175 protein-coding genes, 4 tRNA genes, 5 pseudogenes and 1 riboswitch are annotated in these 195,178 nt (G+C 56.8%); of the genes and pseudogenes, 78 read left to right on the top strand and 106 right to left on the bottom strand.

Annotation, left to right across the window (positions count from 1 at the left end):
* Positions 1–145: 145 nt before the first annotated feature.
* The 4 genes from IEX01_RS20580 to tamA form a co-directional block, all read right to left on the bottom strand.
* On the bottom strand, positions 146–676 hold the full coding sequence (locus IEX01_RS20580; protein ID WP_188724461.1) for a fimbrial protein: 531 nt from the start codon (positions 674–676) through the stop codon (positions 146–148).
* Between the two features lie 476 nt (positions 677–1,152).
* A complete protein-coding gene (locus tag IEX01_RS20575; protein WP_188724460.1) occupies positions 1,153–1,497 on the bottom strand; it encodes a gamma-glutamylcyclotransferase family protein in 345 nt (114 codons plus the stop codon).
* 2 nt (positions 1,498–1,499) lie between these two features.
* Complete coding sequence (tamB, locus tag IEX01_RS20570; protein WP_188724459.1) at positions 1,500–5,282, bottom strand: autotransporter assembly complex protein TamB; 3,783 nt, start codon at positions 5,280–5,282, stop codon at positions 1,500–1,502.
* On the bottom strand, positions 5,279–7,015 hold the full coding sequence (gene tamA / locus IEX01_RS20565) for an autotransporter assembly complex protein TamA (RefSeq protein WP_024558107.1): 1,737 nt from the start codon (positions 7,013–7,015) through the stop codon (positions 5,279–5,281). Before tamA ends, tamB begins: the two co-directional genes overlap by 4 nt.
* Before the next feature lie 224 nt (positions 7,016–7,239).
* On the opposite strand from tamA, the gene msrA reads away from it, so the two are divergent.
* Positions 7,240–7,878, top strand: coding sequence for a peptide-methionine (S)-S-oxide reductase MsrA (gene msrA, locus IEX01_RS20560; protein ID WP_024558108.1), 639 nt, complete (start codon positions 7,240–7,242; stop codon positions 7,876–7,878).
* A gap of 339 nt (positions 7,879–8,217) precedes the next feature.
* Positions 8,218–9,549, top strand: a complete 1,332-nt coding sequence (gene paeA, locus IEX01_RS20555; protein ID WP_024558109.1) for a polyamine export protein PaeA — start codon at positions 8,218–8,220, stop codon at positions 9,547–9,549.
* Positions 9,550–9,672: 123 nt separating this feature from the next.
* Here paeA and IEX01_RS20550 read toward each other — a convergent pair whose 3' ends face one another.
* Positions 9,673–9,879 (bottom strand): DUF1107 domain-containing protein, encoded by a 207-nt coding sequence (locus IEX01_RS20550; RefSeq protein ID WP_008501430.1) that lies wholly within the window; start codon positions 9,877–9,879, stop codon positions 9,673–9,675.
* Positions 9,880–10,209: 330 nt separating this feature from the next.
* On the opposite strand from IEX01_RS20550, the gene IEX01_RS20545 reads away from it, so the two are divergent.
* The gene (locus IEX01_RS20545) at positions 10,210–10,767 is read left to right on the top strand and encodes a YtfJ family protein (RefSeq protein ID WP_188724458.1); all 558 of its coding nucleotides are present in this window, start codon (positions 10,210–10,212) and stop codon (positions 10,765–10,767) included.
* On the opposite strand, the gene cysQ is transcribed toward IEX01_RS20545, so the two are convergent.
* Positions 10,757–11,500, bottom strand: coding sequence for a 3'(2'),5'-bisphosphate nucleotidase CysQ (gene cysQ, locus IEX01_RS20540; RefSeq protein WP_024558111.1), 744 nt, complete (start codon positions 11,498–11,500; stop codon positions 10,757–10,759). The genes IEX01_RS20545 and cysQ overlap by 11 nt on opposite strands.
* A gap of 213 nt (positions 11,501–11,713) precedes the next feature.
* Here cysQ and IEX01_RS20535 point away from each other — a divergent pair, with 213 nt between their 5' ends.
* The gene (locus tag IEX01_RS20535) at positions 11,714–13,660 is read left to right on the top strand and encodes a bifunctional 2',3'-cyclic-nucleotide 2'-phosphodiesterase/3'-nucleotidase (protein WP_188724457.1); all 1,947 of its coding nucleotides are present in this window, start codon (positions 11,714–11,716) and stop codon (positions 13,658–13,660) included.
* Here IEX01_RS20535 and IEX01_RS20530 read toward each other — a convergent pair.
* On the bottom strand, positions 13,657–14,061 hold the full coding sequence (locus IEX01_RS20530) for a winged helix-turn-helix transcriptional regulator (protein WP_024559744.1): 405 nt from the start codon (positions 14,059–14,061) through the stop codon (positions 13,657–13,659). The genes IEX01_RS20535 and IEX01_RS20530 overlap by 4 nt on opposite strands.
* A gap of 84 nt (positions 14,062–14,145) precedes the next feature.
* Here IEX01_RS20530 and IEX01_RS20525 point away from each other — a divergent pair, with 84 nt between their 5' ends.
* From IEX01_RS20525 to IEX01_RS20505, 5 genes are all read left to right on the top strand, one after another.
* On the top strand, positions 14,146–15,003 hold the full coding sequence (locus IEX01_RS20525; protein WP_048887103.1) for an SDR family oxidoreductase: 858 nt from the start codon (positions 14,146–14,148) through the stop codon (positions 15,001–15,003).
* 157 nt (positions 15,004–15,160) lie between these two features.
* Positions 15,161–15,475 carry a lysozyme inhibitor LprI family protein gene (locus tag IEX01_RS20520; protein ID WP_281732791.1) on the top strand — a complete coding sequence of 105 codons (315 nt, stop codon included), beginning with the start codon at positions 15,161–15,163 and terminating at the stop codon, positions 15,473–15,475.
* Positions 15,476–15,560: 85 nt separating this feature from the next.
* On the top strand, positions 15,561–16,385 hold the full coding sequence (locus tag IEX01_RS20515; RefSeq protein ID WP_188724456.1) for an AraC family transcriptional regulator: 825 nt from the start codon (positions 15,561–15,563) through the stop codon (positions 16,383–16,385).
* A gap of 49 nt (positions 16,386–16,434) precedes the next feature.
* Positions 16,435–17,016, top strand: a complete 582-nt coding sequence (locus tag IEX01_RS20510) for a DUF1349 domain-containing protein (protein WP_188724455.1) — start codon at positions 16,435–16,437, stop codon at positions 17,014–17,016.
* A gap of 77 nt (positions 17,017–17,093) precedes the next feature.
* Positions 17,094–18,077, top strand: a complete 984-nt coding sequence (locus IEX01_RS20505; protein ID WP_024559748.1) for a DMT family transporter — start codon at positions 17,094–17,096, stop codon at positions 18,075–18,077.
* A gap of 15 nt (positions 18,078–18,092) precedes the next feature.
* Here the strand turns inward: IEX01_RS20505 and IEX01_RS20500 are convergent, their stop codons facing one another.
* Complete coding sequence (locus IEX01_RS20500) at positions 18,093–19,757, bottom strand: methyl-accepting chemotaxis protein (protein ID WP_188724454.1); 1,665 nt, start codon at positions 19,755–19,757, stop codon at positions 18,093–18,095.
* A 242-nt stretch (positions 19,758–19,999) separates the two neighbouring features.
* On the opposite strand from IEX01_RS20500, the gene ytfE reads away from it, so the two are divergent.
* Positions 20,000–20,665 (top strand): iron-sulfur cluster repair protein YtfE, encoded by a 666-nt coding sequence (gene ytfE / locus IEX01_RS20495; protein WP_024558120.1) that lies wholly within the window; start codon positions 20,000–20,002, stop codon positions 20,663–20,665.
* Between the two features lie 61 nt (positions 20,666–20,726).
* Here ytfE and cycA read toward each other — a convergent pair whose 3' ends face one another.
* On the bottom strand, positions 20,727–22,139 hold the full coding sequence (cycA, locus tag IEX01_RS20490; protein WP_024558121.1) for a D-serine/D-alanine/glycine transporter: 1,413 nt from the start codon (positions 22,137–22,139) through the stop codon (positions 20,727–20,729).
* Positions 22,140–22,422: 283 nt separating this feature from the next.
* Entirely contained in the window at positions 22,423–23,043 is a 621-nt protein-coding gene (gene bamJ, locus IEX01_RS20485) for a BamJ family beta-barrel-assembly machinery protein (RefSeq protein WP_024558122.1), read from the bottom strand.
* Between the two features lie 239 nt (positions 23,044–23,282).
* On the opposite strand from bamJ, the gene IEX01_RS20480 reads away from it, so the two are divergent.
* Positions 23,283–23,903: an OapA family protein gene (locus tag IEX01_RS20480; RefSeq protein ID WP_024559752.1), complete on the top strand. Its 621-nt coding sequence runs from the start codon at positions 23,283–23,285 to the stop codon at positions 23,901–23,903.
* Positions 23,904–23,945: 42 nt separating this feature from the next.
* Here IEX01_RS20480 and IEX01_RS20475 read toward each other — a convergent pair whose 3' ends face one another.
* The 5 genes from IEX01_RS20475 to rpsF form a co-directional block, all read right to left on the bottom strand.
* Positions 23,946–24,875: a DMT family transporter gene (locus tag IEX01_RS20475; RefSeq protein ID WP_188724453.1), complete on the bottom strand. Its 930-nt coding sequence runs from the start codon at positions 24,873–24,875 to the stop codon at positions 23,946–23,948.
* A 152-nt stretch (positions 24,876–25,027) separates the two neighbouring features.
* Entirely contained in the window at positions 25,028–25,477 is a 450-nt protein-coding gene (gene rplI, locus IEX01_RS20470) for a 50S ribosomal protein L9 (RefSeq protein WP_024554930.1), read from the bottom strand.
* 41 nt (positions 25,478–25,518) lie between these two features.
* The gene (gene rpsR, locus IEX01_RS20465; RefSeq protein WP_000135199.1) at positions 25,519–25,746 is read right to left on the bottom strand and encodes a 30S ribosomal protein S18; all 228 of its coding nucleotides are present in this window, start codon (positions 25,744–25,746) and stop codon (positions 25,519–25,521) included.
* Positions 25,747–25,750: 4 nt separating this feature from the next.
* A complete protein-coding gene (priB, locus tag IEX01_RS20460; protein WP_024559754.1) occupies positions 25,751–26,065 on the bottom strand; it encodes a primosomal replication protein N in 315 nt (104 codons plus the stop codon).
* 6 nt (positions 26,066–26,071) lie between these two features.
* Positions 26,072–26,467: a 30S ribosomal protein S6 gene (gene rpsF / locus IEX01_RS20455; protein WP_024558126.1), complete on the bottom strand. Its 396-nt coding sequence runs from the start codon at positions 26,465–26,467 to the stop codon at positions 26,072–26,074.
* 419 nt (positions 26,468–26,886) lie between these two features.
* On the opposite strand from rpsF, the gene IEX01_RS21655 reads away from it, so the two are divergent.
* Entirely contained in the window at positions 26,887–27,042 is a 156-nt protein-coding gene (locus IEX01_RS21655; RefSeq protein WP_229701887.1) for a hypothetical protein, read from the top strand.
* Between the two features lie 109 nt (positions 27,043–27,151).
* On the opposite strand, the gene yjfP is transcribed toward IEX01_RS21655, so the two are convergent.
* The gene (gene yjfP / locus IEX01_RS20445) at positions 27,152–27,877 is read right to left on the bottom strand and encodes an esterase (protein ID WP_188724452.1); all 726 of its coding nucleotides are present in this window, start codon (positions 27,875–27,877) and stop codon (positions 27,152–27,154) included.
* A gap of 214 nt (positions 27,878–28,091) precedes the next feature.
* Here yjfP and bsmA point away from each other — a divergent pair, with 214 nt between their 5' ends.
* The 3 genes from bsmA to IEX01_RS20430 all read left to right on the top strand — a co-directional run bounded on the left by bsmA (position 28,092) and on the right by IEX01_RS20430 (position 30,903).
* Positions 28,092–28,400: a biofilm peroxide resistance protein BsmA gene (gene bsmA / locus IEX01_RS20440; RefSeq protein ID WP_024558129.1), complete on the top strand. Its 309-nt coding sequence runs from the start codon at positions 28,092–28,094 to the stop codon at positions 28,398–28,400.
* Between the two features lie 144 nt (positions 28,401–28,544).
* Positions 28,545–28,820 (top strand): YdgH/BhsA/McbA family protein, encoded by a 276-nt coding sequence (locus IEX01_RS20435; RefSeq protein WP_024558130.1) that lies wholly within the window; start codon positions 28,545–28,547, stop codon positions 28,818–28,820.
* A 151-nt stretch (positions 28,821–28,971) separates the two neighbouring features.
* A complete protein-coding gene (locus tag IEX01_RS20430; protein ID WP_188724451.1) occupies positions 28,972–30,903 on the top strand; it encodes a methyl-accepting chemotaxis protein in 1,932 nt (643 codons plus the stop codon).
* Here IEX01_RS20430 and IEX01_RS20425 read toward each other — a convergent pair whose 3' ends face one another.
* The 18 genes and pseudogenes from IEX01_RS20425 to nnr all read right to left on the bottom strand — a co-directional run bounded on the left by IEX01_RS20425 (position 30,904) and on the right by nnr (position 50,849).
* Positions 30,904–32,538, bottom strand: a complete 1,635-nt coding sequence (locus IEX01_RS20425; protein ID WP_188724450.1) for an isovaleryl-CoA dehydrogenase — start codon at positions 32,536–32,538, stop codon at positions 30,904–30,906.
* A gap of 83 nt (positions 32,539–32,621) precedes the next feature.
* Complete coding sequence (locus tag IEX01_RS20420) at positions 32,622–33,785, bottom strand: glutathionylspermidine synthase family protein (RefSeq protein ID WP_188724449.1); 1,164 nt, start codon at positions 33,783–33,785, stop codon at positions 32,622–32,624.
* Positions 33,786–34,355 (bottom strand): DUF1190 domain-containing protein, encoded by a 570-nt coding sequence (locus tag IEX01_RS20415; RefSeq protein WP_229701886.1) that lies wholly within the window; start codon positions 34,353–34,355, stop codon positions 33,786–33,788.
* Between the two features lie 76 nt (positions 34,356–34,431).
* The gene (locus tag IEX01_RS20410; RefSeq protein ID WP_024557209.1) at positions 34,432–34,830 is read right to left on the bottom strand and encodes a DUF350 domain-containing protein; all 399 of its coding nucleotides are present in this window, start codon (positions 34,828–34,830) and stop codon (positions 34,432–34,434) included.
* Between the two features lie 200 nt (positions 34,831–35,030).
* On the bottom strand, positions 35,031–35,762 hold the full coding sequence (gene rlmB / locus IEX01_RS20405; RefSeq protein WP_024557210.1) for a 23S rRNA (guanosine(2251)-2'-O)-methyltransferase RlmB: 732 nt from the start codon (positions 35,760–35,762) through the stop codon (positions 35,031–35,033).
* A 74-nt stretch (positions 35,763–35,836) separates the two neighbouring features.
* Positions 35,837–38,290 carry a ribonuclease R gene (gene rnr / locus IEX01_RS20400; RefSeq protein ID WP_024557211.1) on the bottom strand — a complete coding sequence of 818 codons (2,454 nt, stop codon included), beginning with the start codon at positions 38,288–38,290 and terminating at the stop codon, positions 35,837–35,839.
* A 34-nt stretch (positions 38,291–38,324) separates the two neighbouring features.
* Positions 38,325–38,750, bottom strand: coding sequence for a nitric oxide-sensing transcriptional repressor NsrR (gene nsrR / locus IEX01_RS20395; RefSeq protein WP_024557212.1), 426 nt, complete (start codon positions 38,748–38,750; stop codon positions 38,325–38,327).
* A gap of 151 nt (positions 38,751–38,901) precedes the next feature.
* Positions 38,902–40,200 (bottom strand): adenylosuccinate synthase, encoded by a 1,299-nt coding sequence (locus tag IEX01_RS20390; RefSeq protein WP_024557213.1) that lies wholly within the window; start codon positions 40,198–40,200, stop codon positions 38,902–38,904.
* A gap of 102 nt (positions 40,201–40,302) precedes the next feature.
* Complete coding sequence (locus tag IEX01_RS20385; protein WP_024557214.1) at positions 40,303–40,500, bottom strand: DUF2065 domain-containing protein; 198 nt, start codon at positions 40,498–40,500, stop codon at positions 40,303–40,305.
* 75 nt (positions 40,501–40,575) lie between these two features.
* Complete coding sequence (gene hflC / locus IEX01_RS20380; RefSeq protein ID WP_024557215.1) at positions 40,576–41,580, bottom strand: protease modulator HflC; 1,005 nt, start codon at positions 41,578–41,580, stop codon at positions 40,576–40,578.
* A 2-nt stretch (positions 41,581–41,582) separates the two neighbouring features.
* Positions 41,583–42,824, bottom strand: a complete 1,242-nt coding sequence (hflK, locus tag IEX01_RS20375; RefSeq protein ID WP_024557216.1) for an FtsH protease activity modulator HflK — start codon at positions 42,822–42,824, stop codon at positions 41,583–41,585.
* Between the two features lie 71 nt (positions 42,825–42,895).
* Entirely contained in the window at positions 42,896–44,179 is a 1,284-nt protein-coding gene (hflX, locus tag IEX01_RS20370) for a ribosome rescue GTPase HflX (protein WP_024557217.1), read from the bottom strand.
* 75 nt (positions 44,180–44,254) lie between these two features.
* Positions 44,255–44,560, bottom strand: a complete 306-nt coding sequence (gene hfq, locus IEX01_RS20365; protein ID WP_024557218.1) for an RNA chaperone Hfq — start codon at positions 44,558–44,560, stop codon at positions 44,255–44,257.
* A 102-nt stretch (positions 44,561–44,662) separates the two neighbouring features.
* Entirely contained in the window at positions 44,663–45,610 is a 948-nt protein-coding gene (miaA, locus tag IEX01_RS20360) for a tRNA (adenosine(37)-N6)-dimethylallyltransferase MiaA (RefSeq protein ID WP_024557219.1), read from the bottom strand.
* Positions 45,603–47,513 carry a DNA mismatch repair endonuclease MutL gene (mutL, locus tag IEX01_RS20355; protein WP_188724447.1) on the bottom strand — a complete coding sequence of 637 codons (1,911 nt, stop codon included), beginning with the start codon at positions 47,511–47,513 and terminating at the stop codon, positions 45,603–45,605. The genes miaA and mutL overlap by 8 nt, the downstream gene beginning before the upstream one ends.
* 9 nt (positions 47,514–47,522) lie before the next feature.
* Positions 47,523–48,854: an N-acetylmuramoyl-L-alanine amidase AmiB gene (amiB, locus tag IEX01_RS20350; RefSeq protein ID WP_024557221.1), complete on the bottom strand. Its 1,332-nt coding sequence runs from the start codon at positions 48,852–48,854 to the stop codon at positions 47,523–47,525.
* 13 nt (positions 48,855–48,867) lie between these two features.
* Entirely contained in the window at positions 48,868–49,329 is a 462-nt protein-coding gene (gene tsaE / locus IEX01_RS20345; protein ID WP_024557222.1) for a tRNA (adenosine(37)-N6)-threonylcarbamoyltransferase complex ATPase subunit type 1 TsaE, read from the bottom strand.
* Positions 49,322–50,849 (bottom strand): annotated as a pseudogene (nnr, locus tag IEX01_RS20340) (bifunctional ADP-dependent NAD(P)H-hydrate dehydratase/NAD(P)H-hydrate epimerase). Before nnr ends, tsaE begins: the two are co-directional and overlap by 8 nt.
* On the opposite strand from nnr, the gene queG reads away from it, so the two are divergent.
* On the top strand, positions 50,848–51,987 hold the full coding sequence (gene queG, locus IEX01_RS20335; protein WP_188724445.1) for a tRNA epoxyqueuosine(34) reductase QueG: 1,140 nt from the start codon (positions 50,848–50,850) through the stop codon (positions 51,985–51,987). The pseudogene nnr and the gene queG sit on opposite strands and share 2 nt — an antisense overlap.
* Positions 51,988–52,258: 271 nt before the next feature.
* On the opposite strand, the gene IEX01_RS20330 is transcribed toward queG, so the two are convergent.
* The 4 genes from IEX01_RS20330 to orn all read right to left on the bottom strand — a co-directional run bounded on the left by IEX01_RS20330 (position 52,259) and on the right by orn (position 53,585).
* A tRNA-Gly gene (locus IEX01_RS20330) sits at positions 52,259–52,334 on the bottom strand.
* A 232-nt stretch (positions 52,335–52,566) separates the two neighbouring features.
* Positions 52,567–52,642: transfer RNA gene (locus tag IEX01_RS20325), tRNA-Gly, on the bottom strand.
* Positions 52,643–52,797: 155 nt separating this feature from the next.
* Positions 52,798–52,873: transfer RNA gene (locus IEX01_RS20320), tRNA-Gly, on the bottom strand.
* A gap of 166 nt (positions 52,874–53,039) precedes the next feature.
* On the bottom strand, positions 53,040–53,585 hold the full coding sequence (gene orn, locus IEX01_RS20315) for an oligoribonuclease (protein WP_188724444.1): 546 nt from the start codon (positions 53,583–53,585) through the stop codon (positions 53,040–53,042).
* 111 nt (positions 53,586–53,696) lie between these two features.
* Between orn and rsgA the strand changes: the two genes are divergently transcribed.
* The 3 genes from rsgA (at position 53,697) to mscM (ending at position 59,181) form a co-directional block, all read left to right on the top strand.
* Positions 53,697–54,752: a small ribosomal subunit biogenesis GTPase RsgA gene (gene rsgA, locus IEX01_RS20310; RefSeq protein WP_188724443.1), complete on the top strand. Its 1,056-nt coding sequence runs from the start codon at positions 53,697–53,699 to the stop codon at positions 54,750–54,752.
* Positions 54,753–54,858: 106 nt separating this feature from the next.
* The gene (gene asd / locus IEX01_RS20305) at positions 54,859–55,821 is read left to right on the top strand and encodes an archaetidylserine decarboxylase (RefSeq protein ID WP_024557226.1); all 963 of its coding nucleotides are present in this window, start codon (positions 54,859–54,861) and stop codon (positions 55,819–55,821) included.
* A gap of 24 nt (positions 55,822–55,845) precedes the next feature.
* Positions 55,846–59,181 (top strand): miniconductance mechanosensitive channel MscM, encoded by a 3,336-nt coding sequence (mscM, locus tag IEX01_RS20300; protein ID WP_188724442.1) that lies wholly within the window; start codon positions 55,846–55,848, stop codon positions 59,179–59,181.
* Positions 59,182–59,322: 141 nt separating this feature from the next.
* Here mscM and epmA read toward each other — a convergent pair whose 3' ends face one another.
* Complete coding sequence (gene epmA, locus IEX01_RS20295; RefSeq protein WP_024557228.1) at positions 59,323–60,300, bottom strand: elongation factor P--(R)-beta-lysine ligase; 978 nt, start codon at positions 60,298–60,300, stop codon at positions 59,323–59,325.
* A gap of 290 nt (positions 60,301–60,590) precedes the next feature.
* Here epmA and frdA point away from each other — a divergent pair, with 290 nt between their 5' ends.
* From frdA to IEX01_RS20270, 5 genes are all read left to right on the top strand, one after another.
* Entirely contained in the window at positions 60,591–62,381 is a 1,791-nt protein-coding gene (frdA, locus tag IEX01_RS20290) for a fumarate reductase (quinol) flavoprotein subunit (protein ID WP_024557229.1), read from the top strand.
* A complete protein-coding gene (locus tag IEX01_RS20285) occupies positions 62,374–63,108 on the top strand; it encodes a succinate dehydrogenase/fumarate reductase iron-sulfur subunit (RefSeq protein ID WP_024557230.1) in 735 nt (244 codons plus the stop codon). The genes frdA and IEX01_RS20285 overlap by 8 nt, the downstream gene beginning before the upstream one ends.
* Before the next feature lie 10 nt (positions 63,109–63,118).
* Positions 63,119–63,514, top strand: coding sequence for a fumarate reductase subunit FrdC (gene frdC, locus IEX01_RS20280; protein ID WP_024557231.1), 396 nt, complete (start codon positions 63,119–63,121; stop codon positions 63,512–63,514).
* A gap of 10 nt (positions 63,515–63,524) precedes the next feature.
* On the top strand, positions 63,525–63,884 hold the full coding sequence (gene frdD, locus IEX01_RS20275; protein ID WP_024557232.1) for a fumarate reductase subunit FrdD: 360 nt from the start codon (positions 63,525–63,527) through the stop codon (positions 63,882–63,884).
* 145 nt (positions 63,885–64,029) lie between these two features.
* Positions 64,030–64,563 carry a lipocalin family protein gene (locus IEX01_RS20270; RefSeq protein WP_024557233.1) on the top strand — a complete coding sequence of 178 codons (534 nt, stop codon included), beginning with the start codon at positions 64,030–64,032 and terminating at the stop codon, positions 64,561–64,563.
* Here IEX01_RS20270 and sugE read toward each other — a convergent pair.
* Entirely contained in the window at positions 64,560–64,877 is a 318-nt protein-coding gene (sugE, locus tag IEX01_RS20265; protein ID WP_024557234.1) for a quaternary ammonium compound efflux SMR transporter SugE, read from the bottom strand. The two genes, IEX01_RS20270 and sugE, sit on opposite strands and share 4 nt — an antisense overlap.
* Positions 64,878–65,161: 284 nt before the next feature.
* Between sugE and IEX01_RS20260 the strand changes: the two genes are divergently transcribed.
* Positions 65,162–65,767: a helix-turn-helix transcriptional regulator gene (locus tag IEX01_RS20260; RefSeq protein WP_024557235.1), complete on the top strand. Its 606-nt coding sequence runs from the start codon at positions 65,162–65,164 to the stop codon at positions 65,765–65,767.
* A 36-nt stretch (positions 65,768–65,803) separates the two neighbouring features.
* Here IEX01_RS20260 and ecnB read toward each other — a convergent pair whose 3' ends face one another.
* The 3 genes from ecnB to efp all read right to left on the bottom strand — a co-directional run bounded on the left by ecnB (position 65,804) and on the right by efp (position 66,813).
* Positions 65,804–65,950, bottom strand: coding sequence for a lipoprotein toxin entericidin B (gene ecnB / locus IEX01_RS20255; protein ID WP_024553405.1), 147 nt, complete (start codon positions 65,948–65,950; stop codon positions 65,804–65,806).
* 104 nt (positions 65,951–66,054) lie between these two features.
* Positions 66,055–66,186 (bottom strand): entericidin A/B family lipoprotein, encoded by a 132-nt coding sequence (locus IEX01_RS20250; RefSeq protein WP_188724441.1) that lies wholly within the window; start codon positions 66,184–66,186, stop codon positions 66,055–66,057.
* 60 nt (positions 66,187–66,246) lie between these two features.
* Entirely contained in the window at positions 66,247–66,813 is a 567-nt protein-coding gene (gene efp, locus IEX01_RS20245) for an elongation factor P (RefSeq protein ID WP_024557236.1), read from the bottom strand.
* 40 nt (positions 66,814–66,853) lie between these two features.
* Between efp and epmB the strand changes: the two genes are divergently transcribed.
* On the top strand, positions 66,854–67,882 hold the full coding sequence (gene epmB / locus IEX01_RS20240; protein WP_024560640.1) for an EF-P beta-lysylation protein EpmB: 1,029 nt from the start codon (positions 66,854–66,856) through the stop codon (positions 67,880–67,882).
* Positions 67,883–68,011: 129 nt separating this feature from the next.
* On the opposite strand, the gene IEX01_RS20235 is transcribed toward epmB, so the two are convergent.
* The 4 genes from IEX01_RS20235 to IEX01_RS20220 all read right to left on the bottom strand — a co-directional run bounded on the left by IEX01_RS20235 (position 68,012) and on the right by IEX01_RS20220 (position 71,101).
* Positions 68,012–68,365, bottom strand: a complete 354-nt coding sequence (locus IEX01_RS20235) for a DUF4156 domain-containing protein (RefSeq protein WP_029696937.1) — start codon at positions 68,363–68,365, stop codon at positions 68,012–68,014.
* Between the two features lie 150 nt (positions 68,366–68,515).
* A complete protein-coding gene (gene groL, locus IEX01_RS20230) occupies positions 68,516–70,150 on the bottom strand; it encodes a chaperonin GroEL (RefSeq protein WP_188724440.1) in 1,635 nt (544 codons plus the stop codon).
* A gap of 46 nt (positions 70,151–70,196) precedes the next feature.
* Positions 70,197–70,490: a co-chaperone GroES gene (locus IEX01_RS20225; RefSeq protein WP_024553409.1), complete on the bottom strand. Its 294-nt coding sequence runs from the start codon at positions 70,488–70,490 to the stop codon at positions 70,197–70,199.
* A gap of 134 nt (positions 70,491–70,624) precedes the next feature.
* A complete protein-coding gene (locus IEX01_RS20220; protein ID WP_024557240.1) occupies positions 70,625–71,101 on the bottom strand; it encodes an FxsA family protein in 477 nt (158 codons plus the stop codon).
* Positions 71,102–71,438: 337 nt separating this feature from the next.
* On the opposite strand from IEX01_RS20220, the gene aspA reads away from it, so the two are divergent.
* From aspA to IEX01_RS20190, 6 genes are all read left to right on the top strand, one after another.
* The gene (gene aspA / locus IEX01_RS20215) at positions 71,439–72,875 is read left to right on the top strand and encodes an aspartate ammonia-lyase (RefSeq protein ID WP_024557241.1); all 1,437 of its coding nucleotides are present in this window, start codon (positions 71,439–71,441) and stop codon (positions 72,873–72,875) included.
* A gap of 117 nt (positions 72,876–72,992) precedes the next feature.
* Complete coding sequence (locus IEX01_RS20210; protein WP_024557242.1) at positions 72,993–74,294, top strand: anaerobic C4-dicarboxylate transporter; 1,302 nt, start codon at positions 72,993–72,995, stop codon at positions 74,292–74,294.
* A 94-nt stretch (positions 74,295–74,388) separates the two neighbouring features.
* Positions 74,389–74,712 carry a divalent cation tolerance protein CutA gene (gene cutA, locus IEX01_RS20205; protein ID WP_188724439.1) on the top strand — a complete coding sequence of 108 codons (324 nt, stop codon included), beginning with the start codon at positions 74,389–74,391 and terminating at the stop codon, positions 74,710–74,712.
* The gene (locus IEX01_RS20200; protein WP_188724438.1) at positions 74,688–76,541 is read left to right on the top strand and encodes a protein-disulfide reductase DsbD; all 1,854 of its coding nucleotides are present in this window, start codon (positions 74,688–74,690) and stop codon (positions 76,539–76,541) included. Before cutA ends, IEX01_RS20200 begins: the two co-directional genes overlap by 25 nt.
* Before the next feature lie 49 nt (positions 76,542–76,590).
* The gene (locus IEX01_RS20195) at positions 76,591–77,166 is read left to right on the top strand and encodes a transcriptional regulator (RefSeq protein WP_024557245.1); all 576 of its coding nucleotides are present in this window, start codon (positions 76,591–76,593) and stop codon (positions 77,164–77,166) included.
* Positions 77,167–77,278: 112 nt separating this feature from the next.
* Positions 77,279–77,354: transfer RNA gene (locus tag IEX01_RS20190), tRNA-Phe, on the top strand.
* 628 nt (positions 77,355–77,982) lie between these two features.
* Here the strand turns inward: IEX01_RS20190 and IEX01_RS20185 are convergent.
* Positions 77,983–78,579 (bottom strand): NAD(P)H-dependent oxidoreductase, encoded by a 597-nt coding sequence (locus IEX01_RS20185; protein WP_024557249.1) that lies wholly within the window; start codon positions 78,577–78,579, stop codon positions 77,983–77,985.
* A 111-nt stretch (positions 78,580–78,690) separates the two neighbouring features.
* On the opposite strand from IEX01_RS20185, the gene IEX01_RS20180 reads away from it, so the two are divergent.
* Positions 78,691–79,287 carry a TetR/AcrR family transcriptional regulator gene (locus IEX01_RS20180; protein ID WP_048887126.1) on the top strand — a complete coding sequence of 199 codons (597 nt, stop codon included), beginning with the start codon at positions 78,691–78,693 and terminating at the stop codon, positions 79,285–79,287.
* A 27-nt stretch (positions 79,288–79,314) separates the two neighbouring features.
* Here the strand turns inward: IEX01_RS20180 and IEX01_RS20175 are convergent, their stop codons facing one another.
* Complete coding sequence (locus IEX01_RS20175) at positions 79,315–80,733, bottom strand: aldehyde dehydrogenase family protein (RefSeq protein WP_188724437.1); 1,419 nt, start codon at positions 80,731–80,733, stop codon at positions 79,315–79,317.
* 103 nt (positions 80,734–80,836) lie between these two features.
* On the opposite strand from IEX01_RS20175, the gene IEX01_RS20170 reads away from it, so the two are divergent.
* The 6 genes from IEX01_RS20170 (at position 80,837) to yghU (ending at position 87,216) form a co-directional block, all read left to right on the top strand.
* On the top strand, positions 80,837–81,745 hold the full coding sequence (locus IEX01_RS20170; protein ID WP_188724436.1) for a LysR family transcriptional regulator: 909 nt from the start codon (positions 80,837–80,839) through the stop codon (positions 81,743–81,745).
* Positions 81,746–81,994: 249 nt separating this feature from the next.
* Positions 81,995–82,678, top strand: coding sequence for a metal ABC transporter ATP-binding protein (locus tag IEX01_RS20165; protein WP_024559945.1), 684 nt, complete (start codon positions 81,995–81,997; stop codon positions 82,676–82,678).
* A gap of 1 nt (position 82,679) precedes the next feature.
* A complete protein-coding gene (locus IEX01_RS20160) occupies positions 82,680–83,546 on the top strand; it encodes a metal ABC transporter permease (protein ID WP_024559946.1) in 867 nt (288 codons plus the stop codon).
* 8 nt (positions 83,547–83,554) lie between these two features.
* On the top strand, positions 83,555–84,430 hold the full coding sequence (locus IEX01_RS20155; RefSeq protein WP_048887130.1) for a metal ABC transporter substrate-binding protein: 876 nt from the start codon (positions 83,555–83,557) through the stop codon (positions 84,428–84,430).
* 203 nt (positions 84,431–84,633) lie between these two features.
* Entirely contained in the window at positions 84,634–86,238 is a 1,605-nt protein-coding gene (locus IEX01_RS20150) for a methyl-accepting chemotaxis protein (protein ID WP_024557256.1), read from the top strand.
* Between the two features lie 132 nt (positions 86,239–86,370).
* Positions 86,371–87,216 carry a glutathione-dependent disulfide-bond oxidoreductase gene (gene yghU, locus IEX01_RS20145; RefSeq protein WP_188724435.1) on the top strand — a complete coding sequence of 282 codons (846 nt, stop codon included), beginning with the start codon at positions 86,371–86,373 and terminating at the stop codon, positions 87,214–87,216.
* Between the two features lie 76 nt (positions 87,217–87,292).
* On the opposite strand, the gene kduI is transcribed toward yghU, so the two are convergent.
* On the bottom strand, positions 87,293–88,129 hold the full coding sequence (gene kduI, locus IEX01_RS20140; RefSeq protein ID WP_188724434.1) for a 5-dehydro-4-deoxy-D-glucuronate isomerase: 837 nt from the start codon (positions 88,127–88,129) through the stop codon (positions 87,293–87,295).
* A gap of 408 nt (positions 88,130–88,537) precedes the next feature.
* Between kduI and kdgT the strand changes: the two genes are divergently transcribed.
* Positions 88,538–89,530, top strand: coding sequence for a 2-keto-3-deoxygluconate transporter (gene kdgT / locus IEX01_RS20135; RefSeq protein ID WP_024559819.1), 993 nt, complete (start codon positions 88,538–88,540; stop codon positions 89,528–89,530).
* Positions 89,531–89,673: 143 nt separating this feature from the next.
* On the opposite strand, the gene IEX01_RS20130 is transcribed toward kdgT, so the two are convergent.
* Positions 89,674–90,393 (bottom strand): SDR family oxidoreductase, encoded by a 720-nt coding sequence (locus IEX01_RS20130; RefSeq protein WP_029696808.1) that lies wholly within the window; start codon positions 90,391–90,393, stop codon positions 89,674–89,676.
* A gap of 105 nt (positions 90,394–90,498) precedes the next feature.
* Here IEX01_RS20130 and IEX01_RS20125 point away from each other — a divergent pair, with 105 nt between their 5' ends.
* Positions 90,499–91,410 carry a LysR family transcriptional regulator gene (locus IEX01_RS20125; protein ID WP_024557261.1) on the top strand — a complete coding sequence of 304 codons (912 nt, stop codon included), beginning with the start codon at positions 90,499–90,501 and terminating at the stop codon, positions 91,408–91,410.
* A gap of 7 nt (positions 91,411–91,417) precedes the next feature.
* On the opposite strand, the gene IEX01_RS20120 is transcribed toward IEX01_RS20125, so the two are convergent.
* Together IEX01_RS20120 and crfC are read right to left on the bottom strand one after the other, a co-directional pair.
* Positions 91,418–92,284, bottom strand: a complete 867-nt coding sequence (locus IEX01_RS20120) for a diguanylate cyclase regulator RdcB family protein (protein WP_024557262.1) — start codon at positions 92,282–92,284, stop codon at positions 91,418–91,420.
* 2 nt (positions 92,285–92,286) lie between these two features.
* Positions 92,287–94,650, bottom strand: a complete 2,364-nt coding sequence (gene crfC, locus IEX01_RS20115; RefSeq protein WP_188724433.1) for a clamp-binding protein CrfC — start codon at positions 94,648–94,650, stop codon at positions 92,287–92,289.
* A 636-nt stretch (positions 94,651–95,286) separates the two neighbouring features.
* Here crfC and IEX01_RS20110 point away from each other — a divergent pair.
* The 8 genes and pseudogenes from IEX01_RS20110 (at position 95,287) to IEX01_RS20075 (ending at position 100,028) form a co-directional block, all read left to right on the top strand.
* On the top strand, positions 95,287–95,622 hold the full coding sequence (locus IEX01_RS20110) for a zinc ribbon domain-containing protein YjdM (protein ID WP_024557264.1): 336 nt from the start codon (positions 95,287–95,289) through the stop codon (positions 95,620–95,622).
* A gap of 548 nt (positions 95,623–96,170) precedes the next feature.
* Positions 96,171–96,419: pseudogene (locus IEX01_RS20105) on the top strand (PAS domain-containing protein); the annotation flags it as partial.
* A 187-nt stretch (positions 96,420–96,606) separates the two neighbouring features.
* Entirely contained in the window at positions 96,607–97,332 is a 726-nt protein-coding gene (gene phnF / locus IEX01_RS20100) for a phosphonate metabolism transcriptional regulator PhnF (protein ID WP_024557266.1), read from the top strand.
* Between the two features lie 122 nt (positions 97,333–97,454).
* Positions 97,455–98,039 (top strand): phosphonate C-P lyase system protein PhnH, encoded by a 585-nt coding sequence (gene phnH, locus IEX01_RS20095; protein WP_048887172.1) that lies wholly within the window; start codon positions 97,455–97,457, stop codon positions 98,037–98,039.
* A gap of 110 nt (positions 98,040–98,149) precedes the next feature.
* Positions 98,150–98,584, top strand: coding sequence for an aminoalkylphosphonate N-acetyltransferase (gene phnO, locus IEX01_RS20090; RefSeq protein WP_024557268.1), 435 nt, complete (start codon positions 98,150–98,152; stop codon positions 98,582–98,584).
* Between the two features lie 9 nt (positions 98,585–98,593).
* A complete protein-coding gene (gene phnP, locus IEX01_RS20085; protein WP_024557269.1) occupies positions 98,594–99,352 on the top strand; it encodes a phosphonate metabolism protein PhnP in 759 nt (252 codons plus the stop codon).
* A 108-nt stretch (positions 99,353–99,460) separates the two neighbouring features.
* Complete coding sequence (locus IEX01_RS20080; protein ID WP_229701884.1) at positions 99,461–99,715, top strand: hypothetical protein; 255 nt, start codon at positions 99,461–99,463, stop codon at positions 99,713–99,715.
* Positions 99,687–100,028: a low molecular weight protein tyrosine phosphatase family protein gene (locus IEX01_RS20075; protein WP_024557271.1), complete on the top strand. Its 342-nt coding sequence runs from the start codon at positions 99,687–99,689 to the stop codon at positions 100,026–100,028. The genes IEX01_RS20080 and IEX01_RS20075 overlap by 29 nt, the downstream gene beginning before the upstream one ends.
* Position 100,029: 1 nt before the next feature.
* On the opposite strand, the gene yjdP is transcribed toward IEX01_RS20075, so the two are convergent.
* Together yjdP and IEX01_RS20065 are read right to left on the bottom strand one after the other, a co-directional pair.
* Entirely contained in the window at positions 100,030–100,392 is a 363-nt protein-coding gene (gene yjdP, locus IEX01_RS20070; RefSeq protein WP_024559811.1) for a DDRRRQL repeat protein YjdP, read from the bottom strand.
* A gap of 78 nt (positions 100,393–100,470) precedes the next feature.
* Positions 100,471–103,017: an ATP-binding protein gene (locus tag IEX01_RS20065; RefSeq protein ID WP_024559810.1), complete on the bottom strand. Its 2,547-nt coding sequence runs from the start codon at positions 103,015–103,017 to the stop codon at positions 100,471–100,473.
* Positions 103,018–103,200: 183 nt separating this feature from the next.
* On the opposite strand from IEX01_RS20065, the gene IEX01_RS20060 reads away from it, so the two are divergent.
* From IEX01_RS20060 to IEX01_RS20035, 6 genes are all read left to right on the top strand, one after another.
* A complete protein-coding gene (locus tag IEX01_RS20060; protein WP_024557274.1) occupies positions 103,201–104,724 on the top strand; it encodes a sugar ABC transporter ATP-binding protein in 1,524 nt (507 codons plus the stop codon).
* Positions 104,717–105,742, top strand: coding sequence for an ABC transporter permease subunit (locus IEX01_RS20055; protein ID WP_024559809.1), 1,026 nt, complete (start codon positions 104,717–104,719; stop codon positions 105,740–105,742). The genes IEX01_RS20060 and IEX01_RS20055 overlap by 8 nt, the downstream gene beginning before the upstream one ends.
* Before the next feature lie 31 nt (positions 105,743–105,773).
* Complete coding sequence (locus IEX01_RS20050; RefSeq protein ID WP_024557276.1) at positions 105,774–106,718, top strand: ABC transporter substrate-binding protein; 945 nt, start codon at positions 105,774–105,776, stop codon at positions 106,716–106,718.
* 106 nt (positions 106,719–106,824) lie between these two features.
* Positions 106,825–107,508 carry a D-lyxose/D-mannose isomerase gene (locus IEX01_RS20045; RefSeq protein ID WP_048887138.1) on the top strand — a complete coding sequence of 228 codons (684 nt, stop codon included), beginning with the start codon at positions 106,825–106,827 and terminating at the stop codon, positions 107,506–107,508.
* Between the two features lie 12 nt (positions 107,509–107,520).
* Entirely contained in the window at positions 107,521–108,381 is an 861-nt protein-coding gene (locus tag IEX01_RS20040; RefSeq protein WP_024557278.1) for a ketose 1,6-bisphosphate aldolase, read from the top strand.
* A 9-nt stretch (positions 108,382–108,390) separates the two neighbouring features.
* A complete protein-coding gene (locus IEX01_RS20035) occupies positions 108,391–109,398 on the top strand; it encodes a carbohydrate kinase family protein (RefSeq protein ID WP_188724431.1) in 1,008 nt (335 codons plus the stop codon).
* Positions 109,399–109,498: 100 nt separating this feature from the next.
* Here the strand turns inward: IEX01_RS20035 and IEX01_RS20030 are convergent, their stop codons facing one another.
* Together IEX01_RS20030 and gltP are read right to left on the bottom strand one after the other, a co-directional pair.
* Positions 109,499–110,230 (bottom strand): response regulator, encoded by a 732-nt coding sequence (locus IEX01_RS20030; RefSeq protein WP_024559807.1) that lies wholly within the window; start codon positions 110,228–110,230, stop codon positions 109,499–109,501.
* A gap of 143 nt (positions 110,231–110,373) precedes the next feature.
* On the bottom strand, positions 110,374–111,687 hold the full coding sequence (gene gltP, locus IEX01_RS20025) for a glutamate/aspartate:proton symporter GltP (protein WP_024557281.1): 1,314 nt from the start codon (positions 111,685–111,687) through the stop codon (positions 110,374–110,376).
* A 426-nt stretch (positions 111,688–112,113) separates the two neighbouring features.
* Between gltP and acs the strand changes: the two genes are divergently transcribed.
* The 3 genes from acs to actP all read left to right on the top strand — a co-directional run bounded on the left by acs (position 112,114) and on the right by actP (position 116,226).
* On the top strand, positions 112,114–114,072 hold the full coding sequence (gene acs / locus IEX01_RS20020) for an acetate--CoA ligase (protein WP_188724430.1): 1,959 nt from the start codon (positions 112,114–112,116) through the stop codon (positions 114,070–114,072).
* A gap of 187 nt (positions 114,073–114,259) precedes the next feature.
* A complete protein-coding gene (locus tag IEX01_RS20015) occupies positions 114,260–114,571 on the top strand; it encodes a DUF485 domain-containing protein (RefSeq protein WP_024557283.1) in 312 nt (103 codons plus the stop codon).
* Positions 114,568–116,226: a cation/acetate symporter ActP gene (actP, locus tag IEX01_RS20010; RefSeq protein WP_024557284.1), complete on the top strand. Its 1,659-nt coding sequence runs from the start codon at positions 114,568–114,570 to the stop codon at positions 116,224–116,226. Before IEX01_RS20015 ends, actP begins: the two co-directional genes overlap by 4 nt.
* 102 nt (positions 116,227–116,328) lie before the next feature.
* Here actP and IEX01_RS20005 read toward each other — a convergent pair whose 3' ends face one another.
* Positions 116,329–117,018 (bottom strand): LrgB family protein, encoded by a 690-nt coding sequence (locus IEX01_RS20005; protein ID WP_024557285.1) that lies wholly within the window; start codon positions 117,016–117,018, stop codon positions 116,329–116,331.
* Positions 117,011–117,436, bottom strand: a complete 426-nt coding sequence (locus IEX01_RS20000) for a CidA/LrgA family protein (RefSeq protein ID WP_024557286.1) — start codon at positions 117,434–117,436, stop codon at positions 117,011–117,013. The genes IEX01_RS20005 and IEX01_RS20000 overlap by 8 nt, the downstream gene beginning before the upstream one ends.
* A gap of 102 nt (positions 117,437–117,538) precedes the next feature.
* Between IEX01_RS20000 and IEX01_RS19995 the strand changes: the two genes are divergently transcribed.
* Entirely contained in the window at positions 117,539–118,432 is an 894-nt protein-coding gene (locus IEX01_RS19995; RefSeq protein ID WP_024557287.1) for a LysR family transcriptional regulator, read from the top strand.
* A 3-nt stretch (positions 118,433–118,435) separates the two neighbouring features.
* Here IEX01_RS19995 and IEX01_RS19990 read toward each other — a convergent pair whose 3' ends face one another.
* The 4 genes from IEX01_RS19990 to soxR form a co-directional block, all read right to left on the bottom strand.
* Positions 118,436–120,082: a Na+/H+ antiporter gene (locus IEX01_RS19990; protein WP_029593143.1), complete on the bottom strand. Its 1,647-nt coding sequence runs from the start codon at positions 120,080–120,082 to the stop codon at positions 118,436–118,438.
* Positions 120,083–120,227: 145 nt separating this feature from the next.
* The gene (gene ghxP, locus IEX01_RS19985) at positions 120,228–121,577 is read right to left on the bottom strand and encodes a guanine/hypoxanthine transporter GhxP (protein ID WP_024557289.1); all 1,350 of its coding nucleotides are present in this window, start codon (positions 121,575–121,577) and stop codon (positions 120,228–120,230) included.
* Positions 121,578–121,924: 347 nt separating this feature from the next.
* Entirely contained in the window at positions 121,925–122,593 is a 669-nt protein-coding gene (locus tag IEX01_RS19980; RefSeq protein ID WP_188724429.1) for a glutathione S-transferase family protein, read from the bottom strand.
* 265 nt (positions 122,594–122,858) lie between these two features.
* Positions 122,859–123,317, bottom strand: coding sequence for a redox-sensitive transcriptional activator SoxR (gene soxR, locus IEX01_RS19975; protein WP_024557291.1), 459 nt, complete (start codon positions 123,315–123,317; stop codon positions 122,859–122,861).
* A gap of 84 nt (positions 123,318–123,401) precedes the next feature.
* Here soxR and soxS point away from each other — a divergent pair, with 84 nt between their 5' ends.
* Positions 123,402–123,725: a superoxide response transcriptional regulator SoxS gene (gene soxS, locus IEX01_RS19970; protein ID WP_024557292.1), complete on the top strand. Its 324-nt coding sequence runs from the start codon at positions 123,402–123,404 to the stop codon at positions 123,723–123,725.
* Here soxS and pdeC read toward each other — a convergent pair.
* Complete coding sequence (gene pdeC / locus IEX01_RS19965; RefSeq protein WP_188724428.1) at positions 123,713–125,320, bottom strand: cyclic di-3',5'-guanosine monophosphate phosphodiesterase PdeC; 1,608 nt, start codon at positions 125,318–125,320, stop codon at positions 123,713–123,715. The two genes, soxS and pdeC, sit on opposite strands and share 13 nt — an antisense overlap.
* A 1,224-nt stretch (positions 125,321–126,544) precedes the next feature.
* Between pdeC and IEX01_RS19960 the strand changes: the two genes are divergently transcribed.
* Entirely contained in the window at positions 126,545–126,823 is a 279-nt protein-coding gene (locus IEX01_RS19960) for a YjcB family protein (protein WP_024557294.1), read from the top strand.
* A 36-nt stretch (positions 126,824–126,859) separates the two neighbouring features.
* Here the strand turns inward: IEX01_RS19960 and IEX01_RS19955 are convergent, their stop codons facing one another.
* Together IEX01_RS19955 and ssb1 are read right to left on the bottom strand one after the other, a co-directional pair.
* Positions 126,860–127,204 carry a PM0253 family protein gene (locus tag IEX01_RS19955; protein ID WP_024557295.1) on the bottom strand — a complete coding sequence of 115 codons (345 nt, stop codon included), beginning with the start codon at positions 127,202–127,204 and terminating at the stop codon, positions 126,860–126,862.
* Between the two features lie 240 nt (positions 127,205–127,444).
* The gene (gene ssb1 / locus IEX01_RS19950) at positions 127,445–127,981 is read right to left on the bottom strand and encodes a single-stranded DNA-binding protein SSB1 (protein WP_024557296.1); all 537 of its coding nucleotides are present in this window, start codon (positions 127,979–127,981) and stop codon (positions 127,445–127,447) included.
* A gap of 230 nt (positions 127,982–128,211) precedes the next feature.
* On the opposite strand from ssb1, the gene uvrA reads away from it, so the two are divergent.
* Entirely contained in the window at positions 128,212–131,040 is a 2,829-nt protein-coding gene (uvrA, locus tag IEX01_RS19945) for an excinuclease ABC subunit UvrA (RefSeq protein WP_188724427.1), read from the top strand.
* A gap of 152 nt (positions 131,041–131,192) precedes the next feature.
* Here the strand turns inward: uvrA and IEX01_RS19940 are convergent, their stop codons facing one another.
* The 8 genes from IEX01_RS19940 to dnaB form a co-directional block, all read right to left on the bottom strand.
* On the bottom strand, positions 131,193–133,493 hold the full coding sequence (locus tag IEX01_RS19940; protein WP_188724426.1) for a filamentous hemagglutinin N-terminal domain-containing protein: 2,301 nt from the start codon (positions 133,491–133,493) through the stop codon (positions 131,193–131,195).
* Positions 133,494–134,006: 513 nt separating this feature from the next.
* On the bottom strand, positions 134,007–134,360 hold the full coding sequence (locus tag IEX01_RS19935; protein WP_024557299.1) for an MmcQ/YjbR family DNA-binding protein: 354 nt from the start codon (positions 134,358–134,360) through the stop codon (positions 134,007–134,009).
* Positions 134,361–134,362: 2 nt separating this feature from the next.
* A complete protein-coding gene (locus tag IEX01_RS19930) occupies positions 134,363–134,779 on the bottom strand; it encodes a secondary thiamine-phosphate synthase enzyme YjbQ (RefSeq protein ID WP_024557300.1) in 417 nt (138 codons plus the stop codon).
* Positions 134,780–134,927: 148 nt separating this feature from the next.
* Positions 134,928–136,610, bottom strand: a complete 1,683-nt coding sequence (locus IEX01_RS19925; protein WP_024557301.1) for a ShlB/FhaC/HecB family hemolysin secretion/activation protein — start codon at positions 136,608–136,610, stop codon at positions 134,928–134,930.
* 129 nt (positions 136,611–136,739) lie between these two features.
* The gene (locus IEX01_RS19920) at positions 136,740–139,463 is read right to left on the bottom strand and encodes a two-partner secretion domain-containing protein (RefSeq protein ID WP_188724425.1); all 2,724 of its coding nucleotides are present in this window, start codon (positions 139,461–139,463) and stop codon (positions 136,740–136,742) included.
* 467 nt (positions 139,464–139,930) lie between these two features.
* Positions 139,931–141,124: an aromatic amino acid transaminase gene (gene tyrB, locus IEX01_RS19915; protein ID WP_188724424.1), complete on the bottom strand. Its 1,194-nt coding sequence runs from the start codon at positions 141,122–141,124 to the stop codon at positions 139,931–139,933.
* Positions 141,125–141,383: 259 nt separating this feature from the next.
* Positions 141,384–142,463 carry an alanine racemase gene (gene alr / locus IEX01_RS19910; protein ID WP_188724423.1) on the bottom strand — a complete coding sequence of 360 codons (1,080 nt, stop codon included), beginning with the start codon at positions 142,461–142,463 and terminating at the stop codon, positions 141,384–141,386.
* A gap of 155 nt (positions 142,464–142,618) precedes the next feature.
* Entirely contained in the window at positions 142,619–144,025 is a 1,407-nt protein-coding gene (dnaB, locus tag IEX01_RS19905; protein WP_024559915.1) for a replicative DNA helicase, read from the bottom strand.
* 130 nt (positions 144,026–144,155) lie between these two features.
* Between dnaB and IEX01_RS19900 the strand changes: the two genes are divergently transcribed.
* On the top strand, positions 144,156–145,139 hold the full coding sequence (locus tag IEX01_RS19900; protein ID WP_024557306.1) for a quinone oxidoreductase: 984 nt from the start codon (positions 144,156–144,158) through the stop codon (positions 145,137–145,139).
* Between the two features lie 179 nt (positions 145,140–145,318).
* Here the strand turns inward: IEX01_RS19900 and pspG are convergent, their stop codons facing one another.
* From pspG to IEX01_RS19880, 4 genes are all read right to left on the bottom strand, one after another.
* A complete protein-coding gene (pspG, locus tag IEX01_RS19895; RefSeq protein WP_024557307.1) occupies positions 145,319–145,561 on the bottom strand; it encodes an envelope stress response protein PspG in 243 nt (80 codons plus the stop codon).
* A gap of 135 nt (positions 145,562–145,696) precedes the next feature.
* Positions 145,697–146,695, bottom strand: a complete 999-nt coding sequence (dusA, locus tag IEX01_RS19890) for a tRNA dihydrouridine(20/20a) synthase DusA (protein WP_188724422.1) — start codon at positions 146,693–146,695, stop codon at positions 145,697–145,699.
* A 91-nt stretch (positions 146,696–146,786) separates the two neighbouring features.
* Positions 146,787–148,091 (bottom strand): conjugal transfer protein TraF, encoded by a 1,305-nt coding sequence (locus IEX01_RS19885; RefSeq protein WP_188724421.1) that lies wholly within the window; start codon positions 148,089–148,091, stop codon positions 146,787–146,789.
* Between the two features lie 173 nt (positions 148,092–148,264).
* The gene (locus IEX01_RS19880; protein WP_024557310.1) at positions 148,265–148,753 is read right to left on the bottom strand and encodes a cupin domain-containing protein; all 489 of its coding nucleotides are present in this window, start codon (positions 148,751–148,753) and stop codon (positions 148,265–148,267) included.
* Positions 148,754–148,862: 109 nt separating this feature from the next.
* On the opposite strand from IEX01_RS19880, the gene zur reads away from it, so the two are divergent.
* A complete protein-coding gene (zur, locus tag IEX01_RS19875; RefSeq protein WP_188724420.1) occupies positions 148,863–149,378 on the top strand; it encodes a zinc uptake transcriptional repressor Zur in 516 nt (171 codons plus the stop codon).
* Between the two features lie 80 nt (positions 149,379–149,458).
* Here zur and IEX01_RS19870 read toward each other — a convergent pair whose 3' ends face one another.
* From IEX01_RS19870 to IEX01_RS19855, 4 genes and pseudogenes are all read right to left on the bottom strand, one after another.
* Positions 149,459–149,668: a CsbD family protein gene (locus tag IEX01_RS19870; protein WP_024557312.1), complete on the bottom strand. Its 210-nt coding sequence runs from the start codon at positions 149,666–149,668 to the stop codon at positions 149,459–149,461.
* 213 nt (positions 149,669–149,881) lie between these two features.
* Positions 149,882–151,216, bottom strand: a complete 1,335-nt coding sequence (dinF, locus tag IEX01_RS19865) for an MATE family efflux transporter DinF (RefSeq protein WP_188724419.1) — start codon at positions 151,214–151,216, stop codon at positions 149,882–149,884.
* Positions 151,217–151,298: 82 nt separating this feature from the next.
* Positions 151,299–151,415 (bottom strand): annotated as a pseudogene (locus tag IEX01_RS19860) (transcriptional repressor LexA); the annotation flags it as partial.
* Between the two features lie 109 nt (positions 151,416–151,524).
* The gene (locus tag IEX01_RS19855; protein WP_024557315.1) at positions 151,525–151,893 is read right to left on the bottom strand and encodes a diacylglycerol kinase; all 369 of its coding nucleotides are present in this window, start codon (positions 151,891–151,893) and stop codon (positions 151,525–151,527) included.
* A 132-nt stretch (positions 151,894–152,025) separates the two neighbouring features.
* Between IEX01_RS19855 and plsB the strand changes: the two genes are divergently transcribed.
* Positions 152,026–154,452 (top strand): glycerol-3-phosphate 1-O-acyltransferase PlsB, encoded by a 2,427-nt coding sequence (gene plsB, locus IEX01_RS19850; RefSeq protein ID WP_024557316.1) that lies wholly within the window; start codon positions 152,026–152,028, stop codon positions 154,450–154,452.
* A 44-nt stretch (positions 154,453–154,496) separates the two neighbouring features.
* Here plsB and ubiA read toward each other — a convergent pair whose 3' ends face one another.
* The 5 genes from ubiA to malK form a co-directional block, all read right to left on the bottom strand.
* Positions 154,497–155,369 carry a 4-hydroxybenzoate octaprenyltransferase gene (gene ubiA / locus IEX01_RS19845; protein ID WP_024557317.1) on the bottom strand — a complete coding sequence of 291 codons (873 nt, stop codon included), beginning with the start codon at positions 155,367–155,369 and terminating at the stop codon, positions 154,497–154,499.
* Between the two features lie 11 nt (positions 155,370–155,380).
* Complete coding sequence (gene ubiC / locus IEX01_RS19840) at positions 155,381–155,878, bottom strand: chorismate lyase (RefSeq protein ID WP_024557318.1); 498 nt, start codon at positions 155,876–155,878, stop codon at positions 155,381–155,383.
* A gap of 178 nt (positions 155,879–156,056) precedes the next feature.
* A complete protein-coding gene (gene malM / locus IEX01_RS19835; protein ID WP_188724418.1) occupies positions 156,057–157,046 on the bottom strand; it encodes a maltose operon protein MalM in 990 nt (329 codons plus the stop codon).
* A gap of 126 nt (positions 157,047–157,172) precedes the next feature.
* Positions 157,173–158,489 carry a maltoporin gene (locus tag IEX01_RS19830; protein ID WP_024557320.1) on the bottom strand — a complete coding sequence of 439 codons (1,317 nt, stop codon included), beginning with the start codon at positions 158,487–158,489 and terminating at the stop codon, positions 157,173–157,175.
* A 43-nt stretch (positions 158,490–158,532) separates the two neighbouring features.
* Entirely contained in the window at positions 158,533–159,642 is a 1,110-nt protein-coding gene (gene malK, locus IEX01_RS19825; RefSeq protein ID WP_024557321.1) for a maltose/maltodextrin ABC transporter ATP-binding protein MalK, read from the bottom strand.
* A gap of 369 nt (positions 159,643–160,011) precedes the next feature.
* On the opposite strand from malK, the pseudogene IEX01_RS19820 reads away from it, so the two are divergent.
* The 3 genes and pseudogenes from IEX01_RS19820 to malG all read left to right on the top strand — a co-directional run.
* Positions 160,012–160,626: pseudogene (locus IEX01_RS19820) on the top strand (extracellular solute-binding protein); the annotation flags it as partial.
* 100 nt (positions 160,627–160,726) lie between these two features.
* Entirely contained in the window at positions 160,727–162,271 is a 1,545-nt protein-coding gene (gene malF, locus IEX01_RS19815; RefSeq protein WP_024559924.1) for a maltose ABC transporter permease MalF, read from the top strand.
* Positions 162,272–162,283: 12 nt separating this feature from the next.
* Complete coding sequence (gene malG / locus IEX01_RS19810; protein ID WP_188724417.1) at positions 162,284–163,174, top strand: maltose ABC transporter permease MalG; 891 nt, start codon at positions 162,284–162,286, stop codon at positions 163,172–163,174.
* A gap of 87 nt (positions 163,175–163,261) precedes the next feature.
* Here the strand turns inward: malG and psiE are convergent, their stop codons facing one another.
* Positions 163,262–163,675, bottom strand: a complete 414-nt coding sequence (gene psiE / locus IEX01_RS19805) for a phosphate-starvation-inducible protein PsiE (protein ID WP_024557325.1) — start codon at positions 163,673–163,675, stop codon at positions 163,262–163,264.
* A gap of 149 nt (positions 163,676–163,824) precedes the next feature.
* Between psiE and IEX01_RS19800 the strand changes: the two genes are divergently transcribed.
* Genes IEX01_RS19800 through IEX01_RS19790 form a run of 3 tightly spaced genes read left to right on the top strand, consistent with a single transcriptional unit; the run spans position 163,825 to position 165,454 of the window.
* A complete protein-coding gene (locus IEX01_RS19800; protein ID WP_188724416.1) occupies positions 163,825–164,472 on the top strand; it encodes an aspartate/glutamate racemase family protein in 648 nt (215 codons plus the stop codon).
* Positions 164,473–164,997, top strand: a complete 525-nt coding sequence (locus tag IEX01_RS19795) for a GNAT family N-acetyltransferase (protein ID WP_024557327.1) — start codon at positions 164,473–164,475, stop codon at positions 164,995–164,997.
* Positions 164,990–165,454 (top strand): acyltransferase, encoded by a 465-nt coding sequence (locus IEX01_RS19790; protein WP_161629457.1) that lies wholly within the window; start codon positions 164,990–164,992, stop codon positions 165,452–165,454. Before IEX01_RS19795 ends, IEX01_RS19790 begins: the two co-directional genes overlap by 8 nt.
* Before the next feature lie 163 nt (positions 165,455–165,617).
* On the opposite strand, the gene IEX01_RS19785 is transcribed toward IEX01_RS19790, so the two are convergent.
* The 5 genes from IEX01_RS19785 to pgi all read right to left on the bottom strand — a co-directional run bounded on the left by IEX01_RS19785 (position 165,618) and on the right by pgi (position 171,410).
* Complete coding sequence (locus tag IEX01_RS19785; protein ID WP_188724415.1) at positions 165,618–167,714, bottom strand: YjbH domain-containing protein; 2,097 nt, start codon at positions 167,712–167,714, stop codon at positions 165,618–165,620.
* Complete coding sequence (locus IEX01_RS19780) at positions 167,714–168,448, bottom strand: capsule biosynthesis GfcC family protein (RefSeq protein WP_188724414.1); 735 nt, start codon at positions 168,446–168,448, stop codon at positions 167,714–167,716. Before IEX01_RS19780 ends, IEX01_RS19785 begins: the two co-directional genes overlap by 1 nt.
* Complete coding sequence (locus IEX01_RS19775; protein WP_024559929.1) at positions 168,445–169,083, bottom strand: YjbF family lipoprotein; 639 nt, start codon at positions 169,081–169,083, stop codon at positions 168,445–168,447. Before IEX01_RS19775 ends, IEX01_RS19780 begins: the two co-directional genes overlap by 4 nt.
* 63 nt (positions 169,084–169,146) lie before the next feature.
* The gene (yjbE, locus tag IEX01_RS19770; protein ID WP_024557332.1) at positions 169,147–169,392 is read right to left on the bottom strand and encodes an exopolysaccharide production protein YjbE; all 246 of its coding nucleotides are present in this window, start codon (positions 169,390–169,392) and stop codon (positions 169,147–169,149) included.
* Between the two features lie 368 nt (positions 169,393–169,760).
* Complete coding sequence (gene pgi / locus IEX01_RS19765) at positions 169,761–171,410, bottom strand: glucose-6-phosphate isomerase (RefSeq protein ID WP_188724413.1); 1,650 nt, start codon at positions 171,408–171,410, stop codon at positions 169,761–169,763.
* 496 nt (positions 171,411–171,906) lie between these two features.
* Positions 171,907–172,100: riboswitch (Lysine riboswitch) on the top strand.
* A gap of 109 nt (positions 172,101–172,209) precedes the next feature.
* Between pgi and lysC the strand changes: the two genes are divergently transcribed.
* The gene (gene lysC, locus IEX01_RS19760; protein WP_024559930.1) at positions 172,210–173,562 is read left to right on the top strand and encodes a lysine-sensitive aspartokinase 3; all 1,353 of its coding nucleotides are present in this window, start codon (positions 172,210–172,212) and stop codon (positions 173,560–173,562) included.
* Between the two features lie 21 nt (positions 173,563–173,583).
* On the opposite strand, the gene IEX01_RS19755 is transcribed toward lysC, so the two are convergent.
* Genes IEX01_RS19755 through IEX01_RS19745 form a run of 3 tightly spaced genes read right to left on the bottom strand, consistent with a single transcriptional unit; the run spans position 173,584 to position 176,735 of the window.
* Positions 173,584–174,369 (bottom strand): nucleotidyltransferase domain-containing protein, encoded by a 786-nt coding sequence (locus tag IEX01_RS19755; protein ID WP_188724412.1) that lies wholly within the window; start codon positions 174,367–174,369, stop codon positions 173,584–173,586.
* A gap of 4 nt (positions 174,370–174,373) precedes the next feature.
* A complete protein-coding gene (locus IEX01_RS19750; RefSeq protein WP_188724411.1) occupies positions 174,374–175,600 on the bottom strand; it encodes an RtcB family protein in 1,227 nt (408 codons plus the stop codon).
* Complete coding sequence (locus IEX01_RS19745; protein ID WP_048887158.1) at positions 175,590–176,735, bottom strand: slipin family protein; 1,146 nt, start codon at positions 176,733–176,735, stop codon at positions 175,590–175,592. Before IEX01_RS19745 ends, IEX01_RS19750 begins: the two co-directional genes overlap by 11 nt.
* 475 nt (positions 176,736–177,210) lie before the next feature.
* Here IEX01_RS19745 and rtcR point away from each other — a divergent pair, with 475 nt between their 5' ends.
* The 3 genes from rtcR (at position 177,211) to IEX01_RS19730 (ending at position 180,286) form a co-directional block, all read left to right on the top strand.
* A complete protein-coding gene (rtcR, locus tag IEX01_RS19740; RefSeq protein WP_188724410.1) occupies positions 177,211–178,800 on the top strand; it encodes an RNA repair transcriptional activator RtcR in 1,590 nt (529 codons plus the stop codon).
* Between the two features lie 166 nt (positions 178,801–178,966).
* Positions 178,967–179,908: a ketopantoate/pantoate/pantothenate transporter PanS gene (gene panS / locus IEX01_RS19735; protein WP_024557339.1), complete on the top strand. Its 942-nt coding sequence runs from the start codon at positions 178,967–178,969 to the stop codon at positions 179,906–179,908.
* Between the two features lie 105 nt (positions 179,909–180,013).
* On the top strand, positions 180,014–180,286 hold the full coding sequence (locus tag IEX01_RS19730; RefSeq protein WP_024557340.1) for a YjbD family protein: 273 nt from the start codon (positions 180,014–180,016) through the stop codon (positions 180,284–180,286).
* Positions 180,287–180,334: 48 nt separating this feature from the next.
* On the opposite strand, the gene IEX01_RS19725 is transcribed toward IEX01_RS19730, so the two are convergent.
* Both IEX01_RS19725 and IEX01_RS21880 read right to left on the bottom strand, forming a co-directional pair.
* The gene (locus IEX01_RS19725; RefSeq protein ID WP_024557341.1) at positions 180,335–180,652 is read right to left on the bottom strand and encodes a CcdB family protein; all 318 of its coding nucleotides are present in this window, start codon (positions 180,650–180,652) and stop codon (positions 180,335–180,337) included.
* Positions 180,652–180,792, bottom strand: a complete 141-nt coding sequence (locus tag IEX01_RS21880) for a type II toxin-antitoxin system CcdA family antitoxin (protein ID WP_368072378.1) — start codon at positions 180,790–180,792, stop codon at positions 180,652–180,654. Before IEX01_RS21880 ends, IEX01_RS19725 begins: the two co-directional genes overlap by 1 nt.
* Before the next feature lie 258 nt (positions 180,793–181,050).
* Here IEX01_RS21880 and IEX01_RS21875 point away from each other — a divergent pair.
* A pseudogene (locus IEX01_RS21875) lies at positions 181,051–181,152 on the top strand (addiction module antidote protein); the annotation flags it as partial.
* A 4-nt stretch (positions 181,153–181,156) separates the two neighbouring features.
* Here IEX01_RS21875 and IEX01_RS19715 read toward each other — a convergent pair.
* Both IEX01_RS19715 and metH read right to left on the bottom strand, forming a co-directional pair.
* Positions 181,157–182,785, bottom strand: coding sequence for a Na/Pi cotransporter family protein (locus tag IEX01_RS19715; RefSeq protein ID WP_048887160.1), 1,629 nt, complete (start codon positions 182,783–182,785; stop codon positions 181,157–181,159).
* A gap of 381 nt (positions 182,786–183,166) precedes the next feature.
* On the bottom strand, positions 183,167–186,850 hold the full coding sequence (gene metH / locus IEX01_RS19710) for a methionine synthase (protein ID WP_188724409.1): 3,684 nt from the start codon (positions 186,848–186,850) through the stop codon (positions 183,167–183,169).
* 192 nt (positions 186,851–187,042) lie between these two features.
* On the opposite strand from metH, the gene iclR reads away from it, so the two are divergent.
* Positions 187,043–187,873, top strand: a complete 831-nt coding sequence (gene iclR / locus IEX01_RS19705) for a glyoxylate bypass operon transcriptional repressor IclR (RefSeq protein ID WP_024557345.1) — start codon at positions 187,043–187,045, stop codon at positions 187,871–187,873.
* A gap of 84 nt (positions 187,874–187,957) precedes the next feature.
* Here the strand turns inward: iclR and aceK are convergent, their stop codons facing one another.
* The 4 genes from aceK to metA form a co-directional block, all read right to left on the bottom strand.
* Positions 187,958–189,679 carry a bifunctional isocitrate dehydrogenase kinase/phosphatase gene (aceK, locus tag IEX01_RS19700; RefSeq protein ID WP_048887162.1) on the bottom strand — a complete coding sequence of 574 codons (1,722 nt, stop codon included), beginning with the start codon at positions 189,677–189,679 and terminating at the stop codon, positions 187,958–187,960.
* A gap of 226 nt (positions 189,680–189,905) precedes the next feature.
* Complete coding sequence (gene aceA / locus IEX01_RS19695) at positions 189,906–191,213, bottom strand: isocitrate lyase (RefSeq protein ID WP_024559939.1); 1,308 nt, start codon at positions 191,211–191,213, stop codon at positions 189,906–189,908.
* A gap of 35 nt (positions 191,214–191,248) precedes the next feature.
* A complete protein-coding gene (gene aceB / locus IEX01_RS19690) occupies positions 191,249–192,847 on the bottom strand; it encodes a malate synthase A (protein WP_188724408.1) in 1,599 nt (532 codons plus the stop codon).
* 248 nt (positions 192,848–193,095) lie between these two features.
* On the bottom strand, positions 193,096–194,025 hold the full coding sequence (gene metA / locus IEX01_RS19685) for a homoserine O-acetyltransferase MetA (RefSeq protein WP_024557349.1): 930 nt from the start codon (positions 194,023–194,025) through the stop codon (positions 193,096–193,098).
* A gap of 157 nt (positions 194,026–194,182) precedes the next feature.
* Here metA and IEX01_RS19680 point away from each other — a divergent pair, with 157 nt between their 5' ends.
* Positions 194,183–194,623, top strand: a complete 441-nt coding sequence (locus IEX01_RS19680) for an acetyltransferase (RefSeq protein WP_024559941.1) — start codon at positions 194,183–194,185, stop codon at positions 194,621–194,623.
* Here the strand turns inward: IEX01_RS19680 and IEX01_RS19675 are convergent.
* Both IEX01_RS19675 and IEX01_RS21645 read right to left on the bottom strand, forming a co-directional pair.
* On the bottom strand, positions 194,614–195,009 hold the full coding sequence (locus IEX01_RS19675; RefSeq protein ID WP_024557351.1) for a YjaA family stress response protein: 396 nt from the start codon (positions 195,007–195,009) through the stop codon (positions 194,614–194,616). The genes IEX01_RS19680 and IEX01_RS19675 overlap by 10 nt on opposite strands.
* The coding region (locus tag IEX01_RS21645) for a hypothetical protein (protein WP_229701883.1) at positions 194,981–195,178 on the bottom strand (198 nt) is incomplete at its 5' end. The genes IEX01_RS19675 and IEX01_RS21645, both read right to left, overlap by 29 nt.

Raw genomic sequence — 195,178 nt, 5'->3', positions numbered from 1 at the left:
TGCCGGGAGGCCTGCGCCGCGCAGGCAGCCGCCAGCAGCGCGAACGCCGTGGCGCCGCGTAAGAATCTGTTCATGAGTTCCGTCTCTGGTGTCTGAAAAAAAACACATGCCCGCCCGCGCGGGCATGCGTCAAGGGGGACTGCGATTACTGGTAGGCCAGGGTGAAGTCGGCCACCGCAGTGAAGTCACCCGGGGTCACGGTGGCGGACGCGCCGTCGCCCTTCAGGTAGGCGGCGAACAGCAGGGTGTTGTTGCCGTTCTGCAGCTGATGGGCCGCAGAAGCTTCGCCCAGTTTGATCTGCTCGCCGTCGCCGTTGGTCAGGATGATGCTCGCGCCCTTGGCGGTACCGGTGATGCCCAGTGAGCCGTCAGTCACGCCTTCCGCACCGGTGAAGGTGGTTTTGACGGACTTCAGGGTCGTGGTGTCGCAGTTTTCCAGTTTGATTTCAAAATTACGCGGTACGGAAGTACCGGTGTTGCCGCTGGCCTTCAGCGCCACGTTGGACACCTGGCCCAGATTCACGGTCTGGTCAATGCTGTCCGGGTTGATGGAGCACGGTGCGTCGATAATGGAGCCGGTGAAGGTCACCTTACCGTGGCCCTGATCTGCCGCCTGTGCAGACGCCGCCAGAACCAGACCCATTACCGAAGCCAGAGCAACTTTTTTGAAGTTCATACGTATATCCTTTAAAAAATAATTAAGTCCTTGGGGTTAAATACGCAACCAATAAACACAATATTCATAACGCCAATAATAAAAAGCATTCTTTCATATTTCATAAACTGTGCTGCGTAGTGGAGGCTAATTTTAGACTTTAGTGCTATTTCCTCAATCACCAAATCAATCCAAAATAAGACCTTCCATAAAGCTCGTGAATCAAAATTGAGACTTGCCTGATTAATTCAATTCACTGACGAAATAGAACTTCATGTCCGATTCGTTGTGTATATAAAACACCATAATCAGGCCAAAATAAAATTAAGCATTCTAAATATGGACTTTAATAAAGTTTAAACCTGGACTTTAAATAACAACGGCGTAACAAACCCGCGTTAAGGCGCTGATTAGCTTTAATAATAAAAGTGAGCGATCAAAGAAGTGTTTTAGGAAATAGAACGAAAAACCACGCCGAAGCGTGGTTTGGGGAGGGGTTAATTAGCGTCTCTGTCGAGCCAGTTGCCGCTGTCGATACGCATTAAGCCTTCGACAGGGCGCTGGTAGACATACATCCAGGCACTGCCGTAAGGCGTCTGGATGAGCTGCCGTTTGTATTCGCCGCCGCTGGTACGCAGAGCGTCCAGTTCGGCGAGCGTGGAGGCGTCTATGCGATAGACCTCGCCCGTTACCGTTCCCTCGCCTGGCACCGCACCTGGGTAGTGGCCGAGGCTGTAAAGCTGGTAATGGTCGATGTCATAGTCGCCCAGCCACTGAGCGTTGGTCATCCAGTGGCTGTTGCCTTGTTTGCGTCGTAAACTGCCGTAGACAAATATTCGCATTGCTAAAACTCAAACTGATAGAGCAGATCAAGTGCCTGATCTACGCCAGACACCGCTTCCAGATATAGCTTAGGCATAAGGCGGTAGCGCAGCGTGAGCGTCGCCAGCGAGTCAAAAATACCCACGCCATACTTCACCTGTAGACCCGGCAGTACATAGCCGCTGACCACCACCTGGGACGAGTCGCCCACCCCTTCGGTATCCAGCGCCAGATTCTTCACGCCAAACGTCTCGCCGATTTTACCCACAACCTGCCCACTTTGTGCAACCCCCAGACCAATCAGCATCGACGTCATCGCTTCGCTGTCGCTCTGGTTGCTCTCAAGCCCTTGTCCGCGAAGCAGATAAGAGAGCGCTTCCTGCTGGGACATGGCCGGGTCGGAGAAGACCTCTACCTTAGGCGCGTCCGGCGTACCGGTGACTTTAACGCCTGCGGTAACATCGTTCTCGGTGGCGTCCGGGTTACGAATCGCTTCGATGTTGAACACAGGTTGATCCGGCGGGCCGGCGAAGAGGATTTCCCCTTTACGCACGATCAGATCCTGACCGTAAGCATGGAAGCGCCCTTCGCCATCCGGAATGTTAATCTGGCCGTTAAGCCCCAGCCCTTGCTGATCCTGGCCGACTTTCAGGTCGCCGGTAAGCCGCGCTTTTAGCCCAAAAGCGTCTATCCGCACGTTGTTGCCCACGTGAACGGTCAGATTACTATTAATCGGGATGGATGCGCTCGGGTCTTTTTCTGGTTTCAGATTTTCATCGAGCATAACTTCGTCTTTGGAGACGCCAACGGCGCTTTCCGGCAAGTCCTTCACGACGATACGCGCCCACGGCACGTCGGCGTTGCCGTCGAGCGTGATAAGGTTCGGCGTGGCTTCCAGCACCACGTCCGGCGACACGTCCAGCCTCACCATCGGCGGCACCGTAATGCGCACCCGGCTGCCCTTCGCGGCGATGCGCGCCCGCCAGTTATCGAGCTGGCTCCAGTCGGCGTTGCCGTTTAGGGCAATCTCCCCCTGCTGCGTGCGCACCACGCCCTGCAGGGTTGAGCTCATGCCATTGAAGTTCATCGCCAGTTGGCTTGGCTGCATATCGAACGGCATAAAGTTGCCTTCGATATCCACGCCGTTAAGCTGCATCTGGCCGAAGAGCTGCGGGCGTTCGGCGTTGCCGCCAAGCCGTAAGTTCGCATTAAGCGTCCCCGCCGCTTTTTCTCCACGCGAGAAAACCGGGTTGGCAATCGCCAGCGAGAAGTTGCGGATATTCACGTTGCCCGCCAGATTACGGCGATCCTGCGGGTCGCTGATTTGCACCTGGCCGTCAAACTGGCCGTTGTTGACCAGACGAATCAGCCAGTTGAGCTCCGCGCGGTTATTGCGTAGCTCCGCGCTCAGGTTGAGCGTATCGAAAGCGACCGGCAGCGTGTTGTCGTTGACTATCTGCGTTACGCGTACGCCCCGGCCAGCCAGCTGCACTTTGCCCTGCGGCAACCCTTCTTTGGTGGTATCCCAACTCACGTCCGCGTTGCCGCTGAAGATGCCGCTCGCCTGGGTCACTTGCGGCATAAAGGGCTTCAGCATCGCCAGATCGAAGCGATTGAGATTCACTACCGCGTGCCCGGCTGCGCCCGCATCCACCGTCTGCGGTACGCAAAGTTCAGCGTTCGGATTCGCCCAGCAATGCGGTCCGATGCTGACTTTCTGCTCTTCGCCACGGTAATCCAGCGCAATGGCGCGGGTCAGGGACCACGGCCCTACCGGCGTTTCGAAGCGGGTGTTATCGAGCGTGCCGCGCCAGCGCGTAGTCTTACGATCGAAGCTGCCGCGCAGATCTAACTGGCCGGAAACCGGCTCGCCCTGCGCGCGCAGCTGGAGCTGGTGCTCTTTTTCGCTGCCTTTCGCCGCAAGCGTAATTAGGCGCATAGTAATATCGCCCTGCACCAGCCGCTCCACGCGTAGGTCAAGGTTGCCCGCTATCTGGTCGGTCGATTTTATATCGCCCTGCAAACGCGCCAGGGCGACAGAAAGCTCCTGCCAGCGCAGGCCGCGTGCGGTAACGTCGGCCTGGAGCTGCGGGGCGTCCACGCTGCCGCGGATCTTCACCAGCCCTTTCGCCGTGCCGCCCAGGCCTGGCAATGCATTATCCAGCCCCGGCGCGTCGATAACGGCGTCGAGCGCCAGGTCCTTCACGCCCAGTTCGCCTTTTACGTCCGCCTTATTGCGTCCCAGTTCCAGATGCAGGCCCGGGATGGTCCACTGCATGTAGCTGTTGCCTTTAAGCTGGCCGTTGACGTTCACTTTATTTTGCTTAACGTTGCCGGCGAGCTTCAGCTCCGGCACATCGAGCTGCCAGCTGCTGCCGTAGTAACTGCCGCGCAGTTTCATCAGCCCGTCCAGCTTTGAAGGCCAGTCCGGATACTGTTTCGCGGTATTGATACCGTTCAGCGCCAGTTCGCCGCGCCAGCTGATGGCCTGACGCCAGTCGAGCAGCGCTTTCAGGGTGGTATGCCCCTGCAGCGCCGCCACGTCCAGCTTATCGATATTGATTTGCTGCTCGTTGCCTTTGCCGTCCAGCGTAATGGTGGCGGGCGGCAGTTGCTCGCCGCGTACCCCGGTGCGGAACGAGAGCGCATAGTCGGTCATCTTGCCGGTGAATTTCAGCTTAATGTCATCCGCCTGGTACTGCTTCGGGCCGGTGAGCGGCCAGTAAAGCTGCTCGCTGGTCAGCTCGAGGTTCAGCGGCAAGCCGGGTTCAGCAAGGCGCGTCTGAGCGCGCAGCACCGCATCGAGCGGGCCGGAGAGGTTAACGCCAAGCTCCAGCTGTTCGCGCAGCGCGCCGCCAAGCTTCAGCTTCACCTTTTCGCCCTTAAGCGGGTCCACATTCAGCGTGCTGTTCAGGGTGATGTCTACCGGCCAGCTGTTGCGAAGCTCCGCCGTGCCGGTGGCATTCACGATGCCCTGGTTGGAATCGATATCCAGCGCGTCGAGCTTCGTCATGCCGTCGACGCTGCTCACCTTCAGCAGCATAGTGCGCACGGTGATATCGGTATCGCCCGTCAGGCGCAGCTGTTCGCCGCGAAATTCCTGAATGGTGAGGTTCAGCGGCAGATGCACGTCGGTCATCTCCGGCAGCACCGGTTTCGAGAAGAGATCGCGCAGCGTTTCGCCAAGCGGCGCCTCTTCCGGACGCGGCTTATCTATCTTCGGCTCCACCACCTCTTCCTGCGCCACTTTCGCTACCTTCGGCAAGGCGACCAGCAGCCCCTGAAGGGAAGTGGGCAGCAGCGTCAGGTTGCGATCTTCCCAGCTCAACCCGGAAGTGAAATCCATTACGGAAACGGTGGTGTCATCGATTTTGACGTTGACGTTGTTCAGCGCTACGCGGGAAAGCGTTATGGGATAAGGCGTTGAGAGGTTAAGCGGTCCGCTATCTTCTTCCTCCACTTGCGCGGCAGGCGGCATTTTTTTGGTATCGACCACTACGTTAATATCTTTGAGCGAAAGATCGTTCACGCACAGGCTGCTGTCGCGCAGGCAGCCGAGCTTCACCGCCAGGTGCAGTTCGCCTGCGGTGACATCCACGCCGGGCTGCTCATAGCGCACGTTTTTAAGCGTCAGGTTGCGCCAGCCGCCAGTTACGCTGCCAATATCCAGCCCCGGCACCCAACGATTTGCGGCGTTAAATAAAAGATGCAGGCCGCTGGTCGTCCCCACCAGAAACGCCGCGGTACCCAGCAACAACAAGATAAACACCAGCACGGCGAGGCTGATTTTTTTCCAACGACTCATAATTCAGGCCCCAGACCGATGTAAAACTGCAAACCATGCTCCTCTTTGTCGCCAACCGGCACGGCGAAATCGAGCTTGATGGGGCCGACAGGCGACTGCCAGCGCACCCCGACGCCCGCGCCGGTCTTGAAGTTGCTTTGCTTGATATCGTTCACCGCCTCGCCGGAATCGACAAAGGCTGCGCCCCACCACTTGCCGGTCACGTTGTACTGGTATTCCAGCGACCCGGTAGCGAGCTTTGAAGCGCCGGTCAGCTTGCCGTCATCATCTTCCGGCGAGATAGATTTATATTTGTACCCGCGAATACTGCGGTCGCCGCCTGCGAAGAAGCGCAAATCTGGCGGCACGCGGTCGAAATCGTTGGTCTCAATCCAGCCGAGATTGCCGCGCACGACAAAGCGATGGCGATCGTAGAGGGTGCGGATCCAGACGTTTTGCGCCTGCAGCACCACGAAATCGACATCCGATCCCCAGGCCGTATCGGAGTAGTCGATGGAATAGCGCTGCGAATCGCCCCAGGTGGGCATCAGGCCGCCGCGCGAGCGGGTACGGCTTATCATCACCCCGGGGTAGAGCAGCATCGTGGTATTCGTAACGTCCGCCTGCGTAAAGTGGTCGAGACTCCAGCGCAGGTTAATGGCGCGCTGCCAGCCGCTGGAAAGATCCCAGTAGCGAGAGAGCGCAAGGGTCGTGGAATCCGCCTCGGTGTCATTGAGATCGGTGCGCTTAAAACCGCCCTGCACCAGATAATATTGCTCCAGCGGGTTCTTCAGCAGCGGCACCTTGTAGCTGAAATCAAGCTGTTGTTCCGGCGCGGAGATGCTGGCGGTGGTCGAAAAGCTGTGGCCGTAAGAGTTTATCCACGGCTTGCGCCAGGTGGCTTTTACCCGCGGGCCGACGTCGGTGGAGTAGCCCACGCCGGTTTCAATGGTGTTCTCGGTGCGCGGCGATACCACGGCGCGCAGCGGCAGCACCTTCGTCTGTCGGGATTTTTCAAACTCCGGCGCCACCACGACGGAATTGAACCAGCCGGTAGCGGAAAGCCGACGGCTCAGTTCGCCTACGTCGCTGGAGTGGTAGTACTCGCCCTCTTTAAAAGGCACAAGATTTTGCAGGTATTCGTCGCGAATTTGCGAGTTAGCGAAGGTAACTTCGCCGAAACGATAACGTTGACCGCTGTCATAGTCGATATCCCAGAACGCCTGGTGGCGCTCAAGCGACACGCCGAGCTGGCTTTTTTTGTATTCGCTGTCGAAGTAGCCCCGACGCAGCGCCACGCTGGTCAGCCCCTTTTTGAAGCTGTCGTAATCATTGTGGTTAAGCACCGTGCCGATGGCCGGGCGCTTTTTTAATAAGGAAAGGTACTCTTCGTCGTTTCGCGCGCCGCCGCGCAAAATCACATCCGTGCCGCCTATGCGCACCGGTTCGCCCGGCGAGACGCGGGCAATCAGCACCTGCCTGCCGCCCTTCGCCGGCGGCGGACGCAGCGTAAAGTCTATTTTCGGTTCGTAATAGCCAAGCGCTTTCAACCCTTCGCGGATGGCGTCATCCACGCGTGCGCGAAAACGCCGGTCTGGTGTCACTTCATCGCTTTCAATGGTAGACAGTTGGGCGCGGACATTTTTTTGCAGCTCTCCGCTCAACCCTTCAACCTGGAGGCGGACGCTGGCGGCGTCAACGGCTCCGCTCGCCAGCAGCAGGCTGGCGCAGCATAACATACGGATTCGTGGCACAATTTCTCCTGAATAGCCTTGTTTCCACCCCGGTCAGGAAACTTTAGTGCCGCTCCGCGGCTTAACAAATCTCCGATTGTGGAGTTGAAAAAGCGACGACACCCCAAATATTTCTTATGTTTAATCTAGTCGCATTCACCAGATTTATTGTGAGCAAAGAGTCGCTCCGTGACAACCGCCGCGCCGCTTTTGCTCGTCCCCCTTATTCCTGGAGGCCCCTCATTATGAGTATTTTCGATAAAAAACAGCTGGTTACTCAGTCCGAGGCGTTGCCGGGCCGTAATACCCCCATGCCTGTAGCGACGCTGCACGCCGTTAACGGCCATTCAATGACCAACGTACCGGACGGTATGGAAATTGCGCTGTTCGCCATGGGTTGCTTCTGGGGCGTGGAACGTCTCTTCTGGCAGTTACCCGGCGTATATAGTACTGCGGCAGGGTATACCGGTGGCTATACACCTAATCCGACTTATCGGGAAGTGTGCAGCGGTCGTACCGGGCATGCGGAAGCGGTTCGCGTCGTCTATGACCCGAAAGTGGTCAGCTATGAAAAACTGCTGCAGGTATTCTGGGAAAACCACGATCCGGCCCAGGGCATGCGCCAGGGCAACGACGTCGGCAGCCAGTACCGCTCGGCGATTTATCCGTTAACGCCGGAGCAGAACGCCGCAGCGCGTGAAAGCTTCAAACGCTTCCAGGCGGCGATGGAAGCGGCGGGCGACCGGCGCCACATTACGACCGAAATCGCCAACGCGACGCCGTTCTATTACGCAGAGGACGATCACCAGCAATATCTGCATAAAAACCCTTACGGCTACTGCGGTATCGGCGGCATTGGCGTTTGCCTGCCAGCCCAGGCGTAACGCGCGTAGAAAAAGGCAGCGTAATGCTGCCTTTTAGCGGGCTTGCGGCGCCCTGCTTCATCCGAGACAAGACCGACAAATTGAATAAAAAATGCGCATTTTCTTCTATAACGTTCGCTCGGAATCGATTATAGTTAGCGCGGCGACTCACCTTTAAATGAGAATGCTTCCCATCAAAGCTGCTGCCCGCTTTTCGCCTACTGGCAGCCTTATCAGGGCTTACGCTATACTAGCCGTTGAATTTGCTGGACTCACACGCTACGAGACAGCATTCACCTGTGTTTTACTCAACAAAAATCCACTTCCCTTCCGAGGATCCGGTCGATGACTGGATAAGATATGTTAAACAGTATTTTGATAATACTTTGTCTGATCGGCGTCAGTTCGTTCTTCTCGCTCTCTGAGATTTCGCTGGCCGCTTCCCGCAAAATCAAACTTAAGCTGATGGCCGACGAAGGCAACATCAACGCGCAACGCATCCTGAAAATGCAGGAAAACCCCGGCACCTTCTTTACCGTCGTGCAGATAGGCCTTAACGCCGTCGCCATCCTTGGCGGTATCGTGGGCGATGCGGCGTTTTCTCCGGCGTTTTACAGCATGCTTATCAACTTCATGTCGCCCGAAGCGGCCGAGCAGGTCAGCTTTATTCTCTCCTTTACGCTCGTCACCAGCCTGTTCATTCTGTTTGCTGACCTGACGCCGAAACGCATCGGTATGATTGCGCCCGAAGCCGTGGCTTTGCGCATCATCAACCCGATGCGCTTCTGCCTGTTTATCTTCCGCCCGCTGGTCTGGTTCTTTAACGGCATGGCGAACGTGATTTTCCGCATCTTCAAGCTGCCGATGGTGCGTAAAGACGACATCACCTCTGACGACATCTATGCCGTGGTGGAAGCGGGTGCGCTGGCGGGCGTGCTGCGTAAGCAGGAGCATGAGCTGATTGAGAATGTCTTTGAGCTGGAGTCGCGTACCGTGCCCTCCTCAATGACGTCGCGCGAGAACATCGTCTGGTTCGATCTGCATGAAGATGAGCAAAGCCTGAAGAACAAGGTTGCGGAGCATCCGCACTCGAAATTCCTGGTTTGTAATCAGGATATCGACCACATCATCGGTTATGTTGACTCGAAAGACCTGCTCAACCGCGTGCTGGCGAACCAGAGTCTGGCGCTTACCAGCGGTGTGCAGATCCGCAATACGCTGATCGTGCCCGATACGCTAACCCTCTCCGAAGCGCTGGAAAGTTTCAAAACCGCCGGCGAAGACTTCGCCGTTATCATGAACGAATATGCGCTGGTGGTGGGCCTGATTACGCTTAACGATGTCATGACCACATTGATGGGCGACCTGGTAGGCCAGGGGCTGGAAGAGCAGATCGTCGCGCGTGATGAAAACTCATGGCTTATCGACGGTGGCACGCCGATTGATGATGTAATGCGCGTGTTGGATATCGACGAGTTCCCGCAGTCCGGCAACTACGAAACCATCGGCGGGTTTATGATGTTCATGCTGCGAAAAATCCCGAAACGTACCGACTCGGTGAAATTCTCCGGCTATAAGTTCGAAGTGGTGGATATTGATAACTACCGCATCGACCAGTTGCTGGTCACGCGTATCGACAGCAAGCCCACCACGCTTGCGCCGAAACTGCCGGATGAACAATCCGCGGCTTAACTGTTAAGGGCGGCATGGCCGCCCTTTTCTTTTGTCTGCACCCGGGATGCTAAATTAACGGATGCCAGAAACACCAACGGCCCCATCGGGGCCGTTTGTCTTACTGCATGCACAACCTTTTAGTTAGGCCATCTCAGTCTGGAGACGCATAACCTGACGGTTTACTTCGGACATTACCGATAAATGCTGCTTGTCCTTCACTTTCGGGACCAGGATTTTGCCCTTATCGAACTCGAAAGCGCCAACATCCTTGATATACAACCGTCCACGAAACAGGATCTTCACGTACTTCGCCACCTGAAGCGGGTTGTAACGTTGGAAAATTTTCATTGTTCTCTCCTGCGAAATCGTACGCCCCTGCGGTCCACATTCGGCCCGACAAAGATAAGGCGCAAATTTTGTTGCCAGAAAACTATAGACCAGAAACCGATTGGTGCGCACTTTACCCGGTCTTATTTACGCTTTTATTACAATCTTTCAGAATTATCTTTTCAAAACGACAAAAACTGCAGAACAACCATACTTTTTTATCAGGAACTGTGCCTCAGCCCGCAAACTGGCATCCCTGTTGCGGGTAAAGCGAACTGAGAGCGTTTATGCTTAACGGGCCGGGACCAAGTGGTCCGATCACCTGCCAACACAAATGATAAGGAGTCAAGTATGACCCTGCGCGGAACACTGGCGCTTACCTGCCTGCTGCTGCCCTTAATGGCTTCGGCACATAACTTTGAGAAGAATCAGCGCGTGGCGCCTGTCGGCATCAGCGACCGGGGCGAGCTGATGTACAGTAACGACAAGTTTAGCTACAAAACCTGGAATAGCGCGCAGCTCCCTGGAAAAGTGCGAGTGGTGCAACATATTGCGGGGCGCGTTTCCGCCAAGGAAAAAAACGCGGCGCTGATTGAAGCCATCAAGGCGGCGAATCTACCGCACAATGCTTACCAGACCACCACTATCGTCAATACCGACGACGCTATCCCCGGCTCCGCCATGTTTGTGCGCAGCAGTCTGGAGGACAACAAAAAACTCTACCCGTGGTCGCAATTTATTGTCGACAGCAACGGCATCGTGGCTAAAGCCTGGCAGCTTGAGCCGGAAAGCTCAGCGGTCGCGGTGCTCGATAAAGACGGGCGTATTCAGTTCGCGAAAGATGGCGCGCTGACGCAGCAGGAAGTGCAGCAGGTGATGGACCTGCTGCATAAGTTACTCAGTAAATAGTGACGCGGAAAGCAGGGTTAAGGAAGGATTCGCGCGGCGTGTAGTCCAGCGTTTTGCCCTGCCAGTCGTGCACGTGCGCCCCGGCCGCCACCGCCACCGCGTGGCCAGCGGCCGTATCCCAGATATTGGTGGGCCCAAACCGCGGATAAAGTTGCGCCTGTCCTTCCGCCACAAGGCAGAATTTCAGCGACGAGCCGATCGATGTGGTCTGGTGCTCGCCCAACTGCTGCAGATACTCTTTGAGCTCTTCGTTGTTGCCATGGGAGCGGCTGATAACCACCAGCGGTGGACGGGCGTCGCGAATGTGAATGGGGTTACGCACGCCGCACTCTTCTTTCCACGCCTTGCCATCCGCTGCGCTGTACATCACGTTCAGCACCGGCGCGTAGACCACGCCCAGCACCGGCTTGCCGTTTTCAATCAGGGCGATATTAACCGTGAACTCGCCGTTGCGCTTAAGGAACTCTTTGGTGCCATCGAGCGGGTCTACCAGCCAGTAGCGCTGCCAGTGCTGACGCACTTCCCAGCCCGGTGGGTCCTCTTCGGAAAGCAGCGGGATATCAGGCGTCAGTGTCTTTAACCCGTCGGCGATAATTTTATGCGCGGCAATATCCGCCGCCGTTACCGGAGAATCATCGAGTTTACTGGTGGCCTCAAGCGGCTTTTTCCCTTCGTAGACGTCCATGATGGCGCTGCCCGCTTCCCGCGCCAGTTGGCAAATCTTCTCTAACATCGTCCACCTCTTTTGTGTCGCGACAGTACTTCATCGCAGATTAACACATTGTTTTATCGATATGATTTTTATATCACCCCGCGCAGCTTGCGCTATCTGTGAAGCGATCCCAGGTTCCGGACATTTTTTTCTGGCAGGATTCACACTTTTGTAAGCAACAGAAGATAGATACATACACTTTTGTGGCTCTGCTCTTAAAAAAGGACCTGCATGATGATTAAGTTTAGTGCAACGCTGCTCGCCACGCTGGTTGCCGCCAGCGCCCACGCCGCTACGGTGGAGTTACGCATCCTGGAAACCACCGACCTGCACAGCAACATGATGGACTTTGACTACTACAAAGACGCGCCGACTGAAAAGTTCGGGCTGGTGCGCACCGCAAGCCTTATCAGCGCGGCGCGCAGCGAAGCGACGAACAGCGTGCTGGTGGATAACGGCGACCTTATTCAGGGCAGCCCGCTTGGCGATTACATGGCGGCGAAGGGGCTGAATAAAGGCGAAGTGCACCCGGTCTACAAGGCGCTGAATACGCTGAACTACGCCGTGGGCAACCTTGGCAACCACGAATTCAACTACGGGCTTGATTACCTGAATAAAGCGCTGGCTGGCGCGAAATTCCCCTACGTTAACGCCAATATTATCGACGCGAAAACCAATAAGCCGCTCTTCACGCCCTACCTCATCCAGAACACCGACGTAAAAGATAAAGAAGGTAAAACCCGGACGCTGAAGATTGGCTACATCGGCTTTGTGCCGCCGCAAATCATGACCTGGGATAAAGCCAATCTGAGCGGCAAAGTCACCGTCAACGACATTACCGAAACCGCGCGCAAGTATGTACCGGAAATGCGGGCTAAAGGCGCGGATCTGGTCGTGGTGGTCGCTCACTCCGGCCTCGCCGCCGAGCCGTATAAAGCGATGGCGGAAAACTCGGTTTACTACTTAAGCCAGGTGCCGGGCGTAGACGCCATTCTGTTTGGCCACGCCCACGCCGTTTTTCCCGGCAAAGATTTCGCCGCGATTAAGGGGGCGGATATTGCGAAAGGCACGCTCAACGGCGTGCCGGCGGTCATGCCAGGCATGTGGGGCGACCATCTCGGCGTGGTGGACTTAACGCTCAACAACGACGGCGGAAAATGGCGGGTTACGCAGGGCAAAGCCGAGGCGCGGCCGATTTACGACGCGGCGGCGAAGAAATCGCTGGCGGCGGAAGAGGCGAATATGGTGAAGGTGCTGAAAGCGGACCACGACGCCACCCGCGAGTTTGTCAGCCAGCCTGTCGGGAAATCCGCTGACAACATGTACAGCTACCTCTCGCTGGTGCAGGACGACCCGACGGTTCAGGTCGTTAATAACGCCCAGCTCGCCTACGTGAAGCATTTCATTCAGGGCGACCCGAATTTAGCAGACCTGCCGGTGCTCTCCGCCGCCGCGCCGTTTAAAGCGGGCGGCCGCAAGAACGACCCGGCAAGTTTTGTTGAGGTGGAAAAGGGTCAGCTCACCTTTCGCAACGCCGCCGATCTCTATCTCTACCCCAACACGCTGGTGGTCGTGAAAGCGACGGGCGCCGAAGTGAAAGAGTGGCTGGAGTGCTCCGCCGGGCAGTTTAATCAAATTGATGTACACAGCGCGAAGCCGCAGTCACTGATTAACTGGGACGGCTTTCGCACCTACAACTTCGACGTCATTGACGGCGTGAAGTACCAGATTGACGTGACGCAGCCGGCGAAATATGACGGCGAGTGCCAGCCGGTAAACAAAGACGCCGAGCGCATTAAAAACCTTACCTTTAACGGCAAACCCATCGATCCGAAAATGACTTTCCTTGTCGCCACCAACAACTATCGCGCTTATGGCGGCAAGTTTGCGGGAACCGGCGACAATCATATTGCCTTCGCTTCACCGGATGAAAACCGTGCGGTGCTGGCGGCGTGGATAAGCGCGGAAACCAAACGCGCCGGAGAGATTCATCCGGCGGCGGATAACAACTGGCGCCTCGCGCCCATTCACAGCGACAACAAGCTGGATATCCGCTTCGAAACCTCGCCTTCGGAAAAAGCGGCCGCCTTTATCAAAGCCAACGCGCAGTATCCGATGCAGCAGGCTGGCAGCGATGAGACGGGCTTTGCCATCTATCAGCTAGACTTAAACGTGCGCTAATCCGCGCTGGCGTCCTGCTCCGGCGGGCGGGACGCCAGCACCTGCGGCAGGTTGAGCTCTATCCAGTCGGCCAGCGCCGCCACCTTCTCACTCACCTCCAGCCCAAGCGGCGTCAGGCTGTACTCCACATGCGGCGGAACGACCGGAAACGATTTGCGATTGATGAAGCCGTCATGTTCCAGCCACTGCAGCGTCTGCGCCAGCATCTTTTCGCTTACGCCGCCCACTTTGCGCCGCAGGTCGCTAAAGCGATGGGTGCCTTCGCGCAGCGCCACTAAGATCAGCACGCCCCAGCGGCTGGTGACATGTTTGAGCACATCGCGCGAAGGGCACTGCTCGGCGAAGAGATTCCCGTTACGCATCTGGTCGCTCAGGCTGACAGGAGCGTTGATTTTTTCCATACTTACCTTTTTGTGCGTACTTACTAAAAGTTAGCTTGGGTGATAGTGTGCCACAACAGTCACCCAACATGAAGGAGTAAACCTATGATTGCTATCACCGGCGCTTCCGGCCACCTTGGCCGCCTTGTTATTGCCGACTTACTGAAAACCGTGGCGGCAGAGCAGCTCGTCGCCATCGTACGCGATCCGACGAAAGTCGCCGACCTGGCTCAAAAAGGGGTGCAGGTGAGGCGCGCCGAATATGGCGATGCCGCCGCCCTTCAGGCTGCGCTAACCGGCGTGGAAAAGCTGCTGCTTATTTCCTCAAGCGAGGTGGGACAGCGCGCGCCGCAGCACCGCAACGTGATTGAGGCGGCGAAAGCGGCCGGGGTAACATTCATCGCCTATACCAGCCTGCTGCACGCCGACCGCTCGCCGCTGGGGCTGGCGGAAGAACATGTCGCCACGGAAAAGATGCTGGCGGAATCGGGCATCCCCTTCGCGCTGCTGCGTAACGGCTGGTATACCGAAAATTATCTGGCGAGCGTGCCGCCTGCGCTGGAACATGGCGCGTTTATCGGCAGCGCCGGGGAAGGCAAGATAGCCAGTGCAACGCGTGCGGACTACGCTGCAGCCGCCGCCCGTGTAATGACCCTGGATAATCAGGCGGGCAACGTTTATGAACTGGCGGGCGACGAAGCCTGGACGCTTTCCGACCTGACCGCGCAGCTAAGCGAACTGAGCGGCAAACCAGTGGTTTACCAGAACCTCAGCGAAGCCGATTTTAAAGCGGCGTTGCAGGGCGCTGGCCTGCCGGAGCCGTTCGCCGCCCTGCTTGCCAACTCAGACGTGGGAGCATCAAAAGGCGGGCTTTTTGACGACAGCCGCCAGCTCAGCACGCTTATCGGCCACCCGACCACGCCGCTTGCAGAGAGCCTGCGCGCCCTGCTTCAGACTAACTGATTGATTGCTAATTCTGGCAGGCTGCGCTTTGTCAGCCTGCCCTGTACAATGCGTGCCCTCATTTACGATTCAAGCCTGTGGGCTTAAAAAGGAACGTCCCGTGAAAGCACGCCTTATCGCCTTTTCTCTGCTGCTTGGCAGCGCTTCAGCCTGGTCTATGAGTTGCGACAATCCGCGCAGCGCCTATGACCTGACCTACTGCGCCGCGCTGGAGATGGTGCAGAGCGACCGCGACCTGAACCAACAGTATAAAAACACGATGTCGGTACTCAGCCCTGAGCAAAAGCCGCTGGTGAAAAAAGCGCAAATCGCCTGGCTTAAGGCGCGCGACCAGGCGTGCGCGGAAGGCTCAACCCTGCTGCTGGGCTGCGTAAACGAAAAAATGGCCTCCCGCATCGAACTGCTGAAAAGCATTGAGCGCGAATGCCGCAACGCGGGCTGCGACGACGCCAACCTCTCTCGCGTCGAATAAGCGATACGTTAAATAAACGTTAATAACGGTGGCGTCGCACAGGCTTGTTCCTATAATGAAGCCTCATCCTTAGCGGAGAGCCACCGTGCAAGGCGTACCCGAGCAATTTCCTGACGAAAAAGACAGCGCCCGCTTCCGGCAATTGCCGCAGTTGCCAGGCGTTGAGCTTTATCACGCCCATATCGCCCGCTACGCCTTTGAACCGCACACTCACGAGGCTTTCGGCATCGGCACGATTGAACTCGGCGCGGAGCGCTTTCGCTATCGCGGCGCGCAACACGTGGCGGCGGTAAATTCGCTTATCACCATGAACCCGGATGAGCTGCACACCGGCGAAGCGGCGACTCAGGAAGGCTGGCGCTATCGGATGATCTACCTTGAGCCGCCGTTGCTTGAGCAGCTTACCGGCGAGAAAAACTGGTGGTTTAGCGAGGCGGAGCGTCACGACCCGCAGCGCTCGCGCCACGTAGGGCGGCTTATACATCAGCTCTGGACGCAGCCCGACCCGCTCGCCTGGCAGGGCATGCTGCTTGAGCTTATCGACGCCTTTCGCCCTTACGCCCGTCATTCGCCGCCCGCCGCAACGCCCGGACAACAGCGCTTTGACCGGGTGCGCGACTATCTGCACGACAACTATATGCAGCCGCTAACGCTCGACGCGCTGGCGGACGTGGCGGCCCTTAGCCCGTATCATTTCCAGCGCCAGTTTAAGCGGCACTTTCACGTTACCCCTCATCAGATGCTGATGGCCATTCGTCTGTGGCGCGCCAAGCAATTCCTCGCGCTCGGCATGCCTGCGGCGGAGGTCGCGGCGACCGCGGGATTAGTCGACCAGTCGCACCTTACCCGCGCCTTCACTCGCCGCTACGGCATCACCCCGGTACGCTACCAGAAACAGGTGGCGCGCTGACATCCTCTGCGCCGCTATACTTCAGGCACATCTTCAGGCGGGAGGCGTTATGAAACAGACAGAAAGCTGGCGCTGGCTCAACGCGCCGCAGCAGTGGACGTTGCGCGATGACGTCCTGCATGCGACCACGGATAATGAAACCGATTTTTGGCAAAACACCTGGTATGGTTTTCAGCGCCACTCCGGCCATGTTTATGGGGTGGAAGCGAGCGGCGATTTCACTTTTCAACTGCGTGTCGAAGGCGACTTCACCACCCTTTACGATCAGGCGGGGCTGATGCTGCTCATTGATGAGCATCGCTGGCTCAAAGCGGGCATTGAGTATAACGACGACGCGCCAATGATAGGCAGCGTGCTGACGAACCTGAACTCCGACTGGGCGACCGGTATTTTCCCGGCGCGGCAAAACCACTTCTGGTTGCGTCTGACGCGCCTGAAAGGCGCGCTGCGCTTGCAGTATTCCACCGACGGCGACGTCTGGCCGCTGCTGCGCCTGTGTCCCTTTCCCGAAGCGGAGCGCTATTTTATCGGCGCGATGTGCTGCTCCCCAGGCCGGTCCGGGTTAAAGGTCGCTTTCAGCGAGCTCCAGCTCACCGAACCGCTCTCCAGAGCGCTGCACGACCTGAGCTGAACTGCGCAATTTCATACAATACGCCGGCACGCCTCCCCTTCTAAGCTACAGGGCGGATGAGAAAAGAGAGGCAGTAGATGTTAACAGGCGTGGTGTATGCCCTCGTGGCGGGGCTGTTCTGGGGATTGATTTTTGTTGGGCCGCTGATCGTGCCGGAATACCCGGCGGCGTTGCAATCGATGGGGCGTTATCTGGCGCTGGGCCTGATTGCGCTGCCCATCGCCTGGCTTGGCCGCGCGCGGCTAAAACAGCTTTCCCGCCGGGACTGGCTCACCGCGCTGGCGCTTACTATGATGGGCAACCTTATCTATTACGTCTGCCTTGCGAGCGCTATCCAGCGCACCGGCGCGCCTGTCTCCACCATGATAATCGGCACTTTGCCGGTGGTTATCCCGGTCTTCGCTAATCTGCTTTATAGCCAACGCGACGGCAAGCTGCCGTGGCGGCGCATGGCGCCTGCGCTGCTTTGCACCGCTTTTGGGCTGGTTTTCGTTAATATTGCGGAGCTCGATCGCGGCCTGCCCGACTTCAGCCTCTGGCGTTACAGTAGCGGCATTGCGCTGGCGCTGGTTTCGGTGGCCTGCTGGGCATGGTATGCGCTGCGTAATGCGCGCTGGCTGCGCGAGAACCCGAACAAGCACCCGATGATGTGGGCGACAGCCCAGGCGCTGGTGACGCTGCCCGTCTCGCTGGCCGGCTATGTGGGTGTCTGCTTCTGGCTGGATGGGAGCCAGGGCGACTTCGCGCTGCCTTTCGGGCCGCGGCCTGGCGTTTTTATCGCGCTCATGGTGGCGATTGCGGTGTGCTGCTCGTGGATTGGCGCGCTTTGCTGGAACCAGGCGAGCCAACGCTTGCCGACGGTTGTCCTCGGGCCGCTGATTGTCTTTGAAACGCTGGCCGGGCTTTTATATACCTTCCTGCTGCGCCAGGCTATGCCGCCGCTGATAACGCTTGCGGGTATCGCGCTGCTGGTGGCGGGCGTGGTGATAGCGGTGCGCGCGAGGCCGGAAAAGCCGACGGTGGAACCTGCGTCGGTGGATGAAAATAAACGCGCCGCATAAAGCGGCGCGTTCTTATCAGAAGGTTTCCCAGTTATTGTCCGCCGGACCGGCAGGCTGGGCTTTCAGCACGGGCGCCGCAACCGGCGTTTTCAGCGCGGTTTTCGTCGCGCCCGCCGCGGCCTGACGGCGCAGCTTGAACACGGCGACCGCGTCGTTAAGGCGCGCCGCCTGTTCTTCAAGCGCGGCCGCTGCGGCGGCGGACTCTTCCACCAGCGAGGCGTTCTGCTGGGTCACTTTGTCCATTTCCGCGACCGCCTGGCCGACCTGGTCGATACCACGGCTCTGCTCGTCCGAGGCAGAAGCGATTTCACCCATGATGTCCGTTACGCGCGTCACCGCGCCCACTATCTCTTTCATGGTGTCGCCCGCTTCGCGCACCAGCGTGCTGCCCGCATCAACGCGGTTGCCGGAGTTTTCGATCAGCGCTTTGATCTCTTTCGCCGCCTGAGCGCTGCGTTGCGCCAGCGTGCGTACTTCGCCCGCCACGACGGCGAAGCCGCGGCCCTGCTCGCCCGCGCGCGCCGCTTCCACCGCCGCATTCAGCGCGAGGATATTGGTCTGGAAAGCGATGCCGTCGATAACGTTGGTTATCTGCGCAATCTGACTGGAGCTTGCCGCAATCTCATCCATCGTTTTCACCACGCTGCTAACCACGTTGCCGCCTTTCTGCGCGGTTTCCGAGGCGCTGCGCGCCAGCTGGGTCGCCTGCCGGGCGTTATCCGCATTCTGCTTAACCGTTGCCGTCAGCTGTTCCATGCTGGCGGCCGTCTCTTCCAGCGACGCGGCCTGTTGCTCGGTGCGGGAAGAGAGATCGTTGCTGCCCGCAGAGATTTCGCCGGCGCCGGTGAAGATAGTATCGGTGCTGTCGCGTACGGCGCTGACGGTGTTGACCAGCGCCTGCTGCATTTCATGCAGGTTGCGGGCCAGCAACGCCATCTCGTTTTTGCCTTCCGCGTCGATAGCCTGCGTCAGGTCGCCTGCGGCAATAGTGCGGATGTGGCTTATCACGTCATGCAGCGGCATTAACAGCACCCGACGCATCGCCATCCAGCTTGCGATGATAACGGCGACGACAACCGCCATGATGGCGCTAAGCACCCAAAGGATACGCCTGTAGTCGTTTTCGTTGTCCGTAACGCCCGCGCTGGTAAGCTTCGCCTGCGCTGCGCGCCATTCGCGGTAAACCTTCTGCATGGCGACCTGCTTCTGCTCGGCGTTTTGCTTGAACATCTCCTCCAGGTTGCCCTGCGCCAGGAAAGTGTTCATGCGGGCAAGCGTGGCGTGGTAAATGCCATAGTGCTCTTCCAGACTATCAACAATATGCTCATCCATCCCCGGCGTTTCCGGCAGCGCATAGTATTTATCATAATGGCTCTGCGCTTCCGCCAGCAGGTTGTTCGCATTTTTCACCAGCTCATTGAGCTGCGCACCGTTAATCTGGTTCGCCATGCTGCTTTGCAGGCGCAGCATGCCGCGGTTAAGGGTAACGCGCGCCTGGTTGAGGCTTATCCAGGCGTCGGTAAACTCCGCCACGTTCTGGCTGGAAATCTGAGAGACGGAAAAGTTGTTTTTGTCGTTATTCAGCGCGCTGATAAACACGCCCGCTGAAATGAGCTGCAGCGCGCCCAGAACGCCCAGAACGGTGATTAAGAGAGTTATAACTTTTATACGTTTAAACATGAATTGCCTTATTGCAGGTGTTATCAGACGTGTATCTATCGGCAGGCAAAGCAGCTTGTTTAATAACTCTCCAGCGCATCGCGCCCGCAAACGCGCCTTTCCTGATAGCAATCAGCAAGTTAAATGTGGAAAAAAATTGTGACGCACCTCTCATTTTAATCCCCTGCCTCTAAGGGGTTATAGCTTCACTTAAAACATGTATTTAATATGCACCTTATATTCCTGATGATGAGGTAATCCCTATGGCCTTTCGCGATCGGCCCCTTGGCGAGCTGGCGCTTACCATTCCCCGCGCCTCTGCTTTATTCCGTAAATACGAACTCGACTTTTGCTGCGGCGGCAAGCAAACCCTGCTACGCGCCGCGACCCGGCAGAATCTGGATCTGGAAGCTATCGAAGCTGAACTGGCGACGCTTTCAGAAGAGCCGCTGGAAAAAGCGTGGCATAGCGCGCCGCTGGCGGAGATCATCGACCACATCCTTGTGCGTTACCATGACAGGCACCGTGAGCAACTGCCGGAACTCATTTTGCAGGCCGCCAAAGTAGAGCGCGTTCATGCGGATAAGCCTGGCGTGCCGAAAGGCCTCGCCAAATACCTGACCATGCTGCATGAAGAGCTGACCAGCCACATGATGAAAGAAGAGCGCATTCTGTTTCCGATGATCAAACAGGGCCAGGGCCGCCAGGCGGCAGGGCCGATAAGCGTCATGGAGAGCGAGCATGATGAAGCGGGCGAACTGCTGGAAGTGATTAAGCACGCCACCAATAACGTGACGCCGCCGCCGGAAGCCTGCACCACCTGGCGCGCAATGTATAACGGTATTAATGCGCTGATTGACGATCTGATGAACCACATCAGCCTTGAGAACACGATTCTTTTCCCGCGTGCCCTCGCAGGTGAAAAATAAAAAAGGCGCCCATTGAGCGCCTCTTCGTTTGACCTTTCGGGCCCGATACGTGGGCCCTTTTTTATTTGCGGAAGCTCGCCAGCCGTTTCTTGCCGATAAACAGCCAGCACACGCCCAGCACGACAAACCACAACGGCGTGACCAGTAGCGCCTGGCGGGTATCGTCTTCCAGCGTCAGCAGCGCGATAACAAAGACAAAGAACGCCATACAGACCCAGCACATCAGCTTACCGAGCGGCATCTTGTAGATAGACTTCTCATGCAGTTGCGGACGCTGTTTGCGATAAACCAGGTACGAGCAAAGGATGATGGTCCAGACGAACATAAACAGGATAGCCGATACCGTCGTAATCATGGTAAACGCGGTTATCACGTTCGGGTTCACATAGAGCATGACGACGCCGCCCAGCAGGCAGATACAAGAGAACGTCAGCCCTTTCGCCGGCACGGCGCGCTTAGAAAGTTTGGCGAACGCCTTCGGCGCCACGCCATCCTGCGCCAGCCCATAAAGCATACGGCTGGTGGAGAAGACGCCGCTGTTGGCGGAAGAGGCCGCAGAGGTCAGCACCACGAAGTTAATCAGGCTCGCCGCCGCAGGCAGCCCCACCAGCACGAACAGCTCAACGAACGGGCTCTTCGTCGGCACTACCGAGCTCCACGGCGTGACGGACATGATGATAATCAGCGCAAACACGTAGAACATGATGATGCGAATCGGAATGGAGTTGATGGCGCGCGGCAGCGATTTCTCCGGATCTTTGGTTTCCGCAGCCGTGGTGCCAACCAGCTCAATCCCCACAAACGCGAAGACCGCAATCTGGAAGCCGGCAAAGAAGCCGCTCAGTCCTTTCGGGAACCAGCCGCCTTCGTTCCACAGATGCGCGAACGATGCTTCAACGCCGGTCGGCGATTTGAAGTGCATCAGCACCATCACCAGCCCCACCACAATCAGCGAGACGATGGCGACGATTTTGATCATCGCGAACCAGAACTCCATCTCGCCAAACATCTTAACGGTGGCGAGGTTCAGGCTCAGCAGCAGCACCACGACGGCAAGCGAAGCGACCCAGTCTGAAAGACCGGGGAACCAGAACTGGGCGTAGGCGGTTATCGCCACCACGTCCGCCATGCCGGTCACGACCCAGCAGAACCAGTAAGTCCAGCCGGTAAAATAGCCCGCCCACGGGCCCAGCAGGTCGGCGGCAAAATCGCTGAAGGACTTGTATTCGAGATTGGAAAGCAGCAGTTCGCCCATCGCGCGCATCACAAAAAAGAGCATAAAGCCGATTATCATATAGACGAAAATAATCGACGGCCCCGCGAGGCTGATGGTTTTGCCGGAACCCATAAACAACCCGGTGCCGATAGCGCCACCGATGGCAATAAGTTGAATATGGCGGTTAGTGAGATTGCGCCGTAGCGACTGCTCCTCCGGAGCGGCCGTGGTATCGGCGACTTTAACCTGATCTACCATGTTTGTTTCCTGTTGTGTTGTTCAGGCTCTGCTGGCCTCTATATACGCGTTGAAGAGACGATGTCTTTCGCAAAACATCCTCGATATTAGGTAAGAACCGGAAGGTTGAATACTGAGTTTTAAATGCAATGTTAAATATATGTTTAAAATGAGTGTCAAATCACTTTCAGGCCGCGAAACGCATCACAAAAACACTACGGGCGCGAACGTAGCCAGCATAATTGCGCGTTTCTCTACCGTCTTATAAACAAAACCCCCGCCGAAGCGGGGGTTGTGGGTTCCTTTACAGGATTTCCAGCAATTCCACTTCGAATATCAGCGTGCTGAACGGTGGGATAGAAGCGCCCGCGCCGCGCTCGCCGTAAGCGAGGTTGTACGGGATAGCCAGTTCCCACTTTGAACCGACCGGCATCAGGGTCAGCGCTTCAATCCAGCCAGCGATAACGCCGCTTACCGGGAACTCTGCCGGTTCGCCGCGCGCAACGGAGCTGTCGAATACGGTGCCGTCGATAAGTTTGCCGGTATAGTGCACGCGTACGTGATCTTTACGGGAAGGGATCGGACCTTCGCCCTGGGTAATGACGCGGAACTGCAGGCCGGTTTCGGTGCTGTTCACGCCTTCACGCTGGCGGTTCTCTTCCAGATACTTTTCGCCTTCCACCGCCAGCGCTTTCTGGCGCTCGCGACGCACCGCATCGGCGCGTTCATGAATTTCACGCAGCGCGCGATGCACCACGTCTACCGGCACGACAGGCTGATTCCCTTCCAGCGCGTCACGCAGACCCGCCAGCAGCGCTTCCGGCATCAGCCCTTCCAGGCCGGACTCACGCAGCTGCTGACCAACCTGCAGACCAATACCGTAACTTGCTTGCGACTCGATGGTGTCAAAAGAAGGGGTCGTCATGGGTTTTCCTTTCATGAAGTGAAAAAATTCCGCGCAGCATAGCAGCCCTGCCACTCAGGGTAAAACTTTCCGTGGGAAAGATGACAAATTACGGAGAAACGGAAACAATACATGCAGACGTATACAATAAGGCGCTGACGTCACGAAAGATGACATTGCCACAGGCATCAAGCAGTTAGACAACTATACTGGATACACTTGCGCAGGCGACAGCGCGATGACACACACGGGAGGAACGCATGCCTGGACAATTCGCCTTTAAACCCACCCTGGCGCGGATTTGGCACGCCCCGGACCGGCTGCGGATTATGGATCCGCTGCCGCCCTTACATCGCCGCGGCATTATTCTTGCCGCCGTGGTTATTATCATCTGCTTTCTCTGGCCTTCGCCGGAAGAGCCCACAAGGCCGGTCACGCGCGACGCCCAGCTCGATATCCGCTCCTCCTCACAGGAGCCGATGCAGGCGGAACTGGTCAATCCGCCCGCCAGCGCCCCGCAAACAACGCAGCCCGTGGAGCCGCAGCCGGTACAGGAGCCTGCACCTGCTGAAAATCAGGCGTCGCAGCCTTTCCAGCCGAAGAATAATGATATCGATCAGCAGTGGCGCACCTATCGCGTAGAGTCGGGCAAAACGCTGGCGCAGCTGTTCCGCGACCATAATCTTCCCGCGACAGATATTTACGCGATGGCGAAAGTGGAGGGTGAAGGCAAGCCGCTGAGCAACCTCCAGACCGGCCAGATGGTGCAGGTTCGCCAGAACGCCAGCGGCGTGGTGACGGCCCTGACTATTGATGTTTCCGAGAACCAGCAGGTGCTGTTTACCCGTCAGCCGGACGGCAGCTTTATTCGCGTCCGTTAAGTCTCTGAAAGCCGGGCAAGCCCGCCCTGCCCGGCGCTCTCCTCAAGCGCTTCTTTTATTTACCCACCAGATCCCCGAGCAAACCAGCACCAGCGCGAGGGCATATTTTATTTCGAAAATGTTTTCCCCGAGGAAAATGGCGGAGAGCACCGTGCCTGCAATCGGCACCACAAAGTTAAACGGCGCTATCATGCTCACCCGGTTGTGCTTGAGCAGCACGCTCCATAACGCGAAAGCGACAGAGGAGAGCAGCGTCAGGTAAGCCAGCACCGCCGCCGCCTTTGCGCTATGCAGCTCCAGCGTGCCGCCCGTCAGATAGCCGCCCGCCACCAGCACGCCGCCGCCAAAGGCGAGCTGCCAGCCGGTCATCACCGTGGGGTCGACAATCTGGGAAATGCGTTTCCCGTAAAGCGTGGCCGCCGAGAGAATAAACGCCGCCAGCACCACGAAGCCGTCGCCCGTCCAGACAAAGTGAAAATCCACCAGCGAATCGGTAAAGTTCACCAGCATCACGCCTGCAAACCCAAGAACGCAGCCCAGCGTTTTGTTATAGCTCAGCCTGTCGTTCTGGTAGATAAAATGCGCCAGCAACACGCTGAAGAACGTGCCGGTGGCGTTCATGATCGAACCCTTCACGCCGGTGGTAAAGGCAAGCCCTACATAGAAAAACACATACTGAATCGAGGTCTGCGTGAGGCCCAGCAGGGCCAGCTGTCCGTACTGCTGCGAACTGAGCCTGGCGATAGGTTTTCGCTGCGCAAGGGCGAAAAGCAACAGCAACAGCCCGGCAAACAGGAAGCGGTAGCCTGCGAAGACAACCTTCGACGGGATATCGTCGGTGGCTATCTGAAAGAGTTCATAACCGATCTTGATGGCGGGATAAGCGCTTCCCCACAGTAAACAGCAGAGCGTTGCGCCAGCATAAGCGACATTTTTACGGGCGAAAAGAGGGGCCTGAAGCGTGGTTTCCATAGCACGTTCCAAATATAAAATAGCGTTTCATTTTATTATCAAGGAACGGAGGGAGAATAGCCATCATACCAGAACAAAAGCGGGAGCCAGCTAGCTTTAAAAGCAAAACGCCGGCGCAAGGCCGGCGTTTCTACGTAATGATGAATAATAACTTATTCAGCGACTACGTTTACAGTCAGTTTAGCGAATACTTCGCTGTGAACCTGGAAGTCCACTTCGTGCTCGCCAGTGGTACGCAGAACGCCGTTCGGCAGACGAACTTCGCTCTTAGCCACTTCAACGCCTGCTGCAGTTACAGCGTCAGCGATGTCGCGGGTACCGATGGAACCGAACAGTTTACCTTCGTCGCCAGATTTGGACGCGATGGTAACAGAGCCCAGCGCGTTGATTTTCTCAGCGCGAGCTTCAGCAGCCGCCAGAACGTCAGCCAGTTTAGCTTCCAGTTCAGCACGACGTGCTTCGAAGAACTCAACGTTTTTCTTGGTAGCCGGCACAGCTTTGCCCTGCGGAACCAGGAAGTTACGAGCGTAGCCCGCTTTAACGTTTACCTGGTCGCCCAGGCTGCCCAGGTTTGCTACTTTATCAAGCAGAATAACTTGCATTACCTTATCCTCTCAAAGTCGTATTAATGGACCGTGACCGATTACTGATGACGATCAGTGTACGGCAGCAGGGACAGGTAGCGAGCGCGTTTGATAGCGCGAGCCAGCTGACGCTGGTATTTTGCACGGGTACCGGTGATACGGCTCGGGACAATCTTACCGCTTTCGGTGATGTAGTTTTTCAGCGTAGCGATATCTTTATAGTCGATCTCTTGAACGCCTTCCGCGGTGAAACGGCAGAACTTGCGACGACGGAAATAACGTGCCATTTGGCTAGTCTCCAGAATCTATCAATTCAATCTGCTCGGCATGCAACACCATTTTCGTCAGGCCATTTCGCGCCTTGTGGCAGCAGATAAAGCCATGAACGGTAATGTGCGTGCCGACCGTTATACTGTGAGTAACGGCCTGGTTCTCGTGCCCGCTGATAATAACCGGCATCTGACACCACGCCTGCCGGTGAAAACCGGCTTCCTCCTGCACAGAACGGTGCTCAAGCACGAACTGGCAGTGAGGAATTCCTGATGGGCTGACCTTTCGAAGGGGTGCCCTGCACACGGTGCCGGACAACACCAGACGGTTGGCCATCAGTAATTACTCTTCAGAATCCCCAGCATCAGCATCATCTGCGGTTTCGTTTGCGAAATCTTCGCGACGCTCACGGCGCTCGTCTTTCGCTTTAACCATCGGAGATGCTTCAGTCACGGCGTGTTTGGTACGCATAACCATGCTGCGGATAACGGCATCGTTGAAGCGGAAGTTAGTTTCCAGCTCATCGATAACTTCCTGCGGCGCTTCAACGTTCATCAGAACATAGTGCGCTTTGTGCAGTTTGTTGATCGGGTAAGCCAGCTGACGGCGGCCCCAGTCTTCCAGACGGTGGATCTTGCCTTCTGCACCAGTGATAGCACCAGTGTAACGCTCGATCATGCCCGGAACCTGTTCGCTCTGGTCAGGATGGACCATAAAAACGATTTCGTAATGACGCATCGAATTGCTCCTTACGGATTATTCAGCCTCCTGTCTGGGTCAGCCGCGGCCCGGGGAGGCAAGGAACGTGTTAAAGGGCGGCTGAAAAATTGACGCGTCATTCTACTTGCGCCCCTTCGTAAACTCAAGGTAATTGAGCAAATAATTACCTCCCGCGCTCAGGCGCTTTCTAATGTGTTGTTTTGCTGTCTTTAACCGCTCTTCGCCGCTGTTTTTTGCACGACTTGTTCAAAAACGGTCGCTTTTTAAACAAGAAAGTGGCGTTACACTTTTTATAAGGGTCATTAAGAAAGGAGGAACAGCCGAACGTAACTGATTAGCTGTAGTGGAGCGTGCCTATGAAAACCTTCACATTGATTCTTCTGGCTGCGCTTTTACCTGCCGTAAACGCAACCGCAGCCATAGAAATGCAAGGCCCTATGGCCAAAAATATGGACGATGTGCACAGCCTTGGCGTTATTTATATCAACCATAATCGCGCCAGCGGCAGCGAGGCGGATCGGATGATAATTAACGAGACCGCGGTGGTCAGCGCGACGGCGCATCTTCCGCCTGCTGAACCGCAAATCCGGTAATAAATTCAGGATGAATGTGGGTACAGGCATTCATCGACTTACACCAGGATAACCACAACGAGAAAATTGCCAGACCTTTTCCGCCCCCGTTCCGGGGGCTTTTTTCTGTTTATAAATACGTAGTGAAAAAGCGCGTGGCGGACTCCAGCGCCAGCGGCGTGATGCGATGCTTAACGCCCGCCTCCCATACGCAAGTTAAATTTTTATTCAGTTCCTCGCGCGCCAGCGCATGCTGCAGGCGGAAACTCTCAACCGCAGGCACTACGTCATCGGCTTCACCATGCCATAAAAAAAGCGGCCGATCGGCAAGGTTCGCCAGTTGCCGCCCCGCCTCATAAGGAGCAAGCGGCGCCAGCACGCTGTCGAACGCTTCCGGCGGCGGGAACAGCGTTTTTGCAAGCGAACTGTAATAGCCCGACCCCATCAGCGAAGCTACGCAGCGCACCTCGGCATGACGTCCCATGATGCCCAACGCCGTCATGCCGCCCATGGAAGCGCCGCCCACCGCCAGCCGCCCTTCCTCTACCAGATTGGCAGCGAACAAAGCGTCCCGCAGCGCCGGATATTCCGCGAGGTTGCCATGCAGGATAGGCCAGAAACGCTGTGAACGACTTGCCGCATCGCCGTTGAACCGTGCGCCATGTTCTGGCGCGTCCGGCATGACCACGCGAAAACCGACCTGCGCCAGCGCGACGGCGAAATAGCTGTAGACCGTTTTGGAGGAGGCAAAGCCGTGATAAAACAGCACCGTAGGTAGAGGCGTGTATCGCTGCCCTGCCGGAAAGGCATGAAGGACTTCGCCTTCGCACAGCCTGTCTGTTGTGATTTCAATCATCGCGAGTAAGCCCCTTGCGTACTATATATGCATATATGGACGTTTTTTGTTCTGTAAAACCACCTTGTCAATCAGGCGGCAGGTTGAGATGTACATTACGCTTTTGGCATTCGCTCACCCGAAAAGCGCGCCTGAGATAACAGAACGGGAACCTCCCTCATACTTTCTGTTTATCCCCAACTACACTGAGGCTATGAGGTAAAGAGAAATGATAATGCAACGAATCGCTCCCCTTTTGCTGGTTTTTACGCTGAGCGCATGCAGTACCTTACAGGGCACGCCCCAACCTCCTCCGCCGGTGGCTGACCAGCCGCAGGAGATTCAGCGTAATCAAACGCAGGGACTGGTGAAAATCGGCACCGTCACCTCGCTTGAACGCGGTTCGCCTGATGACAGCCTGCGAGAGTTGCGTGCAAAAGCCGCGGCGGCAAAAGCCGATTACTATCAGGTGTTGGTGAACGACGAAACCGTCGTTCCAGGCCGTTGGTATGGCCAGGCGATACTGTTTCGTAAAGCGCCATAACAAGGGTAATTAAGCAAATTTACACTGCCTTGCGTACGTTGATCGTTACTTGTGCACAATTATCTCCTGTAAAGCCTGACGGACCGGGACCAGAACGCGAAGGAACGCCCTGCTCAGACAGGGTAATGTGAGGAGACGATGATAATGAAACAATCGCTTGCTTTGACCTCCCTGCTGCTTTCCGTAGGGCTTATCACCACCTCTGCCCAGTCGGCGGAAAACGCCAGCGCTGACCGCGTAACCGGGCTTAACGAAATCGGCACCATTTCGGTGAGCGAAGTCGTTGGCAGCCCGCAAGAGGTCGAGCGCATTATCGCCTGGAAAGCGGACGAACAGGGCGCCTCCTACTACCGCATCGTGCAGATGCATGAAACCACCCGCGCCGACAGCTGGCAGGTGCAGGCGATTATCTATGCCTGACGGTGTTATTTTCGCCATAAATTGGCGATTTATACCGCTCGCCATGATCTAAATCATTATTCATAGAAATAAATGGTTACATTTGAGTAATAAATATTCGTCATCTGCTGCCGTTGAACGAGCCAACCCCTAACTTTCTACAGGCTCGTTTATGACACTTTTTTTTCGCCGCTGGGGGCTTGGCGCGAAGCTCTCCTTGCTGACCGGTCTTGCCGTCGCCCTGCTTTTTTTGCTTTTTACGCTCGCCCTAAGCCATAAAGCCAGCCAGCAGCTTGAGGCGCTGGCCGTCGAGGACTTACATAATCAGGCCACCAGCGTGGTGGATATGGTGCAGATGTTCGACAGCAGCCTGAACGCCGAAGTGGCGAGCTACACCACGCTGTTCAACAGCTTTCTGCCGCAGCCTCTTACCCGTGACGCCAGCCAGCCGCAGACTATTAACGGCATTCGCGTGCCGATGCTGAAAGGTGGCGACGTTTCGCTGCATGAAAACAACGCGCTGCCCGATGATTTTCTCGCCCGCACCGGCGCTATCGCCACGCTGTTCGTCCGCAGCGGCGATGATTTCGTGCGCGTAGCGACTTCGCTACGTAAAGAAAACGGCGATCGCGCTATCGGCACGCAGCTCGACCGCGAAAGCCCCGCCTTCGCCGCCATCGCCCGTGGCGAGACGTATCGCGGTCTGGCCTACCTGTTTGGCAAGCGTTACATCACTCAATATCAGCCCGTTAAAGACGCCAGCGGCGAGGTTATCGCCATTCTGTTTGTCGGCGTAGATATCACCGCCTCCTGGCAAGTGATGCGCGAAAAAATCCTTAGCCGCCGCCTGGGCGACAGCGGTCATTTCTATGTGCTGAATGGCGCAGCCGGCAAAAACTACGGCCAGTTTCTGTTCCACAGCAAACAGGAAGGCCAGCTTCCGCAGTGGCCGGACGCCATCCAGCAAACGCTGCTGAAAACGGATTCAGGCACGCTGGAGCGGGAAAACGCCCAGGGCCGTAAAGTGTTGATGAGCTTTACCCGCCTGCCCGGCTGGAACTGGGTTATCGTCGGCGAAGCGGATAAAGCGGTGCTGCTGGCGAACGTCACCACGCTGCGCAACCAGTTCCTGGCGGCCGGCATCATCATTTCTCTTCTCTTTGCCGCCGTCTTTGTCTGGATGACGCGCCGCCTGTTGACGGCGCCGCTGCGTGAAGCGATAGCGCTGGCGCAGCAGTACGCAGCGGGCGATTTACGCTCGGCTATTCAGACCGACAGGCATGATGAAGTCGGCCAGCTTATTCATGCGCTGAACGGCATCGGCAACGGTTTGCAGGAGATTGTGAGTAAAGTGCGCGACGCCGCTGGCGATATCCGTCAGGGCACAACCGCCCTTGCCGCCGACAGCGGAGAGATCAGCGAGCAAATCAACAAGCAGGCGAGCAGCGTGGAAGAGACCTCCGCCAGCATGGAGCAGCTGGCGGCCACCGTGCAGCAGAATGCGGCCACTATGGCGCAGACGCAGAGCCTGGTGAAAGAGGCCTCCCACGCGGTGCATGAGGGGGGTGAAACCGTTGGCAATGCCGTGGTGACGATGGACGCAATCCGCGTTGCGTCGCAGCGCATCGCCGATATCACGCAGGTTATCGAATCCATCGCGTTCCAGACTAACATCCTGGCGTTGAATGCCGCCGTTGAAGCCGCCCGCGCGGGTGAACATGGCAAAGGCTTTGCGGTCGTCGCGCAGGAAGTCCGCGCGCTGGCGGCGCGCAGCGCCAACGCGGTAAAAGAGATTGATGAGCTTATCAGCGACACGCTTGGCAAAGTGAGCGAAGGGCACCAGCTGTCTGAGCAGACGCGCCAGGCGATGGAGGTCATTATTGGCCGCATCGATCAGATAAACCAACTGGTGACAGAGATAAGTCACGCCTCGCACGAGCAATCCGCGGGTATCGGCCAGGTCAATATCGCCATGGCGCAGATTGGCGAAGCGACGCACATCAATGCCGGACGGGTCTCCCGCAGCGAACAGACGGCGCAGTCGCTACGGGAGAAAGGGCATCATCTCAACGAGCTGGTAAGCCTTTTCCATCTGAAAGGGTAATTACCCCGCCCCGCCGGTGGCGCGCAACAGCACATCGTTCAGAACCGATTCTGAAAGCTGGCTGCCGCCGCGGGCATCCAGCGCCATCTGGCACCAGGCTTCGGCCATCGGTGGTGTGACGTGTCGGAGTAACTGCGCGCCGACGGCAAGCGCGTACAGTTGCTCCGTCAATAACCTTGCGGCAGCCTCCTGCGGCTTACGCAACTGCTGCTGAAGCTGCCGCCAGGCGCGATCGAAATGGCGATTGCGTCCTTTCACTTCATCAAACTCCGCGTGCAGCATCTCCATCGTCCCTGCGTGGCGCGAAAGCACGCGCAGCACGTCAAGACACATAATATTGCCGGAGCCTTCCCAGATGCTGTTGACCGGCATCTCACGGTAAAGACGCGGCAGCTCGTTTTCTTCGCAATAGCCGATACCGCCCAGCACCTCCATCGCTTCGGCGACGAAAGGAATGCCGCCTTTACAGACCGCGTATTTCGCCGCTGGCGTAAAGAGACGGCAAAACGCCGTGTCCCGCTCGTCGCCGCGCTTCTCCCATGCGCCCGCCAGGCGAAACAGCAGCGCCGTTTGCCCTTCAAGCTGCAGCGCCATTCGTCCCAGCACCTGGCGCATCAGCGGCTGTTCAATCAGGTTTTTGCCGAACGCCTGCCGCTGGTGGGCGTGATAAAGCGCCACCGACAACGCCCGACGCATCAGGCCGTGGCTGCCCAGCGCACAGTCAAAGCGGGTCATGCCGCCCATCTTCAGGATCTGCCTGACCCCTTCTCCCTCCTCGCCCACCAGCCAGCCGGCGGCGTCAAAAAACTCCGCTTCGCTGCTGGCGTTGGAGCGGTTGCCAAGCTTCTCTTTCAGCCGCTCAAGTCGCACCGCGTTGCGCTGGCCGTCCGGTAAAAAGCGAGGGACGAAAAAGCAGGAGAGCCCGCCTTTCGCCTGCGCCAGCACCAGATGCGCGTCGCTCTGCGGCACCGAGAAAAACCATTTATGCCCCACCAGCCGGTAAGCTTCTCCCGGCCCCGGCTGCGCCAGCGGCTCCGCCCTGGTGGTGTTGCTGAGCACGTCCGAACCGCCCTGTTTTTCCGTCATGCCCATGCCAATCAGCAGGCCGCGCTTCTGCGCGCCAGGCTGCAGGTGGGCATCGTAACGGTCGCTCAGCAACGGCTTTAGCCAGTCCTGAAACGGCGCAGGCAGCGCGCTTTGCAGCAAAGGCGTGGCGGCGAACGTCATGGTGATGGGGCAAAGCGTACCCGCCTCTACCTGCGCATGCAGCACAAAGCGCGCGGCGCGGGCGACAAACGAGCCGTGACGCGCCTCCTCCTGCCAGGGAAGGTTATGCACCCGGTTGGCGCATAGCCCCTGCATAAGCAAGTGCCAGGCGGGATGAAAGCGTACGTCATCCAACCGCGCGCCGCTGGCGTCGTAGCGCAGCAGCTCCGGCGGGTTGGCATTCGCCAGCCGCCCCAGCTCCAGCGATTCCGCCGTGCCGAGCTGCTGGCCGATGCTGGCGAGCAGCTCGGCATCCCACCCTGCGCCTTCGCGGTTTACCGCCTCGCGCAACGCGGCGTCGGATAAAAAGAGGTTGCTGTTATTTAAGGGAATGGGTTGGTTAAATACGGTATGCGTTTGCCACGGCATGCTTACTCCCTCCGTTGCGAATCCCGCCACTTATTATGGCAGCGGGGAAAAGGCGCGCGCGGGATGAGGTCACAAAAGTGCGGTTAGCCTGCGATATAGTGCGGCACAAAACGCGAAGTATCTTTGGTAATCAGCGTACTGTCTTCGCGAATGCCCATTCCTGCCGCCTCGTCATCCACAATCCAGCTGCCTATCAGCGTATAGCTGTCGCCAAAACGCGGCAGCGGCTGAAAAGCCTGCCAGATAACCGGCTCTGCGCTATAGCCGCCGCCCTGCTGGTCCACAACATTATGCTGGCCGTCAAAGATAGCGATGTTTTCGCCTTCACGAGAAAAGAGCGGCTTTCGCACATAACTTTCTCCCGGCGCAACGAGCGCCGCGTCGCCATCAAACCAGGCGGGAAGCAGGTTGGGATGGCGCGGGAAAAACCGCCACAGCAGCGGCAGCAGCCCTTTATTGCTCAAAATACTTTTCCACAGCGGCTCTATCCAGCGCTCATGGCGTTTACGCAGCAGCGGACCGTTATCGTCACGCATCATCCATTCCAGCGGGTAGAGCTTAAAAGCGTGCCGCACAACGTTATCCTGCAAATCCGTCAGCAAGCCGCCCACGCCGAGCCCCAGGTCTTCCATATAGATAAAGCGCGTATCAAGGCCCGCCTGAATGGCGCAATCTTGCAGATAAAGCACGGTGCCGCGGTCTTCATCCGTCTCTTTGCAGCAGCAGAAATAGAGCGGCTCTGCGCCTTTTATTTCGGCAAAGCGGGCGATCAGTTTTTCCTGAATCGCGTTGTACTGATCGGCATGGCGCGGAATTAGCCTCTGGGCGCGCGCATCCTCCAGCCAGAGCCACTGGAAGTAAGCGGATTCATACAGCGAGGTGGGCGTATCGGCATTATATTCCAGCAGCTTTACCGGCCCCTGTCCGCACCAGACAAAATCCATGCGGCCATAGAGCGAAGGGTCTTTTTCCCGCCAGCTGCGCGCAACCGCGTCCCAGTACAGTTCCGGAATAGCCAGCTGCGTCAGAATAGCGTCATCGCGTACTGCCCGGTCGACCACTTCAAGACACATCGCATGCAGTTCGTTGGTCGGTTGCTCAATCTGATCTTCAATCTGCCTGAGCGTAAAGCGGTAAGCGCGGCTCTCATCCCAGTAGACCTCGTCATCAATAATATGAAAATTGAAGCCGTGGCTGCGGGCGATGCGCTCAAGCCCTGGACGCACCGGCACATGATGACGCAGCATCTAGCCTCCCCAACTGCCGTGGGAGCCGGAAGCGCGTCCGAAGCCGCCGCGCGCGAGCGTTTTAACGCTTCGGGTCGCGTAGCCATTCACGCTGGATTTTGAACGGGAGCGCCAGGCGTAATCGCCTGATGTGTTGCGCCAGACCGGGCGGGAAGAATAGACCGAGCCGCCATGGTAATAAGTGCTGTGGCTCTGCTGGTCTTCATCTGGTTTTTGCCGTTTCGCCAGCAGGAAACCAGCCATGACCGGCACCCATGTGCGCCGCAGCGCATCATAAGTGCAGCTCTCGTAACGTTCATAACAGGCAGCCCAGGTCAGCGGCAGCGAAGCCTCTTGCTCAAAGGCGACCTTCGCGTTATCCCAGGCGGCAGTACAGGCTTCACGCGGGTTATCATCGGCGACGCAGGCGTCGACAGACTGATAAAAATAACCGTCGCCATCGTTATCGCTGGCTTTGTCGCCGCTTTTAATCGCGAAAAAGGCCGCGCCGCCCATAATGGCAAGCGTTAACACTTTCGGCCCTTTTCTTTTCTTATTGCCTTTATAAATATCCAGATCGGCAGAATTCATTACCGGACTGGGGAGACGGCGTTTCTTGCGCCTCTTCCTTGATGCCGCCATGTTTACCCTTTATTACCGTTGATGTTTACCAGGTCATGCATGCCGCGTTGAGAATGCCGCCCGCCAGCGACGCAGCGCCCATAAATACGCCGGCGGCAATGTTGCCATCTGCGATTTTATTACTCAGCTTCGGCATATAAACCCGCACGCCGCCATAGATTATAAGCTGAACGACCAGCGCAATCGCCCCCCAAATTAAATAGTCCAGCAGGCTCACAGAGTTGATGGCCGCGCTGGCAAGGGGGATGACATAGCCGAGTATCGCTCCGCTAAATGCGGCGGCGGCCGAGCTATTATTCTCTTTAATTAACTGCCATTCGTTGTACGGGGTGATGCGGGTGTAGATAAACATAAAGCAGTTAATCATCACCAGCCCGATAAAAAAGTAAGCGCAAAACGCCATCAATCCATGGAATGTCTGCACGGTCGCTTCTCCCGATCCGGTTAAAAGTAATGAATTCAACAGGCCTTGCGCCTGTGATGTTTATGGTAGCAGTCTGCGCAGAGTAACTGATTTTGCTGCCAAAACTTTACACTACGCATGGGCTGAAACCGATCTCTTTTTGGTATTTCAGGCAATAAAAAAGCCACTGCGAAGAGTGGCTTAGGGTTCGGTGAGAGCGATTAGCCGCGCTGGCGCACCGCTTCAAACAGACAGATACCTGTGGCGACCGACACGTTCAGCGAGGAGACGCTGCCCGCCATCGGGATGCTGATAAGCTCATCGCAGTGCTCGCGTGTGAGACGGCGCATGCCTTCCCCTTCCGCGCCCATCACCAGCGCCAGCGGGCCGGTCATTTTGCTCTGGTAGAGCGTATGATCCGCCTCGCCTGCCGTGCCGACTATCCAGATATTCGCCTCCTGCAACTGACGCATGGTGCGCGCCAGGTTGGTAACGCGAATCAGCGGTACGCTTTCCGCCGCGCCGCAGGCCACTTTTTTCGCCGTCGCGTTGAGCTGCGCCGAGCGATCTTTGGGCACGATAACCGCGTGTACGCCCGCTGCATCCGCGCTGCGCAGGCAAGCGCCAAGGTTATGCGGATCGGTCACGCCATCCAGGATCAACAAAAACGGCTGTTCGAACTGGGCGATCAGATCCGGCAGATCGTTTTCCTGATACTGACGGCCCGGCTTTACGCGGGCGATAATGCCCTGATGCACCGCACCATCCGCTTTCTCATCCAGGAACTGGCGGCTCGCCACCTGAATCGGCACGCCCTGCGCTTCAAGCGCATGAATCAACGGCAGCAGACGCTTGTCTTCACGTCCTTTAAGAATAAACACCTCCTGAAAACGCTCTGGCGCGCGTTCCAGAAGGGCCTGAACGGCATGAATGCCGTAAATCATTTCACTCATGAATAGTACTCATTATGGGCGGCGAACCGCCTTTTTTACTTACTTCCCTCCCCCATTGGGGGAAGGGATTAAGATCACTCAGCCTGCTTCTTCTTCGCTGCACGCTTCGATTTTGTAGCGGCGGCGATTTTAGCGGTTTTTGGCGAAGGTTTTTTCCCTTTCGCTTTGCCTTTCGGCTCGTCGCGATCGTCACGCTTAGCCTTAGGCTTGCCTTTGCGGAAGGCGCTGTCCGGCTCGAAGTTGACCCGCTTTCCAGTCTGACGACGTCTGCCGCCTTTACTGTTCTCTTTCGCGCCCCGTTTTTCACGTTCGCGAGCCGTTTTCCCCGCACCACGCGGCGCACGTTCGCTGGAAATAAGCGAGAAGTCTATCTTGCGCTCATCCATATTGACCGCTTCCACGCGCACTTCAACCCGGTCACCCAGGCGGTAGGTCTGGCCGCTGGACTCGCCAATCAGCCGCTGGCCAACCTGGTCGAAGCGGTAATAGTCGTTATCCAGCGAGGAGACATGCACGAGGCCATCGATAAAAAGATCGTTCAGGCGCACAAAGAAGCCAAAGCCGGTGACGCTTGCGATAACGCCGGAGAAGGTGCTGCCAACGTGATCCTGCATAAAGTCGCACTTCAGCCAGTCCGCCACTTCGCGTGTCGCTTCGTCGGCGCGGCGTTCCGCCATGGAGCAGTGCTGACCAAGCTGCAGCATCTCATCCATGTTGTAGTGCCAGCCGCCCGTTTCAGTGCTCTCGCCTTTGTGCCCTTCCTGCTTCGCCACCAGATATTTCAGCGCACGGTGCAGCAGTAAATCGGGATAACGGCGAATCGGCGAAGTAAAGTGCGCGTAAGATTGCAGCGCCAGGCCGAAGTGGCCGCGGTTCTCCGGATCGTAAATCGCCTGCTTCATGGAACGCAGCAGCATCGTTTGCAGCATTTCATGATCGGGACGATCGGCGATCGATTCCAGCAGCTCTGCGTAATCGCGCGGCTCCGGCTTATTGCCGCCCGGCAGTTCAAGGCCAAGCTCCGCCAGCACCGTGCGAAACGCGGTAATGGCGTCGTTGGTCGGGCGATCGTGGATACGGAACAGCGCCGGCTCTTTGTTCTTTTCAACAAAACGCGCCGCAGAAATGTTCGCCAGGATCATGCACTCTTCGATGAGCTTGTGGGCGTCGTTGCGCTCGGTCTGCTCAATGCGCTCAATACGGCGTTCGGCATTAAAGATGAACTTCGCCTCTTCGCTCTCAAAGGAGATGCCGCCGCGTTCGTCGCGCGCTTCATCCAGCGCTTTGTAGAGGTTGTGCAGCTCTTCGATATGCCTTACCAGCGGCTGGTACTGGCTGCGTAAATCCTGATCGCCCTGCAGTATGTGCCATACCTTGGTATAAGTGAGGCGCGCGTGCGAGTTCATGACCGCTTCATAGAATTTGTAGCCGGTCAGACGCCCTTTAGCGGAGACCGTCATTTCGCACACCATACACAGGCGGTCGACCTGCGGGTTAAGGGAGCAAAGGCCGTTAGAAAGCACTTCCGGCAGCATCGGCACCACCTGCGAAGGGAAGTAAACCGAGGTGCCGCGGTTACGCGCTTCTTTATCGAGCGGCGTATAGGGACGCACGTAATAGCTGACATCGGCAATCGCCACCCACAGGCGCCAGCCGCCGCCGCGTTTTTTCTCACAGTAAACGGCGTCATCAAAGTCGCGGGCGTCTTCGCCATCAATGGTCACCAGCGGCAGCTGACGCAAATCCACGCGCCCCGCCTTCGCCTCTTCCGGCACCTCTTCTTTCAGCCCGGCTATCTGTTGCTCTACTTCTTTTGGCCAGACATAAGGAATTTCATGGGTGCGCAGCGCCATATCGACCGCCATGCCGGTGCCCATGTTGTCGCCCAGCACCTCAACGATTTTACCCACCGCCTTGGTGCGGCGCGTTGGACGCTGGGTCAGTTCGACCACGACGACAAAGCCCATGCGCGCGCCCATGATCTCTTCAGGCGGAATAAGGATATCGAAGCTCAGGCGGCTGTCGTCCGGCACCACGAACCCTACGCCCGCGTCGGTAAAGTAGCGTCCGACGATCTGGCTAGTTTTCGGCACCAATACGCGAACGATGCGCGCTTCGCGGCGGCCTTTGCGATCGGCGCCAAGCGGCTGCGCCAGCACCACATCGCCGTGGATGCAGGTTTTCATCTGTTCTGATGAGAGATAAAGATCGTCTTTACGCCCTTCCACACGCAGGAAGCCGTAGCCGTCGCGGTGACCGATAACGGTGCCTTTCAACAGGTCAAGGCGCTCCGGCAGCGCGTAGCACTGGCGGCGGGTAAAGACTAACTGACCGTCGCGCTCCATGGCGCGCAGGCGACGACGCAGCGCTTCCTGCTGCTCTTCGCCTTCAATGTTCAGCTCCTGAGCAATCTCTTCACGATTTGCCGGCTTTTCCCGTTTGGTTAAATGTTCGAGAATAAATTCCCGGCTTGGGATCGGGTTTTCGTATTTTTCGGCTTCTCGTTCCTGAAAAGGATCTTGTGACATTGCGGTTCCTCCGTTGTCAGCTGCGGCGCAATGATTATTCCACCAGCAGTAATTTGTAGAGCGGCTGGTTTTCTTCCACTAAATCGGCCAGCGTGTAGTTATCCAGTTCCTGAAGGAAACTCTCCACCGCCTTGTTCAGCGCCTGTTTCAGGCGGCAGGCGGGAGTGATGTGGCAAAACGCGCTGCTGCAGTTCACAACGGACAGCGGCTCCAGCTCGCGCACCACGTCGCCAATGCGAACTTGCGAAGCCGGTTTGCCAAGGCGAATGCCGCCGTTTTTCCCACGTATGGCAGCGACATAGCCTGCGCGGCTCAGCTGATTAATGATTTTGACCATGTGATTACGGGATACGCCGTAGACAGCCGTCACTTCCGAAATACTGGTCATGCGTCCTTCAGGCAGCGATGCCATATAAATCAAAGCACGCAATCCGAAATCGGTAAAACTCGTTAACTGCACATCAACCTCAGAACAGGGCAGGAAAAAACGCGGATCGCCATGTGGCGAGATATATTGATGATAAACCAGCCAGCGATAAGGCCGCTAATTTATTTGAAAAAGGCGGGTAAAAAGGGTGTAAAAAGGGCGCGTCTGGCGCGCCCTTAGACAATTATGCGTCGAACGGATCGCGCAGAATCATGGTCTCGGTGCGATCCGGACCGGTAGAAATGATGTCGATCGGCACGCCAGTCACTTCTTCAATACGTTTGATGTAGTTCAGCGCCGCCTGCGGCAGGCCGCTACGCTCTTTGACGCCGAAAGTAGACTCAGACCAGCCCGGCATCGTTTCATAAATCGGTTCGATACCTTCCCAGTCATCCGCCGCCATCGGGGTAGTGGTGACTTCACGGCCATCCGGCATACGGTAAGCGACGCAGATTTTCACCTCTTCCAGACCGTCCAGCACGTCCAGCTTGGTCAGGCAGAAGCCGGAAAGGGAGTTGATCTGCACCGCGCGGCGTACAGCCACCGCGTCCAGCCAGCCGGTGCGACGACGACGGCCGGTGGTGGCGCCGAACTCGTTGCCCTTCTTGCACAGGAACTCGCCGATGTCGTCAAACAGCTCGGTCGGGAACGGACCGGCGCCCACGCGGGTGGAGTATGCTTTGATGATGCCGAGCACGTAGTCAACGTAGCGCGGGCCGATGCCGGAACCTGTCGCCACGCCGCCTGCGGTGGTGTTAGAAGAGGTTACGTACGGGTAGGTGCCGTGGTCGATATCCAGCAGCGTGCCCTGAGCGCCTTCGAACATGATGAAGTCGCCGCGCTTGCGCGCCTGATCCAGCAGATCGGAAACGTCCACCACCATGGAGGTCAGGATGTCGGCGATAGCCATCACGTCATCCAGCACTTTCTGGTAGTCCACCGCTTCCACTTTGTAGAAGTTAACCAGCTGGAAGTTATGGTATTCCATCACTTCTTTCAGCTTGTCAGCGAAGGTGGCTTTGTCAAACAGGTCGCCGACGCGCAGGCCGCGACGCGCAACTTTATCCTCGTAAGCCGGGCCGATGCCGCGACCGGTAGTGCCGATGGCTTTGGCGCCACGCGCTTTTTCACGCGCTACGTCGAGCGCCACGTGGTAGTCGAGGATAAGCGGGCAAGCTTCGGAGATAAGCAGACGCTCGCGAACCGGGATACCGCGGTCTTCGAGTTCTTTCATCTCTTTCATCAGCGCGGCCGGAGAGAGCACTACACCGTTGCCGATGATGCTGGTGACGTTATCGCGAAGAATGCCTGAAGGAATAAGATGGAGAACGGTTTTTTCACCGTTGATTACAAGAGTATGGCCAGCGTTGTGGCCACCCTGGTAGCGAACCACATATTTAGCGCGTTCAGTCAGAAGATCGACGATCTTTCCTTTGCCTTCGTCACCCCATTGGGTGCCCAGTACGACGACGTTGTTACCCATTTTTCAAAATCACCGTTTGCTTAAAAATGGATTCTAACACCAGCTTCCCGGATGATCAGCACTTTTTGTATACAAATTCAGGCGAAAGCGCCTGAAATTTACTCAGTTAATCGTTTTCGTCAACATGTAGTAGATGACTACGCCCGCAACCACAAGACCGCCGCCGAAGCGCCGCAACAATGTATCCGGCAATTGGGCCATTCCGAGGATCATGCGCCGCCAGATACGCGGAAAAAGCATCGGGCCCAGCCCCTCGAGCACCAGCACCAGTGCGAGCGCCAGGATTATCGTGGTATTCATGATTCCGTTTTCTGCTCCTGTCTTATGATAAAAAAAGAGCCGGTCGAAACCGGCTCTTGTCTGACAATGGCGATATTAACGCGTACTGTTGGCTGGCGTCTTCATGTAGCGGAAGAAATCGCTGTCCGGGCTCAGCACCATGACATCCTGATTGCTACGGAAGCTGTTTTCGTACGCGCGCAGGCTACGGATAAAGGCATAGAAATCCGGGTCCTGGCTGAACGCGTCCGCGAACAGTTTCGCCGCTTCGGCATCACCTTCACCGCGCAAAATACGCGCCTGACGTTCGGCTTCCGCCAGCGTGCGGGTCACTTCGTAATCCGCCGCTGCGCGCAGTTTTTCCGCTTCTTCCTGGCCCTGGGAACGGTGACGACGGGCTACCGCCTCACGCTCGGCGCGCATACGGTTGAAGATAGCTTCGGAGACTTCCGCAGGCAGGTTGATCTGCTTGATGCGCACGTCCACCACTTCAATACCCAACGCCGCCATGCTGTTCGGGTTGATAACCGGCACTTTACCGTTGGTTTCCGCCTGAACGCGCTCTGCGGCTTTGGCAATCGCATCATCCGCAGCTGGCGTAGCCACTTCATCCTCGGTGCCTGCCGAACCGGAGTTCAGCGCGTCGCGCACTTCCAGGGTCAGGCGACCGCGGGAGTCAGTCACGATGTCTTTTACATCAAGACGGCCAATTTCAGAACGTAAACGGTCTGAGAACTTACGCTTCAGCAGCACTTCGGCCTGAGAGACATCGCCGCCGCCTGTCGCCAGGTAGTAGCGGCTGAAGTCGCTGATGCGCCACTTGATATAAGAGTCAACGATCAGGTCTTTTTTCTCTTTGGTTACGAAGCGGTCAGCCTGGTTATCCATGGTCTGGATACGGGCGTCCAGCGTCTTCACCGATTCGATAAACGGGATCTTGAAATGCAGACCCGGCTCGAAAACCAGCGGTTTGTTTTCGTTGTCACGCAACACTTTGCCAAAACGCAAAGTGATGCCGCGCTCGCCCTCTTTCACCACGAAAATCGAGGTGTAGAGCACCACCAGCACGATAATGATGATTGCAATAACTGACTTACGCATCGTTATTCACCCCCCTGGCGCTGGAAGTCATTACGCTGCGCGTTGGCGCGGCGCTGGTCCATGATATCGCCAGCGCTGCCGGAAGGCGTCGTGGTGGCGTTGCTGTTGCTGCCTGCAGCAGGCGGTAAACGCAGCAGAGAGTTCGGGCTGTCGCTTGTGGAAGCTGGCGCCGAACCGCCGCCTTTAAGCATCTGATCGAGCGGGAGCACCATCAGGTTGCCGCCTTTATCGTTGACCAACACTTTACGGGTATGGCTAAGCACGCGTTCCATCGTTTCGATATAAAGTCGCTCACGGGTAATTTCCGGCGCGGCTTTATATTCCGGCAGGATTTTCGCAAAGCGAGCCACCTCACCCTGCGCTTCCAGGATAGTTTGCGTACGGTAAGCGCGAGCCTCTTCCAGCGTGCGCTGCGCCTGACCGTTGGCGCGCGGCTGCACTTCGTTGGTATACGCTTCCGCCTCGCGAATATATTGCTGCTCGTTTTCACGGGCCGCGATAGCGTCGTCAAATGCCGCCTTCACCTCTTCCGGCGGACGCGCCGCCTGGAAGTTTACGTCCAGCAGAGTGATGCCCATGTTGTAAGGACGGATGGTTTCTTCCAGTTCACGCTGGGTATCGCTACGAATAACGGTACGGCCTTCGGTGAGGATGCGGTCCATGGTGTACTTGCCGATAACGCCGCGCAGGGCGCTGTCGGTCGCCTGACGCAGGCTGTCGTCGGCGCTGGTCACGCTAAACAGATAACGCTGCGGATCGGTGACGCGATACTGCACGTTCATTTCAACGCGCACGACGTTTTCGTCAGAGGTCAGCATGATGCCGGAAGCCGCCAGTTCACGAACGGCTTCCACGTTCACGGCGACAACGTCATCAATAAAGGTGGGTTTCCAGTTCAGGCCCGGCTCGACCAGATGACTGAATTTGCCAAAGCGGGTTACCACGCCGCGTTCGGCTTCTTTAATGGTGTAGAACCCGCTTGCGGCCCAGATAATCACAACTGCCGCCGCCACAATGCCTACTACGCGACCGCCCATGTGGCCGCGAGGGCCCTGAGTGGCGCCGCCGGTTCCTTTACCGCCGCCGAAACCGCCAAGCTTCTTGCTTAACTTACGGAAGATATCGTCCAGATCGGGCGGTCCCTGATCGCGACCGCCTTTGTTACCCCCAGAGTTGCCGCCAGGCTTGCTGCTTCCCCACGGGTCGCGGTCTTGTCCGTTATTACCGGGCTGATTCCACGCCATGTTTGTGCTCCATATTTGTTATGCGGTGAGATCCCCCAGAGGGGAAAAGTCTTCAGGCTTACAGCGGCCGGTTAGACAACATAGTCAACCAATGCCGGTTCCTGCTTACAGAGGCGACGCCAGTCCACCACCGGCATGCGCACCTGCATCCCGACACTACCGTCCTCCTCTACCCACTCTTTTTCTATCGCCTGAAGCTGATAAAAACGGCTCCGCAAACGGCCCGCCTCATCGGGAGGTAAATGCAGCGAATGCTGCGCTATCTCACCAGACAGGCGCTCCGTCAGGGCCTGGAAAAGCAGTGGTACGCCTTCACCCGTCTGGGCGGAAAGCCAGACGCGTATGGGCAGATTCTCATCATTGCGATCGATACGCGGTTCGAATTCCTCAAGCATATCGATTTTGTTCATTACCAGCAGAGTCGGGATCTCATTGGCCTCGATCTCTTCCAGCACGGTATTTACCGCATCTATGTTTTCCCGCATGCGCAGGTCAGCGGCATCCACCACATGCAACAGCAGCGTCGCCTGGCGCGTCTCCTGCAACGTAGCTTTAAACGCCGCCACCAGATCGTGCGGCAGATGGCGGATAAAGCCTACCGTGTCCGCCAGCACCGTTTCGCCAACGTCCGGCACGTCAATGCGGCGCAGCGTGGGATCCAGCGTCGCGAACAGCTGGTTAGCCGCATAGACATCGGCTTCGGTTATCTGGTTAAAGAGAGTGGATTTACCGGCGTTGGTGTAACCCACCAGCGAAACGGTTGGAATATCAGCTTTTGCGCGCGATCGACGTCCCTGTTCGCGCTGTTTTTCAACGCGTTCGAGGCGCGACAGGATTTGGCTGATTCGGTTTCGCAGCAAACGGCGGTCGGTTTCCAGCTGGGTTTCACCCGGGCCCCGCAGGCCGATGCCGCCTTTCTGGCGCTCAAGGTGAGTCCAGCCGCGTACCAGACGCGTCGCCAGATGGCGCAACTGCGCCAGCTCAACCTGCAGCTTACCTTCATGGGTGCGTGCACGCTGGGCGAAAATATCTAAAATCAATCCGGTGCGGTCGATAACACGACACTCGCACAGGCGCTCAAGGTTGCGCTCCTGAGCGGGGGTCAACGCATGATCGAACAGCACGACAGACGCCCCAGTGGCTTTCACTGCCTCGGCGATTTCGACTGCTTTACCTTCACCGACATAATATTTTGGGTGCGGAGCTTTACGGCTACCGGTAATCACCTGTAATGCTTCGACACCGGCGGAAGAGACCAGAGATTCAAACTCCTGGAGGTCTTCCATATCTTTGTCTTGCGTAAAGTAGATGTGTACCAGCACCGCCTGCTCACCGGCATCATAACGGTCAAACAAGCGTAAACCCTCTTAAAAGACCAGCGGGGAACACAGATGACCTGGTCCCCCGACATGGAACAACAGCCATCGACTTTATTCGGCGTCTTCGCTGTCTTGCTGCGGCGCAGAAGTTTGCGCGTTATTGCTGTGGTGATAGTTGCTGGAACCGCCACCCGCGCTGTTACTGTGATGAGAGACCGGACGAGAAGGCACCACAGTAGAAATCGCGTGCTTGTAGACCATCTGGCTGACTGTGTTTTTCAACAGAATCACGAACTGGTCGAAAGATTCGATTTGACCTTGCAGCTTAATACCATTCACCAAATAAATAGAAACTGGAACACGTTCCCGACGCAGTGCGTTGAGGAACGGATCTTGTAAAGATTGCCCCTTAGCCATTCTATCTTTTCCTTATATGCTTGTTGTTTATACTCATGAGCCCATGGGCTCTGAAAATACATAAAATTTTGCGCACGATACCAATTCAATTGTACACATTCATCAGTGCTTCGCACCAACAACCTGTAATACTTCTTTACGCGCTTGTTCAGGCGCTTCACTGTCAAGCCAGTGAACGTCTTCCCAGCCGCGCAGCCAGGTAATCTGGCGCTTTGCCAATTGTCTCGTGGCGCAAATACCTCGATAAACCATGTCGTCGAATGGGATCTCGCCTGACAGATACGACCACATCTGGCGATAGCCTACGCAACGAATGGAAGGCAAGTCCGTATGCAAATCTCCACGGGCGAAAAGCGCCCTTACTTCTGCTTCAAAACCTGAAGCCAACATCTGGTGAAAACGCTGCTCAATTCGCTGATGGAGCAGTTCACGGCTCGCCGGGGCGATGGCGAACTGGTGCACCTGATACGGCAGAGCTTCTCCTGACGTTTGCGTCAGTTCCGTTAAAGTTTTACCCGAAATGAAAAAAACTTCCAGTGCCCGGGAAAGCCTTTGCGGGTCGTTGGGATGAATACGTGACGCCGCCACAGGATCGATCTCCTGGAGCTGGCGATGCAGCGTTTCCCACCCCTGCTCTGCTGCCTGTTCTTCAATCCGCGCCCTTATCGCCGGATCCGCCGACGGCAAGGGAGAAAGCCCTTCAAGTAACGCTTTGAAGTAAAGCATGGTGCCGCCTACCAGCAGCGGTATCCGCCCTGCTGCGGTGATATCCGCCATCTCCTTTAGCGCGTCGCGGCGAAAATCCGCCGCTGAATACGCCTGCGCTGGATCCAGGATATCGAGCAGGCGATGCGGCGCTTCGGCCAGCTCCTGCGCGCTGGGCTTGGCGGTGCCGATATCCATCCCTTTATAAATCAGGGCGGAGTCGACGCTAATCAACTCTACCGGCAATGTTTTGCGTAAATTAATCGCCAGCGCGGTTTTGCCAGAGGCCGTCGGCCCCATTAAAAAAATAGCCTTCGGCAGGCCAGCCTTGCTTACTTCAGTCATGTTTCAGGGCATTCATCGCCGGTTGTAAATCAACAGGTTGTAATAAACCACCAGGCGGTGACTTCACCAGTTGCGGGCAGAGCCGTTCGACATCGGCGAGCAGCGCAATAGCCTGCGCCACGCTCCACTGTTCATGCTCGCTCGCCAGATGGCGGGCCAGCCACAGCGCGATAGCCGCCGCGTCAATCTGACTCTGCTGCGCCAGGTAGCCTATCAGTTCAGGAATCAAGATTTGTAAATTTTGTTGGCGCAAGGGTAAAGGCACCGCCCGAATCGTCACATATTGTGCATCGCTAACCAACTCCATGCCCATTCCGGCAAGAAAAGGCTTAGCGCTGACAAGGGTTTCACGCTCTTCGGGAGAAACTTTAAAGCGCACCGGGATAAGCAGCGGCTGAGCGCAGGGCTTTTCTTCGCCCGGCAACAGCTGCGCCTGTTTAAGCCAACGTTCCGCCACCTCCAGCGCCAGCAACATAAGCCGTCCTTCGCGTTCCAGCAGCGCGAGGTTGTTATGCACAATGGTCAGCACGCGGCCGAAGCTTTGAGCGTGGCCTTCCAGCGCAGGCTGCGTCATCGCGGGCGCAGGCGTTTTCGCTACTGAAGGCGTCCGGGGCGCCTGAGGCGTTTCCAGCAGTTGGCGATAAACCTCGCCCTGCTGTTTCTGATAACCCGGCGTCGCGTGTGGCCAGCTGGCGCCGCCGCCTTTGGCCGCCGCCCCGCCGCCGCTTCCGCCCGAGCTCCGCGCAGGCGTGGAGCCTGAGGTTGCCGAAGGTGAAGAGTAGTCAGACACGGGGCGCTCTTTCGCCGCAGCCGGTTCGGCAAAGTGATTCTTCCCCGCAGCTATGCGGTTTTCCGGCTGCCAGCGCGGCGTCTGCGGCGTTTCCAGCGGCAGCGAGCTGGACTGCTGTGCCTGTAGCGCGCTCAGTACGCCCTGGTAGATGAAGTCGTGCACCAGCCGCGACTGATGAAAACGCACCTCGTGCTTGGCCGGGTGTACGTTCACATCCACCTGGTGCGGATCGATTTCCAGATAAAGTACGTAGGCGGGCTGTTGATTAGCGCCGAGCTTGTCTTCACAGGCTTGCCGGATGGCGTGGTTAATCAGCCGGTCGCGCATCATTCGGCCATTGACGTAACAGTATTGAATTTCCGCCAGCGCCGCCGTGGTACCTTTTGGCTCCGCCACCCAGCCGCGAAGGGCCAGGTCGCCATGCTGCCAGTCAATCGCCAGCGCTTGTTCGAGAAATGCGGTGCCGCAGATAGCGCCCAGGCGACGCTCGCGCGGCGCATTTGGCTGCACGGCGCGATACTGACGCACCATCTTGCCGTTATGGTTGAGGTTAATGGTGACGTCAAAGCGCGCCAGCGCGATGCGTCGCACCACCTCGTCAATATGGCCGAATTCGGTTTTCTCGGTGCGCATGAACTTACGCCGCGCTGGCGTGTTGTAGAAAAGATCCAACACCTCAAGAGTGGTGCCGACCGGATGCGCCGCTGGTTTAACGGTCACTTCCATATCGCGCCCTTCCGCATACGCCTGCCACGCTTCTTGCTGATCGGCGGTACGGGAGGTGAGCGTCAGACGCGAGACGGAACTGATACTGGCCAGCGCTTCGCCGCGAAAACCGAGGCTGATAATCGCCTCCAGGTCGTCAAGCGTGGCGATTTTGCTGGTAGCGTGACGCGCCAGCGCCAGCGCCAGCTCCGCTTTACCAATGCCGCAGCCGTTATCGCGAATGCGGATAAGCTTCGCGCCGCCGCGTTCAATATCGATATCGATGCGGGTCGCGCCCGCATCGAGGCTGTTTTCAACCAGCTCTTTCACTACCGATGCAGGACGTTCCACCACTTCGCCGGCGGCGATTTGGTTCGCGAGCTGCGGCGGCAGAACCTGAATCGGCATGAAATCTCCTTAATTGGTTACCGCGATCTGATTAACAGCGTCATGGGTCGCGCGGGCGGTCTGGCCCGCGCCGCCGTTATTTTTCGGCGCGGATTGTAACGGGTGTGCGAGGAAGTAATTGCGCAGACCTTTATAAATGGCCTCGGCAAGCTGCTCCTGATAGTCGCTGCTTGCCAGCAGTTTTTCTTCGCCGCTGTTGCTGATAAACCCGGTTTCCACTAACAGGGAAGGAATATCCGGCGAGCGCAATACGCCAAGGCTCGCATGTTCCGGACGGCGTTTATGCAAGTCACCCACTCTTTGCAACTGGCTCAATACGCTGGTGGCGACATCATACCCGACGCGCTGGGAATGACCGAACTGCAAATCCAGCACCGCCTGACTTAAATAGGGGTCCGCCTGGCTGTTTGCAAGCACATCCCCTGCGCCGCCGAGCAGTTCCGACTGTTTCTCGTGCTGCTCAAGCCAGCCCGCCATTTCGCTGTTGGCGCGACGGTTTGACAGCACCCAGACCGAAGCGCCCGTCGCTTCGCGATTTGGCGCGGCGTCGGCATGAATAGAAACCAGTAAGTTAGCGTTCTGCTGGCGAGCCACATCGGAGCGGCCCATCACCGAGATAAAATAGTCGCCGTCGCGGGTCAGCACGCCCTTAAACATCGGGTCGTCATTAAGCAGCGCGCGCAGCTTTCGGGCAACGGCGATGGTGACGTTTTTCTCGCGTACGCCGCCAGGACCAATAGCGCCAGGATCCTGGCCGCCGTGGCCGGCGTCAATCGCGACAATGACCTGATCGGACGAGACAGTAGTATGGCTGCGCGCCGGACGCGTTGCGCTATTGCTGCCAACAACGCTGGTCACACGGTCGTTTTCATTACGAAACGGGTTACTGGCGGGAGTTGACGAACGCGGCGCAGGCGGTGCTGCACGCTTCGCCACAACGGGCGGCGGCGGCGGCGCATCGGCGTTAATGGTAAAAACAACCGTATAGCTGGCGCCGTTTTGCTGCTTCACCGCGCGGGTTTTGCCGTTCTTCGTCAGGTCGACCACCAACCGCAGCGACTGATTGTCTTTCGGCTGACCGGAACGAATGCTTTTCACCAGATTGCTGCCGCTAAAAATCAGCGGCAACCCCTGTATAACGCCGGTTTGCTGAATATCCAGCGCCACGCTGCGTTTATCCTGCTGCGAAAAGGCGTATTCCGGGTCGCCCATAAAGCTCAGGGTGATCCGGGCCTGGTCATCGCCATTGGAAACCTGAATATCGGACAACACCGCCGCCCCGGCCTGAGCGCTCAGCGCCAGCAATGCCGCTATCAACCAACCTTTTACGCGAGTCATCATCCCGTCATCCTGGTTATTTGGCTAAGCGCGCCAGTAACGAATTGCCTGATGGGGAAACGGCTTTGACGAGCGCTTCGCGCCCCTGCGCCTGATACGATAAGTGAATTTCGACATCCGGGTCGGGCAAGACGCCCGCCCCCTGCTGCGGCCACTCCACCAGGCAAATAGCGTCATTGGCGAAATAGTCGCGAATCCCCATAAACTCCAGCTCCTCCGGATCCGCCAGACGATAGAGGTCGAAATGGTAAACCGTCAGCGTCTCCAGCGCGTAGGGCTCCACCAGCGTGTAGGTGGGGCTTTTCACGTTGCCGTTATGGCCTAACGTCTGCAAAAAACCACGGCTAAAGGTGGTTTTACCCGCGCCCAGGTCGCCATAAAGATAAATGACGGTCGCGCCTTCGCAGGCCTGCGCCACACGCGCGCCGAGAGCGAGCGTCGCCTGCTCATCGGGTAGAGGAATAACACGATTAATCATGGTTTACGTCAATTCACATCCGGGTTAACAAAACGGTGAAGCACTGAAAGCAGATCGGTCGCCAGCATGCCGCGAGCGCCGTAACGGCTGGCGAGGAGGTCCGCCGCCGCGCCGTGCGCCACGCAACCGGCGCAGGCTGCATCATACGGGGAGAGCTTTTGCGCCAGCAAGCCGCCGATAATTCCGCTCAGCACATCTCCCATACCGCCGCTGCCCATACCGGCGTTGCCAGCATCAATAATGCCCGGCCCCGCGTCGTTGCTGGCAACAAGGGTGCCCGCACCTTTCAGCACGACGCAACCGCCATACCGTTTTACCAGACGATTGGCAGAAAGTAAGCGATCACTTTCAACTTCTGATACGGAAACATTCAGCAATCTTGCGGCTTCGCCGGGGTGCGGCGTAAGGATGCGATTGTGACGTTTATCGGGATGGATTGCCAGCAGGTTGAGCGCGTCGGCGTCCCACAGCATCGGGCCGGTAAAGTTCTCTACCTTTTGCAGCGCCTGCTTACCCCATGCCTGCTGACCAAGCCCCGGCCCAACCACCACCACATCAGCCCATTCAAGGCTTTCGCTAAGCGATTGCGGCGTGAGTTCATGCACCATCAGCTCCGGACGAGCGGTCAACAGCGGTGCGATATTCTCTATGCGAGTAAGTACTCGCACCAGCCCTGCGCCCGCCCTTAATGCCGCTTCGCCCGCCATGCGAATCGCACCAGCCGTGCCGTGATCGCCGCCTACTATCACCAGCTTGCCGTTATCGCCTTTATGGCTGGTAGGGCGCCGCGGCCTGAGCCACTCGCCAAGCTGCGAGGCGTCATAGCGGGCAATGGGCGCCTGCTGCCCCGCAAGCCAGGGTTCCAGCCCCAGCGCGTGATGATGCAGAACGCCCACCACATCCCGCGCTTTGCCGGTAAGCAACCCCGGCTTGAGCGCGATAAAGGTGACCGTATGCGCCGCGTTAATCACCACGCCCGGCGTGGCGCCGGTTTCCGCCAGCAGGCCGGAAGGAATATCGAGCGCCACCACCGGAGCCGGATGGCGATTCGCTTTATCAATCAGACCGGCGACAGGCTCCCGGGGGGCGCTTTTCAGGCCAGTCCCGAGCAGAGCGTCGATGATAAGCGTCACGCCGTCCGGCCAGGCCGTTTGCGGCGAATGAATCATTCCCCCGGCATTAAGCCAGGCCTCACGCGCGGCGCTCGCCTCTTCAGGCAAAGGCGCTTCGCTCTCCTGCGCCAGCAACGTGACGCGAATGCCCGCCGCCTGCGCCAGTCGCGCCACGACATAACCATCGCCGCCGTTGTTGCCGTGACCGCACAGCACCAGCCAGTGCTCGCTTTCAGGATAATAATCATGGGCGATATGAAAAGCGGCCTCGCCCGCACGCTGCATCAGCTCGAAGAGCGTGAGGCCAAGAGTGTCCGCCGCCTCTTTTTCTGCTGCCCGCAGCCAGTCTGCGGGCCAGACAGAGTGTGGTATACTACGGCCGTTTTTCTTCATCTGATGGTCCGTCATGTCTGCTCCCCTCGATCTCAACCAGTTAGCGCGCGATATTAAACAATGGGGCGCGGAGCTGGGTTTTCAGCAGGTTGGTATTACCGATACCGACCTGAGCGCCAGCGAGGGCGCGCTGCAGGCGTGGCTCGATAAACAGTATCACGGCGAGATGGAATGGATGGCGCGTCATGGCATGATGCGCGCCCGCCCGCATGAACTCTTACCCGGCACGCTGCGGGTGATCAGCGTACGGATGAATTATCTGCCCGCCAACGCCGCTTTCGCCCGCACGCTGAAAGATCCCTCGCTCGGCTATGTAAGCCGTTATGCGCTGGGTCGCGATTACCATAAGCTGCTGCGTAACCGGCTCAAAAAGCTCGGCGAGCGCATTCAGCAGCAGTGCGCGTCGCTGAATTTTAGACCTTTTGTCGATTCCGCGCCGCTGCTGGAACGGCCGCTGGCGGAAAAAGCGGGACTGGGCTGGACGGGTAAGCATTCACTTATCCTCAGTCGCGATGCGGGCTCGTTTTTCTTTTTGGGCGAATTACTCATCGATCTGCCGCTGCCTGTGGATAAACCAGTCGAAGAGGGTTGCGGCAAATGCGTAGCCTGCATGACCATCTGCCCCACCGGCGCCATTGTCGAGCCTTATACGGTGGACGCGCGCCGCTGTATCTCTTATCTCACCATTGAGCTAGAAGGCGCTATCCCTGAAGCGTTTCGTCCGCTTATCGGCAATCGTATTTACGGCTGCGACGATTGCCAGCTTATCTGTCCCTGGAACCGTTTCTCGCAGCTCACGGATGAAGAGGATTTCACTCCCCGTCAGGCGCTGCATGCACCGAAGCTGGTAGAACTCTTTGGCTGGAGCGAGGCGCATTTTCTGAAGGTAACGGAAGGATCGGCGATTCGCCGTATCGGGCACCTGCGCTGGCTGCGAAATATCGCCGTCGCGCTAGGCAATGCGCCCTGGCATGAAGCGAATCTGCAGGCGCTGGAAAAAAGAAAAGGTGAGCACCCACTTCTCGATGAACACATTGAATGGGCGATTGCGCAACAAATAGCCAGACGGAATGCCAATGTTATCGAGGTGCAATTGCCACAAAAACAACGGCTGGTTAGGGTGGTTGAAAAGGGCCTGCCGAGGGACGCCTGAGCTTTCCACAGGCTGTGCATAAAATAAAAAATGCTTTGTCATTCAACGCACAAAAAGTAATCAGCGGCGCATATTAATATTTTGAAATCTTATTAAGTTTAGTATTAACAGGAACTTATATAAAAATTGTAAATAAAATTAACGCGCTTTTCACGCTGTGAAGCGGATCCCGACTGTGGATAAGTCTGTTCAGAAAGTTTTGATGGAAGCAAAAAACACCAGCCCCAGCGCGCTTTGTCGCTGTGGATAATTTATTCGTTCTGGAGAAATTTGGAGCGGGAAACGAGACTCGAACTCGCGACCCCGACCTTGGCAAGGTCGTGCTCTACCAACTGAGCTATTCCCGCTTAATCTTCGTCTTTCATGCTGCCACGGCGTTGGCTTTCTTCACTCGCCACAGTCACTTACTCGTGTAAGCTCCCGCAGATTTGTTCCGTTGCCGCCTTGTTGCAACCTGAAATCCTGTGATTAGGATGGTGCTGCCTTTCGGCATTTCAAATTTTGGAGCGGGAAACGAGACTCGAACTCGCGACCCCGACCTTGGCAAGGTCGTGCTCTACCAACTGAGCTATTCCCNTTTGGAGCGGGAAACGAGACTCGAACTCGCGACCCCGACCTTGGCAAGGTCGTGCTCTACCAACTGAGCTATTCCCGCTTAATCTTCGTCTTTCATGCTGCTACGGCGTTGGCTTTCTTCACTTGCCACAGTCACCTACTCGTGTAAGTTTCTGCGGATTTGTTCCGTTACCGCCTTGTTGCAACCTGAAATCCTGTGATTAGGATGGTGCTGCCTTTCGGCCTTTCAAATTTTGGAGCGGGAAACGAGACTCGAACTCGCGACCCCGACCTTGGCAAGGTCGTGCTCTACCAACTGAGCTATTCCCGCCCTGCGTGTTTCACATTTCTGTGTCGTCACGGGAGGCGCATTATACGAGAAATGATTTTCGCCGCAACCCCTTAAACGAATTTTTTCGCGTTTTTTGTTTGAATGTCGATTAATTCGCCAGAGCGGTGATTTTATCGGCAACAGAGGGGTAAAACCCCTCTCCCGGTCACAGCTTAATAAAATGTTCGCGGTAGTAAGCAAGTTCCGCGACCGATTCACGGATGTCATCCAGCGCCTGGTGCGTGTTCTGCTTCTTAAAGCCGTCGAGAATAGCCGGCTTCCAGCGGCGCGCCAGTTCTTTCACCGTGCTGACATCCAAATAACGGTAGTGGAAGTAGGCTTCCAGTTCCGGCATGTATTTAAACAGGAAGCGGCGGTCCTGGCCGATACTGTTGCCGCAGATAGGGGATTTGCCTGCCGGCACCCACTCTTTCAGAAAGGCGATAGTCGCCAGCTCTGCTTCGCGATCGCCCATCGCGCTCGCCTTTACACGATCAACCAGGCCGCTGGCGGTATGGGTGCGCACGTTCCAGTCGTCCATCAGCGCCAGCTGTTCGTCTGACTGATGCACCGCAATCACCGGGCCCTGCGCCAGAATATTTAAATCTGCGTCGGTCACCAGGGTGGCGATTTCGATAATGCGGTCGCGCTCCGGATCGAGCCCGGTCATCTCCAGATCGATCCAAATCAGATTGTTTTCATTTCTACTCATGCTATTTTCCACCCTTCTCGCGTCACCCCACGGTGACTCTCAGTTAATTCGTATAAAATAGCGTGTATCATAGAGGTTTTGCCCATCACGGGCGACCAGGAGCCAGGGCGATTGAGTAAAAATAAACTCTCCAAAGGTCAGCAGCGCCGCGTAAAGGCCAATCATCAGCGTCGGCTTAAGCAGTCGACGGAGAAGGCCGATTACGATGACAACCTGTTTGGCGAACCGCGCGAAGGCACGGTCATCAGCCGGTTTGGCATGCATGCGGACGTGGAGTCGGCAGACGGCGCCGTGTACCGCTGCAACATCCGCCGCACTATCCGTTCGCTGGTAACCGGCGATCGCGTGGTGTGGCGCCCGGCGAAAGAGGCCACCGAAGGGGTGACAATCAATGGCATCGTGGAAGCGGTGCATGAGCGCACCTCGGTACTGACGCGCCCGGATTATTACGATGGCGTGAAGCCCGTCGCCGCCAATATCGACCAGATTGTTATCGTCTCCGCCATTTTACCGGAGCTGTCGCTGAACATTATCGACCGCTACCTGGTGGCTTGCGAAATCCTGGAGATTGAACCCCTTATCGTGCTTAACAAAATCGACCTGCTGGATGAAGAAGGCATGAATTTTGTTAATGAACAGATGGATATCTACCGCGGTATTGGTTATCGCGTGCTGCTGGTCTCAAGCCATGCTGAGCACGGGCTGGAAGCGCTGGAGCAGGCGCTTATCGGCCGCATCAGCATTTTCGCCGGCCAGTCCGGCGTCGGCAAATCAAGTCTGCTGAACGCCCTGCTGGGGCTCAAAGAGGATGAAATCCTCACGAACGACGTCTCGGATGTCTCCGGCCTCGGCCAACACACCACGACGGCAGCCCGCCTTTATCACTTCCCGCATGGCGGCGATGTGATTGACTCCCCAGGCGTGCGCGAATTCGGTCTCTGGCACCTTGAGCCGGAACAAATCACCCACGGTTTTGTCGAATTTCACGACTATTTAGGCACTTGCAAATACCGCGATTGCCGCCACGATAATGACCCCGGTTGCGCCATTCGCGCGGCGGTGGAGCGCGGCGAAATCGCCGAAAGCCGTTTCGACAACTATCACCGTATTCTGGAAAGTATGGCGCAGGTAAAAACGCGTAAAAGCTTTTCTGAAACCGACGACTGACAATTAAGCTGGGCGTCGCTAAAATCGCCCCTTTTTTTCTGCGATGCCCGCTCCGCCGCGCGCGGAACGGGCCAGGACTGGCAAAATACTTAGCCTGGAGGCTACCTTGCTAAACGACATCAAACTTTCGCTTCAATACCTTCTGCCGAAACTGTGGCTCACTCGCCTGGCGGGCTGGGGCGCAAGTAAGCGTGCCGGCTGGCTGACCAAACTGGTTATCGACCTGTTTGTGAAATATTACAAGGTCAACATGAAAGAGGCGCAGAAGCCGGATACCGCCAGCTACCGCACCTTTAATGAATTCTTTGTTCGCCCGCTGCGCGACGACGTGCGTCCGGTGAATACCGATCCGAACGTGCTGGTGATGCCAGCCGATGGCGTTATCAGTCAGTTAGGACGCATCGAAAACGACAAGATCCTGCAGGCGAAAGGCCATAATTACAGCCTGGAAGCGCTTCTGGCGGGCAATTACATTATGGCGGACCTGTTCCGCAACGGCGCTTTCGCCACCACGTATCTCTCGCCGCGTGACTACCACCGCGTCCACATGCCGTGCAACGGTATCCTGCGCGAGATGATCTACGTGCCGGGCGATCTCTTCTCCGTTAACCATCTGACGGCGCAGAACGTGCCTAACCTGTTTGCCCGCAACGAGCGCGTTATCTGCCTGTTCGATACCGAATTCGGCCCGATGGCGCAAATTCTGGTCGGCGCGACGATCGTCGGCAGCATTGAAACCGTCTGGGCGGGCACTATCAACCCGCCGCGCGAAGGCGTTATTAAGCGCTGGACCTGGCCGGAAGGCGAGAGCGAAGGCGCCGTGGCGCTGCTGAAGGGCCAGGAGATGGGCCGCTTCAAGCTTGGCTCTACGGTTATCAACCTGTTCGCGCCGGGCAAAGTCGAGTTGGTAGGGCATCTGCAAAGCCTGTCAGTGACCCGTCTTGGCGAACCGCTGGCGGTCTCCACCGAAGCCGTGGCTGCAGACACTGCGCCTGCCATTATCCCGGCGCAGGAAGTTCAGGCCGAGCGCGAAGCCAACCCGCTGGTCGACGACAAAGAAGAAGGTTAACAGCACAACCAAAGGTAGACTGACGTGCGCCTGATTATCACTATACTGATGGCCTGGTGCCTCAGCCTGGGGGCGTACGCCGCGACGGCCCCCGATGCAAAACAGATAGCCCAGGAACTGGAGCAGGCGAAGGCTGCTAAAGATCAGCCGAATCAGCCGGAAACGGTAGAGACGCTCCAGTCCGCCCTCAACGCGCTTGAGGAGCGTAAAGCCTCCCTCGAGCGCGCCCAGCAGTATCAGGACGTTATCGATAATTTCCCTAAACTATCGCAAACGCTGCGCCAGCAGCTCGGCAGCCTGCGCGATGAGCCCAAAAGCGTGCCTGCGGGCCTGACTACCGACGCGCTCAATCAGGAGATTGTGCAAGTCAGCAGCCAGTTGCTGGATAAAAGCCGTCTGGCGCAACAGGAGCAGGACCGCGCCCGGGAAATCGCCGATTCGTTAAGCCAGTTGCCCCAACAGCAAACCGACGCCCGTCGCCAGTTGAATGAAGTGGAACGCCGCGCCGGCGGCCAGAACGGGGCCAGCGGTCCGCTCGCCCAGGCGCAAAGCCTCGCCGCCCAGGCGGAATCGGCGCGGCTGAAGGCGCTGGTGGATGAACTGGAACTGGCGCAGCTCTCCGCCAGCAACCGTCAGGAGCTTTCGCGCCTGCGCGCGGAACTGGCGCAAAAACAGGCGGAACAGCTGGATGCGTATCTTCAGGCGCTGCGTAATCACCTCAACAACCAGCGGCAGAAAGAGGCGGAACAGGCGCTAGAGAGCACCGAGATGCTCGCTGAAAACAGTGCCAACCTGCCGCCAGAGATCCTCCAGCAGTTTAAAGTCAACCGTGAACTCTCGCAGGCGTTGAACCAGCAGGCGCAGCGCATGGATCTCGTCGCCTCGCAGCAGCGCCAGGCCACCGGACAGACCCTGCAGGTACGCCAGGCATTAACCACGCTTCGCGAGCAGTCGCAATGGTTAGGCGTTTCCAACGTGCTTGGCGAAGCGCTGCGCGCGCAGGTAGCGCGTTTACCCGAAATGCCTAAACCGCAGCAGCTTGATACCGAAATGGCCCAGCTTCGCGTTCACCGCATGCGCTATGAGGATTTGCTGAATAAACAGCCCCAGTTGCGCCAGATCCGTCAGGCGGACGGGCAGCGGCTGACCGCCGAGCAGAACCGTATCCTTGAGGCGCAGCTGCGCACCCAGCGCGAATTGCTCAACTCGCTGCTTCAGGGCGGCGATACGCTGCTGCTGGAATTGACCAAGCTGAAAGTCTCCAATAGCCAGCTTGAGGATGCGCTTAAAGAGGTGAACGAAGCGACGCACCGCTATCTGTTCTGGACCTCGGACGTCAGCCCGCTCACTTTCGCCTGGCCGCTGGAAATCGTGCAGGATCTGCGCCGCCTGATTTCGCTCGATACCTTCGGCCAGCTTGGCAAAGCCGCCATCATGATGGTGACCAGCAAAGAGACGCTGTTGCCGCTTTTCGGCGCGCTGCTGCTGGTAGGCTTTAGCATTAGCTCACGCCGCCATTTTACCGCCTTCCTTGAGCGCTCCAGCGCGAAGGTGGGTAAAGTGACGCAGGACCACTTCCGCCTGACGCTGCGCACCGTTTTCTGGTCAGTACTGGTGGCGTCGCCGCTGCCGGTGCTATGGGCGACGCTCGGTTACGGCCTGCGGGAGGCCTGGCCTTACCCTATCGCCGTGGCGGTCGGGGATGGCGTAACGGCGACGGTTCCGCTGCTGTGGGTGGTCATGATTTGCGCCACCTTTGCCCGCTCCAACGGCCTGTTCATCGTCCACTTCGGCTGGCCGCGCAACCGCGTGGCGCGGGCAATGCGCTATTACCTGATGAGCATCGGCTTCATTGTGCCGCTTATCATGGCGCTCATCATGTTTGATAACCTCAACGACCGGGAGTTTTCCGGCTCGCTTGGGCGACTGTGCTTTGTGCTGATTTGCGGCGCGCTGGTGATAGTCACGCTAAGCCTCAAGCGCGCGGGCATTCCGCTTTACCTTGATAAAGAGGGCAACGGCGATAATTGGGTAAACCGCCTGCTATGGAACCTGATGCTGTGCGCGCCGCTTACCGCTATTCTCGCGGCAGCGGTGGGCTACCTGGCTACGGCGCAGGCGTTGCTGGCGCGTCTGGAAACGTCGGTCGCCATCTGGTTCCTGCTGCTGGTGGTCTATCATATTATCCGCCGCTGGATGTTTATTCAGCGCCGCCGTCTGGCGTTTGATCGCGCCAAGCAACGCCGTGCGGAGATCCTCGCCCAGCGCGCCCGCGGCGAAGAAGAGCCGGTCCAGTCGCACAGCACGGAAGGAACGGCGGAAGTGGAAGTGGCGGAGATCGATCTCGATACCATCAGCGCCCAGTCGCTGCGGCTGGTGCGCTCGATCCTGACGCTTATCGCCCTGCTCTCGGTCATCGTGTTGTGGTCGGAAATTCATTCAGCGTTTGGCTTCCTTGAGAACATCACGCTGTGGGACGTGACCTCCACGGTGAAAGGGGTGGAAAGTCTGGAGCCGATAACGCTCGGCGCGGTGCTTATCGCCATTCTGGTGTTCATCGTCACGACGCAACTGGTGCGTAACCTGCCTGCGCTGCTGGAGCTGGCGCTGCTGCAGCACCTTGAACTGACGCCCGGCACCGGTTACGCCATTACCACTATCACCAAATACCTGCTGATGCTGTTCGGCGGGCTGGTGGGCTTCTCGATGATTGGCATCGAGTGGTCAAAGCTGCAGTGGCTGGTAGCCGCGCTGGGTGTAGGGCTTGGCTTTGGTTTACAGGAGATCTTCGCCAACTTTATCTCCGGCCTGATTATTCTCTTTGAAAAACCGATCCGCATTGGCGATACGGTAACCATTCGCGATTTAACCGGCAGCGTGACGCGCATTAACACCCGCGCCACCACCATCAGCGACTGGGACCGCAAAGAGATCATCGTGCCCAACAAGGCGTTTATCACCGAACAGTTCATCAACTGGTCGCTCTCCGACTCGGTTACCCGCGTGGTGCTGACAGTGCCCGCGCCGGTGGACGCCAACAGCGAAGAGGTCACGCAGTTACTATATCGGGCCGCAGAGAAGTGCAGCTATGTGATAGACAACCCGCCGCCGGAAGTCTTCCTGGTGGATCTGCAACAGGGCATTCAGCTGTTTGAGCTGCGCATCCACGCGGCGGAGATGGGCCACCGCATGCCGCTGCGCCATGAAATCCATCAGCTGATTTTGCAAGGTTTCCGCGAGCACGGCATCGACCTGCCCTTCCCGCCTTTCCAGATGCGTCTCGAAAGCCTGGACGGCAGGCGCACCGCGCGAACCTTCACCTCCGCCGGGAAAACCACCCGCACGCCGGGAAGCTTGTAATAAAAAGGGAGCCAGATGGCTCCCTTTTTTTCGGGCGAATCGACAGACGAAAAGAGTGTGTTGCCGGGCCAGGGTGGGCGTCGTTATTAGCGCTGGAACGCGCCACTTGCGATGCATATTCCCGTCAGCGTTAAGCGCTTATCAGGCCCGGTCCACCGTAAAAGCAATCACCTCAGACAGGCTTTCCGCGCCCAGCGCCAGCATAATCAGGCGGTCAACGCCCAGCGCCACGCCGGAACAGTCCGGCAGGCCCGCTTCCAGCGCGCCCAGCAGGTTATAATCCACCGGCTGCTGTTCCAGCCCGCGCGCTGCGCGCTTGCGGTTATCCTGCTCAAAACGCTGGCGCTGTTCGCGCGCGTCGGTCAGCTCGTGGAAACCGTTCGCCAGCTCAATGCCTTTAAAATAAACCTCGAAACGCTCCGCCACGCGGTGGTCTTCCGTGCTGATCTGCGCCAGCGCCGCCTGGCTTGCCGGGAAATGGTAGACAAAGGCCGGACGCTCTTTACCGATGTGCGGCTCCACGCCCATGGTGAACAGCAACTGCAGCAGCGTATCGCGATCCTCTTCCGTATCGGCGATGTTGCTTAAATCGAGCCTCGCCGCCGCTTCCCGCAGCTGGGTTTTATCCGCCGACAGCGGGTCGATTTCAAGGTGGCGTAAAAATGCCTGCTGATAAGAGAGGCTTTCCGCTGGCTGGCACTCCAGCACCTGCTGCAGCAGGTCATCTACCTCATTCATCAGGCGGTACATATCATAGTGCGGACGATACCACTCCAGCATGGTGAATTCCGGGTTGTGGTGACGCCCCATCTCTTCATTACGGAAGCTGCGGCAAAGCTGGAACACCGGGCCGCAGCCCGCCGCCAGCAAGCGCTTCATGTGGTATTCCGGGCTGGTCATCAGGTAGAGATCGAGCCCCTGCGAATGGCCAGGGCCCACGAAGCGAGTTTTGAACGGGAAAAGGTGAATATCAGTCACCGTCGCCTGGCTCATGCAGGGGGTTTCCACCTCCAGAACGCAGCGGTCCGCAAAAAAACGGCGGATCTCCGCCATGATCGCGGCGCGCTTCAACAGGTTGGGGATGGATGCGCTCGGCTGCCAGCTGGCCGTCTCGCTCATGGTGCTTTTCTCCTAAGACAAACAAGGGCACGAAGTCTACTCGTTACCGCGCCACGAGACAAATTTTGCGCAATAGCGGTATATCCTTCGCCCCTACCCTGAGCTGGATGATAAAAGCCTGCCAGAACGGCAAAAAAATCGATCGGGTCAAATTTCCTTATCATTGGCGCGGTTATACTCGATTACCCACAAAGGAGCAGGGGAATCGTTTCGCAGCGGCGTCAGCTTGTCGTTTTTACTCCCCCTGGGCAGTAACGCGTTGCGAAAAAACCAAAATCTGGAGGAATGTCGTGCAAATCTTTCAAGCCGATCTTGCCGTGATAGGCGCCGGTGGAGCGGGACTTCGTACTGCCATAGCCGCAGCGCAAGCCAATCCCAATGCGAAAATCGCTTTGATTTCTAAAGTTTATCCTATGCGCAGCCACACCGTCGCCGCTGAAGGCGGATCGGCGGCTGTCGCCCAGGATCATGACAGTTTCGATTACCATTTCCACGACACTGTTGCTGGCGGCGACTGGCTCTGCGAGCAGGATGTCGTTGACTACTTCGTGCATCACTGCCCGACGGAGATGACCCAACTGGAGCAGTGGGGCTGCCCCTGGAGCCGCCGCCCGGACGGATCGGTGAATGTGCGCCGCTTCGGCGGCATGAAGATTGAGCGTACCTGGTTCGCTGCGGATAAAACCGGCTTCCATATGCTCCACACTCTCTTCCAGACCTCCCTACAATTTCCGCAAATTCAGCGCTTCGACGAACATTTCGTACTCGACCTGCTGGTTGATGACGGCCAGGCGCGCGGACTGGTAGCGATGAACATGATGGAAGGCCAGCTTGTGCAAATCCGCGCCAATGCGGTGGTGCTGGCCACGGGCGGCGCAGGCCGCGTCTATCGCTACAACACCAACGGCGGCATCGTTACCGGCGACGGAATGGGCATGGCGCTGGCGCATGGCGTACCGCTGCGCGACATGGAATTTGTGCAGTACCACCCCACCGGGCTGCCCGGCTCCGGCATCCTGATGACCGAAGGGTGTCGCGGCGAAGGCGGCATCCTGGTGAATAAAGACGGCTACCGCTACCTGCAGGATTACGGCATGGGCCCGGAAACGCCGCTTGGCGAGCCGAAGAACAAATATATGGAGCTCGGCCCACGCGATAAAGTCTCGCAGGCTTTCTGGCACGAATGGCGCAAGGGCAATACCATCGCCACGCCGCGCGGCGATGTGGTTTATCTCGATTTGCGCCACCTCGGCGAGAAAAAACTGCTGGAGCGGCTGCCGTTTATCTGCGAGCTGGCGAAAGCCTATGTCGGCGTCGACCCGGTAAAAGAACCGATTCCGGTGCGTCCGACGGCTCATTACACCATGGGCGGCATCGAAACCAATCAGCAGTGCGAAACTCGCATCAAGGGGCTCTTTGCCGTAGGGGAATGTTCAAGCGTCGGGCTGCACGGCGCCAACCGCCTTGGCTCTAATTCGCTGGCGGAGCTGGTAGTATTTGGCCGCCTCGCGGGCGAGCAGGCGATGGCCCGGGCGAACGAAGCGCAACCAGCGAACGAGGCAGCGCTTAGCGCGCAGGCCACCGACGTTGAAGGGCGCCTGAAAGCGTTGGTTAATCAGCAGGGCAATGAAAGCTGGGCGAAAATTCGCGATGAGATGGGCCTTTCCATGGAAGAAGGCTGCGGTATTTATCGCACGCCAGAGCTGATGCAGAAAACCATCGACAAGCTTGCCGAGCTGCAAGAGCGCTTTAAGCGCGTTCGCATTACCGACACCTCCAGCGTTTTCAATACCGATCTGCTCTACACCATTGAGCTGGGTCATGGCCTTAACGTCGCCGAATGCATGGCCCATTCCGCCATGGCGCGTAAAGAGTCGCGCGGCGCGCACCAGCGCCTTGATGAAGGTTGTACTGAGCGCGATGACGTCAACTTCCTGAAACATACCCTCGCCTTCCGCAATGCGGACGGTACTACCCGTCTCGACTACAGCGACGTGAAAATCACGACGCTGCCGCCAGCGAAACGCGTTTACGGGGCGGAAGCGGAAGCGGCCGAGAAGAAGGAGCAGGCGAATGGCTGAGATGAAAAACCTGAAAATAGAAGTGGTGCGCTATAACCCGGAAACCGACAGCGCCCCGCACAGCGCGTTTTACGAGGTGCCCTGGGATGAGCAAACGTCATTACTGGACGCATTAGGCTACATCAAAGATAACCTGGCGGCGGACTTAAGCTATCGCTGGTCGTGCCGCATGGCGATTTGCGGCTCCTGCGGCATGATGGTCAACAACGTGCCGAAGCTTGCCTGCAAAACGTTCCTGCGCGACTACCCCGGCGGCATGAAGGTCGAGGCGCTGGCGAACTTCCCTGTAGAGCGCGATTTGGTAGTCGATATGACCCACTTTATCGAAAGCCTCGAAGCGATTAAGCCTTATATCATCGGCAACCCGCGTACGCCGGAGCAAGGTCCGAACACCCAGACGCCGGCGCAGATGGCGAAGTATCACCAGTTCTCAGGCTGCATCAACTGCGGCCTGTGCTACGCCGCTTGCCCGCAGTTCGGCCTGAACCCGGAGTTTATCGGCCCGGCGGCTATTACGCTTGCCCATCGCTATAACCTCGACAGCCGCGATCGCGGCAAAAAGGCGCGCATGGCGCAACTGAACGGCCAGAACGGCGTCTGGACCTGCACCTTCGTCGGCTTCTGCTCAGAAGTGTGCCCGAAACATGTCGACCCGGCCGCCGCCATTCAGCAGGGCAAAGTGGAAAGTTCGAAAGACTTCCTGATTGCCACCCTGAAACCTCGCTAAGGAGCGCTCAATGACGACTAAACGTAAACCTTATGTGCGGACCATGACGCCCACCTGGTGGCAAAAGCTGGGGTTCTATCGCTTTTATATGCTGAGGGAAGGCACGTCCATTCCCACCGTCTGGTTCAGCATTGTGCTGATTTACGGCCTGTTTGCCGTAAAAAACGGCCCGGAATCCTGGGCGTCGTTTGTCGGTTTCCTGCAAAACCCGATTGTGGTGATTTTAAACCTGATAACGCTTGCAGCAGCGCTGCTGCATACCAAAACCTGGTTCGAACTGGCGCCTAAAGCGGCCAATATCATTGTTAAAGACGAAAAGTTGGGCCCGGAGCCGGTAATAAAAGGGTTATGGGCGGCAGCCGCCGTCGTGACCGTTGTGGTTCTGTTTGTCGCCCTGTTCTGGTAAGGAGAAAGCCGTGATAAATTCCAACCCGAAACGTTCCGACGAGCCGGTCTTCTGGGGACTGTTTGGCGCAGGCGGCATGTGGGGCGCCCTTTTTGCGCCGGTTATCGTGCTGCTGGTCGGCATCCTGCTGCCGCTCGGTCTCTATCCGGGCGAGGCGTTAAGTTATGATCGCGTGCTGGCGTTCGCCCAGAGTTTTATCGGCCGCCTGTTTATCTTCCTGATGATTGTTCTGCCGCTGTGGTGCGGATTACACCGCATCCATCACGGCATGCACGACCTGAAAATCCATGTGCCGAGCGGCAAATGGGTATTCTATGGTCTCGCCGCCATCCTGACGGTGGTGACGTTAATTGGGGTCATTACGCTTTGAAAAGCCCTTAGCAAAAAAGCCTGCCGGTCGGCGGGCTTTTTTTATGCGCGGCGTCATCCTTTTCGCCTCTGTTCGTCGCCGCAGCCATAAGCAAAAACTTCCCGCCCCTTCTACACTTAGCAAAAAAGGTCAAAAGGAATGCGTTATGAGACTTCTGCCCATCGTTACCACCGCCGCCGTTGCGTTTCTGGTCGTCGCCTGTAGTACCCCAACGCCTCCCCGCGGCGTTACCGTTGTCGAAAACTTTAACTCCACCCGCTATCTTGGAAAATGGTATGAAATCGCCCGTTTTGATCACCGCTTTGAACGGGGACTTGAACAAGTGACCGCAACCTACAGCCTGCGCGAAGATGGCGGCCTGAACGTCGTCAACCGCGGCTATAACGTTGATCGCGGTATGTGGCAGGAAACCGACGGACGAGCCTACTTTACCGGCAGCCCCAATCGCGCCGCGCTGAAAGTTTCGTTTTTTGGCCCCTTCTATGGCGGCTATAACGTGATCGCGCTGGATAAAGATTACCAGCATGCGCTGGTGTGCGGGCCGAATCGCGACTATCTGTGGATACTGTCCCGAACGCCGACCATCAACCCGCAGGTAAAACAGCAAATGCTGGATGCCGCGACCCGGCAGGGTTTTGCCGTGGAAAAATTGCTGTGGATAAAGCAGAAACCGGTTTAATGCGTACTGAATTTTAGCCCTACAATTCCCACGACTATCAGCGCGAGGCTCGCGATACGGGCGAGACTCGCCGATTCCCCTAACAGCACGATGCCAGCGATGGCGGCGCCAACCGCGCCAATCCCTGTCCAGACCGCATAAGCGGTGCCAGTAGGCAGCGTTTTCATAGCAAATGACAGCAAAACAATGCTGATAATCATTGAGGTGATAGTAATCAGGCTCGGCAGCAGCCGGGTAAAACCGTGCGTGTATTTCAGGCCGACAGCCCAGACCACTTCAAGCAGACCAGCGATAAGAAGAATAAGCCAGGACATAAAGATGACTCCCGTTCATGCTGGGGTCGTCCCCGATCCATAAGACGCGCTTACGGGTCGTCCCGTAAGGCCAGTTGAAAAACGTATAGATGATCCCTCTGCCAGCGCAGAAAAGCAACCCACCCGACTGAATTTCGGTTAAGAACAAGATTTTAGATAAGAAACGCGTTAAGCGCAGAAATAGGCGTCATAGTGCCCGTAGATCCACGATTTATCGCCGTTAAATCCTCTTATGATGGTTATTCAGTGACCTCTTGTCCGACCCCCTGATTACGAAGCTAACCATGTATAAAATTTTACTCATTGACCACTGTTATTTTAGCCGTCTTGGCATGGTGGGCTGGCTCAATCACTCTGAGTACTTTGAAGCGCCTTTTGCGATCACAGCAACAGATCACCTTCTGCGCGCAAGGGAGTACATACTGCAATGGCAGCCCGATCTGGTTGTGGCCGACCTGCATAGTTTTATGTCGGATATTCATCACATCAGTCAGCTTTCTTCTATTTTCGCCGCCTGCGGTAAATACACCCGCCTGTTATTGCTGCAAAGCGGCACGTCAGAAGCGCTGGAACATTATTGCGAAACGCATAAGCCATGGAAGACGGTCGAAAAGTCTATCCCGCTTGGCAATTTGCAAACCGTTATTGAAGAGGCGATGCAAACGCAGCCGCTAACGCGTGAAGCTCGCACCGTAACGTCTCTGCTCACCTTGCGTGAAGAGCGAATTTTAAAATGGTGGACGGACGGAATCGCAAATGAAGTGATTGCCCGCAATATGGGGATCGCGGTTAAGACGGTTTACACCTACAAGCGGAATATTCGCATGAAGCTCGGCGTGGATAACCGCTTCTCGCTGTTTGTTCCGCAGCAGGAACTGCGGGTGGAATAAACGGTACGGCACAGTCAGCCGTACCGCCTACTGAGATTACTGCTGGGCTTTAGTGGCCGCGCCGGAAATTGCGCTGCCGCCGCTCTGAATATCTTCGCCCACGCCGCGAGTGGTGTTGCAGGCAGTCAGCAGAGAAGAAAGCACCAGTGCAGAAAAGAGCGCCGCCATTGTTTTCTTAGCCATAATTTCTTCCTTTTGTTACCAATGTTGTTTGTGTATAGCCACTTAAGCATAGACAAATTCCCGGAAAGCGACGGGAAAGGAGAAATTTTTAGGAGAATTAGAGGCTAGCGGGCAGCGCGTTCTATCGCATTGCCAAGTTGCTGCACATCTTCACCGATACCGCGCGCGGTGTTGCAGCCGCTCAGAAGCGCGCCGGAGAAGAGCGCCAGAAGAAGATAGCTAATAAAGGGTTTCATCGGTTTGCCATCCCTGAAGCAACGGTGTGGCGGACGCCACACCGCATAGCGAACGTGAACTTATTTCACGCGAGATACGTATTCGCCAGAGCGGGTATCTACTTTAATCACTTCGCCAATCTGTACGAACAGCGGCACTTTCACCACAGCGCCAGTGGACAGGGTAGCAGGTTTGCCGCCGGTGCCTGCGGTATCGCCTTTCAGACCCGGATCGGTATCAACGATTTCCAGTTCAACGAAGTTCGGCGGCGTAACGGAGATAGGCTGGCCGTTCCACAGGGTCACGATGCACTCAGCCTGATCCAGCAGCCATTTCGCGTTGTCGCCTACGGCTTTGGCGTCAGCAGCCAGCTGCTCGAAGGTTTCGTTGTTCATGAAGTGCCAGAACTCACCGTCGTTGTAGAGGTAAGTCAGGTTCATATCCACAACGTCTGCGCCTTCGGCGGAGTCGGTGGATTTGAAGGTTTTTTCGAGGCGGGAACCTGTCAGCAGACGGCGCAGCTTAACGCGCGCGAACGCCTGACCTTTACCCGGTTTCACGAATTCGCTGGATTCAACGGCGTAAGGTTCGCCATCCAACATGATTTTAAGACCGGCACGAAAATCGTTGCTAGAATAAGTCGCCATAAGGCCCTCTGAAATTGTTAACTGGTAGCTAAGCCACAAAATGGCGCATATTGTAACCCTAAATCCCCCATCCAGAGAAGATTGGTTATCGCAACTTGCCGATGTTGTTACCGATCCCGATGAGCTGCTTCAGCTTCTGAATATTGATACAAACGCCGAACTGCAGGCCGGACGAGACGCCCGTCGTCTGTTTGCGCTGCGCGTGCCGCGCGCGTTTATCGCCCGCATGGAGAAGGGAAACCCCAACGATCCGCTTTTGCGTCAGGTACTTACTTCACGCGAAGAGTTCATCGCCGCGCCCGGCTTCTCCACCGATCCGTTGGAAGAGCAGCACAGCGTGGTGCCGGGACTGCTGCATAAATACCGCAATCGCGCCCTGCTGCTGGTAAAAGGCGGCTGCGCGGTAAATTGCCGTTACTGCTTCCGCCGCCATTTCCCCTATGCGGATAACCAGGGCAACAAGCGTAACTGGCAGGCGGCGCTGGATTACATCGCCGCACACCCGGAACTTGATGAGATAATCTTTTCCGGCGGCGATCCGCTGATGGCGAAAGACAGGGAGCTGGACTGGCTGATAGCTGGCCTGGAGGCTATCCCGCATATCAAAAGGCTGCGCATTCACAGCCGTCTGCCGATAGTCATTCCGGCGCGTATTACCGATGAGCTGACAGCGCGGCTTGAACGTTCCTCGCTTCAGGTATTGCTGGTCAACCATATTAACCACGCCCGCGAGATTGATGAGGAATTTCGCGGCGCGATGGCGCGGTTGCGCAAAGCGGGCGTGACGCTGCTAAACCAGAGCGTGCTGCTGCGGGGAGTAAACGATAGCGCCCCGACACTTGCCGAGCTCAGCAACGCGCTGTTCGATGCGGGCGTGATGCCCTATTACCTGCATGTGCTGGATAAAGTGCAGGGCGCAGCGCATTTCATGGTCAGCGATGAAGAAGCCCGACGCATTATGCGCGAACTGCTGACGCTGGTTTCTGGTTATATGGTGCCGAAGCTTGCCCGCGAGATTGGCGGCGAGCCGAGCAAAACGCCGCTGGATTTGCAGCTGCGCCAGAACTGATGTAGCCAGATGAAGAGAGGATGGCGGTACTGACGCTTAGCCACCCTGCCTCGTGCAGATAGGCTGTTTTTACAAAGCGGGTAAGCGCACCCGCCCTTTTCAACAACGCTTACTCGCCGCAACGCCCGATCAGTTCGGGCACTTATAGACCTGGCCGGTCATTTTGCTGGCGGTCGGCACAAAGCTTGAAAGCAGGTTCTGCGTTGGGCTGCTTACGCCGTAAACCACATTGCCGCCCATCTGCGCAGCTTTATTGCGCAGATCGTTTGCCGCGCCGCGCATTGAGCCGCCTTCTTCTCCCTGTTGGCCGGAGAGCCAGTTGCTCTGTTCGCCGGTAGCGCTGCCGACCAGCTGGCATTCATTACCAGGCTTATCTTCCACAAAGCGAACGCTCTGACCCGCCGCTGTCAGCTGATTGCTGGAGCTACACCCTGCCAGCAGCAGTGCTGCCACAACCATTCCTGCTGAGACTTTCACGCGCATGTTATTCCTCGTTATCAGTGTGCTGGACACAGTCTGCCCGGTAAGACCTTATACTAAAAAGATGACCAAAAGAAAAACCCCCGACCATTTCTGGTACGGGGGTTCTCTTATTTCTGGGGGTCGCCCGTCATACACGACGGGCGAAGGCGATTACATCATGCCGCCCATGCCGCCCATACCGGCAGCGCCTAAGTCGGCTTTATCTTCTTTCGGCAGGTCGGTCACCATGCATTCGGTGGTGATCATCAGGCCCGCTACGGAAGAAGCGTACTGCAGCGCAGAACGGGTGACTTTGGTCGGATCCAGAATACCCATGTCGATCATATTGCCGTATTCTTCGGTCGCCGCGTTGTAACCGTAGTTACCGTCGCCCGCTTTCACGTTGTTCGCCACAACAGACGGCTCTTCACCGGCGTTGGAAACGATCTGACGCAGCGGCGCTTCCATTGCGCGCAGCGCAACTTTGATACCTACGTTCTGGTCTTCGTTCTGGCCAGTCAGCGCAGCCAGTTTAGCCGCTACGCGCACCAGCGCCACGCCGCCACCGGCAACCACGCCTTCTTCCACCGCAGCACGGGTAGCGTGCAGGGCGTCTTCAACGCGCGCTTTCTTCTCTTTCATTTCGACTTCAGTCGCAGCGCCTACTTTGATTACCGCAACGCCGCCTGCCAGTTTCGCTACGCGCTCCTGCAGTTTTTCACGGTCGTAATCAGAGGTTGCTTCTTCGATCTGCTGACGAATCTGACCAACGCGGCCCTGGATTGCTGCTTCGTCGCCCACGCCATCGATGATGGTGGTGGTGTCTTTGTTGATAACCACGCGTTTCGCCTGGCCCAGGTCTTCCAGCGTCGCTTTTTCCAGCTCCATACCGATCTCTTCAGAGATAACGGTACCGCCAGTCAGGATAGCGATATCCTGCAGCATCGCTTTACGACGGTCGCCGAAGCCCGGCGCTTTCACCGCAGCGACTTTCACGATGCCGCGCATGGTGTTAACCACCAGGGTCGCCAGCGCTTCGCCTTCAACGTCTTCAGCCACGATAACCAGCGGTTTGCCGGCTTTCGCAACGGCTTCCAACACCGGCAGCATTTCGCGGATGTTAGAGATTTTCTTATCAGCCAGCAGGATGAACGGGCTTTCCAGTTCTACTGCGCCAGTTTCCGGCTTGTTGATGAAGTACGGAGAGAGGTAGCCGCGATCGAACTGCATACCTTCAACCACGTCCAGCTCGTCCTGCAGACCGGTGCCTTCTTCAACGGTGATAACGCCTTCTTTGCCCACTTTCTCCATGGCTTCCGCGATCAGGGTGCCTACGGTTTCGTCGGAGTTAGCGGAGATGGTGCCTACCTGAGCGATAGCTTTAGAGTCGGAGCACGGCACAGAGAGCGCTTTCAGCTCTTCAACCGCCGCCAGCACTGCTTTGTCGATGCCGCGCTTGAGATCCATCGGGTTCATACCCGCCGCTACTGCTTTCAGGCCTTCGTTCACAATAGCCTGCGCCAGAACGGTTGCCGTGGTGGTGCCGTCGCCTGCCGCGTCATTCGCTTTGGAGGCCACTTCTTTCACCATCTGGGCGCCCATGTTCTCGAATTTGTCTTCGAGTTCGATTTCACGAGCAACGGATACGCCGTCTTTGGTGATAGTCGGTGCGCCGAAGGATTTATCCAGCACCACGTTACGGCCTTTCGGGCCCAGGGTAACTTTCACTGCATCTGCCAGCACGTTTACGCCGCGCAGCATTTTCACACGAGCGTCGCTACCGAATTTTACGTCTTTAGCTGCCATATCTTTTTTCCCTTAAATTCGTACGTTCAGTTAGTCGCGCGTGAAATTACGCTTCAACAATTGCCAGAATGTCGCTTTCGGACATGATCAGCACTTCCTGATCGTCCAGCTTCTCGGTTTTCACACCATAGCCATCATTGAAAATCACGATGTCGCCCACTTTCACATCCAGCGGCTTCACTTCGCCATTTTCAAGGATGCGGCCATTGCCAACAGCCAGCACTTCGCCGCGGGTGGATTTGCCCGCCGCGGAGCCGGTCAGAACGATGCCGCCAGCAGATTTGGATTCAACTTCTTTACGCTTGACGATCACACGATCATGCAATGGACGAATATTCATTGATAGCTCTCCTTTGAGAAAGTCCGTATCAGTTATGGGTTAGGCCGAAGCACGTATGCTCGCGGCTGGTGCCCTGAGAGATGGGGATGGGGTTTTCCCCCTTCAAGGGGGAAAATAAAAATTTTTTCGCTTTTTTATCGATCATCGCGATCGCGCTCTTCCAGACGCTTCGGCCCTTCGTCCTTACGCTGGTATTCGCCATCGAAAGTATTGCCGCCGCCCGCGCCCGCGCTAAAACCGCCGCCCGGCATGCGGCTAAAGCGCAAGTGGGGAAGCAGTTTCAGCGTCAGGTGTTTTTGCACCGGCGGCAGCAGCAGCAACAGGCCGAGGAAGTCTGTGAAGAAGCCGGGTAACAATAGCAGGAAACCGGCGATGATAAGCGAAACGCTTTTTACCATTTCCGCCGCCGGGCTTTCGCCCGCCGCCATTTTCTCCTGCATCAGCAGAAAGTTTTTCAGCCCCTGGTTGCGCACCAGCGACATGCCGATAACTGAAGTGAAGATAACCAGCACCAGCGTCAGGAAAACGCCCAACGCATGCGCGACCTGAATAAAGAGAGATATCTCAATGTAAACATAGAGAAAAATAGCAATAAAGGGTATCCAGCGCACCGGCACCTCCTGTTCTGGCGAACGCCGTTCAGCGGTCGCAAATAAACGTTTTTTCAGCAGATTAGTCAGAGATGGAGGCGCGGTAGCCAACATTCAATCGCTTTGCCGCGATATTTTTCTCGAAATTAATAAGCGGTGATGCATTTCACAGATTAATAATTGTTATGTCCCGTCGGCGACAATAAGTGATCCAGATTACGGCTTTTCGCTATCATCAGCATATCATCACGGGCACCAGGCCAAATGAGGCTAAAAATGTTGGTCATCGCGGCTCCATAACCACATATCTCCTGCGTGTTTGGTGCAAACTTAGTCAGATTAAGCAAAGAAGGTTCACATGTTAAACAACATTCGTATCGAAGAAGATTTGTTGGGTACCAGGGAAGTTCCAGCGGACGCTTATTACGGCGTTCATACTCTGCGTGCGATTGAAAACTTTTACATCAGCAACAACAAAATCAGCGACATTCCGGAATTTGTGCGCGGCATGGTAATGGTCAAAAAAGCCGCCGCCATGGCGAACAAAGAGTTGCAAACCATTCCGAAAAGCATCGCCAACGCCATTATTGCTGCCTGTGATGAAGTGCTAAACAATGGCAAGTGCATGGATCAATTCCCGGTAGACGTTTACCAGGGCGGCGCAGGCACTTCCGTCAACATGAACACCAACGAAGTGCTGGCCAATATCGGGCTGGAGCTGATGGGTCACCAGAAAGGCGAATACCAGTATCTGAACCCGAACGACCATGTGAACAAGTGCCAGTCCACCAACGACGCTTACCCGACCGGCTTCCGTATTGCGGTATACGCCTCCATCGTGAAGCTGGTAGACGCCATCAACCAGCTGGGCGAAGGTTTTCAGCGCAAAGCGGTAGAGTTTGAAAAAATCCTGAAAATGGGCCGCACCCAGTTGCAGGACGCAGTGCCGATGACGCTGGGCCAGGAATTCCATGCGTTTACCGTGCTGCTGAACGAAGAGACCAAAAACCTGCTGCGCACCGCGGAGCTGCTGCTGGAAGTGAACCTTGGCGCCACCGCTATCGGCACGCGTCTTAACACACCGGACGGCTATCAACACCTGGCGGTGCAGAAGCTGGCGGAAGTGAGCAACCTGCCGGTGGTGCCGGCGGAAGACCTGATTGAAGCCACCTCCGACTGCGGCGCTTACGTGATGGTGCATAGCTCGCTGAAACGCCTGGCGGTTAAGCTGTCGAAAATTTGTAACGACCTGCGCCTGCTCTCTTCCGGTCCGCGCGCGGGCCTGAATGAAATCAATCTGCCGGAACTCCAGGCAGGTTCCTCCATCATGCCGGCGAAAGTGAACCCGGTCGTGCCGGAAGTGGTAAATCAGGTTTGTTTTAAAGTTATCGGCAACGACACCACGGTAACCATGGCGTCTGAAGCGGGTCAGCTGCAGCTCAACGTCATGGAGCCGGTTATCGGCCAGGCGATGTTCGAATCTATCCACATCCTGACCAATGCCTGCTACAACCTGCTGGAGAAATGCGTCAACGGCATCACCGCCAATAAAGAAGTGTGCGAAGGTTACGTTTATAACTCCATCGGTATCGTGACTTATCTCAACCCGTTCATCGGCCACCACAACGGCGATATCGTCGGCAAGATTTGCGCCATGACCGGCAAGAGCGTACGGGAAGTGGTGCTGGAGCGCGGCCTGCTGACCGAAGCGGAGCTCGACGATATCTTCTCGGTGCATAACCTCATGCACCCGGTTTACAAAGCCAAACGGTATACCGATGAAAGCGAACAGTAATCCCTATTCAGGGTAAACTTACAAAGGCACGTCCATTAAGGACGTGCCTTTTTCGTTTTCAGGGGCTACGAAAACACAACAAATTTTTATCAACTCGTTAAAACAAGGAAGACCACTATGTTTGGTGCTGAACTCGTCATCGTCTTGCTGGCGATATATCTCGGAGCCAGGCTCGGCGGCATCGGTATCGGCTTTGCCGGCGGGCTGGGCGTGCTGGTGCTGACCCTGCTGTTCCAGATTAAACCTGGGGCGATTCCCTTTGACGTTATTGAAATTATTATGGCGGTTATCGCCGCTATCGCCGCAATGCAGGTGGCGGGCGGAATGGATTACCTGGTGAGCCTGGCGGAGAAACTGCTGCGTCGTCATCCAAAATACATCACGTTTATCGCGCCGCTGGTCACCTGGTTTATGACCATTCTCGCCGGCACCGGCCATACCGCGTTTTCCACGCTGCCGGTCATTACGGAAGTGGCCAAAGAGCAAGGCATTCGCCCGTCCCGTCCGTTATCCATCGCCGTGGTGGCGTCGCAAATCGCCATCACCGCCTCCCCGATTTCCGCCGCCGTGGTCTTTTTCGCCGGTATTCTTGAGCCGCTGGGCGTCAGCTATTTGACGCTGCTCGCCATCTGTATCCCGGTGACGCTCATCGCGGTGATGCTGACGGCTATCGTCTGTAACTTTCTGGGCGCCGAGTTAAAAGACGACCCGGTTTATCAGGAACGTCTGGCAAAAGGCGAGGTAAAGCTGCGCGGTTCCCAGGTTTTCCAGATTAAGCCGCACGCCAAACGCGCGGTAGGCCTCTTCCTGGTGGGCATTGTCGCCGTCATGTTCTACGCCACCGCCATCAGCCCGACCGTGGGGCTTATCGCTAACCCGGTGCTGCCGCGCAACGAAGCGATTGTGGTCTTTATGCTGACCATCGCCACGCTGATTTGCATTACCTGTAAAGTCGATACGGGCGAAGTGCTCAACGCCAGCACCTTTAAGTCGGGCATGAGCGCCTGTATCTGCGTGCTGGGCGTCGCGTGGCTTGGCGATACGTTTGTTAAACACCATATCGACGATATTCAGGCGGTGGCGGGCAACCTGCTGCAGAGCTATCCCTGGCTGCTGGCGGTAGTGCTGTTCTTCGCCGCCACCCTGCTTTACTCGCAGGCGGCGACCACGAAAGCATTAATGCCCGCCGCGCTGATGCTCGGGGTAAGCCCGCTCACCGCCGTCGCCTCTTTTGCTGCGGTCTCGGCGCTGTTCGTGCTGCCGACCTATCCGACGCTGCTGGCAGCAGTAGAGATGGACGATACGGGTTCGACCCGCATCGGCAAATATGTCTTTAACCATGCCTTCCTGATCCCGGGCGTTATCGCCATCGCGCTCTGCGTGATTCTGGGTTTTGTTATCGGCGGCCTGCTGCTGTAACGCCGCGTAAAGACGGGCCGTTCGCGGCCCGTTGCCTTATTCCCCGTCCTCTTGCGTGGTATAGTCTCTTTTTTCGCTGACAGGGGAAAACGCTATGACCCTACCCGACGCCGTTGTTGTTCTCTGTACCGCGCCCGATGAAGCCACCGCGCAGGATCTGGCGGCAAAAGTGCTGGCGGAAAAGCTTGCCGCCTGCGTGACCCTGTTGCCAGGCGCGTCTTCGCTCTATTACTGGGAAGGCAAACTTGAGCAGGAGTATGAAGTCCAGATGCTGCTGAAAAGCGATGTCGCTCGCCAGCAGGCGCTGCTGACCTGCCTGAAAACTCACCATCCGTACCAGACCCCGGAACTGCTGGTTCTGCCAGTGCTCCACGGAGATAACGACTACCTCTCATGGCTCAACGCATCTTTACGCTGATTCTGCTGCTTTGCAGCACCTCAGCTTTCGCCGGACTCTTCGATTCACCGGGCAAAAGCCAGTTTGTTCCCGCAGACCAGGCTTTCGCCTTTGATTTTCAACAGCGCGATCAACAGGTTGTGCTGAGCTGGCAAATTAAGCCCGGCTACTATCTCTACCGCCAGCAAATCAACATTACGCCACAGAAAGCGACCATAACGCCGCCCACCCTGCCGCAGGGCGCCTGGCATGAAGATGAGTTTTACGGCAAAAGCGAGATTTATACGCAACAGCTCACTCTGCCCGTTACGCTCACCCATACCGAACAAGGCGCCGCGCTTAGCGTGACCTACCAGGGTTGCGCCGAAGCGGGCTTTTGTTACCCGCCGGAGACCCGCATAGTGCCGCTCAGCGCTGTAGCATCGGGCGCGCCGGAAGCCGGGACAAATGCCGGAGCGGATTCCGCCCGCACGCCGCACGCCATCATGCCGCCTCTCCCTTCAGAGAAGGCGACGGGCGCCAATGGCCCGCTGAAAACGGGCGGCACGGTGCACCCGGCCGGTAATGGAGAAACTAACATCGGTGATGGCGCAGATACCGCTTTTCCGCCTGCCGGAGAGCGCCCTGCGGCAGGGGCCGCGCTTCCCTTCTCCGCCCTGTGGGCGTTGCTGATAGGCATTGGCGTTGCCTTTACTCCTTGCGTGCTGCCGATGTACCCGCTTATCTCCGGCATTGTGCTGGGCGGCAGGCAGCGCCTTTCCACCGCACGGGCGCTGTTGCTCGCGTTTATCTATGTACAGGGCATGGCGCTCACCTATACCGCCCTGGGACTGGTGGTCGCGGCCGCCGGGCTGCAATTCCAGGCGGCGCTGCAAAGCCCCTGGGTGCTGATTACGCTCTCTGTGGTTTTTGTTTTGCTGGCGCTTTCCATGTTCGGTCTTTTTACGCTGCAACTGCCTTCTTCGCTGCAGACGCGTCTGGCGCTGATGAGTAACCGCCAGCAGGGCGGCTCGGCAGGCGGCGTATTCGCGATGGGCGCTATCGCCGGGCTTATCTGTTCGCCCTGCACTACCGCCCCGCTCAGCGCCATCCTGCTTTACATCGCGCAGAGCGGAAACGTCTGGCTTGGCGGCGGCACCCTCTATCTCTATGCGCTGGGGATGGGGCTGCCGCTTATTCTCATCACCGTTTTCGGCAACCGACTGCTGCCGAAAAGCGGCCCGTGGATGGAACAGGTCAAGGTCGCTTTTGGCTTTATCATTCTCGCCTTGCCGGTGTTCCTGCTTGAGCGCGTGCTGGGAGAAACCTGGGGGCTGCGGCTGTGGAGTCTGCTGGGCATCGCGTTCTTCGGCTGGGCGTTTATCGCAAGCCTTAAGGCGGAAAAAGCCTGGCTTCGCGTCGTGCAGATTGCGCTGCTCGCCGCCGCGCTGGTCTGCGCCCGCCCGCTGCAGGACTGGGCGTTTGGCGCGCCCGCCGCAACCACTCAGGCGCATTTAAGTTTCACACGCATTTCCAGCGTCGATGATCTCAACCAGGCGCTGGCGCAGGCAAAGGGCAAGCCGGTGATGCTGGACCTCTATGCGGACTGGTGCGTCGCCTGCAAAGAGTTTGAAAAATACACTTTCAGCGAACCGGCAGTGCAAAACGCGCTGAAAAATACGGTTCTGTTGCAGGCGGACGTTACCGCCAACAGCGCGCAGGATACGGCTTTGCTTAAGCATTTGAGCGTGCTGGGGTTGCCGACGATTTTGTTCTTTGACGCCGAGGGCAATGAGCGCCCTGCGGCCCGCGTGACAGGTTTTATGGATGCCGCCGCGTTTAATGCGCATTTGCACAATCAAGCGCTGTAAACGACACTTTGAGTGGGAAAAACCGTTGGGATGAACGGAGGAGCGAACCGTGCAACGTGAAGAAGTTTTAGAGCACGCCCTGCATATCCTTGAACAACAAGGACTTGCTAACACCACGTTCGAGATGGTGGCCGCCAGGGCGGATTATCCGGTTGAGGAGATGCAGCGTTTCTGGCCGGATCGTGAGGCGCTGCTGTATGACGCGTTGCGCTATCACAGCCAACAAATCGACGCCTGGCGCAGGCAGCTTATCCATGATGAAGAGATGCGCGATGAAGATAAACTGCTGGCGCGCTATGACGCCCTTTCCGGCTGCGTGGATAACGAGCGCTATCCCGGCTGTCTGTTTATCGCCGCCTGTTCGTTTTTTCCGGACCCGACGCACCCGATCCACCAGCTTGCGGATCAGCAAAAGCGCGCGGCCTGGGAATTTACCCACGCGTTGCTGACGCGTCTGGAAGTAGACGATCCGGCGATGGTCGCGGAGCAGATGGAACTGGTGCTGGAAGGGTGCCTCAGCCGCCTGCTGGTTAAACATAACCGGGCGGATGTGGATACCGCGCGTCGGCTGGCGGAAGATATCCTGCGTTTGGCGCTGTGCCGCCAGGGCGGCGCGCTAACCTGAGCTTAGCTTTCGCCGTTTTTGCATGAAAAGCAGGCAATCGACACAGTTTTACCGATTTTTTATGACAAAGCCGTTGACGCCCCGCGGCCTTTACGGTTTAATGCGCCCCGTTGCCCGGATAGCTCAGTCGGTAGAGCAGGGGATTGAAAATCCCCGTGTCCTTGGTTCGATTCCGAGTCCGGGCACCACTTATTCAGAGAACCCAGCCTATGGCTGGGTTTTTGCTTTTGGGGGTTCCGGACTCTTCATCGAACGACGTTCGATTGTTCGCCACCTCCCTGTGGCTCACCCCTGCGGGGCCAGCGCGGAACGCGCTGTGCAAAAACGCTCCCGGCGTTTTTGTCCGAGTCCGGGCACCACTTATTCAGAGAACCCAGCCTATGGCTGGGTTTTTGCTTTTGGGGGTTCCGGACTCTTCATCGAACGATGTTCGATTGTTCGCCACCTCCCTGTGGCTCACCCCTGCGGGGCCAGCGCGGAACGCGCTGTGCAAAAACGCTCCCGGCGTTTTTGTCCGAGTCCGGGCACCACTTATTCAGAGAACCCAGCCTATGGCTGGGTTTTTGCTTTTGGGGGCCCGGACTCTTCATCGAACGACGTTCGATTGTTCGCCACCTCCCTGTGGCTCACCCTTGCGGGGCCAGCGCGGAACGCGCTGTGCAAAAACGCTCCCGGCGTTTTTGTCCGAGTCCGGGCACCACTTATTCAGAGAACCCAGCCTATGGCTGGGTTTTTGCTTTTGAGGGTTCCGGACTCTTCATCGAACGATGTTCGATTGTTCGCCACCTCCCTGTGGCTCACCCCGACGGGGCTTTTTTAGCGTCCCGCCGTAAAAATCCGCCGCCCAATTCCCTGCGCCACTTCAAGGCACGCTTCAGGCGTTTCCAAATCCGGCAGCAGCAGAATTTCCGATGTCATCACCGGCGCGCCGCAGTAATCGAAAATGCCATGATCGATTTGCGCCTTCATCGCCGCGTTGTAGCCGTGCTTTTCATAGGTGCGTCTTCCCGCCCCGCCGAGACCTACCAGGTGTATGGGCAGGCGCGTCAGTTTTTTCACGACCTTGTCATCGCCGTTATCCTCATAAGCCCAGCCGTTGCCAAAGACGCGGTCAATCCAGCCTTTCAGCATGCCCGGCATCGTCCACCAGTAAACCGGAAAAACCAGGACCAGCGCATCGGCGTTATCAATGCGCCGTTGCTCGGCTATCACATCAGCCGGAAAAGCGCGGGCTTGCTGAAAAGCCTCATAATCCTCAGCTGAAAAAACCGGGTTAAACCCTTCCTGGGTAAGGTCAGCTATTTCAACGCTGTTTTCGCGGCTGGCGGCGGTGATGCCCTGCGCAACAGCAGTCGCAACGCGGTGGGTCAGGGAATTTTTAACGGGATGGGAAACAACGATCAGTGCATGCATAGCGATACTCCTGTTGTCATTAAGCGGGGTCAGACGTAACCTTTCTATACGGTCAGTAACCTACTAATAGTAACCTACCTTTGGTATATTAGCATGTCAACGGAGGAAATCATGCCGGAACCTCATACTCGCCTGCGTTTATCGCGGGAAGCGCGTAACGCGCAACTGCTCGACATGGCCTGGCGGATTATTCGCGAAGAGGGCACTGAGGCCCTGACGCTTGGGCATCTGGCCGAGCGGGCTGGCGTGACAAAGCCGGTGGTGTACGATCATTTCACCAGCCGATCGGGCCTGCTGGCGGCGCTTTATCGTGAGTATGACGAGCGTCAGACGGCGAAAATGAACGAAGCCCTGCGCAATGCAGAGCCGAAGCTGGAAACGCTGGCTGCGGTTATTGCAGACGCGTATGTCGCCTGCGTGCTGCACCAGGGGCGCGAAATGCCAAGCGTAATGGCGGCGCTCAGCGGTACGCCGGAACTGGAAAAACTCAGGCAGGATTACGCCGTCGCCTTTACGCGCCAGTGCCGTGAGATTTTCGCTCCCTTCTGCACCAGCGCCCCGCTTACCGACGCCCCGCTCTGGGCGATGTTCGGCGCCGCCGAATCGCTCTGCTGGGCCGCCGCAAAAGCGATGATTACGGAACAGCAGGCCAGAGACGAACTGCTTAAGATAATCATCGCCATGGTTCACCGGCAGAGAACCGAATAACAGGAGCATAACCCGTCGCCTTGCGGGTTAGCCCACCAGCAACGTTTTCGGCTCAAGATAAGCTTCCATCCCCCATCGTCCCATCTCTCTTCCCAGGCCGGACTGCTTAAGGCCGCCAAACGGCGCTTTCGGTTCATGGATAAGCGTGTTGACCAGCACGCGCCCCGCGTCAATCTGCCGCGCCACTCGCTGACCGCGCGCCCGGTCGCCGCTTAGCACCAGCGCGCTTAAACCGTAAGTGGTGTCGTTGGCGATAGCGACTGCCTGCGCCTCATCCTCATAAGGGATGAGGACCAGCACCGGGCCGAAAATCTCTTCCCGCGCAATGCGCATCTGGTTATTTGCCCTGGTAAAGATGGTTGGTTTTACACACCAGCCTTTCGTCATACCTGCTGGCCGTCCTTCACCGCCAGTCAACAACATCGCGCCCTCTTCCCGCCCCAGGCGAATATAACTCTGTACACGCTCCCACTGCTTACGGCTTACCATTGGACCGATAACCGTTGCGGGATCGCGCGGGTCGCCAGATTGAATTTCACCCACTGCCAGCGCAATCGCCTGTTCAAACTCACTTAATCTGCTCTGCGGCACCAGAATACGCGTACCGGCAATACAGGCCTGCCCGCTGTTCATAAAGCCTGCTGCCAGCGCCAGCGCCACCGCCTGCCCGACAGCGGCATCGTCCAGGATCACGGTGGGCGATTTTCCGCCAAGCTCCAGCGTTACGCGCTTAAGGGTTGCCGCACCGCCCGCCACTATCCCTTTTCCTACGGTAGTTGAGCCGGTAAAAGAGATTTTCGCGATATCCGGATGGCGGGTTATTTCCGCGCCGACAACCTCTCCTCGCCCGGTAACGATATTCAGCACGCCAGCAGGAATCTCAGCGGCGTGCAGCGCTTCGGTCACAATCTGCGTCTGAATAGCGCTCATTTCGCTGGGTTTGATCACCGCCGTGCAGCCCGCCGCCATCGCCGTCGCCAGCTTGTTGCAGATAAAGCCGGCGTTGCTGTTCCAGGGCGTGATAAGCCCCGCCACGCCCACAGGCGTCATCACCACCTGCGCGCTTCCCGCCTGCACCTCAAAATCAAACGCCTCAAGCGTGGTTATCGCTTCCAGAATCGCGTCGCCAGGGTAGGTCGCCATCCAGTCGGCGCGGGAAACCGGCGCGCCGTATTCGGTGACTATCGCCTCGCGCAGAGCGGCTTCGCGCTCAACGATTGCCGCATGCATGCGTTTTAAAACGTCAATGCGCTGCGCCTTGCTGGTTTGCGACCACGCCGGAAACGCCGCTTTCGCCGCCGCAATAGCGCACCGCGTATCTTCTTCGTCAGCCAGACGTACGGTGCCGATGATCTCTTCCGTGGCCGGGTTGAACAGCTCAAACCGCTCACTGCCGTGCGGCGTTACGAATTCACCGTTAATATAAATTTTGTCGATATGTTGCATGCGATTCTCTCCTGCATGGATGATGCGGGGAGTATAAAAAGCCTGTACTGCGCTGATAAGCGGGGTTATAACGCACAGACTGTACCGAAAATCGGAATAATTCATGCATCGAACCGGTCTGACCGAACTCGAAGTGGTGCTTGCTGTCGCCCATCGCAAAAGCTTCCGCGCTGCGGCACGGGAGCTGGGAATGTCAGCAACAGCCGTGAGCAATGCTGTCGCCGGGCTGGAAGCGCGCCTGCAAACGCGGCTTTTTCACCGCTCCACCCGCAGCGTTGCCCTGACCGAAGCGGGGCAACGCTATGTTGACCGCATTGCGCCAGCGCTGGCCGAGCTTCGGCGCGCCGCAGAAGAGATAAAGACGGCCCCCGAGCAGCCTGCCGGCACCCTGCGCATTAATGCGCCGCCGGAAGCGGTCTCGCTGCTATTCGACCCGCTATTGCGACACTATCTGGCGCGTTTCCCCCATATGCGGCTCGATATCAGTTCCCAGTCGAAAATGGTGGATATTATCGCGGAAGGTTTTGATGCGGGTATCAGGCTGGCGGAGGCGGTGCCGCAGGATATGATTGCCGTTCCGCTGACCGACGACGCGAGGATGTTGATTGTCGGCAGCCCCGACTATTTTGCAAAGCACGGCAAGCCGCAAACGCCGGACGATCTCGCACGGCATCAGGGAATCGGCATGCGTCTTTCCCACGGCGGGGTTTACCAGTGGGAACTGGAACACCACCAGCAAAAATTTACCGTCAGCATGACTAACCGCGTAGTGTTCAGCGAAATGCGGAGCATACGCCAGGCGGCTCGCTGCGGCTTCGGTCTGGCGTTTGTCTCTGAATGGTTTATTCGCGAAGACCTGGCGAGCGGGCGTTTAATCAGCGTGCTGGAGCCCTGGTGCCCTTCCTTTGGCGGCCTGCGGCTTTACTATTCCGGCCGACGGCATGTGCCGGCCGGACTAAAAGCGTTTATCGACCTCGCCCGGGAATTGCGCTGTGCGCAAACCGCGCCCTGAGCGGGGTCGCAACCCCGCCTCTTCTCTTTTTCCTGTCGAATCAAGATAACGCAGCCGCGTGTTCACATCCGCTGCGTTTATTGTTATGTTATATCATAACAATAAACAACGGTGCGCATTTATGTCTCGTTTTGCCATTTCATTTTCCCGCCAAACGCTGCTGACGCGCTCAGGCTTATCACGTGCCTGCAGCATAACGTTGCTGCTTGTCCTGCTGTGGGGCGCCATCCGCTGGGCCACATTGCTGCCATGATAACGCTTAATAACCTTGTTACCGGCTACGCAGGAAAAAGGCTGACCTGCCCGCTCAACGGCGCTTTCCGCCCCGGCAGCCCTACGGCCATTGTCGGCGTAAACGGCTGCGGCAAATCGACGTTGCTCAAAACCCTGGCCGGTTTCCTGCCGCCCCTTAGCGGCTCCGTAAGCTGGCCTGGCGACAAGAAAATCATCGGCTGGCTGCCGCAACAGAACGAACTGGATCATGACTTCCCGCTGACGGTCAGCGACGTGGTGGCGATGGGCGCCTGGCCCGCCGCCGCTTTAACGCAAGGCCTGCGCGGCGAGACGCTTTCCCGCATCGACGCCGCGCTGGAACAGGTTGGGCTAACCGCGCTGCGCCGCCATACGCTCAACCGCCTCTCGGGCGGCCAGTTTCAGCGCATGCTCTTTGCCCGCCTGCTGGTGCAGGATGCGCCGATCATGCTGATGGATGAACCCTTCACCGGTATCGACAGCCAGACGAGCGACGCCCTGCTGGAGGTGATGGCCACGCTCAATGCTCGCGGCAAAACGCTGCTGGTCGTGCTGCATAACCAGCAGATGGTTCATCGCCATTTTCCCGAAACGCTCTGGCTGCATCAGGGGCATTACCGCTGGGGCCGGACCGCGTCGGTGTTGCCGCCGCCCTCCGCTTGCCCGTTGCCGCAGGACTAACATGACGCACGCTTTTTTCGACGCCTTCATCGCCTTCGGCTTTATGCGCCGCTCGCTGGTCGCCTGCCTCGCGCTTTCGCTCAGCATTACACCGCTCGGCGTGTTTCTGCTGCTGCGCAGAATGAGCCTGGCTGGCGACGCCCTTTCCCATGCGGTGCTGCCCGGCGTGGCGGTGGGCTATCTGCTCTGCGGCATGTCGCTGCTGGCGATGGGCGCGGGCGGGTTTATCGTCGGCCTGCTGGTGGCGCTGCTTTCGGGTTGGGTGAGTACAACCACCTCGTTGCCGGAAGACGCCAGCTTTGCCGGTTTCTACCTCGGTTCGCTGGCGCTCGGCGTCACGCTGGTTTCGCTACGCGGCAGCGGCGTGGATTTGCTCCATCTGCTGTTTGGTTCGCTGCTGGCCGTGGATAACAGCTCGCTTATGTTTATCGGCGTTATCGCCAGCGCCACGCTGCTCATTCTGGGCTGGGGCTACCGGGCGCTGGTGACAGAAGCTTTCGACGCCCCGTTTTTGCAGGTTCGCTCACGCCATCTTCCGCGCCTTATCCATGCGCTGTTCCTTGGGCTGCTGGTGATGAACCTGGTGGCGGGCTTTCAGATCCTCGGCACCTTAATGACGGTGGGGTTGATGATGCTGCCCGCTATCGCCGCCCGCTGCTGGGCGAACCGTCTGCCCTGGATGCTGGCGCTGGCGGTGGTTATCGGCATGGTCAGCGCGCTGCTGGGGCTTATCTGGTCCTGGTATCAGTCGCTGCCCGCCGGGCCCGCCATCGTGCTCACCGCCACCCTCTTTTTCTTCGTTTCGGTGCTGTTCGGCACGGAAAAGGGGATTTTTCCGCTCGTAAAACGGGTTAAACCAACAAGGTAAGGGACAAGATGAAACTAAAAATCACTGCGCTCGCGCTGCTGCTCGCCGCAAGTCCAGGCGTGCTGGCAAACCAGGTTAACGCCGTCGCCAGCTTCTCGGTGCTGGGCGATATCGTGTCCAGGGTTGGCGGCGACCATGTGCGCGTTACTACGCTGGTAGGGCCGGACGGCGACCCACATACCTACGAACCCACGCCCAAAGACAGCCAGGCGCTGAGCCAGGCGGACATTGTCTTTACCAGCGGCCTGGGGCTGGAGGGCTGGATGACGCGGCTGGTAAACGCCTCCGGTACGAAAAACGCCCCGGTGGTCGCCTCGCAAGGCGTCGTCACGCGCAAGATGAACGAAGACGGCCAAACCATCACCGACCCGCACGCCTGGAACAGCGCAAAAAACGGCGCTATTTATGCCCGCAACGTGATGAACGCGTTAATCAAAGCGGACCCGGCAGATAAAGCGTATTTTCAGCAGCGCGGTGAAGCCTATATTCAGCAGCTGGAAAAACTGGATAGCTGGGCGAAAGCGACATTTGCCGCGATTGCGCCAGAAAAACGCAAGGTGTTGACCAGCCACGACGCCTTCGGTTATTTCGGCGCGGAATATGGCGTGACGTTTCTCGCGCCGGTCGGCTTTTCAACCGAGGCGCAAGCCAGCGCCAGCGACGTGGCGACGCTTATCGATCAGCTGAAAAAAGAAAATATTCATACTTACTTTATTGAAAACCAGACCGACCCGCGGCTGGTACAGCAAATCGCCAGCGCCAGCGGCGCGAAATCGGGCGGCGAGCTTTACCCGGAGGCGCTCAGCAAGCCATCCGGCCCCGCGCCGGACTACCTGTCGGCTTTTCGGCATAACGTAGAAACGATGGCCGCCAGCATGAAATAACGGTCCTGTTCCCGCCGCAACGCGCCGGTCGGGAACGCCGCTTAGAAAAAAGAACGCCAAAAACGAAACAATGTTCCCAAAAAAAGAAATAATGATAAAAAAAATGATCAGGATTAATAAAGCGCGTTAAAGCCTGATAAAGCGCCATAGCGCTTATGCCGTTAATGACTGCATCGACTACACACATGCTATGGCGCTAAAAAATGAAAAAAATAACCTTTACCCAAAAAATAATAATGAGTTTCGCCACCCTTGTCCTTTTTGTCCTGGTGATGGGGATCGTCTCGCTGTTTTATTTAAACCAGAGCAACAGGCAGGCGCAGTCGTTGCTGATGCAGAGCGTGCCGGCAGTAAAATACACGCTGGAAATGCGCGGCGTTCTCTCGGAACTGCGCCTGCAACAGGTGCAGATGATAGCCTCTGCAACCCGTCAGGAGCGGGATAAACACCGGGTCGAACTCAACCAGGCGATAGCGAACTTTCTGCACGCGCAAAACAGTTACCTGGCGCTGGCGGAAAATAAAAAAGCGGAGCCGCTGGTTAAACGCGTCGTTGATAATTTCCAGGCGTTCGCCGCTTCAAATAATGCGGTGCTGGACGCGTTGCAGCAGGAAGATATTGCTCGCGCGAGCCAGATTAGCGGTGACAATTCCCGGCAGTATCGCACGCAGTTGATGGCGGATTTATTAACGCTTGAGAACCGCGAAATCGCCGTAGCCGATGCCGATACCCGCCAGACCGAAAATACCTTCACCACCGCCCGCACCGTACAGCTCTCGCTGATAGCGCTCGCGCTGCTGGTTTCCATGCTGATAGCCTGGAAGCTTACCACCAACCTGGTGCGGCAGTTGGGCGGCGAACCCGCCCGTGCGCAGGCCGTCGCCGCTATCATCGCGGCGGGCGATTTAAGCCACCCTATCGAGAACAATGGCCGCGCCAACATTATGAGCTCGCTGGCGATGATGCAGGAAGAGCTGCGCAAACTTATCTCCGCGATTCGCCACTCCGCCGAAACGGTGCTTAACCACTCGGCGGAAATCGCCTCAGGCAACCGCGAGCTTTCCGCCCGCACCGAGCAGCAATCCGCCGCGCTGATCGAAACGGCTGCCAGTATGGAAGAGATAACCTCCACGGTGCGCAATAACGCCGAAAACACCCGCCAGGCGAAAGCGATGGCGGGCGACGCCGCCACCCGCGCGCGCCAGGGCGGCGACGTAATGAATCAGGTCTCCGGCACCATGCGCGATATCGCCGGCAGCGCCGATCAAATGACTGAAATCATTACGCTTATCGAAGGCATCGCCTTCCAGACCAATATTCTGGCGCTGAACGCGGCGGTAGAAGCGGCCCGGGCAGGCGAACACGGCAAGGGCTTTGCGGTCGTAGCGGGCGAAGTGCGAAGCCTGGCGCACCGCAGTTCAGAGGCGGCAAGAAACATCAAACAGCTTATCGACCGCACCACCGATAAAATGGGCGAAGGATCGCGGCTGGTGACGCAGGCCGGGCAGTCGATGTCGGAAATCATCACCACCATTACGCATGTTCGCGATCTGATGGACGAGGTGACCAACGCCACACAGGAGCAGCAGCGCGGCATTGAGCAGATAAACCAGGCCATCGCCGAACTGGATCGGGTGACCCAGAGCAACGCGTCAATGGTGGAGGAGCTCGCCACTTCCGCCGACGCCATGACAGAACAGGTCACCGAACTCACGGGCAGCACCCGCGTCTTTACGCTCGCGCCGCGGAATGTGAGTGAAAACAGCGCAGCAGCGCCAACCTCCGCCCTGCGGCAGGTCATCGCCTGATGATGTTGAACAAAGCCCCGCCCGGGGCTTTGTCATTGTTTAACGCCACGAGTTGCTAACACTTTTCTTGACGCGCTGCTGCTACACTCCAGAAACGCAAAACACCCACCCATCACTTAAGGCGGATCTACTATGTCAGAAAATGATTATCAGCCCCCGAAAGTCTGGACCTGGAACTCGCAGGATGGCGGCTCCTGGTCGAAAATTAACCGTCCTATCGCTGGCCCCACCCATGAAAAAGATCTGCCGGTGGGCAAACACCCACTCCAGCTCTACTCTCTCGGCACGCCCAACGGCCAGAAGGTGACGATTATGCTGGAGGAACTGCTGGCGCTCGGCGAAAGCGGCGCGGAGTATGACGCGCACCTGATTCGCATCAGCGAAGGCGACCAGTTCTCCAGCGGTTTTGTGGCGGTCAACCCCAACTCGAAAATCCCGGCGCTGCTGGACTACTCCACCGGCACGCCGATCCGCGTTTTTGAGTCGGGCCACATTCTGCTTTATCTGGCGGAGAAGTTCGGTCGGCTGTTGCCGAAAACCCTGGCCGGACGTACTGAAGCGCTGAACTGGCTCTTCTGGCTGCAAGGCTCCGCGCCTTACCTCGGCGGCGGCTTTGGTCACTTCTACCATTACGCCCCGGTGAAAATTGAGTACGCCATCAACCGTTTCACCATGGAAGCCAAGCGTCAGCTCGATGTGCTGGACCGCCAGCTGGCGGAGCACAAGTTCATCGCGGGCGATGAGTACAGCATTGCCGATATCGCCATCTGGCCGTGGTATGGCAACCTGATCCTTTCCGGCCTGTATGACTCAAGCGAGTTCCTGCAAGCGGACTCTTATCACAACGTGATGCGCTGGGCGAAAGCGATAGCAGAGCGCCCGGCGGTGCAGCGCGGCAGCATCGTTAACCGCACCTGGGGCGATAAGCAGCTCCACGAGCGCCATAGCGCTTCCGATTTTGACGAACTTGGTCTTTAAGCGATAAAAAAAGCCCCCGGAAGACGGGGGCTTTTTTATTGCGCTGGCTTAGTGCTTTTTTAAACCAGACAGAGAGTTAACGCAGATCTTTGATCGCGACGTGGTCCATATCGTCAAAGACCTGGTTTTCTCCCACCATGCCCCAGATAAAGGTATAAGCGCGGGTGCCGACGCCGGAGTGAATCGACCAGCTCGGCGAAATCACCGCCTGCTCATTTTGCACTACAAGGTGCCGCGTCTCCTGCGGCTGCCCCATCATATGGAACACGCAGCTGTTCTCTTCAAGCCCAAAGTAGAAATAGACCTCCATGCGGCGCTCGTGGGTATGGCACGGCATGGTATTCCACAGGTTTCCCGGCGCCAGTTCAGTCAGGCCCATGCTGAGCTGGCAGGTTTCCAGCACGTCCGGAATGAAATATTTATTGATGGTGCGGCGGTTGCTGGTGACATCGTTGCCAAGCGTCACCGGCGAAACGTCGGCTGGCGTCACGCGTTTGGTCGGGAACGTGGTATGCGCAGGGGCGCAGTTATAATAGAAGCGCGCAGGCGTCGCGGCGTCCACGCTCTCAAACACCACCTCTTTCGCCCCTTTGCCCACATAAAGCCCGTCGCGCGGGTTCATTTCGTAACGCGTGCCGTCAACGGTGATGATGCCCGCGCCGCCGATGTTAATAACGCCCAGCTCGCGGCGCTCCAGGAAATAGCTGACGCCCAACTGTTTGCCCACTTCGCCGCCCACGCTTACGGTGCGGCTTACCGGCATAACGCCGCCCACGATGATGCGGTCGATGTGGCTGTAGGTCATGGTGTAGTCGTCAGCGATAAAAATTTTTTCAATCAAAAATTCTTTGCGTAACCCGGCCGTATCCAGGGTTTTTGCGTGATCGCTATGAATGCTCTGGCGAACGTCCATTCTGGCTCCTCAATCTGTTTTTTCCGGGCTTAAGAAATAACCCAGGTGATTATTAACACTGAATATTCAAAACAATAAATAACAAGGTGTTTACATTAATTTTCACTGTCATTCATGGTAACAAACCGCGCAATCAATAATGTGACAAGGATAACTAAAACAGTGTTTCATTACTATTGAATCAATATTCCATACAGAGGATAGTAGCACCAGTTAGTTAACGAACAGGATAAATCAGCGACAAAAACGCTTTTTCTGATTGCCACACGTTACGCCTGCCGCTGCGTCAACGCAGTGAGAGGCTTACCAGGAAATACGCATAAGCCGATGAAAAATAAAAATTTTCATCGACGGGATCGCTTTACCCTTTTTTAGCTCCGGTGCAGAACAGACTGCTGAGGTATTTTTATGAAAATTAAAGCCACAATGGAACGCATCCCGGGTGGGATGATGCTTATCCCGCTGCTGCTTGGCGCGGTTTTAAATACTTTCGCTCCAGAAACAGGGGCTTATTTCGGTTCGTTTACAAAAGGGATGATTACCGGCACGGTGCCCATTCTCGCCGTCTGGTTTTTCTGTATCGGCGCGTCAATTGATTTACGCGCCACCGGTACGGTATTACGTAAATCGGGCACGCTGGTGATAACAAAAATCGCCGTGGCGTGGGTGGTGGCGATGATTGCCTCTATGTTTATTCCCGATACCGGCATTCAGACCGGTTTTCTGGCGGGGCTCTCTGTACTGGCTATCGTTTCCGCGATGGATATGACCAACGGCGGTCTCTACGCCAGCCTGATGAACCAGTACGGCACCAAAGAGGAATCTGGCGCCTTCGTGCTGATGTCGCTGGAATCCGGTCCGCTGATGACCATGGTTATTCTGGGTTCCGCCGGTCTGGCCTCGTTTGAACCGCACCACTTTGTCGGCGCGGTGCTGCCGTTCCTGATTGGCTTTACGCTTGGCAACCTTGACCACGATCTGCGCGCCTTCTTCAGCAAGGCCACGCCAGTGTTGATCCCCTTCTTCGGCTTCGCGCTCGGCAACACCATCAACCTGGGCGTCATTATGGATACCGGCCTGCTCGGCGTGCTGCTTGGCGTAGCGGTCATTATCATCACCGGCATTCCGTTGATTATCGCCGATAAAGTGATTGGCGGCGGCAACGGCACGGCGGGCATCGCGGCCTCGTCGGCCGCGGGCGCGGCGGTGGCTAACCCGGTTATCATCGCGCAGATTAACCCGGCGTTTGAGCCCGTGGCCGCTTCCGCCACCGCGCTGGTCGCGGCAAGCGTCATCGTCACCGCCATCCTTGTGCCTATCATTACGGCACTGTACGCAAGGCACGTCGCGAAGAGCGTGCCGCAGGCAAAACCGGTCAGCGAGCAGTCGCTGCAAAGGTAATGCGAAGCCCCGCGAAAGCGGGGTTTCTTTTTGGTTAAGGATGAGCGGGCAAAAGAGAGGGAAATAAAAGACAGCAGCGGGCCAGGTGCGCCAGAAGCCGCCCTCGCTTAGCGTGAACAGGCGACGGGGTCCGCCGCCACGCCTTAGTTAATTAACGCCCCGCCCTCAATATCCACCACCGTGCCGGTAACAAACGGGTTGTCGATAACAAACAGATACCCCTGCGCCATATCTTCCGGTCGGCCGAACCGCCCCGCCGGCAACGTTGCGGCGGCACGCGCCAGCATCTGCTCCCGCGCTTCAGGCGTCATGGCGGCGTAAGCTTCGGTGTCGGTCAGCCCCGGGCTTACCGCGTTTACGCGCAGCGGAGCCAGCTCCCGCGCCAGCACTTTTACCGTCGCCTCCAGCGCGGCGTTAATGGCGGTTTTTACAAACGTTCCGGGTACGGCCCGGCGCGCCAGAAAACCGGTGGTCAGCGTCAGGGAACCGCCAGGGCGGATAAGCCCGGCGAGATGATGCGCCACGGCGATGCTGCCCCAAAATTTGGTGTCGAAGGCCTGCTTCGCCGCGCTGATGTCAACCTGCGAAAGCGCGCCGCCGGGCGCCTGCGAGCCAGCCGTCACGATAATATGATCCACCGCCCCGAGCGTTTGCGCGAGCTGTGCGACCTGCGCTTCGCTTGCAACATCCAGCGTGACGGTCTGCGTTTTCGCCACGCCATGCAGCCGCGCTTTCGCCGCCGCCAGTTTCTCCTCGTCTCGTCCGGCCAGCACAATGCTGCCCTCCCGCTCGCTTAACGCCTGGGCTACTGCGAAGCCAATGCCTGTCGCGCCGCCAATAATCAGGGTTCTTGTGCTGCTCATCGTAATCTCCTCATCGTCTCTGTCTGCGATAAAGCGACTTTACTTCTCCGGCTCATCTTTGATAATTGCAGCAAAACAACAGGCTCTATTCAGGAAAACGGAATAATGGGCAAGCTTGAGGATATGGCACTGCTGGTGGCGGTGGTGGAAGCGGGCGGACTGGCGGCGGCGGGCAGGCGGCTTACTCTCTCTCCTGCGACCATGACCGCACGGCTGAAAGCGCTGGAGGAGCGTTACCAGACGCGCTTTTTCAACCGGTCCACGCGCGCTATCGCCCTTACCCGCGCGGGCGAGGAGTTTTATCACGCTGCTTTGCGCGTGCTGGAAGAGGTCAGCCTGGCGGAGGCGAAGCTGTCGCAAAAAGAGGGAGAGCTTAGCGGCACGTTGCGCATCGCCTCACCTTCCGACTTTGGCCGCCAGTTTCTTTCCCCGGCGCTGCTGGCGTTTTCACAGTTGCACCCGCAGGTAAAAAGCGTGCTGCTGCTCGCCGAAGAGGTCGTGGACCTGATAGCGCACCGCCTCGACATGAGCATCCGCTTCGGCAACCTGCCGGACAGCCGCCTCGCTATGCGCTCTGTCGGCCCGAATCACCGCGTGCTGGTCGCCTCTCCCGGTTATCTGGCGAAATATGGATCGCCCGCGACGCCGGAAGCGCTGGCGGAACACCGCTGTCTTGCGATGGAGCGGCATGGCGAAATCCTTAACGAATGGCGTTTTGAGCAGCAGGGAAAAATGCAGACCGTTCGCGTCGCGCCGCATATGGTTTGCAGCGACGGCGCGCTTTTGCGCCAGTGGGCGCTGGCGGGCGCTGGCATCGCCGGCAAATCCTGGTGGGACGTAAAGCGCGACGTAGAAGAAGGCAGGCTGAACGTGCTTTTCGCCGGGGCGTTTATCGGGTTTAACGCCCGTGACGAAAAGCAGGTGGGATTGCAGATTGTCTATCCTCAGCGCCGTTTTCAACCTGCCCAGGTAAGCGCCTTCAGCGACTTTTTCATTCAGTGGCTTAACGACGCCTGAGCCGCGCCTACGCCATAAAGACCTCATCCACCATCGCTCTGGCGAGCCGCGTGGCGGAGCAGAGACGCGGCATGCCGAGCGCCACGCTCTGCCAGGTCTGGGTGACGGACCAGGCGACGGGCTGGCGTTCGCTGTCGCTCCAGTCGCCAAGCCAGCTCAGCGTATCTTTGTAATCCATCAGCCCTGGCGCAGGCGGCGTGGTGAGCCAGTGGTGATAAAAATGGCGGGTGCCCGCGGAGGCGTTCACCGATTCCGCCAGTTGCTCGCTGGCAAGCTGGCGCAACCGCGCCAGCAGCGTTTCGCTTTCATCCGCCGTTCCCAGGCGCACGGCCTCGCCAAAGGCGCCCCAACGCAGCTCTTCCAGCGCGACATAGCAGCGGCCAGCGGGCGACCAGGCGTTGTAGCGCCCGCCGCGCCAGCGCTCAAGCACCTGTTCGCAGTGCTGATGCGCCTCCGCAGGTAAATCGCGTTTCTGCCGCTGCGTTTCCAGACGCGTCATGCGCTGCTGAAACTGCGTACTCAGCATTTCCAGTTGGGCGTGCAGCCCGGCGTCATTACCGGCCTGCGCCTGAAGTTTGCTAAGCCTGTCTGCGACCAGGCTTATCGCCAGATGGCCGGGCGATAAAAGCCCGGCCAGTTGATCGAGCCATTGCAGCAGCCGGACGTCGTTGTGCATCAACGAGCCTGACGCCGCCCACTGACGCAACGGCGCTTTATGCATTAGCTCCTGGGTCAAACGTTCACGAATCGTCTGCTGGTGCGGCGCAAGCCGGCTCGGACGCGTCTGATGAATGCCCTTCGCTAAATCCACCATCAGTTTGATGCCGAGGCAGCTAACGTGCCGCCCCGGGCCTTCCATTAACAGGCTGCTCATGGTTACTGCTCCGCCAGGAAAAGCGTTTGAATGTCGTCGCGCAACAGTCTTGCATCCTCATGAATAAACTGAGCGGCCGTCGCGCAGTGCGTAAGCTGCCGGCGCAACTGGGCCAGCGACGTCTCGCTTTGCTGACGAGCCATCAGACTCTGGCGCAGGCTGGCGTCAATGGAGGTTAACCCTTGCTGAAACTCCGCGAAAAAGGTCGCCAGCCCCGCCGTTACCGAGATATCAATCTGCGCATTCATCGCTTTGCGAATTTGCGTGCAGAAGTGACTGACGTACTGGCTCAGCCGTTCCTGCAGCTTGGGCAAATCAATGACATAGCGGGCGCTGGTCATGGTGTACTCTTCCCATCGCCACTCATTGCTGCTAAGCCATCGCGCCATTGTGCTGCGCATGCCTCCCTGACGACGCGCCTGAGAGACCGGCGCGCGCGCTTCTTCTATTACGTCGGTGAAAAGCTGGTGCGCGTTGAAGTTAAGCTGGCTCGACTCAAAGGCCGGCAGCGAGATATGCGTGCTAAATCCCGCCTGGCTAAGGCCATTCGCCACGCGCGCTTCAATCGGCGCTATCGCGTCGCGCAAAATACACCCGAGCGCATTCTCAAGGTGGCGAAAATGCAGCGCCAGCTCACGCGTCAGGTTCTCCTGAACAGAGAGCAGGATCACTTCGCACGAGGCGCGAAGCTTGTGCATCATCAGGCGCGCATCGCTCTCCTCTTCCAGCACAATCTGCTGGCAGCCTGGCTCAAAATCGCTGCGGCGAAGCACCGCCTTGCTCATGGTGCTGCTCAGCTCGATAGGCGGCACCTTGCCGGTCTGAAAATAGGTATGAATGGCTTGCTGGATCTGCTTTTCATGGCCTGCGATGCACTCCGCCCCGGTTTGCAGCGCAAGTTTTACCTCGTGCTGCACCGCCTCTTTTACGCTCTCCTGGCAACGCTCAAGCCGGTCGATATCTTCTTCCAGTTGATTAATATTCTCCAGCAACCGCTCGCTTTTAATCTCCAGCCCCTGGCAGCGAAAGGCCAGATACTCTTCAGCGCTTTGCGCATAGTTCAATAATTTATGCGAGGCGGAACGCAGGGCATAAAGTGAGGCGTTGGCGTGGGCGGCGTGCAACAGCGCTTTGATGGGCTGTTCGAACAACGAATCTTCCCACAGCAGATTCGCCGCGTGATGAACATGATCCACATCGCTCAGGTCCGCCGTACGCCAGCGGCGTCCCAGGGCCGCTTCGGCGAAATCCTGCACCCAGCGCTGCTCGGTATGGTCGGGTAACGATCCGCGTAACGCCAGCTCATGCCGGGCGCGGTTCGCCAGATAGCCCCACATCGACGACACCGGGAAAACGTGGCTGGGATCGATAGCGCCTTTCATCAGCGTGCCGGCAATCAGCGCGCGCACCTGCGCTTCATCGTCGCTGTTGCGATCTTTCTGGTCGAATTTATTAACCAGCGCAAACAGCGGCACCGATTTGCTGACGGAGGCAAGCGCCTGACGCACCTCTTCATCGGAAATTGACTTTAGCTGGGTGTAATCCATTACCGCCAGCACCGCGGAGGCGCGGGAAATCTGCTCTTGCAACATGTGTTGCAGATGAGGCTGCCCGGCCTCGTTGGGCCCCGGCGTGTCCAGCAGCGTCAGCTGCCCGTGGCCTTTCTCAAGCCCGGCGAGATGCATGAACTCCACTTCGATAACCGGAATATGCTCAATGGCCGCATAAGCGCTGAAAGGGAAAGGTACCTCCAGCACGCCTGAAAGCCGCACCAGGTCGTTGAGGCTTTTCAGACAGTGGAAAATAGGCTGCGCGCCGAGGTAGTGCTTTTCAAACGTGGTGCCGCTGATAATACGCTGCAGCAGGCTTTCCATATCGTTATCCACTTCCAGCTGCCCGGCCAGCAAGTCGCGGGGGTAATGAGCGAGCCGCTCTTGCAGCGCCTGCATTAAGGTCTCTATCGGTCGCACGTGGGAGAAATGCAGCACCGGCTCTTTCTGTCCTGGCGTGTGGCGAATAAGCGTTGGCAACGCAGTCATCGGTCGATTGCGATTAGGCAACACTTCTGTGCCGACAATGGCGTTAATGGTGGTGGATTTCCCCGCTTTCATGGTGCCGACAATCGCCAGCACCATTTCCTGTTGGGTAATTTTACGCAGCTCGTTTTGCAACGTTTCCTGCTGCGCCTCTACGCCCCGCGCGCTGAAGTGCAGCGGATGAACGGTGGCGCTTCGTCCGGCATCCGCCGTCGGGTGGTTTTCCTGCATGCCGGAAGGCATCTGCTTTAAGGCGTTGAGATTATGCAACGCGAATTGTAGCAGCCGCTCCGCCTCCTGGCTTAATTCAAAAAATGTCTGTGTGTGCATGAAAAATCTTTCCTTAACACAAATTGGCTAATCTTTTGTGTCTTCTCTTTTTAATAATCTGAGACCGCTTTTTATAATTACGTGAGGAAAATATCTTGCGAATCACAACGACACCAGGTGCAACCCAGTTAATAAAATGCCATACCATCGCTATGGTAAAATAAACTTTAAGCTATATAAGCAATGCGGGAATGTTTTTCCCGTCGTTACAACGCCCTCCGCATTGCGGCGCAATACAGAATAGCGTGTTTTAAGTGATTAAAAGGATATATCGCCCACGCTTTACCAGACGGTTTTAAAGCGCTAAAGCCAGTCTGCCGTAAAAGGCTAATAAATTCCGTTCAGATAAGCCTCCTCAGAATAACACTGCGCGCTAATAAATCACGATATATGTTCTTGAGCAGAGAAGAAAACGATACGCCGACCGTCTTTATCTGCGAGACATTCCTATCATGAACCAGGCATTTGACAGGGTGTGTCACGCCCTGTCCGTTATTCGCGTTTTTAACGCAGAATAAACCCAAAAAAGGCAGGGAATTGCGGTATAATTGCCGCCCTTTGCGCCCTGGCGCCTGTTACTTTTCTCTGGCGACGCCACTTTTACCGCCAGTTTTATTCTTTTTTAGAGGACACTTTATGTCACTACCCCACTGCCCTGAGTGCCAGTCTGAGTACACCTACGAAGACAACGGTCTGTACGTTTGCCCGGAATGCGGCCATGAGTGGCAACCCGGCGAAGCCGCAGCTGAAAGCGACGCGCTTATCGTGAAGGACGCGAACGGCAATCTGCTTGCCGACGGCGACAGCGTTACCGTAATCAAAGATCTCAAGGTAAAAGGCAGCTCTTCGATGCTGAAAATCGGCACAAAGGTGAAAAACATTCGCCTGGTGGAAGGCGACCATAATATTGATTGTAAAATCGAGGGCTTTGGCCCCATGAAGCTCAAGTCTGAGTTTGTGAAAAAAAGCTGACGCCCCGCCCTGCCTTGCGCAGGGCGCTTTTTCGCCCTTTCGCTGCGCCTGCACGCCCTCTTCCCCGCTCGCTATAGCCCGCTGGTACAACAACCTGACGTAAGGGGCTGAACTGACTATAAATCCTCGTCTGCCTCAGCATTTTCTGTTTATTTGCCGCCAATAGCGAGTCTATTTCCGCAGAAACTCATTCACATAAAAAAAGAGAACTCTGACGGTATCGGGTTAATTGTGCGATCAGAATCACGCCTCTTTCAGGTAATTTATTTCTTTTTTATGCTGTATAAAAACATTATTAAAGCTATGCTAGCTTCTTATTCACGCCCAAAAAATGCCGCTACGGCAGTTTCACATAAATTCGTTTGCAATCAACAGATTAAATTACCGCTTAAATTTTAATTACCAGCACTTAAATTGAAATACCATTTTATTTACTGACACCGTCCCGTGCAAAACAAATTTTTCCGCCAGGCTAAAGCGCTGTAATTTCCCGCCGAAAATAAAAGTAACGATCAGAATTGATGGATTAAGCTCCAACGGATGAAATTATGCGCAAGCACCCTTTCGCTACCGATATAGAATATATCCTTGAAGACCACGCAACATTAATGTCGACCACCGATACCCAAAGCTATATCACCTATACCAATGACAGCTTTGTTGAAGCGAGTGGGTTCGACCGCGACGAACTTATCGGACAGCCGCACAATGTGGTACGCCATCCTGATATGCCCGCACAGGTTTTTGTCGATATGTGGGAAACGCTGAAAAGAGGCGAACCCTGGACGGGGCTTGTGTTCCGCTAACCTCTTCAACGGGTCGCTCTGCGACCCTTTTTACTGGCGAACGCGACGCTTCACTGCGCTGCAACCTGAGTTTCATTTAATCGTCATCTTCTGCGGTCAGCCTACTTTCATGGCCGAGCCAGACATGTTCGCTGGCGGCCCCGGTCTTTTTCGGTACGACCATGAGGCACTGTTGACCATGTACTTATCCAGACATCCGACCAGCTTTCCCACGCGCTACCAGGAGATTGCCGCCCGGCTTGAGCAGGAGCTGCGCCATTACCGTTGCGGCGACTATCTGCCTGCGGAAAGCCAGCTTGCCGCTCATTATCAGGTAAACCGCCACACCTTGCGCCGCGCTATTGATGAGCTGGTCGAGCGCGGCTGGGTGCAGCGCCGCCAGGGCGTCGGCGTGCTGGTGCTGATGCGCCCGTTCGATTACCCGCTCAACGCCCGTACGCGCTTTAGCCAGAATTTGCTCGAGCAAGGCAGTCATCCCACCAGCGAGCGGCTGCTGGCGGTGCTACGTCCCGCTTCCGCCATCGTCGCCGAGGCGCTTGGCGTTGCAGAAGGTGAAAACGTTATTCATCTGCGCACCCTGCGCCGGGTGAACGGCGTGGCGATATGCGTCATCGACCACTATTTCGCCGAGCTGCGCTGGTGGCCTGCGCTACAGCAGTTCGCCAGCGGCTCGCTGCATGATTTTCTTCAGGAGCGCCTGGGCGTGGCGCTGCGTCGCACCCAAACACGCATCAGCGCCCGTCCGGCCCAGGCGAAAGAGAGCCGCTGGCTCGAAATCCCCACTCTGTCGCCGATCCTCTGCGTGCGCACGCTCAACCACCGTGCGGGCGACGCACAGGCGGCGGAGTATTCCGTCAGCCTTAACCGCGCCGACATGATTGAATTTACGATGGAACATGAATGAGCCAGCTCCCTTACCCTGCGCGCCGCGCGCAAAGCGCCCCGCTGTTTTCTTTCTGTGTGCCTTTTGTCGCCCGGCCAACGCCGCCGGGCTTTTTTCGTTGCGCCGATGCGCGGAGAAATTGCATGACGCTAACCACTGATTCCTCTTCTGCCCTTCATGATGCACAACACAGCTTTCGTCGCCTGCTAAAAGCGATGAGCGAGCCGGGCGTCATTGTTTCGCTTTCACAGGTAAGCCACGGCTGGCAGCCGCTTGGCATCGCCACCAGCAGCCTTTTACTGACGCTTACCGATGACGCCACGCCGGTCTGGCTCGCCGCGCCTTTCGCTAACGACAAGGTGCGTCAGCATCTGCGTCTTCATACTGGCGCCCCGCTGTGCAACGCGCCTGAGCAAGCCCAGTTCGCCGTTGCGGATGAGACCCTGAACGCCGAGGTGCTGATGACGCTTTCACAGCACAACGCCAGCGCCTGCGGGAACGGCATTACGCTCATTATGCAGGTGGCGAGCCTGAGCGGCGGGCGCATGCTGCGCCTGACCGGCGCGGGCATCGCCGAAGAGCGCATGGTGGCCCCGCAACTGCCGCAAAGCGTTATCCATATGCTTGATGAATTTCCCCATGCCCTTTCGCTCGGTCTGGATCTTATCCTCACCTGCGGCGACCGCCTGCTGGCCATTCCTCGCGCTGCGCATGTGGAAGCCTGCTAATACTGGTAGCCTTTAATAAGCATTCTGGCGCAGGTGCAACGGACGGCGCTCTGCTACAGTCAGTCGACACTTTGCTAACCCGTCCGAGAACCCGTTCCCAGGAGCCCGCTATGCCAGTCTGTGAACTTCGCCGCGCGACAACGGAAGACAGCGACGCCGTTTACGCCCTGATTTGCGAATTAAAGCAGCATGCTTTTGATCGCCATGCGTTTATCGTCGGCTTTACGGCCAATCTGAGCGACCCGAACCTGCGCTATCAGCTGGCGCAGCGCGACGGCGAGGTGGTGGGCATGATTGGCTTGCATTTGCAGTTTCATCTGCACCATGTGAACTGGATTGGCGAAATTCAGGAGCTGGTGGTCATGCCGCAGGCGCGCGGCCTCGGCGTGGGCAGCCAGTTGCTCGCCTGGGCGGAAGCGCAGGCCAGGGAAGCGGGCGCGGAGATGACGGAGCTTTCCACCAACGTAACGCGTGTGGACGCGCACCGTTTTTATCAGCGCGAAGGTTACACGCAGAGCCATTTTCGCTTCACCAAACCGCTGTAAGGAGGCGCTATGAGCCTGACGATAACGCTGACCGGGACGGGCGGCGCGCAGCTGGTGCCCGTCTGGGGCTGCCGCTGCGCCGCCTGCGAGCGGGCGCACGCCGAGCCCCAGCATCGCCGTCAGCCCTGTAGCGCGGTAGTGAAGTTTAATGAGGCGGTTACGCTGCTCGATGCGGGCATGACGGATATCATGGCGCGCTGGCAACCGGGCGGCTTTCGCCAGTTTCTGCTAACCCATTACCACATGGATCACGTGCAGGGGTTATTCACGCTGCGCTGGGGCGTGGGAGAGAAAATCCCGGTCTACGGCCCGCCCGATGAGGCAGGCTGCGACGATATATTCAAACACCCCGGCGTGCTGGATTTCAGCCATACCGTCGAGCCGTTTGTGGTTTTTGATTTACAGGGGCTACAGGTGACGCCTGTGCCGCTGATTCACTCTAAACTGACGTTCGGCTACCTGCTGGAGAGCGCCCACAGCCGCGTGGCCTGGCTTTCCGACACCGCCGGGCTGCCGGAAAAATCACTGAAGTTTTTACAGGCCAGTCGCCCCGACGTGATGGTCATCGACTGCAGCCATGAACCGCGCCCGCAGACGCCGGCTAACCATTGCGATCTTAATACGGTGATTGCGCTTAACGAGCAGATCCGCTGCCCGCGCGTGGTGTTGACTCACATCAGCCACCAGTTCGACGTCTGGATGATGCGCAACCCGCTGCCTGCGGGCTTCGAGGCGGGTTACGACGGCATGGTGATAGCGCTGGACTAACAAAAAAGGGGGGGGGGGATTTCTCATCACGCTGCGTTAAAATGGCCCCCGCTTAGCCTCTCTGTATTATCGCGGCTGCTGAACCCGATAAATCTGACCAGAGAGAAAATGATGGAAAAATCCCGTACGCGGGCCTGGCGGCTTAGCCAAAAGCAGCGCAACCAGTCCCGAGATGTTCACACCGCCCTGCAGCGTTTTCGCGGCGAAAAGCAGTGGAAGATGCTTTATCTTCGTTCCTGCAAGCTTGCCCGCGCGGCGCAACTGGGAATGTCCTACCCGCGCATCACCAACAAGCAACTTGCGCGCGAAGGCCTGGAAGAGTACAGCCTCGTTAATGAATGTCCTGTTTATTTGCAGCCGTAATCAATGGCGAAGCCCCACGGCGGAACAGCTGTTCCGCCGTTATCCGGGCCTTTGCGCCCGCTCCGCCGGCACCAGCCGCCATGCCAGGAATGTCGTCACGGCAGAGCTTCTCAAATGGGCCGACGTCATTTGCGTGATGGAGCAAAAGCACAAACAGCGGCTTGTCGCCGACTGGCGTCGGCTCATTGAGCATAAGCCGCTGCATGTGCTCGATATTCCTGACGATTATCTGTTCATGTCCGCCGAGCTTATCGACATTCTGAACGCAACGGTGCCTGCGGCGCTTGGGTTATCCCCTTCTCGCTCAGCGTAAATTAACGGTCATACTCCTCTTCAAGACGACGCGCCTCGCGCTCAAGCTGACGGCGATCGTCATCCAGCTGGCGCTGGCGGTCATCCAGCTGCCGACGGCGGTCTTCAAGCTGGCGGCGGCGATCCTCATACTGGCGGCGCGCTTCATCGCTGCGGCGGTAATCTTCGTCGTCCCGGCGGTCTTCATCATTGCGGCGGCGGTCGTCGTCGTAGCGCTCGTCGGCAGGCGTATAAGCGTCGTTAATCGCCTGTGATATCGAGTTCACCGTGTCATTAAGGATATTGTCGAGGTTATCAGCGCGAGCGAGGCCCATCTGGCCTGGCAAAAGCGCGCAAAAAAACAGGGCGAGAAGAGAACGGTTCATAGCGTCGGTCTCAGCGGTTGACTGCCTGTGACTTTGCTAAAACCCCGCCGCGTTCTGAAGCGGAGGATTCTCAAATCGTTATCTCACCTCGCCCTCACGCAGCGCCCGCGCCAGCGCCTCACGGGTGAAAGGCTTACGCAGCAGCGCGACGTCGGGCAGTCGGGGCGGGTTAGCCGGGCGCAAATCCTGGCCGCTTATCAGCAGGAGTTGCAGGTGAGGATAACGCTCGCGGGCGTAATGCATCACGTCCGCCCCGCTGAAGCGTCCCGGCAGCATCAGGTCGCTGATAAACAGATGGATGTCGGGCACGTTGTCGAGCATCTGCTTCGCCTCCTCGCCGTTTCCCGCCTCCAGCGTCAGCCAGCCGAGCTGGTGAAGTTGCTCGCACAGCGTCTGGCGAACGTCTGGCTCATCCTCCAGCACCAGCGCCAGTCGATCGTCGCCCCAGGCGCGCTGGGCGCTTTCGATGCGGTTATCCTCCACCGCCTGCGCAGGCGCGCGCGGCAGTTGCAAACGCACGGTGGTGCCCTGACCCGGCGCGCTCTCAATTTCTACCCGCCCGCCGGACTGGCGCACAAAACCGTAAACCATAGAAAGCCCCAGCCCGCTGCCGCTGCCGGTGGGCTTGGTCGTGAAAAAGGGCTCGAAGACCTGCGCTTTTACCTCCGCCGACATGCCGCAGCCGCTGTCGATAACCTCCAGCGCCACCATATCCTGCCGCCGCCCGTCGCCACGCGTGACGCGCTGGTTCCAGGTACGCAGCTTAATGACGCCTTCCCGCCCTTCCATCGCGTCGCGGGCGTTCATCACCAGATTGATGAGCGCGTTTTCCAGCTGGTTAACATCTATCCAGGCGGGCCACGCCGGCTGCTGCGCTTCTATCTCAAGCGTTATCGAAGCGGGCAGCGAGTGACGAATCAGCTCCTGAATGTTTTCCAGCAGCGTTTTCATCGCCACCGAGCGGGGGTTTAACGACTGTTTGCGCGAAAAGGCCAGCAGCCGCGCCGTGAGCTGCGCCCCGCGCTCCGCCGCTTTTAAGGCGCGATTGATGCGTGGGGCATCCGGCGTGCCTGGCGCAATGAGCTCAAGGCTGCCGATAATCACCGCCAGCAGGTTGTTGAAATCGTGCGCCAGCCCGCCGGTCAGCTGTCCTACCGCTTTCATTTTCTGGCTGTGCGCCAGCGCCTCTTCAAGCCCTTTACGCTCAGTGCGATCCAGCACCACGTTAACCATGCCGCGCCCCGGCACCGGGCTGAAACGCAGTTCGATAATGCGCCCGTCCGCCAGCCGGAACTCCTGCGGCTTTGGGCGCGGACGTAAGAGATCGTCCGGCTGTAAAGGCTGCTGCGGCGCAACCTGGCGCAGCAGCGCCTGGTAATGCATGCCGCGCTGCAAATTCTCCGCCGCCAGCCCCAGCAGCACCGGGTATTGCGGGTTCCAGACCACCAGCACGCCCTGGTTATCAAAGAGCGCAAAGCCGTCGCGCATGGCGTGGAAGGTCGTCTCAAGCTGAGTGCTCTTCTCCTTAAGCAACCGTGACGCGTGTTCCAGCGAAGCGGTATTGCGGGCGAAGACGTTAAACGCCCGCGCCAGTTCGCCCAGCTCGTCGCGCCGCTGCTGGGCGGGCACCGTGACATCATGCTCGCCGCGCGCCAGCCGCGCCATCGCGCCAGAAATCGCCGCCAGGCTGGTGCCCAGATTGCGGTAGATATACCAGCCCGCAAAGCCGGTTATCACCAGCGCCAGCAAGGCGAATGCGGTAATAAAGAGAATGATGGAGCGCAGCTCGCGGTGGCTTTGCGCCGTGCGCGCCTGCGACTCCTGCGCCACTCGCTGTACGTACTGGTTGATGTCGGCGTTAAGGAAGGCGACCAGCGCCTTGATGTGGTACATGTGCCAGCTTATCGCCAGATCGCTCTCTTCCAGCGCCTGCGAAAGCGGTGCCAGACGGCGCAGTTCGCGGTTAAAGTCCAGCAGGATAGCGTTTTGTAGCGGGTCGTTAGCGCGAGCGGGCAGCGCCGCCATGACGTCATTTAACTGCGTAATGGTGGCTTTTGGCGAAGGGGTGCGTATCGCCGCCTCAATCAGCCGGTCCATTTCGTTTAGCTGCGCGGCGCCGGGCGCGTTCAGAGACTGAAGATGGCGCAGATAGCTCTGGTTCTGGTAGAGCGAGCTTAGCAGCGCGTTGCGTTCCAGATGGCGGCGCTGGCCGCGTTGCAGCATGCCGGTGACGCTGCTTTGCAGTTCAAGGCTGCGGCGAATAATGCTGGCGACCAGCCGCGGCTCGAGCTGCGCCAGCGGCGCGTCGGCCAGCTGGCGCAGCGACTGTTCCATCGCCTGCTGGGTCGCCTTCAGGCGCGCCGCCTCGCTCTGGTACTCCAGCGCCCCCACCACCGTTGAGAGACGCACCGCCGCCGTCGCCACGTTCGCCGTATCGCGCGCAAGCGCCAGGCTGCCGCCCATGTCGCTTAAGGTCTGCTGCTGCACCTGTTCCTGAAGCTGGCTGGCGTGACGAAAGCCGAACACCGCCACGCCGCTCACCATCAGCGTTACCGCCACCACCAGCAGGTTGAAGAAAAGCAGCCGCCCGCGGGCGCTGGAGAAAAAACGGCTGCTCGTGCTCATGGTCTGCTCCGCTCAGTGAATTCCCCTCACTATCGGCGAGCCGCGTAAAAGTGAAACGCTGTCGTCGCGGTAATGTGATCGCGGTTAACTATTCAACATTATGACAATTATGAATGGCGGCTGACATGTTCTGTTTACCGGCGAGTGGTGGAGTGGCGTAACGATTTTCCGCAGGAGTGCGCCATGAGCCAAACCCCTATCCTTGAAATGCGCGACATTGCCAAAGCGTTCGGCAAATTTTACGCGCTGAAGGGCGTCAGCCTGACGGTTTATCCCGGCGAGATCCACGCCCTGATGGGCGAAAACGGCGCCGGCAAAAGCACGCTGATGAAAATTCTCGCCGGGGCGTATACCGCCACCAGCGGCGAAATTTTTATCGACGGCAAACCGCACCCGATCCGCGGGCCGAAAGATGCGCTGGCGGCGGGCATCACGCTGATTTACCAGGAGATGCAGCTCGCCCCTAACCTTACGGTGGCGGAAAACATTTTCCTTGGCAGCGAGCTTTCTCGCGGCGGGCTGGTGCAGCGAAAAGAGATGGTGCAGCAGGCGCAGAACGTGATTAACCGCCTCGGCGCCCACTTTAAAGCCAGCGACCTGGTCATGAAGCTCACTATTGCCGAACAGCAGCAGGTGGAAATCGCCCGCGCGCTGCACCGCAACAGCCGGGTGCTGGTGATGGACGAACCCACCGCCGCCCTCTCCTCGCGGGAAACCCAGCGTCTGTTCGAGCTGATTATGCGGCTGCGGGATGAAGGAATGGCGATTATCTATATCAGCCACCGCATGGCGGAAGTTTATGAGCTTTCCGACCGGGTGAGCGTGCTGCGCGACGGGCAGTATGTCGGCAGCCTGACGCGCGACAAGCTCAACGCTCAAGAGCTGGTGCGCATGATGGTGGGCCGCCCGCTAAGCGATCTCTTTAACAAAGAGCGGGATATCCCCCAGGGCGATCCTCGCCTGGCCGTGCATCACCTGACCGATGACAAAAAGGTGCAACCCTCAAGCCTGGTGGTGCGCTCAGGCGAAATCGTCGGCCTCGCTGGGCTGGTGGGCGCGGGCCGCTCAGAGCTGGCGCAATTGATTTTCGGCGTGCGTAAGGCGACAGGCGGAAGTATCGAAATCGACGGCCAGCCGGTGACGATTCATACGCCGCGCGAAGCCATCGGCCACGGCATCGGTTTTCTGACGGAAAACCGCAAGGAACAGGGGCTGTTTCTGGAGATGGCGGCGGCGGAGAACATTACCATGGCGACGCTTGAGCGCGACGCCAGCTACGGCCTGCTGGACCGAAAAAAAGCGCAGACCATTTCCGATGAGGCCATCGCCTCGCTGAATATTCGCGTGCCGCACGCCCAGGTGCGCGCAGGCGGGCTTTCAGGCGGCAATCAGCAAAAGCTGCTTATCTCCCGCTGGGTGGCTATCGGCCCGCGCATTCTGATCCTGGACGAACCCACGCGCGGCGTGGATGTCGGCGCTAAAAGCGAGATCTACCGGATCATGAACCAGATGGCGCGCCGCGGGGTGGCGATCCTGATGATCTCAAGCGAATTACCGGAAGTGGTCGGCATGAGCGATCGCGTTTATGTCATGCGCGAAGGCCACATCGCCGGCGAGCTGACGGGCGACGACATCACGCAGGAAAAGATAATGACGCTGGCGACCGGCGTTACCGAAGCCCATCAACAGGCGGTGCAACATGACTAAACTCTCTCCCACGCAAAAGGACGCCTCCGTGAATTCCACCACCAGAGAGGCGGTTAAATCCGCCTCGGCGAAAAAAATGCTGTTCAGCGATCTCACGCAAACGGTCGGCATTCTGCCGATACTGGTGCTGATTGTGGCGGTATTTGGTTTTATTGCGCCTAATTTCTTTACCGAAAGCAACCTGCTGAATATTACCCGCCAGGCGTCGATTAACATCGTGCTGGCGGCGGGCATGACCTTCATCATCCTGACGGGCGGCATCGATCTCTCCGTCGGCTCTATTCTTGGCACCACGGCAGTGGCGGCGATGGTGGTGTCGCTGATGCCAGAGCTTTCCATGCTTTCCGTTCCGGCAGCGCTGCTGCTTGGCCTTGCGCTGGGCCTGTTCAACGGCGCGCTGGTGGCCTTCGCCGGGCTACCGCCTTTCATCGTCACTCTTGGCACCTATACCGCGCTGCGCGGCGCCGCCTACCTGCTGGCGGACGGCACCACGGTGATCAACTCCAGCATCAGCTTTGAGTGGATAGGCAACGCCTACCTTGGGCCTATTCCCTGGCTGGTGGTGATTGCGCTGGCGGTCATCGCGGTCTGCTGGTTCATTCTGCGGCGCACCACGCTTGGCGTGCATATCTATGCCGTGGGCGGCAACATGCAGGCCGCGCGCCTCACCGGTATTAAAGTCTGGCTGGTGCTGCTTTTCGTCTATGGCATGAGCGGGCTGCTCTCCGGGCTTGGCGGGCTTATGAGCGCCTCGCGCCTTTACAGCGCCAACGGCAACCTGGGCGTGGGGTATGAGCTGGACGCCATCGCGGCGGTCATACTCGGCGGCACCAGCTTTGTCGGCGGCATCGGCACCATCACCGGTACGCTGGTCGGCGCGCTGATTATCGCCACCCTGAACAACGGCATGACGCTGATGGGCGTCTCTTACTTCTGGCAACTGGTGATCAAAGGGGCGGTGATCATCATTGCGGTGCTGATAGACAAATACCGTACCCGTCACCATCAAAATGCATAACAACAACACCCTACGAACTGAGGAGAACAGCATGCGTTTGAAACCTCTTGTCACCGCGCTGTGCGTCGGAGCGCTGCTTGCCAGCAGCCCGTTCGCCCAGGCAGCAAAAGAGCTGAAGTCGATTGGCGTCACCGTGGGCGACCTCGCCAACCCCTTCTTCGTACAGATCACCAAAGGGGCGGAGATGGAAGCGCGCAAGCTGGCGGGAGATAACGTCAAAGTGACGCTGGTCTCCAGCGGCTACGATCTCGGCCAGCAGGTCTCGCAAATCGATAACTTCATCGCCGCGAAAGTGGACATGATTATCCTCAACGCCGCCGATTCCAAAGGCATCGGCCCGGCGGTGAAGCGCGCGAAAGACGCGGGCATTGTGGTGGTGGCGGTGGATGTCGCCGCCGAAGGGGCGGACGCCACCATCACCTCCAACAACACCCAGGCGGGCGAGATGGCCTGTAAGTACATTACCGACCGTCTGAAAGGCAAAGGTGATGTGGTGATAATCAACGGCCCGCCGGTTTCCGCCGTGCAGAACCGCGTCGAAGGTTGCCAGACTGAATTCAAAAAGCACCCGGATATCAAAGTGCTTTCCTGGAACCAGAATGCCAAAGGCAGCCGTGAGGGCGGCCTTGAAGTCATGACCTCCCTGCTGGCGGCGAACCCGAAAATCGACGGCGTGTTCGCTATCAACGACCCGACGGCGATCGGCGCGGATCTGGCGGCGAAGCAGGCGCAGCGCAACGAGTTCTTTATCGTGGGCGTGGATGGATCGCCGGATGCGGAAGAGGCGCTTAAGCGCGGCAACTCGCTGTTTGTCGCCACCCCCGCGCAGGACCCGCAGGTGATGGCCGCCAAAGCGGTGGAGATTGGTTACGACATCCTGCAGGGCAAGCCCGCGCCGAAAGAGCCGGTGCTGATCCCGGTGACGATGATCGATAAAAACAATGTCGGCAACTACAAGGGCTGGACGGTGAAATAAAGCCCGACGGCTGCCCTCTTATTCCCTCTCCCGCCGCCGCAGGGAGAGGGTTAGCCCAGTGGGAAAAGCATCGCAGCTCTTCATCTCTTAACTGAGAGGAGAAAGCATGAAACGCTCCGAAATTAATGAAATCCTCGGCCATACGCGACAGTTCTTCTCCCGGCATGACGTGCATCTGCCGCCCTTCGCCAGCTTCAGCCCGGCGAAATGGCAGCAGCTCGACGCCAGCGCCTGGAGAGAAGTGTTCGATTTGAAGCTGGGCTGGGACGTGACTGCCTTCGGCGGCAACGATTTCGCCGCCCAGGGGCTGACCCTGTTCACGCTTCGCAACGGTTCGCCGGATGGCGCGCCTTACGCCAAATGTTACGCCGAGAAGATCATGCATGTCCGCGACGGCCAGTTAACGCCGATGCATTTTCACTGGCGCAAGCGCGAGGACATTATCAACCGCGGCGGCGGCAATTTAATCATCGAATTATGGAACAGCGACGAGTTTGAGCAGACCACGGGCAGCGACGTAACGGTCGTTATCGACGGTTGCAGGCAAACGCACGCCGCTGGCAGCCAGTTGCGCCTTTCACCAGGGGAAAGCATCTGTCTGACGCCAGGCCTTTATCACAGCTTCTGGGGCGAGGCGGGGTTTGGCGACGTGCTGGTGGGCGAAGTCTCTTCGGTCAACGATGACGACCATGACAATCGTTTCTTAAAGCCGCTTGAGCGTTTTAACACCATAGAAGAAGACGAAACGGCGCAGCTCGTGCTGTGCAATGAATATGACGCGTACCGCTAACAGGAGAAGATAATGGCGCTGATTTCTCTCGCCGACGGGCTGGCGCACGCCCGCAAGCACGGCTATGCGCTCGGCGCGTTCAACGTGCTCGACAGCCATTTCTTGCGCGCGCTGTTCGCCGCCGCCCGCCAGGAAAATTCGCCTTTTATTATCAACATCGCCGAGGTGCACTTTAAATATCTCTCCCTCCCCTCGCTGGTGGAGGCGGTGAAATTTGAGGCGGCGCGCCATACTCTTCCTGTGGTGCTGAATCTCGACCATGGGCTGCACTTCGAGGCGGTTGTGCAGGCGCTAAGGCTTGGCTTTAGCTCGGTGATGTTTGACGGCTCTGCGCTTGAGTATGAAGAAAACGTCCGCCAGACCCGTGAGGTGGTGAAAATGTGCCATGCGGTGGGCGTTTCGGTAGAAGCGGAGCTGGGGGCGGTGGGCGGCGATGAAGGCGGCGCGCTCTATGGCGAAGCGGATGAGGCGAAGTTCACTGACCCGGCGATAGCGCGAGATTTTGTCGACCGTACCGGCATCGATGCGCTGGCCGTCGCCATTGGCAACGCGCACGGCAAATATAAAGGCGAACCGAAGCTTGATTTCGACAGGCTTTCCGCCATTCGCCAGCAAACCGGCCTGCCGCTGGTGTTGCACGGCGGCTCCGGCATCAGCGACGACGATTTCCGCAACGCCATCCGCCTTGGCATTCACAAAATCAACTTTTATACCGGCATGTCGCAGGCGGCGCTGGGCGCCACAGAACAGCGGATGACGAACCGCCGGGCGATTTATGACGAATTCGCAGAGCTGCTGGTTGGCATCGAGGAGGCGATTACCGACGTCGTGGCGCAACAGATGCGCATCTTTGGCAGCAGCGGCAAAGCGTGAGGAGGCGGTATGAGCGAGCGCAGAGGCATTATCGCAGCGGGCAATATGCTGGTCGACCATGTCCATCAGATTAACGCCTGGCCGCAACCGGGCTGGCTTGCGGAGATAACCCACAGCGAACGCGCCACCGGCGGCGCACCGCTCAACGTGCTGCTGACGCTCGCTAAACTGCACGTGGGCCTGCCGCTTCAGGCGGTGGGGCTGACCGGGGAAGATGTCGATGGCGACTATATTATGGCGATGCTGGAGCAGTATCACATCAATCGTCAGCATGTGCGTCGTACCGCCTTCGCGCCCACGTCAATGTCGCAGGTTATGACCACGCCGGATGGACAACGTACCTTTTTCCATTTACCCGGCGCCAACCGGCTGCTCGATCTGCCCGCCTTCGACCGGCTCAACCCCACCATGCGGATTTTCCATCTCGGCTATCTGCTGCTGCTCGACAGCCTCGACCTGCCGGACGACAGGTACGGCACGCGCAGCGCCAGGCTGCTGACGCAAATGCAGCAGCAAGGGTATGAAACGTCGCTCGACCTGGTCTCGCGCCAGGGCGACCCGCGATATCAGCCGCTGGTGATGCCTGCGCTGCGCTGGCTTGATTATCTCATCATCAACGAGCTTGAAGCGGGTGAGTTCAGCGGCTTGCCGGTACGGCATCCCGACGGCGCGCCGCATACGGAAAATATCGCCACGGCCGCCAGCCGCCTGCTGGCCGAAGGGGTGCGCCAGCGGGTGGTTATCCACTGCCCGGAAGGCGCATGGGGCATAGAGGCTGGCGGCGAAGGGGTGTGGGTGCCCTCCTGGCAGCTGGCGAAAGCGGAAATTGTCGGCAGCGTCGGCGCGGGCGACGCCTTTTGCGCGGGCCTGCTTTACGGCTGTCACGAGCGCTGGTCGCTTACCGAAAGCATTAAACTCGCCCATGCCTGCGCGCGCGCCAGTTTACTTTGCGCCAATGCCATTGACGGCGCCAAAACGCTGGAAGAATTAACGACGTTTATGCGCGAGGCGGGTTAAATCAGCGCGCCGTTGCTTGCCTGGCGTTGCCCGGTCTGTACGCCAGCAATAGCGCCCCTACCCGGCGCGCTACGGTGATGCGAATGTAGCGCCCCCAGTTTCAGGCCGCATGCTCGGTTTGCGTCACGTCGGCGGCAAAGACATATCCCAGCCCGCGGATGGTGCGAATGAGCGAAGGCTGATGCGGGTTGCTCTCGATTTTGCGGCGCAGGCGCATCACCAACACATCAATGGTGCGATCGAACACCTCAAGGCTTTCGCTGTGGGTCAACTCCAGCAACCGCTCACGGCTGAGCACGCGTCTTGCGTTCTGCATCAGCGCCAGCAGCAGGCCATACTCGCCCTGCGTCAGCGTCACGGCCTGTTGCTGCGGGTTAATGAGCAGGCAGCGGTCGGTATCAAGACACCAGCCGTTGAAATGCATGCCGCTGGTTCGCGCCGTCGTCGACTCGGTTTGCAGTACGCCGGTGCGGCGCAGCACGGCTTTTACGCGCGCCACAACGACCCGAGGATTAAAAGGTTTAGCGATGTAATCATCGGCGCCCATTTCAAGCCCTACGACAACGTCCGATTCGCTGCCAAGGCCAGTCAACATAATCACCGGCAGCGCAGGACGCTGGCGTTGAAGCTGTTGCAGCACCAGCAGCCCGTTGATATCGGGCAGCATCATATCCAGCAAAATAAGCGCGATATCCGTTCTTGTCTGCGCAAGGCGCAGGGCATCGCCGCCGTTGTGACACAAACAGACCTCAAAAACATGCTCGCTGAAAACATCGTTTAACAGTTCGCAAATCGCCGGGTCGTCGTCCACCACCATGATGGCAGGTTTCATCGTTCTCTCCGCCGGGAAACATTATCCTGCAAAGAGTGTGAGCGATGACAGCGGCGGTGAGGATGAATTCTTCCAGCCGGATGCGGGAAGTGTAAGCCGCGTCACAGGCAGGAGAGCCAGGGTGTGAAAGGACTCGCATGCGGTTAGTGGCTGGCGGTTTTATCAAACTTGCCGAGCACTTCACGCTCGTAGGCGAGCGACTTTTTACGGTCGAACTTATGTTCCCACTTGGCGATAACCAGTACCGCCAGCGCGTTGCCCACCACGTTCAGCGCGGTGCGCGCCATGTCGAGGATGCGGTCGACGCCTGCAATAAATGCCAGGCCCTCCAGCGGAATGCCCACGCTGCCAAGCGTCGCCAGCAGCACGACGAAGGAGACGCCCGGCACGCCCGCGATGCCCTTGGAGGTCACCATCAGCGTCAGCACCAGGATTATCTCCTGCCCCAGCGACAGATCGATGCCGTAGAGCTGAGCGATAAAAATAGCCGCGATGCTCTGATAGAGCGTAGAGCCGTCGAGGTTGAACGAGTAGCCGGTCGGCACCACGAAGCTGGTGATAGAAGCAGGCGCACCGTAGGCTTCCATCTTCTCGATGATGCGCGGCAGCACGCTCTCGGAGCTGGCGGTGGAGTAAGCCAGAATCAGCTCATCTTTGAGAATGCGGATAAGCGTCCACACGCGCAGCCCGCACATTCTCGCCACCGCGCCCAGCACCACCAGCGCGAAGAACAGAATGGCGACGTAGACCAGGATAACCAGCTTCGCGAGCGGCCACAGCGAAGCGAAACCGAAGTTCGCCACCGTCACAGAGATAAGCGCAAACACCCCCACCGGCGCATAGCGCATCACCATATGAGTGACTTTAAACATGGTTTCGGAAACCGAGCGGAAGACGGTCACCAGCGGTTCGCGGTGCGTCGCGGGCAGCGAAGAGAGGCCCAGGCCAAACAGCACCGAGAAGAAGATGATCGGCAGCATATCGCCCTTCGCCATAGAGGCGAAGATATTGGTCGGCACCAGCGACAGGATAGTGCCCATCAGCCCGTGCGCATGACTCTGCACCTCTTCGGTGGTGTGCTGATATTTTGAAATATCCACTGCCGCGAGCTGCGACATATCGATGCCGCTACCTGGCTGGAAGACGTTCGCAAGCGTAATGCCCAGCACGATCGCAACCGTAGTGATGATTTCAAAATAGATGATGGTCTTGGCGCCGATGCGTCCTAACTGCTTCGCATCGCCTACGCCGGCGATGCCGACAACCAGGGTGGAGATAACAATCGGCACCACGATCATTTTAATGAGGTGGATAAAGATATCCCCGGCGGGAGAAAGCAGATTCGCCACCAGCCATTCACGGCTATCGGTTTGATAGTGAAGGAAACTGCCCAGAAGAATACCCAGCACCAGGGCCAGCAGAATTTGCCAGGCCAGGCTGACTTTACTGTTTTTCATAACGACTACACTTCCTGAATCAAAAGCGCCATTCCCATGCGTGCCCGTATGAGAACGTCACAAACTGAAAGGGGTATGACAAACGTTGGGTGATGATGTGGGGTTTTTTAACGCGTTTAATCAGTACCACTTGCACGGCATGCTGCGCAACCCTTCCAGAACAGTCTTATTCACTGAAAATTCGCGATTAACACCGAGTTTGTGGCAGTTTGTTTGCATAACCTACTGTTATTAAAAGCATAAAATATCACCTCAGTTAAATAATCATTCTTATGAATTATTTTCCTCCAAAGATTCGTTTGCTGAATTTTCATACAGAGAAAACTTTGCGTGATCTGTCGCCCAAATAATAAACAAAGCAGGCCGCGGCCCTACAATTAACTTTTGCGTGACATATCATTAACATCTTCAAGGAGAAAAAAAGCCATGAGCCAAATTCATAAACACCCTATTCCCGCAAATATTGCGGAACGTTGCCTGATTAATCCGGAGCAGTATGAAGCTTATTATCAGCAATCTGTTCACGATCCTGACACTTTCTGGGGCGAACAGGGCAAAATCCTCGACTGGATCAAGCCCTACGAACGGGTAAAAAACACCTCTTTCGCGCCCGGCAATATCGCTATCAAATGGTATGAAGACGGCACGCTGAATCTGGCGGCCAACTGCCTCGACAGACATTTGCATGACCACGGCGATCGAACCGCCATCATCTGGGAAGGCGATGACGCCAGCCAGAGCAAAACCATTACCTACCGGGAACTGCATCGCGACGTGTGTCGCTTCGCCAATACGCTCACCGATCTCGGCATCAAAAAAGGCGACGTGGTCGCCATTTATATGCCGATGGTGCCGGAAGCCGCCGTGGCAATGCTCGCCTGCGCGCGCATCGGCGCCGTGCATTCAGTGATTTTCGGCGGCTTTTCGCCGGAAGCGGTGGCGGGACGCATTATCGATTCAAGCTCACGGCTGGTTATCACCGCCGATGAAGGCATTCGCGCAGGACGCACCATTCCGCTGAAGAAAAACGTCGACGACGCGCTGAAAAACCCGGGCGTGACAAGCGTTGAGCATGTCATCGTGCTCAAGCGCACCGGTGGCAAGATTGACTGGCAGGAAGGGCGCGACCTCTGGTGGAACGAGCGGGTGGAAAAGGCCAGCGCCCACCATCAGCCGGTGGAAATGAACGCTGAAGATCCGCTTTTTATTCTTTACACCTCCGGCTCGACCGGCAAACCGAAAGGAGTGCTGCATACCACCGGCGGCTACCTGGTGTACGCGGCTACCACGTTCAAATATGTCTTCGACTACCATCCGGGCGACATTTACTGGTGCACCGCGGATATTGGCTGGGTTACCGGCCACAGCTACCTGCTCTACGGCCCGCTCGCCTGCGGCGCCACCACGCTGATGTTTGAAGGGGTGCCGAACTGGCCTGCGCCAAACCGCATGGCACAGGTGGTGGATAAGCATAAAGTGAACATCCTCTACACCGCGCCGACCGCCATTCGCGCGCTCATGGCCGAAGGGGATAAAGCCATCGACGGCACCGACCGTTCATCGCTTCGCATTCTGGGGTCGGTAGGCGAGCCGATTAACCCGGAAGCCTGGGAGTGGTACTGGAAGAAGATAGGCAACGAGAAATGCCCGGTGATGGATACCTGGTGGCAGACCGAAACTGGCGGCTTTATGATAACCCCGCTGCCCGGCGCCATTGAGCTGAAAGCAGGTTCCGCCACGCGTCCTTTCTTCGGCGTCAAACCCGCGCTGGTGGATAACGAAGGCAACCCGCTTTCGGGCGCGACCGAGGGCAACCTGGTTATCACCGACTCCTGGCCAGGCCAGGCGCGCACCCTGTTCGGCGACCACGAGCGTTTCGAGCAAACCTACTTTTCCACCTTCAAGAACATGTACTTCAGCGGCGACGGCGCGCGTCGCGATGAAGATGGCTATTACTGGATAACCGGCCGCGTGGATGACGTGCTGAACGTCTCCGGCCACCGTCTCGGCACCGCTGAGATTGAGTCGGCGCTGGTCTCGCATCCGAAAATCGCCGAAGCGGCGGTGGTGGGCATTCCGCACAGCATCAAAGGCCAGGCGATTTACGCCTACGTCACGCTGAACCATGGCGAAGAGCCGACGCCCGAGCTTTATGCCGAGGTGCGTAACTGGGTGCGTAAAGAGATAGGCCCGCTTGCCACGCCGGACGTACTGCACTGGACCGACTCGCTGCCGAAAACCCGCTCAGGCAAAATCATGCGCCGCATTTTGCGCAAGATTGCCGCAGGCGATACCAGCAACTTTGGCGATACCTCTACGCTTGCCGACCCGGGCGTGGTGGAAAAACTGCTCGAAGAGAAGCAGTCCATCGCCATGCCGTCATAACCTCTTACCTTAACGCCTCTCCCCGACCGGGGAGAGGAGATAACTATCAACCTGTACCTTGCCCTCCCTGAAGAAGTTGCTGTCGCAGGAAGGCGGCGAGCGAGCGCCTCCTCGCCACGCGCGGAGGACCGACATGCCGGAACATGCGGCAGGAAGGACCAAGGGGATTACTTCTGGAGATGCTGTGATGAATGAACAACTTTATCAAAGGATAGAAGACAATACGCACTTCAGGGAGCTGGTGGAAAAACGACAGCGGTTCGCCGGCATTCTGTCGTTAATCGTACTGGTGATTTACGTCAGCTTTATTTTGCTTATCGCCTTCGCCCCCGGCTGGCTCGGCACCCCGCTCTCGCCCGGCAGCAGCATTACGCGCGGCATTCCGATTGGCGTCGGCGTGATTGTTATCTCTTTTATTCTCACCGGCGTGTATGTCTGGCGCGCCAATGGCGAATTTGACCGGCTGAACCGGGAAGTGCTGCGCGAGGTGAAAGCATGAAGCGTATCCTGACAGCGCTTAGCGCGCCGCTCCTGATGTTGCCCTTTGCAAGCCGCGCCGCTGATGCGTTAAGCGGCGCGGTGCAGCGTCAGCCGACTAACTGGCAGGCGATAATCATGTTTATCGTCTTTGTGGCGTTTACGCTTGGCATCACGTACTGGGCTTCGAAACGCACCCGCACGCGCAGCGATTACTACACCGCCGGCGGCAACATTACCGGCCTGCAAAACGGCCTCGCGATTGCGGGCGACTATATGTCGGCGGCCTCGTTCCTCGGTATTTCGGCGCTGGTGTTCACCTCCGGCTATGACGGGCTTATCTATTCGCTGGGCTTCCTCGTGGGCTGGCCGATAATCCTGTTTTTGATTGCCGAGCGTTTGCGCAACCTGGGCAAATATACCTTTGCCGACGTCGCCTCGTATCGCCTTAAGCAAGGCCCGATCCGCGTGCTTTCCGCCTGCGGGTCGCTGGTGGTGGTGGCGCTTTACCTCATTGCGCAGATGGTGGGCGCGGGCAAGCTGATACAATTGCTGTTTGGCCTGAACTACCACATCGCGGTGGTGCTGGTGGGCGTGCTGATGGTGATGTACGTGCTGTTTGGCGGCATGCTCGCCACCACCTGGGTGCAGATTATCAAGGCGGTGCTGCTGCTCTTTGGCGCAAGCTTTATGGCCTTTATGGTTATGAAGCATGTCGGCTTTAGCTTTAATAATCTCTTCGCTGAGGCGATGGCGGTACACCCGAAAGGCAGCGCCATCATGAGCCCCGGCGGGCTGGTGAAAGACCCCATCTCCGCCCTTTCGCTGGGCCTGGGCCTGATGTTCGGCACCGCGGGCCTGCCGCATATTCTGATGCGCTTTTTCACCGTCAGCGACGCTCGCGAAGCGCGGAAAAGCGTCTTCTACGCCACTGGTTTTATGGGTTACTTCTACATCCTGACCTTTATCATCGGCTTCGGCGCCATCATGCTGGTGGGCGCGAACCCGGCGTTTAAAGACGCCACCGGCGCGCTGATTGGCGGCAACAATATGGCGGCGGTGCATCTGGCGAACGCGGTGGGCGGCAACCTGTTCCTTGGCTTTATCTCCGCCGTGGCCTTCGCCACTATCCTTGCGGTGGTGGCCGGGCTGACGCTGGCGGGCGCTTCGGCGGTTTCGCATGACCTGTACGCTAACGTGTTCCGCAAAGGCGCCACCGAGCGCGAAGAGCTGCGCGCGTCGAAAATCACCGTGCTGGTGCTGGGCGTGATAGCCATTCTGTTAGGCATCCTGTTTGAGAACCAGAACATCGCCTTTATGGTAGGGCTGGCCTTCTCGATTGCCGCCAGCTGTAACTTCCCTATCATTCTGCTTTCGATGTACTGGTCGAAGCTGACCACCCGCGGCGCCATGATAGGCGGCTGGCTGGGGCTGCTGACTGCGGTCGTGCTGATGATCCTGGGGCCGACCGTCTGGGTCCAGGTGCTCGGCCACGCGGCGCCCGTGTTCCCGTATGAATATCCGGCGCTCTTCTCTATTCTGATAGCCTTTGTCGGCATCTGGATTTTCTCTGTTACCGACAACAGCGCGGAAGGCAACCTTGAGCGTGGGCAGTTCCGCGCCCAGTTCATCCGCTCGCAAACCGGTCTCGGTATTGAGCAGGGCCGCGCCCACTAACCCCTCTCCCCGGTCATTCTGGCCGGGGAGCATATTCCCTTCCCTTCGCCCCCCATCCTTAGCAATAACAGTAAACAGATGTATTCATTATGGCTAACGCGCTCAGAACATCAGCCGCGCCACCAGCGGCGCGATAAGCACCATCACCACACCGGAGAGCATCATCACCAGACTGGCGATGGTGCCCTCCTGCGGACCGAGTTCGTAAGCCCGCGCTGTCCCTGCGCCGTGTGAGGCGGCGCCGAAACCCGCGCCTTTCGCAAGGCCTGCGTTAATGGCAAGCCGCAGGAACAGCACATCTCCCACCGCCATGCCAAACACGCCGGTTATCACCACAAACAACGCCACCAGATCGGCCTGCCCGCCAAGCGGCCCGGCGGCCGCCAGCGCAAAAGGCGTGGTCACGGAGCGCACCGCGAGGCTGCGCTGGATTTCGTCCGGCAGAGTAAAAAGCCGCGCCAGCCACACTGAGCTGGTCACCGCCACCACTGTTGCGGTAATGACGCCCGCCGAAAGCGACAGCCAGTGACGCTTAATCACCGCCAGATTGTCATAGACCGGCACGGCGAAGGCGATGGTCGCCGGACCGAGCAGCCACAGCAGCCAGTGAGTTTCACCAATATAGTTCTGGTAAGAGATGTGGCCGAACACCAGCATCAGCACCAGCAGCAGCGGCGTGAATACCAGCGGCATCAGCGGCAACGCGCGAAAGCGGCGATACAGCTTTTTATTCGCGAAGTAGAGCGCGACCGTCACCACCAGACAGAGCACGCTTAAGAGGAAATTATTCACGGTTGCCCTGCCTGCGCGCCTCGCGCGCGAGTTCGTAACGGTAAACCTTATCCACCACCCAGGCCGTAGCGCCCAGCACGAATACGGTACTGAGCGCGATAACCAGAAAAATGCGCCAGCCGTCCACCATCAGCAGTTGCGCATAGTTCACTACCGCCACCACGGCGGGGACGAAGAAAAGCAGCATCTCCGCCAGCAGCCAGCGCGCCCCGGCCCGCACCCAGTTCAGCGGCAGTACGCGAAGCACAATCAGCCCCAGCATCAACAGCATGCCGACGAGGTTGGCGGGCAGCGGCAGATGGAGCCAGTCCACAAGATTTTGCGCAAGCAAGAACAGCCCGACATAAAGAAGTACCTGAAGCGCGATTTGCAACGGACGGGTCACAGCAGGCGTAAAGCGACGTAACGCCAGGATCATGGTCAATATTCCAGAAAAAACGGCAGAGCGTCAGTATAGGGAGCGCCCTTACCGGTACGAAATGAATTAAACTCATTGCAGCTATAGTTCGAAGGAATAGTTATGGATATCAGAACGCTGCGGTACTTTGTCGAGGTTGTGCGCCAGCAAAGTTTCACCCGCGCGGCGCAGACGCTTTTCGTCACCCAACCTACCATCAGCAAGATGCTGCGCAATCTTGAAGACGAGCTGAACTGCACGCTGCTTATCCGCGACGGGCGCAGGCTGCTGCTGACCGATACCGGCCGCGTAGTCTATGAGCGCGGCCTCGCTATTCTGACGGAGTTCCGTCAGCTTGAATCGGAACTCAGCGACATTAACCATCTCAACAAAGGCATTCTTCGCCTCGGCATCCCGCCGATGGTCGGCATGACCATGGCTGGCCCCATTAGCCTCTACCGCCAGCGGTATCCGGGCGTTGAGCTAAAAATTTCTGAGTTTGGCGGGCTGACGGTGCAGCAGGCGGTGCTGAACGGCGAACTCGATCTCGCTATCACCGCGCTGCCCGTTGACGAAGAAAGCAGCCTTGTCACTCTGCCTCTGTTTAGCCACCCGCTCTGCGTGCTCACGCCCCGCTCCGGCGCGTGGCTGAGTCGCCGGCACGTTGAGCCAGAGCAACTGGCAAACGAGCCGCTGCTTATCTATAACGAGGATTTTTCACTCAGCCGCCAGCTTATGCAGTTGTTCAGCGCGCATGAGATAAAACCGCGCATCGCGGTGCGTAGCGGACAGTGGGATTTTCTGGCGGCAATGGTGCAGGCGGGCGTTGGCGTCGCCATCCTGCCTGAACCGGTGTGTGAGAAACTCGATAAGACCACGCTGATGTGGCTGCCGCTGCAAAGCGAGCTTCGCTGGCAACTGGGGATGATTTGGCGCGAGGGGGTGTATCTTTCGCAAAGCGCGCAGGCGTGGATAGCCTGCTGTAAAACATTCTGGCCCGCCGAAGCGGGCCAGTAGAGCTTAGCTTTTCTCGCTCAACAGCGCTTCGAGCAGGTCGAGATCGCGCAGCATTTTCATCAGCGTTTCGTTGCTGATCTGCTGCGTGGCGCGCAGATGGTAAAGCTCTCCGCGCTCGGCGTTCAGCGCAGCCAGGCGAAAACGCCGTTCAAGGCTTTCTTCAAGCTCGCTGTTTTCCACATCGTTGCGCCCGTCAGCGCGACGGCGCAGATTGCCGATAACCCTTGAACTTACCTCTCTGAGCAGATCGTCGTCGATGTTTTCATTCACGTCCGCCGCCAGCCGCTCCTCTTTCTTCTGAACGGCGGTGATAGCCACTTCAGCAAGCAGGGACCTGACTTTGCGCTCCTCTTTACGCGCTAAGGCGTGATCCGCGACTTCCACGTTTTGCAGCAGGATGGGCAGCATAATTACGCCGACGAGCAGCGAGAAAAGGATCACGCCCATCGCCAGGAAAATCAGCTCATAACGCGCCGGGAACAGTGAGCCGTCCGGCAGCAGCAGCGGAATAGAGAGCACGCCGGCGAGCGTAATGGCGCCGCGTACCCCTGCGAAAGAGGCGATAAACAGCTCGCGCGTGGTATAGGAGCCGAACTCCATCGGCTTTTTGGTCAGGAAGCGGCGGCTAAAGCGCTTCATCACCCACAGCCACGCGAAACGCACCGCGATAAGCGCCACGTAGATAAGCACGATGTCGAGGAACAACATCCATACTTCGACGTTCGGATCCAGCTCCGCCTGCGCCAGCGAACCTTCAAAAATGCCGGGCAGTTGCAGGCCCAGCATCAGGAAGACCATGCCGTTGAAGACGAATTCCAGCATCGACCAGACGCTGTTGGCGCGCAGGCGCATGGCGAGCGGCGCGCGGCGCAGCACGCCGGAACGGGTAATGGTCATCCCGGCGGCCACCGCGGCCAGAATGCCGGAAACGCCGATGTGTTCGGCAATCAGGTAAGAGGCGAACGGCAACAGCAGCAGCATCAGCGTTTGCGTGGCGGGCTCATCGCCGCCCCAGCGGCTTAGCAAGCGCAGCGAGCGGCCATAGAGCCAGCTTACTGCGATGCCGGCGAGCAGACCGCCAATCGCCACTTTCAGGAATTCGACCGTCGCGCCGCCTACGGTGAAGACCATCGTCCCCATCGCTACCGCCACGGCGAATTTCAGCGCCACCAGGCCCGAAGCGTCGTTCATCAGCGCTTCGCCCTGCAGGATGCCCATGATTTTTTTCGGGATGCGTCCTTCGCCCACGATGCCGGAAAGCGCCACGGCATCGGTCGGCGAAAGCACGGCCGCCAGGGCGAACGCCGGAATGAGCGGGATGCCCGGCACCATCCAGTAGATGAGAAAGCCGATGCCGACCACGGTGACCACCACCAGCGCCAGCGCCAGGCCGATTATCTCTCGCCCATGATCGAGAAACTCGCGGGTCGGGGTTTTCCAGCCGTCAGCAAACAGCAGCGGCGGAATAAAGAGCACCAGAAAAAGTTCCGGGTTGAAATCCACGTGCAGACCAAAGCGCGGCCAGGCCAGTAAGGCCCCGATGGCTATCTGCATCAGCGGAAGCGGGATTTGAAAGGGGAGCACTCGCGTCACTACCCCGGAGAGGGAGACCACAAGGGTCATGATCAGAATGGTAAAAAAGATTTCCATGCGTTCCTTCGATTGCGATGTGTTTTGTATCAGAAATGCGCTGTTGTGCCCTGATAATAAAACATCGTCATCAATCAAAAGGAAACAGGATGTGCCTTAAAGCGGGAAAAACGGGCGGCTAGCGCCGCCCGCAGGGAGAAAACGCTTAGATTGCCCAGCCGCCTGCATAAAAAGCGACCAGCGCGATGGCGATAACCACGGTGCCGATGTTCAGCTTACGGAACTCGCCGGAGACGATGCGGCCAATCACCAGAGAAGCGAAGCCTATCATGATGCCGGTAACGATGTTGCAGGTCAGCACAATAAACACGGCGGTGATAAGGCCCGCCATGGCGTCCACGAAGTCAGCGAAATCGATTTTCGCGACGTTACTCAGCATCAGCAGGCCGACATACATCAGCGCCGGTGCGGTAGCATAAGCAGGCACCAGATAAGAGAGCGGAGAAAGGAACAGGATAAGCAGGAACAGCACGCCGACGGTCAGCGCCGTCAGGCCCGTTTTGCCGCCCGCCGCCGTACCGGCCGCCGATTCGATATAAACCGCCGCAGGCGCTGCGCCGACGACGCCTGAGAACACGCTGGAGAGCGAGTCGGTGGTCAGCGCTTTGCCGCCGTCGATAATCTGCCCGTCTTTATCCAGCAGGTTCGCCTGGCCGGCGACCGCGCGGATGGTGCCGGTCGCGTCGAAGACCGCCGTCATAACCAGCGCCAGTACGCTTGGGATAACGACCGGATTCAGCGCGCCCATGATGTCGAGGCTGCCAATCAGCGAATGGCCCTGCTCATCTTTCAGCGAAGGCATGGCGAAAATACCGGAGAAATGCACCGCCGGGTCGAAAATCAACCCGACGACAGAGATGCCGATAATGGTCAGCAAAATGCCACCCGGCACTTTTAGTTTTTCCAGACCGATAATCACCGCCAGACCAATCAGCGACATGATAACCGGGAAGCTGGCGAAGTGGCCGAGCGTCACCGGCAGGCCATCCAGCGGGTTTTTGATAACCAGGCCAACGCCGTTTGCCGCGATCAACAGCAGGAACAGGCCGATGCCAATGCCCGTGCCGTGCGCAACGCCGTGCGGCAGGTTGCGCAGGATCCAGCTGCGAATGCCGGTTGCGGAGATAATCGTAAACAGCACCCCCATCAGGAATACTGCGCCAAGCGCTACCGGCACGCTGATATGCTGGCCCAGCACCAGGCTAAAGGCGGTGAAGGCGGTCAGTGAAATGGCGCAGCCGATGGCCAGCGGCAGATTAGCCCACAGCCCCATCACAATCGAACCGAACCCGGCGACCAGGCAGGTGGCGACAAAGACAGCGGCGGGCGGAAAACCCGCTTTTCCAAGCATGCCCGGCACGACAATGACGGAGTAGACCATGGCGAGAAACGTGGTAAGACCCGCGACAACTTCCTGACGGACGGTGCTGCCGCGCGCTGAAATTTTAAAGAAGGCGTCAAGCGAACCGCCGGTACGCGCTGAAGGCGTAGACATAGTGAAACATCCCCTGAGATTTTTATGATTTCGCTTCTACGCGTGGTGGACAACCCACTGCCGATCAAACGTCTATTCCCTGGCTGAGTGCGTGGCAAAGGTGGGGGCCACGCAAAGCAAACGTTTAACTCCGCGCGTAAAAACGGCTCGTCAATTTAAGGCAAACGATTATCCAGCCTTCCTGCGGGGATTTTCAACAGAACTTTACGGCTTTCCATGAAAATCTCCGCTGGCTGGTTAATTAATCGCCGCGTTATGCGCAAACGATACCGTTGATGCGCAATTTCGCAACAATTATGCAGAATAGCGTTTTCAATTTTGCCTGGCTCATAGGGTTTTTGCATGCCTCAGCCGCCGGGAATGTCAAACGGGCCGCCTTTTTCCATGGCGCGCTGGTAAGCAGGCCGCGCCTCGATATTCTTTTTCCACGCTTCAATCTGCGGCACGTTACCCACCCCACCGCGCGCCAGCAGCGCGATAATGGGAAAGCTCATCTGAATATCCGCCATGCTGAAGCTTTGCCCGGCGAACCAGGGATGCTGTTTAAGGTGGTTTTCAATGAACTGCGTGTGCGTGGCGAGTTGCTTATTGAGATACGCCTTTTGCACCCCCTGCCCCAGCGCTTTGCCCAGCGTGCGAAAACCAAAGGGCACCGGCGGTTTGCCGAGGCTTGAGAAAACCAGCTTCATCATCAAAAGCGGCATGAGCGAACCTTCGGCATAATGCAGCCAGAAGCGGTAATCCAGCTTCTCTGCCGGGTTCTGCGGTTTAAACCGCTGCTCGCCGTCGTAAGTTTCCTGCAAATATTCAAGAATAGCGCCGGACTCAACCAGCTTATGTTCGTTATCTTCCAGCACCGGCGATTTGCCGAGCGGATGCACTTTTTTCAACGCCTCGGGCGCCAGCATGGTCGGCTCCCGCTGATAGCGCACAATTTTGTAAGGCTGGTTCAACTCTTCCAGCGCCCAGAGAATGCGCTGTGAGCGGGAATTATTAAGGTGATGAACGGTAAGCATGGCGTAACCTCGTGTTATCTCAGTTAAATTAACTATAGGTAACGGGCCGCCAGTCCGGGCGCCGGAGCGATTAAAAAATCGCCATGCCTCTCTGAAAAAACCGCGAGCATAAACTATACTTGCAGTGTCGGCGCAGCCCGGACCCTCCTGCATGATACAACCGAGGGGCGCGATGTCGGGGGAAACCCTCCCGTGAGACAGCGGGATAGAGCGAAAGACCAAGACCGGAAAACCCGAAAGCGCCCGTAATGGGCGCTTTCGTCTTTTACTCGTCTTCCAGCAGCCGTGCGCCGGTGCCCTGCTCGCCCAGCTTATCGTTCGGGTTGCGTAGCGGGCAGTCGCGGCGCGAAAGACAACCGCAGCCAATACAGCCATCCAGCTCATCTCGCAGCGCCGTCATTGTTTTAATTCGCCGATCCAGCTCCTCCCGCCACTGTGATGAAAGTTCTTTCCACGCTTTTGCGCTCAGCGTGTGTCCATCCGGCAAAACGCCAAGCGCCTCGCCAACGGTTGCGAGCGGTATGCCGATACGCTGCGCAATCTTGATAATGGCCACATAACGCAATACCTCCCTGGAATAGCGGCGCTGGTTGCCCGCATTGCGGGTGCTTTTTATCAAGCCTTTGCTTTCGTAGAAATGGAGCGCGGAGACCGCAACGCCGCTACGCTTTGCGACCTCCCCCGGCGTAAGCAGATGTTTTAGCCGGGGCATTTTCTTATCCATAGGGCTTTACCTCAAGTTAACTTGAGGAATTATACTCGGCCTCACAACGAACGGCTAATCGGTAATCAACGAAGAGGATGTCTTATGTCACACCAGGAAATCATCCACGCGCTGACGGAATGGATTGATGAACATATTGACCAGCCACTGAATATTGACGTGGTGGCGAAGAAGTCGGGCTATTCGAAGTGGTACCTGCAGAGGATGTTTCGTACGGTGATGCGCCAGACGCTGGGCGACTATATTCGCCAACGACGCCTGCTGCTGGCGGCGCAGGAATTACGCTCTACCCGGCGGCCTATCTTTGATATCGCGATGGATTACGGCTACGTTTCGCAGCAGACGTTTTCACGTATTTTCCGCCGGGAGTTTGACCGCACGCCTTCCGACTACCGTCACAGCGCCTGATGCATAATGGTGGGCGAGGAACAGACTGGCTGAGTGTCAGCGGGGCTCTGATTCAGCCAGGCGATAAACTCTGGCGAAGCCAGCGCTTTGGAGAAATACCACCCCTGGCAATACTGCACGCCCCGCTTTAACAGCCAACTGACCTGGTCGGCGGTCTCCACCCCTTCGGCGACGATTTTCAGCCGCAGGCTTTGCGCCATTTCAATAATATGCTCAACGATAAGATGGCTGGTGCTGTTAGTCGCTAACGTATCGATAAATGATTTATCGATCTTAAGGATATCCACGTTCAGCGAATAAAGATTGTGCAAATTGGAGTAACCGGTGCCGAAATCATCAATCGCCACCTCGAAACCAGACTGGCGAAACGCCTGAATGACTGGCGTGGTTTTCGGCACGTCAATAAACCCTCGCTCCGTCACTTCGATTTTAATTTGCTGTGCGCGCACGCCATATTGTTTATTTTTGTCTTCAATCAAAGCGATTAAGCGTGAGGAGTGGAAATCGGAAGCGGACAGGTTAATTGAGATATAAATTTCGGGGTGTGAAGCAAGGTAACCGCCTAAGTCACTGAACAATTCTTCTACTACGTAATCGGTTACTTTGGCGATTAATCCTTCTTGCTCGGCCAGCGGGATAAACTCTGCGGGGCTCATGACCTGCCCGTTGTAACCGGGCCAGCGCAGCAGCGCCTCGGCGCCAACGCAAAGCCCACGCTGAATATCAATGATGGGCTGGTAATGCAGACGTAATTGTCTCTTCTGGATCGCGCGCTGTAATAAGCGCCGTGGCGAATTAAACTGCTGCTGCGTTCTTGACCATATCAACAAAATAACAGCGCTACAGATGAAACCCAGCGGCAACATAAAAGAAATCTGTCGATGCCATTCCTGATAGAAACGCACATCGGAAGTGGATACAATAATCGCGATAGGGCGTTTAGCGGAATGTGCAATGGAATAAAAATGAGCGTCTTGCTGAAAAATATCTTCTTTATTATTCAATAGCGGCAGGAGCTTATCGCGCTCGGCATGTTCACCTAATGAAAAAAATTGCCGTGTGGCGGTATCATAAACGCCGTAAGTTAAATCCGCATCACTGGTCATTACCTCGCCGTAGGCCAGAGGATTAATAACCGCAACATAATTTCCTTTGCGCATATACACCATTTTATGACCCGCATAAAATGGTGTATCGCGATAATAATAAATAGCGACATCTTCATCGCGCGTATAATCGGCCCGCGACATCGTATAAGGCTCATCAATCATCGTCGAACAGAGAAAGTTATCCCCTTCGGCGTAAATAAGATCGTTTACATATAATTGGCCGCGAACGATGTCCAACATATTATTGCGATGCGCGGGGGTACAAACCTGTCCCTGATATTGTTCAGCCTCGTCGCGCGCGAGATCGGCATCCTGCACGACGATTTCAGTTTTATCGAGCACAAGTTGCGCAAATGAACGCAGATGATCGCGAGTCTCATTTACCGCTCGCAAATGGGCAAACCATAGCGTCAGTATCACGGGGAGCAAGATCACCATGATGATGCCGAAAATTCGCAACGCCTGACGTTGTGCCCTGTGATTCATTATGGCCTCATATCCCTGCTCTCTGTGTCACATTTAGGCGGAAAGGACACTTTCGCAAACAGGTGATTACGTTGCATGAATCAACGAACATTGGCAATAGGCATTTCAATTTATAAAGCTAATATTTAAGCCTAGATAACTAAATTTGCCGTAAGGAAAATGGTGGCGGTCATTTAATTTTTCTTAAGTGAAATATTTCATGCATTTCGCAGGAGAAATTTCCGCCACTTTGCCCAGGAATATCTTTTTAACGCAAATTTCTTTTATTTGCTGGAAAAATAAGCGCGCTGACCGCGGTAAATGCCTGGTTAACGCCCAGACCTGCATTCGCCTCTTTTTCTGCGCTTTTGAGCAGGAACACAAACTGAACTGGAACAGAGCGGGCGCAGTACCTTTCCTGAACACTGAGGTGGCGCGACACGTTCAAAACCAGCCTTGCGCGGGTAGTGCTCAACGCGCTTTCCCAATTTAAGACTTAGCGCGAGGATGAAGCCTGCGGCAGGCGGATTGCACTCGCCATAAGAAGAAAGGCTTTCACGCCCCACCCGCGTAAAAGCCTTTCTGGATTACTGCGCCGCCTTTTCTGTATAAGCGATAGCATATGAAAAAGCGTTCCGGCGACGGTGTGCACAGCCCACCGGTAAGAAAAATAAACTTAGTGAATTTTTTGTCAGTGCGCATACAGACGCGCACCAACGTCTTAGGTGCTGTGTGTGTCTTTACTTGGTATCAGCCTGCCTAAAATTAACGATATACAAAATAGTTACGTTAAAAAGGCAGTCAAAAATAGTATTTTTAAGCATAAAGACCACTTAAAAATATATAATATATTTTTGCTCTAACAAAACCACTGAATTACTACGGCGTGGCATAAAGCCAGAAAAATTAAATTCGGATTGAGCATAATCCAGAAGAGGTAGTCTGTAAATATTCCTTCGTTCCGTTAAATTGTTTGAAACGGCGATAGCGCCAGATATTTCACCAGTTTTCTCATGCTTTTGCGCTGTAGCATGGATTTATTTAGCCGGACGATCCCCTATTTATTCAAAATTTTTGTTGATACATCAAAAAAAGAATTTGAACTGGTCAACAAAAAAGCAAATGTGATATAGTTCACACTCTTGATGTAAATCTGCAATTTCTTCCCTTTTCTGGCCTACGACCGACGCAGCCCGCGTTAACGCGCTGCGTGGACGTAGCAAACGTGTCTTTGAGGAACGGTTGATGGCTACCCTGGCTACCAGTGTTGTGCTGATGCGCTGGCAAATTTTAAGTGCGGTGCTTATGTTTATGGCGAGCACCCTTAATGTGCAGTTTCGTAAATCGGATTATCAGGCGCTTGCCTTTATCAGCAGCGGCCTGGGTATCGCAGCTTCCTGCTGGTTCGCTACCGGCCTGCTGGGGATGTCGCTGGACTTTGCCGCCACGTGGACGCATATCAAAGACGTCATGCTGGAAATTATGAGCCATACGCCGCCAGAATGGCCGATGGTCATTACCTGATAAAAACTGAAAGCCTCCCCTGCGGAGGCTTTTCTTTTACATGCAGCCGGCGCAACTGGTGCAACGCCAGTCGGCCCGGTTAACGGCCCGCCAGAAAAAGCGATAATTGTCCTCTTCAGGCGGAATGTGGTTTTCAAAAAAGCAGTCCGTCAGCCATTCGACGTTTTCGACAATCCACTCATCCTCTTCCAGGCCATCTGCAAAGGTTTCATCTTCCGGATCGATAATAGAATAGATGCCCCAGGTTCCCATCGCTTTGTCCTGCCAGCTTTGCGGCAGGGTTACGGGCTTTCCGGCGAAGGTAATTATCCAGTGACCGTGGCAAAGTAAATTACCGTTGCGGCTCCAGGCAGCGATGAAAGGATTTTCCTCATCAGTCATAACGCTTTTCCTTTGATGGTGATGCCTGCTGGCGGCAGCTGGCGTAGGTCAGGAAAAACCGTCTGGCAGGCTGGAGCAAAAAGCATGACACCCTGCGTCTTGTGTGGAAATGCTGATTAAGGGGTAGCGTGTCTACCTCTGGCGTCATCTCAATAAATCGCGCCTGTAAAAAAACCCTGCCGGGGCAGGGTTTTTATTATGACAGCGCATGCGTTTATCACATTGCGTTGAACGTCTTTATCAGAACGGGATGTCGTCGTCGAAGTCCATCGGCGGCTCGTTAGACGGCGCCGAAGATTGCTGAGGGCGAGACTGCGCGCCGCCGCTGAACTGCGCATTGCCGCCCTGCGGCTGCTGCGGCTGACCCCAGCCGCCTTGCTGCTGCTGGCCGCCACCCATGCCGCCGCCTGCTGGCGCGCCGCCGCCCTGACGGCCGCCCAGCATCTGCATGGTGCCGCCCACGTTTACCACCACTTCAGTGGAGTAGCGATCCTGACCGCTCTGATCCTGCCATTTGCGGGTACGCAGTTGGCCTTCGATATAAATCTGAGAGCCTTTACGCAGGTATTCGCCCGCGACTTCCGCCAGTTTGCCGTACAGCACTACGCTGTGCCATTCGGTTACTTCTTTCATCTCGCCGGTTTGCTTATCGCGCCAGGATTCTGACGTCGCCAGGCGCAGGTTCGCCACGGCCCCGCCGTTCGGCATATAGCGTACTTCCGGGTCTTGCCCCAGATTACCGACGAGAATCACCTTGTTTACGCCTCTGCTGGCCATGATCGTGTCTCCTGAAAATCGTTTCTAAATAGTGTAAACAGTCAATTCTATCACGCCAGCCCCTGAGAGTGATACCCGCGAGCCAGCTTCCAGAAATGTTCACGCAGTATACACTGTTGCAAACAAATACTGGATATCCATTCAGGTTAAATTGTGTCATAATTAACCGTTTCTGGCCACCGGTTGTCCTTTAAACACCCAGGCATTAGCGTTCAATCCAGGATAGGTGAATGGATAAGATCGAAGTACGGGGCGCCCGCACGCACAATCTCAAAAATATCAATCTTGTTATCCCACGCGACAAGCTCATCGTCGTCACCGGCCTCTCCGGTTCCGGTAAGTCCTCACTGGCTTTCGACACCCTGTATGCCGAAGGGCAGCGTCGCTATGTGGAGTCGCTCTCCGCTTATGCGCGGCAGTTCCTGTCGCTAATGGAAAAGCCGGACGTCGACCATATCGAAGGTCTGTCGCCCGCGATTTCCATTGAGCAAAAATCGACGTCGCATAACCCGCGTTCCACCGTCGGCACGATTACAGAGATTCACGACTACCTGCGCCTGCTTTATGCCCGCGTGGGCGAGCCGCGCTGTCCGGATCACGGCGTCCCGCTGGCGGCGCAGACGGTAAGCCAGATGGTTGATAATGTGCTGGCGCTGCCGGAAGGCAAGCGTCTGATGCTGCTTGCGCCGGTAATCAAAGAACGTAAGGGCGAACACACCAAAACACTGGAGAACCTGGCAAGCCAGGGGTATATCCGCGCGCGTATTGATGGCGAAGTCTGCGATCTCTCCGATCCGCCGAAGCTTGAGCTACAGAAAAAACACACCATTGAAGTGGTGGTGGATCGCTTTAAGGTGCGTGAAGATCTCTCCCAGCGTCTGGCGGAATCTTTTGAAACCGCGCTGGAGCTTTCCGGCGGTACGGCAGTAGTGGCGGATATGGATGACGCAAGCGTTGAAGAGCTGCTCTTCTCCGCTAACTTCGCTTGCCCGATTTGCGGCTACAGCATGCGCGAGCTTGAGCCTCGTCTTTTTTCGTTTAACAACCCGGCTGGCGCTTGCCCGACCTGCGACGGCCTCGGCGTGCAGCAATATTTCGACCCGGACCGTGTCGTACAGAATGGCGAACTTTCCCTGGCTGGCGGCGCCATCCGTGGCTGGGATCGCCGTAATTTCTACTACTTCCAGATGCTGCGTTCGCTTGCCGATCACTATAAGTTCGACGTGGAAGCGCCGTGGAATACGCTGAGCGCGACAGTGCAAAAAGCGGTGCTGTTCGGCTCTGGCAAAGAAACCATTGAGTTTAAGTACATCAACGACCGCGGCGATACGTCCGTACGTCGTCACCCGTTTGAAGGCGTGCTGCACAATATGGAGCGCCGCTATAAAGAAACGGAATCCAACGCCGTGCGCGAAGACCTCGCGAAGTTCATCAGCAACCGCCCCTGCGCGACTTGTGAAGGCACTCGTCTGCGTCGTGAAGCGCGCCACGTGTTTGTCGAAAACACCGCGCTGCCGACAATTTCAGATATGAGCATCGGCCATGCGATGGATTTCTTCACCAATCTGAAACTCTCCGGTCAGCGTGCGAAAATCGCCGAAAAAGTCCTGAAAGAGATTGGCGACCGCCTGAAGTTTCTGGTCAACGTCGGCCTGAACTACCTGACGCTGTCTCGTTCCGCAGAAACCCTCTCTGGCGGCGAAGCGCAGCGTATTCGTCTGGCAAGCCAGATTGGCGCAGGCCTGGTGGGGGTTATGTACGTACTGGATGAACCTTCTATCGGTTTGCACCAGCGTGATAACGAACGTTTGCTCGGCACGCTTATTCACCTGCGTAACCTCGGCAATACGGTAATTGTGGTAGAGCATGATGAAGACGCCATTCGCGCCGCCGACCATGTTATCGACATCGGCCCCGGCGCAGGCGTGCACGGCGGCCAGGTGGTGGCGGAAGGCCCGCTTGAAGCCATTATGGCGGTGCCGGAGTCGCTGACCGGCCAGTACATGAGCGGCAAGCGTAAAATCGAGGTGCCGAAGGAGCGTGTGAAGGCGGACCCGGAAAAAGTCCTGAAGCTGACTGGCGCCCGCGGCAACAACCTGAAAGACGTTACGCTGACGCTGCCGGTGGGGCTCTTTACTTGCGTGACGGGCGTTTCCGGCTCAGGTAAGTCGACGCTGATTAACGACACGCTTTTCCCGATTGCCCAGCGCCAACTCAACGGTGCCACCATCGCCGAACCTGCGCCATATCGCGACGTGCAGGGCATGGAGCACTTCGATAAGGTCATTGATATCGACCAGAGTCCGATTGGCCGTACGCCGCGTTCAAACCCGGCGACCTACACTGGCGTCTTTACGCCGGTACGTGAGCTGTTTGCTGGTGTGCCGGAATCGCGCTCACGCGGCTATACGCCGGGTCGTTTCAGCTTTAACGTACGCGGCGGGCGCTGCGAAGCCTGCCAGGGCGATGGCGTCATCAAAGTAGAAATGCACTTCCTGCCGGATATTTACGTGCCGTGCGACCAGTGCAAAGGCAAGCGTTACAATCGCGAAACGCTGGAGATTAAATACAAAGGCAAGACCATTCACGAAGTGCTGGATATGACCATCGAAGAAGCGCGTGAGTTCTTCGACGCGGTGCCAGCGCTGGCGCGTAAGCTGCAAACGCTGATGGATGTGGGCCTGACCTATATTCGTCTCGGCCAGTCCGCCACCACGCTTTCCGGCGGCGAGGCGCAGCGCGTGAAGCTGGCGCGAGAGCTTTCGAAACGCGGCACAGGCCAGACGCTCTATATTCTTGATGAGCCGACCACCGGGCTGCACTTCGCGGATATTCAACAACTGCTGGCGGTATTGCATCAGTTGCGGGATCAGGGCAACACGATTGTGGTTATCGAGCATAATCTGGACGTGATTAAAACGGCTGACTGGATCGTCGACCTCGGGCCGGAAGGCGGCAGCGGAGGTGGAGAGATTCTGGTGTCCGGCACGCCGGAAACCGTGGCGGAGTGTCAGGAGTCGCACACTGCGCGCTTCCTTAAACCGCTTCTGAACCAATAGCTTTACATCCGGGTCAACAGGCCCGGATTTTTTTTATCCTGAATATATCTCCCTTCCCTTGCTCATTTTCAGAAGTCGCGTTTTGTTAATAGCCTTGTCGCATAAAAAAATGCCCCGCAACGCGAGGCATTTAAGTCTATCCAGAAACGCTATTAACGACGGTAGTAAGCCGCTGTAGCAGTATTGTTATTACTGGACTGCGGATAAACCGGGACGTGATAGTTATCCGGTTGCGGACGTGGCTGAGGCTGCGGCTGCGGTTGTGGCTGCGGTTGTGGCTGCGGATAAACCGGGACATGATGATCATCCGGCTGCGGCTGCGGATACGGCTGCGGTACATAATCAGGCGTAATTGAACCCTGGTTATCTACAACAGTGCGAGGCGTAACCGCCACTGACTTACCGCTGATAGAAGCATCTTTGGCGTTAGTCAGCTTTTTAAGCGAGAAATAGATATCGCCATTGCTGGCAATAGTGCCTTTATTAGTCACCTTGTCACCCGTCCAGCTGACGCCATTAGCGCCGTTAATTTCGCCTTTGTTCACAAAGTCATGCTGCTGGGTCTGGAATTGCACCTGGTTAGCCGCCACGATCTTACCGCTGTTGTAATTATCGGTAGAGACAGGGCCATGACCACCTTGCATATTCAGGCTGAAGTTATTGCCTGCCTGAATAAGACCTTCGTTTGCGAAGCGGTTATAGACGCTGAAAGTAGCGTTACGGCCAGCCTTAATCACGCTTTCTGGATCGGCGACAAAGTTACTGGCAGCAATTGCCACATCTTTCGCCGCCTCCATTGTGCCATTGCTGTTGTCTACAGTAGTACCATACACAATGTTCAGCGTGTTTTTGGTGCTTATCTCACCGTTTTTATTATTCAGCGTATCGTTACCATTCAGATAGAGTTGAGTCGACTTACCTGTAGAGACAATACGTCCGTTTTCGTTATTGATAGTGCTATAAGCAATAGTGGAAACCGGGCTGCCAAAGCGGTTATGAGTATCTCTGATATTACCTTCGCCAGCGTAAATTCCGCCTTCATCACGGTAATCATGTTGCCAGTTTTCGCTTGCGACAAAGTCTGCGCTATGCGTGTTAATCAGTGTCATACCGCTTAAATTGATCGCATTATGCGAGTCAAGCAACCCGGCATTATTGTTCAGCGTGGTAGCCGTGATATTCAGGCTGCCGTCAGAAGCGATAACGCCTTGCTCATTGTTAAGGCTGATTGTTTTCGGATCAAGCCGGTTATGGTAGTTATAAGTTAACCAGGCATCGCCACCGCTGTGGATTTCGCCGCCTTTGTTATTCAGCGTCGATCCGTTCATGGAGGTCATATATTTAGACTCTATATGTCCATTTTCGTTATCAAACTTTCCACTTCTGATATTTACGCTGCCGCCACTTATTTTACCGCCACGGTTCTGAATATCACCGGTGCCAGAAGCCTGAATATCCAGGAGGTCGCCAGATCGAATTTCAGCATTATTATTAACCACAGAATTTGCGTTAATAGTTAATTTTCTGTCTGCTGCGATCAAGCCACCATCATTGACTAACTGACCGTTCAGAGTAATGTTCAGGTCGTCATCGGCAACCATATTGGCATGATCGAGACGAACGCCAACGCCGTCTTCCGTGCCAATCATGTTGATTTTACCGGCGTACATTGAGCCCAGCGCGGACACATCCAGCGCCAGCTCCGGCTTATTGCTATCTGCGTCGAGCTTCGTTACCTCGCCTTTAGCATTTACCTTATTGCTGCCGGTCACGATAGTGAGGTTTTTGGCCTGCAGTTCAGCGTTCAGTTTCACGGAGCGGGCTACAATGTCAGTATATTTTGCCTTACCGTCATTACCCACGTCCATGCCCGCGCCATCAATAACGATTTGACCTTTGGTAACTTTTACGCCGGTCAGCTTGCCATTATCATCAAACGTAGGCGTACCCGTAGTCAGCGTGGCATGGTTAGTATTAATAAAACCGCAGCCGTCGCAGGTGATGCCAGATGGGTTAGCAATAATGACTTGCGCAGATTTACCAGCAACTTCAACCATGCCGTTTAATTGGCTTGGATCGGCAGAACGCACTTCGTTAAGAATAATGGTAGCGCTGTTGCCAGCCAGATTGCTGTTAGCGTTGATAGCGCCAGCCAATTGGGTAGAGGTATTGGCGGTGCTGTTGTTCAGTACTACACCGTTTTTGTCTACGTTAAATTCAGAATAAATATTGTGCGAAACGCCTTGTTCGCTGGCTTTGTTGATATCGACAATCGTTGCGCCATTTGCACCAGTATGAATGCCCGGCTGATTCGCCACGCTGGTATCAGCAGTGATTGCCGCGTTAGCCGTTTCGACCATTCCCAATGCTAACAGCGTAGCGAAGCAAACCGGCCCCAGTTTCGCATGTAGCGTATGCTTAGATGCGCTTTTTACATCTTTCCTGTTTTTCATTTCCTTTTCCTTTTTCTGGTCAATCACACGGCAATATGACGCAATAATTCATGCTATTTATTAATTCCAAATAAAACATAATAAAAACCCACACATCATAATTGCCGAATTAATTATATCTTTTAAAGAGAAAAGTAAAAACAAACCACTTTTAAAAACCGGGTTATTAATACATTATAAAAATATATAAACCGAATATAATAATCTTTATCTATCATAATAAGGTTATATAAAGACAATCTCTTGTAAAACAAACGCAACCCAGGGAAAAAAGTATATTAAAGGACGACTTGTCTTTATTAATAATAAAAAAGGATTTATCTGCCAAATTATCCCAATACTGCATACATTAAAGTATGTATGTAAGCTTCCAAATTATGTTCAACGCAGCGTTACTTTCAGACGGTGCATTATTTTTATCTGATTCAGGTCTAATAATGGCATATCTGTTTTTGCGGCACAGTGGAAATCGTTCGAAAGCAATGCGCGGGGCAGTCCCCCGCGCAGATGACGTTATACCGAAAGCTGCTGTCTGGTTTGCTCTGGCAGCAGCCCCAGCGCCTGCTGATAAGAAGCATCTACCAGATAATAAATTTGCGAATCAGGTAAATTACCGTCCAGGTAAACCGTGCTCCAGTGCGCTTTATTAAGATGCGCGCTGGGAAAGACATCTTCATGCTTCTGGCGCAGCAGTTCGGCCAGTTCCGGGCTGGTTTTCAGCGAGACGGCCGGACGTTCTTGAACCTCATGCACCATAGCGTAGAGCACATCAGCGACTTTTATTTGCGTGGCCTTCCAGTCGCTATGCACGCTTTGTTCAGCACCGGGTTTACTCATACAATATTGCAACAGCTCCGAGTTGGTCATCATTATTCCCCTTGTAGTGTGGCGACAATCCGGCGCGAACCGCCGTCAATGCGATGTTCTCCCAGCCAAATCCCTTGCCAGGTACCCAACTGCACCCGTCCGCGATGAACTGGCAACAGCAAAGAAACGCCGAGCGTCGACGATTTGATATGCGAAGGCATATCATCCGGGCCTTCATAATCATGCTCGTACGGGGCGTTATCCGGCACAGCCTGCAAAAAGTAACGTTCCATATCCCGGCGGACAGAAGGATCGCAGTTTTCATTCAGCGTCAGGGAGGCGGAAGTGTGCTGAAGCAGCAGATGCAGTAACCCAACGTTGATCCGTGAAAGCCCTTCTATCTGACGGAGGATCTCCTCCGTTACCAGATGAAACCCTCTCGGCTTCGCGTTCAGCGTCACAGTCTGTTGGCACCACATAAGCTACTCCCTAAACAGAAATCAATCCTGTTAAGTGTGTAGCCTGATGGGCGAAAGGTAAAATCAGGAAGTTGTTTTAGGGAAAAAAAGCGGCCATTCCATTACCGGAACGGGCCGAAGCCCGTTTTCATGCCTTTGCAGATAGCGGCTAATACTGCCACTGTACGGCAAAACCAACCGTCACGGGGCTGGTGTGCATCTCTGCGGGTTTGAGTAAGGGCGCGCCAACAAAAAGGTCGTAGCCGAATTTGCCTTTTACGCCCCGGATGCCTGCCGCCGCCCCGGCAATATGTTTGCCGCTCCAGTAATCATTTTTGGAACCGCGAACTTCGCCATAATCCACCCCAATGTAGGGTTGCATGCCCCATTGCGGCAGGTTCAGGTTAAGATCGTTACGCAGATACCAGCCTTTATCGGCATAGATCGTCGTTTCACCATCAAATCCACGTACTGTCCAACGGTTGCCGATAGTGAATTTATCAGGCTGCGTTAATTTGTCCGGAGAGGTTTGCGACATAAAATGCGGCTCATAACTCATCGACAGTTTGCCCAGGCGGAATGGGAAGGAGCCGTCCACGCCCAGAGTAATAATACGCGCCTGCGAATCCGCGCTGCCTACCACTTCTTCGGCATCCGGTTTTTCGCCGAACCAGTGCGCCGCTCGCTGATAGCCGAGGCTGGCTTTAAGTTGTCCAAAAGCAAAATAAGCAAGATGCTCAAGGTTGAGTTTCCAGCTACTGGTATCGCGGCGCTGCACTTCGACTTCCACATCATTGAGGTTATAGGTGGAGTCACGTTTAATTGCTTTTAATTTGAAGGTCGTTTTTTGACTGGCGCTGCGATAAATAACCCGACTTAACTGGGCGGTAGCTAATTTTTCAATGCCGCTGTAAAGATAACTAAAATCACCGCTATGAATAGTTTGAGTATAACGGTATTTACTGCCGTAAAACTCCATCAGCCAGTATCCCCATGGGACAGAATAGAAAGCAGAAACGTTATCGCTGCGGCGTCCGTCTTCGTTTTTTACCCCGCCGCCATAGGCCGCATAAAAGGTGTCATTCAGGGAGGTTGGGTTGTCCAGGTAGAACGCCAGGCCGCTCTGATAACGCCCGGTATATTTACTCCCTGAATCATCAGCCCAGGCGCCAAGCCGCCAGGATTTAAGTTGTTTGCGGCTGACTTCTACCTGGGTTTCACCAGGCTTAGCCCCCGGAACAAGATTTATTTCAGCCGTAGAACCCGGGACGCGTTGTAAATTTTCAATGCCTTGTTCCAGACCGCGAAGATCGAGCAGGTCTCCCTTTCGTTCCGGAAAATTATTGATTGAATGGATGTATTTCCCCGAATCGCCTTTAAAAATAATGTCGCTGATTTTTCCGGGCAGCACACGCAGCGTAAGTGTCCCTTTACTTAAATCCTGGTCCGGCACCAGCACGCGCGTTGTAATATAACCATGAGAAATGAAACGGTTTTGTATTGCTTTATAGAGCGACTTAATGCCATTCACGCCGATGCACTTGCCTTCAGCCTGACGGGTTAGATCACGAAAGACCATCCAGTGAGGAAACGCTTCTCTATTTTCTAAAACGATATGCGCAATATTGTAGCAGGGCTTTTCCTGCGGTATGGCCATTTCATCACTGATACGTTCAGCATCAGATGAGAGGAGCGATTTAGCTTCGGGAATCAGTTGATTTCGTCTGGCTTCATCTTGCTGCTGCTGGCTTAGCGCCTGTTGATTCGCCATGACTTCAGCATAAGCAGGAGAGTGAATACCGAACAGCGCAGAAAGAATAGCTCCGTAAGCGCTAAATTTATTAACTACCATGTAAAATCCTTTTCACTCTACTTTCATCTATGCCGACAGAAATGGCCATTACAACTATAAAACCCATTAATAGAAAATAACGCTCTATATAAAATAGAGCGTTATGTTTATCGTACTACTCACTAATTATTAAAACTTACCGTAGAAACTACCTGCACCCGCAGAGATGATGAATGAACCATCCGGGTAGGTTTGTACGCTACGGATATACACGCCGTTTACTTCTTTACCGCTGGCATAGTTAACGCCATTGATCCAGACGCCGCCGTTACCATCGAAACCATCAGCATGCTGAGTATTGTCTGCGATTGAATCGCCGTTATCTGGGGTGTTATTACCGTTATCCGGGATGTTATTACCGTTATCCGGGGTGTTATTACCGTTATCTGGCGTAACATTACCATTATCCGGCGTGGTGTTGCCATTATCAGCGCTGTCAGATTCCTCACCGGTCTGGGTAATCTCACCCATATTATTAACGCGGCCACGAGTAATCACTTTGTCGCCGGTAATTTTACCGTTAACGTCGTTGATAATATCGTTAGCGCTTGCAAGGGTAACGTTGCCAGCGCTGCTGATTTCGCCGGAGTTATATAAAGAATTAGCGTCAATATTAACAGCTTTGTCACCTTTAATGGTGCCGGTGTTAGCAAAATGGCTGCCAGCGAAGTTAATGTTAACGTTATCACCGCCCAGGATATTACCTTTATTAGCATAGCTAGCCGGACGATAACTTAACGAGGTGACATTAACATCATTAGTGGCTTTGATTTCGCCAGAATTATCGAAGTTATTGGTCAGGTTAAACGACGCAGAATGTCCAGCCTCGATCTGGCCATCTTTTTCATTCATCAGCGCGGCAGTGTAAACATTGATATCATTATCTGCGCTAATTTTGCCCTGAGCAAAGTTGTTGATATTATTGGCGTTGAAATTCATGTCGCCACGGCTGGCGATAGAACCACGGTTGTACAGATCAAGGATCTGCCAGTCCATCTGGCCAGCAGAGATGCTGCCGCTATTATCGAATACATTGCTATTCGACTGAACAGACAAACGACCAGCTGCATCGATGATACCAGTGTTTGAAGCAGAGCCTGAATTACCGTACCAGCCGCCGCCGCCCAGAGACATCAACAGGTCCTGACCCGACTTGATAGCGCCTGCGTTCTGGAATGTACCGTTCACCATCAAATCCATATTCTGGCCAGACGTTAATGAACTGTCTGCGTCGGAGGCATAGCCATTCACATACATATGCATGTCTTTGCCTGCAGCAATCTTACCTGCAGAGTTGTCGACCACGCCATTAAAGGTGACATTGCCTTCGCCAACAATGCTGCCGTCATGGTTAGTCAGCGCATTGTTGCCCATCACCATCAGCTCGCTATTTTCGCCAGTAGCCGTGATGCTGCCGTTATCATTTTTCAGCTCGCTGGCGGTAATTTGAGTCCAGGTCGCATCATTAGCGTTACCAGAGGCAATTACACCTTTATTGTTGTTCAGCGTACCGGTGTTGATATTCAGTGAGCTATTGGCGCTGATAGAACCATCCTCGTTATAAACATTAGCGGAATCGATGGTCATATTGCCTTTAGCGTTAATATGACCATTCTTGTTAACTACGCCATCTGTTTTAGAGGAGTTATAGTAGTTGTAACTGCCACGGTTGATAGTAATATTACCGTCGCTCGTGATATCGCCATCGGTATTGTTCAGGGCATTCGATATTATGTCTACAGCCTGGGTGCCATGAATAGAGCCGCCCGCGTTGTTTACGGTTTTGCCGCCATAAACGTTAACGTTGCCGCCTTTGATTGTGCCGCCGTGGTTATCAACACGACCTTGTGCCGAAACCATGACATCACCGTCCGCAGTAATCTGGCTATTACTGTTCAGTACATCCTGTTGGCTGTTCAGCATGACGCTGTTTTTGGCCGATAAATGGCCGCCGTTGTTATTGATAGTGCCGTTGGCCTCAATCGACAGGCTATCCGTCGCCGTCAGGTCAGCATGATCGAGGCGTACGCCTACACCCGCTTCCGTACCTTTCATATAAATTTTGTTGGCGTACATTGAGCCCAGTGAAGAGACATCCAGCGCCAGCTCCGGCGCATCGCCGGTTGCAGCGATGGCTTTCACGCGACCATTCTTATCGATATGGTTGCTGCCTGTAGTGATGTTCAGTTCATTTGCTTTGAGCTGCGCATTCACTTTAACTGAACGAGCAATGATATCGGTGTACTGCGTGGAAGAGGTATCCATGCCTTTGCCGGTAATGACAATCTGGCCTTTTTTCACATCCAGACCATTCACTTTACCCTGGGCATCAATGCTGGCGGTGCCAGTAGTCAGCGTAGCGTGGTTGGTATTGATGAAACCGCACCCGTTGCAGGTTATCCCTGACGGGTTCGCGATAATAACCTGTGCGGACTGCCCCGCCACTTCCACCATACCGTTCAACTGGCTGGGATCGGCAGAGCGGACTTCGTTCAGAATCACCTTCGCGCTGCCGCCCGCCATGTTGGCGTTGCCGTTAATCTGTCCGGCCAGTTGGGTGTTTGTTGCACCACCGCTGTTATTGAGAATGACGCCGTTCTGGTCGACGTTGAACTGCGAATAAACGTTGTGTGATACGCCTTCCGCGCTGGCTTTATTAATGTCAACGATGGTAGCGCCATTCGCGCCAGTATGCACAGAAGGTTGATTAGCGGCAGAGTTATCCGCGACTACGGCAGCCTGTACAGGCAATACCATCCCCAGAGCCAGCATTGTTGCAAAACAAACCGGCGCTAAATTTGCATGAAGAACATGTTTATTTTTTTTCACGCTACGCATTCCTTTATTTTTCATAACGTTTCCTTTGATTATTTATAAAATTTAAGCAAATAATCATTTTGACATTTTATCTGTAAGCCCGGATGAGAGAACCTCATCCATCCCTGCTCTATAAAACAAAAGCAACCGTTATTTTCTGATTAAAGTTTGCTGCGCCATAGTATGAACTTGTAATAAAGATTTGCCGTGCAAAGCCATTTTTAGCCTGACATCCTGGAAATTTGATCTATTTATCCCTTAAAAACAAAAGTTATTATAAAAGCGTATTATTACAATTATGGAAAAGTGTATCGCAAGCAAAATACTTTGTGTAAATATGAACAGCAATAAAGTAAAATATATTTATATTTTAAATATAACTCTTCAACCCGATTAATTATTATTTGCTTACAAAAGCAGGTCGCTAATTCATTAATTTTCAAGGTGCTTGTATAAAAAAACACTACGATAACGTAGTGTTTTTCATTATTGTGCCTTTCGCCTTACATTACGGCAGCGAACGCCTGCGCCACTCGGTGCACGTTGCGGCTGTTCAGGCCTGCCACGCACATACGACCGCTGGCAATCAGATACACGCCAAACTCCTCACGCAGCCTGTCTACCTGAGCGGCGCTTAAGCCGGTATAGCTAAACATGCCGCGCTGCTTAAGCAGGTAGTCAAAATCTCGCCCCGGCATCGCTTGTTTCAGCACATCCACCAGCGTCTGACGCATGGTGAGAATACGGCTGCGCATGGTTTCCACTTCAGCAAGCCAGCTCGCTTTAAGGTCGGCATCGCCCAGCACGGTCGCCACCACCTGCGCGCCGAAATTCGGCGGGCTGGAGTAGTTGCGACGTACTGTTGCTTTTAGCTGGCCCAGGACGCGTCCTGCCGCATCGGGGTCTTCGCAGACGACGGAAAGCCCCCCCACGCGCTCGCCATAGAGAGAGAAAATTTTCGAGAATGAGTTGCTGACCAGCGTCGGCAGCCCGGCGCTGGCGATAGCGCGAATGGCGTAAGCATCGTCTTCCATACCCGCGCCGAAGCCCTGATAGGCGATGTCGAGGAACGGGATTAGCTCGCGGGCTTTCAGAATGTCTGTCACCGCATCCCACTGTTCATTGGTGAGATCGGAGCCGGTCGGGTTATGGCAGCACGGATGCAGCAGCACGATGCTTTGCGCAGGCAGCGTATTCAGCGTTTCCAGCAGCGCCTCAAAACGTACGCCTTTGGTCTCTTCATCAAACCATGGGTAAGTATTCACTTCGAAGCCAGCGCCGTTAAAGATGGCGACGTGGTTTTCCCAGGTGGGGTCGCTGACCCAAACTTGCGAAGCGGGGAAGTAGCGCTTGAGGAAGTCAGCGCCCACTTTCAGCGCGCCGGAGCCGCCTAAGGTCTGGATCGTGGCGATACGGCCTTCACGCAGCGCTGGATGGTCTGCGCCAAACAGCAGCGGCGCAATGCTGTTGCGGTAGCTATTCAACCCTTCCATCGGCAGATAAAGCGACGCGCCGTGTGGCTGCGCATTCAGTCGCGCTTCTGCTTCTGCTACAGCCTGTAACTGCGGGATAACCCCTTCTTCGTTGTAATAAAGGCCAATGCTGAGGTTCACTTTGTCCTGACGGGGATCTTCTTTGAAACGCTCCATCAGCGAAAGGATGGGGTCGCCGGCATAAGCGTCAACGTTCTGAAACACGCTGGGGTTCTCCTGATTTACGGTGTGATGTTCATCCACAATAAACCGGATAAGTCAGGAGATCGAGAAGGATATTGACGCGACGGCGCAGGCCAGCCGGGGCCTGGGCCTGGGCAGGCCTGACGATGTTCTGACGTTTCTCCCGTGGCGGGTAGTCTGTAGCTTACCCGCCCTATGGAAGCAACCCCGTCTGGCCGTATCACACGCCGGCTCAGCCCCCGACTGTATAGCCCGGAAGCGTAGCGCCACCACCCTGTAGCTAGTCGATATAACGCATCGCTACCCGCGACGTCAGGCGCGTTACAAGTTCGTAAGCACTCACTTTTGTAATCGCCGCGATGCGCTCAACGGGCAAATCATCGCCCCACATGATTACGTTGTCGCCTGCCTTTTCCTGCGCATCCGGGCCTAAATCGACGCAGATCATATCCATCGCCACGCGACCGACTATCGGCACTTCACGCCCGTTCACCCGCACCGGCGTGCCTGAAGGCGCGCTGCGTGGGTAGCCGTCGCCATAACCCAGCGCAATCACGCCAAGACGCGTATCGCGATGGCTTATCCAGGTGCCGCCGTAGCCCACGGGCTCGCCTGCTTTATGGTCGCGCACCGCAATGAGACTGGAGGTGAGCGACATAACCGGCTGGAAGCCAAAATCGCTCGCACGCGAACCGCCTTCAAGCGGCGATACGCCATAGAGAATAATTCCCGGCCTCACCCAGTCAAAATGGGACTGCGGCCACAGCAAAACGCCGCCGGAAGCAGCGATGGATCGCAGCCCGGTCTTACCTTCGGTGAAGCGGGTAAAAATATCGAGCTGGCGTTCAGTGAAGCCGCACTCCGGCTCATCCGCGCGGGCAAAATGGCTGACGACATTGACCGGCTGGCGCACGTTTCGGCAAGCCGCCAGGCGCGCATAAAACGCGTCAGCCTCTTCCGGACGCACCCCAAGGCGATGCATGCCGGTATCTAGCTTCATCCACACATTAACAGGTTCAGGCAGATCGGCCTGCTCCAGCGCGGCGAGCTGTTCGGGGGTATGAATAGCGGTATGGAAATGCTGCGCGGCAAGGATGGGCAAATCGGCCGCGTTAAAGAAGCCTTCCAGCAGCAGAATGGGTTGAGTGACGCCGCCTTCGCGCAGGCGAAGCGCCTCTTCGAGGCGGGCGACGCCAAAAGCGTCGGCGTCGGGGAGCGATTGCGCGGTCTCCAGCAGACCGTGCCCATAGGCGTTTGCTTTCACCACCGCCACCAGACGGCTGGACGGAGCCAGTTCGCGCAGGCGTTGCAGGTTGTGACGCAGAGCGCGGCGGTTTACTACCACAGTTGCCGCTTGCATGTTTATTCCTTTATTTTCAGTCAACCCGGCAATTTGGCGTTATCGGCGCAGCGAGTTTGGGTGCGGCCAGCGCGCAGCCACCGGAGCGTACTGCAGTACGTGAGGATGGCGAGCACTGCCCAAGCCCAAAATCGCAAGCAAGATAGCCAAATTATTCATTCGTCGTCGTATTGCGGACCCGCATAGTTATCAAAGCGCGACCACTGGCCATTAAAGGTCAGGCGTACCGTACCGATAGGGCCGTTACGCTGTTTACCGATAATGATTTCCGCAATGCCTTTCAGGTCGCTGTTCTCGTGATAAACCTCATCACGGTAAATGAACATAATCAGGTCGGCGTCCTGCTCGATAGAGCCTGACTCACGCAGGTCCGAGTTTACCGGACGCTTGTCCGCGCGCTGCTCCAGCGAGCGGTTAAGCTGCGAAAGCGCCACCACCGGCACCTGCAACTCTTTCGCCAGCGCTTTGAGCGAGCGGGAGATTTCGGCGATTTCCAGCGTACGGTTATCGGAGAGCGAGGGCACGCGCATCAGCTGCAGGTAGTCCACCATAATCAGGCCGATGCCGCCGTGCTCGCGATAAATGCGGCGCGCGCGCGAGCGGACTTCGGTAGGCGTCAGGCCCGAGGAGTCGTCAATATACATATTGCGCTTCTCAAGCAGAATGCCCATGGTGCCGGAAATGCGCGCCCAGTCTTCATCGTCCAGTTGGCCGGTACGAATACGGGTCTGGTCCACGCGCGACAGCGACGCCAGCATACGCATCATGATCTGCTCAGAGGGCATCTCCAGCGAGAAAATCAGCACCGGCTTATCCTGCAACATGGCGGCGTTTTCGCACAAGTTCATGGCGAATGTGGTTTTCCCCATGGAGGGACGCGCCGCCACGATAATAAGGTCTGAACGCTGCAGGCCAGCGGTTTTCTTGTTGAGATCCTGATAGCCGGTATCCACGCCCGTGACGCCGTCATGCGGTTGTTGATAGAGCGTTTCAATACGCGCGACGGTAGCTTCGAGGATCTGATCGATGCTCTTGGGCCCTTCGTCTTTATTGGCGCGGTTTTCGGCAATCTGGAAAACGCGGGACTCCGCCAGGTCGAGCAGGTCTTCACTGCTGCGCCCCTGGGGGTCGTAACCCGCATCGGCAATTTCATTCGCGACCGTTATCATATCGCGCACGACAGCGCGTTCACGCACGATATCTGCATAGGCGCTAATGTTCGCGGCGCTTGGCGTATTCTTCGAAAGCTCCGCCAGGTAGGCGAAGCCGCCCACATTCTCAAGCTGCCCCTGCAGTTCCAGCGATTCCGAAAGGGTAATCAGGTCGATGGGTTTCCCCGTCTCCTGCAGACGGTGCATTTCGGTGAAAATGATGCGGTGCTGGCGGGTATAAAAATCCTCTGCCACAACGCGCTCGGCCACATCGTCCCAACGTTCGTTGTCCAGCATTAAACCGCCCAACACCGACTGTTCCGCTTCGATGGAATGCGGCGGCATTTTCAGGCCGTCAACCTGCGGGTCGCGGGCTTCAGTGGGTTTGTTGAAGGGTTTATTTCCTGCCATAGTGAATGGAGTTACCAAAAGTCATCATCTGAGAGAAGGGGAGTATACCAAGCTGATTTGCGTCGCGCAGTGCTCAATTGCATTCGCGAGCGATACTCCTCCTCCCCCCTGAATAAAACAAGGAGTTACTATGGCGACGCGTATTGAGTTTAGCCAGCACGGCGGGCCTGACGTGCTAAAAGCGGTGGAGTTTACCCCTGGCGACCCGGCGGAAAATGAAGTGCAGGTGGAAAACAAAGCCATCGGCATTAACTATATCGATACGTATATCCGCAGCGGTCTCTATCCGCCGCCGTCAATGCCAAGCGGCCTCGGCACCGAAGCGGCGGGCGTGGTGAGCAAAACAGGAAGCGCGGTTAAGCATATCAAAGAAGGCGACCGGGTGGTTTATGCCCAGTCGGCGCTCGGCGCCTACAGCGAGGTGCATAATGTTCCGGCGGACAAAGTTGCGGTATTGCCGAACGCCATCTCCTACGAGCAGGCCGCGGCATCGTTTTTGAAAGGGCTGACCGTTTTTTATCTGCTGCGTAAAACTTACGAAATCAAACCAGACGAAATGTTTCTGTTCCACGCGGCAGCGGGCGGCGTAGGGCTGATTGCCTGCCAGTGGGCCAAAGCGTTGGGCGCGAAGCTCATTGGCACCGCCGGGTCGGCGGAGAAAATGCAGCGCGCTAAACAGGCGGGCGCCTGGCAGATGATTAACTACCGTGAAGAGAACGTCCCGGAGCGCATTCGGGAGCTGACCGGCGGGAAAAAGGTACGCGTGGTTTATGATTCCGTAGGCAAAGATACCTGGGAATCGTCCCTGGACTGCCTGCAGCGCCGCGGGTTGATGGTGAGTTTTGGCAACGCCTCCGGCCCGGTAACCGGTGTGAATCTCGGCATCCTTAACCAGAAAGGCTCGCTTTATGTCACCCGCCCTTCCCTTAACGGCTACCTGACAAACCGTGAAGAGATGGACGAGGCGAGCAATGAGCTTTTTTCACTTATCGCCAGCGGCGTTATCAAGGTAGACGTGACGGAGCAGCAACGGTTCCCGCTCGCCGAGGCGGCGCGCGCCCACCAGACGCTGGAAAGCCGCACGACGCAGGGCTCCAGCCTGTTGATTCCGTAGAAATAATTAGGGCTTCCCGCAGGAAGCCCTTTCTTTTTTATTTGCGCTGTATGTAGGGTACAGCTGCGATGAATTCGTGTCACAACGTTTTCATAGTGACAGATTTAATAAGCAAATAATATGGCGGCTTATCTTCTGACGCCGGAAAAGTTGCAAGGTTGTGATCGCCTCCGCAACTCTTAACAACGCCAACGATTAGCGCGCGAATAACGCGGCAGCTTCGGCGCTTTAATCGCGCGGATAGCCCACACCGCCGCAACGGCAAGCAACAGCCAGGGCAGCAGTTTAATCATCAGCGCAAATAACCCGCCGACAAACATCACCAGCGTGGCGACGAAAATAGCCGCAATGATGCCCAACAACGATACGCCTGTCGCCAGCAGCATAAGAAAAAAGGCGACCACAAAAAGCAGTTCAAACATGGCTCTCTCCCAATCAGGTAGTTCTGGAAGAGTTATTACAAGAATCATGCCAATAAATAACTACCTGTTTTTAAAGAAAACGCCCCGCTTTTTATCAGCAGAGCGTGGTCAAATTCGCCAGGTTTTAGTTAACTTTTAGCGCTTATTGGCTACCAGCTGCAGCGCGTGTTCCAGCACGGCAATGTCTGCGCCCGCTTTGTGGGCGTTCTCGCTCAGATAACGGCGCCATTGACGCGCGCCGGGAATCCCCTGGAACAGGCCAAGCATATGACGGGTAATGTGGCCGAGATAAGTGCCGTTGCTGAGTTCGCGCTCAATATAAGGATACATGGCGCGCACTACCGCAACCGGGTCGGCATCCGCAGCTTGCGCACCGAAAATTTCACGATCGACGCAGGCGAGGATGCCTGGATTTTGATACGCCTCGCGTCCCACCATCACGCCATCAACGTGTTCGAGGTGCGCTTTGGCTTCCTCAAGCGATTTAATGCCGCCGTTAATGGCCATCGTCAGTTGCGGAAAGTCACGCTTCAACTGATAGACGCGCGGGTAATCCAGCGGCGGGATCTCACGGTTCTCTTTCGGGCTTAAGCCGGACAGCCACGCTTTACGGGCATGGATGATAAACATCTCACAACCGCCCTTTTCCGCCACGGTGCCGATAAAATCGCACAGGAATTCATAGCTGTCCTGGTCGTCAATGCCGATGCGGGTTTTTACCGTCACCGGAATGGAAACCACATCGCGCATCGCTTTAACGCAATCCGCCACAAGTTGCGCCTCGCCCATCAGACAAGCGCCGAAGCGGCCATTCTGCACGCGGTCGGAAGGGCAACCGACGTTCAGGTTGATTTCGTCATAGCCCCGCGCTTGTGCAAGCTTTGCGCAGTGGGCCAGCGCCTGCGGATCGCTGCCGCCAAGCTGCAATGCCAGCGGATGCTCTTCTTCGCTGTAAGCCAGGTAATCCCCTTTACCGTGAATGATGGCTCCGGTAGTGACCATTTCGGTATAGAGCAGCGTATTGCGCGACAGCAAACGCAGAAAATAGCGGCAATGGCGGTCCGTCCAGTCGAGCATCGGCGCGATGGAAAAACGGTGCGGGGGAAGAAGAGAATGTTTGGTTTCTGGCGACATAGTAGCTAAGCGTAGTGTGGTTCGGGCAAAAAGGGGCGCTACTATAGCATAAAGCTTGCGCAGGGGCGCACTGCTGCGCCCCTGTTGGTTATCAGAACGTCAGGCTCAACTGCGCGCCTGCGCCCCAGGTGTCGTCCTCGCCCACCAGACCGGTAAGGTCAAGGTGAACACGATTAAACGGCGCAAAGCCGACGCCCGCAGTAAAGACGTTGCTCTCATTATCTTTCACATCCGCGCGGAAACCTGCGCGCACCGCCAGCCAGTCAAGCGGACGCACTTCCGCGCCTACGCCCACAAACTGCGAGTTACCTTCACTCTTGAAGCCTTTGGTTTCGGTCAGATCGCCATCCGCCGTTACGGTTACCAGGTCGTTGTGCCACGCCACGCCTGCGGTCACTAACGGCCGGATTTGATAGGTGTCCTTATAGTTCACAACCTCGCCCGTGCGGCCGTTACGTACTTCTATGCTTTTTGTATCGAGATCGCGAGAAACAAGGTTTTGCCCCGTCAGACCCACCGTCCAGTTCTGCCCCAGATCCGCTGCGACACCGGCGTCAACGTTAAAGCCTGTATTATCTGTACGGTAGCGGCTGCTCCTCAGGTCATCGCTGTCATAGTCATAAATAGAGGCGGTGTAGTTATAGAGCCAGGTTTTCTGGATCTTCGGCGTTACGCCAAAGGACACGGGCACGCCGCCAAAATCAAACTGACGCGCCAGTGCAATGCCGTAATCAGAAACAATCGCCGCACGACCGAACGCGACAGAGTTCAGGTTGCGGGTAATTTCGTCAGAGCCGAGCAAAGCCGCTTTTCCTGCTTCAAACAAGGCCACCGAATCGCTGTTCTGAATGCTGCGCAGGTAGGTAAGGTCTTGCTGATCAATAGAGGTGCTGACACGCGCGTGAGCATAGCCTTTAGCGATAAAAGCGACAGAAAGCACGTCATTAGGAATGGCGACAGAAATGCCCGCCGCCGCGTTGGCGCTTGCGGTTTTACCACGCAGATAGTCCAGCTCATCGGCAAGCTCGCTCGCCGCCCCCTGGAACTGATTAAGGGTGCCAACAGGGTTAAGCAGTACCTGCTGTAAGGTCAGGTTATCAACCACATCGTCATAATAATCAACACGATCGTTAATTCTATCGATTTCATCCTGAAGATTATCTTTATCGGTAATTTGCGCGCTTACGGAAGGCAGAATCACCGTTACATCATCTTCCGGTTGCGCTTTGGCGAGTAACGCCGGGTTGATGAACGCCGCGCTGCCATAATTAGCCGTCGCGACGCCCGTTCCGCCCATCGCATCATTGCGCGCTTCCGCCCAGGTGTTGGCCGCGCTCGCCTGAGTCGCCACCGTTACTGCGATGGCTGCCACTGAAAGTCTGATTATTTTTTTCACAGTTAACCCGTCTTTTCTTTGATGATAATTTCCCCGCCCGTTATCACATATCGGGGGATGGTTTATTGCTGTGAATAAGAGGTAATAAAGAGCATATATTTGCTCATAAACAATCATTCCCATCCATGGTTTTATCTCATTCAATTACTACACAATATTTATAGATGAGTCTTTCACTTTCTTGTAGGCAACCCGTTATGCGGGCCAAAGAACTGCGGCGGATGATCTATCCATCTGTCCTGCCGTGTAGCGGCATAATTAGCATTAAGTGGGTAATAAATACGGTTTTTAGGTTTATTCGCCTCACCTAACACCAATAAACGGACTTCGCTTGATGTGTTATTTATAAAGGTGTGACAGATGCCCGTCCCGGCGGGAAACCCTACGCTGTCGCCAGGTTCAAGCGGCCAGAGCTCGCCGTTTATCCAGACATCCGGGTGGCCTTCCAGCACATAAACAAACTCCTCTTCTTCGCTCTCGGCGTGAGGGTAAGAGGTGCGTCTGCCCGGCGGCAGTCGCTCATGATGAATGCCCAGTCGGGTCAGCCCCATCTTGCGCGCAAGCGGCGCGCCAATGGAAAAAAGCTCCTCGCTATCGGGATAACGTGAGTCATCCTCACCCTCCACTTCCCGCCAGTGACGAATAAAATCAGGACGCTGCATGGTTTTCCTCCTTCTGTGAGTGATTCAGGTATAACACAGATGGGTGAAAGTCGGCGTTTTACGCGGTTCATGATAAAATGCGCGTTTCCCCTGACCTATGAGGATGCCGATGGAAAAGATACTCTCGCAAGAGGTGTTAGCGCAGGCTGAAAAGCTCTGTCTGCAACGCAACGTGCGCCTGACTCCGCAGCGCCTCGAAGTGCTGCGCCTGATGACGCTGCAGGAAGGGGCTATCAGCGCCTACGATCTGCTCGATCTGCTGCGAGAAACGGAGCCGCAGGCTAAGCCGCCCACCGTGTACCGTGCGCTCGATTTTCTGCTGGAGCAGGGCTTCGTACATAAGGTGGAATCCACCAACAGCTACGTGCTGTGTCATCTTTTCGACCAGCCGACGCACACCTCCGCGATGTTTATCTGCGATCGCTGCGGCGTGGTAAAAGAAGAGCGGGCGGAAGGCGTTGAAGATATTATGCATGCGCTGGCGGCAAAGCGAGGTTTTGCCCTGCGGCATAATGTCATTGAAGCGCATGGTCTGTGCTCAGCTTGCGTAGAAGTAGAAGCGTGTCGTCACCCGGAACAGTGCGAGCATGACCACCGCGTGGTGATAAAGAAAAAAGCGCGATAAATCAGAGAGGCAGGATGGTACATCCTTGTACCTGGGCAGGATAACCTCAGAGGGGTATCACATTTGAGGTGCTCGCCGGATTACCAGCGGTAGTCATTACGGCTTTCCCAGTCCGTAACTTCTTTATCTGCCTGATCTTTCTCATAGCCGTAACGTTCCTGGATTTTACCTACCAGTTGGTCACGTTTCCCTTCGATGACGGTCATATCATCGTCGGTTAATTTACCCCATTGCTCTTTCACTTTACCTTTAAACTGTTTCCAGTTACCGCCGGCTTCGTCTCTGTTCATTGTAAAGTCCTCTTGTTCGGTCGTGTAAGTGAAACTCCATTCAACGTCCTGATGAATGCTTCATATCTGCTGGACGTGATTATTATTATAGTTCGCGATGCGGCAGTGACGGACCGATTCAGAATTTTTAACCATCGAGACGACTTTAGTCGTACAAACCGGCGGTATAAAAAAGGGGAACTTTGCGTAGCGTCCCCCGTTTACCTGACCTGATTAGCGATGGTTCGCCGGTAAGAACCAGCGTTGCTCCCGCCAGCGCTTTCGCCAGATATAACCAAGCGACAGGCCGCGCAGTGCAAGAAAAACGGTCATCGCCAGCCACAGACCATGATTGCCAAGCCACGGCAGCGTAAGCAACGTGACGACAAACCCCAGCGCCGCCACCGCCATGCTGTTGCGCATCTCAGATGCGCGCGTCGCGCCGATAAACATGCCATCCAGCAGATAACACCACACGCCAATAATCGGCAGCACGACCTGCCAGGGCAAATAGTGGTCGGCCTGCTGCTGCAAGGCGGGCAGCGAGGTCAGCAGTGAAACCACCGTGTCGCCGAAAAAGGCCCAGCAGAGGCTAAACGCCAGCGCCACGACGCCCGCCTGCCGGCACGCCGCCTGCCAGACATCCAGCAGCTGGCTTCCGTCTCGCGCGCCATAGGCCTGCCCGGAATGCGCTTCAACGGCATACGCGAACCCATCCAGCGCGTAAGCGGTAAACGTTAAGAAGGTCATTAAGATAGCGTTGACTGCGACCACCTCGCTGCCAAGGCGTGCGCCAAAAATCGTCACGGCGGCAAAGCAGAGCTGCAAAAGCAGCGAACGCAGCATGATGTCGCGATTAAGCGCCAGCAGACGACGAAACTCGCCGCGCCATGCCGTGGCGAGCATTGCAAAGCCGATGCCGCGCCTGTTCAGTACGCGTCTCACCATCCACAGGCCAATTAAGAAAGTGGCGTACTCGGCAAGCGCCGTGGCAAGTGCTGCTCCCCGGACATTCAGATGCAAGCCCATGACTAACCAGAGATCGAGTACGATGTTAAGCAGGTTTCCCACAACCAACAGGATGACTGGAGCGCGCGCATACTGCACGCCAAGCAGCCAGCCGAGTAGCACCAGATTGGCGAGCGACGCGGGAGCGCTAAGCCAGCGAATCTCTAAAAAACGCCTTGCCTGTATCAACACCGCTTCGCTGCCGCCGACAATATGCAGCGCCAGATCAATCAGCGGCGTACGCAACAGCATAATAATCAGCCCGGCCCCCACAGCCAGCAGCATCGGCTGCACCAGCGCACGGGCAAGCCGAATGGGATCCTGAGCGCCGAAGGCTTGCGCGGTCAGCCCGGTGGTGCTCATACGCAGAAAAAGCAGCAGCATAAAGAGGAAGCTGGTCGCGGTTGCGCCTACGGCCACGCCGCCCAGATAGTCGGCGCTGTCAAGATGGCCTATGACCGCCGTATCGACGAGGCCCAGCAGGGGAACGGTGATGTTGGAGAAAATCATCGGCAGCGCAAGCCGCCAGAGCGCGCGGTCAGTCTGTGAGAAAAAAGGCATGGAGACGCAGTCTGAGAAAAGAAGATAAAAAAACCGCAACGAGGGGCGCTGCGTTGCGGTGTGTTTATCAATCAGGCGGGCGTTAAAGCCATTCGCCGTTGCGGATGACCCCTACGGCCAGCCCTTCAATAGAGAAGTTGTGCTCGCGCAGGTCAACCACAATAGGTTTGAATTCGTTGTTTTCCGGCAGCAGCTCGACGGTGCCTGGGTGAATATACAGTGAATGCTGTGAGTATATACAGCTAAAGGCGATTTTGAAACCACCTTACCCGCAAAAAAGCGCGCCAGCGCGGCCAATTCTGGAAAACTTATCGCAAATGATGCCACAGCAGCGTGACCCAGGTGATAAGGGCAAGGATAATCGCCAGCAACACCGCCGCCGATCCCATATCCTTGGCGCGGCCGGAAAGCTCATGGAATTCAGGCCCGATGCGGTCAACCACCGCTTCGATAGCACTGTTAAGAATTTCCACAATCATCACCAGCAAAACGGAGCCAATCAGCAGCACGCGCGTAATCGGGTCGACATCAAGCCAGCAGGCGATAACTATGGCGAGTATTGTCGCCACGCCTTCCTGGCGGAACGCCGCCTCATTTCTCCATGCCGCGCTAATTCCTTTCCAGGAGTAGCCTGCCGCTTTAATGATTCGGGTGAGTCCGGTGGTGTTATTGGCCATGAAAAAGAAACCTTTTTGATTTATCAGCGTCAATGCTATTGCGCTCAACAACGAAGCACCACAGAAATTCCGCATCGTTTCTGCTATTCTGACGGCGCCATTGCATTATTAACCAGAGGCTTTACATCGTTTATGTCCGGTTGGCCACGAATGTACTACAAATTACTGAATTTACCATTAAGTATGCTGGTAAAAAGCAAGTCTATTCCGGCGGATCCTTGCGCCGAGCTGGGGCTTGATACCTCTCGTCCCATCATGTACGTCTTGCCGTACAACTCAAAAGCGGATTTGTTAACGCTGCGCGCCCAGTGTCTGGCCCATGATTTACCGGACCCGTTAGAACCGCTGGAAATCGATGGCACGCAATTGCCCCGCTACATCTTTATTCACGGCGGCCCGCGCGTTTTCACCTGGTACACGCCGAAAGAAGAGTCCATCAAGCTGTTTCACGAATACCTGGATTTGCATCGCAGCAATGCCGGTCTCGACGTGCAGATGGTGCCGGTATCGGTGATGTTCGGCCGCGCGCCGGGGCGTGAGAAAGGCGAAGAAAACCCGCCGCTGCGCCTGCTTAACGGCGTACAAAAGTTTTTCGCTATCTCCTGGCTTGGCCGCGATAGCTTTGTTCGCTTCTCGCAGCCGGTATCCCTGCGCCGCATGGCGACAGAGCACGGTACCGATAAAACCATCGCGCAGAAGCTTGCCCGCGTGGCGCGCATGCATTTCGCCCGCCAGCGTCTGGCGGCGGTTGGCCCGCGTCTGCCGGCGCGCCAGGATCTTTTCAACAAGCTGCTGGCCTCAAAAGCCATCGCTCGCGCGGTCGAAGACGAAGCGCGCACCAAGAAAATCTCCCACGAAAAAGCGCAGCAGAACGCGGTGGCGCTGATGGAAGAGATCGCCGCTAATTTCTCTTATGAGATGATTCGCGTCTCCGATCGTATTCTGGGCTTTACCTGGAACCGGCTCTATCAGGGCATCAACGTCCATAACGCCGAGCGCGTGCGCCAGCTGGCCCATGACGGTCACGAAATCGTTTATGTGCCCTGCCACCGCAGCCATATGGACTACCTGCTGCTCTCCTACGTGCTTTATCACCAGGGTCTGGTGCCGCCGCATATCGCCGCCGGCATTAACCTTAACTTCTGGCCAGCGGGGCCGATTTTCCGCCGCCTTGGGGCGTTCTTTATCCGCCGCACCTTCAAAGGCAATAAGCTCTACTCCACTGTCTTTCGTGAATACCTGGGCGAGCTGTTCAGCCGCGGCTATTCGGTAGAGTACTTTGTGGAAGGCGGGCGCTCGCGCACCGGCCGTCTGCTGGATCCGAAAACCGGAACCCTGTCGATGACTATCCAGGCGATGCTGCGCGGCGGCTCTCGTCCCATTACGCTGGTGCCGATTTACATCGGCTACGAGCATGTTATGGAAGTGGGCACTTACGCTAAAGAACTGCGCGGCGCCACGAAAGAGAAAGAGAACCTGCTGCAAATGCTGCGTGGCTTAAGCAAGCTTCGTAATCTGGGCCAGGGGTACGTTAACTTCGGCGAGCCAATGCCGTTGATGACCTACCTTAACCAGCGCGTGCCGGAATGGCGCGACGCTATCGACCCGATCGAGGCGGTGCGCCCGGCCTGGCTTACCCCCACGGTTAACGATATCGCCGCGAAGCTGATGGTGCGAATCAACAACGCCGGGGCGGCCAACGCTATGAACCTTTGCTGCACCGCCCTGCTCGCTTCCCGCCAGCGCTCGCTGACCCGCGAGCAGCTTACTGAACAGCTGGAATGCTACCTTGATCTGCTGCGCAACGTGCCTTATTCCGGCGACTCCACCGTCCCGGACGCCAGCGCCAGCGCGCTTATCGACCACGCGTTGCAGATGAATAAGTTCGAAGTAGAGAAAGACACCATCGGCGATATCATCATTCTGCCGCGCGAGCAGGCGGTGCTGATGACCTATTACCGTAATAACATCATGCACATGCTGGTGCTGCCTTCGCTGCTGGCGGCGATTATCACCCAGCATCGCCGTATCAGCCGTGAAGCGCTGCAGCGTCAGGTTGAAGTGCTCTACCCGCTTCTCAAGGCAGAGCTGTTCCTGCGTTGGGAGACAACGGAAGTGCAGGCGGTGACCGATGCGCTGGTCGCGGAAATGGCGCGCCAGGGACTGATTGTCGAAGAAGCGGCGGAAGTGCAGCTCAACCCGGCGCGTTCACGCACCATGCAATTGCTGGCGGCGGGCGTGCGTGAGACGCTGCAGCGCTACGCGATTACCTTCTGGCTGCTGAGCGCTAACCCTTCTATCAACCGCGGCACGCTTGAAAAAGAGAGCCGCACCGTGGCCCAGCGTCTGTCGGTGCTGCACGGCATCAACGCGCCGGAGTTTTTCGACAAAGCCGTGTTCTCCACGCTGGTGCTGACGCTGCGTGACGAAGGCTACATCAGCGATACCGGCGATGCCGAGCCGGCGGAAACCATGAAGGTTTACCAGCTGCTGGCGGAGTTGATGACTTCCGACGTACGGTTGACGATTGAGAGCGCCGCCGCACAGGCTGGCGAATAAAAAAAGGCGGGGAAACCCGCCTTTTTTATTTCACGCCTCGCCTGTCAGAACCGTAAATAACTCACCGCCAGCCCCACAAACAGCGCCAGGCCTACGTAGTTATTATTGAGAAACGCTTTAAAACAGGCGTCGCGATCGCGCCCGGCAATGATCTTCTGCTGATAAACAAACAGCGCGCCCGCCACCACCACGGAAGCGTAAAATGCCCCGCCCAGGCCATTCAACCAACCAATCGCGATCATCAGCGCCAGTACGGCTATCTGCAGCAAACCAATAATCAATTTATCGTACTGACCAAACAGAATAGCAGTGGATTTCACCCCTATCTTCACATCGTCATCACGATCGACCATGGCGTACTCGGTGTCATAGGCCACAGCCCAGCAGATATTCGCGAGAAACATCAGCCAGCAGCTAAGCGGCACGGTTTCGCTCACGGCGGCAAAAGCCATCGGAATAGACCAGCCGAACGCCGCGCCCAGCACCACCTGCGGCAGATGCGTGTAGCGCTTCATAAAAGGATACATCCACGCCAGCGCCAGCGCGGCGACAGAGAGCAGGATGGTCATCAGGTTGAGCGTCAGCACCAGCGCGAAAGAGATAAGCACCAGCACCACAAACAGGTTTTTCGCTTCTCTCTCTGTTACCGCGCCGCTCGGCAGCGGACGGTTTGCCGTGCGCTTTACGTGACCGTCAAATTTACGATCGGCATAATCGTTGACCACGCATCCCGCGGCGCGCATCAGCCAGACGCCCGCCACAAACACCGCCAGGATCCACAGCGGCGGTACGCCGGGCGTCGCCACCCATAACGCCCACAGGGTCGGCCACAGCAGCAGCAAGGCGCCAATCGGTTTGTCGGTACGCATCAGGCGATGATAAGCGAGCAGCTTATTCTGCGTCAGACTCCACTCCATTTCTCTTCCTCTTAATACAATGGCGATGCAGGCAAAAACAGTTCAGTCAGTAACAGCGGTTTGCCGGAAAGGCGCAGCCGGGAACGACGCCCCCACAGCTCGCCGCTGCGGCCCGGATGGATAAAATCCCGGGTCAGGGTCGATGAGGTAAACAGGTAGCGACCCAGCGGCGTAGTCCCCATATTCTGTAAGGCTAATTCGGGTCCATTGAGTGTAGACTGCGGCACCACGGTGCGCCCAACAAGCCAGGGTTCGCCGTCGCCGCAGAGCACGATTTCACGCAGCCAGTAGGTCTCTTCCTGCGGCAGCCACTCGCGCTCCGCCGCAATCTCCTGCGGGCTGACAAAACCTTCAAATAACAAATCCACGCTTACGCGCTTGCAGTGTTGTTCAAAGCGTTTAGTCATGGAATCTTCCAGCATCAGCCAGTCGAGCAGGTTCTCATCCAGGGAGGCGGTATCGGTTGTAAAAGACAACGCGCGAAGCTGCATCAGCGCGGGGTGGGACATGCATCATTCTCCGGGGCTGTTTGACGGGGCATTGTAGCGCAGAAAGGCGCAGAGGTGGCGGGCAAACCGCTTCTGGCGATCAAAAACGCAACAGGGGTGCAACAACGCGGCGGAGAAAATAAAAAAGGTGCGCCGAAGCGCACCAGGTCTTACAAGCATCAGCAATGCGGGGAGACGGTCACCCCTTGCCTTTTACACTGCTGATAAAAGTTTGACGGGCGGAGGTAGAACCCAGACGCTCGGCTTCATTCAGCAGTTTCAGGGCCTTGTCGACATCCCCTTTGGCGACCGCTTGCTTAATGGCCTGATTAAAATAGGTTTCGGTATCGTTCAGCACCGGCTCGCTCTTCGCGCCAGGCGCAGGGGCTGCGGCAGGCGCCGGAGCGGGCGCGGCGTAAGCGGTAGCAGGTGCTGGCGCGGCGGCAGGCGCTGGCGCAGCATACGCCGTAGCAGGCGCGGCAGTATTGCCCACGGTGACAGAAGCCTGGCTGGAAGAGCCAAACAGCGGACCAACCAGGATGCTGGATGCGGAGTTAGTGCTCACTTTCAGCTTCAACGTACCGTCAGTAGTATGACGCGCAACCGGGTCCGCGATATCGGGCACCGCGTTGCCCACGCCTTTGGCATAGGCTTTAGCTGCGTTGGTCATCGTCGTGGTCTTCTGTAAATCTTGCGGCGTGGTGAAAACCAGCAGGTAAAGCTTTTGCTGACCCAGCGCCGGCATCAGCTTCACGGTGCCTTCAAGACGGTCTTCAGAAACGGCGCCCGGCTCTTTATAAGCGAAATAGCTGCTTGGGAAATAGGCGGCAGGCGTGAGATTCTGATCTAATACCAGCAGGTTTGGCGCAAAAATGGATCGTTGCTTTTCGCCAAGGCTGGTCAACGTAATATTCAGTTCGCCGATGTTTGCCGGCACGCTGTAAGCCACGACTTTGCCGCTAATCCCCGGCACGTTCAGCGTTTGGCCGGCGGTGGCAACTTGCGTAGTCTGCGTTTGTGATTGGGCGACCGGCGTCCAGACAATTTGCTGTAATGCCGAAGCCGGGATTGCAGGCGCGGCGGAAGTATTTTGCGGCACTATATTTACATCAGCGAAGCTGACAATCGGCGCGCAGGCGAGCAACCCTGCGCTCAGGCAGAGCGCGACAAGACTTTTTTTCATTTTCATTGTTATAACCTTATTTGAACGAATGCGACGGTAGCCAGGCAATAGCGCGCCGCATCCTGAATAACTTAACTTGTGAGGGTAAAGAGGGGCTTTCGCCCCTCTCTGGTACAGCTAAGATGATGCGGATTACCACCAGATTTCCATCTGAGCGCCGAAGCTCCACTCATCGCTGTCGCCACGGCTGCTGTTACCAAACTGGGTGAAAGTACCAGAGGTAACGGCCTCAGAAGTCGTGGATCCGTTAGACGCTTTAACATAACCCCAGTTCTCGTCCCACTTGGCGTAAGTTGCGAATACGCGGATAGCCGGACGGGACCAGATGCTGTCGCCTGCCTGCCATTGCTGGGCCAGGGTGATTTTGTACTGGTCGTTATGCTCATCAACCTGCTGAGATTTCACATTGTCGTAGCCCACTTCCAGCAGGGTGCTCATGATCGGCGTCCATTTGAACATTGGACGGATACCCACGGTCCACCAAGTGTTACCGCGATTGTTGTCACGATCGATATCCTGGTACATAGCGACATACATCATGTCCCAACGATCGCCCAGTGAGATTGAACCGTGGTCAAGGACACGGATCAGGCTGCCGTCATTATCCACAGAGCCGCCGCGAGCCTGGCCTTTGCCCTGGGAAATCATAGAGTCGGTCGCGTACTGGAGCACAAACTTGTTAAAGCCGGTGCCGATAGTCTGAGTATGCTCACCTGTAAACATCCAGCCATCTTTGGTTGCGCCTGGAGCCAGGTAATAATCATCCGGAATATTGGTGTGACCGTAATCAACGCCTAACTCCAGTACACCGTTCGGGTTGGTTTCCAGCCCTGCTAAACGTACGTCAAAAACGTCGTTTGGTACTTCGTTGTTATAGGTCCGCACCCCATTAGCATCGCGGTCGCCAAAGGCTGAAGAACCGCCCTGTTCGCTTGAGCGGGTCGCAGCCAGGGAGAGTTTACCGATACCGACATCAATGTTTTCCAGACCCGCGCCCGGGCCAGAAATATCCCAGTAGTAGAAGTCGATCATGTGTACGTCATGACGCTGGTAGAAGCGCTTACCTGCCCAGATATTGGCGCCAGGCAGAGCGTCGATCAGGTTCTTACCTACAACGTTAAATTCGCGGACAGCAGGCGTATCGGTATTTTCAAAGTCGTTTAGCTGATTAGTTCTGTAACCAATATTTGAGTCAAAGTAGAAGCTCTTGTCGCCTTCTTTCCAGACTTCCTGACCTAACTTAATTTCCGCATAGGTCTCACATTCGTTACCCAAACGGTATTTAGCATCAGCACCAGTCGCCTGAAAACACTGTTGTTCGCCGCCACTACCCGTCCAGCCGATGCCGGAACGAGCATAACCTTTGAAATCGACAGCGCCTGCCTGAGCAGACAAGATGCCTGCCATGACGGCCACCGCCACGGGGAGTTTGCGCAGAGTAATCATCATTCTATCTCCTGAGATCATTGCTTTTCTTTGTAATCGGGAATGCTTAAACGCCCGGCTCTTTGTGCAGCCGACGGCAGGCGGTGCCATCTTCTCGGAACAGATGGCAGCGCTCCGGCGGTAAGCCGATGGCGAATGTGGCACCCTCTTGTACCAGCACCACGTCGTTCTGGCGGTAAACCAGGTTCTGACGCAAAGCCGGGATCTGGATATGTATCTGAGTCTCATGGCCGAGCTGTTCGACCACCTGCACTTCGCCTTCGAGAGTGACGTCGGCGATATCGCTCGGCAGCAAGTGTTCCGGGCGGATGCCAAGAGACATATTGGCGCCCACGTTCACGCCTTCGCTGTCCACCGGCAGCCAGACATGCTGGCGGTTCGGCAGCTCGACCTGCACCTGATCGATGGCGGTGGCGGTCACTTTTACCGGCAGGAAGTTCATTTTTGGCGATCCGATAAAGCCCGCGACGAAGCGGTCCGCCGGGTAGTGATAAAGCTCAAGCGGCTTACCCACCTGGGCGACGCGCCCGGCGTCGAGCACCACGATTTTGTCGGCAAGCGTCATCGCTTCCACCTGGTCGTGGGTGACGTAAATCATCGTGCGGCCAAGTCGCTTGTGCAGGCGGGAGATCTCAATGCGCATCTGCACGCGCAGCGCGGCATCGAGGTTAGAAAGCGGTTCGTCGAGCAGGAAAACGCTCGGCTCCGCCACCAGCGTACGGCCAATCGCTACGCGCTGGCGCTGGCCGCCGGAAAGCGCTTTCGGACGTCTGTCCAGCAGATGCGCGAGCTGCAGCACTTCCGCGACCTGCGTCACCTGCTGATTAATGGCGTCTTTCTTCACCCCTGCGAGTTTCAGGCCAAAGGACATGTTTTCAGCAACGGAGAGATGGGGATAGAGCGCATAAGACTGAAACACCATGCCCACGCCGCGCTCGGAAGGCGGCACGTCATTCATGCGTTTTTGTCCGATATGCAGGTCGCCGCTGGTGATGGTCTCCAGCCCGGCAATCATGCGCAGCAGCGTTGATTTGCCGCAGCCGGAAGGCCCGACAAATACCACGAACTCCCCTTCGGCGATATCCAGGTTGATGTCTCGCGACACCACAACCTCGCCCCAGGATTTAGTTACATTGCGCAGCTGAACGCTTGCCATCCCTCTCTCCCTTTAACCTCAAACTTTTCACTGAAAACAGCCAGGATGCCGTGACTATGCGGGATTCATAAAGCACGGAAATCCTCCACCCCCTGGCTTTTTTATGGGGGAGGAGGCGGGAGGATGAGCGACTCGCCTCTGCCACGCCAGGCCGCGGCTGGCGGGGATTTTCGTGATGGAGCCTTCAAAAAACGAGGCGCATTTACGTGCGCTGCGCCACATAACCTGCGTTTATGGAATCGCGATCACACTCTGAGGGGGTGGGGCGTAGAGCAAAGGAGGATGAGAAGCGCTTGTCAGATGCCCAGACTGGTACAGGTAAAGCCATTACGTGTATCCACGCGCAAACCCTCAAAAAGGATGGGAGTGTTTGAAAAGGACACCGGTATCAAGGTGACGGTGGAGCACCCGGATAAGCTGGAAGAGAAATACCCGCAGGTCGCCGCCACGGGCGACGGCCCGGACATTATCTTCTGGGCCCATGACCGCTTCGGCGGCTACGCGCAGTCCGGCCTGCTGGCGGAAGTCAGCCCGGATAAAGCCTTCCAGGACAAAATCGTGCCGTTCGCCTGGGACGCCGTCCGCTACAACGGCAAAATCATCGCTTACCCGGTGGCAGTGGAATCGCTGTCGCTGATCTACCATCGCTGCCGATGGCGGTTACGCCTTTAAATTCGCCGACGGCAAATATGACGTGAAAGATGTGGGCGTGGACAGCGCGGGCGCCAAAGCGGGCCTGAACTTCCTGGTCGACATGATCAAAAACAAAAACATGAACGCGGATACGCCTCGACCAGGTGAACAAGGACAAACCGCTTGGCGCCGTGGCGCTGAAATCTTTCCAGACGAAGCTTGAGAAAGATCCGCGCATCGCCGCCACCATGAAAAACGCCGAAAACGGCCACAGCGGTTATTAACGCAGTAAGCGGTCGCCAGACCGTCGACGCGGCGCTGAAAGACGCACAGAGCCGTATCGCTAAGTAATTAACTCCGGCGGGCGGCGCGTTGTCCGCCCGCCATTTAATGACGGCGGCGTGCCGTCGCCAGGCAACACAAGTATTCATTGCAGTTGAGGAAGAACCCCATGGATGTTGTTAAAAAGACCCACTGGTGGCAAAGCGATGCGCTGAAATGGGCGGTTGTCGCGCTGCTCGGCCTGCTGGTGGCCTATCTTGTGGTATTGATGTACGCCCAGGGGGAGTACCTGTTCGCCATCATGACGCTGGTGTTAAGTTCCGCCGGCCTCTATATCTTCGCCAACCGCCGCGCCTATGCGTGGCGTTATGTTTACCCGGGCTTTGCCGGAATGGGGCTGTTTGTCCTCTTTCCGCTGGTCTGCACTATCGCCATCGCTTTCACCAACTACAGCAGCACCAACCAGCTCACTCAGGAGCGCGCCCGGGAAGTGTTGATGGATCGCAAATACCAGGCGGGGAAAAGCCTTAACTTCGGTCTTTATCCGCAGGGGGACAAATGGCAGCTGGCGTTAACCGACGGCGAAAGCGGCAAACATTATCTCTCCGACGCCTTCAGTTTTGGCGGCGAGCAGAAGCTTACAATGAAAGAAGCGCAGGTGCTGCCGACAGGCGAGCGCGCCACGCTTCGCGTTATCACCCAGAACCGCCAGGCGCTGAACCAGATAACCGCCGTGCTGCCGGACGACAGCCAGCTGGTGATGAGCTCGCTGCGCCAGTTCTCCGGTACCCGGCCGCTCTATACGCAGGCTGAAGACGGCACGCTCACCAACAACCAGAGCGGCGTGAAGTACCGTCCGAATAACGATATCGGCTTCTATCAGGCCATTAACGCCGACGGCAACTGGGATGGCGAAAAGCTCAGCCCCGGCTATACCGTGACTATCGGCTGGGATAACTTCCTGCGCGTCTTTACTGATGAAGGCATCCAGCAGCCCTTCTTCGCCATCTTCGTCTGGACGGTGGTGTTCTCAACGCTGACAGTGCTGCTGACCGTCGCCGTCGGTATGGTGCTGGCCTGCCTGGTGCAATGGGAGGCGCTGAAAGGCAAAGCGGTTTACCGCCTGCTGCTGATTTTGCCTTACGCCGTGCCGTCGTTTATCTCCATTCTTATCTTCAAGGGCCTGTTTAACCAAAGCTTTGGCGAGATAAACATGATGCTGAACGCGCTGTTTGGCATTAAGCCCGCCTGGTTTACCGACCCGACCACCGCGCGCACCATGATAATCATCGTCAACACCTGGCTTGGCTATCCGTACATGATGATCCTCTGCATGGGGCTGCTGAAGGCTATCCCGGACGATCTCTATGAAGCCTCGGCGATGGACGGCGCCGGTCCGTTCCAGAACTTCTTTAAAATCACGCTGCCGCTGCTGATTAAGCCGCTCACGCCGCTGATGATCGCAAGCTTCGCCTTTAACTTTAATAACTTCGTGCTCATTTTGCTGTTAACCAACGGCGGACCGGACCGTCTTGGCACGACCACGCCTGCAGGCTACACGGATCTGCTGGTGAGCTATACCTACCGCATCGCCTTTGAAGGCGGCGGCGGTCAGGACTTCGGCCTCGCGGCCGCCATCGCCACGCTGATTTTCCTGCTGGTGGGCGCGCTCGCGATTGTTAACCTCAAAGCCACGCGCATTAAGTTCGATTAAGGAGGACGACACATGGCTATGGTTCAACCGAAATCCCAGAAGCTGCGCCTGCTGGTCACGCATCTGCTGCTGCTGGCGTTTATCGCCGCCATTATGTTTCCGCTGCTGATGGTTATCGCTATTTCGCTGCGCCCCGGCAACTTCGCCACCGGCAGTTTGATCCCGGAACAGGTTTCCTGGGAACACTGGAAACTGGCGCTCGGCTTTAGCGTAACGCACGCCGACGGCCGCGTGCTGCCGCCGCCCTTCCCGGTGCTGCTGTGGCTGTGGAACTCGGTGAAAATCGCGGGCATTACCGCAGTCGGCATCGTGGCGCTCTCTACCACCTGCGCTTACGCGTTCGCCCGCATGCGCTTCGCCGGGAAATCGGCGTTGCTCAAAGGAATGTTGATTTTCCAGATGTTTCCAGCGGTGCTGTCGCTGGTAGCGCTCTATGCGTTGTTCGACAGGCTCGGTCAGTACGTTCCGTTTATCGGCCTGAACACCCATGGCGGGGTGATCTTCGCCTACCTTGGCGGCATCGCGCTGCACGTCTGGACGATAAAAGGCTATTTCGAAACCATCGACGGGTCGCTGGAAGAAGCGGCAGCGCTGGATGGCGCAACGCCCTGGCAGGCCTTCCGCCTGGTGCTGTTGCCGCTCTCGGTGCCTATCCTTGCGGTGGTGTTTATTCTGTCGTTTATCGCCGCCATCACCGAAGTGCCGGTCGCCTCGCTGCTGCTGCGTGATGTGAATAGCTACACGCTGGCGGTAGGGATGCAGCAGTACCTCAACCCGCAAAACTACCTGTGGGGCGACTTCGCGGCGGCGGCGGTGCTTTCCGCCATTCCCATCACCGTGGTCTTCCTGCTGGCGCAGCGCTGGCTGGTCAGCGGCCTGACGGCGGGAGGCGTAAAAGGTTAATTTGCTTTCATCAACGTAGTGCCACTGTAACCCTCAGTCTTATCCCTGACTTGTTTTCTATTTTCGGCGGCCCCTGGGCCGCCATTTTTATTCGCGCTTCAGTCGCTTTGAATTACACAGCCACAGGGCCAGCACCAGCAGCAAAATCGCGCCGGAATAAATCAGCACGTCCATGGGCGATTTATGGTCGACAATAATCAGCCGCACGATAGCGGTAATGCCGATGTAGACGAAATAGCGCAGCGGAAAGTGAAAGCCGGACTGGAAATATTTCACAATCAGGGCAATAAACTCAAAGTAGAGGAAATAGACCACCAGCCCTTCCACCAGCTCATATTTGCTGGCCTGCTCATTGGGCGAAAAGAGCACATCGGCAAGGTGCAGCGTCTCCTTGCCAAGAAAAATCACCAGGATAAGACCCAGGCTCATCAGCCCCAGGTTAAGCACCGTCTGGAGGATGGTAGAGATAAGCTCTACCCGTGCGCGCGAAGAGATGAACATCATAACTGCACCTCATAATCTGCGTTCCCGAGGCTGTTATACGTGAAAAATGTGACATAGATCCATATTTTTTGTTTATCTTTTGCGCAGGTCGTCTCGCTCTACCACAGTTAGAGGTTTTGTTATTCATTCTTTCAAAAGGGAAAACAATGAAAATTGCCTGTCTGCATACGGCGCAAAGCAACGTCGACGTTTTTGAGCAAGCGGCGCGGGACCTGAATATTCCCGAAGGCACGTTAAAACATCAGGTGATGGCGCATCTGCTCGCCCAGGCGGAAGCGGCAGGCGGCATGACGCCGGAAATCGAGAAAGAGACCATCGCCGCCCTGGCGGAGCTGCGCACCGATGCCGATGTGGTGCTGCTCACCTGCTCCACGCTGGGCTCTGCGGCCAACTACCTGGCGCAGGACCCGGGCATTGTGCGTGTCGACCTCGCGCTGGCGCAGGAAGCCGCCAAAGCGGGAGAGCCCATCGTGGTGCTGTGCGCCGCGCCCACCACCATTAAACCCACCGCCGCGCTGTTTCGTGCGGTAGCGCCGAAGGCGCCGCTGGCGATAGAGCTTATCCCGCACGCGTGGGAGACATTTAAGGCCGGCCAGATGGCGGAGTACTTCAAGTTGATAGCCGAACGGGCGCAGCAGGCGCTTGATGAAGGGGCAGGTTGCGTGGCGCTGGCGCAGGCTTCGATGGCGGGCGCGAAAAACCTGCTTTCACACCCGAAGGTGCTGACCAGCCCACACAGCGCGCTGCGCCGGGAGTGGACGCGCCTGCAGGCTATTTTTGGCACGGAGGCGTAAATGCACCTGACATTTCGCCACGCTACGGTTGATGACGCCCCGCTGCTAAGCGAAATGGGGTCTTGTACCTATCGTCATCACTTCGCGCATTTATGGCGCCGCGAAGAAGAGCTCAATGATTTTATCGCCGCGGAATATAGCGTAGCGGCGCTGCAGCAAAGCCTGAGCGCTGTCGGCACCCGCTGGCTGATTGCCGAAGCGGAGCGCCCGGCAGGCTTCGCAAAAATATCCTGGCGAAAACCTGTGCCGGAGCAAACGTATACCGGCGCTCTGCTGCACAAGCTTTACCTGATGCCGGGTGAGACGGGCAAAGGCTACGGCGAGCAGTTCTGGCAGGCTATCCTGCGCGAAGCACGGGCAGAGAATGAACGCTGGCTGTGGCTGGAAGTGCTGGAGGCGAATGCGGGAGCGCGCCGTTTTTATGACGCCCGGGGAATGAAGATGCTCACGCAGACGATATTCAGCAGCGCCACGCAGCAGAGCGTGCTGTTTGTTATGGGGAAAGCGCTTGATGAACATGCCTGAGGAGCCGACGCGCCGCAGCGTTGGCGTAAAAAACGTCACCGTGGGCCGCAACGTGGTGATTTACGAGCCCGCCAACCTTTACGACTGCGAACTGTGCGACGGGGTCTTCATCGGCCCGTTTGTCGAGATCCAAAGCCGCACGCGCATTGGCCGCAACACCCGCGTTCAGTCGCACGCCTTTATTTGCGAGTCAGTCGTCATTGGTGAAAACTGCTTTATCGGCCATGGGGTGATGTTCGCCAACGATATGTTTCGCGAAGGCAAACCCAACCCGGACCGTGAAAGCTGGGGGAAAATCGTGATTGGCGATAACGTGTCGATTGGCAGCGGCGCCACCATTCTCGCCGTTTCCATATGCGACGGCGCGGTCATCGGCGCAGGCAGCGTGGTGACCAAATCGCTTACCGAGAAAGGGGTCTACGCCGGTAACCCGGCGCGGCTTTTGCGCCGGCTGTAGCGTTGCTACCCTCACCCAGCCCGCTTCCAGGGAGGAAGGGGGAGAAAAACGCGCGGGTCTGTGGCGCGCTCTTGCCCTTGCAGAAAAAGTCCCTCCTGACCGGGTCGCCAGCCACGCCCCTCTCCCCTGTGGGGAGAGGGTTAGGGTGAGGGGTGATGCCCGCTTAGCGGAAATTCACGCTCTTATCGCTGGTCATGCTGTAGAGGTCAAACTTACGGCCCAGCATCTGGCCGCCGTCGCGGGTGAGTGGCGTCCAGCCAATCGCCGCGCGGCTGCGCGTTGCGCCACCGGAGAAGAGATCGAACGGCACGGAAACGTAAACCCCTTTGGTGAAGTCCCCTTCACCGTACTCATCCGGCGAAACGTTGGTGATAGTGGCGTAACCGCCGACCACGATGCCGCTGTCGAAGTGTTTGGCTATCTCCAGCGTGCCGCCTTTGTCGCCCGCCAGATATTGCCCTACGCTTGCTTTAATCAGCACATCCTGGGCAAACGGCGGCGTCCAGTAGGCGGTCAGATGACCGGTTTTCACGCTGTAGTCAGTGAACTTCATCATGTTCTGCGGGCTGGTCCAGTCGCGCTGTTTCACGTAGTTCGCATCCAGACCAAAGGCCCAGTTGCTGTCCACCGGACGATAAAGCACTTCCGCCCCCGCGCCGCCGTACATCGTTTCCAGATAACCGCCGTAAACCTGCCCGTACCAGCCGTTCCCCAGGTACTGGAAGTAGTTGGCCTGGGCGTTGTTAACGTAATAGTCATTCTCTACATACTCACGTACGTGGGTGCGCACGCGTGGCAGCGCCGAGTCGTTCGGCGGGTTGGTGTAGTTAAACTTGCCATAGTTGTTGGCAATGTTGGCGAACAGGCTGCCGGTCGTCAGCAGGTGATCGGTTAGCCACAAATCCGCCGTGGCCATCACGCCCACCTGATACATGTAGAAGTTTTCCGGCCCGCCGACAGACTGGTTCAATACCGGATTGAGCGAGAAATTAAAGCGCGGCTTCTCAATGTACCAGCCCTGCTCGGTGCTTTCCGGCACCACCGGCTCCATGCGTTTTTGCACCAGCTCCGTTTCATGGCCGAGCGGCTCGCCTTCCAGATGACGCTTCAGGCTCGCCACGTCGGTTTCCGTGGTAACCTGCGGCATGTTGAGGCGCGTTTCGGTGACGCGAATAGTGCGCACCCCTTCCGGCAGGTCGTTCATGATGATGCGGTTCGCGCGCTCAATGCCTTCCTGCGAATCGCGGTATTTGGACTGCTCGCCGGTCACGTACAGCGTGTCGCCTTTTACCTGAATCTGCGGGTTGTTCAGCCCGGCGTTGTACTTCAGCGAGGTAAGCTGGTTCGCCACGACGCTGTGCTGAAGAATCGCCTCCTGCGGCTGCGGCTGATACGCCGGACGGCGATTATCGTTATAAGAAGGACGCAGATCGTTGAAGTTGGTGCGCAGCGTAAAGCCGAACATCAGCGTGTTACCGCGCTCGTAGCTCAGGTTAACATCCGCCCAGTCGGCGACGCGGTAAATCGCGCCCACGTTAAACTTGCTCTTCTGGTCGATTTTACCGGCGAAATCTTCGCTGTAGTTATTGCCTTCATACTCAAGCTTCAGGCGCAGCGGCTGCCATGGCGTCTGGTATTCAACGCCGCCGAAAATCGCCGCCGGGCCGTGGAACATGGCGCTGCCGTCGATGGAGCCCGCTTTCTGGTAACTCGGATCGCGGTAGCAAAATTTGTCGTCATATTCGCAGAACGGGTTTTTCACGTTGCCGCTGGTGCCCAGATAGCCCCAGCCTAAGCCGAGCGAGAAATCAAACGGCCCCCAGGCTTTGTTCGCCACCACATATTCACCGTCAAACAACCCCGTACCGCCCAAATCGCGCGCCCCCACCGCGACCTGCGGCAGGAAGTAGCCCTCTTCCCACAGCCGCAGCTTCACGTCGAAGGCTTTATCTTTATAGGTCTGATTGCCGGAGAACGACTCGACGTTACTGTAGTTTTTAGTCCGCACGTCGGTGTAGCGCAGCGTGGTTTCCAGCCACGGGAAGAGCTGCACGGAAGCGGAATAGTAGCGGTACTGATCGTTATCGCGGTAGTTGAGACTCAGTTCCCCTTCCCGCGCCATGCGCGCCGTAGGGGTTTGCATTAAGCCCACGCCGCCAAAATCGGACTGTGAAGGACCGACGGGCGCGGGATAGGTTTCTGCATGGCAGGCGCAGGAGACCGACAGCGCCAGCAAACTGTAAAAATAGCGTTTCTTCATCAATCCGGTATCCGCTGCGTCAGCGAGCGAAGTATCTGCTCGTTCAGATCGTCATAAGAAGAGGTAAAGGTGTGCTCGGCGAAGCCCAGAAAAATAATGCTGCCGGGCATCGGCTCCACGTGACGTTTGTTCCAGTAAGCGACAGGCGTCTTTTGCGTGCGCCCGTCAGGGTAGACGACCCAGGCATAGCTGCGCTCGCCGCCGCTAAGACGGCTCACCTCATCCAGATAATCCACGACCGATTTTCCAGGCGTGAAGGGCTTCGGGCCTGGCGCGTTCACCAGCCCCATCAGCGTAACGGTGGTCGGCTGCGGTCCCACCCACAGCGAGTAGTCACCCTCCAGCGGCACGTTGTTGCCAGGGCTTACGCGCACGCTGTCCGGGTCCAGCGTAATAAACTGGCGGCCAGTTACTTTTATTGCGGCAAGTTGCTGGCGCACACTGTTAATGGCGGCGGCATCGTCGGCGTCTTCATCGGCCGAAAGCGCCGCCAGCCGCCCCAGCAACGCCTGATGCTGCTGTTGCGCCACGGCGCTCGCCTGACGTTCGCTGATAACCGCGCCCGGCCACCAGCTTTGCGTAAGCTGGGGTTGGGTAACGAGATCGGCGAGCGTCTGTGCGCCGGTGACTTTCAGGGGCTGTGCGTGTTCGGGATAAACCGTAATGGTGCCTGCGGCAAAAGCCGACAGGCTGCCCAGGCTTAAAATAAGTGATGCGAGGGCTGCTGTTCTCATTCTTTTGCCGCCTTCAACAGGATAGTGGTAACCGGGAAATAACCTGCGCCAAGGTACTGCTTCGACTGACGGATCGCGCCTTCGCTGTCTACCCAGTAGCGGTTATGCCAGCTTGCCGCCTCGGTGGTCACCTCTTCATCCAGCACGCGAACCGGCGTGGACTCGCTGCCCACCTGTATGCTGTCCGTTCCGTCCCAGGTAAAGGTTGAGCGCGCCGTGGCGTAACGCGTCTGACCGCGCTCCGTCCAGCCCATCACGCGGGTCCAGCCTGCGCCGTCAACAATCTGGTTCGCTTTCAGCAGTGGATCGTCGTTGATGTTCGTTACGCTAATCAGGTTGTCGCGAAGATTGAGGGTTTTCACCAGGCGTCCATGCTGGGTTATCAGCGTGGTCTGGTCCTGGGTGACCCATTTTTGCTGGCCGTTTTCCGAGAATGCCAGCACCACAAACAGCTGCGGGCCGTTGTTTAACGTCATGTACTGGCTGGCATAGGGCATATTTTGAATATCGTCGTCTGTCAGATGGACGCCATCCGCGCCTGTTACGCCGCGCCAGAAAGAAGTTGCCATTCCTTTGATATTGGAGGAACAGGCCTGGAGCAGCAGGCAGAGCATCACAATCGCGAGTCGCTTCACGACATTTCCTCAGGGAGTCAAAATAACCACACCGTAGTGTGGTTATGGTTAAAGCACCGAAGGTTACTGCGTGGTGCTGGTGGTGGTTGTGGTGGTGGTCCCGGTGTTAGAACCGTCGCCGCCACCGGTCGCAGCGAGCGCCACGCCGACAACCGACCCGACAGTGCTGGCGGTCGTTGCAGTAGAGGAGCCTACTGACACCGACGTCGCCGCTGCGCCTGCCGCGTCACCGGTGGCTACCGGCTCCGCATTAGCCGCAGTCGCGCCCAGCGCTGCTATGGCAAAAATGCCATAAACGATTTTTTTCATAACAATTTCCCTTCATTGAATGAATGGAGATGTGCCCGAAAAGGGTTTCAGGCGCAATCGAGTATACACAACAACGCCTGCCGGTTTATGGCATCGGGAAATAAGCGGTGGGTTTTAGGACAAATAGATAAAATGAAAATGTTGAGCGCAGCAATTTAATTAAAAGATAATATTATTCAAATAGTTAAAATATATTCTTAAAAACATCCAATCCGTTTAATCCTAAATTCCCCTGATAAAATGAAAGGGTAAAAACGCTTTTTCAGATTAACCTCAAAGCCGGGCGACCCTGATTTGCCGCCACAACGGGATTTCTCCGATAAAAAATGCCGGCGCTCAGGCCGGCATTATTCAGCACAACACGTTAATTACGCGCGCCACGCTTTGTAGCGGTTAATCAGTCCGTTGGTGGAGCTGTCGTGGCTGTCGATCGCGTTATCGTCGCCAAGCTCCGGCAGGATGCGGTTGGCCAGCTGTTTACCTAATTCCACGCCCCACTGGTCGAAGGTGAAGATGTTCAGGATAGCGCCCTGGGTGAAGATCTTGTGTTCATAAAGCGCAATCAGCGCGCCCAGGCTGAACGGCGTGATTTCACGCAGCAGGATGGAGTTGGTCGGGCGGTTGCCTTCAAACACCTTAAACGGCACCACGTGATCCAGCTGCGCCGGGTCTTTACCCTGGTCGCGGAATTCCTGCTCCACCACGTCGCGAGATTTGCCAAACGCCAGCGCTTCGGTCTGGGCGAAGAAGTTGGACAGCAGTTTCTGGTGGTGGTCGGAAAGCGGATTATGGGTGACGGCCGGCGCGATGAAATCGCACGGTACCAGCTTAGTGCCCTGGTGGATCAACTGATAGAACGCATGCTGGCCGTTGGTGCCCGGCTCGCCCCAGATGATAGGGCCGGTCTGGTAATCCACCGGGTTGCCGTTGCGGTCGACAAACTTGCCGTTGGATTCCATGTTGCCCTGCTGGAAGTAGGCGGCAAAGCGGTGCATGTACTGGTCGTACGGCAGAATGGCTTCGGTTTCAGCGCCAAAGAAGTTGTTGTACCAGATGCCAATCAGCGCCAGCAGCACCGGCAAGTTTTGTTCAGGCGCGGCGGTGGAGAAGTGTTTATCCATCTCATGTGCGCCACTGAGCAGTTCAACAAAGTTGTCAAAGCCCACGGAGAGAATGATGGAAAGGCCAATCGCCGACCACAGGGAGTAACGGCCGCCGACCCAGTCCCAGAATTCGAACATGTTGGCGGTATCGATGCCGAAATCGCCCACCGCTTTGGCATTAGTAGAGAGCGCCGCGAAGTGTTTCGCCACGTGCTGCTGATCGCCCGCGGTTTTCAGGAACCAGTCGCGCGCGCTGTGGGCGTTGGTCATGGTTTCCTGGGTAGTAAAGGTTTTGGAAGCCACGAGGAACAGGGTGGTTTCCGGGTTCACTTTTTTCAGCACTTCGGCGATGTGGGTGCCATCGACGTTAGAGACAAAGTGCATGTTAAGGTGGTTTTTATAGGGGCGCAGCGCTTCGGTCACCATGAACGGGCCTAAGTCGGAGCCGCCGATGCCGATGTTCACCACGTCGGTAATCGGCTTGCCGGTATAGCCTTTCCACTGCCCGGAGATAATGGCCTCGGAGAATTTTTTCATCTTCTCCAGCACGGCGTTCACTTCCGGCATCACATCTTTGCCGTCCACCAGGATCGGCGTATTGCTACGGTTGCGCAGCGCCACGTGCAGCACGGCGCGGTCTTCGGTGCGGTTGATCTTTTCACCGGAGAACATCGATTTGATGGCGCCCGCCAGGTCGGTCTCTTTCGCCAGCGCCTGCAGCTTGCTGAGAGTCTCTTCGGTAATGCGGTTTTTGGAATAGTCGACCAGCATCAGGTCATTGAACGTGGCGGAGAATTTGCTGAAGCGGTCGGCGTCTTTGGCGAACAGATCGGCGATTTTTACATCCTTCATCTCTGCATAGTGTTGCTCTAGCGCCTGCCAGGCGGAGGTCTGCTTCGGATTGATGTTTTTCATAGCAATACTCTTGTGATTTGAGAATTGAAACTGCGGTCGATTGTAGCGCTTGTGGCTGGAATTGTGATGATTTTTATCATGGCGTTGGTTGCGCGCCACCGTGCCGGTTAAGACGAAAGTATAGCTGTTATAAGTTATTTTCCTGGCAGGCGGCGCAACATGAAAAATCCCCATGACCGTATCGTTGACAATAACCCTGCTAACCCTTTATTTATGAATAAATACCGGTCCGAAGCGCGCTGCGCGTTGTCAGCCGGTAAATTTTAGGTTGTTTCGGTGTCGCGCTATGCCCACTGAACAAACCTGATACTCCAGCATTTCGTTTTGCCACGGTAAAACATGCCGCGGAAGAACAAAAAGCAAAGAGTATCCTGATACTCCAGCATTTCGTTTTGCCGCAAGACGGCGACGCAGCGAATCCCCAAGAGCATACAAAAGTATGTGACTGGGGTGAGCGAGGAAAGCCAACGCCGCGGCAGGACGAAAGGCGCAGAGTATCGCCAGAAGAGGCGCGTCGCCCAGGTATCGTGTCCGAGGAGCCACTCCAAAGACGGCACGGGAGGGGGAGCGACGCCGAGGTAGCGTGGCGTCTGGCAACGTTCGCTATCGGCTACAGGGGCTGAATCCCCTGGGTTGTCACCCGAAACGTCAGCAGTCGAACGTTTCGCAAGGTGGAGCGCTTCTGGGTGTATGTGGTTGTGGTTTTCCCGCCTGCGTCCGCCCCCTTACCGCTCTCTCCTTGTTCCAGGGCTGAATACTTTATACGCCATGCGCTATGGCCCCCTGACACGAGGTTGTTATGACAGATTCTTTAGTGGTCGCGAAATTTGGCGGCACCAGCGTGGCGGATTTCGACGCCATGAACCGCAGCGCCGACGTGGTGCTTTCCGATGAGGCCGTGCGTCTGGTGGTGCTTTCCGCTTCCGCGGGCGTGACCAATCTGCTGGTGGCGCTGGCCGAAGGGCTGGAAGCGACCGAGCGCTTCGTCAAGCTCGACGCCATTCGCAAAATCCAGTACGACATTGTTGAGCGGCTGCAAAACCCGACGGTTATCCGCGAAGAGATTGACCGCCTGCTGGAAAACATCGCCACCCTTTCTGAGGCCGCGTCGCTTGCCACCTCTCATGCGTTGACTGATGAGCTGGTCAGCCACGGCGAGCTGATGTCTACCCTGCTTTTTGTCGAGATCCTGCGCGAACGCCACGTGGAAGCGCAGTGGTTCGACGTGCGCAAAGTGATGCGCACCAGCGATCGCTTTGGCCGCGCCGAGCCGGATGTAACGGCGCTTTCTGAGCTCTCGACGTTACAGCTGAAGCCGCGCCTCGCCGAGGGGCTCATCATCACCCAGGGCTTTATCGGCAGTGAAGCGAAAGGCCGCACCACGACGCTTGGCCGCGGCGGCAGCGATTATACCGCCGCGCTCCTTGGCGAAGCGTTGCAGGCAAGCCGCGTCGATATCTGGACCGACGTGCCCGGCATTTACACCACCGACCCGCGCGTCGTGCCCGCGGCGAAACGCATTGATGAAATCGCTTTTGAAGAAGCGGCGGAGATGGCGACGTTTGGCGCGAAAGTGCTGCACCCGGCCACGCTGCTGCCCGCCGTGCGCAGCGATATCCCGGTGTTTGTCGGCTCCAGCAAAGACCCGAAAGCCGGCGGCACGCTGGTGTGCAACGAAACCGCCAACCCGCCGCTATTCCGCGCGCTGGCGCTGCGCCGCAAGCAAACGCTGCTGACGCTGCACAGCCTGAATATGCTGCACTCGCGCGGTTTTCTTGCCGAAGTCTTCAGCATCCTGGCGCGCCACAATATCTCCGTTGATTTGATAACCACCTCGGAAGTGAGCGTGGCGCTGACGCTCGACACTACCGGTTCCACCTCAACCGGCGATACGCTGCTGACGCAGGCGCTGCTAACGGAGCTCTCTTCGCTCTGTCGCGTGGAGGTGGAAGAGAACCTGGCGCTGGTGGCGCTGATTGGCAACGATCTGTCGAAAGCGTGCGGCGTGGGCAAAGAAGTCTTCGGCGTGATGGAGCCGTTCAACATCCGCATGATCTGCTACGGCGCCTCCAGCCATAACCTCTGTTTCCTGGTGCCCGGCGCGGAAGCGGAGCAGGTAGTGCAGAAGCTGCATCACAACCTGTTCGAGTGATAAAAAAATGGCCTGACAATGTCAGGCCATTACCGTTTCATAAAGCAGCGTATCTAACCTGGTCGCGCAGGCCTTTTCACTATGCGGCAGGTCGGGCGGCGTTTCGCCGCGCGCCAGCTCCTGCGTGATAAAAGCCTGTATCCGCGGCATCGCCGCGCCATACTCCGCCTCGCCCGCACGCTGTTTTCTCGCCAGCAGCGCGTCTATTTCCTGACGCAGCAGCGGATCGGTCACGACGCCGTCCAGCAATTCGACAAAACGCATCGGCGGCGCACCCTTACCCGCTTCTATCCAGCGAACCGCCAGCAGCGGGCGCAACACGTAGAAATATTTCTTCAGCCGCACCGTATCGCCCTGCAAATAGCTGCGGAAGTTTTTCCGCGCCATTGAGTAGTAGTGCCAGCGCGCCCGCTCTGCGGAGAACCATGCAGGCACCTGTTCACGCAGCGCGGCGATGACCTTTTCATCCTGCTGATAGACCACTGGCGAATCGAGCCATTCGATAAGCGTCGGGTTAGCGCGCTTGAGCAGCCCGAGCGCTTTGCGCCACTCCCAGCCGCAGACGTCCAGCGTGTCGTCTATTGGCAACTCGATGACGTCGCGCGGCGCATCAACGCGTAAATACCACTCGGGCGGATGCACATAAAGAAAGCGCACATCGTAATCACTGTCCGGCGAGGCGAAGCCCCAGCCGCGGCTGCCTGATTCACAGGCGTACAGCACCTTCACGCCGTAGCGTGCTTCCACTTCTTTCAGCACGTGTCGCACGCGCTCCCGCATGGCGGCATCAACGCCGTTCAGTTCCATTTTTTTATCCTTTTACGCAAACCACCTGGCGCAGGGTATGCACCACTTCCACCAATGAGGCCTGAGCGGCCATCACCGCATCGATATCTTTATACGCCATCGGAATTTCATCGATAACGTCGCTGTCTTTGCGACACTCCACGTGCGCGGTGGCGCGGATCTGATCTTCCACCGTAAAGCGCTTTTTCGCCGCCGTTCGGCTCATGGTGCGCCCGGCGCCGTGGCTACAGGAGCAGAAACTCTCTTCGTTGCCCAGACCGCGCACGATAAAGCTTTTCGCGCCCATCGAACCGGGGATAATCCCCATCTGTCCTTTCTGCGCGGAGACAGCGCCTTTGCGCGTCACCAGCACATCCTCGCCGAAATGACGCTCTTTCTGCACATAGTTATGGTGGCAGTTCACCGCCTCCTGCTGGGTCATAAAGGGTTTCTTGATGACCTGAGACAGCGCCGCCAGCACGCGGGACATCATCACTTCGCGGTTATGGCGCGCGAAATCCTGCGCCCATTCGACGGCTTCGATGTAATCCGCATAATGCTTGCTTCCCTCTTCAAAATAAGCGAGATCGCGATCCGGCAGGTTAGCGATATGGCGCTGCATATCTTTCTGAGCAAGCGCGATGAAGTGGGTGCCGATGGCGTTACCCACGCCGCGCGAGCCGCTGTGCAGCATGACCCACACTCGCTGCTGCTCGTCCAGACAAACCTCGATAAAGTGGTTGCCGGTACCCAGCGTGCCCAGATGCTGATAGTTGTTGGTTTTCAGCAGATTCGGATATTTATCGGTGATCCGCTTAAAGCGCGGCGCCAGGTGCGTCCAGTGCGCGTCCACTTCCTGCGGCGCGCGGTTCCACGCCCCTTTATCCCGCTGGCCGCGTGCGCTGGTGCGCCCGTGCGGCACGGCATGCTCAATGGCGCTGCGCAGCCCGCTGAGGTTATCCGGCAGGTCGCTTGCAGTCAGCGACGTGCGCACCGCAATCATCCCGCAACCGATATCCACGCCCACCGCCGCCGGGATAATCGCCCCTTTGGTCGGAATAACACTGCCGATGGTCGAGCCTTTACCCAGATGCACATCGGGCATCACCGCCAGGTGTTTAAAGATAAACGGCATTTTCGCCGTTTTGAGCAGTTGTTCGCGCGCCTCTGATTCTACCGGCACGCCGTTGGTCCACATTTTTACCGGCGCGCTGTTTTCACGCGCCAGCAGTTGATAATCGTTATGCTGCATTTGTCTTTCCTTTAATGTTTACAAGACCGTGCAATACCTGGTCCAGACCGCCAAACACCGAGATTTTATCGATGCGCTCCGCCACCCTTTCCAGCGTCTCCAGCTCTTTTAAGCGCAGCGCCACCGGGTTGTTTTCCATCACTTTGGCGGTGTTCAGTAACGAACGCGTCGCCGCGGTCTCTTCGCGCCGGCGGATAACATTCGCCTGCGCGGATTTTTCCGCCTCCACCAGCCGCGACAGAATGGTTTTCATATCGCCGGGCAACACGATGTCTTTCACGCCTGTTGACGCGACCTCAATGCCAAACGGCGCCATGCGGGCAATCACCTGCGCGCTCACCACGTCGTCGATGACCTGCTTGTTCTCCAGCAGCTCATCCAGTGTGCGCGTCCCTACCGCTTCGCGAAGCGCAAACTGCAACTCGCGATAAAGGTAATCCAGCGGCTTCGCCAGCTGGCTGTACGCCTGCAGAACATCGAGATAACGCCAGTTCGCGCCGAGGTTGATGCGCAGATTCACTTTATCTTTGGTCAGGATCTCCTGGCCCGATACCTCCAGCGCCTGCAGGCGCGTATCCACCACTTCCGCCTCTACGAGGTGGTTGATTTTCCAGTATGCGCTTAAGCCTGGCGGCAGCAGCGCCTGCGTCTCGCCGTCAATTTTCAACACGCCGACATGCCAGGCGGGCACCTGCACCGTCAGGATCGCCTCGCGGCCTTTCACCGCCTCGTTGCGACCGCGCGGCTGCAATACCGCATTCATAACATCAATGGGCACGTGCACATCCTGCGTGCTCATGCGTTTTACCTGCAGGCTGTCGCCATCGCGCCAGAACAGCCGACGCGCGCCCGGCGGGATGATTTCCAGCAGTACGCCGTTGCGGTAAAGCGCCGCCGTTTCCTGTTCTGCGGTATCGACAGACAGGCAATATTTCTCTACCCATTCCGGCTGAAAGCGTCGCAGATAATCGGCAAGTTCCGGCGCCACGTCGTCGCCGTTCACATCCACCACGGTCACGTCCGGTTTGTTAAACCACGGCAGGCGATGTTCGCCCGCCTCCAGCACCTGATAAAAGTCGCCCTGTTTTGCCAGTAAACCCAGCTGGCCTTTTCGAATCGTGATTTTGTTATTCATTTTTATCTCCCTGTTTTTCACTTGCCGGCGCGAGTGCGGACACGGAGCCGCAGGGAAACGGGCCATGACTGCCTGCGCGTTTTGCCTGCGGCCCGGCGTCGTTACCGGCGCCCGCTCGGGGTGGTCATCACAGCCGACCACCGGGTACTGCTTGCATAGCTCTCTGGAGAAGAGGTGACGAATCAGGAATCGAACCTGATAAAACCGACTTTTCGCCCATGTCTTTCCACTGGCGGAACGCCCCCTGGAAAACGTATTACCGCTCCCGGTGCGCCGGCGGGGCTCATATCCCCTGCGACTCCCAGTGTGCTGACATAACAGGTATTGCCAGAAGCGTGCCAGTTTCAGTTAAGCAATGAATAAAAAAATAATTAATTGAAAAGTAAGGATAAAAACACAGAAGCCGCCATTCAGGTATTATCATGACGATCAATAATTTATAATTATTTATATTGTTTTATATATAGGTATAAACATGCAAAAGCGGCGGGTAGTGATTGGCGTGTTGGGTACGGTGCTGGACAAGCGCGGCAAGCGGGAGAACCGCTGGAAGAAATGGCGGCCCACCGTCGGTCTTTGCCAGCAGCCCGGTTTTCCCGTCGACCGGCTGGAGTTGCTGCACCAGCCGCGGGATAAAGGCATGGCGGAGCAGCTTAGCGAAGACATCGCTGTCGTTTCGCCGCAGACGCAGGTACGCCGCCACCCTGTAACGATTCTTGACCCGTGGGATTTTGAAGAGGTTTACGCCGCCTTTCTCGACTTCGCCACGCACTACCCTTTCGACACCGAAAACGAAGAGTACCTGGTGCATATCACCACCGGCACGCATGTGGCGCAGATCTGCTGGTTCCTGCTGACGGAAGCGCGTTACCTTCCCGCCAGCCTGCTGCAAACCAGCCCGGCCAGGGGCGAGGCTACGGACCTGAAGAAAGCCGCCGGCACCTGCTCGGTTATCGACCTCGATTTAAGCCGCTACGCGACGCTCACCAGCCGTTTTCAGCGCGAGCAGCAACAGTCGGTCTCGTTTCTGAAGGCGGGCATCGACACCCGCAACGCCACCTTTAACCGCCTGATTGACCAGATAGAGCGCGTGGCGCTGCGCTCCACCGCGCCCATTCTGCTTACCGGCCCTACCGGCGCGGGCAAATCCTTTCTCGCGAAACGTATTTTCCAGCTGCGCCAGGCGCGTCATCTCGTGCAGGGACGGCTGGTGTCGGTAAACTGCGCGACGCTGCGCGGCGATAACGCCATGTCGACCCTGTTCGGCCATGTCAAAGGGGCGTTTACCGGCGCGCAGCAGGCGCGGGCGGGCCTGCTTCGGGAAGCGGACGGCGGCGTGCTGTTTCTCGATGAGATAGCCGAGCTGGGGCTGGACGAGCAGGCGATGTTGCTGAAGGCGATTGAAGAGAAAACGTTCTTCCCGTTTGGTTCGGATAAAGAAGTGCGCAGCGATTTCCAGCTTATCGCCGGCACGCATCGCGACATGACGCAGTGGGTCGCCGAAGGCCGCTTTCGTGAAGATCTTTATGCCCGCATCAACATGTGGGCCTTTGCGCTGCCGGGCCTTGCCGAACGGCGCGAGGATATTGCGCCTAACGTGGAATATGAGTTGCAGCGCTTCTGCGCGGAGCAGCAAACGCAAATCCGCTTCGATAAGACAGCGCGCGAGCGGTATCTCCTCTTCGCCTGCTCGCCGCAGGCGCGCTGGCCGGGCAATTTTCGCGAGCTTGGCGCATCGGTTGCGCGCATGGCGACGCTGGCGGACCAGGGGCGCATTACCGAGGCGTTGGTGGAAGAAGAGATTCTGCGGCTGCAACAAAGCTGGCGGCCTGCGCACGGCGCCGTTGCGCTGCCCGTCGACCCGGCGACCCTCGACCTCTTCGACCAGGACCAGCTGGCGGCGGTCATCGCCGTCTGTCGCCGTTGCAGTACGCTCTCTGAAGCCGGACGGGCGCTTTTCGCCGTCTCACGGCAGAAGAAAAGCAACCCCAACGACGCCGACCGCCTGCGTAAATACCTCGCGAGGTTCGGGCTTAGTTGGGAGAGTGTGCGCGGCGCAGGATGAGTGCATTTCATCATAATTTGTTTGAATAACTTTTCTTCGCACGATACACAATAGTTATGGCCGGGCCCGCTCCCGGCTTTTTTATCCCCGCATAGCGATAACGCAACGCCGCGCTCACAGCGGCAGGGGAAACACAACGACGCAACCTGCAAGGAAAAGAATCATCATGCTCGCAACATTCACGCGGCTGTTCCCGCTCTGGGCGCTGCTGCTCTCGGTTTTGGCTTATTACACCCCTTCCACCTTCACGCCCGTTGGGCCCTGGGTCAGCACGCTATTAATGCTCATCATGTTCGGCATGGGCGTGCACCTGAAGCTTGATGATTTCAAACGCGTGCTCTCCCGCCCCGCGCCGGTGGCGGCAGGCATTTTTCTGCATTATCTGGTAATGCCGCTGGCCGCCTGGCTGCTGGCGATGCTGTTTCATATGCCGCCGGATCTTTCCGCCGGGATGGTGCTGGTGGGAAGTGTGGCGAGCGGCACCGCGTCCAACGTGATGATCTATCTGGCGAAGGGCGACGTGGCGCTGTCGGTGACCATCTCCTCCGTCTCTACGCTGGTGGGCGTTTTCGCCACGCCGCTGCTGACGCGCCTTTACGTCGACGCGCATATTCAGGTGGACGTGATGGGCATGCTGCTGAGCATTCTGCAAATCGTCGTTATCCCGATTGCGCTGGGGCTGATTGTGCACCATCTCTTCCCGCGTCTGGTGAAAGCGGTAGAGCCTTATCTGCCCGCGTTTTCGATGGTCTGTATTCTGGCTATCATCAGCGCCGTGGTGGCGGGCTCCGCTTCGCACATCGCCTCGGTAGGCCTGATGGTGATTGTGGCGGTGATCCTGCATAACAGCATTGGTTTGCTTGGCGGCTACTGGGGCGGAAGGCTGTTCGGCTTTGACGAATCGACCTGTCGCACGCTGGCCATCGAGGTGGGCATGCAGAACTCAGGGCTTGCCGCCGCGCTTGGCAAAATCTACTTTTCGCCGCTGGCCGCCCTGCCCGGCGCGCTCTTCTCGGTGTGGCATAACCTTTCCGGCTCGCTGCTGGCGGGTTACTGGTCCGGGAAGCCCGTCGATAAACGCAAACGGGAAACCGTGCGGGAGAGTTAATGTGAAATGCCGGGGCTGCCCGGCATTTTTATTTCAGCAGGCTTACCCTGTGTTCTTCGCCGCTATCACGTACACTGGACTGACTTTCCCTGAGAGGTAGCCATTATGTCCACCGCCAGACTGACCCAGAAAGAGATGACCGAAAGCGAACAGCGCGAATTAAAAACGCTGCTCGACCGCGCCCGTATCGCCCATGGCCGCCCGCTGACCAATTCCGAAGCGAATCACGTTAAGAAAGAGTACATCGACAAACTCATGGCGCAGCGGGAGCTGGCGGCGAAACAGGCGCGTAAGCTGAAGAAGCAGCAGGCTTACAAGCCCGACAGCGAATCCACCTTCTCCTGGTCCGCCAGCACGCCTGCGCGCGGACGAAGGTGATGACCTTTGCATTCGCATGCTGCGGGGTCGCTAAAAAATGGCTACGGATTAGTAGCCATTAAGCAAAAAATCGACTGCATCGCGTAATGGCTGTCGATAGTGCGTAAAGTCAGCAACTTCGCCGCCGACTTCTTTCGTTGGCACTCCCGCCATCATGGGCGTCATCGCCACATAAGCGCGCCCTGCAATCTCAACCACCGGACAAATTTTTGCCGACAAGGGCTTAGCGGGCAAAAGCCTGCTGTCGACTACTGGCACAACCAGAACATGCCGAAGCGTATTCGCGACAGGGTGCTGGATATTAATAAAATAGGGGTAAGCATGCTTGCCTGCCCCTTTGTTCTGATATACCCGAAACTGTTCCATCAGAACGACCGATGAAAATCACTAAACGCGCCATGCTCCTCAATAAAGTGGTTAATGGCTTCGAAGGTCTGCTGATACTCCCGAAGCTCTGCTTCGGTATGATGCTGACAGTTTTCTTGCTGGCTTATACCGTCGGACATGACGGAGAATTCACTTTCTTGCCTTCTGGCGTGGCTTATCATTTTTATTTCCAGCGGATTGCTGGCTGCAGTGATAAACGGAACTCTGGTGCGCATGATGCCTCCTTTGATCTGCGGTACTGCACGGTTTTTCCCTTTCCCGGTGCTTCAGGTTTCGCGCTGTATCAGAAAATAGAGTTTGAAGGCCGTATTGTCACGAAGCCGGTGCGCGCTTTGCGAGTTGCTTCCCGGTAAATCGTGCTTTCGCGGCAATGCTGAAAGCAGCGATGCCGCTCTTTTCGCGATAAAGGAAACCCAACGCTTAAAACCACCCTGGCGGTGATGAAAGCGTTGGGTCTCGGGTTAACCATCAAACGTTAATGCGTTACTCCGCTCGCTCCTCATCGTCGTCCGGCTGCTCCAGCACGCTGTAGGCCACCGCGCAGAACAACGAGTTCAGCCGCTTCATGTCGCCAAGCAGGCTCAGGTGTAACGAGCTGGTTTCAATGCTCTGCACATTCTGCTGATGCAGCCTGTCAACGTGCGCATGAGAGTAGCGCCGGTTGAGAATGCGAAAGCGGTGTTTATAGCGGCGCAGACGCCGCGCGCTCGGCACGTCGCCGGAGAAAAAGACCGACATGCTGAGCTTCAGGTTGGCGGTAAGCTGGCTAAGCAGCGTATCCAGCTCCTTAATGCCTTCCGGCGAAAACGCGCGCCGCGCGGCCAGCGATTTATCCGCCACTTCGCTGCCCATGCGCTCAAGAATGTCCGCCGCCTGATCGAGGTTCAGCGACATCTCAATAATCTCCGCCCAGCGTTTCGCTTCCGCTTCCGGCAAATCCTCTTTCGGCATGCGCGCCAGATAGAGCTTGATGGCGGTGTAGAGCACATCCACATCGTCGGCCACCTTGCGCAGCTCTTTCTCCTGGCGCGGTTCGCCGTGCATGACTTTGCCGTACAGCTCCAGCATATGCTCCAGCGCGTCGCCCATGCGCAGCGTCTCCCGCGCCGCGTTGGCAAGGCCCAGCGCCGGGGTGTCGAGCGCGCTGGTGTCCAGGTGGCGCGGCTTCAGCCGCGCGTCGGTCTGCGGGTCGTCTTTGATCATCCGGCGGCAAAAGCGCGCCATCATTCTGGCGAAAGGCACCATCGCCAGGCAGCGGATGAGGTTATAAAAGACGTGAAAATAGATAACCAGTTCGGACTCCGGCAGCGGCAATTTATGCAGCCCATTCGCCAGAAGGTGAACGAACGGCAGCACAATGAGGCTGCCCACCAGCTTGAACATCAGGCTGCCAAGCGCCACGCGCCGGGCGGCGGCGTTCGCGGCGCTGTTGTTGAGCATAGCAAGCAGGCCGGAGCCGAGGTTGGCGCCAATCACCAGACAGAGCGCCACGTCAAAAGAGATAACGCCGGTCGCCGTCAGCGTGGCGGTCAACAACACGGCGGCAAGGCTTGAATAGCTGATGATAGCGAACACGGCGCCTATCAGCGCATCGAGCATGATATCGCCCGTCAGCGAGGCGAAAATCACCTTCACGCCCGAGGCTTCGGTAATCGGCGTGACCGCCTGCACGATAAGCTCCAGCGCCTGCAGAATAAGCCCAAGGCCGATGGCGACGCGACCAAGCTGACCCGCCCGGGTTTGCTTGCGGCTTAAGAAGAAAATGACGCCGACGAAAATCAGCAGCGGCGAGAGCCAGGAAAGGTCGAAGGTCAGCACGCGCGCCATCAGCGCCGTACCGACATCGGCCCCCAGCACAATGACCAGCGCAGGCGTGAGCGCCACCAGATCCTGCGCGACAAACGAGGTGACTAACATCGTGGTGGCGTTGCTGCTCTGCACCAGCGCAGTCACGCCAATGCCCGCGCAAAAGGCGAGCGGTTTTTTCTCCACGCTGCGGCTGAGCACGGTTCTTAACCGCGCGCCAAAGACGCGCATTACGCCGGTACGCACAATGTGGGTGCCCCATACCAGCAGCGCCACCGCAGACAGCAGGTGTAACAGCGTTAACACGGCTTCTCCTTATGGTTGTTGTTTTCCTTTGATACCGATTTTGCAATGAAACCTTTCCCTTGCGGCAAAGGCAAACAGGTAAGACGGATAAGCGCAACGACCCTTCGCGCTCAGGGTTGGGGCGCAACGCTTACCTATCCTGCGAAGCAGGTACGCAACCGCGAGGGCGTTAGCTCAAACCGTTTAATGAGTATAAGAGCTTAATTCACAGGAAGGCGGACGGGATAGCCGCAAAGGCGCGTCGGCGGGCGGAAAAATGACAAATTTATGACGGTCTACATTTTACGAAGAGAAAAATGCAGCCAGGTTTCTTGCACCATGCAGTACGCGTTCGATTATCGATAAGAAGCGCCAGTCATGTAGCTCTGGCGCTTACAAAAGTTAATCCGCATCGTACCCGAGGTTAGGCGCAAGCCAACGCTCCACTTCCGTGGCGCTCATTCCTTTACGCTGGGCGTAATCTTCCACCTGATCGCGCTGGATTTGCGCGACGGCGAAGTACTTGCTGTCCGGGTGGCTGAAGTACCAGCCGGAAACCGACGCCCCCGGCCACATGGCGTAGGACTCGGTCAGCTTCATGCCGATGTGGGTTTCCACATCCAGCAGCGCCCAGATAGTCGCTTTTTCGGTGTGATCCGGGCAGGCCGGATAGCCGGGCGCCGGACGGATGCCCTGGTAGTTTTCGCGGATAAGCTCCTCGTTGCTGAGGTTCTCATTCGGCGCATAGCCCCAGTAGACTTTACGCACGCGCTCGTGCAGGTATTCGGCGAACGCTTCCGCCAGGCGGTCCGCCACCGCTTTCACCATGATTTTGTTGTAATCGTCATGCTGCGCGTCATAGGCTTCGGCCAGCGCGTCTTCCTCAAGCCCGCCGGTCACGGCGAAAGCGCCGATGTAGTCCGCTTTGCCGCTGCGTTTAGGCGCGACGAAATCAGCGAGGCAGTAGTTGGCGAAGCCCACTTTTTCTGTCTGCTGGCGCAGATGATGGCTGACCGCCAGCACATGGGTGCGCGTTTCGTCGCGATAGATTTCAACGTCGTCCAGCACGCGGTTAGCCGGAAAGAGCCCCACCACGCCGCGCGGGTTCAACGATTTCTTCGCGCTCAGCATGTCGAGCATATCGTTGGCGTCTTTAAACAGGCGCTGCGCCTCAACCCCTACGACGTCATCTTCGAGAATGCGCGGGTATTTGCCGGCAAGCGACCAGGTCATAAAGAACGGCGTCCAGTCGATGTAGTTGCGCAGCGTTTCGATGCTGGCGGTCACTTCCTGCACGCCCAGTCGGTGCGCCACCGGCGGGGTGTAGCTCTCCCAGTCGAAGGCGAGATCGTTTTCCCGCGCCGCGGCAAGCGTAACCGGCGGCGTACGGGGTTTTTTACGACCATGTTGGATACGCACGGTTTCATACTCCTTACGGGTACGTTCGACAAAGCTGTCGCGCAGCGTGTCGGAAAGCAGCGACGAAACGACGCCTACGGTGCGCGAGGCGTTCTGCACATAGACCGTCGGCCCGCTGTAGTTCTGCTCGATTTTCACCGCCGTATGGGCTTTCGAGGTGGTCGCGCCGCCAATCAGCAGCGGCAGGGTAAAGCCCTGGCGCTCCATCTCTTTCGCCACGTTCACCATCTCATCGAGCGATGGGGTGATAAGCCCGGAAAGACCAATGATATCGGCTTTTTCTTCGCGCGCGGTTTTAAGGATTTTATCCATCGGCACCATCACGCCAAGATCGATGATTTCGTAATTATTACACTGCAACACCACGCCGACGATATTTTTGCCAATGTCGTGCACATCGCCTTTTACCGTGGCGAGAACGATTTTGCCGTTGCTTTTGCCAACCTCTTTGCTGGCCTGAATGTACGGCTCAAGATAAGCCACCGCCTGTTTCATGACGCGGGCGGATTTCACCACCTGCGGCAGGAACATCTTGCCCTCGCCGAAGAGGTCGCCGACCACGTTCATCCCGTCCATCAGCGGCCCTTCGATAACCTCAATGGGACGAGCCGCCTGCTGGCGCGCCTCCTCGGTATCCTGCTCGATAAACTCGGTAATGCCTTTTACCAGCGAGTATTCAAGGCGTTTTTTTACGTCCCACGAGCGCCATTCGGCCTGCTGCGGGTCTGCCGCCGCGTCGCTTTTGCTGCCGCGGTATTTCTCCGCCAGATCCAGCAGCCGCTCGGTGCCGTCGGCGCGGCGGTTGAGAATAACGTCCTCTACCGCATCGCGCAGCTCGGCGGGCAGATCGTCGTAAATTGCCAGCTGTCCGGCGTTAACGATCCCCATATCCATGCCGTTGCGGATGGCGTAATAGAGGAATACCGCGTGAATGGCTTCACGTACCGGGTCGTTGCCGCGAAACGAAAACGACACGTTCGATACGCCGCCGGAAATCAGCGCATGGGGCAGCTCACGCTTAATGTCCTCGCAGGCGCCGATAAAGTCCTGAGCGTAGTTGTTGTGCTCTTCGATGCCCGTCGCCACCGCAAAGATGTTCGGGTCGAAAATAATATCTTCCGGCGGGAAGCCCACTTCTTCGGTGAGAATCTGGTACGCCCGGCGGCAGATTTCGATTTTACGCGCGCGGGTATCCGCCTGGCCCACTTCATCAAAGGTCATCACCACCACCGCCGCGCCGTAACGACGCACCAGCTTCGCATGATGGATAAAGGTCTCAACGCCCTCTTTCATGGAGATAGAGTTAACGATGCCTTTGCCCTGAATGCACTTGAGGCCCTTTTCAATGACTTCCCATTTCGAGGAGTCGATCATAATCGGCACGCGAGCGATATCCGGTTCGCCAGCTATCAGGTTGAGGAAACGCACCATCGCCGCTTCGGCGTCGAGCATCCCTTCATCCATGTTGATGTCGATTATCTGCGCGCCGTTTTCGACCTGCTGGCGCGCCACATCCAGCGCTTCGCTGTACTTCTCTTCTTTGATAAGGCGCTTGAATTTGGCGGAGCCGGTTACGTTGGTGCGCTCGCCGACGTTCACAAACAGCGAGTCGTCGCCGATGTTGAGCGGCTCCAGACCCGCCAGGCGGCAGGCGACCGGGATCTCTGGCAGCTTGCGCGGCGGCAACCCTTCCACGGCGCGGCTCATGGCGGCGATGTGCGCCGGCGTGGTGCCGCAGCAGCCGCCGACGATATTCAGAAAGCCCGACTCCGCCCATTCGCGGATTTGCCCGGCCATCACGTCGGCATCCAGATCGTATTCGCCGAAGGCGTTCGGCAGGCCGGCGTTGGGGTGCGCCGTCACGTAGCATTCCGCGATGCGGGAGAGTTCCGCCACATACTGACGCAGCTCATCCGGCCCCAGCGCGCAGTTAAGGCCGAAGGAGAGCGCGTCCGCATGGCGCAGCGAGTTGTAAAACGCCTCCGTCGTCTGGCCCGAGAGGGTGCGCCCGGAGGCGTCGGTTATGGTGCCGGAGATCATGACTGGCAGCTCGACGCCCAGCGCGTCGAACTCGGCTTTCACGGCGAAAATAGCGGCTTTGGCGTTAAGGGTGTCGAAAACCGTTTCAATCAGGATTAGATCTGAACCGCCCTCCACCAGCGCCCGGGTGGATTCACGGTAGGCTTCCACCAGCTGGTCGAAGGTGACGTTGCGGTAAGCAGGGTCGTTAACGTCCGGTGAAATAGAGGCGGTACGGTTGGTGGGGCCGAGCACGCCTGCGACGTAGCGCGGTTTTTCCGGCGTGCGGGCCGTCCACTCATCAGCGCAGGCGCGGGCGAGCTTCGCCGCTGCAAAGTTGATTTCCGCCGACAGCGCTTCCATCTGGTAATCGGCCATCGCGATGGTGGTTGAGTTAAAGGTGTTAGTCTCAACGATATCCGCGCCCGCTTCAAAATAGGCATAGTGAATGGCGGCGATGGTTTCCGGTTTGGTCAGCACCAGAAGGTCGTTATTGCCCTTTAAGTCACACGGCCAGTCGGCGAAACGCTCGCCGCGGTAATCCTGCTCTTCCAGACGGTAACTCTGGATCATGGTGCCCATGCCGCCATCGAGCACCAGAATACGTTCGGCTAGCTGCTGACGCAGCTTCTCAACTTTGCTACTCACATTCACTCCCGGCTACACATAAAGGCCCAACAGGCCAGCAGACCATACTGGCATAATCCCCCCTGGCGGAAAAGGCGAGCGACGGCAACTTGAGACATGTTCACTATCAACTCCTCCGATGAGTAGTACGACGGTTGCATTATCGCCAAATAAAACGAAAATTATTTCCACGATACAGAAAAGGAGGCCGCCATGGTCGCTGCTGTTCCCGCTAAACGCGGCAAGAAACCCCGCGCCGCCGCCGCTGCGCCGCAGGCCACCGGTCAGGTGCAGTCGCTGACGCGCGGGCTGAAGTTACTGGAATGGATCGCCGAGTCGCAGGGCAGCGTGGCGCTGACGGAACTCGCCCAGCAGGCGGGCTTGCCCAACTCCACCACCCACCGTCTGCTCACCACGATGCAGCAACTGGGTTTCGTGCGCCAGGTTGGCGACCTCGGACACTGGGCGATTGGCGCCCACGCTTTTATGGTCGGCAGCAGCTTTTTGCAAAGCCGCAATTTGCTGGCGATTGTGCATCCCATTCTGCGTAAGCTGATGGAGAGCTCCGGCGAAACGGTCAACCTCGCGGTACTGGATAAAAGCGATCATCAGGCGATTATTATCGATCAGGTGCAGTGCACCCAACTGATGCGCATGTCCGCCCCCATCGGCGGCAAACTGCCGATGCACGCCTCCGGCGCGGGCAAGGCGTTTTTATCGCAGCTAAGCGACGAAGAGGTGACCAGCCTGCTGCACCGTCAGGGGCTTCACACCTACACCCATGCGACGCTGGTTTCGCCGCTGCATCTGAAAGAAGATTTGGCCCAGACCCGCAAGCGCGGCTACTCCTTCGATGACGAAGAACATGCGCTGGGGCTGCGCTGCGTGGCGGCCTGTATTTACGATGAGCATCATGAAGCCTTCGCCGCGATTTCCCTCTCCGGCCCGGTTTCGCGCATTACCGACGACCGCGTAACGGAGCTGGGGGCGCTGGTTATCAAAGCGGCGAAAGAGGTGACGCTGGCTTACGGCGGGGTACGTTAAGAGAAGAAACTGCCTTACGCCCTGCTTCTCACCGACGAGCGGCGCAAATAGCAAAACGGCAGCCTAAGGTTGACCGTTTTGCTTTTACCCGCGCAGGCAAAAACGCTGATGCCTGCGGTAGGCGTAAACATCCTCCACATGCCCTTCGCGAATGCGCGCCTGAAGCGACCGCCAGTAAGCTGCGCTGAAAAGCTCGCTGTGCATCTCCTCAAACAGCGGACCGATTTGCGGGTCGGCGCAAAGCCAGTGGCGGAACTCCTCGGGGAAAACGTCCCCCGGCGCTACGCTGTACCACGGCTCGGCGCTCAGTTCATCTTCCGGGTAGCGCGGCGGCGGAATATCCCGAAAATTCACCTCGGTCATATAGCAAATTTCATCGTAGTCATAGAACACTACCCGTCCATGGCGGGTGACGCCGAAATTCTTAAACAGCATGTCGCCCGGGAAGATATTCGCGGCGGCGAGTTGCCGGATGGCGTTGCCATACTCCTCTACCGCATCGCGCAGCTGTTGGCCGCTTGCCTGCTCCAGCCACAGGTTCAGCGGCACCATACGCCGCTCAATATAGAGATGGCTGATGACTATCCTGTCGCCCAGATCGGTGAGCTTGCGCGGCGCTTCCTGTTGCAGCAGCGCCAGCAGCGGCGGGCTTATCTGGCTTTTCGTCAGCACGAAGTTTTCAAACTCCTGGGTATCCGCCATCCGCCCGACGCGATCATGCTCTTTTACCAGTTGATAGCAGGCGCGAACGTGCGCTTCGGTCATCTCTTTCTGCGGCGCGAAGCGGTCTTTAATCACCTTAAATACCCGGTCAAAGCCCGGCAGCGTGAAGACCAGCATGACCATGCCGCGAATGCCGGGCGCTTCGATAAACTGCTCGTCGGTGCGGGTGATGTAGTTGAGGTATTCGCGATAGCTCTCCGTTTTGCCGTGCTTCTGGCAGCCTATCGCCATATAAAGCTCGGCGGTGGTTTTGCCCGGCAGGATCTCCCGCAGCCACTCCACCAGCGCGGCGGGCAGCGGCGCGTAGACCATAAAATAAGAGCGGGCGAAACCGAAAACGATGCTCGCCTCGGCGCTGGTGGTCAGGCAGGCGTCAACAAACAGTTCGCCCTCTTCCGTGCGGTGAATGGGCAGCAGAAACGGCAGCGTGCCGCCCGGCAGCACCAGCTTGCCCACCAGCCAGGCCGCCTTGTTGCGGTAGAAGAGCTCATTCGCCACCTGCAAATGCACGTTCTGCAGCATCTCCGGCCCGAGGGTTTCGGTGAGGTGCGCGATAATATAGCCCACATCCCGCGCGAGATTTTGCCAGCGCAAGCGCAGCGGGAGATCGCTAAGCAGCGTGGTAAGTAATTCCCGCCATCCCTGCTGCGGATAGAAGTCTTTTGCCAGCGGACGGGGAATGGTGCGAAAGCGCCGTTCGGGCTGCGAGCTGAAGATAAACAGCCGTTCAGGGCTGAGCGCGCGGTGGTCGAAAAGCCGGCAATAAACAGAGTTGAAAAAGCTTTCGGCAATCTCGAAACGTGGGTAGTCGGGCAACAGCGCGGTGTAATGCTGTTTAACGCGCAGCAGAAAATCAGCGTCAGCGCCTTTCCCCTCGGTAATGCACTTTAGCTGCTCCACCACCAGGCCCACGTGATGATCGTAAAGGTGGATACGGCTTTTCATCGCCTGCTGGACGGCGTGCCAGTCAGCCTGCTCGAAGCGCTGCTGCGCGCCGGAGGTCACCTCCAGAAAGCGCCCGTACTGGGCGTCGAAGCCCTGCAGAATGGTTTGAGCGACAAGCAGTTCCAGTCCACGCGACATAGACAGGCTCCTGGTGTGAAGATGAGAGAAACAACGTTGCGGCCCTGTTTGCGCCTTGTCCTGCCCCTCTGCCAGGAAGGGAAAGGTGGAGCGACTGACCTGAGCCCACAGCGCATGGCGGCTGGCGCTTACCCGCTCTGCGCGTTTCTTCCACCGGAAAGAGAGAACAGGCCAGCCCGCCTTTTCCCTCTCCCGTTAAGGGAGAGGGCCAGGTGAGGATTTGCCGCTAGAACTGCGCTTCCTCTGTTGAGCCGGTCAGCGCCGTGACGGACGACGCGCCGCCCTGGATAATGGTGGTCACGTTGTCGAAATAGCCGGTGCCCACCTCTTGCTGATGCGAAACGAAGGTGTACCCTTCTTTCCCGGCCGCGAATTCCGGCTGCTGTACCTTCTCAACGTAGTGCTTCATCCCTTCGCCCTGTGCATAGGCGTGCGCCAGGTCGAACATGTTGAACCACATGCTGTGAATCCCTGCGAGCGTGATGAACTGGTACTTGTAGCCCATGTCCGACAGCTGCTGCTGGAAGCTGGCGATGGTTTTATCATCCAGATTCTTCTGCCAGTTAAACGAAGGCGAGCAGTTGTAGGCGAGCAGCTTGCCGGGGAAACGGGCATGAATCGCTTCGGCGAAGCGCCTGGCCTGAGCGAGATCGGGCGTGGACGTTTCACACCATACCAGGTCGGCATAAGGGGCATACGCCAGCCCCCGGCTGATAGCCTGCTCTACGCCCGCACGAGTGCGGTAAAAGCCTTCGCTGGTGCGCTCGCCGGTAATGAACTCGCTGTCGTAGGGGTCGCAATCGGAGGTAATCAGATCCGCCGCGTCGGCATCGGTGCGGGCGATTAACAGCGTCGGCACGCCCATCACATCTGCCGCCAGGCGCGCCGCCACCAGCTTCTGGATAGCTTCCTGAGTCGGCACCAGCACTTTCCCGCCCATATGACCGCACTTTTTCACCGAGGCGAGCTGATCTTCAAAATGTACCGCCGCCGCGCCCGCTTCAATCATCGATTTCATCAGTTCAAAGGCGTTCAGCACGCCGCCAAATCCCGCTTCGGCATCCGCCACAATCGGCAGGAAATAATCGACATAGCGCGGATCGCCCGGCTCAATGCCGGCAGCCCACTGGATCTGATCCGCACGGCGAAACGTATTGTTGATCCGCTCCACTACCGAAGGCACGGAGTTAGCCGGGTAGAGCGATTGATCCGGGTACATGCTGGACGCCAGGTTAGCATCGGCTGCGACCTGCCAACCGGAAAGGTAAACCGCCTCAATACCCGCTTTCGCCTGTTGCAACGCCTGGCCGCCGGTCAGCGCGCCGAGGCTGTTGATATAGCCTTTTTTCGCGTCGCCATGCAGCAAACGCCACATTTTCGCCGCGCCCAACTGCGCCAGCGTGCATTCCGGGTTCACCGAGCCGCGCAGCTTTACCACCTCCTGCGCGCTGTAAGGACGACGGATCCCTTCCCAGCGCGGTTGTTGCCATTCCTGCTCTAACTGCTCAATCTGTTGGGTACGTGTCGTTTTCATAGGCAGATGCTCCTTATTAGTAGGGTGGCGTAGGGTCAGGCCAGCAGGCGGTAGCCTGGCAGCGTGAGGAAGTCGATAAGCTCGTCCGAGGTGGTGATTTGCTCCATCAGGCGCGCGGCCTCTACAAAGCGGCCATGGCTGAAGCGCTGTTCGCCCAGCTCTTCCTGGATGACCTGCATCTCTTCGGCGAGCATCTGGCGGAAGAGATCTTTGGTCACCAGCTTGCCGTTGCTTAAGGTTTTCTGATGGTGGATCCACTGCCAGATAGAGGTACGGGAGATCTCCGCCGTCGCGGCATCTTCCATCAGGCCGTAAATCGGCACGCAGCCGTTGCCTGAAATCCAGGCTTCAATGTACTGCACCGCCACGCGGATATTGGCGCGCATCCCCTCTTCCGTACGCTCGCCTTCGCAAGGCGCCAGCAGCGCTTGCGCAGTAATGGGCGCATCTTCTTCCCGGGTGACGCGCAGCTGGTTTTTGTTTTCCCCCAGCGCCTTGTCAAAGACCGCCATCACCGTATCGCCAAGCCCGGGATGCGCAATCCAGGTGCCATCGTGACCATTGTTCGCTTCGAGTTCTTTATCCGCTTTAACCTTATTCAGCACCCAGTCGTTACGCTGGCTATCTTTACTCGGGATAAACGCCGCCATACCGCCCATTGCGAAGGCCCCGCGGCGGTGGCAGGTTTTAATCAGCAGCCGCGAATACGCATTCAGAAAGGGTTTATCCATTGTTACGCTCTGGCGGTCGGGCAGCACGCGATCCGGGTGGTTTTTGAGCGTTTTGATGTAGCTGAAAATGTAATCCCAGCGGCCGCAGTTAAGACCCACGATATGGTCGCGCATCGCATGAAGGATCTCGTCCATCTGGAAAACCGCCGGCAGCGTTTCGATTAACAAGGTTGCTTTGATGGTGCCGCGCGGCAGGCTGAAGCGGTCTTCGGTATAGCTGAAAACCTCGCTCCACCAGGCGGCCTCCTGCCATGACTGGGTTTTCGGCAGGTAGAAATAGGGGCCGCTGCCTTTGGCGAGCAGGGTTTCGTGGTTGTGGAAAAAATAGAGCGCGAAGTCGAACAGGCTGCCAGGGATCGCTTCACCGCGCCAGGTAACATGTTTTTCCGGGAGATGCAGGCCGCGCACCCGGCAGATCAACACCGCAGGATTGGGCTTCAGTTGGTAGATTTTGCCAGCTTCACTGGTCCAGGTGATGGTGCCTTTCACCGCATCCCGCAGGTTGATCTGCCCATCGATCACTTTCTCCCAGTTTGGCGCCAGCGAGTCTTCAAAATCGGCCATGAATACTTTCACATTGGCGTTTAGCGCATTGATCACCATTTTGCGCTCTACAGGGCCGGTGATTTCAACGCGGCGATCCTGTAAATCCTCTGGAATACCGCGAATAGTCCATTCGCTTTCTCTTATGGAAGCCGTTTCCGAAATAAAATCGGGCAGCTTGCCGGCATCGATTTCCTGCTGTACCTGCGTTCTGGCGGCTAATAACTTGTTACGCTGCGGCGTAAAGCGGGCAACCAGTTCGCTTAAAAACTCAACGGCTTCAGGCGTCAGTATTTGCCGTTCCCGCTCGCTAAAGGGCTGGTTGAATGCCAGTTCGATGGTGGTGGCTTGCTGATTCATGACTGCGATCCTCTCTGTTGATCCGTGAAAGAAAGATGCGATCGCGAACGAAACCAAAGGCGTGCGTTTTTCGTTCAGCAGGAATAAGAGTAATCAAACCATTTTCAAAATCAAAAACAATTTCCATTTTTGATTTAAAATGCATATAACTTTCTGATTTTAATGAATTTAAAATTTTCTATGCAATTGGATGGTTTTTTAAAACAAAAAAGGCGCCCGCAGGCGCCTGTCATGGGAGGCTGAATCGCTTAATCCAGCGTGGGATTCATGTGACGAAGATCGTATGGCGTGATCTGGTAGACGAAGTAATTAAGCCAGTTCGTAAAGAGTAAATTTCCATGGCTACGCCATGTCGCGCGAGGTTTGTTTTGCGGATCGTTGTTCGGGAAATAGTTATAAGGCACCTGCGGGTCCAGACCCGCCTCGACGTCGCGGAAATACTCGCTCGCAAGCGTATTAGCGTCATATTCCGGATGGCCGGTAACAAAGGCGATGCGTTTATCTTTGCTGGCGAACAGGTAAGCGTCTCCCTCTTCCGATTCGGCAAGAATATCGAGATCGGTATAATCGCGAATAAGCGAGGCCGGGAAATCCGCGTAGCGCGAATGCGGCGCCAGAAACGTATCATCAAACCCTTTTGTGAGCAGCGCATGAGGCTGGGTGATGTGGTGCTCATAAACGCCAGAAAGCTTCTCTTTACGGGTCTGCTTTGGAATACCATAAAGGATATTTAACGCCGCCTGAACCGCCCAGCAGACAAACAGCGTCGACGTAACGTGATCTTTCGCCCACTCCAGGACCTGCTGGATTTGCGGCCAATAGGCGACGTCATTAAACTCGACCAGGCCCAACGGCGCGCCGGTGACGATAAGCCCATCGAAGTTCTGATCGCAAATATCTTCAAAGTTACAGTAGAAGTTATTCAGATGCTCAGCGGGCGTGTTGCGGGACTCGCGGCTGTCGATGCGCAAAAGTTGAATATCCAGCTGCAACGGGGAGTTTGAGAGTAAACGCAGGAACTGGTTTTCCGTCTCGATTTTTTTCGGCATGAGGTTAAGTATCAGGACCTTAAGCGGACGGATCTCCTGATTAATGGCGCGTGATGTGGTCATCACAAAGACATTTTCCTGACGCAGAAAATTGACGGCTGGTAACTCATCAGGCACCCGAATAGGCATAACCTTATTTCCTCACTGCATACGTTTAAACGTTTAGACATCCAGATAGCTGACAATAACCAGGTTCGGCGTGAATGTCGAGCCTGCATGCTGAAGGTGAGAAAGTTTCAAGAACCGGGAAAGGTTAGAACAAAAACGCAATAAGAAGGAGCTCGCGATGAGCATAACGATACGCCGTGCCCGGCGTGATGAAGGAGAAGCCCTGGGTGATATCTGGTGTCGCTCGGTCGATGCCACCCATACTTTTTTGCAGCCTGCAGATCGTATCGAAATCGAAAAACAGGTGCGGGCATTTTTGCCGGACGCTCCGCTTTGGGTCGCCGTTACGTCCGATGACGCTCCCGTGGCCTTTATGCTGTTATCAGGAGCACATATGCACGCGCTATTCGTCGATCCGGATTTTCGCGGCAAGGGCGTGGGCCGTATGCTGATTGCCCATGCGCTTTCTTATGCTCCTGAACTGACAACCGACGTTAATGAACAGAACGTGCAGGCAGTGGTTTTTTATCAGAAGATGGGATTCAGCGTTACGGGGCGCAGCGAAAGAGACAGTGAAGGCAGGCCATATCCTCTGCTGCACCTTCGCTATCAGCGCTGATTTCTGCTTTGCGCAAGCAGCGCTCTCACGGCATCGTCAGTTCGTGGCTGCACAGCGCAGGCTACCACCATGTGACGGTATCGCATAGCCGATGCGCCGGCTGCCATTTCCATGATGGCGCGCTCCTCAACCTGTGACAACCCGCCGTCGTTAAGCTCCAGCGCGTCGATAACGATGTCGTAGCGCTGGCGCCTGACGAACCGATCCAGCAAGCCTTGCGGTTTAACCTGCTCAATCAGGTCCCGTAAAACTTTTTCTGCGGCGAAGAAGGCGCCAATAAGGATACGCTGATTACTGAATGAGCCATGACCCACCGCTTCCCGGCCGGTATCCAGATCGCGCAGACTCATGCGATTTTTACGAATGGTGACGTACAGGATATTCATAAAGCTGCCCTGCTTTATTCTTTTTAATTGAAGACGTTAATTGTATCGGGCAACAGGGCAATGCGCGAAGTTTTGTTGTTTTATCAAACGTGAATACAAAGGCAGGAAAAGGCGTTGCTGTACCGCTGAAAAGCAAAAAGCCCATCCGTGAGGATGGGCTTTTCACCTG

Source organism: Franconibacter daqui, from assembly GCF_014644275.1.
Classification (GTDB): domain Bacteria; phylum Pseudomonadota; class Gammaproteobacteria; order Enterobacterales; family Enterobacteriaceae; genus Franconibacter; species Franconibacter pulveris.
The sequence above is the reverse complement of the archived record's forward strand: the minus strand, read 5'-3'. Positions and strand labels throughout refer to the sequence as shown.

Bases quoted from the DNA above. Each gene is read 5' to 3' on its own strand.
- IEX01_RS20580 (WP_188724461.1), bottom strand. From the start codon at position 676: ATGAACTTCAAAAAAGTTGCTCTGGCTTCGGTAATGGGTCTGGTTCTG.
- dusA (WP_188724422.1), bottom strand. From the start codon at position 146,695: ATGTCGCCAGAAACCAAACATTCTCTTCTTCCCCCGCACCGTTTTTCC.
- IEX01_RS20530 (WP_024559744.1), bottom strand. From the start codon at position 14,061: ATGGAAAAAATCAACGCTCCTGTCAGCCTGAGCGACCAGATGCGTAAC.
- IEX01_RS19930 (WP_024557300.1), bottom strand. From the start codon at position 134,779: ATGTGGTGCCAACAGACTGTGACGCTGAACGCGAAGCCGAGAGGGTTT.
- phnO (WP_024557268.1), top strand. From the start codon at position 98,150: ATGCCAGTCTGTGAACTTCGCCGCGCGACAACGGAAGACAGCGACGCC.
- IEX01_RS20520 (WP_281732791.1), top strand. From the start codon at position 15,161: ATGAGTTGCGACAATCCGCGCAGCGCCTATGACCTGACCTACTGCGCC.
- rplI (WP_024554930.1), bottom strand. From the start codon at position 25,477: ATGCAAGTTATTCTGCTTGATAAAGTAGCAAACCTGGGCAGCCTGGGC.
- IEX01_RS19795 (WP_024557327.1), top strand. From the start codon at position 164,473: ATGCACCTGACATTTCGCCACGCTACGGTTGATGACGCCCCGCTGCTA.
- IEX01_RS20385 (WP_024557214.1), bottom strand. From the start codon at position 40,500: ATGAATACCACGATAATCCTGGCGCTCGCACTGGTGCTGGTGCTCGAG.
- IEX01_RS20180 (WP_048887126.1), top strand. From the start codon at position 78,691: ATGCCGGAACCTCATACTCGCCTGCGTTTATCGCGGGAAGCGCGTAAC.
- IEX01_RS19780 (WP_188724414.1), bottom strand. From the start codon at position 168,448: ATGAGAACAGCAGCCCTCGCATCACTTATTTTAAGCCTGGGCAGCCTG.
- IEX01_RS19935 (WP_024557299.1), bottom strand. From the start codon at position 134,360: ATGACCAACTCGGAGCTGTTGCAATATTGTATGAGTAAACCCGGTGCT.
- yghU (WP_188724435.1), top strand. From the start codon at position 86,371: ATGTCAGAAAATGATTATCAGCCCCCGAAAGTCTGGACCTGGAACTCG.
- malF (WP_024559924.1), top strand. From the start codon at position 160,727: ATGGATGTTGTTAAAAAGACCCACTGGTGGCAAAGCGATGCGCTGAAA.
- IEX01_RS20500 (WP_188724454.1), bottom strand. From the start codon at position 19,757: ATGTTTAAACGTATAAAAGTTATAACTCTCTTAATCACCGTTCTGGGC.
- rlmB (WP_024557210.1), bottom strand. From the start codon at position 35,762: ATGAGTGAAATGATTTACGGCATTCATGCCGTTCAGGCCCTTCTGGAA.
- hfq (WP_024557218.1), bottom strand. From the start codon at position 44,560: ATGGCTAAGGGGCAATCTTTACAAGATCCGTTCCTCAACGCACTGCGT.
- IEX01_RS20000 (WP_024557286.1), bottom strand. From the start codon at position 117,436: ATGATCCTGGCGTTACGTCGCTTTACGCCTGCTGTGACCCGTCCGTTG.
- frdC (WP_024557231.1), top strand. From the start codon at position 63,119: ATGACGACTAAACGTAAACCTTATGTGCGGACCATGACGCCCACCTGG.
- tsaE (WP_024557222.1), bottom strand. From the start codon at position 49,329: ATGATTAATCGTGTTATTCCTCTACCCGATGAGCAGGCGACGCTCGCT.
- IEX01_RS20225 (WP_024553409.1), bottom strand. From the start codon at position 70,490: ATGAATATTCGTCCATTGCATGATCGTGTGATCGTCAAGCGTAAAGAA.
- malK (WP_024557321.1), bottom strand. From the start codon at position 159,642: ATGGCAAGCGTTCAGCTGCGCAATGTAACTAAATCCTGGGGCGAGGTT.
- orn (WP_188724444.1), bottom strand. From the start codon at position 53,585: ATGAGTAGAAATGAAAACAATCTGATTTGGATCGATCTGGAGATGACC.
- panS (WP_024557339.1), top strand. From the start codon at position 178,967: ATGCTCGCAACATTCACGCGGCTGTTCCCGCTCTGGGCGCTGCTGCTC.
- metA (WP_024557349.1), bottom strand. From the start codon at position 194,025: ATGCCTATTCGGGTGCCTGATGAGTTACCAGCCGTCAATTTTCTGCGT.
- IEX01_RS20075 (WP_024557271.1), top strand. From the start codon at position 99,687: ATGAATGTCCTGTTTATTTGCAGCCGTAATCAATGGCGAAGCCCCACG.
- pdeC (WP_188724428.1), bottom strand. From the start codon at position 125,320: ATGAATCACAGGGCACAACGTCAGGCGTTGCGAATTTTCGGCATCATC.
- IEX01_RS20510 (WP_188724455.1), top strand. From the start codon at position 16,435: ATGAAACAGACAGAAAGCTGGCGCTGGCTCAACGCGCCGCAGCAGTGG.
- IEX01_RS19870 (WP_024557312.1), bottom strand. From the start codon at position 149,668: ATGAACAGAGACGAAGCCGGCGGTAACTGGAAACAGTTTAAAGGTAAA.
- IEX01_RS19900 (WP_024557306.1), top strand. From the start codon at position 144,156: ATGGCGACGCGTATTGAGTTTAGCCAGCACGGCGGGCCTGACGTGCTA.
- IEX01_RS20045 (WP_048887138.1), top strand. From the start codon at position 106,825: ATGAAACGCTCCGAAATTAATGAAATCCTCGGCCATACGCGACAGTTC.
- IEX01_RS19925 (WP_024557301.1), bottom strand. From the start codon at position 136,610: ATGGTAGTTAATAAATTTAGCGCTTACGGAGCTATTCTTTCTGCGCTG.
- IEX01_RS20575 (WP_188724460.1), bottom strand. From the start codon at position 1,497: ATGCGAATATTTGTCTACGGCAGTTTACGACGCAAACAAGGCAACAGC.
- IEX01_RS20415 (WP_229701886.1), bottom strand. From the start codon at position 34,355: ATGAATTCTGCCGATCTGGATATTTATAAAGGCAATAAGAAAAGAAAA.
- IEX01_RS20055 (WP_024559809.1), top strand. From the start codon at position 104,717: ATGACTAAACTCTCTCCCACGCAAAAGGACGCCTCCGTGAATTCCACC.
- yjbE (WP_024557332.1), bottom strand. From the start codon at position 169,392: ATGAAAAAAATCGTTTATGGCATTTTTGCCATAGCAGCGCTGGGCGCG.
- yjfP (WP_188724452.1), bottom strand. From the start codon at position 27,877: ATGATTGAAATCACAACAGACAGGCTGTGCGAAGGCGAAGTCCTTCAT.
- hflC (WP_024557215.1), bottom strand. From the start codon at position 41,580: ATGCGTAAGTCAGTTATTGCAATCATCATTATCGTGCTGGTGGTGCTC.
- rtcR (WP_188724410.1), top strand. From the start codon at position 177,211: ATGCAAAAGCGGCGGGTAGTGATTGGCGTGTTGGGTACGGTGCTGGAC.
- plsB (WP_024557316.1), top strand. From the start codon at position 152,026: ATGTCCGGTTGGCCACGAATGTACTACAAATTACTGAATTTACCATTA.
- IEX01_RS20260 (WP_024557235.1), top strand. From the start codon at position 65,162: ATGTATAAAATTTTACTCATTGACCACTGTTATTTTAGCCGTCTTGGC.
- bamJ (WP_024558122.1), bottom strand. From the start codon at position 23,043: ATGACGACCCCTTCTTTTGACACCATCGAGTCGCAAGCAAGTTACGGT.
- yjdP (WP_024559811.1), bottom strand. From the start codon at position 100,392: ATGAACCGTTCTCTTCTCGCCCTGTTTTTTTGCGCGCTTTTGCCAGGC.
- IEX01_RS20525 (WP_048887103.1), top strand. From the start codon at position 14,146: ATGATTGCTATCACCGGCGCTTCCGGCCACCTTGGCCGCCTTGTTATT.
- uvrA (WP_188724427.1), top strand. From the start codon at position 128,212: ATGGATAAGATCGAAGTACGGGGCGCCCGCACGCACAATCTCAAAAAT.
- msrA (WP_024558108.1), top strand. From the start codon at position 7,240: ATGAGTATTTTCGATAAAAAACAGCTGGTTACTCAGTCCGAGGCGTTG.
- IEX01_RS20120 (WP_024557262.1), bottom strand. From the start codon at position 92,284: ATGAGCAGCCTGTTAATGGAAGGCCCGGGGCGGCACGTTAGCTGCCTC.
- dinF (WP_188724419.1), bottom strand. From the start codon at position 151,216: ATGCCTTTTTTCTCACAGACTGACCGCGCGCTCTGGCGGCTTGCGCTG.
- IEX01_RS19960 (WP_024557294.1), top strand. From the start codon at position 126,545: ATGGCTACCCTGGCTACCAGTGTTGTGCTGATGCGCTGGCAAATTTTA.
- iclR (WP_024557345.1), top strand. From the start codon at position 187,043: ATGGTCGCTGCTGTTCCCGCTAAACGCGGCAAGAAACCCCGCGCCGCC.
- aceB (WP_188724408.1), bottom strand. From the start codon at position 192,847: ATGAATCAGCAAGCCACCACCATCGAACTGGCATTCAACCAGCCCTTT.
- IEX01_RS20430 (WP_188724451.1), top strand. From the start codon at position 28,972: ATGACACTTTTTTTTCGCCGCTGGGGGCTTGGCGCGAAGCTCTCCTTG.
- IEX01_RS20060 (WP_024557274.1), top strand. From the start codon at position 103,201: ATGAGCCAAACCCCTATCCTTGAAATGCGCGACATTGCCAAAGCGTTC.
- pspG (WP_024557307.1), bottom strand. From the start codon at position 145,561: ATGTTTGAACTGCTTTTTGTGGTCGCCTTTTTTCTTATGCTGCTGGCG.
- IEX01_RS20150 (WP_024557256.1), top strand. From the start codon at position 84,634: ATGAAAAAAATAACCTTTACCCAAAAAATAATAATGAGTTTCGCCACC.
- hflK (WP_024557216.1), bottom strand. From the start codon at position 42,824: ATGGCGTGGAATCAGCCCGGTAATAACGGACAAGACCGCGACCCGTGG.
- IEX01_RS19680 (WP_024559941.1), top strand. From the start codon at position 194,183: ATGAGCATAACGATACGCCGTGCCCGGCGTGATGAAGGAGAAGCCCTG.
- aceA (WP_024559939.1), bottom strand. From the start codon at position 191,213: ATGAAAACGACACGTACCCAACAGATTGAGCAGTTAGAGCAGGAATGG.
- IEX01_RS19790 (WP_161629457.1), top strand. From the start codon at position 164,990: ATGCCTGAGGAGCCGACGCGCCGCAGCGTTGGCGTAAAAAACGTCACC.
- rpsR (WP_000135199.1), bottom strand. From the start codon at position 25,746: ATGGCACGTTATTTCCGTCGTCGCAAGTTCTGCCGTTTCACCGCGGAA.
- IEX01_RS19745 (WP_048887158.1), bottom strand. From the start codon at position 176,735: ATGAATAACAAAATCACGATTCGAAAAGGCCAGCTGGGTTTACTGGCA.
- IEX01_RS20155 (WP_048887130.1), top strand. From the start codon at position 83,555: ATGAAACTAAAAATCACTGCGCTCGCGCTGCTGCTCGCCGCAAGTCCA.
- malG (WP_188724417.1), top strand. From the start codon at position 162,284: ATGGCTATGGTTCAACCGAAATCCCAGAAGCTGCGCCTGCTGGTCACG.
- zur (WP_188724420.1), top strand. From the start codon at position 148,863: ATGGAAAAGATACTCTCGCAAGAGGTGTTAGCGCAGGCTGAAAAGCTC.
- cysQ (WP_024558111.1), bottom strand. From the start codon at position 11,500: ATGTTAGAGAAGATTTGCCAACTGGCGCGGGAAGCGGGCAGCGCCATC.
- crfC (WP_188724433.1), bottom strand. From the start codon at position 94,650: ATGCACACACAGACATTTTTTGAATTAAGCCAGGAGGCGGAGCGGCTG.
- IEX01_RS20535 (WP_188724457.1), top strand. From the start codon at position 11,714: ATGATTAAGTTTAGTGCAACGCTGCTCGCCACGCTGGTTGCCGCCAGC.
- paeA (WP_024558109.1), top strand. From the start codon at position 8,218: ATGTTAAACAGTATTTTGATAATACTTTGTCTGATCGGCGTCAGTTCG.
- IEX01_RS19800 (WP_188724416.1), top strand. From the start codon at position 163,825: ATGAAAATTGCCTGTCTGCATACGGCGCAAAGCAACGTCGACGTTTTT.
- ubiA (WP_024557317.1), bottom strand. From the start codon at position 155,369: ATGGAGTGGAGTCTGACGCAGAATAAGCTGCTCGCTTATCATCGCCTG.
- phnH (WP_048887172.1), top strand. From the start codon at position 97,455: ATGACGCTAACCACTGATTCCTCTTCTGCCCTTCATGATGCACAACAC.
- IEX01_RS20250 (WP_188724441.1), bottom strand. From the start codon at position 66,186: ATGAAACCCTTTATTAGCTATCTTCTTCTGGCGCTCTTCTCCGGCGCG.
- IEX01_RS20035 (WP_188724431.1), top strand. From the start codon at position 108,391: ATGAGCGAGCGCAGAGGCATTATCGCAGCGGGCAATATGCTGGTCGAC.
- ssb1 (WP_024557296.1), bottom strand. From the start codon at position 127,981: ATGGCCAGCAGAGGCGTAAACAAGGTGATTCTCGTCGGTAATCTGGGG.
- actP (WP_024557284.1), top strand. From the start codon at position 114,568: ATGAAGCGTATCCTGACAGCGCTTAGCGCGCCGCTCCTGATGTTGCCC.
- priB (WP_024559754.1), bottom strand. From the start codon at position 26,065: ATGGCCAACCGTCTGGTGTTGTCCGGCACCGTGTGCAGGGCACCCCTT.
- phnP (WP_024557269.1), top strand. From the start codon at position 98,594: ATGAGCCTGACGATAACGCTGACCGGGACGGGCGGCGCGCAGCTGGTG.
- cutA (WP_188724439.1), top strand. From the start codon at position 74,389: ATGACCCTACCCGACGCCGTTGTTGTTCTCTGTACCGCGCCCGATGAA.
- IEX01_RS20435 (WP_024558130.1), top strand. From the start codon at position 28,545: ATGAAACAATCGCTTGCTTTGACCTCCCTGCTGCTTTCCGTAGGGCTT.
- epmA (WP_024557228.1), bottom strand. From the start codon at position 60,300: ATGAGCGAGACGGCCAGCTGGCAGCCGAGCGCATCCATCCCCAACCTG.
- IEX01_RS20235 (WP_029696937.1), bottom strand. From the start codon at position 68,365: ATGCGCGTGAAAGTCTCAGCAGGAATGGTTGTGGCAGCACTGCTGCTG.
- IEX01_RS19980 (WP_188724429.1), bottom strand. From the start codon at position 122,593: ATGCTTACCGTTCATCACCTTAATAATTCCCGCTCACAGCGCATTCTC.
- IEX01_RS19830 (WP_024557320.1), bottom strand. From the start codon at position 158,489: ATGATGATTACTCTGCGCAAACTCCCCGTGGCGGTGGCCGTCATGGCA.
- ghxP (WP_024557289.1), bottom strand. From the start codon at position 121,577: ATGTCTACGCCTTCAGCGCGTACCGGCGGTTCGCTTGACGCCTTCTTT.
- IEX01_RS20545 (WP_188724458.1), top strand. From the start codon at position 10,210: ATGACCCTGCGCGGAACACTGGCGCTTACCTGCCTGCTGCTGCCCTTA.
- IEX01_RS20285 (WP_024557230.1), top strand. From the start codon at position 62,374: ATGGCTGAGATGAAAAACCTGAAAATAGAAGTGGTGCGCTATAACCCG.
- IEX01_RS20040 (WP_024557278.1), top strand. From the start codon at position 107,521: ATGGCGCTGATTTCTCTCGCCGACGGGCTGGCGCACGCCCGCAAGCAC.
- IEX01_RS20050 (WP_024557276.1), top strand. From the start codon at position 105,774: ATGCGTTTGAAACCTCTTGTCACCGCGCTGTGCGTCGGAGCGCTGCTT.
- alr (WP_188724423.1), bottom strand. From the start codon at position 142,463: ATGCAAGCGGCAACTGTGGTAGTAAACCGCCGCGCTCTGCGTCACAAC.
- IEX01_RS19940 (WP_188724426.1), bottom strand. From the start codon at position 133,493: ATGAAAAACAGGAAAGATGTAAAAAGCGCATCTAAGCATACGCTACAT.
- mutL (WP_188724447.1), bottom strand. From the start codon at position 47,513: ATGCCGATTCAGGTTCTGCCGCCGCAGCTCGCGAACCAAATCGCCGCC.
- sugE (WP_024557234.1), bottom strand. From the start codon at position 64,877: ATGTCCTGGCTTATTCTTCTTATCGCTGGTCTGCTTGAAGTGGTCTGG.
- IEX01_RS20080 (WP_229701884.1), top strand. From the start codon at position 99,461: ATGATGGAAAAATCCCGTACGCGGGCCTGGCGGCTTAGCCAAAAGCAG.
- aceK (WP_048887162.1), bottom strand. From the start codon at position 189,679: ATGTCGCGTGGACTGGAACTGCTTGTCGCTCAAACCATTCTGCAGGGC.
- IEX01_RS20165 (WP_024559945.1), top strand. From the start codon at position 81,995: ATGATAACGCTTAATAACCTTGTTACCGGCTACGCAGGAAAAAGGCTG.
- phnF (WP_024557266.1), top strand. From the start codon at position 96,607: ATGTACTTATCCAGACATCCGACCAGCTTTCCCACGCGCTACCAGGAG.
- psiE (WP_024557325.1), bottom strand. From the start codon at position 163,675: ATGTTCATCTCTTCGCGCGCACGGGTAGAGCTTATCTCTACCATCCTC.
- IEX01_RS20015 (WP_024557283.1), top strand. From the start codon at position 114,260: ATGAATGAACAACTTTATCAAAGGATAGAAGACAATACGCACTTCAGG.
- ubiC (WP_024557318.1), bottom strand. From the start codon at position 155,878: ATGTCCCACCCCGCGCTGATGCAGCTTCGCGCGTTGTCTTTTACAACC.
- lysC (WP_024559930.1), top strand. From the start codon at position 172,210: ATGACAGATTCTTTAGTGGTCGCGAAATTTGGCGGCACCAGCGTGGCG.
- tamB (WP_188724459.1), bottom strand. From the start codon at position 5,282: ATGAGTCGTTGGAAAAAAATCAGCCTCGCCGTGCTGGTGTTTATCTTG.
- IEX01_RS19750 (WP_188724411.1), bottom strand. From the start codon at position 175,600: ATGCAGCATAACGATTATCAACTGCTGGCGCGTGAAAACAGCGCGCCG.
- IEX01_RS20390 (WP_024557213.1), bottom strand. From the start codon at position 40,200: ATGGGTAACAACGTCGTCGTACTGGGCACCCAATGGGGTGACGAAGGC.
- kdgT (WP_024559819.1), top strand. From the start codon at position 88,538: ATGAAAATTAAAGCCACAATGGAACGCATCCCGGGTGGGATGATGCTT.
- rpsF (WP_024558126.1), bottom strand. From the start codon at position 26,467: ATGCGTCATTACGAAATCGTTTTTATGGTCCATCCTGACCAGAGCGAA.
- IEX01_RS20130 (WP_029696808.1), bottom strand. From the start codon at position 90,393: ATGAGCAGCACAAGAACCCTGATTATTGGCGGCGCGACAGGCATTGGC.
- IEX01_RS20480 (WP_024559752.1), top strand. From the start codon at position 23,283: ATGCCTGGACAATTCGCCTTTAAACCCACCCTGGCGCGGATTTGGCAC.
- IEX01_RS19995 (WP_024557287.1), top strand. From the start codon at position 117,539: ATGGATATCAGAACGCTGCGGTACTTTGTCGAGGTTGTGCGCCAGCAA.
- ecnB (WP_024553405.1), bottom strand. From the start codon at position 65,950: ATGGCTAAGAAAACAATGGCGGCGCTCTTTTCTGCACTGGTGCTTTCT.
- efp (WP_024557236.1), bottom strand. From the start codon at position 66,813: ATGGCGACTTATTCTAGCAACGATTTTCGTGCCGGTCTTAAAATCATG.
- IEX01_RS19955 (WP_024557295.1), bottom strand. From the start codon at position 127,204: ATGACTGATGAGGAAAATCCTTTCATCGCTGCCTGGAGCCGCAACGGT.
- IEX01_RS20110 (WP_024557264.1), top strand. From the start codon at position 95,287: ATGTCACTACCCCACTGCCCTGAGTGCCAGTCTGAGTACACCTACGAA.
- amiB (WP_024557221.1), bottom strand. From the start codon at position 48,854: ATGATGACTCGCGTAAAAGGTTGGTTGATAGCGGCATTGCTGGCGCTG.
- IEX01_RS19730 (WP_024557340.1), top strand. From the start codon at position 180,014: ATGTCCACCGCCAGACTGACCCAGAAAGAGATGACCGAAAGCGAACAG.
- IEX01_RS20175 (WP_188724437.1), bottom strand. From the start codon at position 80,733: ATGCAACATATCGACAAAATTTATATTAACGGTGAATTCGTAACGCCG.
- queG (WP_188724445.1), top strand. From the start codon at position 50,848: ATGTCTGCTCCCCTCGATCTCAACCAGTTAGCGCGCGATATTAAACAA.
- IEX01_RS20210 (WP_024557242.1), top strand. From the start codon at position 72,993: ATGTTTGGTGCTGAACTCGTCATCGTCTTGCTGGCGATATATCTCGGA.
- IEX01_RS19785 (WP_188724415.1), bottom strand. From the start codon at position 167,714: ATGAAGAAACGCTATTTTTACAGTTTGCTGGCGCTGTCGGTCTCCTGC.
- bsmA (WP_024558129.1), top strand. From the start codon at position 28,092: ATGCAACGAATCGCTCCCCTTTTGCTGGTTTTTACGCTGAGCGCATGC.
- epmB (WP_024560640.1), top strand. From the start codon at position 66,854: ATGGCGCATATTGTAACCCTAAATCCCCCATCCAGAGAAGATTGGTTA.
- soxR (WP_024557291.1), bottom strand. From the start codon at position 123,317: ATGGATAAGAAAATGCCCCGGCTAAAACATCTGCTTACGCCGGGGGAG.
- IEX01_RS19755 (WP_188724412.1), bottom strand. From the start codon at position 174,369: ATGGAACTGAACGGCGTTGATGCCGCCATGCGGGAGCGCGTGCGACAC.
- IEX01_RS19920 (WP_188724425.1), bottom strand. From the start codon at position 139,463: ATGAAAAATAAAGGAATGCGTAGCGTGAAAAAAAATAAACATGTTCTT.
- cycA (WP_024558121.1), bottom strand. From the start codon at position 22,139: ATGGTAGATCAGGTTAAAGTCGCCGATACCACGGCCGCTCCGGAGGAG.
- IEX01_RS20065 (WP_024559810.1), bottom strand. From the start codon at position 103,017: ATGAGCACGAGCAGCCGTTTTTTCTCCAGCGCCCGCGGGCGGCTGCTT.
- IEX01_RS20425 (WP_188724450.1), bottom strand. From the start codon at position 32,538: ATGCCGTGGCAAACGCATACCGTATTTAACCAACCCATTCCCTTAAAT.
- IEX01_RS20420 (WP_188724449.1), bottom strand. From the start codon at position 33,785: ATGCTGCGTCATCATGTGCCGGTGCGTCCAGGGCTTGAGCGCATCGCC.
- IEX01_RS19725 (WP_024557341.1), bottom strand. From the start codon at position 180,652: ATGGAACAGTTTCGGGTATATCAGAACAAAGGGGCAGGCAAGCATGCT.
- IEX01_RS20550 (WP_008501430.1), bottom strand. From the start codon at position 9,879: ATGAAAATTTTCCAACGTTACAACCCGCTTCAGGTGGCGAAGTACGTG.
- IEX01_RS20505 (WP_024559748.1), top strand. From the start codon at position 17,094: ATGTTAACAGGCGTGGTGTATGCCCTCGTGGCGGGGCTGTTCTGGGGA.
- IEX01_RS20160 (WP_024559946.1), top strand. From the start codon at position 82,680: ATGACGCACGCTTTTTTCGACGCCTTCATCGCCTTCGGCTTTATGCGC.
- acs (WP_188724430.1), top strand. From the start codon at position 112,114: ATGAGCCAAATTCATAAACACCCTATTCCCGCAAATATTGCGGAACGT.
- aspA (WP_024557241.1), top strand. From the start codon at position 71,439: ATGTTAAACAACATTCGTATCGAAGAAGATTTGTTGGGTACCAGGGAA.
- miaA (WP_024557219.1), bottom strand. From the start codon at position 45,610: ATGACTGAAGTAAGCAAGGCTGGCCTGCCGAAGGCTATTTTTTTAATG.
- IEX01_RS19990 (WP_029593143.1), bottom strand. From the start codon at position 120,082: ATGGAAATCTTTTTTACCATTCTGATCATGACCCTTGTGGTCTCCCTC.
- IEX01_RS20125 (WP_024557261.1), top strand. From the start codon at position 90,499: ATGGGCAAGCTTGAGGATATGGCACTGCTGGTGGCGGTGGTGGAAGCG.
- IEX01_RS20270 (WP_024557233.1), top strand. From the start codon at position 64,030: ATGAGACTTCTGCCCATCGTTACCACCGCCGCCGTTGCGTTTCTGGTC.
- malM (WP_188724418.1), bottom strand. From the start codon at position 157,046: ATGAAAATGAAAAAAAGTCTTGTCGCGCTCTGCCTGAGCGCAGGGTTG.
- groL (WP_188724440.1), bottom strand. From the start codon at position 70,150: ATGGCAGCTAAAGACGTAAAATTCGGTAGCGACGCTCGTGTGAAAATG.
- dnaB (WP_024559915.1), bottom strand. From the start codon at position 144,025: ATGGCAGGAAATAAACCCTTCAACAAACCCACTGAAGCCCGCGACCCG.
- rnr (WP_024557211.1), bottom strand. From the start codon at position 38,290: ATGTCACAAGATCCTTTTCAGGAACGAGAAGCCGAAAAATACGAAAAC.
- gltP (WP_024557281.1), bottom strand. From the start codon at position 111,687: ATGAAAAACAGTAAAGTCAGCCTGGCCTGGCAAATTCTGCTGGCCCTG.
- IEX01_RS21655 (WP_229701887.1), top strand. From the start codon at position 26,887: ATGGCCAAAAATATGGACGATGTGCACAGCCTTGGCGTTATTTATATC.
- IEX01_RS20200 (WP_188724438.1), top strand. From the start codon at position 74,688: ATGGCTCAACGCATCTTTACGCTGATTCTGCTGCTTTGCAGCACCTCA.
- ytfE (WP_024558120.1), top strand. From the start codon at position 20,000: ATGGCCTTTCGCGATCGGCCCCTTGGCGAGCTGGCGCTTACCATTCCC.
- IEX01_RS20030 (WP_024559807.1), bottom strand. From the start codon at position 110,230: ATGAAACCTGCCATCATGGTGGTGGACGACGACCCGGCGATTTGCGAA.
- IEX01_RS19855 (WP_024557315.1), bottom strand. From the start codon at position 151,893: ATGGCCAATAACACCACCGGACTCACCCGAATCATTAAAGCGGCAGGC.
- kduI (WP_188724434.1), bottom strand. From the start codon at position 88,129: ATGGACGTTCGCCAGAGCATTCATAGCGATCACGCAAAAACCCTGGAT.
- IEX01_RS20185 (WP_024557249.1), bottom strand. From the start codon at position 78,579: ATGCATGCACTGATCGTTGTTTCCCATCCCGTTAAAAATTCCCTGACC.
- IEX01_RS20170 (WP_188724436.1), top strand. From the start codon at position 80,837: ATGCATCGAACCGGTCTGACCGAACTCGAAGTGGTGCTTGCTGTCGCC.
- soxS (WP_024557292.1), top strand. From the start codon at position 123,402: ATGTCACACCAGGAAATCATCCACGCGCTGACGGAATGGATTGATGAA.
- IEX01_RS19675 (WP_024557351.1), bottom strand. From the start codon at position 195,009: ATGAATATCCTGTACGTCACCATTCGTAAAAATCGCATGAGTCTGCGC.
- IEX01_RS19880 (WP_024557310.1), bottom strand. From the start codon at position 148,753: ATGCAGCGTCCTGATTTTATTCGTCACTGGCGGGAAGTGGAGGGTGAG.
- IEX01_RS21880 (WP_368072378.1), bottom strand. From the start codon at position 180,792: ATGTCCGACGGTATAAGCCAGCAAGAAAACTGTCAGCATCATACCGAA.
- IEX01_RS20475 (WP_188724453.1), bottom strand. From the start codon at position 24,875: ATGGAAACCACGCTTCAGGCCCCTCTTTTCGCCCGTAAAAATGTCGCT.
- pgi (WP_188724413.1), bottom strand. From the start codon at position 171,410: ATGAAAAACATCAATCCGAAGCAGACCTCCGCCTGGCAGGCGCTAGAG.